Source organism: Hyphococcus luteus (assembly GCF_002943565.1).
Lineage (GTDB): Bacteria > Pseudomonadota > Alphaproteobacteria > Caulobacterales > Parvularculaceae > Hyphococcus > Hyphococcus luteus.
Map to the genome: position 1 here is coordinate 1 of NZ_PJCH01000005.1, position 222,044 is coordinate 222,044.

The following is a 222,044-nucleotide window of genomic DNA, read 5'->3' on the forward strand; positions in this document are numbered from 1 at the left end:
GTAAGCGACGCCCGGACCCCACCTGTTCTTGACGGTCGGCGTGGGCCATCATTGTCTCATTGATGAATTTCCGCTTTGAGGCATTTGATTTTGACCAGTGATAGAACGCATTCCGACCATGAGCGGAATCCCGAACGTGACCATCGCCGCCGCGCGCGGCGTGAAGATTTTGTTGAGGTCGTTGTGGATGATGACGCCGGCGACCAGCCGCGGGGCGAAGATCGTTATCGTTCGGGGCGTGCGCGCCGTTTTGACCGTGATAACAGCTCGCCGATTGAGATAGAGGTCGGCGGGGCGACGGTGCGGGTTCTCCCGCGGACGGACCGGGTGCTGTTGAATATCGTGCTCGATGCGCTGCGCGGGCGGCGCTGACCAGCCCATGATCAACGGACATGCGCCGAAGCGCTTTTATCTCTATGCGAAGCCGGTCGACTTCCGCAAAGGCCATCAGGGCCTGTCGGTGATCGTCCAGGAAATCACCAAGATTGATCTGTTCTCCGGCGCGGCGTTCATCTTCCGGCCGAAAAACGCACACGCGGTGAAGATTTTGACCTGGGACAGCTCCGGGCTCGTGCTTGTGCATAAAAAGATCGAAGACCGGTCGTTTCGCTGGCCGCCGATTAATGACGGCGTGATGTCGCTGTCGCCGGTTCAGTTCAGCGCGCTTGTGGAAGGCATTGACTGGAGAAAAGTGCATACGGCGCGCCGAACGAGAAAGCCTAAAATTATCGCTTGAGTTTATCAAAAACTTGTTGGGAAAGAAAGCGAAACAGCGCACATTAATGTGCATGGATTTTCGCCTTGATCAGCTTCCTGACGATGCAGATGCGCTGAAGGCGATCATCGCTGCGCTGACGGTCGAAGCGCAGGCCGAAAAGGAAAAACTCACATCGGAAATCGCCGATCGCGACTGCAGCCTTGCGGAACGCGACGAAGAGATCGCCGGCCTGAAACATCGCGTCCAGTCACTGCAGGAATTAAACGACCGGCTCGACCATCATGTGCGGGTCCTCAATCGCGCCCAATATGGACGGCGTTCCGAAAAGCTCGACGCCGATCAGCTGGCGCTGCTGCTTGAAGACACCGCACAGGCGATCGGCGAAATCCAACAGGCGCAGGAAGCGTTTGAGCCGGCGCTCGCCGAAAAGCGGGCGCGCAAGGCCAATCTCGGCGCCTTGCCGGCGAGCCTGCCTCGTGAAGACCAGGTCATCGAGCCGGTAGCGAACGTCTGCGCCGATTGCGGCTGCGCCCTGCACGTCATCGGCGAAGACGTCTCCGAGCGGCTCGACATCGTGCCGCAAAGGCTGCGAGTGATCCGCACCCGCCGCCCGCGCTATGGCTGCCGCAAATGCGAGAACGCGCTGGTCCAGGCGCCGGCGGCGCCGCATATCATCAGAAGCGGCCTGCCGACGGAGCGGTTGATCGCTAATGTGGTGGTCTCAAAGTTCGGCGATTATCTTCCCGCCTACAGGCAAGCCGATATTTTTGCGAGGAGCGGCGTCGATCTTGACCGGTCGACGCTGTGCAACTGGATCGGGCGCGCGGCTTATGAAGTGCAGCCCGTCTATGATCGCCTCGTTATGGACATCAAGCAGTCCGAGCCGCTCTTTTGCGACGAAACGCCGATGCCGGTGCTTGCGCCCGGCAATGGCGAGGTGAAGAAAGGCCAGCTTTGGGCGCTGGCGCGCGATCCGCGGCCTTACGCTGGCGATGAGCCGCCTGCAGTCGCCTATTTTTATAAGCCGGGCCGCTGCAAGGGGAGCGCGGCTGAAGTGCTCGAAGGCGTGAGCGGCGCCGTGCAGGTCGACGGGCTTAGTTCTTACAAGGCGGTCGCCAACGACACTCAAAAGAACAGCCCTATCGCGCTGTCATTTTGCATGGCGCATTTGCGCCGCCGGTTCTTCGACGAGATCAAGGACGGATACGGATCGATCGCCAAGGAAGCGGTCCAGAAAATAGCCAGGATCTATGAGGTCGAAGACCCGATACGCGGCAAGCCGCCAAATCACCGGCGCGATGTGCGACAGGAAAAGGCCAAGCCCCTGATGGAAGAGTTCCATAAATGGCTGAAGGCGCAAAGCGAGATTCTGTCCCAGCGTTCAACGCTGATGGAGGATATCAATTACGCCTTCAATCATTGGGAAGGCCTGATGCGCTATCTCGATGACGGCAGGCTCGAAATCGACTCGAATTTTGTCGAGCGTTCGATTCGTCCGATTGCAATATTGCGCAAAAACAGCCTGTTCGCCGGCAACGCCGAGGGCGCTCACAGCTGGGCCCGGTTCGCCTCGCTCCTGACAACGTGCAAACTCAATGATGTCAATCCGGAAGACTATCTCACCGACATCTTCACCAAAATCGCCAACGGCTGGCCGCAGGCCCGCATCGACGAACTCTTGCCGTTCGCATACGCTGCAAAATAATTTACAATGTCAAAGAGCCAAGCGCGCAGATCATAGCACGCGTCAATCACCGCGTAAACGTGGGGTCCGCGCACCGCTTACTGTGCAATGAGAAATCCCGAACCCGAATATGGACCCGATTATCGGCCCCGGTATCAAAGGATCAAGGCGGCCCTCGGCGTAGGCTTACGGGCCTGGAGGCGCGACCCCGGCAATCGCGAGACAGGCGCTGACCGCCTCGACGATTGTTTTTCCGCCTTCTCCCGATAACGCAGCTTCTGCGGCGGCCGAAACGGAGGTTTTGATATCCGTCGCTTTGAACGGACGAAGCTCCAGATGACCGAGCGCCTGCCAATGATGTTCAAGCATCGTCTCTTTACGCTCAGCATACTGCGTATAATGCTCAGTACAGACACCAAGTTGTCCTGCGACATGAGCGATAAATGCAGCTTTTCGACCTCAAAACGCCCGTTTCCTGCGTTTATTACTCCGTACAACTCATAAATTCCGATTCAATTTCACCGCTTCGGTGTTTTTCACAAGCAACTAAAAAGGCCCCCTAAAAACACCGCTTTCCCTCCAACAGACGCCAGCGAATCTTCGCTTTGCGAACGCTCTCCGCCTTGACATGACCGAAGCCTGCGATGTCATCGGGAAGGCTGGCGATTTCGATAGCGTGCGGAACGCGAGCCGGGGTGAGGTCCTGCAAAAGCCGGCCGATCGAGTCCATGTAGTCGAGGATCAATTGGCGTTCGGTTCGCCGCTCGGCGGTGTAACCGAATGGATCGAACGGAGTGCCGCGCAAGCGACGCATTCGTGCCAAGGCGGCGAACATCTTGAAGGCCCAGGGTCCGAAGGCCATCTTTCGCGGTATGCCGGTTGTCGGATCCTTCCTGGCGAAGAGCGGCGGCGCAAGATGGACGGACAATCGGCCACCATCGACGAAGGTTTCCGACAGCATCTCGCGGAAGGCTTTACCGGAGTAGAGGCGCGCGACCTCATACTCATCCTTATAGGCCATCAACTTGAAGAGCCCGCGCGCAACGGCTTCAGAAAAAGAGCCTTCCCTCCCCATGACCTCGACCTCGCGCGCCCTGACCTTTGTGAGGAACGACTCGTAGCGCTGTGCGTACCACTTGGCCTGATAGTCGGTCAGGAACGCCACTCGCCGCGAGATGGTCTCCTCAATCGATGTGGATGGTGCGCGGTGATCGATTGCCGCGAGGCCAGGCTGCTGTGCGTCGACTTGCTTAAAAAGGTCGGGCCTCTGAGCCGCGAGTCGCCCGAGCCGGAAAGCGGTGGTGTTCATCTCGACCGCAACACGATTGAGTTTGATCGCGGTTTGGATGGAACCTTCCTCAACGGGGATCAGACCACGCTGGAAGGCATAGCCCACCAAGAAAAGATTGGCCCCGATGGAATCGCCGAGGAGCTTCTCGGCGATCTTGGTCGCCGCAACGAGATCGACCTTACCGGCGCCGGCGGTCGCGCTAACCGCACCCACGAGACGATCGGCAGGGACGTTGAAGTTGCGATCGCGGATGAAGTCGGCCGTGATCGTCTGCTGCTGGTTCAGCACGACATGGGTAGTGCCCTTATTGATTACGTCGAGAGCTTCCCTGCTAGTCGTGACGACGAGGTCGCCCCCGATCAGCAGATCAGCGGCCCCTGTGGCGATTCGAGAAGCATGAATGTCCTCTGGGCTGGCCGCGAGGCGGATGTGCGAGGTCACGGGACCGCCCTTCTGCGCCATGCCTGTCATGTCGAGGGTGGTGCAGCCCTTGCCCTCGATATGGGCGGCCATTGTGACGATCGCACCGATCGTGATGATCCCCGTGCCGCCGACCCCGGTGATCAGAATGTTCCAAGGTTGATCGAGGCGCCTTATCTGTGGCTGATGAAGATCGACGGCAAGCAGGCTTTCCAGATCGGTCGCCTCCGGCTTGCGTAAGGAAGCACCCTCAACCCCTACAAATGACGGACAAAAGCCTTCTAGACAGGAGAAGTCCGTATTGCAGGTGGACTGGTCGATCCGGCGCTTGCGACCATACTCGGTATCGATGGGCGTCACCGACAGACAGTTCGATTTCTTGGAGCAGTCGCCGCACCCCTCGCAGACCAGCTCGTTGATGAACAAGTGGCGATTAGTAACAGGCTTCGCGGCCGAGCGCTTGCCGCGGCGACGTTTTTCCGCGGCGCAGACCTGATCGTAGATCAGGACGGAGACGCCGCGATGCTCGCGTAGTTCACGCTGAACGGCGTCAAGTTCGCTGCGATGATGGATCGACACGTTGCCAACGAATGCCGGCTGGTCGGCGTATTTTTGGATATCGTCGGAGACGATCGCGATCCGTTCGACGCCCTCGGCGCGAACTTGGTGGCTGATGCGCTGCGGGCTGATCTGGCCGTCATGCGCCTGACCTCCTGTCATCGCGACCGCATCGTTGAAGAGGATCTTGTATGTGATGTTCACCTTGGCCGCGACTGCCGCGCGAATGGCGAGCAAGCCGGAGTGGAAGTACGTGCCGTCGCCGAGATTCTGAAAGACATGCTCTGTGGGCACATAGGGGGCTTGGCCGATCCAGTTGGCGCCCTCGCCACCCATGTGGGTGAAGGTCGCCGTGTCGCGGTCCATCCTCAGTACAAGATAATGGCAGCCGATGCCGGCGAGAGCGCGGCTGCCGGTCGGCACCTTGGTCGACGAGTTATGGGGGCAGCCTGAGCAGAAATATGGTGTGCGTTCGACGAGTGGTGCGGACTGCGATAGTGCCGCCGCCGAAGCAATCGCCTGCCGGGCGCGCTTCGCAAACTCGGTGTCCTGAAGCCAGGGCATGAATCGCTCGGCGATAACCTTCGCGATGAGCGACGATGAGAGATCGTCATGCGCGGGCAGCACGATACGCCCATGCTCGTCCTTCTTGCCGAACACGCGCGGTCGCTGGTCTGCGGGCAGACCGAACAGGATATCCTTGATCTGGCTTTCCAGAAGCGGTCGCTTCTCCTCGATCACGAGCAGGTCCTGAAGACCGGTCGCGAAGGTCTTGATGCCCTCGGGCTCGAGCGGCCAGACCATACCCACCTTGTATATCGAAAGGCCAAGTTCAGCGGCCCGCTGCTGGTCTATTCCAAGCGCCTCAAGCGCTTGCAGGACGTCGAGATAGGATTTTCCCGTGGTCACGATACCCAATTGGCGGCGCACGCCGCCAAGGGTGACGCGATCAAGGCGATTTGCTCGCGCGAATGCCAAAGCGGCCGGAATTTTGAAATTGTGGAGTCGCCGCTCCATCTCCTGAGGTGTATCCGGCCAACGAATGCTCAGGCCGCCAGAAGGCATGTCGAAATCAACCGATAAGCCGACCGCTATGCGCGAATCAGAAACCTGGACAGAGGCGGAGGAATCCATCGTGTCGGCCACCAGCTTCATAGCAGCCCAGGTGCCGGCGTAGCGGGACAAAGCCCAACCGAACAGCCCAAAGTCGAGGATATCCTGAACGCCGGCCGGATTGAGGATTGGTATCATTGCATCCATCAGGGCATATTCGCTCTGATGCGATGTCGTCGACGACTTGCATGTATGGTCGTCGCCGGCGAGGATCAGCACGCCTCCGTGATGCGCAGAGCCAGCGAGATTGCCGTGACGGAAGGCGTCGCCAGACCGATCGACGCCAGGACCTTTCCCATACCAGATCGAGAAGACGCCCTGCTTCTTCGCGGTCTCGTGTAGGTTAATTTGTTGGGTGCCAAGCACGGAAGTCGCGGCGAGATCTTCGTTCACGCCCGGGTGGAAGCGAATGTCGGCGTCATCGGCGAACTTCTTTGCCCGGGCGAACGCCTGATCGACGCTTCCCAACGGCGATCCTCTGTACCCGGTCACAAAGCCTGCCGTGTTGAGACTGGCAGCCTCATCCCGCCAGCGCTGCATGAGCGCGAGGCGCACGAGAGCTTGGGTGCCGGTGACGAAAACACGGCCCTCCCTCAGGGTATACTTATCCTCAAGACTGATTGCCGCGTTTTTCAACTTTTTGTTCCTCCTATGCGACCACACGCCAGAAGATCATTGAAGCGGAGGCGGTATCCGGCGTTTTAGGTTCAGATTTCCCGAAGACTTGGCTAAAGCTAGCGCGTTGCCGTGATGACGCGCATTTTTCTATGTCGCGATATCGCTTGATGCCTTCTCTCCAATAACCTTTGGCCAATGCGGGGGATGATCGTATCAGCGTGACGGACTTGCGCGGGTGCGTCGTGCTGTCGCCGCCGTCTTGGGTTTGCCGGTGACGAAAACGCGGGCCCTCTTCAGGAATATTTTCTCATCACGCCCGTCGTTGCGCGGCAATTATGCTGGCGATCGGCGCCAACATCAAGATTCCGGTACAAGTGACAGAATACAATAATGCAAACCGCAATGAATGAATCCCATGCTCATGCGCCAGTAAATCACTTAACACTCCTATCAACAATGGACCTAGTCCAAGACCCAACATCGACGCCACCATCATTGCGAACGCCGAACCTGTCGCACGGAAGCGATCCGGAGCTGCATCTTGTATGCTGGCCCACAACGCGCCGCTTGGAAGCGCCGTCAAAAGCGTCGCCAATGCAATGAAAATAGACGCCATTTTCATAGTTGAAACCAGAAAAACACTGACCGCCAGCGGCGCGGCTGCAACCAACGTCGCCGCGATAAAATAGTTACGCAATTTTGGATTGCGTATCATAAGCCAGTCAGAAAAAAGTCCTCCTGCTACAACGCCGATAATCATTCCAATACCCTGCGTCAAAGCAAGCGTGAGCCCAAGATCAGCTCGCGTTGCGCCAAAACTTCTCTCGAAGTACGCTGGTATCCATTGAGCTTGACCGAAAGCAAAAAAAACGAGCGCGCTAAGTAGTAAATTGATGCTGATAAATGACGGCGTCCGAAAAAGACTCTTTATCGCCGCCCAGTTTCCGCCCGAAGATTCCGTGGGCTGTGCGCCCAAACCGCGGTCGGGAATGAGTTTGATATATCTAAGTATAACGGCTGCAAGAATAAGACCCGGCAAACTCATTATCAGAAACGTCCAACGCCACCCGATTAAATTCTCCAGGTAACCGCTGGTCAATAAAGCGAATACGATGCCCGCCGGTCCACCGGCGCTAAAAACCGCTAGCGGAAGACTGCGGCGATCCCGCGGAAACATCCGGGCAAGGGTGGCATGCGCAGCAGGGGCAACGCCTGCTTCGCCGGCACCAACGCCAAACCGCACCAAAAGCATTTGAATAAAATTTTGCGCTGCTCCGCACAAGGCTGTCATTAAGCTCCAAAATACGAGCGAAGCGATAATAACCCGCCGCACGCCGTATGAGTCTGAAATCCGTGCAATGAGCAAACCAAACAACGCATAAAACGCCGAGAATGCAAATCCGGTAATAAAACCAATCTTGGAATCGGAGAATCCAAGGTCCTTTTTTATCGGCTCAATCAGCATGGCCAAGACGTAGCGATCAGCAAAGCTGATTGCCATGGCCGTGGTCAGCAGGGCCAGCACGAGCCATGCCTCTTGGCTGACTCTTGAAGTTTGATGAACGCTTTCTACATCGCTTTTCAAAATAATAATCCCGTACAAATGCCTACAAACAGTTTCAACAACAGGCTTGCATATGAAAGGCCAATGAAGCTCTGGTTTTCACTGAAAGTCTTAGCTCGCCACAATCAAACCGAAGCCACAACAGTGTTACCAAGCGTACCCACCTGATCTGCGAAGACTTCTATTCTGTCACCCGGGGACAGGAAAATTTTGGGATCTTGCGCATAGCCGACACCGGCGGGCGAGCCCGTTGAAAGCACGTCCCCAGGCATAAACTCATACCAGCGGGAAAAATAAGCGATGCTATGCGCAATTGGGAAGACGAGATCCCGTGTATTCGCAGATTGCATTACCCGTCCGTTCAATCGCGTTCCAACATTGATATCTTGAAAGTCGACGATTTCATCCGCCGTGGTCACGACGGGTCCTATCGGGCAGAATGTTCGAAATTGTTTTCCCCGGATAATACGGTGGAAAAAGTTCATCGCGCCCAGAGCATCTCCCGCCGCGGCCGCGCTTTCCCATTCCGGCAAGCCCTCACGCGACCCGACATCATTGATCATAGTGATGCCGCCAATATAGGAAAGCGCCTCGTTGACGGCAACATTGCTGCATCTCTTGCCAAAGACCACCGAAAGTTCACACTCGAAATCGACCATGCCCGGCTCATGTGCCGGCAAAACAATCTCATCTTCCGGACCAATTACGCAGCTTGATAGCTTGATAAATGCATCCGGCGTTTTCGGCAAACTTGTGACATCCATTTCGTCGAGATGGTCTTTATATCCCATGGCGCCGCAAAGGATGAGACGCGGCCTCAATGGAGGTGAAAGGTGGACTTCGTCAGCATCAAACAGCAATTGACGCCGACGGAGCTTATTTTTGATTCCGTCTCCACCCAGAAGCTTATCGACAAGCTGCCGAGCCGCCTGCTGTTCAGCACTCTCTGCCGCAATATACGGTATGATGCTGTTAGAAGGCGGCTCACCTTTATATCCTAGTTCGGCAAGCGCAGCCACATCGACAATCTCATTACCCAGAACAATGCAAGCCCGATTTTCGCTGTCTGACTTGTACATGCCGAGTTTCATCAAAGCCCTCCTTGCACGTTACCGCTCCCACCGAGCCAACACGCAAACTCAGCTGCCGCTAAAATGCGCTTTACCTTTGTTCCCGGCCACGACCAGAAAACACAATTTTATGTTTCGCGTTCGTCACTCAACACAGATCGCCACCGCCAACATGCTAGTTTTTCGGAGCAAGAAAAGTCGAAAATACTCAGATACTGTAGGAAAACCGGAGCCAAAGTTCGCGCCCCCTGGAGATCACGGCATTTACGTCAGACAGTGTGCCTGCGCTCGTTCCCGTGCCGCTTCCTGTTATAATCGTGTCGCCAGCTCGAACCATGTAATATTCATCGCCGAGGTTGCGCCCAATGAATTCAATCTGAATGCCGTTTTCGGCATCCCGCAACCGGACGCCCGCGTCCACCAACCAGTATTCGTCCTGAAGGCTTCGCGGCTGAAGTGTCGCGTCGGCAAAATACTTGGAACTGTAGCTGGCGTTACTGTTCAGGCCCAATACAAATCGGGAGCTTAACGACCGCTCGAATGAAAAGCCGCCGTCGAAATTAACCTCCGGCCCCCTGTGCAATGGGCTACCGGAAAGATCCTGGGCTGTAAACACACCCATCCCGTTCGGCTGCAGATTACAGCCAAGAGAAATCGTCTGTCCACCATAACACGTGGTCACAAATTCATCGTATTCAGCGTCGTTGTAAGTAAAAGCTCCAAGCAAGCTAAGACCTTCTATGGGGGTCACCCAGTTGAAGTCTGCTTCCACACCTTTCACGGTCGCCGCACCGGCGTTAGTGACGAATTGATCAAGTCCGGCTTGCGTCAATATTTGCAAACCATCCAGATCATAAGTGTACGCCGCAACGTTAAACGCCAGCGTTCCATCAAGGAGTATCGATTTCACGCCGCCCTCCCATCCCTTAATGGTTTGTTCGTCAAAGGACCGGTCCAGCGTCAAATTACCAGAACCCGCGTTAAATCCGCCCGAGAGAAAACTTTCTTTATACGAGCCAAACAGCGTGAGATTCGCGGTTGGCCGCCAGGTGATCGTCGCTTCAGGAGAAAAATTATCCCAGTCTAATTTGGGCACGGCCGTCATTGCGGGAACGCCCGCCAGTGCAATTGAAAAATCTTTCTCTTCGTAAGAATATCGACCGCCACCCGCTAATTCCAATGTGTCTGTAATATCTATAGTCGCTTGCGCAAAAACTGAATAAGCGTCGCCTTTTTGCTTCGCGGAGTCATTGAACAACATGATCGGCGCGTTCGCTCGAAAGGCGACTTTGAACACCCGGTCAAAATCTGTATGCTGGTAATATCCGCCTAAGAGAAAATTGACGGGACTGTCAAAATCAGTCCGCAGTCTCAATTCCTGCGAAAACTCAGTCACATCAAGGTTTTGAAAGGACGGCACCATAAACTGAGCGGCAGTTGCATTGTTTACGTTATCCATTATCTCAGAATAAGAATCGAATATACTGCTCACTGATGTTAAAGTCAGCGTATCCGAAATCTCTAAATTGGCCGTGAGCGTTCCGAGAAATTGCTGTTGCTCGAAATATGGCACGTCGCCAAAATCAGAATCCAGAATTTTAAAATTCGGCCCAAGATCGGATCGCTCAACTTTATCATCAATTCGACAGGGAGCCCCAACACCATCAACAGCGCCGCCGACCTGCGACACTCCAAAAGGACATGACACCAACTGTTGCCCGGCGGCAGTACCGGCGCTTTCCACATCTTGGTAATTCAGCTTAAGAACCGCATCGAACCGATCGCTGGGATCGAAAGTCAAAGTCAATCGGGAAGCAAGCTCGCGATGGTCCGGTAGATCCCGGTCGCTCGGCCCGACAAGGGGGTCGTCCGGCGCCGTGTTATCAAAATAACCGTCCAATCCCGATCCATAAACAGCGAACCTTGCGCCGACAGTATCCGACAGCGGACCGGAAATATAACCCTCGCCCCGAATCTCTGAACCGACGAACTCGTATCCGAGGCTTGCCCCGACCTCGAATTCGTCGGTTGGGTTCGCGCTCTGTATATCGACAACGCCGGCATAGGCGTTCTTGCCGAAAAAGAGGGCTTGTGGCCCTTTGTAAACAAGCACCTGCTCCAGGTCCATCAGCGCCATTCGCTGAACGCTAGCGCGCGAAATTACGGCACCGTCGAAATTAAATGTTACAGCCTGGTCGTTGAAATGGTTCTGTTCGCCACTTGTGATTCCCCGTAGCGAAATCGCACCACCGGACACACTAGACGCGTCACCGATGACAAGCTGAGGAACGACCCGGGCGATATCCGTTAAGCCCTTCAGTCCTCGTTCATTTATCACATTGCGCGACACTCCCGAAACCACGACCGGCGCTTCGAGCGCACTCTCATCTCGTTTACGGGCCTGGACGACAATCAAGTCTACGGTGGAGGCTTTCGCGCTTTGTTCGCCATATGACTGCGCCACAGCGTGGCCGGCCGGCACAGCAACCGTAAGACACGTCGACGCCATCAAGACTTTGATTTTCTTGTTCACTAACTCTTTCATTGTTCCCTCCCGAGGATTTGCAGCTTCTTTTGTTAGGCGGCTTGAGTTTTAACCTTGAATTCCGCCTCCACGCCGCTCAGATCCAGATCACGTCCTATTGGCGGCTTTCCCGACTGGTAGGCCTCAATAGCATCGAGAACGGTTTGCCGCCCCTCGATCAATGCTTTGTCTACCGGTGCGAGCAACTCCTTCGAGCGGTCCAAACGCCCTTGACTTTCGATGCATCCAACATCCTCAAGGAAAATTGTCTCGAGTATTGTGTTGCCTTTGAACCCAGAAAAGCTTTCGCCTTTTTCCATCGCTTCCCTGTCCTGACCCCAACGATTCTCGGCGGTCCGAACAGGAAATTCGCTTAGAAAGTTATTCAAGTCAGGCAAGCTGCCGAAGCCCTGCATCGCAAAACCATTTGGCTGTAACGGGCCATACCGGTTGTAAAAAATCATCCATAGCAACGTATGATCGTCGTCAATCGGCACACTGATTTGTAGCGCTTTGTCATCGCGAATGCCGGGCGTTACCGTATGATGCTGGATAAACGGCATTATAAAATGGAAATGCGTTTCTTTTGCTGCATCGCTATTGACATGCGTAAACCCATACTCTGTACGCTCAACCGTCAGTTCGGGATAATTGAAGGGGATGTCGCCCGCCATTCGGGTTTCGTTGGCAGAAAAATATGCTCCCGCCCGCACCGAGCGTCGGTTCGTCTGATTATGAAGAATTTGCGCGTGAAACACGTCCCACAACGTTTCCAGAGGATGCAGCCAGTTGCAGTTAATCACCGCCGTAGCCGCTAGCACATGGTCGTCCGGAAGGTCTGTGAATGCCAGCGGCCGAAATTCGGCAGGTTGGCCTTTCCCGAGCCAGGCCCAAACTATCCCTTGGCGTTCGATTGCCGGTCGTACGCCGGTTCTCATTCGATTCAACGGCGCGCTTTCAGGATGCGTAGGCGCTTCCAGAAGTTCGCCGTCCGGCGCGAATTTCCAGCCATGGTAAATGCATCGCAATCCACATTTTTCATTTCTCGCCAGCGCCATCGACGCCCCGCGATGCGGACAGGCTTCATTCATAAATCCGACAGCTCCGTCAGGGCTGCGAAAACCAACAAATTTTTCGCCGAGGATTTTGATCCGAGTTGGAGCCGCACCCGCGACAAGCTGCGCCGAACGCGCGACCGGCACCCAATACTCCCTCATCAACGCCCCAAGCGGCGTTCCCGGACCAGTTTGGATCAACAGGTCATTATCGCGCGTACTGAGCATTTGCTTCCTCTCCCGGCACCTATCGAGTCGAGCCTGCTTTAGCCCAAGCTCACAGTTAATTCAGATTCTTAACCGCCGCAGGATTCAATTTTCTTGGGGTAGCCTGCCTACTAAATCAGCAGATCAGACTCCGAATTCCTTTCTGGACCGCTCCTTGCTGGCTCGCTCGTTCGCTCGCGAACCCCCACCACAGCGTCCTTACGCCGTGGCAACTTTGATTGATATATATATAATGCATATCTCATTAGTCAATACCGTGGAGGGGTCGCCGGCCTTTATGTTTCGCTCAATCCACCATCGACGCTGTCCGTCGCACAATGCATTAAGGCTGCGCCCCTCGGCGAGCACGATGCGAAACATGCGGATCGCGTCGGAATCCTCCGCGACTGGCAATCCGACCGACGTCACCGCAGTCTCGTAAATATCCGAGATCAGGCGTTCTTTCGACACTTTCCGGCCGACGACGTCCCAGGCCGCGGCGATAAGAGGGCGCTGATCATGTCGCAGCGTTATGCGCATGCAAAGCAGTTCCGCAGGCATAAGCGCGAGGTGAAGTTCCTGAATATCCGCTTGGGACGGGTGATTCGGGACATCCGGCGCAAGATCAAAGGCACCGCGTATCTGGAAAGTGCGTTTGCGGATGAATTGTCGATGGCCATTACTTTGCGCCATCAAAAGAAACGCCAGCGCGGCCGGAAGATCTATTCGCTGCATGCGCCGGAAACGGAATGCATCGGCAAAGGCAAGGCGAAGCAGCCTTATGAGTTTTGCTGCAAGGTGTCGATCGCCACAACAAACGACAAGGCTCGAGGCGGGATGTTCGTCGTTCATGCGAAGGCGTTCCACGGAAATCCGTATGACGGTCACACTTTAAAAACGGTCATTGAGGAATTGACCGACTGGATCGGGACTGAGCCTGAGCGGGCCTATGCCGAGAAAGGCTATAGGGGTCATGAGGCGCCGAAGCCGCTTCGGGTCTTTCTCTCCGGACAGAAGCGCGGCGTGCATGGCGACATCAAAAGAGAGCTGCGGCGACGCAGCGCTGTCGAGCCGATCATCGGCCACGTCAAGAACGACCACCGGATGGGCCGGAATTACCTCAAGGGCAAGGAAGGCGATTGCATCAACGCCGTCCTCGCCGCCGCCGGCTACAACTTCAAACGTATCGCCGCGTGGCTGAAGGCTTTTTTGCGTCGAATTTTGGCAGCTGTTTTGGGCGTCATTGGCGCCCTGATTGATCTCATCCGCTCGGCGTCGCAGCCGGCCATCGTGAGGGAGGCCTGAATGACCGAAACCCTTCACAAAGACCGAAATGTTCACGAGGGACGGATTATGGTCCAAAAGCGTACCAATCCGATTCGAATTTCCCTCCTACGCATCGTATATGATGGCTTTTCTGGGATTCTTAATCGTAGCGGCAAGAATATTTATTCCTTCAGTAAGGTGTTCTATTCCGACAACGTATTGTTCGGGATTTCGTTTCTCTAATCGAAAATCGCTGAGGGCGTTAGAAAGCTGTTGATAACAAAGAGCAACAATGTGCTTACGGCCACGTAGATTCTGAATCTCACTGTCGTCACGGATGAAGTTCTTCATAAAGCCCTGCGTAAATGTGAAATCAGCCAAGTCGAATGCAAAAGCAACACTTTCAGGGGAAACTTCATCGACGAGTATCGGAATCGAGATTACAGGCGTCTGTTTTGCATATCGTTCAGTCTCAATATATATGCGAACGCCAGTAGCGTGTGCCTGCATAATCACTTCTTTTGTTACAAGTTCTGTGGGCGCTACTATTTGAAGGATTTTATTGACTACGTCGTCAGCATCCGATTCCTCATAAGGGCTGATTACCGCGCCGAAGGCTGCATACCGGATTAGTTCTGCTAGCGGAGACGTGTATGATTCCGATAAGGATTCAACTCTTAGATACCGCTGGTCTGGCGCAAAATGTTTTAGGAGTTCCGGCTTCACGGCGGACCGCCCTCCGGGCTGCTCTGAGGCGCTTGTTGGTCTCGGCATTTATTTGACAGCAAATGCTACTACGCTGGAATGGTAAAACGGAATAACGTTACCTGACAAGATATCTTTGGCAGTGGCGTCCCAGTGATGGTGTGGGTGTGGGAGGGCGATGACTGCCATCGCTTTCGAATCTTGAGAGGATGCTACGGCCGGATCAAACGGCGGTAGGCTGGCGGTCTTCTCGTCAAGCACTACTACGAAGGACAGCGCTGCTTCGGATTGGACGCCCTCCCCTTCGAAAATGACGCGAGTGCCATCGAAAGCCGCCATTGCCACTATCAAAAACTCGATGATGCGCTTACGGAAAAACGGCGAGTGCATCGGCAAAGCCGGTGCAATTAACCGCTTCCGCCCGATCATCTCGCCGAACAAGCTTTCGCCATCGGCGAACTGCTTCGCTTGCAACGCCGGCTGAAACGCCGGCGACGCCAGTCCGGCGTCGCCGCATATCCGCATTCCGGCCCGCTTTCTACTATACGGGCGATGATTGAATGGCGACGCCTGCCCCAAATCAAATTCGCGCGAAGACCGCGCTGGAACCGGGCGCGCCGCAGGACCCAACGCGCCCGTGAGCCGGGCGCGAAATCTCAGTACGCCTCGCTGACCGCGCCGAACAAATCTACCGCGTCTATCTTTCAAACGGACGCCGGTCCGGCGCTTCGCCTTTTCATGCAGCTCGACGAAGGCGAATTTGCTCGTCCGGTCGATGGCGACAAACATGTAAAGCTTGCCTTCTTCGGTGCGCACTTCCGCAATATCGATGTGAAAGTAGCCGATCGGATAGGCCTTGAACTTCTTTCGGCAGGGCTGATCCCCGTCGGTCTCCGGCAGGCGCGAGATGGCATGGCGCTGGAACAGCCGGTGCAGGGACGAACGCGTCAGATGCGGAACCGTCGCCTGCAGCGCGTAGAGGCAGTCGTCCAGCGGCAACAGCGTGTGCTTGCGAAACGCGACGCAGAGCGCTTCTTCTTCCGGCGAGAGCACCGTCGAGCGCGGCTCCTTCGGCCCCATCGGCAGGTCTTCGACGCCCTCGCGCCCGCGCCACTTCATCACCGTCTTCGGGTTGACGCCGTGCTTCTCGGCAAGCTCCGCGACTGTAGCGTTCGATCGCTGTATTGCCGCTCGGGCGGCGTGAGTGGTCGTGGCGCAGCCGTGAAGTACCTGTCCCATAAATCCTCCCGGAATGAAGAAGAATCAGCTACCGTGATTCTATCTCTCTCCGGGACTGAACATCTAACAGGCTGCTGAAAAAGTCACTCGTTTGATACCGCAAAGCATAATTCCATGAGGTATTTCATGGAGGCACCTCATGCGTGGCGACGATCAGCAGAGCGGTCAGCTCTTTTCCTATGTGAACATTGAGGAGCGCGTTGCAGCGGATCACCCGCTGTGTGCGATTAAGGGACTGGTCAATGAAGCGCTTGAGGCGTTGGATAGTGAGTTTGCCGCAATCTATGCAAGCCGTATGGGTCGGCCGTCGATTGCGCCTGAACGGTTGCTGCGGGCGGTGCTGTTGCAGGCGATTTATCCGATCCGGTCTGAACGCCAGTTAATGGAGAGGCTTGAGTTTGATCTTCTCTTTCGCTGGTTTGTCGGCCTGTCTTCGGATGAGCCTGCATAGGATGCGTCGAGCTTTTCAAAGAACCGCGAACGATTGCTTGAAGGCGAGATCGCGCGCAAGTTTCTTGTGGCTGTTCTCGCCAACCGCCGCGTCAAGCGGCTTTTGTCAAACGATCACTTCAGCGTCGATGGCACACTGATTGAAGCTTGGGCGGGAACGAAAAGCTTCCGGCCGAAAGAGATCGATGACGATGATAAGGGTTCAGGCGCCGGCGGCCGGAACAAGGAGCGGAACTTTCATGGAGAGAAGTGGTCAAACAGTTTATTGGGAACGGGACCCAATAAATGCATGCATCGACCACGGACCCGGATGCAAGGCTATATCGCAAAGGACGCGGCAAGCCGGCGCGGCTTTGCTATATGAGCCATGTGTTGATGGAAACCAGTCATGGCCTCGCGGTGGCGGCGCACTTAACCTACGCGAACGGCACTGCCGAACGCGAGGCGGCGCTGGCGATGGTTTCGCGTTTGCCTCTCAAAGACGGCGCAACGCTCGGCGCGGACAAGGCCTATAACGCCTAGACATTTAAACGCGACCTGCAATCGCATGGCGTCGTCCCGCACATTGCGTTCAGATCGGAAACCGGCTGGGGCGGCGCAAAGATTATCCCGCCCGACGGCTACGACATATCGCAACGCATCCGTAAGCGGATCGAAGAGATTTTCGGCTGGATCAAGACCACTGGCGGCTGCGCTAAAACCAAGTTCCGCGGTCTGCGGCGCGTGGCGCAAGGCTTTGACCTTGCCGTCGCCGCTTACAATCTCGTGCTCCTGCCGAAACTTCTGACGGACGCCGCCCCATGACGGCGCCGATGGGCTGCAAGCTGCTCGGCCGCTGGCGCATAGTTGAGTCTGACCTGTGGGACCGCGATCATCTCGACCTGTGCGGTCCCGCCTCGATTGTCGTCAACGCCGACGGATACGGCAAAATCTGCTTAGGCGCATTGCAGGCCGGCCTCACGCTTGAATACGCCAAAGACTCCGTCTGGTTCGAATGGGACGGCTTTGACGAAATGGACGAAGTCTGCGGATCAGGATCGGCGCATTTGCAAAACAACGGCGGCCTCGAAATCGAATTTGCCTACCGATACGGCGACGAAGCCTTATTGAAAGCCGAAAGATGCTGACTTTTTCAGCAGCCTGCTAATGAAGCCTGGGCGGCGATTGAACCGCATCTTCCTCATGACCGGCCGTGCAGAACGCATCGTGACGACCTGCGCATTATCAGCGGCATTCTGCATGTGCTTAAGACAGGCTGCCAGTGGAAGCGCCGTCCTTCAGAGTACGGAGGACATACAACCGTTATAATCGCTGGCCCGGGTGCGGGATATGGCAAAGGATATTTGAGAAAATGGCGGCCGACGGTTCGATTCCCAAAGAATTGTCATTGGACAGCTTCGCCGTTCGCCCGTGAAGAGTTCTCGTCGGCGCCGATAATCATCACTTCCGGTTAGCCGAGTTCGCTCGGCGCGGCCGGATGCGTGTGAAGCGCGCCGAAACCCCTGCCGAACGCCACATGCTGCGCGGGCATCATTTTGGAGAAAAGCGCGGCGAATTTCTTCAAGCACATCGTGCGAAAGCGGCTGGCTTAAATCAATGCCGGCGATCTCCGCACCGATGATCGGCGTTTGCTTTCTGACAGTGATATGCCGATTAGCCCTCGGCCTCCACTTTTCCGACGGCGGGCGCAGCTAGCGGTATTTGTTTAAGTTGTGCCATAGGCATTGTCTTTTCATCACTCGCAGATATTTCATGCTGGCTTCAAGCGGCGCTATGCGTCGGCGCGCCCCCAAAATCGCCCGGACAGGTAAAACGCGGCGGCGGACGGAATGTTCAGCAAAAATACGCATGCAATCGCGATCCCGAGCGCGCTCACGCCGAATGACGGCGTCAGCGCATCGCTGATAAGGCCGATCAGAAGCGGTCCCAGACCGAGGCCCGCTAAGTTCTGTATAAAGATCATAAGCGCTGCAGCGCTGGCGCGCTCGCGCGGATCGGCAATGCCTTGAACCAGCGCATAGGACGCCGGCTGGTAAAGCGTGCCAAAAAAAACAGCCGCAACGGCGCCGATGAGCGCGAAGATAAGCCCCGGCGTCAAAAACGCCGGAACGCCGATAAAAGTCGCCGCAAAAACGGTCAACGCCGGCCACCAGGCGAGCCAGCGGCGATCGCGCTTGGCGAGAAAATCGCCGGCCGCGCCGCCGATAACGCTGCCGACGGCTCCAGCGACGGCCGCCGCCGAGCCCAAAATCACCGCCGCTTCGCTGACCGACATTTCATGGGCGCGGACGAAATAAGCAATGCCGAAGGCGGCGAGCCCGTAGGACACCATCAAATGAAAGGCCGATCCCGTCACGCACAACAGGAAGGCCGGCGACTTCATCAGCGCGCCGAAGACATTGGCCGCGCTGCGCGGCGGCGCGGCGGCGCCAAGGCGCGGGGGCTCCTTCAACGTAAAATAGGTCAAAGCGGAAACAACAAGCCCCGGAGCGCCGAGCGCCAGGAATGCTGCGCGCCAGCCATAGTTCTCGGCGACAAGCCCGCCGATGATCGAGGCGACGAGACCACCCGCCGATATGCCCAAGACAATAACGGAGAACGCCGTCGCCCGCCGCGCCGGTGAAACGGAATCCGCAATCAGGGAATGCGTGCATGGCGCGTAGCCCGCCTCGCCGACCGCGACGCCGGTGCGCGCCGCCGCCAGAAACCAGAAGCCCGGCGCGACGCCGCACAACATCGTCATGGCGCTCCACAGCGCCAGACACGCAGCCAGAATATTGCGGCGATTAAGCCGGTCGGCGATACGCGCAATGACGAGTCCCAGGGTCGGATAGACCAGCGCGAACGCCGTGCCGCCTACTAGGCCGAGCATCGTGTCTGAAAGGCCGAATTCATTTTTGACGGGCTCGGCGACGATGCCGATGATCTGCCGGTCCGCCATATTCAGCGTCGACACCAGAAACATCATCAGGAGGAAATACGGCAAGGACGTTCCGGCGGCCTTGCCTTGCCTTGCCTTGCCTTGCGTCGCGATTGCGCTGGGCTGCGGAACGCCGCTCGCCGTCATGTCGTTTCCTCTCCTGCCTGCATGGCCGCCGTTCTTTAGCATTGCGGCGGTCCCGGCTTTTTTTGGACTACGGCTGTTTCGCCCGCGCGCTGCAGCGTCGCGATAGCCTTATGTCAATAATCGGCAATATATCATTCAGCGAGCCTTTGGAAGGGACGAAAGGACAAATAAGCAGCGCGGGCGCGCCTCCTTTTGAGCAGCCGCGTCAGCCCGATATCATTCGCCGGCTTCCGCCAGCGCATCAAGCGGCAGAGGACTGTCGCCCGCCTCAGCCCGGCGGCGAATTTCAGCGAGACTGTCGAGCACTAGATCCCGGGCGAGCCGCTCGGCCTCGCCGACACGCCGGTTCTCGATGGCTTTACAAAGGGCGTTCCATCGCGCCGCCGAGCGCCGGCGGCGTTCGGGGCTGAGAATGCTCGCCCACAAAACCGCCACCTCCCGTTCGAACGCGCCCGACATGCGCCCGAGATAGTTGGCGCCCGATATGCTGGTAATCAGTACAGACACGGCGCGGCGCACGGTGATGTAGTGTCCGACAGTGGCGTCTTCCGTTGCCGCCAGGCGCATCAGCAGGGCCGCGCCGTCGGCGATGGCGCCGAGCGCGGCGGCGCTGGGTTCGGAAGCGGACGCCGCAAGACCGGCCTGAGCGGCGAAAAGCTCGGCGCGAATGTGAAACAGGCCTTCGAGCTCCTCATCCGTCAGCTTACGCACGATTGCGCCTTTGCGGCCGCGAAGCGCCACAAGACCGTCCCGGTCGAGCAAGCGCAACGCTTCACGCACCGGCCCGCGGCTGACATCGAAATGATCAGCCACCGCCAGCTCCCGGATCGATTCACCCGGCTTGAAATCGCCGAACTGAATCCGGTCGGCGATCCAAGCGGCGATATGGCCCGGCAGGGTCGGCGGCGGTGGTTGCGCGACGCCTGCGATCGTCTCCGCACGCGCGACAAAAGCCCGAATATCCGGCTCAAGCTCCGTTGTCATCGGCTTAGACTTTCTTCAATTTCAACGAGGCGCTCCGGCGCAACGATCGCTACATGCAGCGCGATGCGCGCCATCGCACGAACGAGACGTATGTTTCCGGACGATGCGCCGAGCCTTTCCAATTGGGCTTCAATCTGTTTCAGCCGGTCTGACGGTTGCTTTTTTGATTTGCCCTCAGGCAATGACGGTTGGATAGAGGCGTCGTGACGGCGAAGCTCTTCTCCCAGCAACCACCGCAAACGATCCCACACGATAAAAAGCTCCTCAGGCGGCGCGTAAGCCTCGGCAATCACGCGCGCCCCGCGCCGCGCCGAAACAATGATCGCGCCCTGTTTTTCCAGAAGATGAAACGCCTCCCGCGTGGTCGCCGACGTGCAGTCGAAGCGCTCCGTCACCGCGCGTTCCGTGATGCGCGCGCCCGCCTTGAATGATCCGTCCACGATCAATGCGCGCAACTCGTCCGCGACGACCGCAGGGCCGGCGCCGCTTTTGCTTGACGCATCGGAAGGTTTTGTCGTTTGGTGCTGGGTCCTGGCTTTTGTTGTTTTTCTTGTCACGTTCCTGAAGATCGTCCGCCGGTTGCTGATTAAGGGCTTGCATTCGTAAATAATTGACTTCATAGGGGTTAGGCAACCGTTTTATAGATTTTGCAAGCTCCGCCATTGCCCTTGCCTTCCGACATAGCCGGGCGCCGCTTCGGCCCGCTCTCATGGACCGCCACGCTGCGGCGTATTCTCGCTTATCGCGCCGCGCTTCGCCCGTCGGATGCGCAGTCGCTGAACGATGACAATGGAGGCGCGTTCCGCGCCTTGCCGTTTCACGTTTCGACGCCCGAATGGCTGCTTTCCTGTGAAATGATCAAATCATTTGAAGGCCTGGCGCCCGAAGAAGCCGAACGGGGCGTGGTGATTGGGCAAGACACGTCGTTTTTTCAACCGATCATCGCCGGGGCCGATATTAATGTTGAGGCGACGATAACCGGGCTGCGGCCCGCCCGTTCCGGCGCGATCCTTGCGGCGACGTTTGAAACCCGCAGCGCCGACGGCGCCGTCCTGCACGCCCGGACAAAAGCGACAACGATGTATCGAAACGTCGTCTGTGAGACGACAGGCGATACGCCGTCGCCCGTGTCAATTGCGCCGCCTGGAACGGGCGCGGTTGAGAGGGAATTACGCCTTTCTTTCGGCTTCGCCCATGTCTTTTCCGAATGCGCCGAAATCTGGAACCCGATCCATACGGAGTATCGCGTTGCAAGACGCGCCGGACTTGAAGAGCCCATCGTACACGGCGCTGCGTTGTGGGCGCAGGCCGGTCTTTTGATCGCAGATGTCTGCGCCGACGGTGAGCCCGGCCGCCTGAAGCGTCTAAGCGCACGTTTTCTGGCGCCGGCGCCGAACGGCGCGCCATTATCCTTTTCCTGCGAGCATGAAGACGGCGCGGCGCGATACGCTTTGCGCCTTGCCGATGGCGCGCTCGCTGTCGCAGGTGAGGCGGTTTACGCGCGCTAGACAAACGCCGAACGCCGGCGCAATGAACTTCGCCGGCATTCGAATTCGCTTGGCGCTTATGGGTTTGCGTCCACCTGATCGTCGATCAGCTCGGCGAGCCCCATGGGATTGATGATAAGCTCCACCGCGTCCTGATAACCGGACAGCAGGTGATCATCGAGATGGATATAGGCGGCCCAGTCTCTTTCAGGCGAATAGAAAGTGACCGCGCCCCATGCGCCGACGCCCATATAGATCGTTGAATGGCTCAAATCCTCAGGCGCAAACACCCACTGGCCGCGCGCATAGTCAATACTGAGTTTCTGCGCCGGACTGCTCACTACTGGAACAGGCTCACAATTGCCCACGCCGTCGCACCGGCCAGACTGGAGCGGTACCATGACCTCGGTCATGTCTGCGCGGGACGTCGCGTTCAAAAGCGCATGGCTGGAGCCGCACTGCCCACTCAAAAGGGCTTGCGCAAATGCTCCGCCATCGAACAAATCCGTTTCAAAGCCGCCCGCCGGCCATTCATTGCCGCTCCGCGTGACGGTCGTGTTCGGAAAGTTGCACACGCCGGAGCCGGTCAAATAGTTTTCGACGAGATCCGTGAAGCTGTAATTCGTCGAATAAGCGTGGTTGACCGCGTTCACCAGAACAAGGCCTAAAATCTGCCAGGACATGGGCCCATAAGAGAAGGCGTCGCCCGGCGCATAAACGCGAACGGCGTGATCTGGATCGTCGGCAATGTCGGCCGCTACCATTTCCTCGCCGCAATCTTCAAACGATACAAAGGGGTTGTTGATGCACGAGAACACATTCGCCGGCCAGGCGCTGACGCTTTCATGCCCTGTCGTCATGGTGATGAGATCGTCAATCGTCATATGGTCATACACGAGCCGCGGGGTTCCGCTGTCGTCGAACGCGCTTGAATTCAGCGACGTCGCATTGGGGATGTAATCTTTCACAAGATCATTGAGCGAAAGACCGACGTGCTGATCCTCAATAACAGCGAAGGCCAACGCCGCCGTATAGGTTTTGGACAATGACGCGACATTGAAATTGTGGTTGTCGACGAACGTCTCGCAATCCTGTCCGTCCCACCAGCCAAAACCGCTCCAATAAACGACCTGCCCCTTATGATAGACGATCAAGCCGCCGCTCTGGAACGGCGAATCTTCCAGCGCATCCTTAACGGCCGTCCAGTCATATCCAGAGGGCAACGTCGCCGGCGGGCAGTTTTCGTAAGACGCCGCGGCGGCCTTCCCAGCCAAAGTCATGGCAAGGAACGCCCCAAGCAGCGCGCCCGCTCTTCCCAGATGTTTGCTCATATGCCTCACTGTTTCCTCCTTGATTGACAGCGTTTCGCCGCCGCCAGGCGACTGGCGGCGCGAACGCATAGTTTTTGCCGGCCTACAAGGCGCAACAGTTGGGTCGGCTTTGTGACCGGAGCGCCGCCATATTGTCAATAATTGTCAAATGGTCAAGAAATCAGTGGATGTCTGGGCCGTAATCGGCTAATTTTCTCTAAAAAACCACGTTATTGAAATTTATTGACAATTATGGGAGGGAAAATTGACCGAGGCCTTCACCCGCCGCAGCGCGCTTGCCGCCGCCATCGCCGCGCCGCTCTCAACCCTCGCCCTGCCCGCCTGCAGCGCCAAGGCTCCCGCCGCTCCCTCCTTCAACAAGAGCCGGCTCAAAGAAGCCGGCGCGCTTATCGACGACCTTATCGACAAAAGACGCATTCCCGGCGCAGGCATGCGCATCTCGCGCCATGGCGAGCTTCTTTTCGAGCATTACGCAGGCGACGCGGATATGGCTTCAGGCAAATCCATTGCTCCGGATACGATCTACCGGGCTTATTCCATGACCAAGCCGGTGACGGTCGCAGCCGTCATGATCCTGATCGACGAAGGCATGGTTTCCCTTGACGCGCCCGTTGCATATTATGTTCCTGAGTTTTCCGACCTCGCCGTTTTCGTGTCGAACGATGGCGACGCCGTTAAGACTGAACCCGCCGAGACGATGCGCGTTCTTCATCTCCTGACGCACACGTCCGGCATCAGCAATAGCTGGAACCCCGGGCCTATTTCCGCCCTTTACCGCAAAGCCGGGCTTGTCTCGGCCCAATACGCCTACAATCCGGAAATCAACGCCGGTCTTCCGGAATTCGCCGCGCGCCTCGCTAAGATTCCGCTGGAGTTTCAGCCCGGCTCGCGATGGCTTTACAGCTTTTCTCCCGATATCGCGGGCCTGATTGTCGAGCGCGTAACGGAAGAGAGTTTCGGCACCTTCCTGAAAAAACGCATTTTCGATCCTCTCGGCATGAAGGACGCCGATTTCCTCGTTCCCGCCGACAAGGCGGAGCGCCTTGCAAACATGTACTCTTTGAAGGACGAAGAGCTCGTCCTGGCGGAGGCCGCAGCCGAATCGCCCTTCCTGCAAAAACCTTATGTCGAATCGGGATCCGCTGGACTTTTATGCACGCTGGCCGACTACGACCGCTTCGCCGATATGCTTGCAGGGCTCGGCGAAAGCGGGGGCGTGCGTATTATGAGCGAGGATAGCGCCCGCACCATGATGTCGCCCCATATCGGCCCCGATATTCTGGGCGACGTCTTCAAACAATTCATGGGATTTGCGTCCGGCGGCTCTGGCCTTGGCATGGAGATGGCGCTTGGCGGCGCCGTCTTGACCGATCCCGCCATCGCCGAAACGCCGGGCCTTAAGGGCGAATATAGCTGGGGCGGCGCCGCCAGCACGACCTTTTTCTCGGTTCCCGACGCCGGTCTGTCGGCGACACTGATGACGCAGCTTTTTCCGTCGGGAACGCTGCCCTTGCGCGACATGCTGAAAACCGCCGTTTACAAGGCCCTTGATTAAACCGCTCCTGAGCGTATCCGCGCCCTGTAGGAAACACCCAATGAAAAAGACAATATCGGTTTTGTTCGCAGCGCTGATGACGGCCGCTTGTTCCTTGAAAAACGAGGACGACACGGGACTCGCCCGAAGGCTGTTGCTCAAGCCGGATCACGATTTTTCGCCGGATCTCGCGCCGCCCGCCCCTGACTATGCGAACGACGATGCGTGGGCCGCTCTGCCCGGCCGCGAAGACAACGCCGATCAGACGCCGGAAGGCGTGGAGAACGGCGAAGAAACCGCGCGCGCCGACGTTTTCTTCATTCATCCCACCACCTATTTCAAAAAGGACGGCTGGAACGCGCCTTATGACGATTCCGGCGAAGCCCGCATGAGCGTCGAAAATGGAACTCTGCGCGGCCAGGCGAGCGTTTTCAACGGCTGTTGTCGCGTTTTCGCGCCGCGCTATCGCCAGGCGACGCTTTACACGTTCTTTGCATTCAACGAAAATAGCAAAGGAGCGCTCGATCTCGCCTATCGGGATGTCGCCGCGGCGTTCGATAATTTTGTCCATGAAAGAAACGATGGACGGCCTTTCATCATCGCCAGCCACAGCCAGGGCAGTTATCACGCCATGCGCCTTCTTGAAGAGCGCGTCATGGGCGCAGACCTTATGGACAGGCTCGTCGCCGTTTACGCGGTCGGGGGGCCTGTGCCGGAGGCTTTTGCGCCGGACCGCCTGCCGCCTTGCAGCGACGCCCGGCAGACCCGCTGCATCGTCGGCTGGAACACGGTTAGCAAAAACGCCGAACCCGATCCGCGCCGTGACGAACACGCCCTCATCTGGCTCGACGGCGAATACCAGCCGATCGCCATGCGCCCTCTGCTATGCGTCAATCCGCTGAACTGGAAAGCAGGCGGCGCCGCACCCGCGAGCGACAATCTCGGCGCGCTTTCGGGCAAACAGGAGCCCGACGCCTTATCGGCGCCCCTGCCTCGCCTCACCGGCGCGAGATGCGAAAACGGATATCTGGTTATCGATTTCGATAAGGACATAGACGGATTTAAAAGCCGGCTCACGAAGAACGGTTCTTATCACGTTTTCGACTACAATCTCTTCTATATGAATATCCGCGCAAATGCGATCGATCGGGTCGACGCCTTTCTTGAAGAGCAATGAGGCTGATGATCGCAAGAATATCCCCCGGAAAGTGAGTCGGGGAACATTTTTAAGCTTTTTTGTTTTGCGCGCGTTCGGCGCTTCGCGCCTCACTATCCGAAAACCGGTTCCCGTTTTTTGGAAGGCGCTCTAATTAATCGCTGCAAAGTTTCTGTGCATGCCGCACCCAGTCTTGCATGGAGCGCGCGTTTTTCAGGCTCATGCAGTGTGCCCGCAAATCCGCTTTTCGCCTTTCATTCAGACGCGATCCGGCAAGCGCGTTGAATTTATTCACGCGCTGCTCTGCATTGAGTGGGGCAGGCGCCTGACGGTCCGGATCCTGCGCAACGGCGAGAATTCTTTCTCCGTTGCGAAGCACGATTTCGATGGAAAGATGATCGCTATCATTCACTTCAAACGATCCGGACCGCGCAAGCGAAATGATTTCCGGATCCTGGAACGTCTCTTGCGTGTAATCGCCGGGCAGAACCGAACGGCGCGCCAGCCACATGGCGACGACAAAGCTGAAATTGAGCGCCGCCCCGATCCGCGATGACGGCGGCTCGAAATCATTGATCTTGCGCGCCACAATGCGGCTCCAGGCGGCGTTGCCGCGAACGATGAAGCTTTCAACCGACGCCGGATCGAGATCGGGCGGCGCGGCGCTTTGCAGACCGTCAAGGGTCGGAATAATTGAATGCGACGCCGCGAAGAATTTGGGCCGCAAATAGAGCGGCCCTTCCAGCCGGCCAAGGTCGTCCGTGAATGTCTCGCACGCCGGCGCGTTCGTTCCCGCAAAGAGCCGGTAAAGTCCGGCACGCCCTTCGAGGAAGCGCTCGGCCCCGCGTTCGCCGAGGCCGGCGAGATCGACGCTTTCGATCGCCGCGCGCGCCGCCCGCGCGACGATGATGCGCTTTTCATCGCTCTGATCGAAATAATACTGAAAGACGCCGCCCGCCGCCGAGCCGGCAAGCGACACCGCTGCGGCGATTTCTGCGGGCGGGCGCTTGCGCAAAAGCGCGACCGCCGCCGCCGCCGCGGGCGGTCCCCAGACGCCGGAGGCCATCCAGCCCCGCCCCTGAATGGGCCCCACAGACTGGACCAACCGCCCCTGCAGCGTGTATCCGAGCCCCGCGGCCCGCAGGAATGCAGCGCCGGTTGTGTCTGCAGCCTGCGCTGCGGCGAGACACGCCGGCATGATGACCGCGGATGCGCGCAACTCGCCCCGCGGATCGCTGTCGTCGATTTCCGCAGCGTGAAGCAGATACGCCATCGCCGCCGCGGCGCCGGTTTGCGACGATGACAAATCCGCCGTTAAAACATCCGCCTCCTCGCCCGGCGCGCTTGCCGCAAAATACCGCGCCGCCGCCACGGGCCGACGAAGCGAGCCCGCATAAAGCATGGATCCGACGTTATCGATCAGCGTCCATGCGAGCCGTTCTTCGACTTGTGGCGGCGCGCGCTCAGGTAGGGCGCTCGCGGCCTCTGCAATCGCTATGGCGTAACTATCCCGCAAGGCTTTGCTCTTTCTGGCCAATGTTTGTTCAGCGAGCGCCCGCGCCGGCAGAGCGCCGGCCAGCGCGACGGCGGCGCCAAACAAAGTCCGGCGCGTGATGTTGTGCCTTTGCAGCGGCGAACATGCGCCTTGCTCAAAAGCTGTAGCGCACTTCGACGCCCGTTGTTCTCGGCGTGCCGAACCGTTGCGTCGTCGCCTCCTGGAAGGTGAGATATTGCTCGTCGAACACATTGTTGATGAATCCTGCGAATTCGATCCCGTCATAAGCCACGCCGAAACGAAGATTGACGATCTGATAGTTGTCAAGCGGCGGCGACGGGATTGTAAGCTCCTGGGTTCCGCCCCATTGTCCGTAAACAAACAAGTTGGCGAAAACGCCTATTCTATCGTTGAGCTGACGGCGATAATGAAGATTTGACGACGCAAGCCAGTCCGGCGTCTGCGCCGTTGGCGTGCCGGCGAGAGGACCGTCCGTCACTTCCCCATCCTGACGCGAGGCCGCCACGGTCGCTGTCAGCGTTCCAGCTCCAATGTCGAACGCACCGGAAATTTCGGCTTCGACGCCCCAATTGCGCGCCTCGCCCGCATTATCCAGAAAGCTTATCGGCGCCACCGGACATTCCGGCAGCGTCACGCTGCATCCATTGTCGCGCTGCACGATGAGATCATCGGCTTCCGCAACATAGCCGGCGATGGCGACATAAAGATCGCCGAGCTGACCTTTGACGCCGCCTTCATACTCGCGCGTCGTCTCATCATCATAGGCGGCCGGAATGGGAACCGGCTGCATGGGAATGCCGAGGTTGGAATTGAATCCCCCCGCCCGGTAGCTGCTGCCGACGCTGCCGTAGATCTGCCAGTCTTCCGCAAAGCGATAGGCAAGCGTCGTCTTGTAGGAGACGTTGTCGGACGAACGGTCCGTATCGAAATTGAAAGCATCCCCTCCGGTCGGAAGGCCGGTGAAATCGTCGACGAGCGTCGAGACTTCTGACCGGTCGTCGTTCGTGTAACGCAACTCCCCCGAGATATTGAGGCGCTCTGTAAGATCGAAGCCAAGCGACCCGAAAAACGCATAGGAATCGTATTCCGCATCGACGTCCGCCAGCGTCCTTGTGAATACGCCGGCCACCTGGTTCGTCTGAGTGAGCCGGACGCTGTCGCTGTCTTGCGTCAGATATTCAAATCCAAGGAGCCAGTTCGCGCGTTCGTCAACGAAATCGCCGGTCAAATAGGCGACTTCGGCGATGGTTTGCGTTTCGTCCTCCACGGAGGCGAAACTCGCCCCGCCGAGCGGAAAGATGACGAGCCCGTCGAGGAAGGCCTGAAGCGCGAACTCCGGCGTAATGCCGTCAGCGTCAAAGGTATATTCGGAATTGCGTTGACGGATCAGCGTATTCGAATGGAACGTCGCCCAGCCGAAATCATATTCGATTGAAAGGCCGCCGGCGGTGATTTCCTGATGCGCGAACGGCGCCGTGCTGTGATCGTATTCAAAGGGCGGCTGAACAAACCCGAGTGGAAAGATCGGTCCCGGCGCTATGACGACGCGATATGTAATCGCAGGGACGTCAAGGTCCTGGCGCTCGCCGAGCAGCGTGACGTCCAGCCGGTCGTTTTTATATCGTATCTGCCCGCGATAGTCCGCCCCCTCCTGCCGGTCGAAATAAACGTCATTGCTCGGATCATAGAAAAAGCCTTCGTTCTGATGCACGCCGTCGACGCCGACGCGAAACGCCCACTCATCGGAGGGCGAAGCGTTCAACACGAGCTGGCCCTCCTTGCCCTTCGTCTGTGTCGTGTAGCGCAGGTCGAGATAACCGCTGTTTTCAAACTGCGGTTTGGTCGTAATCAGATTGACGGCCCCGCCGACGGCGTTGCGCCCGTAAAGCGCGCCCTGAACGCCGCGCAGGATTTCAACGCGCTCCGCATCGAAAATGTCGACGCGCGCGAAGCTGCGCCCGCCGACGGCTCCGCCGCCGATATAAACGCCGTCCCGATAAAGCCCGACGCTCGGATCGGCGTCCGTCGCCCGCGCGGTCGATGAGCCGCGAATGGAGACCTCGGAATTGACGGGCGACGTCGTATCGAAAAATCGCACGCCCGCCTGACCGGCCAAGAGGTCTTCAGCGGAGCGCGGGCCGCCTCTTTCTCGAAGATAATCATCCGATAAGACCGCCGCAGACGCGGGCAGGTCCGTCAGGCTTTCTTGGCGGCGGCGCGCAGTCACGACGATCAGGTCCCTTTGGCCTGCGCGCGTTCCCCGATCGTCATCGCCGCCGTCGCTGGAGGGTTCATCCTGCGCCGCCGCGCTGCCAAGTGCCGAGAACAACCCGACCAACGCGGCGCCCGCCGCCCAAACGCCTTTTGACTTCATACTCGCCTCCCTCGCCCGACGCCGTCGGGTCTGCAACGGCTCGTTTGCCGCCCTTATCTGTATTGTTGCGATCTCATAATATGTCAATTATTCACAAATTGGAAGCCAGCATCTTATTAATGCGCCTAGCCGAGCATCCGGCGCTCTTCAATAAAAAGACGTTGCGAGATGCCTGAAGCAAGTTCGCACTCAGGCCTTTAGGCTTGCCAAGATCCTTTTTTTCCGATGGTTCCTGGCATAGCAGATGACGGAACATCGCACTCGAAACCGGCGTCACACGGGTCGCCTCAAAACCCGAAATGCAAGTCTAGAGGCGCCGGTGCATTTTCTTGTTGCCATCTGGATCGCAATAAGTCAATAATCGACATTGTACAACGCACATACAGCGCCCGTTCAAAAAGCCGGCAAGAAGCGCAAAGGCGGGCGGCGCCTCGAAAGAATTCAGGCGCAAGGGAGGGAAAATGCATAAACGCATCCTGGCGGCTTCCGCCTGCATCGCGGCGCTTGCAGCGAACGCCGCAGCTCAAGAAAAAAGCGCGGCCTCCGGCGACGACTTGATTGTCGTGACAGCGCAAAAGCGCGAGCAGAACATTCTCGACGTCGGCGCAACCGTCACCGCCATCGGCGGCGACACCTTGCGCGAGGCGCGCATTCTCGACATGCGCGACATCGCGGGTTACGTGCCCAATCTCGACATCCGCGAGCAGGCACCCGGGGTTTTGCCCGTCATCACCATTCGTGGCGTCGGCCTCAACGACTTCAGCAGCACCAACAATCCGACGGCCGGCGTCTATATCGACGAGGTCTATCTTTCCTCGCTCGGGCTCCTGACTTTCGATTTCTTCGACCTTGAAAGGATAGAGGTCCTGAAAGGCCCGCAAGGAACGCTTTACGGCCGCAACTCCACCGCCGGCGCCGTCAATTTCATCACCGCGAAACCGGATTTCGGCGAAGCGACGAAGCGGTTGTCAGTGAGTTACGGCAATTTCAGCACGCTCGAAGTCGAGGGCGTTGCGAATTTGCCGGTCAGCGACACGTTCGCCGTTCGCCTCGGCGCAAAGACCATAAGGCAGTGGGAAGGTTACTATTTCAACCGGACGATCGACGACGATATCGGCGAACGCAACATCGTTCTCGGCCGCGCGCAGATGCGCTGGGCGCCGAGCGAAGCGGCCGACATCATTCTCAAGGTAGACGGCTATTCCAACAATTCCGGCATCGGCCAGGGCGCCTTCTTCGGAGGATTTGATTTCACGAATCCGCCGACATTCCGCTGCGCCGCTACAGCGATGGGCATGGTCGACCCGGCCTGCACCAGTCCCTTCGGCTACAGCGACCAGGACGGAGATCCGTTCACCGGCGACTGGTCGGCGATGCAGTTTTACGACGCCCGGCAGGTCGGCGCGACGCTGCGCGGCGTCTTCGATCTCGGCGGCGTCGAACTGACAAGCGTCACCGGCTTTATCGATCACTACCGCGAGGCCTTCAACGATATCGACGCATCCCCGGCGGTCGCGTTCGAATTCATTCCGACGACCGACGTTCGCCAGTATTCGCAGGAATTGCGTCTCGCCGGCGCGTCGGGGCGTTTCGACTGGCTCCTCGGCGGCTTCTGGTCGCGAGATCATATCGTGGTCGGCTCGACGGGACTTGCGGACGACTTTTTCAGAACCCGGACGAGCGGCTTCGGCGATCAGGAAACCGATTCCGTCGCGGGTTTCGTCCATGGCGAGTATCAGCTTACCGATGCGCTGTCGCTGATCGGCGGCTTGCGGCTCACCTGGGAAGAGAAGACCTATACGGCCCGCGTCTTCGACGACAACCCGTTCGGCACGAGCTGCCTCATCAGCCTTACGTGCTCGCCGGGCGCGACGCCGCCGGTCACGCTTGCGGCGGCGGACAATCTTAAAGCCGAAGACACCAACCTTTCCTGGAAGGCGGGGCTCGACTGGAAGCCGTTCGAGTCGACGCTGTTCTATCTGAGCGCGTCGCGCGGCGTGAAATCGGGCGGCTTTTTCTTCGGCTTCACGACGAACAGCGCTTCGTTCCTGCCGTTCGAGCCGGAAAGTCTTATTTCCTACGAAGCCGGCGTCAAGCATCAGACCGCCGACGGCGCGCTGCGCTTCTCCGCCAGCGGCTTTTATTACGACTACAAGGACATCCAGTCCTTCGTTCGCGATCAGGCGAGCGCCATTCCGTTCCAGCGCCTCGGCAATGTCGACGAGGCGAGGCTCTTCGGCGCTGATCTCGAAGCGACCTTCACGCCGCCGCAGATCGAAGGCTTCACGCTGAGCGCGGGCCTCGGCCTTCTCGATTCGGAGCTCGGCGAGTACGTCGCGCTTTCTGGCCCGGTGCCGGAAGGCAACGAGTTCCCAAACGCGCCGGACGTGACCGTCAACATGCTGGTGCGCTATGAGCGGCCAATCGCGGCGGGCGTCAACGGCGTCATCCAGATCGACGGCCGCTATTCCGACGCCACCTTCAAGGACGCTCTCAACACCGAACTCATCGCCGCGGACAGCTTCTCCTTATGGAACGGCCGCCTCGCCGCCGCATCCGACGACGGCGTGTGGGAGGTCGCCTTTTGGGCCAAGAACATATTCGATAAGGTTTACAAGGTTCAGGGAGTCGATCTCACCAGCCTCGGCTTCGGTTATGAAAACTACAACCCGCCACGCACTTTCGGAGGCACGGTCACCGTTCAGTTCTAGCCAGGACCTGAACGGGCCCCGGCGTGGGCGGCGAAATCCTCCCTTTCTCCGCTCACGTCACTCTTGCTCAGAACGCGCAGGGCGCCCAACCTCATCGTCGCCTTCCGCACAATCTGATATGTATCTAAATGCATTTGAGACGGGAGGCGAACGTGCTTCAGGGATTGATGCAGCGATCGCCGCTGTTGATCAGCGGTGTTCTGGATTACGCCGCCAGCGCCCATTGCGACCGGGAAATTGTTTCGAGGCTCGTCGATGAACCATTATGGCGTTACGATTACGTAGGGCTTCGCAGGCGCGCCGCTCAATGCGCGCGAATGTTGCAAGTGCTCGGGGTTGCGCCAGGCGATCGCGTAACTTCGCTCGCCTGGAACACGCACCGGCATCTGGAGCTCTTTTACGCAGCACCGGGCGCCGGCGCCGTCCTGCACACGGCCAATCCGCGTTTTTCCGAGCAGCAGCTCGTCTACACGATCAATCACGCCGGCAGCCGCGTCCTGTTATTCGACCGGTCCTTAATTGATCTCGTCGCGCGCCTGCGGCCGCAGCTTCCCTCAATCGACACATACATTCTGCTGGCGGAAAACCCGGACGGCGCGCCCGAAGAATTAAAAGCAGCAGGTTACGAGGACCTGATCGCCAAAGAGGATGAAGACATTGAATGGCCGGTGTTCGATGAAAACGCCGGCGCCTTTCTGTGCTACACGTCGGGGACGACCGGCGATCCCAAGGGCGTTCTTTACAGCCACCGTTCGGTCGTCCTTCACGCGCTCGCCGCCGGCCTGCCGGGCGCTTTCGATTTCTCCGCGTTCGACTGCATCATGCCCTGCCCCTCGCTCTATCACGCAACTGCCTGGGGCCTTCCTTTCGCGGCGGCGATCAACGGCTGCAAGATCGTTTTGCCTTGCGACAAAATGGACGGCGCCAGCCTTCAGGAGCTCATCAAGGACGAGGGCGTGACTTTTTCCGGCGGCGTGCCGACGGTGTGGACCATGTATCTCGACCATCTGGCGCGCTCGGGCGAGACGGCCGAACCGCTCAAACGCATCATCATCGGCGGCTCCGCCGTGCCGCGCGCCATGGCGGAGACGTTTCAGAAGAAATACGGCGTCGCGGTCCGCCAGATCTGGGGAATGACCGAAACCAGCCCGCTCGGCGTCGTGGCGACGCCGACGCCGAAAGTCGCCGCACGCGGGAAAACCGAAATGAACGACGCGATCTGGACCCGTCAGGGACGGCTCCAATTCGGCATAGAACTGAAGATCGTCGATGCCGATGGGAACGCGCTGCCGCATGACGGAAAATCGTCCGGCGCGCTTCTCGTTCGCGGCCCATGGACGATCGAGCGATATTTCCGTGCGGAAAACTCCGCGCTTGACGCCGAGGGCTGGTTCGACACGGGCGATATCGCCACCATCGATCCTGATGGCTTCATGCGCATTACAGACCGGAGCAAGGACGTCATCAAATCCGGCGGCGAATGGATCAGCTCAATCGACATAGAGAATGCGGCCGTGTCGCATCCGGCTGTTCGCATCGCCGCCGTCGTCGGCGTCGCGCATCCGAAATGGGAAGAGCGCCCCATTCTCATTGTCGAGCTTCTCGACGGCGTGACGATGTCGGCGCAGGCCGTCCTCGATCATGTCGCGCCGCATGTTGCGAAATGGTGGCTTCCGGACGCCGTCATCTTCGCAAAAGTGCCGCTTACGGCGACGGGCAAGATCGACAAGAAGAAGCTGCGCGATCAGTACCGCGCCTATCTGTTATAGGAGCGAAGCGAGCTACGCCGGCCGCCTGCTGGCGCCATCCGGTTTCCACGAGCTTTCCTGCCTTTGCGCCGGAATCCTATTTCGGCTGGCCGACGCCGCGTTCGGCAGGCTCGCCGTCAAGCGGGACTATCTTTAGATTGCCGTTTGCCTCCGGCGCGCCGGTTAAACGCTTGCGCCATCGGCAATCCGCGCGAGGCGGAGCTGCCTGACTTTTCGCCGGTCGATTTTACCGCTTGCGAGGCGCGGCAATGAGGACGCCTGAAAATCGATCCGTTCGGGAATCTTGAACCTGGCCAGCCTTGGCGCCAGAAAATCCCGGACCGCCTCGGCCGTCAGATTCGCGCCGGCCCTTGGCATGATCGAAGCGGCCACGATTTCGCCGAGGCGTTCATCGGGCTCGCCGTAAATGCAGGCTTCTTCGATGTCGGGATGCTCGAAAAGCAGGGCTTCGATTTCATTGCAGCTTACATTTTCACCGCCGCGAATGATGATTTCCTTGATGCGGCCCACGATATAGAGGCAGCCATCTTCGTCAAAACGCCCGAGATCGCCGCTGCGCAGCCAGCCGTCCTGAAAAATCTCCCGCGTCGCTTCCGGCTTATTCCAGTAACCCGACATATTGGCGATCGATTTGATCCAGATCTCCCCTTCCGCGCCCGGCGGAGCGTCGTGTCCGTTCTTGTCCGCCAGGCGAATCTCCACAATCGGCGCATTCGGCAGGCCGACGCTGTCGGGTTTGGCCTGATATTCGTCGGCGAAAATCAGCGCGCCCAAGCCGCAGGTTTCGGTCATGCCGTAACTGGCTTGCGGAAAGACTTGCGGCAGGTTTTCCGCAATGTAGCGAATGCGGGCGGGCGGCGTCGCGGCGCCCGAACCTGTGATTTCAACGAGGCTATCCAGAGTCTTGCCAGCGCGCGACGATGCGTAGAGGAGATCCATGACCATGGCGGGCGCTCCGTTGAAGTGGCTGATCTTTTCCTCCTCGATCAGGCGCAGCGCCTCGGCCGCGTCCCATTTATTCATCATGACAATGCGCCGCCCTGAAATCAGGGACAACAGAAAGCAGGCGTAACAGCCCGCGACGTGAAACAGCGGCATATTCAAAAGCAGCGCCCTGTTTTCGGCGGACGGCAAAATATCGAAAAGCTGCTCGACCGCCGCGCCGAGATTGAGCCAGAACCAAAGCGCCTGAACCAACCCGCGATTCGTCGCCACGACGCCCTTCGGCGCGCCCGTTGAGCCGGATGTGTACATGATGCAAACGGCGTCATCGCCGGCGATCGAGACTCCCGGCCAGTCGCTCGCATTGCCCGCATTGCACAGATCGTCAAATGTCAGGCAGGACTTCGTGGCGGGCGTCGTCCTGCGCGCCAGGATGGCGCGGACGCCATCCCGCTCAAGATAATGCCGCAACCGCGCGAGACGCTGTTCATCCGAGAAAACGAGTTTCGCGCCGCTATCGCCCATAGCGTAGCTGAGTTCATCAGCCTCCCACCAGGAATTCAAAGGAACGACGATGCCGCCGCAGGCGGCGATCGCCAGAAAGGCGATCATCCATTCGGGACAATTGCGCATGGCGATTGCGACGCGATCGCCTTTCTTCACGCCCAGCTCATTGACAAGCCGGCCAGCCAGGGTTGCGGCGCGGTCGAGCAATTCGTCAAAGCTCAGCCTTTCATCGCCATAGCGCAAAAATTCCTGCGCGCCAAAATGACGGCCGCGCGCGATGAAGACGTCCCGCAAGATTTCGGGCGCATGGCTGTAGATTTGATACGCAACGCCGTCGAACTCCTTGCGTTCGGTTTTAAATGGTCCGTCCTCCCGGTTCAGGCCGTAAGCTTTCGCATGAATCTGGCGATAGATGCTGGGCTCTTGTGTCATGGCTGGTCTGTCCTTGCGATAAGTCCGTCTTTTTGTATGAAAATGGGAGGAGCCGCGGCGCGCATGGCCGCGCCAATGATCATTCGCCGATAAAGGATTCTGGTGTTACGGTGAGGCACGTATCGTCCAGCGATCCCACCAACCGGAAAACATGCTCTGTCTTGGGCAGCTCATAGTTGAAGAAAAAGCGGCAGGCGGCGATCTTCCCCCGATAAAAATCCTTATCCGCCTCTTTTCCGCTTTCCAGCCCGTTAATCGCGGCAATCGCCAGTCTGAGCCACATCCACCCGATGACCACATGGCCGAAGGCGTCCAGAAACGGTGTTGCATTGGCGAGCGCCCGGTTGACGTCGCTGCATTGGCTGATGCGCATGATCGTGGAATGGCATTGGTCCAGCGCTTCTTTCAGCGTGCGCGCTTCGCCCTCCCGTCCGACGGTCGTCGAGGCGGCGGCGAGCGTCTTCTCGATTTCCGCGGTAAGCAATTTTAAAGCGGCGCCGTCATGTATGCGGACCTTGCGGCCCAACAGATCGAGGCCCTGAATGCCGTGCGTTCCTTCATGAATGGCATTGATCCGATTGTCGCGATAATGGCGCTCCACCGGATAGTCCCGCGTATAGCCATATCCGCCAAGCACTTGGATGGCGTGTTTGTTCGCCTCAAGGCAGAATTCGGACGGCCAGGATTTCGCGACCGGCGTCAAGATGTCGAGTAAAAGTTTCAGCTCCCACCGCTCGTCATCGTCGGTTGAAAGGCGCTGACGGTCTACAAGCGTAGCGCAATAATAGAGAAGCGCAAGCGCCCCTTCCACATAGGCCTTCTGCGTCATGAGCAGGCGTTTCACATCCGCATGCTCGATAATCGCAATCTGCGGGCTCGCCGGATCCTTGTCTCCGGGATGGCGTCCCTGCAGACGCTCGCGCGCATATTGCAGCGAATAGAGATAGCCGCCGAGCGCGCTCATCGTTGCGCCGGCGCCGACGGCGAGGCGCGCCTCGTTCATCATGTTGAACATATATTTGAGGCCCTGATGCGGCTCGCCCACCAAATAGCCGCGGCACTCGCCCGCTTCGCCGAAATTCAGCGCGCAATTGGTCGTGCCGCGATAGCCCATTTTGTGGTTGAGCCCGATGAGGGAAACATTGTTTTTCTCGCCGACGGAGCCGTCGAGGTTCACGCGGTATTTCGGAACGATGAAAAGCGAAATGCCCTTCACTCCGGGCGGGCCGCCCGGAATTTTCGCCAGCACCATATGGACGATATTTTCGGAAATCTCCTGTTCTCCGCCGGAAATCCACATCTTGCTGCCGGTGATGCGATAATGGCCGTCATCGGTGGGCGTCGCCATTGTCTTGATATCCGACAGCGACGAGCCCGCCTGCGGTTCGGAGAGGCACATGGTCCCGAACCATTTGCCTTCCAGCATCTTCGGCAAGAACATCGCCTTTTGTTCGGCGTCGCCACATTCGTTCAACAGGTTCGCGGCGGCGACGGTCAGGAACGAATAGCCCGCGACGCTGAGATTGGCGCAGGCGAACATGCCCTGCACGGCCTGGCACACCACCGAAGGCAGTCCCAGGCCGCCGATCTCCTGATCGAAACCGGCGGCGAAAAAGCCGGCCTCGGCGAAAGCGTAAAGCGCTTCGCCTACCTGCGGCATCATCGACACTTTTTCGCCGTCGAAGGCCGGCTCATTCGCGTCGAGTGCGCCGGCGAACGGCAGAAATGCTCTCTCCGCCATGTTCTGCGCAAGATCGAGCACTGCGTCGATGCTGCCGCGGTCGAACTCCGTATAGGAACCATTTCGCAAAATCTCATCGAGATCGCCGACTTCATAGAAAAGGAAATCGATATCCCTGCGATTAACGATTAATGACATAAGACGAACTGAACTCCCTCATATTTGCGAAACGACGTCATGGGACCGTCTTTCACGAAGTGGTAGGCAGACAGCAAAACGCCGGTCACGATGACTACCAGCAAGAGAAGCGTCTGCAATCTGCAGCACAAAGAACAGGCCCGGACCGATCTTCACGAATTCCTTAAGCGAAGTACATACGCCAAACCCCGCGAACGCGACGACCTGCGCCGACTTCGACAACTCGGCAATCGCGACGAAGACGGTTTCCATCAAAAGGGTTTTTCGCCTTTGATCGTGACGCGATTGCCGTAACGGCGGTTGGGCCAGTAATCCCAAATGGCGTGATGCTGCACGCAGCGGTTGTCCCAGAAGGCAAGAGAGCCCGGAGTCCAGCGAAAACGGCATTGAAAAGCGGGATGCGCCGCATGCTGAAAGAGAAAACGCAAGATCGCATCGCTCTCGCAAGGGGATACGCCGTCAATCGAAACAGTGAAGCCGGAATTCACATAAAGGCATTTCTTGCCGGTTACAGGATGGGTGCGCAGGATGGGATGGCTGGACCTCGGATAAGACGGCTTGTCTTCGACGCCAAGATTGGCGTAAAGCCCGCGATAAACATGCTCGCCGTCATGGGTGGCTGTCATCCCTTCCAGGTAGGTTTTCATCCGTGACGAAAGCGCCTCATAGGCGGCGTACATGTTGGCGAAAAGCGTATCGCCGCCTTCCGGGGGCGTTTCCTTAATATAAAGCATGCTGCCGAGCGGCGGCTCGGCGTCGCAGGAAACATCCGTATGCCATATTTCACCATTCGCCCTGGCCGAATTCTCATCGGCCGCAATAATCATGATTTCCGGATGACCCGGCTCGCTCGGCGCGGCGGGATGCGTATGAAGCTCGCCGAAGAGACGGCCAAAGGCCGCATGCTGTTCAAGGGTCAAGGACTGACCACGGAAGAAGATGACGAGATTTTCCGTGAACGCCTGATGAATCTCTTCGAGCACATCCTCATTGACGCCGGCGGCGATATCGACGCCTCCGATTTCAGCGCCGATGACAGGCGTAAGCCTGTTCACCTTGATCTTCCGATAAGCGGCGGAAGGCGCGCCCACGGCGGCAGCGCTTAACGGTTTTTCTTTCAAATTCGTCATAGGTGAGATCCGATTTGAGCTTTCGGCATAAGGGCGGCGCCGACGCACGGCTTTCTTGCGCGCGTCCTGCGTTCGGTCTGCGGCGAAAACGGGCGAAAGGCGCACGGCGCGGAAACCGCCGCGCCGAGGATAGACGCAAATCGCGCGGCGCGATCAGCGCTGGCCCGGGCCGCCAAACAAGCGACAAGTTCAGGGCGCGTCCTTTGGCTTCGGTCACTTCTGTCCCCTTTGTTGCGTTGCGGCATGATTTCAGTCGAGCATGCCGTACCGGTTTCCTTCCGCCGACGACTTATGGAACGCCAATTCATCATTATTGTCAATAATTGACATTAGATTTCGCCAATTTATATTGTCGCCACAAGCCATCGGCGATTCGCTATCCGGCCATGAACGTCGATGTAAGGGAGCGGCGTCATTATTTCTCTTGGGGGCCGTTTGCTTTTTTTCACATTCTTTCCTATCGGCGGCCGGAAATTCGGCCCGTTCCCATGGGAAGCTGACGAGCACCGCATGCGAAACGCAGGGAAAGACCGGCCTGACGCTTCGTATTGGCCGAAATCTTCAAGGAAACTACGGGCCGACTTGGATTCGCCCCAGTCTCGCCGGTGCCGGATATTATCGCACCATCGACAGGTGGCGGTCATGCGCCGTTAGATGCGGCCTGTCTCGGCCCTAATGGAAAACAATCAAGCGGTCGTCGCCATAGCGGGCGAGGAAGTCGTTCCGTAATAGTAAATTGTGAACGCATTGGACGAAACCGAAATCGATGAGGCCGGATGCAGAACGCTCCCCTCCACGTCGCCCGCACGGTTCCCAGCTTCTCGGCGGATCAAGGCTTGCTGCGGCGGAACAGATTCTCGACAACTTCCTTCACGATGCTGACGACGGCGGGGAGATCGAGCTTCGGGTTGATGATGTTGCGGATGCCGATCCCCTGAATCAGGGCGATGAAAATTTCAAGACGGGTTGCGAGCTCTTCCTGATCGCTGCCCTCGCCGAGACAGGTGAACAGGCGCGCCTTCATTTCGGCGTCCGCGGTGCGCAATATGTCCGCAATTTTGGGATTGCGCATGGCTTCGGCGGTCATTTCGAGCGTGAGCGCCGACCAGAACGGATTGGCGCTCGAATCGACGCTCTCTTCAAGATTGTCGACCATGAGATCCACAACCTGATCGCCCGCCCGCTCCAACCGCCCGAAGATCGACTCCTTTTCCTCGATATGGCCGCGGACCATCTCGGCGATGATCTGCTCCTTGCTGTCGAAGTAATGGTAAATGTGGCCTGTGCTCATCTGCGCTTCGGCGGCGATCTGGGCCATGCGGGCGCCGCGAAATCCACTTTTAACGAAGCAGCGCGCGGCCGCAGTCAGAAGCCGATTACGCTGGTCTTTCGTTTGGGGGGCGGCCGCGGTCATGATTTTCGTCACCCTTTCCATCTCTTTTTACTTTTGCGATGGATGATCGCCCGGACGTGCTTGACATGATCCCACAGGGGTTAGAACAAACGTTCGCTCTAATCAAGGACCACCGCCGGGTGGCAACGTGCAATCTGGGAGTCGTCATGTTGCGGTTTGAAGGGAGGCATGTGCGCATCGCCGCCGCCTTTGCGTTATTGGCGGCGTCGTCGTACGGCGGCGCCTCGCGCGAAGCGGCGGGCCCGCCGCCCGTGCCAGAAGTTCTGGTTTAGACGGTCAAGACGGAGCCGATCACCGTCAGCGTCACGGGAACCGGCAAGACGCATCTGGCCATCGCCATCGCGCGGTCCTTCATCCGAACCGGCAAGCGCGGCCGCTTCTTCAATGTCGTCGATCTCGTCAACAAGCTGGAGGCGGAAGCCCGCGCCGGCCGGCAGGGCCGCATCGCCGATCATCTGACGCGCCTCGACTTCGTCGTCCTCGACGAACTCGGCTATCTGCCGTTCGCACTCTCCGGCGGCCAGCTCCTGTTCCATGTCGTCAGCCGGCTTTACGAACAGACCTCGGTGATTGTGACGACGAACCTCGCCTTCGGCGAATGGCCGAGCGTCTTCTCCGATCCGAAAATGACGGCGGCGCTCCTCGACCGGCTCACCCATCACTGCGACATCATCGAGACCGGCAACGACTCCTGGCGGTTCAAGAACCGCGAAGCAGCCTGACCGAAATATCCCCGGCTTCCACAGGCCCGATCATCAAACCGCGGCGTTCGCCCGTTCGCATCGGAAGCTTCTCCCATGCTTCCATGGCGAGATGGCGATATTCGGCGAGCCCTTCCTCGCCCAGCACATCGGCGTAAAGCGCGGCGGCGCCGGAGAACGTATCGTAGTCCTCCTCCATTTCGCGGGCGAAGAGTTCCCCAGCGAACGCGACCGGATCAGGCCGCGCCGCCCGCGCCGCGTCGAGGTGAATGTCGCGCGCGCGGTGCAGCAGCCAACTGCAATGGCCGTCGGAATCGTCGATATGTTCAATGGCGCGCTCTATCCCGTCGATGGCGCGCTCAGCGAGTTTCAGCGCCAAAGCCCCCTGACCCGCCGCCGGCAGGCCGGCGAGCGCGTCAAGCGCGGCATCGACATTGGCGGCCCAGTCGGGCGCTCGGGCGTAGTCGATAAACCCGCGCGTGCGGGTCGCCTCGTCGATCGCCTTGCGGTAGCGCTTTTCCAGCGTTTCTTCGTCTTCGCATTCGACGGCGGCGGCCATGTCGAGCCTGCGCAGGAGGGCCGGATCGTGTTCGGCCATTTCAATGATCATGTCGACAAGCGCGTCGACGCCTCTCGCCTTCAAATGAACGCGAATGCGGGCAAGGAGGCCCCCGCCTTCCGGCTCTTCGCCGCCGGCGGCCGCATTGGCCGCAAGCGCCGTCGCAACCATGTGCTTGCAGAATCCCCGCTCAAAGGCCGGGCAGGAACATTCTCCGTCGATGTCCTCCCCGCGCCCTTCAAGAACGACGCGATAATCTTCCGTCCCGGCGACCTGCGCCAGCACGCGCTTCGTTTCATAGCTTAGAATTTCAACATGTCCGTCGCGATGATAGGCCGCGCCGCGCGCGAAGACTTTTTCTCCCGCAAGATCGCGCAGGATGTCGGTGTCGAAACGAATAGCGCCTTTCGTCTTCATATAGGCGGCTGCAGCATGCCGTCGGTCTCGATCAACCGCAACACCTCCTCCAGCGTGACGGCGGCATGCAGGCGAAACCACTGCCCGGTATGTCTATGCCACATGACATCGAAGCGGGTTTCTTTCAGGTATTCTTCCACATGATCGAGGCGCGTGAACGCCGAATTGAACTCCTCGCCGAGATTGTCGGAAAAGCCAGACCGGTAGCGCGTGATGAAGCTGTATTTATTCCCGCGCCATTTGCCGAAAATATCGACGGGATAGTTGAACTCTGTCGGGCGAATCTCGGGCAGGAAGCGGGGTTTTAGCGTTTCGGCGATGAAATTGTCGCAACTGGCTGCGATCGCAGCTTTTTCGCCGCTTGTCAGCGTTTTGACCCATATCCGCCGTCCTTTTCGATTCGGCATCAAGCAACCTCATGTGGATTGATACAAGCATCAATCATGTGACGTCCGCCGTCCACGGATTGATAATATCTACGCCGGTATTGCGAAACTCGCTTTCGTTGCGGGTGAGGACTTTGAAGTTCCGGTTCCGCGCCATGCCGGCGAGAAAAGCGTCGGGCAAATGATCGTCGAGCGGCTCACCGCGGCTTTCCGGAGACGTTGACGGGAGCCTGACTCGCTGTTACTATTCATCGGAGTAAATCTGTATTTATCCGATGAATAGTAACATAGCCGCCCGGACCAACCAGTCTCAACGCAGCCGCCTCGTCGAGTTTCTTCGGCGCAGGAGCCTCGCGCGCGCCGCTGAAATCCGTGAAGCCGGCGTGGATGCGACGACGATCGCAAGAGCGCTTGCGGATGGCGTCATCGTTCGGCTTTCGAGAGGACTTTACCAGCTTCCCGGGAGCGCCGACGATGCGAACCAGGCTCTTGCCGAAGCCGCAAAACGCACGCCGAAGGGCGTCATCTGCATGACCTCGGCGCTGGCGTTTCATGGGCTAACCGACCAGATGCCGAGAAAAGTCTGGATCGCGATCGGTCCGAAAGACTGGAAACCGTCCGAGACGGGATATCCCCCGCTTCGCGTCGTGCGCTTCACCGAGCCCTACCTGTCAATGGGGATCGAGCGCCACAAGATCGCAGGGGTCGACACGCGTGTTTACAGCGCGACGAAAACCATTGCCGACATCTTCAGGAACCCTAAACTGGTCGACCGCTCAATCGCCGTCGAAGCGATGCGGTCCGCCCTCAAGGATCGGATCGCAACGCCCGCCGAAATCGCCGAAGCCGCACGCGAGGGCCGCATCTGGAACAAGGTCCGCCCCTATCTCGAAGCGCTGACATCCGATGGCTAAACCACCCGACAATATCGCCGTCTCCGTGAAAGCGCGCCTCGCCAACATATCTCGCGCGACGCAGACGCCGTTCGACATCCTGCTCATCCAATATGTTCTCGAACGCATCCTCTATCGCCTTTCGATATCCTCCCACCGTAAAAACTTCATCCTCAAGGGCGGCATGCTGCTGGCCGTCTGGATTCCAAATGATGCGCGCGTCACACGCGATCTCGACCTGCTCGGCCACGGCGACGCCTCTGAGGAAGCGGTCCGCCGGATATTCGAAAATCTGCTTTCGATAGAGATGAACGACGGCATTGTCTTCGACAAGAATGCTCTTCGGATCGCACCGATCCGGGAAGAAATTGAATATGGCGGCCTCCGCGTAAAAACCACGGCCTTCCTGGAACGCACGCGCGTCCCGGTCGTGATCGATATCGGTTATGGCGACGTCGTCACGCCGGAGGCGCGCGACATCGACTATCCGGTTCTCCTCGATTTGCCGTCGCCGAATATTCGCGCCTATCCGATCGAGACTGTCATCGCTGAAAAGTTTCATGCGATCGTCGCCCTCGGCATGGCGAATAGCCGGATGAAAGACTATTACGATCTCTGGACGCTCGGTCGCGTGATCGCCCATGCCCCCTCTGCTTTGGCGCCCGCCATTGCGGCGACCTTCGCGCGCAGAGGCGCGGAAATCCCAACAGCGCGCGCCGTCGGTCTTTCGCAAACCTTCGCGAGCGACGAGGTGAAAATTCGTCAATGGCGGCTGTATTTGGAGAGCCTGGGGGTCGAAGAGGCCTCTCTGAGCACCGTTGTCGACTTGATATCGGCGTATCTGATGCCGGCTTCGATCGCGGCGACGAAGCGCTGAGCGTGCCGACGAATTGAGGTGTGAACCATTGCTTGAATCAGGCAGAAGCGATCGGAGAATTTCTGGAGCGGTCTTTAAGACGGCGCTCGATAGTTTGGAACGAAACTCGCGCACGCAGTGAAAAAGTTCCGAGTTGCTCACAAGCAAGGACCGAGATTACACAGATTCACTGTTGGGAGGGCGAACCGCTGAATGACGGTGGCCCGCCTGACGGTTGTAAAATCCGCTCCCGGATTTTCTGGCCCTCTAAGCGGACTTGGAGAATGAACGCGCGAATTTCGATGATTTTACCTTTGCACATATCGCCAATTCCACCTCAAACGAACCCCAAACCAATCACAACAAACAAATTTTGAGTGTGCGTAGCTACATGGTTGATTTTATGGAGGATGCGATTGGCGCGATCCAGCATGGCATCCTTGCGAGAAGGATGATGAAGCAGCATCGCCCAAGCAAACCTTGCGTGGCTCGACTTCGCTCATACGGGAGACAGGGTTCACTGGAGCAGCACCAATCGCGGCAAGAAAGCCGCCGCCATATTGAGGCACGACTAAACGGATTTCTCGCCGCCGATTTTGCCGGATATTGCCCGAACGAACTTCAAGCGACCCACAAACCAACCCCAAACGAAAAATTCAGTTGATCGATGCGCGGAAGCTAACTGGTTGAATTCGTGCTGTTTTTAGAGTTCAATTTTGGCAAAATGGTTGAATTCGGGAGGCAGGGGCCGCGTGTTCGAATCACGCCACTCCGACCATTTCTTTCATCATGCAAGCGTGTCAGGAATAGCGCGCGACGATATGGGGGAAATGAAAAATGGCGGCAAAATTCATCATTTTACTTACAGCATTGGCGGCGGCGCTGGCGCCCGCTCATGCGTTTGTCCGCAAACAGAATGCTGCAATCTCGAAATCGGGTCAGGTGCTCGTCTGCTCCGGCGGTCTCGGGCGCGAATGGTCGTATAGGTATAATCGCCTGATCGTGAGCCCGAGCGAGACCTCCTATCCGGCGAAAGTGAAAGAAGTTCGCTATCTCGACCCCTTTCACGAATGCAAAAACAAGCAGACGCAGAAAAAACGCCTGATTGAAGGCGAATATGCTTTGACGGACAAGGCCGACATGCGCGTGATCGGCGATCTTTGCGCCGCAGAACCCACCATTGTCATTCACCGCCTTTACGCCAACCCAAAGCTGACGCCGGAAAATATTTCAGCGCTGAAAAACCAGCGGCGTTCTCCCTATGATTTTTATGTTCGCTCCCAAACAGGCCTTGCCACAGGGATGCGCGTTGAAGCGATGCTGAAAGCTTATAAACTCCTTGCTAAGCAACAATGCGGACAATTGCCGCAAACCGTTCGAATACTCGGCCGCACAAAATTCAACGACGCCTACAGAATTGAAGGGTCCGCTTATCGCGGCAAACAAAAACGCAACGATTACGCCTTCGAACAGTTTTATTCCGGCACTTACTATCCCCAGAGCGCCGAATTCCGGCTTGTGCATGACGACGAAGAGCAGTCCATTTTATACCGCGTTCTGGAAGGCGAGTTTCGCAACTACCTCGCAAAACAGTATCGTTACGATCCCAATCGCGCCGCGCTCGGCCTCAGCGTCATTGCAAGCTGGGCGCTGGCGACGCAGACCAAGGGCGGCGTGGCGGCCGATCCCCTATGTTTCGATTATACGATCCCCGCCGCTGAGCGCGCAGCCCTTGGCTGTCCATTTTAGTGAGAGGCGGAGGCGAAACGCCCCTCCCCGCAGGACAGCGTTTTAAGCGCTCAGCAAATCAGGATCGAGGCGCGCGACGCCGCCGGCGCCGGCCATGATCGCGTCTGTGAGGCCGATCGCTTCGGTCAGGTAATTGTCGGCGAAAAAGCGCGCCATGGCGATCTTGGTTTCGTGATAGGCGGGATCGCGGTTCTCGTGAATTTCGAGCGCCGCGGCGATGGCCGCTTTGGACAGATAATAGCCGCCCGCGACATTGCCGAACTGTTTGAGATAAGGCGTCGCCCCGGCGAGCGCGTGCTCGGGATTTTCCTGCGCCTTTTCCAGAAGCCAGTCGGTGGAGGCGTGCAGCGCGTCGGCGGCGGCGAGCAGGCGCTCGCCCACATGATGCAGCTCTTCACGCTTCGCGGCTTTCAGGACCTTCGCTTCGTTCTTGATTTCGGCGATGAATTTCTTCGCCGCCGCGCCGCCGTCGCCTTGCAGCTTGCGGCCCACAAGATCCATCGCCTGAATGCCGTTGGTGCCTTCATAGATGGCAGCGATGCGCGCGTCGCGCATATGCTGCGCGGCGCCGGTCTCTTCGACATAGCCCATGCCGCCATGCACCTGCACGCCGAGCGACGTCACGTCGTTGGCGCGGTCTGTGGACCACGCCTTTGAAATCGGCGTTAAGAGCTCTTCCATGGCTTTGGCTTCGGCGCGGGTTTTTTCGTCCGGCGCATGACGCGCGAGATCGTAAGCGACGGCGTTGGCGTAACAGACAGCGCGCGAGGCTTCGACCAGCGCTTTCATGGAATAAAGCATGCGGCGCACGTCGGGATGTTCGTAGATCGCGACCATCTCGCCGGATTTCACACCGGCGCCCCGGCCCTGCTTTCTGTCCTGCGCATAGGCGAGCGCGCGCTGGTATGCGCGCTCTGCGACGCCGACGCCTTGCATCCCCACATCGAGACGCGCGGCGTTCATCATCACGAACATGTTTTTAAGGCCCTTGTTCTCCTCGCCGAGAAGCGTGCCGTAACATTCGCCTTTGTCGCCGTAAGACATGACGCAGGTGGGGCTGCCGTGAAGCCCCATCTTTTCCTCCAGCTTGATGCACTGGACGTCGTTGCGTTCGCCGAGCGCGCCGTCCTCCTTCACATGGATCTTCGGCACGATGAACATGGAGATGCCGGCGGTGCCGGCGGGCGCGTCGGGCAGGCGCGCGAGCACGAGATGGACGATGTTGTCCGTCATGTCGTGATCGCCGTAAGTGATGAAAATCTTCTGCCCACTGATCTTGTAGCGGCCGTCCCCGACCGGTTCGGCCTTGGTGCGGATCGCGGACAAATCCGACCCGGCCTGCGGCTCGGTCAGGTTCATGGTGCCGGTCCATTCGCCCGACACCATCTTTTCAAGATAAAGCGCCTTTTGCTCGTCCGTCGCCGCAGGCAGGATCGCCTTCACCGCGCCCGTCGTCAGCGTCGTGCCGATGGCGAAGGACATGCAGGCGCCGTTCAAGGCGTCGACGAGCGCGACGGCGAGCGTCGACGGCAGGCCCTGACCGCCCGCCTCTTCCGGAAATGCGAGCGAAGACCAGCCGGCCTCCACATATTGCTTGTAGGCTTCCTTGAAGCCGGGGCTCGTCCTGACGACGCCGTTTTCGAGCGCCGCGCCGTTATGGTCGCTTGTCTCGTTCAAGGGGGCGACGACGCCGTCGCAGAATTTCCCCATTTCCTCGAGGATCGCCGCTGTCAGGTCCTCCGACAGCTCGGGATACGCGCCGGACTGTTCGAGCGCGCCGAAACCGGCCGCATGGTCCAGAATGAAACGCATGTCGCGGATGGGGGTCGTGAAAGTCATGGCGGCTCCAAACGAGGTCTTCGACGCTTAGATATGCGGCGAAAGGGCCGGACGCCAGTGCGGGGCGCAGTGAAATTTTAAAAGCTTTTTAGGCGGGCGCGCCGCCTGCTATAGGGCGGCCATGACGGTCCTCGATCACAAAGACATAAAAGACGCCGCGGCGATCCTCCGCGCCGGCGGGCTTGTCGCCATGCCGACGGAGACGGTCTACGGCCTCGCCGCGGATGCGACGAACGATCAGGCGGTCGCGAAAATTTTCGAGGCCAAGGGCCGGCCGCAATTCAATCCGCTGATCGTGCATGTGGCGGGCCCCGCCATGGCGAAGCGTTATGTCGCGGTCCCGCCCCTCGCCGAAAAGCTGATGGCCGAATTCTGGCCCGGCCCTTTGACCCTCGTCCTGCCGCGCAAGGAAGACGGCAAGATTTCCCTGCTCGTCTCCGCCGGACTGGACACCATCGGCGTCAGGGCGCCGAAGCATGACCTGGCGCAGGCGCTCATTCAATCCGTCGACCGCGCGCTGGCGGCGCCGAGCGCCAACCGGTCGGGAACCATCAGCCCGACGCGGGCGGACCATGTGAAAGACTCGCTCGGCGACAGGGTCGACATGATCCTCGACGGCGGCCCCTCGCCCGTCGGCGTTGAATCGACCATCGTCAAGATCGACGGAGAGACAGTGACGCTGCTGCGCCCCGGCGGGATCGCGCGCGCGGATATCGAGCGCGTCATTGGCTGTCCGCTTTCATCCGCCAGCGGAACAATCGAGGCGCCGGGCATGATGACGAGCCATTACGCGCCAGACGCCAATATGCGCCTCGATGCGCGCGAGCAAAAAGACGGCGAAGCGTTTCTCGGTTTCGGCGCGGTCAAAGGCGACGGCCCCGCCGCGCTTAATTTAAGCGAAAGCAGCGATCTCGCCGAAGCCGCCGCCAATCTTTTCGCTTACTTGCGCGAGGCGGACCGGCTGGCCAAAACAAACGGGCTCAAAACCATCGCCGTCGCAAACGTGCCCATGGAAGGGCTCGGCGAAGCCATCAACGACCGCCTGAAACGCGCCGCCGCGCCGAAAGCCTGATCACTCAGGCTTTTTATATTTATAGAGAACCCGGTCGGTCATGCGGCGGACTTTCGGATCGAAGACATTGGCCAGATAATCGTCGTCGCCATGGCGCAGGACATTGCTTTCGCCGGTCATGACAAACCCGGCTTCCGCCGCAAGCTGACGAATGAGCGCCGGATCGATGCGGTGAATGACGCCGCCGGTCGATCTCGGCGAGCCGGGCGCGGCCACATGATCGAGCACGATGAACGTCCCGCCCGGTTTCAGGATGCGCATGATTTCGGCGAAGGCCCCTGCATCGTCGCCGAGATAGGCGCCGCCCGGTGAATAATAAAGATCGTGGGGGCCCAGGATCCAGGTGACGATGTCCATGGAGGCGTCTTCAGCCTCGAGCTTGTCGAAGGGGCTTTTTGAAATGCGCACATTCTCAAGCCGCCCCTCGACGCGGGCCGTCACAATGTCTTTTACGAAGGCGTCGAAGCTCGGCGGGTTCTGCATGATCACAGCCCCGTCCGGCCCGACCATGTAAGACAAAAGCTCGGTGTAATAGCCGGCGCCGCCCTCCATCTCGAAGACACGATCGCCCGGCCCCACTTCCATGAAGGCGAGCACATTGGCGGGCTTTCTGAGGGCGTCGTCGGCGCGGTCTTCCCCGGAGCGGGCGGGATTGGCGACGGCCTCGGCGGCGCGGGCGGCGTTCTCGTCGGCCTCAATCTCGGTCTCGGTCGGCGCGTTCTCTCGGACGCAGGCAGCGAGCCCCGTCGCCAGCGCGCCCAGAAGCACGGCCGCTTTCCAGCCCGGCGTTCTCATCGCGTTTTTCTCCCCGGCTGCGGCGTTTCCGCCGCTCCCTTGCGGGCGAAAGTGATAAGCCTCTTTTGAGGGGAAAGCAAAGAAACGTCGCAGACGGCTTGGGGCCCGTCATTTCATTTTAAACTGGCTATCATGCCGCCTTATGGACGCTCTTGATGGCCCGGCGGCGCCTCACTACACAGGGAGGCTCCCAGCAAAACCGGATTAACGCTCATGACCGCCGCCGCCCTCACAACGCCGTCCCCGGACAAGCTCGACGCCATCCGCGCCCTTGTCGGGCCCAAAGGAATATTCGAAGGCGAGGACGCCGCGCCCTTCCTTTCAGAATGGAGGAGCCGCTGGCCCGGCAAGGCGGCGCTGATCGTCGCCCCCGCTTCTACGGAAGAAGTCGCCGCGGTCGTCAAATATTGCAGCGAGAACGGCATCGCCATCACCCCCCAGGGCGGCAATACCGGCCTTGTGGGCGGACAGATTCCGCAAGGCCATGAAATCCTCCTGTCATTGAAACGCATGCGGAAGGTCCGCGCCGTCGAGCCTCTCAACAATACGATGACCGTCGACGCCGGCGTGACGCTCGCCGACGCGCAGGAAGCCGCTGAGGAAGCCGGACGGCTGTTCCCGCTTTCCATTGGGTCGGAAGGAAGCTGTCAGATCGGCGGCGTGATCTCGACCAACGCCGGCGGCGTCAATGTTTTGCGCTACGGCAACACCCGCGATCTCGTTTTGGGCATTGAAGCCGTGACGCCGTCGGGCGAAATCTGGAACGGGCTGAAACGTCTCAGGAAAGACAATACAGGCTACGATCTGAAACAGCTTTTCATCGGCGGCGAAGGCACGCTCGGGATCGTCACCGGCGCGGTGCTGAAACTTTTCCCGCAGCCGGCGGAGAAGGTCACGGTCTGCGCCGGCCTCGACAGCGCCGAAGACGCTGTCGCGCTTCTTTCGCTGACGCAGACCGCCACCGGCGGGCAGGTATCGAGTTTCGAACTGATGGCGCGCATCTGCATCGACATCACCTTGAAAAACATCCCCCAGACCCGCGACCCGCTGGCGGCGGCGCATCCCTTTTATGTGCTGACGGAGTTTTCATCGGCGCAAAGAGGCTTGCGCGAAGTCGTCGAAGAGGTGCTCGGCGAAGCGATGGAACAGGGCCTCATCAAGGATGCGGTGATCGCCGAGAACGAAACCCAGGCGCATGATTTCTGGCGCATCCGCCATTCGCTCTCCGAAGCGATCAATGGCGAGGGCCTTGGCGCGCGCCATGACGTGTCCGTGGCGACGAGCGACATACCCGCTTTTCTCGAAAAGGCCGGCGCGGCGGTGAAAAAGATCGCGCCCGATGCGCGTATCGTCCCCTTCGGCCATATCGGCGACGGCAATGTGCATTACGACATTATCGGCCCCGAAGGCTCGGCCAAGGACGTGCTCGAACCCGTGCGGCCCGACATCGAATCCGCCGTCTATGACGTGATCGGGTCTTTCTCCGGCTCGATCTCCGCCGAGCACGGCGTCGGGCGCCACCGCCGCGACTCGATCGCCAAGCGCAAGAGCGCCGTGGAGATGGAGATGATGCGCGCGATCAAACAGGCGCTCGACCCGAAAGGCATTATGAATCCGGGCAAGATGCTTTAACCTTTCAAAGCAATTAAGAACCAATCGCACGCCCAAAGCCGGCGCAAGTCAGCTTTCTCTCAGCTAGCGCGGCTATCGTTTTTGCTGAAAGAGTTTGCAATATTCATTGCAGGCATTCTCAGGAGAAACAGACATGGCCGAAATGACTCCCGTCCGCGTGTGGGACGCGCCCACCCGGATCTTTCACTGGCTGCTCGTCGTTCTTATCGGCGTCTGCTGGTTCACGGGCGAAGAAGAAGGCCTCGCCACGCTGGTCCACCGGCTGAGCGGCGAAGCCATTATAGGGCTTCTCGTTTTCCGGTTTCTGTGGGGCTTCCAGGGCGGCGAATATGCGCGCTTTTCGACATTCTTCGCGCCGCCGCGGGAGATTTTCGCCCATATTAAGGAGCTGATGCGGTTTCGCGCGTCGCAGACGCTTGGCCATAATTCCCTCGGCGCGCTTGCCAGCATCGTCCTGATGCTGATCGTCGCGCTGACCGCCGTCAGCGGCCTTCTCAGCGCCGACGACGACCGGACGGGTCCGTTGTCGCTGATCTTCAATGTCAATCTCAAGGAGCTGCACGAAGTTTCCTTCCGCTTGTTGCAGGCGATGGTGGTCGTGCATTTGCTGGGCGTCGCCGTCACCAGTTTCGCCAGCCGCGAAAATCTCGCCCGCGCCATGGTGACCGGCGCCAAGAAACGCCCCGCAGACAGCGGCGCAAGAGATGCGAAACCCGGCTCGTCGCGCGCGCTCATCGCCGCCGCCGGGGCCGCCCTCCTGACGGCGGGCGGGCTGATGCTTTTGCCGCATCCGCCGCAGGAAACCGAGCATGGCGAAGAACATGACGATCACTGATCCGGCCGGAGCCCGCATCATGAGAACGACTTGCGGCCAAGGCGTTTCGCGCCGGGCATTCTTACAAATTCGTCATCAGTGACTGCGACGGCCATCCGTCAGCTTTATCTCAGTTAACGCCCTTATCTCTGCGCCCATCACCCATTGCCTCTGCTTATCGCAGCAACCCGCAGGAGGACTTGGCATGCGGAATTCACTTCTAAAATTTACGGCTGTCGCCGGTTCGGCTTTTCTTCTTTCCCTGTCCCCCGCCTTTGCGCAGGGCGGCCATGGCGGAGGCGGCGGCGGCGCTGGCGGCGCAGCCCTGCGCAGCACGCCAACCATGTCGCAACCCGACCGCGACCGGATGAAAGATCAGGACCGCGACAAGGATTTCGACCGCGACATGGACCGGGATCGGGATCGCGACCGCCTGAAAGACATGGACCGGGACCGTCTCTATCTCGGCGCAAAGGACCGAATCCGGCTCCACGACCATGACGGCGATAAAAAGCTCAACCAGAGCGAATTCAACGAATGGCGCGCCGGCGCCTTCGACGCCATCGCGCCTGACGGAAAGGGCTTTACGCTGCAGCAATATCAGGCCGTGCGCCTTGGCCCCGGACCGCAGGGCTCTTCCAACACGGCGCGCCGCCAGCAGATGCAAGAACGCGCTGATCTGCGCAAGACCGAGCGTTTCCGCGTCATGGACGGAAACGGCGACGGCGTCGTCACCCGCAACGAGTTCATGAAGTTCGGCAATCTTTATTATCTCGAAGCCGACCGCAATGACGACGGCATGGTGAGCGAAAAAGAACTGAACCAATACCATCGCGGCATGTAACGTGCCGCCGCGCGGGAGCGGCCCTCTCTCCCCCATCCGCTTCCGCGCACCCCTCCTCCCACATGTTGAATTTTGAGCATGAGCGTGTATTTGCGTTCCCATGCTGATCCTTCTCTCCCCCGCCAAGAACATGAATTTCGACCCCGCCGCCGGCGCGCCGCGCGCGACGAAGCCTTTATTCCTGAAAGACGCGGGCGCGCTTTCCGAAACCACCAAGAAACTGACCCGCGGCAAGATCAAGTCGCTGATGGGGATTTCCGAAAAACTCGCGGATCTCAATTACGAGCGCTTTCAGGCCTTCGATGCGGACGGCAAGTCTGAAAGTTCGAAACAGGCGGCGCTCGCCTTTAACGGCGACGTCTATCTCGGGCTCGAGGCGGAAAGCCTGTCGAAAGAGGATCTGAAATTCGCGCAGGATCATCTGCGCATTCTTTCGGGACTTTACGGGCTCCTGCGCCCGCTCGACGCGATCCAGCCTTATCGCCTGGAAATGGGCTCGAAGCTGAAAAATCCGCGCGGGAGCAATCTCTATGAGTTCTGGGGCGACAAGATTTCAAAGGAAATCGACAAGGCGCTGAAAGGCCACGAAGACCCCACGGTGGTGAACCTCGCCTCCAACGAATATTTCAGCGCGGTCGACAAAAAGGCGCTGAAAGCCCCGGTCGTCACCCCGGTCTTCCGGGAGGTGAAAGACGGCCAGGCCAAGACCGTGATGTTCTACGCCAAGCGCGCCCGGGGCATGATGGCCCGCTGGGCGGCGCAGAACCGGCTCGAGCGCGCCGAGGACCTCAAAAAGTTCGACGTCGAGGGCTACAAATTCCAGCCCGGCGACAGCACGGCGGATCAATGGGTCTTCACCCGGCCCCAGCCAACGCCGAAAAAGCCCGCGACGAAGAAGAAAGCGCCGGCGAAAGCCAGGGCCTGAAGACGCCGCACATTGCCAAAACCGGCCCAGGGGACCCTTTCGCGGCCCCGGCCCGTCGCAAACAGGCCGTTACAGAACAGGCCGCCAGCCCGTCACATATTAATGTGACCCCCCCTGGAAATGGCGGAATCACTGGGCTTGCGGGCCCTCATTTTATTACATTAATATGACAAAAGCGCAGTATTTGCGCTTCGCTCTTGACTTTGCGCACCCGGTGCGCCATATTCATGACAGTTTTATGACGGGCCCTAAAACAAGAAAGGCGATCTCGCCCAGAACATGCGGCCCGGAGGAGTATTAGGTATGGCGATTACATCGACCCCAGCGGATTACGCCGCCCCCGAAGTGAAGCTCGGCCCGAAAGTGGCGCTCGCCGCATTTTACATTCTGATCGGCATCGTCGCGATGGCCGTGGCCGTCCCGGCCGCGTTCGCCACATTCGGCGCGTCCTGATCGGCAAAGCCCGGGCGCGATGATCCGCGCCTTGAAAAAACAGACCAAAAAAGGCCCGCCAAAATGGCGGGCCTTTTTCGTCAGGAAGCGCCTATTGCGCCGGGAGATTTTCCAGAAAGAACCGCACGGCGTTTTCGCCCATGACGGCGCGGATGGTTTCATTGTCTAGGCCGGCGTCCATCAGCGCCTGCGTAATCGCGGCGAGCTCCGACGCATCCAAAGCCGTCGTCACGGCGCCGTCGAAATCGGAGCCGAGCGCCACATGATCAGCGCCGAGAAGCCCGACCCCGTATAGGATTTCGGCCGCGATCCCTTCCGGACTGGTGGCGCAGGCCGCCGCCTCCCAATAGCCGACGCCGACAAGCCCGCCATGATCGGCGATCGCCTTCATGAGATCGTCGGGAATATTGCGCGCCGTGTCACAATGGCCCTTGAGCCCTGTATGGGAAACGATCACAGGCTTGCTGCTGCGCGCGAGCACGTCGCGCACCACCGCCTCGGACGCATGGGCGAGGTCGATGACGACGCCTTGCGCGACCGCCGCATCTACCGCTTGTTCGCCAAACTCGGTGAGCCCGGCGCCGGATTGTCCGTGGAGCGAACCGCCGAGCTCGTTGTCGAAGAAATGCTGCAACCCCATGACGCGCACGCCCTGATCGTAAAGCCTGGCGATATTCGCAAGATCGCCTTCGAGGGGGTGGGCGCCTTCGATGCCGTAAATCCCGGCGAGCTTGTCTTCATCAAGGGCGCGTTGAAGATCGGCGCTGCTCCGTACAAAGATGAATCGGTCCGGCGCATCTTTTTCGAGCTTAGCAAGACGCCCGGCCTGATACGCGGCGCGTTCGTAAATCGAAAACCAGGTGCGGGGCGGCCAGGCTTGCGCCGCCATCAGCAAGGTGAGCTGATCGCTGTCGGCCGCATTCTCGTCTAGGTTCATGTTTTTCGGAACTTTGGTCACCGCCGTGAAGACCTGAAGCGCAACGCCGCCTTCGCGAAGACGCACGAGATCGGTCTGGCCGCGCGACTGGCGTTTCGCCGGATCGCGTTTCCAGAGCAGCGTGTCGGCGTGAAGATCGGCGATGGGAATGGTTTTATGCAGCGCGCGCGCCGCGGCGCTCACTTTATAAGCTCCGTGCGGCAGGACCACATTGGTCTTCGCATCGAAGCGCCCCGGCAGAACGCCGAAGAAAACATAAGCGCCTGCGGCCAGCAGCGCCGCCAGAACCAGACCGACCCATTTCATGACGCCTCTCCCCCTTTTTTGGAAAGGAGAATGACGCGGCCCAAACGCACGGTCAATAATGAGACGCAGGTAAAATAATCCCCCTCCGAACCATTCCCTTCTCAAGGGGGAGGCATAGCGAAGCAGCCACCTTCACCTCCCCTTGCAAAAGGGAGGTCGGAAATCGCCGCACAATTTCCGGGTGGGGATCACGCAGACGAAAATAGCGACAGTGATTTCATATCCGCCGCCTCGTCCACATCGCGCAAGGTTTCGAGCATCGCCGCGTCGAACGAGGCCGGCAGGGTTTTCAGCGTGTCCGCGAGCGCGTGTTTCGTGGACCAGCGCACGCCGTTGAAGAGATCCGGCGAAGACCTGCGGCGGTTGAGGCCGACAAGCCAGTAACCGCCGTCTTCCGCCGGGCCGAAGACCGCATCGGCGCCGTTGAGCGCCCTGAATGCGCCCCGCAAATGCCGCGCGCGCAGGCCCGGCGCGTCGGCGCCGATGATCACCGCCGGACCTGGCGGCGCTTTTTCGAAGGCGCGGGCCATGCGGGCGCCGAGATCGCCCGGTCCCTGGGCCATGCGCGGCATATGCGCAGGCCAGAATCGCGCGGTTATATGCACGGCGCCCGGCGGATCGACAGCGAGCATCGCATCCCATTCGCCTTTCAGGCTTTCGGCGATGGTTCGCTGCGTTAAGACGCGAAAGAGCGCCGCAGCCCTTCCATAGCCGATCTCCGCGCCAAGACGGGTTTTCACCCGTCCCGCAACCGGCGCCTTGACGAAGACGATGACGGTCCCGCGCCTCACCGGTAAGCCTTCGCCAGCGCTTCCGGCGACGCGCCGAGAAAATAGCGCGTCAGGATCGTCAGGTTCTTGATAACCCGCCGGAGATAGCCGTCGCGCTCATAACGCTCGGCGGAGGTGACGGCCTTCGCCTTCAGGACAATGAGCGCGCCGCCGCCTTTTGCTTTCGTCAGCTGACGGATGAATTCCACATCCTCCATCAGCGGCATGTCGGCGTAACCGCCAAGCGCCTCATAAAGCGCTTTCGAAACAAGCAAGCCCTGATCGCCGTAAGGCGTTTTCAAAACCCTTGTGCGCGCCATGGCGCCGGCGGCGACGAGCGCGGGCGCGAAGCCTTTGGCGTCGAAGCAAAGCGTGAATACCGCCGCGCCTTCCGGGTTATCCTTGATGAACGCCGCCGCCTCTGCGGCCCAGCCCTCCTCCAGCACCGTATCGGCGTGAAGAAAGAGCAGCCAGTCGCCCTTAGCCGCCGCCGCGCCCGCCTTCAACTGCCCGCCCCGGCCCGGCGGCGCGGTCATAAGCTTCGCGCCGAACCCGTCCGCAATCTCGCCTGTTTTATCCGACGAGCCGCCGTCGACGACGATCACTTCTTTCACGAGCCCGTCGAGCGCCGGCGCCACCAGCGCGTCGAGACAGGGCGCCAGGCGGGCTTCAGCATTCAAAGCAGGAATAACGACGGAGATCATGGGGCTTGGCTATAGCGGCGCGTGAGCGGCCTGTCGCGCCCCCGCCTCATCGAAATCGTGTGAGCCGCGCCTAACAGCCGCGGCGCGGGGAGCGCCCGCCAAGGGCGATGAACACCGCAACGCCGAGCGCAAAAGCGACGGCGAAATCATTCAGCGCGGCCGCCATTCCCAGCATGACGGCGGCGGACAACAGGCCGGCGATGATACGCGGGATTTTCATGCGTTTCTCCTCTTTAAAATGAATCCTGTCAGAGCCCGGGCGCCCGGAAAAACAGCGGCAGGCGCGGATCGAGCTTGCCGCCTTCGATAAGCGCCGAGGGCTCCTCCAGACCGAGCCGGTCGAGGCGCGTCAGGGCCGACGCTGCGGCGGCGGCGAGCACGGCCGCGACGAGACAGGCGGCGACGGACAAAAGGGTTTTCATTCAGTCTCTCCCGTTCCGGGCGTGAAAATATTTTCGATGGCGAGGCCGAAGACGCGCGCGATCTTGAAAGCGAGCGGCAAGGAAGGATCGTATTTGCCGCGCTCCAGCGAGTTCACGGTCTGGCGCGAGACGTCGAGCTTTTCCGCAAGGTCGGCCTGGGACCAGCGCCTTTCCATACGGAGCTCTTTCAGGCGGTTCTCCATCTCAGCAGTCCCGCCCGCCGAGTGCATAGCGGACGCCGCCCCAAATCCCGATGAGAACCGGGCCAAGCCACATCATGTCGTCTTCGAAATTCATAACGCCGAAGCGCCGCAGGAAACCGAGCGTAATGGCGAGCAAAATCCCGATGACCAGAGTCAGCGCGGCCGCATTCGCCGTCACGCGCCGCTGCATTTCGTCCATGTTCCGGTAAAAGCGGAAAAAGGCGGCGGCCGCGAGCAGGATCGGCGCAACCGGCGCGAGCGCCAGCGCGATCAGCAGCGGACCGGGCGGCAATGTTTTTGCAAGCGTCAGCGCCCCGAAAAGAACAATGACGTAAAGCGCCATGGCGGCGAACAACTCAATCGTATAGCGGCGCTTTGCTTTTCTGATGCGTTCCGACATGGAAGCGCTCCTTTTTATCTTTACACGAATGATTTGCGTCATCGTTGCCTGTCAAACAAGCTGGACATATCCGGGCGCGCCGCCCCTGTCAAGCACACTTGTCTTTTCCGGCGCCTCCGGCGCTTGGGCAAAAAATGTTCTTGATTTGTTCTAATTCGCTGGCTAGCGTCAAGCCATGGCCCGCGCCGCGCACCTTTCCTTCCGCCCTTCCCGCCCCTCCGCCGCCTCCGGAGAAAGGGGGGACGCCGTCTCCGGTTCCGCCGCCAACCCCGGAGCGCAACACACAAGGGCGACCGCCCAGGGGAAAGGGCGCGGCGCGCGGTCCAATGACAGCGGGCGTTACGAAAAGGACCGGCGCGAAGAGCTTTATGACGGCTGGGACCTCGAGGAAGAGCTGCCGCCTTTCAAAACGGAAGTAACGCTCGAGACGCCGCGCAAGATCGTCACTTTCAACAATTCGCCCTATGTGGGCTTCGACCGCTCGATCAATCCCTATCGCGGCTGCGAGCATGGCTGCATCTATTGTTTCGCGCGGCCGACCCACGCCTATATGGGCCTGTCGCCCGGGCTCGACTTCGAAACCAAGCTCTACGCGAAACCCTCCGCTCCCAAACTATTGGAGAAGGAGCTCTCCAATCCGCGCTACCGGCCCATGCCCATCGCCATGGGCACCAACACAGACCCCTATCAGCCGGTGGAGCGCAGGATGCAGATCATGCGCGGGATTCTGACCGTCTTTGCGAAGTTCAACCATCCGGTGACGATCCTGACGAAGTCGCAGCTCATCACCCGCGATCTCGATATCCTGGCGCCCATGGCGGAAAAGAACCTGACCCGCGCCATGATTTCGATCACCACGGAAGACAAGGCGCTCGCCCGCTCCATGGAGCCGCGCGCCTCGGCGCCGAAATGGCGCTTCGAGGCGATCCGCAAGCTGAGCGAAACGGGAATCGTCACCGGGATCATGACCGGGCCGATGATCCCCGGCCTTAATGATGACGAGATGGAGACGATCATGGAAAAGGCGGCGTCGCTCGGCGCGACATTCTCCGCCTTTACGATCCTGCGCCTGCCGCTTGAGGTCTCGCCGCTCTTCCAGGAATGGCTCGAAGCCTATGCGCCGAACCGCGCCAAACGCATCATGCGCCATATCCGCGAAATGAACGGAGGCAAGGATTACGATCCGCAATGGTCGCGCGAGCGCGAAATCAAGACGCCCTACGCCCAGCTCATCGCGCAGCGCAACCGCGCCGCCCGCGCGCGCCTCGGTTTCAACCGCGAGCGCGCGTCCCTCGACCTTTCGCGTTTCCGCGTGCCCGAAACGGTGTCCGGACAAATGGATTTATTCGGATGATGCTCGGGTAGCGTCTAAGTTTGATTTGAGAAGCTTTTCCTGGGGGTTCGCAAATGCAAAACCGCCTTCCCCTTATGGGGGAAAATTTAACACGCCGGCTGACTTCTCAGTCGGCGTTTTTTTGTTGAAGCTTACCCGAGGACGGCGGTGATTCGCTTAATCACACCGCCGTCCAAAAATGACCCGAATATCGTTCTTGGCAGTCCGCAAACGGGTCACTGGGTAAAGGAAGGATGTATCATCCCCTGAACAGGAAAACGGTACTCTCCCGACGGACTCCCGGCAAGTGCGGACTGCCGCATTTAAAAGGAAGTCTTCCACATGAAGGAAGTGAAGCCTATCCGCCACATCCGGCGGCATTCCCCGCCTGTCACACCGGAAATGGCCGCGCAAATGCGGACCATGGTCACCAAACTGGGAATGATGCAACACGATGTCGCCGCGTACTTTGGCGTCAATCCAGGTCGCGTTAGCGAAGTAGTTAACGGGCATACGTTTGTTGACGTACCACCCGCACCACTTTCGCGGTTGACCTATCTACAATAACCCAGTTGCCCCGGTCGTTTCTTGGCCGGGGCTTCTTTTCTCGCTTCGTGATAGACATCGGTCATTGCCAAGAGGGCTGTTACATCACACAACGCATCTGTAATGCTCGCCCCTCGTTGAAAAGACATGCGGCTTCGCCGTACCCTCGCCGGAACGGAAACAACTATTGCGAGGGGTAAGTCCGTGAAAAACATCGTCATCATCGGGGCCGGCGCCATGGGCTGTCTGTTCGCCGCGCGCATGAGCGAGGCCGGCGCGCATGTCACGCTGATCGATGTGGACCGCGCGCGCCTCGATCTCCTGGCGCAGGGCGGCGTCGAGCTCATCGACGACAAGGGCCGGCGCACGGTCCGGGTCGAGGCGTCGCTCGCCGAAAACTTCGACGGGCCCGCCGATCTCGTCATGCTCTTCACCAAGGGCGCTCACTCGGCCGCCGCTGTCGCCTCGGTGAAACATCTGGCGGCGCAAAAGCCCGCCGCGCTGACCCTGCAGAACGGCATCGGCAACGCCGAACGGCTCGCTGAAATCTTCGGCGCCGACCGGGTGCTCATGGGCACGGCGCATATACCCGCGGATCTCACAGGACCGAAAAGCGTCGAAACCCATGGCTTTGCGCATTTGCATATTGGCGGCTTCACCGGGGCCGCGCATGAATACGCGGCGCCGGCGGCGGCGCTGCTCGAGAAAAGCGGCTTTGAAACCCATGTCACGGCGGAGATCGAAAGCGCCGTCTGGGAAAAACTCGCCTTCAATGCGGCGCTCAACGCCGTCGCCATGATCTGCGAAGCGCCGAACGGCGCCATGAACAATCCGGCGGGCCGGCGCATCGCCGACGCCGTCACGGCGGAAACCGTCGCCGTCGCATCGGCCAGAGGCCTTACGCTCGACCATGAGGGCGTTCGCGACAACATCGCCCGCGCCCTTGCCGATCATCCCGGCCACAAGGCGTCCATGCTGCAGGACCGGGAGGCGGGACGCGCCACGGAAATCGAAACCATCAACGGCGCCCTCGCGCAAGAGGGCGAACGCCTTAACGTGCCGACGCCGGTGACCCAAACCCTCGCCGACCTCGTCCGGGTCATCGAAGCGAAATCCCATTAAAAGATGACGGGCGCGCCCGACTCGCGCCAGGAAAGACCATGGCCGTCATCAAACCCACATACGATCTCGAGACCGCTCACGCTCATGCCGGCCCTGTCGCCGGCATCGACGAGGCGGGGCGCGGGCCCTGGGCGGGCCCCGTGGTCGCCGCGGCGGTGATCCTCGATCCTGACGACATTCCGGACGGCCTCGCCGATTCGAAAAAACTGAGCGAGACGCGGCGCGAAAAGATCGCGCTTTCCATACGCGAGCGCGCGCTGGTCAGCGTCGGCGTGGCGAGCGTCGAGGAAATCGACGAGATCAACATTTTGCAGGCGACCTTTCTCGCCATGGCGCGCGCCGAAGAGGGACTTGCCGACCGCCCCGCGACCTGCATCGTCGACGGTTCGCAAAAACCGAAGCTGAAAGCGGCAACGCAGATGGTGGTGAAAGGCGACGCAACCTCGCTGTCCATCGCCGCCGCGTCGATCATCGCCAAAACCGTGCGCGATGACATGATGCGCGCGCTGGCGCTCGATCATCCTTTTTACGCCTGGGAAAAGAACAAGGGTTACGGCGCGCCGGCCCATCGCGAAGGCCTCGCGCGCTACGGCGTCACACCACATCATCGCAAAAGCTTTGCACCGATCCACAAGATATTGTGCGAAAACGCGTAAGCCATGTGCGCCGTTAATTTTTCTTACTAACCTGTTAACTTTTTGAATCCGCTCTAAAAATTCCGCCCGACTCTTGACGGGGACTCGCCCCCGACTCAAAGTGCCGCTCCTTGTTGACGGGACAAGATTGAGGGGCGGGCGATGCCGGCGAACAAAAAACCGAAAACGAAAAGCGCTGCGAAAAAAGCCGAACCGGCGAACATCGAGACATTTCTCGACACGATCGTGACGGGCGACTGCATCGCGGCCATGAAGAAACTGCCCAACGCGTCGGTCGATCTCGTCTTCGCCGACCCGCCCTACAATCTTCAGCTCGGCGGCGACCTGACGCGCCCCGACAATTCCCGCGTCGACGGCGTCGACGACGACTGGGACAAGTTCGAGAACTTCAAGGCCTATGACAGCTTCACACGGGCCTGGCTCGCCGAAGCGCGCCGCGTCTTAAAACCCGACGGCGCGATCTGGGTCATCGGCTCCTATCACAACATCTTCCGCGTCGGCGCGGCGGTGCAGGATCTCGGCTTCTGGATCTTGAACGACGTCATCTGGCGCAAATCGAATCCGATGCCGAATTTCCGCGGCACGCGCCTGACGAACGCCCATGAAACGCTGATCTGGGCGGCGAAGTCGGAAAAGTCGAAATACACGTTCAACTACCGCGCGCTCAAAACCGGCAATGACGATCTGCAGATGCGCTCGGACTGGGAGTTTCCCATCTGCACCGGCGCGGAGCGCATCAAGGGCGAGGACGGGGCGAAGACCCACCCGACGCAGAAACCGGAATCGCTCCTCTACCGCATCCTCATCGCCTCGACCAAGCCGGGCGATGTGGTGCTCGACCCGTTCTTCGGCTCCGGCACCACCGGCGCGGCGGCGAAATTTCTCGGCCGTCATTATATCGGCTGCGAGCGCGACAAGGCGTATATCGCGGCGGCGAAAAAACGCATCGCGCGGGTGAAGCCGCTCCCGGAAGAAGAATTGCAAACCCAGCCCTCGCCCCGCGCGGCGCCGCGCGTCCCATTCGGCCAGGTCATCGAAACCAAGCTGATCAAGCCCGGCGCGAAGCTTTATTCGCGCAACAAGAACACCTGCGCGAAAGTGCGCGCCGACGGCTCGCTCTATGTGAAAGACGGCGACGTCGAAATTCAGGGCTCGATCCACAAGGTCGGCGCCGCGGTCCAGAACGCGCAAGCCTGCAATGGCTGGACCTACTGGCATTACGAGGAAAAGACCGGCCTCAAACCCATCGATTTCCTGCGCGACAAGATCCGTAAACAGATGGCTGGCTAGGCCTCCCGCCCTCAAAAGCACCGATTCGCGTAAAAAGCGGCGTGACCTTCCGCCGTTTTTGTCCCTATAGTAGCCCGCGCTTGCGCGCCGGCCTTCCCGCGCGCCGCCAGGGGGCTGAAAGATGAGCTATAAGAAAGTCGAGAACCTCGCCGCCAAGCTGGGCGTCTATGGGGGCGCCGTTAGCTTTCTCGTGCTGGTCTTCGGCGGCGGCGCCTTTGTCGTCCAGAAGATTCGATCCGCAGGCGAAGTCAGCTTGCCCGCAACTTACGCAAGCGAAAGCTGGCGGCCGGCAAAGTGGGATCAATATGCCTGGCTCGCGCATCGCTGGTGCTATCCGACTTTGCCGAATTTCCAGACCGAATACCGTCTCGCCGGCCGCACGCTGCAGCACCGCAATGTCGGCGCGAGCCCTGATGTGGACACCGGCTGGATCGATACAAAGGTCTATGTCAACCAGAACGACCTGATCCGGATATGGCATGACGACGGGGCCCTGCCCGGCGCCTATATCCGACCCGCCGCCGACGACAAGCTTTCCTTCTATGAAAACGACAGATCGACGGCGGACAGCGGCCAGATTTTTGACGGTGACCGGTTTCTGGCGCTGAGTTGCACCCGCTGTCGCATATCGAGTGACGGCCTCACCTATTCCTGCAAATAGGGGCTAGTCCGCCTGCTCCGTCCAATAGAGCGCATCCGTGTTGTAGCCCATCGCCTTTAGATCGTTCAGCGCCTTATCGCGCGCTTCATCCGAAATCATTGGCGTACGGCTTAAAATCCATAAATAGCGCCCTTCCGGTTCGCCGACGAGCGACAGCGAATAATCGTCGGCGAGGCCGATGATCCAGTAATCACCCCAGAAGGGGCCGAAGAAACTGACTTCCAGTTTCGCGTTGGTTTCTTCATCGACGATGCGCGCGCGGCCATTCGCGACTTTTTCTTCGCCATCGGGCGAGCCCTTGCGGCAGGTGTTGGTCACCGCAATGAGGCCGTCCTCACGGCGCGCATAGTCGGCGGTAACGCCCTCGCAGTTCTTTTCGAAACGGTTCGGGAACCGCGCGATCTCGTACCAGCGCCCGAGATAGCGATCGAGGTCCACCTGATCCACGGCTTCCAAGGGCGGCGCGTCTTCCGCGCGGTTCACCGGCGGCCCGGCGCAGCCGGCGAGGAGAAGAAAGGTGAAAACGAAAAAAATGCGCATGAGAACCTGCTTTCATTTTTCTCCGCTCATCCCCGCGAAAGCGGGGATCCATGGGAATTTGAGAACCTTATCTGGATTCCCGCTTCCGCGGGAATGAGCGGTTTTTTGATTTTGCTGTTTCGCCGGAGGGCCTATTGTGCCGCGAAACAGCCGCAAAGGGGAGATCATTCCATGCCGCATCGTCACATTCTGTTGAAGCGCCTCGCCCTGGCCGGGGCGGCGCTGGCGCTGGCCGCCTGCGCGACGACGCAGACGCAAACCGCCGCAAACGGGCCGGCGCCCGACGACCGCCTCAATGCGACGCTGTGGATGCAACAGGCCGTGGAATACAAGGCGAACGCTGAGGCGGTTTACGCGCTCGCGGAGCTGCGTCTCGAAGAAGCGCTCGCCGACAAGACATGGACCGCGGCCCCGGGGGAGCAAAAGCCCGGCTACGAAACCCTGCCCCCGGCGATCATTCTCGATGCGGATGAAACCGTGCTCGACAATTCGCCCTATCAGGCGTGGATGGTGAAGACCGGCGCGGGCTATTCGAGCGCAAGCTGGAATGCGTGGGCGGGCGCGGGAAAGGCAAACGCCGTGCCGGGCGCGGTCGACTTCACAAACGCCGCCGCAGCGAAAGGCGTTACAGTCTTTTACGTCACCAACCGCAGCCACGAGGTCGAGGAGGGCACGGCGCGCAATCTCGACGCGCTCGGCTTTCCCATGGGAGACAAGACCGACACGCTGATGACCAAGGGCGAAAAGCCGGACTGGACGTCCGCAAAAGGAACCCGACGCGCGGCGGTCGCGGAGAACTACCGCATTCTCCTGCTTCTCGGCGACAATTTCGGCGATTTCACCGACGATTATGATGGCGGCCCGCAAGCGCGCCGGGCGGTCTATGAGGCGAACGCAGCGCATTGGGGCCGCGACTGGCTGATGCTGCCCAACCCGGCTTACGGCTCATGGGAATCCGCGGCGTTCGGCGGCGATTATTCCTTAAGCCCTGAAGAACAGCGCCGGCGCAAGGTCGACGCGCTGAAGGGCTGGAGGCGCGACTAGGCGCGGCTCCGCCCCGGGGAACGGTCCCGGACCTGCCCGTGTTTGTTTCCATGTGAAATGAAAACCCGGGAGCGTTGATCATGAACAAGTTCAGCTTCGCCGGCGCCGCGCTAGCCGCGCTTGTGGCGGCGGCCTGCGGGCCCGGCTATGACGACGACGATGTGGACGACGTCGAAGAAATGCCGAACGCCGACGATCTCGGCGAACCGGAGGAAAACGACGTTGATGACGTCAGCACCCGCGAAAGCCGCGGCTAAACTATAAAGGGCGGCCCAAGGCCGCCCCTATTCAGTCCAGTCCAACCTGATCAGTTCAGCTTTTCGCGAAGACCGGCGATCGCCTTGTCGATAAAGGCGCCTTGCGCGCCGGCGTCCATGCGCTCACGAATGATATGGCGCGCCGCCTCGACCGCGAGGTCGGCCGTCTGGCCGCGCACTTCCGACAGGGCCTGCGCTTCGGCCCGTTCGATCTTGTCTTCGGCGGCCTTGATGCGGCGCTCGGTCTGTTCCTCGATCTTGGCGCGCGCTTCGGCGGCCATGCGCTGGGCGTCTTTTTTCGCCTGCTCAATAATGCCGGCGGCTTCTTCCTCGGCCTCGCGCTGGCGGCGCTGATAAGTCGCGAGAAGCTCCTGCGCCTCTTCGCGCATGCGGCGCGCCTCGTTGATTTCGTCGGCGATTTTCTGCGCACGCTTGTCGAGGCCGCCGACAATCATCTTGTGGACGCCGGCGCGGGCGAAAACGGCGATAACAATGACGAAGGCGATCAGCACATAAAGCGCCGCATCCTCGAAAAGACCGACCGAAGCGTGATCCGCGGCGGCGTCATGGACCTCTTCGGCGGCGGCGAGAGCGAGCGTCGAAAGAAAAATCATGGAGCTTCGTCCTTTAGGCGCGCGCGACGGCGTCGATGGCTTTCGCCACCGCGTCGTCGGTGGGCGCCTCGTCGATCAGGGTTTCGACGACGGCGCGCGTCGTGTCGGCCGCCGCCTCGCGCACTTTGGCGGCGGCGTCCGTTTTCATAGCCTCGATGCGAGCGTCGGCGGCGGCGAGTTGCTTGTCCAGCGCCTCGTCGGTTTCCGCCTGCAGCCCGGCGATCTCCTCGTCCATTTCCGTGCGGGTGTCCGCCGCAATCGACTGCGCCTTGGCGCGGGCGTCGGCGAGCGCCTTGTTATAGGCGGTCTCGGCGTCTTCGGCCTGACGGCGGAACTCCGCCGCCTGATCGAGGTCGTCCGCCATCCGGTCCCGGCGCTGTTCGATGGCGCCGCCCAGCGACGGCAGGAACTTGCCCGCCATCAGCCAGTAAAGAACGCCGAAGGTGAACGCGAGCCAGAAAATCTGACTCGGCCAGGAGGCGAAATCGAGCTGCGGCAGGCCGGCGGAAGACGCTTCTTCATGCGCTTCCGCAGCGCCTGCTGCGGCGGTTGTGATCAGGCTTGCGAAGACGGACAAGGTCCTCTCCTTTGTTAAGGCAAAGGGTCTCTTAGAACGTGTAGAGAATGATCATCGCAATCGCGAAGCCGAGAAGACCGGTGAATTCGGTCAGCGCGAAGGCGAGGAGCATGGTCGGCTGGTTCTGTGCGGCGGCGGACGGATTGCGGAACGCGCCGGACAGGAAGTTGCCGAAGATGAGGCCGAGGCCGACGCCTGCGCCCGCGAGCGGGATCGCGGCGAGACCGGCGCCGATGAGTTTTGCTGCTTCTGCTTCCATTGTCTTAACTCCTGGAGTTTTTTCGTTGAGCCGTTTGATCCCGGTTTCGCGGCTGGCCCTGATCATACCGCGAGGGGAAACTTCAAGTGATCCTAGTGATCGGCCGCGTGAGCCGCGTCTGAAAGATAAATACAGGTCAAGACTGCGAAGACGTAAGCCTGCAGCGCGGCGACCAGAAATTCGAGCGCCGTCACCGCGACGGCGCCGAGAAACGGCGCAAGACCGAAAAGCTTGATCGCGCCTTCCGCCGCCAAGAGCGAGACCACGAAGCCGGCGAAAAGCTTCAGGATGATGTGGCCGGCGAACATATTGGCGAAGAGACGAATGGCGAGGCTCAACGGACGCGACAGAAACGAGATGACCTCGATCAGCGGAATGATCGCATACATCGGCCAGGGAAGCCCCGACGGCCAGAACAGTTTCAGGAATTTCAGCCCGTTCTTCCAGAAGCCGTAAACGATGACGATGCTGATCGTCAGCATGGCGAGCGCCAGCGTGACGATGAGGTGGCTCGTCGGCGTGAAGACGTGCAGCGCCTGCGGCGAGCGCGGGAACGACGGCAGCAGGCCGAACAGATTGGCGACCAGAATCCACAAAAACAGCGTGAAGACGTAAGGGAAGAATTTCCGCCCCTCGGCGCCGATGGTGTCGCGCACGAGATCGGCGACGAATTCATACATGACTTCCGCGGCGGACTGCAGCCGGCCAGGAACAAGCCCCGCGCGGCGCGTCGCCGCAAAGAAAAAGACCGCAATGGCCGTGGTGCCGATCAGCATCCACAGCGACGAGTTGGTGAACGAAATATCGAGTCCGCCGAAGGACAAAGGCACGATCGGCACAATCTCGAATTGCTCCATCGGCCCGGCGGCCTGCAAACCCATCATGTCTTTTCTTCCCGTCGCCTTCCGGCTTCCCGTTCGTCAGCGCTCTGACGATTGATCGTTTTCCTGTTTCAGGGTGCGCGTCATGTTGCGCAGCCCCGCCGCAAATCCGAGCGCCAGACCGATGAGCAAAAACACGGGCTCCGTGTCCAGCCAGCGGTCAAGGCCCAATCCCAAGAGGCAGCCGACGAAAACGCCGGCCAGCAGATCCGAAGAGATCCGCATGGCGCGCCCCCAGGCGGAAGCGGATTTCTGCGGTGACGGCTCGTTCTGGCCGTGTCCGCGCATCCGATCCAGTCGCTCGGAGAACTCGTCCAGCGAGCCCGGCTGTTTCTTGTCAGCCTTGTCTCTGCCGGAGTCATTACTCATGAGCATGCCCGAAAACAGGCGCGAGCGGCCGCCCGCGCCCCCTGAAATCGCGGCGGACCATATAGGCGCCGCAGCGCAGCGTCAAGCAACGGATTTTCGCCGTAACTTATTGATTTTCAACAGCGAACCTTAGCGCGGCGTCTGGACGCGCCGGGCCGCCCGGGCCATCCGCCATGCGGCGCTTGATCCAAGTCATGGGAAAGCCGTCGCATGGGCGCTAAATTTCCAAGGTGCGCGACTTTTCAAGCGCGCCAACCAAAGGAGAGAACCATGAAACTCAACATGGGCGTCATCGACCGCATCATCCGGCTGCTTGTCGCGGGTGTCGTTGCGTATCTCTATTTCACCGGGGCGATCAGCGGCGTTCTCGCCATCGTTCTCGGCGTCGTCGCCGCGGTTTTTGTTCTGACAAGCCTCGTCGGCGTATGTCCCGCTTATTCGATGATCGGTTTTTCGACCAAGAAGAAACGCGCCTGAACGGTTCCGGCGCGCGCCGCCGGACCGGTTAAAGCTCGACGATCATTTCGAAGCCGCCGAAGATCATCCTCTTGCCGTCGAAGGGCATGGGGTCTGGCGCTTTCATGCGCGGGTCTTCCATGGCTTTCTTCATGCCTTCGTCGCGAACCGCTTTAGACGGCCAGACAATCCACGAAAAAACGACTGTTTCATCTTCCTCAAGTTTCACCGCCATGGGAAAGGAGGTGAGCTTGCCTTCCGGCACGTCATCGCCCCAGGTCTCAACCATCTTCAACGCACCATGTTCAAGAAAGATCGGACCGCAGTCTTCGGCCATCTTGATATAGGCGTCTTTCATGCCGATCTTCACCGCCAGCAAAAATCCGTCAATGTAAGTCATTGGGCCTCTCCTTTTCATTATCCGTTGAACGCCGTTTCGAGGGCGGCGATGTCGATCTTTTTCATTTTCATCATCGCTTCGCGCGCCCGGCCCGCCGCCGCCTTGTCATCGGCCTGCAGGAGCTGCGGCAGGCGCTCGGGGATGATCTGCCAGGAGACGCCGAAACGGTCGATGCACCAGGCGCACATGCTTTCCTCGCCGCCGTCAGCGATGAGCGCGTTCCACAACCGGTCGGTTTCCTCCTGATCTTTCGTCAGCACGGAAATCGAGGCGGCGGGCGTGTGTTTGAACATCGGCCCGCCGTTCAGAACCATGTAAGGCGCGCCGGCGAGCGTGAACTCGACGATCAGCGGCGGGCCGCTTTGTTCCGGCGTGAAAGAGGTTTCAATAAAGCTGTCCGGCAGCAGCGAGACGTAAAATTCCGCCGCCTCTTTTCCGTTCCCGTCGAACCACAAACAGGTGCGGACTTTCGGTTGGTCTGTCATCGGCTCTCCTCCATCAGGCGTTCAAGATAAGGCCCCATCTCGTCGAGAGTCCGGTTCCAGCTTGCGGAAAAACCCGACGCATTCGCCGCTTCCAGCGCATCGGCGTCGGGGAAGACGGTTTCGATGACGAGCCGGGTTTTCGCCGCCGCCAGCGCCTCGAACAAAACCGTCACCCGGGATTTCGGCGGAAGGCCGCAGCCGCAGGCCGTCGGCGCCTGAGGCTCACCCTCATAGACGATGCGCTCCGGTTCGACGATTTCGAGAAACTCGCCGGCGGCGGGCGCGACTTCGCCTTCCGGCGTTTTCATTAGCACCCGGAATTCGCCGCCGACGCGGAAATCCATCATGCAGCTTGTACGCTCCGGCCCGAACGGCCCCCACCATTGTTTCAGATGTTCGGGATCGGTCCAGACTTTCCAGACCAGCGGGCGCGGCGCGTTGTAGACCCGCGACATTCTGAGTTCATTGGGGATGATCGGCATCAGGAAAGTCTTTCCTCTTTCAGCGCATCATCCAGCCGGCCGAGCCCCCAGCCCCACCCCTCGGTGCGTCCCGCATTTTCATCCACACCCGTCAAGAACGCATTGTCTTCGGTCAGGGTAAGGCGCGTTCCTGTTCCGTGCGGCTTCAATTCGATGATTGTCATCGAAACCGAGTAAGGCGCGCCGTCGATAGTCATGTAATAAGTGAAAACGATTTTCTCGTTCTCTATGATGTAGTGATAGACGCCGTCATTGGTGAAAGTTCCGCCGCCGGGTTTGCGGCCATGGCACCGTTCTGCGCCGCCGGGCCGGAAGTCGAGTTTATATTCCTCTATCTCGAAACCGTCGCTGTCAGCGCCGAACCATTGACGCTTCGCTTGCGCGCTCGCCCATGCGGCGAAGACGCGTTCCGGCGGAAAATCATAATCGCGCGTGACGGTAAGGCTTGCATGGATAATGTCGGGCGCAGTCATTAAAGTCTCCATCCTGTTCAGGGCTTGCCTCAATTCTGTTCCGGCGCGCCGCAGACGATCATCCAGCGCACGCCAAAACGGTCCGCGAACATCGCGTAACGCTTGGCGAAGAACGTTGCGGTCATTTCATGCTCGATCGCGCCGCCTTCAGACAACGCCGCGTAAATACGCTCCGCCTCATCGGTTTCATCCGGTTCAATGACGATCTGCATCCCGGCGGGTTTCGAATAAAGCGCCGGCGGCGCATCGGAAGCCATAATGTTGAGATTTTGCAATTGCAGATGGGCGTGAAGCACATAGTCTTTCGCTTCGGGCGGATACTGGGATTCAGCAGGCGAGCCGGCGACTTTCATCATTGTCTCGATCTTTCCGCCGAGCACCGACTGATAAAAGGTCATTGCCTCTTCGCATTGTCCGTCAAAAGTCAAATAGACATCGAGGCGCATCATTCTTTCTCCGTGGACTGAAGAGCTTCAAGATAGGCGCCGAGACGGTCAAGGCGGCCCTCCCAAACGGCGCGCTGGTGGGCGATCCATTCTTCGGCTTCAGACAGGCGTTTGAACTGCGCTTCGCAGGTCCTGACCCGCCCTTGTTTTTTCGAGGAGACGAGCCCCGACTCCTCCAGCACTTTCAGGTGCTGAAGAAAGGAGGGCAGCGCCATGTCGAAAGGCTTGGCGAGCTCGCTGACGCTGGCCGGGCCTTCGCTGAGTCGGGTCATGACCGCCCGGCGGGTCGGGTCCGCCAGGGCCTGAAAGACATTGTCGAGATCGTGGGGGTCGGGGCTTTGTTGATAGTTAGGCATAGGCCTAACTTATCTGGCGCATAACTCTGCGTCAACAACAATTAGCCAATTGCCTAAGTTTATTTACGGACACGAAAAAGGCCGCCTCCGGCAAAGGAGGCGGCCTTTTAAACTGAAAAACAGCCCTACTCCGCTGCGGCGAGCTGTTCGGCCTTGTTGAGGTCCACGGAGACAAGCTGCGAAACGCCGCGTTCGATCATGGTCACGCCGAACAGGCGGTTCATGCGCGACATGGTGAGCGCATGGTGCGTGATGATGACGAAACGGGTTTCGGTCTCCTGCGCCATTTCATGCAGCAGACGGCAGAAGCGCTCCACATTGGCGTCGTCGAGCGGCGCGTCGACCTCGTCGAGAACGCAGACCGGCGCCGGGTTCGCCATGAACACCGCGAAGATCAGCGCGGTTGCGGTGAGCGCCTGTTCGCCGCCGGACATCAGCGACATGGAGGCGAGTTTCTTGCCCGGCGGCGAGGCCATGATTTCAAGGCCGGCTTCCAGCGGGTCGTCGGATTCGATGAGGCGCAGCTCCGCCTGGCCGCCATTGAAGAGGCGCTTGAAGAGATCGGCGAAATTGTTGTTCACCGTCTCGAACGCATCGAGGAGGCGCTGGCGCGCTTCGCGGTTGAGGTTGGTGATGCCGGTCCTCAATTTACGGATGGCGTTGTCGCAATCCTCGCGCTCCGTGGCGAGCTCTTCGAGACGCTCGGAGACTTCCTGCATCTCCTCATCGGCGCGCAGGTTCACGCCGCCGAGATTTTCGCGCTCGCGCTTGTAGCGTTCGAGCTTGCGATCCACATCGTCGCGATTGGGCAGATCGGCGCCCTCTTTGTGCTCGGCGATGGCCAGAAGTTCGTCGGGCTCGGCCTCGCAGGTCTCATGGGCGAGATGCTTGGCTTCCTCCACGCGTTCGGCGGCGGCCTCGGCCTGCGCCTCAAGGCGCGCGCGCGCCTCGCGCGCTTCGGCGGCTTCATGATCGGCCATCTTCGCCGCCTTGTCCGCCTCGACGGTCATGCGCTGACCTTCGGCGAGGGCGTCGGCCGCGTCGTTGCGGCGCTTCTCGGCGGTTTCGATCTGGTCGAGCAGGGCTTTGCGTTTTTCCTCGATCACCGCCGGCGCGCCCTGCGCGGCTTCATGGGCGGTGACAGTCTCGCTGAGATGCGATTCGATATCGCCGATACGCTTGCGCGCGGCGTCGCCGCGCTGCGCCCATGAGGCCCTGTCGCGCGCGATTTCTTCGAGACGTTCGGCGCGGCGGCGCGCTTCACTGGCGAGTTCGTTATGGGCGGTGCGGGTTTCGGCCGCCTTTGCGCGCGCCGAAGCGACTTCCTCACGCGCCGCCTCGACGCCTTCCGCGATATGCTCGGCGTCGGGGAAGGCGGCGACCTCCGCCGTCAGGCTTTCGTGATTGCGTTCGGTTTCGGTTTTCTCCTCGGCGAGACGCGACAGGTTTTCGTCGATGGAGGAAAGCCGGGCGAGCGCGCGTTCATGTTCGCGCTCAAGCTCATTCAGTTTGGTGCGCGCGGAATCGAGCGCCCGGCGCGCATCGGTGAAGAGCGCGCGCGCATCGCGCTCGTTCTGCTGTTTGGCTTTCAGCGTTTCGCTGGCCTCGGCATGCTCGCGCCGCGCGGTCTCGGCGCTTTCCTCAGCGCTTTCAAACTCACGGTCGAGCACCTGCAGCCGGTTGCGCTGCTCAAGACGGATCGCGGCGGAGGTCTTGGCGTCCGCATAAGTCGTATAGCCGTCCCAGCGCCACAAATCGCCCTCGCGGGAGACGAGCCGCTGGCCGGGTTTCAACTGGGCGCGCAGGCGCTCGCCGTCGGCCGCGTCGATGACGCCGATGGCCGAGAGCCGGCGATTGAGCGCCGAGGGCGCGCGCACGAAGCCGAGCAAGGGCGACGCGCCTTCGGGCAGGGCCATGTCCGCGGCGTTTTCGCCGATGGACGCCCAGTGCGCCGGCGCCTTGTCGTCGACCGCCGCGCCGAGATCGTCGCCGAGCGCCGCAGCGAGCGCATTTTCATAACCGGCGTCCACATCGATCATCTCGATGAGCGGCGTCCAGTCCTCGCTTTCATTGGCGGCGAGCACCCGGCGCAGCGCCTCGCGCTCCGCATCGAGCTCGGTGACGCTCTGTTCGGCGCTGCGCAACGGCCCTCGCAATTCGTTCTCGCGCGTTTCGGCGGCGGCGCGCTCTTCCTCGGCGCGCTGGAAGGCTTCTTCCGCAGCGCTCGCAGCCTCTTCGGCGGCCGTGAATTTCACTTTCGCCGCTTCGAAGGCTTCGGCCTGCTCCGGCGTCGGCTCGATCAGCTGGCGTTCATCCGTATAGGAACGGGTCTGCTCAACGATCTTTTCAAGCCGGCGTTCGGCGGCGGCGAGATTGTTCGTCGCGGCCTTGCGGCGCGCTTCGATATCGGCGGCCTCTTTCGATTTCTCATCGAACCGGGCTTCGGCGGCTTCGAGCGCGGCGGCGGCCTCGTTCATCGCGGCTTGCGCGGCGGCGACCTGCTCGGCCTGGCCTTCTTCGCGCTGGCGCAGTTCTCCCTCTTCGCCGCTCAATGCCGTCACAGCGTCGTCGGCGTCGGTGAGAAGGTCTTTTTCCCGCGCCATGTCGTTTTTCAGGCGCTCGATCTCTCCCGCGAGGCGCGCCAGTTCAGCCTCGGCGCGCGCGGCCTCTTCATCGAGGCTTTCGCGCGCCACGGTGAGGCGGTGCAGCGCGGCGGCGGCTTCGGCCTCGGCCATGCGCAAGGGTTCGAGCTCTTCATGGGCTTTCGTCTGCGCCGTCGATGCGGTCGCGGCGACGCGCGCCGTCTCCTCGATCAGTTCGCTGATCTCGGCGAGACCGGCGGCGGCTTTTTCCTGCGCCTCCACCGCTTCGCGCCAGCGCAGGTAAGCGAGCATGGCCTCGGTGCGGCGGATGTCGCCGGAGACATTGCGGTAGCGCGTCGCCTGGCGCGCCTGGCGGGCAAGCGCGGTTTTCTGGGTCTCGAGCTCGCCGATGACGTCGTCGAGGCGTTCGAGATTCTGCTCCGCCGCGCGCAAGCGCAGTTCCGCCTCATGGCGGCGGGAGTGAAGCCCGGTGACGCCCGCCGCCTCTTCGAGGAGACGCCGGCGGTTTTGCGGCTTGGCGCTGATCAGTTCGGAAATCTGCCCCTGGCGCACCAGCGCCGGCGAATTGGCGCCGCTCGAAGCGTCGGCGAAGAGAAGCTGCACGTCTTTGGCGCGCACTTCCTTCTGGTTGATGCGATAGACCGACTGGGTGCCTTCTTCCTTGCGGATGATGCGGCGCGAGATTTCGAGCGTGTCATGCTCGTTATATTCCGCCGGCGCGGAGCGGTCGGAATTGTCGAGAGAGAGGATCACCTCGGCCCAGTTGCGCGAAGGGCGCATGGACGTCCCAGCGAAGATCACCGCCTCCATGCCGTCGCCCCTCAGCGCCTTGGCAGACGTCGCGCCCATCACCCAGCGCAAGGCTTCGAGGAGGTTCGACTTGCCGCAGCCATTGGGGCCGACGATGCCGGTCAGGCCCTCGCGGATTTCAAAATCGGTCGGCTCGACGAAGGATTTAAAGCCGACAAGACGGACATTGGTGAACTTCACGTATCTTTTCCCGATAAGCGCCGCGCCAAACTCCGTTTCCGGACCCACATGCCGGGCGCGACTTCCGAAGTCCGCAATGATCGGCGATTCTGGCGGCAGGCCAATAGCGTCGAGCGGCTAATATTCCTCAACAATCCTCGCCCGCTCCAAGTTTTTTCTTGGGCGCGCCGGCTTGCCGAAAACCGGCTTTCCCGTTTCGGGCCGGCGCTCCACAGATGTTAGTATTCCGCAGCATTTTCAAGCGCCTCGCCGGACCTTGCGGAAACCGGCGAAAGAAAGCCGGCGGTTATTCCGCGTCGCCGTCCGTTTCCGCCTTCTCAAGCGCCTCGTCGAGCGCCTTGGCGAAGTCCTCTTCGGTGCTGAAATGGCGCGTCTGGCCGTTGATCACGAAGCTCGGCGTCGAATTCACGCCGTATTTTTCGCTGCCTTCCTTGATGTTTGCGTTAAGAAAATCGAGCAATTCCTGCCTTTTCATGCAGGCGTCGAAATCCTCAGCGCTCATCCCGGCCTGGGACGCGATTTTCAGGAGCTCATCGCGCGGATTATCGCCGTAAATCCAGCCCTTGTTCTCCTGATAGGGATTGCCCTGATTTTTGAACAGAGCGTCGAGAACGAGGAAATAGGCGTCGTCGCCCTTCTCATCCGCGGCGCAGCGCGCCAGCATGGACCCAGCCACCGAAAGATTGGCGGGCGCGGTCGGGAATTCGCGGAAGATGAACCGCACCTTGCCGGTGTCGATGTAATCCTCCTTGATCTGCGGGAAGATGTCCTCGTGGAACTGGGCGCAGTGGGGGCAGGTCACCGAGGCGTATTCGATGACCACGACCGCGGCGTCCTTGGCGCCGAGCGCCATGTCCGAAAGCGCGCCTTCCCCGACCTTTTCGACGGAATTGGCGGGCGCCTCCGCCACCGTCTTCTCGCCGGCTTGGCCGGCTTCGGAATCGGCGCCGCCGCAGGCCGCTGCGAGAAGGGCGAGGGCGCCGGTCAGCGCGGCGCGGCGGAAAGGGGCTGGCGTGAAGGACATGGGGCGAAAACCTTTCAAAAAATGAGCGTAGAACCCCCAGCCGGGGCCTTTAGAGGATTGACCGGCAAAATCGCCGATGGCGCGGCCGGGCGCAAGACCTTGAACCGGCTTTATTTCCCGCTGTTCCGGCGTTTCACCGCCGCCCGGAAGGAGGCGAGCGCCGTCCCCAGCGAGCCGTCCCCGGGGCCGGGATCGCCCTCCGGCGGGGATTTCGGTCCTCCGCTTTTGGCCGGGCCGCCCGCCTGGATTACGGCGATCCGGGCCACGGCGCCGGGCCCGAGATAAGAATTCACGCGGGCGATGAGGCCGTCCGTCTCCATCTGCACCGCAGCGGCGGCGGCCCCGTTCGGCACGCGCAGCTCGAGGGTTTTTCCAGGCCCCCGGCCGGTCAGCCGCCCGGGCCGCGAGAGTTCGGCGAGTTTTTCCCCGGCGATCGCCGGCCAGCGTTCGGCCAGGGCCGGATCGGCGTATTTCGTCTTTTTGGCGAGATCGGCGAAAACCGACGCGCTCACCCGCGCCAGCGCCGGCGCGGCGGATCGGGCGGGACGTGTGGAAGGATAGGCTCTCATAAGACTTTGCCCATGGCTTGCGTTCACTCTAACACTGGGGCGTCTCGATATGGAACGCCGTCGACGCAAAACGTGACCCGCAAAGCCGCCAAACTCCCCCCCATCCCGCAGGCCCTCCTTCGCTGGTACGATGCAAACGCCCGCGATCTGCCCTGGCGCGTGGCCCCGAAAGCAAGGAAAGCCGGGGCGCGGCCCGACCCTTACGCAGTGTGGCTTTCCGAAATCATGCTGCAGCAGACGACCGTGGCGACGGTGGCCCCGCGCTACCGGGAGTTTTTAACGCGCTGGCCGGACGTCAAAGCCATGGCCGCCGCGCCGCTCGACGACGTGCTCGGGGAATGGGCGGGGCTTGGCTATTACGCGCGCGCCCGCAACCTTCATAAATGCGCGGTGACGGTTGCGGAGACCCATGGCGGGTTTTTTCCGGATACGGAGGAAGCCTTGCGCGCCCTGCCCGGAATCGGCGCCTATACGGCGGCGGCGATCGCCGCCATCGCTTTCGACAGACGCGCCATCGTCATTGACGGCAATATCGAGCGCGTCGTCTCGCGCCTTTACGCCATCGACACGCCCCTGCCCGCCGCCAAGGCGGAAATCCGGGAAAAGCTCGAAGAAATCTGGCCGCAAAAGCGCTCCGGCGATTTCGCGCAAGGCCTGATGGATCTCGGCGCGAGCATCTGCCGCCCGAAAGCGCCCATCTGTCTTCTCTGTCCGGTCTCCTCGCGCTGCAAGGCGTTCAAGGCCGGAACGCAAGGAAATTTTCCGGTGAAGCCCGCGAAAAAAGCAAAACCGAACCGCGTCGGCGCGGTCTTTGCGCTGGTGAACGCCAAAGGCGAAATGCTGTTCGAACGCCGCCCCGAAAAGGGCCTCCTCGGCGGCATGCTCGGCTTGCCCGGCACGGAGTGGAAAGAGCGCATTGAGGCGGATGTTTTCAACGCCGCGCCGGCGCAAGCGGACTGGGAAAAGACCGGCGAAGCGACGCATACATTCACGCATTTCCATTTAACGCTCGATGTCTATGCAGGCGCTGCGCCCAAAGGCTTTCGCCGCGCAAGCGATCAGCAATGGATCAAACCGGAAGAGGCGCGCTTGCCGACGGTGATGAAAAAGGCGGTTGGGGCTGCAACGCCTTCTCCATCTAGAGCCTGACGAACTGAGAGCTGTATTCCTCTGCGGCGACGGTGGGCGTCAAACCAATTTGTTCAAGCGTTCGCGCCGCCGCATCTTTGACGTAGTCTTCGATTGTAGCGCGAATGGCCTCTTTTTGCTCTTCCACCAAAGAGTCAAAATCCTTTGCCCAAAGCGAATTATCGACGCGCCAGTAAGCGGCGCCGGCGTTTTTTAAACGCTTCTCCATTTTCGCAGTCGCCCAACTGGACCGAAAGCTTTTTCTACGCAAAACTTCCCATGTATCCGCATCCACGAGAACCATCTGAGCCCCGACCCAAACATAAGTCTTGCGATCTCCGAGCAACGACATGGAATACAATCCAAGATCGACAAACGTGGGATAGCCCCTGAACGCAGTCGCCGAGTATTCCGGAATGACGATCAGATACGCGTCCGGCGCCTCGCCGGAAACCGGCGTGATCTTGTCCCTCACCATATCCGAAATCAGTTTCGGCGTATTATCGATCCACGCACCGGTGATCTTTTCCTTAGATTCCGTATTGAAAAACTCTCTGGGGTATTCAACATCAACAAGCTCATACTTGCCCGCCAGAGCCGTCTTCATGCTGTTTATCGCAAGTTCGTTCACGCCCCATTCAGAAATATCTCCGGAACCTTCGCTATTGTTAAAAACAGTCGTGCCGATGGTCAGCATCTGAAATTCATCGCCAAAGGCGGAAACAACGCCCAAAGAATTTACGCCCACAACCGGCGCCGCAGGCGTTGTGGCGCAACCAGCCACAATGCTCCCAAAAACCAAGATCAGCAGAAAACACAGATTACGCATCATACGCGCCGCCCCCCAAACACGATATTTCACGAATTGCTGCAGCCCAGTTTATCCAGGCTATATTACAAATTTAATACAACGCGTCAGGCCTCAAGCGGGCGCCAAGGCATTATAGAGCAAGTGCGCGCAAGGCGTCGGTGACCGAGGTAAAGAGATTCAAGAGAGCAAATTCCAGCGGCATGACCGCGATCTGCGAGATCAGCATGTAAATCATCTGCGCGATCATCGGATAAACAAGAAACCGCCAGCCCTTGGGCAGCATATGCCAGACAACCGGGGTCAGCGTGATCATCACCAGAAATTCAAGCGGGCGCGGGGTCGCCAGCATCCGCAAAACAAACAGGGACCGAAGCCCGCCGACCCAATCGCCGTTTCGCGCCTGGGACTGAAGCGCCGTTTCATAAGCATCCGTGTCCGTCGCGGAGAAGCTTGCGAGAAACAAAAACAACCCCGTCAGCGCGACGGAGATCGCAATCCATTTGAAGGAGAGCGCCTTGAGACCGCGCTTTGCATAATCGAGCGGGCCCGGCGTTTTTTGCGGCCCGCGCACCAGTTTCGCGGCGCCGGTCGCGACATTGGTTGTGAGAGAGACATTGGCGCGCGCGCCGCCAGGGGCCGGCAGGAAGCGAACGATTTTTTCCCAAAAGCCGGCCACGAAAGCCCCCCGCGTCGCAATCGCCGCCAAGCTCGCCCATAAAAGTTTATCTGACGCGGGGCTAGCCGATAAAATTGTAAGGACCGGCGGGCGCGGCTAGGCTAGAGGCTCAAAACCGCAGGAGCGATGATGAGCAGGACCGCATTTCATACGAACCGGCGCGCATTGATGGCGGGCGCGCTTGCGGCCGCATCATTTGCGCCCTCCTCTTTTGCAAAAGAAAAACGATGGCGCGGCATGAAAGACGCGATCCTCATCAACGCGCTCGGCGGATTCTTCAATCCCAACACGCCGCCCTACACCGATGAACAGCGCGCCGCGCATTATCTCAATCCGCGCGGCATCGACGACGCCATCGCTTCGGGCCTCGCCGCCACCAACCTCACCCTCGGCTATGTCTATGGCGATGAAGAGCCGTTCGAGGCGACGGTGAAGGACATCGCCTGGTTCGATGAAGCGATCCGCCTGCGTCCCGGCAAGCTCATGAAAGCCTATTCCGTCGACGATATTCGCGCCGCGAAAAAACAAAACCGCCTCGGCGTCATCTACGGCTTCCAGAATTGCGCGATGCTTGGCGACGATGCAGGCCGCGTCGACATTTTCGCCGATCTCGGCGTCAGGGTTTTCCAGCTCACCTATAATATCCGCAACCAGCTCGGCGACGGATCGATGGCCGAGGAAAACAAAGGCCTGACGGAATTCGGCCGCGAGGCCGTGGCGAAACTGAATGCGCGCAACGTCCTGGTCGATCTCTCCCATGCAGGCGAACAGACGACCCTGGACGCCATCGAGGCGTCGGCGGCGCCCATCGCCATCACCCATACGGGCTGCGCGGCCCTCGCCCCGCATCCGCGCAACAAGACGGATGCGGAATTGCGCGCGCTCGCCGAGAAAGGCGGCGTCGCCGGGATCTATTTCATGCCTTACCTGACGCCGGGCCGCCAGCACATGGCCGAGGACATCGTGCTTCACATCGAACACGCCGTCGATGTCTGCGGCGAGGATCATGTGGGAATCGGCGCCGACCAGAGCGTCACCGGCATCGACGACATGGAAGGCTATCGCAAGCGTCACCGTGAAGACGTCGAAAACCGTAAACGCCTCGGCATCGGCGCACCCAATGAAGACCCCGACATTCTTCTCGCCGTCCCCGACCTGCAAGGGGTCGAACAGTTCCAGACAATCGCCGACCGATTGCTCGCGCGCGGGCATTCGCCGCGGCGCATCGAAAAAATTCTCGGCGGCAATTTCCTGCGGCTGTTCGCAGAGGTTTGGTAGAGGTCCGGCATGACTTGTTTTTCAATCCGCCCCACAAACGAAAACGGCGAAGCGGTCCTTCGTTTCTGGTTCGAGGAGACGAAGCCTTATCAGTGGTTCCGGCGCGACGATAAATTCGATGAAGCCATCAAGACGCGCTTCGGCTCTTTGCATGAAGCGGCGAAGCAAGGGCATCTCGATGTCTGGCGCGTTCACCCGCGTTATTCGCTCTCGCTGATCCTCATTCTCGATCAGTTTTCGCGCAATCTCTACCGAGATACGCCGGGCGCCTTTGCGCAGGACGCCCACGCGCTCGATGTCGCGCGCGAAGCGCTCGCCCGCCGTTTCGGCCATCTCGTCAACAAACAGCGGCGCGCCTTTTTCTATATGCCCTTCATGCATGCGGAGGATTTGTCCGTGCAGGAAGAATGCGTCCGGCTCTTCAAGGCGCAGTTGCCCGACACCATGAATCTTCCCTATGCCATTGAACATCGCGATATCGTGAAGCGCTTCGGGCGCTTTCCGCACCGGAACAAGGTCTTCGGGCGCGCTTCGACGCCAGAGGAAACCCGGTTCCTGAGAGCCGGCGGCTTCAACCCGTAAAATTTGCCTAACAGTTTATTGACAGGGGCAAGTTAAAACACCTTGCGGCCACAGCCCGGCCTTAATCTTCGCGCGTTATTTCTCTCAAACGAGAAAGAGGGAATATCATGCGCATTATAGCATCAGCATTGCTCCTCATCCTTGTGGGCGGCTGCGCGGGCGGCCTGTCCAAGGAAGAATGTCTTTATGCGGACTGGCGGGCCATCGGTTATGAAGACGGCGCCAGAGGCGCGCCCACAAGCGCCGTATCCTCCCACCGCCAGGCCTGCGCCAAAAAAGCCGGCGTGACGCCGGACATGAGCGCCTATCTGGCGGGGCGCGATGCAGGATTGCGCGAATATTGCCAGCCCTCGAACGGTTTCGCCGTGGGCTCGCGCGGCGGGCATTATTACGGCGTTTGCAACGGGCCCGAAGAAGGCGCCTTCACCGCCGCCTATCAGCAGGGCAATCAGCTCTACGCGCTCGAAAGCGATGTTGCGCGCACGAGCGCCGCGCTGGACGAGGCGCATGCCCGTTACGAAAATATCGAACACAGGATTTCCCATGCGGAGGTCGCGCTGGTCTCGCCCGAAACGCCCCATGCGGAGCGTCTCGACATCCTCGCTGATATCAAAAACATGCAGGAAGAGAAGCGCCGGATCGAGCATTCCTTCCGTCCGCTCAGGGTGGAGCATGAGCGTGCGCTCGAAGAGCTTGCCGACTACCGCGCGTTTCTCGTCACCGAAGGGCCTTATCCCGGCGCCATGGACGTCACCCGGGCAAGCTACTGAGCAGCCTCACCGATTTTCATTTTCATAAGGCTTTTTCGGTTCGCGTTTTTCAAGCAGTTCATCCAGCGGCACGGAGCTTCCATCCGCCTGCTGGATGCGCACATGATGGCGCTTTAGATTGCGCGCATGGGCGGCGCCGCAGGAATGGGCGATCATGCCCACATCCTTGCGCATCTTGTCCACATAGCTCGCCGCCCGCACCGATTTGATCGCCGGGTCGAGCCCGCCCTGAAGATGTTTCTTGTGCGTCGTCACGCCCGTGGGACAGGTGTTGGTGTTGCAGCGCATGGCCTGAATGCAGCCGATGGAGAACATGAAGCCGCGCGCGACATTCACCGCATCGGCGCCGGCGCAATAGGCCCAGGCGACGTCCGCCGGCGTGGCGAGCTTGCCCGAGGCGATGACGCGAATGCGGTTCCTGAGGCCGCGCCTTTCCAGAATGTCGGTCAGCATCGGCAGCGCCTGTTTCAAAGGCAGGCCGACATTGTCCATCAGCGACATGGGCGCCGCGCCGGTGCCGCCGTCGCCGCCGTCAAGCGTGATGAAATCCGGCGCCGATTCGACGCCGCGCCGTTCGATGGCGTCGCAAAGCTCGTCAAGCCAGCCATAAGCGCCGAGCACCGTTTTAAAGCCGGTCGGCAGGTTCGTGACGCCGCGCACGCGTTCCAGAAAATCGAGAAGTTCTTCGATATTGTCGATTTCCGGATGGCGGTTCGGCGAGACCGACGGCTTGCCTTCGGGAATGCCGCGGATCGCCGCGATCTCTTCCGTCACTTTGACGCCCGGCAAGAGCCCGCCCTTGCCGGGTTTCGCTCCTTGCGCGAGTTTCACCTCGATCATTTTCACCTGGGGGTAGGCGGCGATGGCCGCAAGCTTTTCTTCATCGAGCTCGCCGCCGTCTTTGCGGCAGCCATATTTCGCCGTGCCGATCTGAAAGACGATGTCGCAGCCGCCTTCCAAATGATAAGGCGACAAGCCGCCCTCGCCCGTATTCATGTAACAGCCCGCCAGCGCGGCGCCGCGCGACAAGGCCTGCACCGCCGGTTTTGAAAGCGCGCCAAAGCTCATGCCGGAAATGTTGACGAGCGAAGACACGCTGTAAGGGTTCGGCGTATAGGGGCCGAACTCGATCGGCGGCGGGTCGCTCGCTTCTTCGTCAAGGCGCGGGAACGCGGTGTTGATGAAAATCGGCGTGCCGACAATCGAAAGATTGCGCGTCGACCCGAAAGGCAGCGTGTTGTTCTTGCCTTGCGCGGATTTGTAGATCCAGTCGCGCTCGGCGCGGTTGAACGGCATCTCTTCCCGGTCGAGGGCGAAGAAATATTGCCGGAAAAACTCGCCGAGCCGGGTGAAGAGATTGCGGAACCGGCCCAGCACCGGGAAATTATGGCGGACGGCGTCTTTCGACTGGCTTGCATCGATGACGAACAGGACGACGACCGTCAGCACGCCGGCGCCGACGATAAAAACAAACAGCGTCGTCAGAATGCCGACGCCCTGCATGGTGACAGCGGAAATGAAATCCATAGACGCGCTCCTCCCGTGAAGCTGCTGAGGAGCTTACAGCGCGTCGCGTCTTTCAGTGAAGCGTGAGGCGGGACTTTCCTCTTGCGGCTATTCCGCCGCTTCGGCCTTTTGCGGCGGGCTCCAGCGCAGGACCGGATGGCGCGCCGCGGCGGTTTCGTCGAGGCGCCGGCGCGGGGCGTAGACCGGCGCGGCCTTGAAGCTTTCCGTCTCGCCCGCCTTCGCCCGCTTGGCGAGGGATAAAAGCGCGTCGCAGAAAAGATCGAGCTCGCGTTTCGATTCCGATTCCGTCGGCTCGACCAGCATGGCGCCATGGACGACCAGCGGGAAATACATGGTCATGGGGTGATAGCCCTCGTCGATCATCGCCTTCGCGAAGTCGATGGTCTCAACGCCGGTGTCTTTCAGGAAGCGGTCGTCGAAGAGCGCCTCATGCATGCAAGGCCCGTCGAAAGACGGCGTCATTTCGGACTTGAGGCGCGCCAGCACATAATTGGCGTTCAACACCGCGTCTTCCGACGCCTGTTTCAACCCGTCCTTGCCATGGCTCATCATGTAAGAGAGCGCGCGCGTGAACATGCCCATCTGACCGTGGAACGCGGTGAGACGCCCGAGGGTTTCCCCGCTGTCTTCCGCTTCCGCGTGGTGCAGGGTCTCGACGAGGCCGTACTTTCCGTCTTCGAGAGAGACATAAGGCAGCGGCGCGAACGGCGCGAGCGCCTCGGACAATACGGTCGGACCGGCGCCGGGGCCGCCGCCGCCATGGGGCGTCGAGAAGGTCTTGTGGAGATTGATATGCATGGCGTCGACGCCGAGATCGCCGGGCTTCACCTTGCCGGCGATGGCGTTGAAATTGGCGCCGTCGCAATAGAAATAGCCGCCCGCTTCATGCACGGCGTCGGCGATGGCGCGGATGTCGCGCTCAAAGAGGCCGCAGGTATTGGGGTTCGTCACCATGATGCCGGCGACGTCGTCGCCGAGTTTTTCTTTCAGGGCTTCGAGATCGACCCGGCCTGTGCCGTCGCCGGGGATCGATTCCACCTTGAAGCCGCATAGCACCGCCGTCGCCGGATTGGTTCCGTGCGCGGATTCCGGCGCCAGGACGCGCACGCGTTTGCCCGCTTCGCCGCGCGCTTCCAAAGCCGCCTTGATCGCCATCATGCCGCACAACTCGCCATGGGCGCCGGCTTTCGGCGACATGGCTACGGCCGGCATGCCGGTCAGCTCCTTCAGCCAGAAGGCGAGCGTGTCGATCAGTTCGAGCGCGCCCTGCGCCGCGCTTTCCGGCGCCAGCGGGTGAAGGTCCGCGAAACCGGGAAGCCGCGCGACTTTCTCGTTAAGGCGCGGATTGTGTTTCATGGTGCAGGACCCGAGCGGGAACGGCCCCATATCGATGGCGTAGTTTTTCTGGGAGAGGCGCACGAAATGGCGCATGGCCTCCGGTTCGGAAAGACCGGGCAGGCCGATCATATTGTTGCGTTTAAGGCCGCCGAGACGGTCATACTCGCCCGAGGGCTCCTGCAGATCGACGCCGCTTCCCGAAAGATCGCCGACCTCGAAGGACAGCGCCTCCTCGATCATCAGCGCCTTATTGCCGGTGAAGGTTTTAACGTTCGCATCCATCGCGTCGCTCGCTTTTGTGGGACGGCCCTGATTGTTCATGCTCATGACAACGCCTCCGCAAGTTTCGATGAAAACGCTTCGATGTCTTCATCGCTGACGCATTCCGTGGCGGCGACGATGAGAAGATTGCGCGCGTCTTTCCGATGCGGCAGCAGGCGCGCGCCGGGAACGCCCGCGAGGACGCCGTCTTCGGCGAGCTTTTCAACGACCTCCGAGGCGTCTTTCGAAAGACGCAACGTAAACTCGTTGAAATAGCTCTTGTTGAGCAATTCGACGCCGTCGATTTTCGCCAGCGCATCGGCGGTCTTGCAGGCCGCTTCGTGGTTCAGCATGGCGAGCTTCCTCAGCCCCGCCTCGCCTAAGAGGGTCATGTGGATGGTGAAAGCGAGCGTGCAAAGACCCGAATTGGTGCAGATGTTGGAGGTCGCCTTGTCGCGGCGGATATGCTGCTCGCGCGTGGAGAGCGTCAGGACGAAGCCGCGCTTTCCTTCCGCATCCGTCGTTTCGCCGCAAAGCCGGCCCGGCATCTGGCGGATATATTTCTGGCGCGTCGCGAAGAGACCCACATAAGGCCCGCCGAAATTAAGCCCGTTGCCGAGCGACTGACCCTCGCCGACGACAATGTCGGCGCCCATCTCGCCTGGACTTTTGAGCGCGCCGAGGGAAACAACCTCCGTCACCACCGCGACGAGAAGCGCGCCATGCGCGTGCGCGGCTTCGGCAATGGGCGTCAGGTCGCGGACATTGCCGAAGACGTCCGGCGTCTGGACGATGACGCATGCCGTGTCGTCGTCGATCTGCGAGACGATGTCTTCCGACGCGTCCAAGTCCATGGGGGACTGAACGACCTGGGCGCCCACGAGTTCGAGATTGGTGCGGGTCACCGCGCCGTAATGGGGGTGGAGCCCGCCCGAAAGCAAAACCTTGCCCCGCTTGGTGATGCGCCGCGCCATGAGCGCGGCCTCGCCGCAGCCCGTCGAGCCGTCATACATGGAGGCGTTGGCGACCTCCATGCCCATGAGCGCCGCAACCTGGGTCTGGAATTCGAAGAGATATTGCAGCGTGCCTTGCGCGATTTCCGGCTGATAGGGCGTGTAGGCGGTCAGGAACTCCGAGCGCTGAATGACATGGTCCACGGTCGCCGGGATGTGGTGCTTGTAAGCGCCGGCGCCGATGAAAAACGGGCCTTGCGAGGCCGCGCGGTTTTTCACGGCGAGGCGCCCCAGCGCGCGCTCCACTTCCATCTCGCCTTGATGATTGGGCAGATCGAAATCGGCGTTCAGCGCGTCCGCGGGAACGTCGGCGAACAGCGCGTCGATATCGACCGCGCCGATGGTTTTCAGCATCGCCTGACGGTCGGCGTTGTTGTGGGGAAGGTAACGCATCAAAACTCCTATTCGTCGCCTTTGTCTTGCTTTTGCCCGAGGGCTGCGGTCATCGCCGTTCCCATGCCGGCGCCGATGGCGATGCCAATGGCTATTCCGAGAGCGATATTGTCCAGCGCGGCGCCGATGCCGCTCGCCAGACCTGCCCCGGCATTGGCGTTATTGCCGCTCATGATTGCCCCGCAAATTCCTTGTAAGCCGTCTCGTCCATCAGTGCGTCGAGCTCGGACGCATTGGACGGTTTGATCTTCACGAACCAGGCGGCGCCTTGCGGGTCTTCATTGACCTTGGCGGGCTCGTCGACGATGGCGCTGTTGACCTCGACGACGTCACCCGAGATCGGCGCGTAAACGTCGGACGCGGCTTTCACCGATTCCACCACGGCCATTTCATCACCCTTCGCAAAGGTTTTTCCGACTTCGGGCAGTTCGACGAACACAACGTCGCCCAGTTGCTCCGCCGCATGGGCGCTGACGCCGATAGTGCAGACATCGCCTTCGGCCTTCACCCATTCATGATCTTCCGAATATTTCACGCTCATCTTCCCTTCCTCCTACCCTCGATAATATTCACGCTCATCTTCCCTTCCTCCTACCCTCGATAATAATTGTGTGGCACGAACGGCATGTCGGCGACGACCGCCGGCAATGGTTTGCCGCGAACGATGAGATTCACTTTGGTTCCGGTCTCCGCGAAGCCCGCCTCCACATAGCCCATGGCGACAGGCCCGCCGGCCGTGGGGCCGAAACCGCCCGACGTCACCGCGCCGATGACCCTTCCATCTGTGGACTGAATTTCTGCGCCCTCGCGGGCCGGCGCGCGGCCTTCGGGTTTAAGCCCGACGCGCAGGCGCTTCGGCCCTTCGGCGAATTCTTTTTGAATGCGCGCGGCGCCCGGAAAACCGCCTTCCTCGCGGCGGCGCTTGCCGACAGCGAAGGCGATATTGCCTTCGACCGGCGAGATTTCCGGCGTCAAATCGTGACCGTAAAGGCAAAGCCCGGCCTCGAGCCTTAAAGAGTCCCGCGCGCCGAGCCCGACAGGCTCGACTTCCGGCGCCGCAAGCAGCGCTTTCGCCAAGAGGACGGCGTGCGAATCCGGCACGGAAATCTCGAAGCCATCCTCGCCGGTATAGCCGCAGCGGCTCAAGACGATATAGGCGCTGTTGTCGGCGGCCGGCCACATATGCGGGCGCACGGTCATGAAAGGCTGGTCGATCGCGCCCGGCATAAGACGGTTGACGACAGCCGCCGCTTTCGGTCCCTGAATGGCGATCAGCGACCGGTCCGTCGCAACCTCCAAGCTCGCAACGCCTTCAAGGCGCTCCTCGATCAGCGCGAAGTCTTCGTTCTTCGTCGCGGCGTTGACGACCAGCAACAGCATGCCCTGAAGATCGTCCAGGTAAAGCCGCGTCACCATCAGATCGTCGAGGACGCCGCCCTCTTCGGAAAGCAGCGTCGTATAGCGCATGCCGCCTTGTTTCAGCTTCCTGATTTCGCCGGGAACGAGCGTTTCGATCGCCGCGGCGATTTTCTCATGCGCTTCTTGCGATCCGAGCGGCGCCTCGGTCGTTTTGAGATAGGCCTGACCCATATGCGAAACATCGAAGAGGCCCGCTTTTTCGCGCGTGTGAAGATGTTCTTTCAGAACGCCCGCTGGATATTGCACCGGCATTTCATAGCCGGCGAACGCCACCATCTTCGCGCCGAGCGAAACATGAAGATCGTAAAGCGGCGTTCTTTTCAGCGTGTCGGTTTCGGCGTCGGCCATTCAAACTTCCCATGACAAAGTTCGCCGTTTTCACGGCGACCCCGGCTGTCACGGGAACCTGAGAGATTTCATGGGCGCGCAGGAAAAGAACCCGCGAAACGCCCGCTTACTCCTTCGGTGGAGCGGCGCTTAACAAAGAAGGGCGCGCCGCCCGCTTTCCAGCCTTTGGTGCAGTCATGCGGTCCTTTTGCCTGAGAGTTTCCGGGGCGGTTGCTCCTTCGGCGCCGGCTCGTATCGAGTCGGCCTCTCCCGCATGCTGCCTGTCCGGGAAATAAAACCGGACTATCTGCGCGACCATAGGCGCGCCGTTTTAGGAGTCAATAAGTGAGACTAACAGTTTCGCGTGAAAAATCACGCAGCCGCGCAATTGTTACAATTGCCCTTAATTTCAAGGCGCGCCGTATGCATGTCGAAGGCGGCGGCGCGCACGGCCGGCGCGATGTCGGCTTCGACCGCCAGGACCTGCAGCTCCTGCACCGTCGAGCAGCGCTCGCACACAAGGAAGGTCTGCACCATGTGCGGGCCCTCGTGATTGCACAACACAAACGCGTTCATGCCGTCGAGCTTGTGGATGTGGCCCTTCTCCTCAAGCCCGTCGAGGGCGCGATAGACCGTCATCGGCGCGCGCACGCCCTGCTCTTTCAGCTTGTCGAGAATTTCGTAAGCCTTCAGCGGCTCATGGCTGCCGGCGAGCGCATCCCAAACCAGCTTTTCGTTCTTCAAAAGGCCGGCGGGCTGTTCTCGAACGCCCTCCCCTTCGGCGTTGTCATTGCCTGCGGTTTTTTTCGGCTTGTCGCCTTTTCCGCGCTCGGATGCCTTGTCGGTCATGGCGGCTCTCCTCAAGGGCGTCAGGACTGTTATATCTTTGTTATATCAAGCCGCCAACCCGTTCCGGCTGAGATTTTTCTCCTGAAACGGGTTTTTTCCCTTCAAAAACAATCAGCGCGCAGAAAACCCGCCGTCGATGACCAGTTCCGTCCCGGTCACATAGGCCGACTCGTCGCTGGCGAGATAGACCATGCCGCTCGCAATATCCTCCGGTGCGCCGTTCTGGCCCATGGGGATGTTGGCGGCGACGCGGGTGAACAGCGCGTCGGCCTGGTCGGGCTCCAGCTCCATCATTTCCGATTCGCCGATGCGCGTGTCGATGAAGCCCGGATGAATGGAGTTGCAGCGGATCTTGTATCCCTGCTCGGCGCAATGCAGCGCCACGGACTTGGTCAGAAAACGCACGCCGCCCTTGGTCGCGCTATAGGCCGGCGCCTTCGCCTCGCTGACAATGCCGAAGATCGAGGAAACATTGATGATGGAGCCGCCGCCGCGCGGCTTCATCAGCCTGACGGCCATCTGCGAGCCGAGAAAGACGCTGTCGAGATTGATCGCCATCACCTTGCGCCAGTTGTCGAAAGAGATGTCTTCGATATTTTTGAGCGCGCCGACGCCGGCGTTGTTGACCATGATGTCGAGACCGCCGAAGCGGTCCAGGATCTCAGCTTCGACGTCCTTCCACCGGTCCGGGCTGGCGACGTCATGATTGAGGTAATGCCCCTCGCCGCCGTCCTGCGAGATGAGACCGAGCACTTCCTTCGCGCGCTCGTCGTCGATGTCGGAACAGATGACGGTCGCGCCTTCGGCCGCAAAACGGATCGCCGTCGCCGCGCCGATGCCGCTCGCCGCGCCCGTCACATAAGCAATCTTGTTTTTGAGCCTCATCGCGCCGCCTTCCCTGTCTGTTTCGGAAAGCAAGCTACGACATCATCCGAAGAAACAGCCGCACCGAGGGCGAACAAAATTACGGCCAGCCGACGCGTTCGAAAATCCGCACCGCCTCGGGCTGGTTCTCGCCCAGGACGGAAGCCGGGAGGTCGTCCTCTTTGAAGCCCGTATAAGCGGCGATGGGGCCTTCGGCCTCGACGCCCGGAACCACCGGATATTCATTATTGCCGCGGGCGAAAGCTTTCTGGGATTCATCGCGCAGGAGAAATTCGATCAGCCTTTCCGCATTCTCGGCGTTCGGCGCGTATTTCGTCACCCCGGCGCCGGAAATATTCACATGCGCGCCTCTTCCATTCTGGTTCGGGAAGAAGAGTTCGATCTTGTCGCCGATGGCGGCGGCTTGCTCGTTATCGGAGCCGATATAACGCGCCGTATAATAGCTGTTGACGATGCCGAGGCGGCAGAGCCCGGCGGCGACCGCTTCGATCTGAGTCGTGTCGTTGCCTTGCGGCTTCCTCGCGAAATTGGCGACGACGCCGGCGGCCCATCCTTGCGCTTTCTCCGCGCCGTCATGGGCGATGATCGAGGCGAGCAGCGACTGGTTGTAAATGTTCGAGGACGAGCGCACGCAGATCATGCCCCGATAAGCGGGATCGGCGAGGTCTTCATAGGTTTCGAGCCCTTCTGGAAGACCCATATCCTTGTTGTAGATGACGATGCGCGCGCGTTTCGACAGCCCGTACCATTTGCCGTCCGGATGACGGAACTGTTCAGGGACGCGCTCGTTCAGCGTCTCATTGTCGATAGAGCGGAACACGTCGCGCTCGTCGGCGCGCCAGAGAATGCCGGCGTCGGCGGTGATAAACACGTCGGCGGGGCTCGCTTCGGCTTCCTGCGCCAGCCGTTCGATCAGCGCGTCGCCGCCCGCCTCGATGTAATTGACGTCAATCCCGGTTTCCGCCGTAAACTGATCGTAAAGCGCGAGATCGGAATCGTAATGGCGCCCGGAATAGACATTGACCGACCCGGTGATGACGCGCTCTTCGCCGCCATCCGAAGGTCCGCCGCAGCCTGCGAGGAAAAGCGCGGCGGCGAGCCCCGCAATCGCTGAAAAGCCTTTGCCCGAAACCGTCTTCAAAATCATTCCGTCCGCCCGTTAGTTTTGCGAGTAATTCTCAATAGCAAAATAGGCGCGCAGCCCCCTGAACGCAAGGCGAGAAAGCGACGCAGCGCCGCCTCAGGCGGCTATTCTCCCCTGAAAATGAACGCCTTCGACCAGTCGGCCGCAACGGAGAGCGTCGCGCCCGGCTCCGGCGGCGCATCCATTCTTACCGTCACGGAGGTCTTGTCCGGCCCGTCGAGACGCACGAGCCAGCCCGGTCCGGCGAAACGGATGTCGGCGGCGCGGAACGGCCCGTTCGGGTCTTCGCGCGCGGCGAGACAATCGGCGCGCAGGATCGCCCGCGCCGCGCCTCCTTCAACGCCGGGCGCCGCTGTCTCTCCGAGAATGGAGCGGAAGGCGCCGTCCCTGATCTCGCCGTCGAGAATCTGGCAGCCGGGAAACAGCCCCGCCCCCTCAGGCGTTTGCGGATTGTTGTACAAGTCTTCGGGGCTCGCGGTCTCGACGATCTTTCCCTCGCGCATCAGGGCGATGCGATCGCCGAGCGCCAGCGCCTCTTCCGCGTCATGCGTGACGAGCAGCACCGCCGCTTTCTGTTCCTTCAGCACACGGCGCAATTCCTCGCGCAGGCGCCGGCGCAAAGCGACGTCGATGCTGGCGAAGGGCTCGTCCAGCAAGAGCGCTTTGGGTTTTCGCGCCATGGCGCGGGCGAGGGCCACGCGCTGCTGCTGGCCGCCGGACAGCTCATGCGGATAACGCCGGGCAAGCTCTTCAATGCCGAAAGCTTTCAACTGCCCGGCGATGCGGACCTTTGCATCGCGCGCGCCTTTAAGGCCAAAAGCGATGTTCTTTTCTACCGTGAGGTGCGGAAAGAGAACGTAATCCTGAAAAACGAAACCGACGGGCCGCTTTTCCGGCGGCGTCTGCCAGTCCGGGGTTGCAAGCGTCTCGCCGTCAAGCGCGACCTCGCCCGCCTGCAAGGGCTCGAGCCCCGCGGCGAGGCGCAACAGCGTGGTCTTGCCGCAGCCCGACGGCCCGAAAAGGCAGACGATTTCGCCCGCCACGGCGTCCAGCGACGCGCCGTCGACGGCCCGCACCGCGCCGAAATGGTGCGAAATATCGGTGAGGCTGAGGCTCATGAGGGTCTTAAGGCCGTTTCTTTCACAAGAGGATTGCGTTTCGGGGATTGGGAATTGCCTGACTTTCGCCTAGATGTCACGTCTTGAGAACGAGTATCAAGAGCAATGCCGGACGCGAAGCAGGAAAAGAATCTCGAAGGATTAGGGGCGATCATGGTGATCGCGCTCCTCGCCGCCGCGCCCATTGCCGCGGTGATCGCCGGGGCGGCGGGCGCGGGTGAAAACCTCCTCTTCGGCGCGCGAGGCTTTCATTATCTCTCGACGACGCTGTTCCTCTGCCTTTTCGCCGGGGCGGGCGCGGGCGCCCTCGGCGCCGGCGCGGCGATGCTGATCTCCCTCGCCGAGTTTCCGGGCCGGAAATTGTTCGCGATTGCGCTGGCGCTTCCCTTCGCCATCCCCGCCTATGTGGCGGCCTATGCTTACGGCGATCTCTTCGGCCCGTTCGGCGCCGTCGCCGCTGTCACCGGGCCGGAGGCGCTGCCGGAAATCCGCTCGCTGCCGGGGGCCGCATTCGTCCTGATGCTGACGACTTATCCTTATGTCTATCTCGCCATGACGGCGTCTTTGTCGGCGCGCTCGGCCTCTTTAATGGAGGCGGCGCGCGCGCTCGGCGCTTCGCCCTTGCGCGCCAGCTTCGATATTCTTCTGACCGCCAGCCGTCCGGCCTTTTTCGGCGGGCTCGCGCTGGCGCTGATGGAGATCGCCGCCGATTACGGCGTCGCCGATTATTTCGGCGTGCGCACTTTAAGCGTCGGCATTTTCCGCACCTGGCACGGGCTTGGCGATCTCACCGGCGCCATGCAGCTCGCGGCGGGTCTCTTTTTCGTGGCGCTCCTCCTCGTGCTCATGGAAAGCGCAAGCCGCAAGGGACGCGCGAGCGAAGATGTGCGCGCGGCGCGCGAAAGCCGGCCTTTGAAACTCTCAGGCCCGCACGCCATCGGCGCCATGACGCTTTGCGCCTTGCCCGTCATTTTCGGGTTTGTCGCACCGGCGGGCGTGCTCATCGCCAAGCTCGATTTTGGCGCCGGCACCTTCGCCCCGCGCCATCTCGGCGAGGCGGCGCGCCATACGGCCTTCATCGCCGCCGCGGGCGCCTTTCTCGCCGCCGCCCTGTCCCTCATGCTCGCTTATGGCGCGCGGGCCGCGCGCGGGCGCATCGCCAAACTCGCCTTGCGCGCCGCAACGCTTGGCTATGCGGTGCCCGGCGCGGTGATGTCGATTGGCATTCTGGCGCTGTCGGCGGGTTTCGCGCGGGTCACAGGCCATGCGGTCGCGGGCGGCGTTCTGGTTCTACTTTACGCTTATGTGGCGCGCTTCCTCACCGCCGGATACAACGCCACCGCCGGGGGCATGGCGCAGATTTCGCCGCAACTCGACGCGGCGGCAAAGATGCTGGGCGCCGCGCCGGCAAGGCTGGTGCGCGAGGTGCACTGGCCCATGGCGCGCGGCTCGATCCTCGCCGGGGCGGCCATTGTCGCCATCGACATCGCGAAAGAGCTGCCGGCGACGCTGATCTTGAGGCCCTTCAATTTCGAAACGCTCAGCACCCAGATTTACCGCCTCGCCTCAGACGAACGCCTCGCCGACGCGGCACCGGCGGCGCTCATCCTCATCGGGCTCGGTCTTGCACCATCCTTGATCCTCAGCCTTATCGCCGACCGGAGCGCGCAAAAAACCCGCAAGCGCGAAACGCTTGCGGGTCCGGAGCCTGAGCTCGAAAGTTTCAGCACTTCGTGAACGTGGAAGGTCAGATGTTCGTTTCCACGCCACGATGCGGCGACGGCTCTCCTAAAAAAAGAGCCTGAACTCGAAAGCTTCAGCGCGTCTTAGTCACTTTCGCCGCCGCGATAAGCAAAGGGCAGATCGCCGCGGGAGAGATCGCGATAACGCTGCATCAGCATGTGCTGGCGGTTTTCGAGATCCTGTTCGCGGCCGTTGATGAACACTGTTTCCGGCTTCGTCGTCACTTCGAGGGGATCGCCGTCCCAGATCACCACGTCAGCGATTTTACCCGCCTCGAGGGAACCGAGCTCATCCGCAACGCCGAACATTTCCGCCGGGGCGAGGGTGATCGCTTTCAGGCCCGCCTCGTGAGGCAGGCCTTCGGCGACGGCGTTGCCCGCATGCTGGCGGATGAGGCGGAGATTATGCGCCCCTTCATAGAAGGAAATGTCGACGCCCGCCTGATGGAGGCGCGCGGCGTTTTTCAAAGTCGAGTCGATATCCTCGAACTGATTGGGAAGATTGGCCATGCCGCTGATGATCACCGGAATGTTCGCCATGGCGAGCTCGCGCCCGACGCGCCAGGCCTCCGACCCGCCGACAATGACCGCCTTCAACCGATAAGTGTTTTTCAGACGGATGAGCGTGCGAATGTCATTGGCGCTGTTGACCTGCACGATCAGCGGCTGTTCGCCGGCGACTACGGGGCCGAGCGCTTTCAGGTCCGAAAGCGCGAAGCGCGCTTCATGAGGACGGCGCACATAGTCGTTGGGATTGGCGGCGTAAGAGCGCGCCTCGTCGAGATATTCGCGCAACACCGCCCAGGCGCCCAGGCGCGTGCCGCCTTCGCGCATGGCCCCGCGCTCGCCCATGGCGGCGATTTGCGCCGCGCCGGCGCGGGTGATCGAATTGGCGCGGCCGGAAAGATCGACCACCGCCGCCTTGCCGGCGAACAGCGTGTCGCCGGCGCTCGGCGCCGACAGCGCGCGGGTGACGCCGCCGGCGCGGTTCACCGGAATGAGGACCGATGAGGGATTGAAGGCGTCGACGGCGTCGAGTGCGGCGCCGAGGGGAAAGCCCTCGGCGGGGCGTGAATCATTGGCGTCGTCGACGGCGCCAATCTCGACAAGGCCGATGCTCGAATAGGCGCCGAAAAGCCCCGGCGTCACGGTCTTGCCCGACGCGTCGATGACCTGCGCGCCCGCAGGCGCCGTCAGATCGGCGCCGACATGCGCAATGCGTCCGTCGCGGATGACGACATCGCCTTCTTCAATGACGTCGCCGGAGACCGTGTGCACGGTTCCGTCCATAATCGCGACGGTCTGCGCGGCGGCTGCGGAAACAAGCACGGCCCCGGCGCAAGCGAAAGCGGTCAGCGTTTTCATGGTGAAGTTTTTCATTGCGTTTCTCATTGTCCCGCTCCGCCGGTATAGCCGTTGTCATGAAGGCCGAGTTCGAAATCGACCCGCGGCGAAAGCGACGGATCGGACCGGTCATACATCAGGGCGCCGTCGATATAGACTTTCTCGGCCTTGGCGTAGACCGAAAACGGATTGCCGTTCCAGACGACCACATCGGCCATCTTGCCCGCCTCAAGAGCGCCGGTCTTGTCGCCGATGCCCATGGCTTTCGCCGGATTGGCCGTCAGCCATACAATGGCGTCTTCCGGTTCGATTTCGAGCCCGATGCGCCGCCCGTCGGCCATGGCTTTGGCCGCCTCCTGGTTGAGGCGCTGAATGCCGAGCGCATCGTCGGAATGGATGATGGCGCAGCCGCCGGGCTGCGCGTCGACCAAAGCCGCGTTTTCGCCGACCGTGTCGAAGGCTTCGAGTTTAAAGCCCCACCAGTCCGCCCAGACCGCGGCGCAGACGTCGTTCTCGGCGAGATAGTCCGCGATTTTGTAGGCTTCGATGGCGTGATGGAAAGTCGAGACCTTGTAGCCGAACTCCTCGGCCATATCGAGGACCTGGACCATTTCATCCGCACGGTAACAATGCATGTTGACGAGGATGTCGCCGCGCAGGACGCCGGCAAGGGTTTCAAGCTTCAGATCGCGGGCCGGCGCATCGGGCGCGTCGCCTTTGTCTTTTTTGTCGCTATCGGCCCATTCGTCATATTTCTTCCAATAGTCGTCCCATTTCTTTTTATAGGCCGTCGCTTCGATCCAGGCGGCGCGATAACCGGCCATGTTGCCCATGCGCGTGTCGGGACCGCCGCGCTCGCCGTAAACCCGTTTCGGATTTTCGCCGCAGGCCATTTTGAGCCCGTAAGGCGCATCGGGAAACTTCATGCCCTGCACGGTGCGCGAGGGGACGTTTTTCAGGATCGCCGAGCGGCCGCCGAACAGGTTGGCGGAGCCGGGAAGAATTTGTAAGGACGTGATCCCGCCCGCGAGCGCCCGCGTGAAGCCCGCATCCTGCGGCCAGACCGAATGTTCGGCCCAGACATAAGCGGTGTTGGGCGCGACGATCTCGTTGCCGTCGGACGTCGAGGCGTTCGAGGGCGAGGGATAGTCGCCGAGATGGGAGTGAATGTCGATGATCCCCGGGGTGATCCATTTGCCTTCGGCGTCGATCGTTTCCGCGCCTTCCGGCGCTTCTATGGAATCGGCCGCGCCGACAGCGGAAACCTTGCCGTCTGCAATCAGGACCGACCCGTTTTCGATGCGCTCGCCGGTTCCGGTCAGCACCGTGGCGCCAGTCAAAAGCACGGTTTCGCCGGGATAGGGCTTATAGGTCGACGGATAAGGATCGCGCGGCGGGCGGACCGGCCCTTCCGCCTTTTCCGCGCCGTCATCGCTCGCGGACGCCGCCGCATCGGCCGGGGCCGCACCGGGGGCGGCGGTCTCCGCGGTCTCGTCCCCGGTCTCTTGCGCACAGGCGCTAAGCATCAGGACAGCCGCCGCCGTCCATGCCAGTTTTCGCATAAGTCCCTCAATTGGCTGCTGACGCCGTTCGACAGCGTCGTTGGTTGTGTCATAAGACTAACGTAAAAGAGGCTTAGGGCCACCCCGCGTCCCACGGGACTATCGGCCGCAGCGTTTTCGGGGAAGGGGAAAAACCTATGTCGAACAAGATCACGCGCCGCGCCGCGCTTGCATCGGGGCTCGCCGTCAGCGCCGCCTCCTGCGCCTCGGCGCCGAAAATGACGCCTTACGTCTCGACGAGCGAGGCTGCGACAGGCGTCTTTTCTCATGGCGTGGCGTCCGGCGATCCGGCGCGGACTTCCGTCGTCATCTGGACGCGAATTGCACCGCCTGAAAACGGCTCGCGCGCCCTCGTCGACTGGGAGATCGCCAGCGACGAGACTTTCACTGACATTGTCGCAAAGGGGGACGCGCCGACCGGCATGCACCGCGACTGGACGGTGAAAGCGCTCGCGACCGGCCTCGCGCCCGGATCGACTTATTATTATCGCTTTACTATCGCCGGCGCGTCATCGCCGACGGGCCGCACCAGAACGCTGCCCGACGGCGCCGTCGACAAGGCGCGCTTCGCCGTCATTTCCTGCTCGAATTACCCTTTCGGCTTTTTCAACGTCTACGATCTCATTTCACGCCAGGACGATCTCGACGCGATCGTCCATCTCGGCGATTATATCTATGAATATGGCCGCGACGGCTATGGCGGAGAGACCGGCGCGAGGCTCGGCCGCGATCACGAGCCGGCGCATGAATGCATCACGCTCAGCGACTATCGCCGCCGTCACGCGCAATACAAGGCCGACCCGGCGAGCCAGGCCGCGCATGCGAAACATCCGTTGATCGCGATCTGGGACGATCACGAAACCTCGAACAATTCATGGAAAGGCGGCGCGGAAAACCACGATCCCGCCACCGAAGGCGAGTGGGAAGCGCGCCGGCGCGCGTCCCTGCAGGCCTATTACGAATGGCTGCCGGTGCGCGAGCCCGACATGACGCCCGAAGCTTTCTTCCGCTCCTTCTCCTATGGCGATCTCCTGACCATCGCGGCGCTAGAAACGCGGCTGATGGCGCGCGCCCGGCAGTTTGAATATACCGACATCGTTCCGACCCTGAAGACGGCCGAAGACATCGAAAACTTCAAGACCAAGATCCTCTGGGACGAAACCCGCGAAATGCTGGGCGCGGCGCAGCTCGATTATTTCGACCGTGTCTGGCGCAACTCCGTCGCGGCGGGCCAGCCCTGGCGGCTCGTCGCCAATCAGGTGACCATGGCGAAAGTCACCGCCCCGGATCTCACCGACTATGTCACCGAGGAAGACATCATCAGCCTCGAAAAGGAGTGGGCGCCGGCGCGCGCCTTTGTTAAATCATCCGCCCTCGGACTGCCGAGCAATCTCGACGCCTGGGACGGCTATCCGGCGGCGCGCGAACGTTTCTACGGCATGGTCGATGAAGCGGGCGGCGGCGGCATGATCGTCGTCACCGGCGACACCCATACCTGGTGGGCGAACGACCTTACGGACAAGAGCGGCAAACAGGTGGGCGTCGAGCTCGGCGCGCACTCGGTCACCTCGCCCTCGCCTTATCGCAATGAATTTCTCGGCGGCAAGGGCGCGGAATACGCCCTCCTCACCAATCGCGAGAACAAGGACGTGCGCTTCCTTTCCGGCGAATATCACGGCTTTATCGATCTCACGATCACGCGAGACGGCGCGCGCGCCGAATACAAAGCCGTCGACACTGTCGAAAGCCGCAATTACAACGCTTTCGTTCACGCCGCCTTCGACATCGCCAGAACCGAGGGCGGCGCCGAGTTTGCCGACGCCGACGAGCTCAGCTTTAAGGAGAGTTATCTCTTTTGAAAAAAGGCTGGATCACACGACAGATTGAAGCCGCCTCGCCGGCCGGATTCATCTTCTGGTTCGCCGTCCTCGTCGTTTATTCCTTCTGGGCGTTCGCCATGAACAGCCCGTGGACGCGCGCCATGGAGGCGGCGGGCGGCGTCCTGCCGGAAACCAAGCCCGGCATTCCCGCCATCGAGCCCGTGCGCACGCTTCAGGCGCTGGGCGAGGCGACGGGCGATTATATATTCTGGCAGCTGCTCGACTTTCCCTATGTGGTGATGAGTTTCTTCGCCGCCGTCTTCGGCATGGGGCTCGGCCTTAAAGCCCTGCGCCTGGCGCAGAGCCCGCTGCGCTATCTTCTCGTCCTGCCTGTCATCTACGCCGTCTGCGAGCTCGTCGAAAACGCGTTTCTCGCCAGCTTCGCCGCCGGTCTCGTTCAGCCGGCCGAAGGCGTCGTCCTGGTTCAGCAATTCGCGACCACGCTGAAATTTGCGAGCGGCGTTCCGGCCTCCCTGCTCGGGGTTCTCGGCGCCCTCATTGCGCTTGCCGCTTTTCTTTTCCGGAAACGACCGTGACCAAAGACGACCTCATCGCCTATGCGCAAGCGCTGCCGAAAGCGGAGCTGCATCTTCACATCGAAGGCAGTCTCGAACCGGAGATGCTGTTCAAGCTGGCGCAGCGCAACAAGGTCGATATTCCGTTCAAGTCGGTGGAGGAAATCCGCGCGGCTTACGAATTCTCGAACCTGCAGGATTTTCTCGACATCTATTATCAGGGGATGAATGTCCTGAGAACGGAGGAAGATTTCTTCGACCTCACCATGGCGTATCTCAACCGCGCCCGCGCCGACAATGTGCGTCACGCCGAAATCTTCTTCGATCCGCAGGGCCACACCGAACGCGGCGTGTCTTTCGATACTGCGATCAGCGGCATTGTGACGGCGCTTTCCATGGCGAAGGCGCAGTTCGGCATGACCGCGAAGCTGATCATGTGTTTCCTGCGGCATCTGCCGGAAGAAGACGCCTTTAAAACCCTTGAACAGGCGGAAAACTGGCTCGACCGGATCGAGGGTGTGGGCCTCGATTCCTCCGAAGTCGGCCATCCGCCGTCGAAATTCGAACGCGTTTTCAAGGCGGCGCGAGAGCGCGGGCTTAAAACTGTCGCCCATGCCGGCGAAGAAGGCCCGCCGGATTACGTGCATGAGGCGCTCGACCTCCTCGCCGTCGACCGGCTCGATCACGGCAACCGCTCGCTCGAAGACGACGCGCTGACAGCGCGGCTCGCAAAAGAAGAGATGACGCTGACCGTCTGCCCGCTCTCGAATTTAAAACTCTGCGTCGTCGACGCCATGACCGCGCATCCCTTGAAACGCATGCTCGATCTAGACTTGCGCGCGACGGTCAATTCCGACGATCCGTCTTATTTCGGCGGCTATGTGAGCGACAATTTCAAAGCGGTGATCGAGGCGCTGCCTTTAACGCGCGAGGATGTCAAAACGCTCGCGAAAAACAGCTTTCTCGGCTCGTTCCTGTCGGAAGGCGAAAAACGCGCGCAGCTTGCGGCGATTGAAACGGTCTAACCGGCGAAGACGGAATAGAGCCCTTTCGCCGCCATGCGCCAGGGCGGCGCATCATAGGCAAGAACTTCCACAAGATGCGCGATGATGATGATGAAACTCCCCATGCGGATATAGACGGGATGAACCGCCTTCAAAACCACCCGGTCCCTTATCATCGCGATTGCAATCGCAAGATCGGCGATGAGCGGCGCAACCCGCATCGCCAGTCCAGGGTCCGGGAATAAATCGAGCCTGAGGCGCATCCAGATGGGCCATAAAAGCGCCGCGGTCGCCAGCAGCATAAAGCGCGCATAGGCGTCCGGCCGCTTCTCATTGAAAACCGCGGCGACGGCGCAGGACAGAAACAACAGCGCCGCCGCGAAAAAACTCAGGAAAGGCGAATAGGCCGCGCTTCGCGATTCTCCCGCAAGTCCCTGCCCGACAGTTTGCAAGCCCAGACGCGGCAGGGCGTAGGCCATGACCACCGCCAGCACCATGGCGAGAAAACCAATGTCGCCGCGCCGGCGCACGCGTTTCGCGCGCGCCAGCCACAAAACGAGCGCAGACCAAAGACACGCCAGCGCGCCATACCCGAAGACGGGCCCGCGGGCGGCGAAATGTTCCGCCGAGATGAATGTCCCTGCAAAGCCGGCGAGCGCCGCGATCAGCGCGATGGCCGCCATGGCGACATAAAAGAGAGCGCGCTCTTCGCGCGCGCCCTTGCCCGTCAAATCCGGCTTCGCTGAAACCAGCGCCGCCCCCATGGAACCCCGCTCCGTCATACGCCACCGCCCCGCCGCCTCTTCAGGACGGCCGGGCCCCCTCGCCGCTAACGATGCGGCGAGGACTCTGGTTTGTAAAGGGAGCGCCTGGCGCGCGCGTTTAGTCGTCGTGGATCCGGGAAATCTTCGAGCCTTCAAGGGAGAGATTGTACATCAGGCCCTTGGAGTCGAAAACGAACGCAACGATCGGCTGGTTGAGCTGCGTCGCGTCGATCGCGCCGCCCGCGCCGACAGTGACCACCGTCACCGAGGCGTCGACGCCGATTTCCCAACCGTTGCTGTAGCGAAATTTTTCGAGCGCTTTCGGATCGAGGAAGACGATAATCTGGCGGCGCGCCTGCGCCCCCAATTGGAAGCCGATGGAGGCCGATGCGGTCGAATAATAACCGACCGTCTGACCGCCGACGCGCAGCGCGCCCTGGCCATATTCCCCGCCAATGCCGATGCCGGCCTTTTTGATCGACGGAAAGACGAGCACGCCCGCAGCTCTCGCCAAGACGTCGTCGGCGCCGCCGATGTCTTCGCGGAACTCCGCGAGCGCCTTGTCCGTGCGCCGATCGATTTTTTCTTTCGACGCGGCGTGCGCGGCTCCGGTCGCAACCATCAGCACGGCCAAAATGGCGAACACCGGTTTGAAGATTTGGGACATAGTCATCAGGGTCTCCCAGCAAGGAATGAGTCGAGCGCATCATAGCCCCGATTGGGACCAGATTGCGGCGATTTTTCGTTACCGGGGTATTACGATTGTTTAAGGGCGCAACCAAGAGCCTCGCGAAACGCCGCAACGCGCGGCGCGTAACGCTCTCTTTGCGATTCCAGCACGCCGGGCGAGGCTTTGTCCGGAACGCCGGCGTCAAAAGGAGGAGCCGGGTCATATTCAAGGCCGAGCTGGATGGCCCTGGCGTGCTCTTCCCCTGCGATCTCCGCCATCAGCGTGAAGGCGAAATCGATCCCGGCGGTGACGCCGCCGCCGGTAAAGAGATTTCCGTCGCGGACAACCCGGGCCTTCACCGGTTCGGCCCCGACGCGCTTCAACTCGTCATGATAGGCCCAGTGGGTCGTCGCTTTCTTTCCTTGAAGCAGGCCTGCGGCGCCGAGAATGAAGGCGCCGGTGCAAACGGAGCTCACATAGCGCGCGCCTTCAGCCTGGCGCCTCACAAAAGCAATCGTTTCTTCGTCCTGCATCGCATCGTCGATGCCGAAACCGCCGGGAACGCAGAGAAGGTCCGCCCCCGGACAGCTTTGAAAGTCGTGCGTCGGGTTCAGCGTCAGCACCGCATCGGTCGGAACCGGCTCCATTGTTTTTGCAGCGAGCGAAACTTGCGCCCCGGGCAGGCGCGACAGCACCTGCAAGGGCCCTGTAAAATCGAGCTGCGTCAGGTTCGGGAAGAGCAGGAAGACGATGTTCATTTTTTCCATCCGGCGATGATTTCCATCACCTCTTCAATGGAGAGGCCGGATTTGTCCACCCACTTTTGCGTGGGGCCCTTCCAGCGGCATTGCGCCCAGTCGACGGCGCCGTTCTTTTTAAAGGCGACGCCTTCGGCTTTCAAACGCCTGCGCTGCTCCTCAGCGCCGGAATGATCGGCAGGGGCGCCGGACGCCGTGATAATGCGATACCATTTCAGGTCTTTCCGCGCAGTCCACATGGCGCGCGCCACCATGCGCGGCCCGACGCCGGGCAGAAGGCTCGCGATCATGCCGTAGCTCGCCGCCTCGCCCTTCGGCACTTCGCGGATGAGATCGTGGATGGCGTCGTAGTCAGTAGGCATGTGGCGAGCCTTCATCCTGAGGAGCCAAGCCCCTTCGTCCTTCGAGACGCGGCTTCGCCGCCCTCAGGATGAAGGGGCTTGGCGTCTCGAAGGATTAAGGCGTTTTACGCGACTTCAAACAAACCCGCCGCCCCCATGCCCCCGCCGACGCACATGGTGCAGACGACATATTTCGCGCCGCGGCGTTTGCCCTCGATCAGGGCGTGGCCGACCATGCGCGCGCCGGACATGCCGTAGGGGTGGCCGATGGAGATGGCGCCGCCATTGACGTTCAGGAGCTCATCGGGAATGCCGAGTTTGTCGCGGCAATAGATGACCTGCACCGCGAAAGCCTCATTCAGCTCCCAAAGGCCGATATCGTCCATCTTGAGATTGAACTTTTCGAGGAGCTTCGGCACGGCGAAGACGGGGCCGATGCCCATTTCATCGGGGTTGGTGCCGGCGACCGCCATGCCGCGGTAAATCCCGAGCGGTGAAAGTCCGCGTTTTGACGCTTCCTTGGCTTCCATGACCACGGCGGCGGAGGCGCCGTCGGACAATTGCGAGGCGTTGCCGGCGGTGATGTATTTGCCTTCCGCCACCTGTTGGCCGCCTTTGAAGACGGGCTTCAGCCCTTGCAGACCTTCGAGCGTCGTTTCGGGGCGGTTGCCCTCGTCCTTTTCGAGATGCGCCTCGACATCGGTGACGTCGCCCGTCTCCTTGTTCATGAATTTCATGACGCTTTGCAGCGGCACGATTTCATCGTCGAATTTGCCCGCCTGCTGCGCGGCGTGGGTACGTTGCTGCGATTGCAGGGCGTATTCGTCCTGCGCCTCGCGGGGGATATTGTAGCGCTCAGCGACGATCTCCGCCGTTTCGATCATCTGCATATAAGTGGCGGGCAGATTTTCGATGAGCCACGGATCGGGGTGCACGAACATCTGCTTGGTCTGGTTCATGGAGATCGACTCGACGCCGACGCCGATCGCGACCTGCATGTTGTCGGAGATCACCTGCTTCGCCGCGGTCGCGATCGCCATCATGCCCGACGCGCATTGCCGGTCGAGGGACATGCCCGGGACCTCATGCGGCAATCCGGCGCGCAGGAGCGCAAGGCGCGCGACATTAGGCGTTGCAGTGCCCATCTGCAGCGCCGCGCCGGCCACCACATCCTCGACCTCGCCCGGCTCGATCTTGGCGCGCGCAATGGCGTTGGTCATGGCGTGAGCCGCCATCGCCGGCGAGGTGGTGTTGTTGAAAGCGCCGCGATAGGCCTTGCCGATGGGCGTGCGGGCGGTCGAAACGATGACGGCTTCTCTCATGATAAAATTCCTATTTCTTTTCCGCGTAGGCTTTCGCCTTGGTCATAAAGTTCATGTTCGGGCCCGAAGACGTCTCGTAATAATGTACGGTCTCGGTGTCCGAAATTTCATCCCACTTTTTCGCGATCTCTTCCGGCGTCTGCATGTCCGGCGGCAGGTAAACGCCGTCAGTCTCGACGACATAGGCGCGCGAATAACCGCCCGCGGCGCAGGACACAATCGCGCGAGACGGCGCGTCTTCGCTGACAAGGTAAAGCATCGCCGCGGTGATCGCTTCGGGCGTCATCTGGTCGAGAATTTCTTCGGGAATGCCGAGATCGACGGTCATGCGCGTCTTGGCGGACGGCGAAAGGAGGTTCGTCTTGATGTTGTATTTCGCGCCTTCGAGATGCAGCGCGTTCATCATGCCAATCATCCCGGCTTTCGCGGCGCCGTAATTCGCCTGCCCGAAAATGCCGTGAAGGCCCGAGGGCGAAGACGTCATGATCACGCGGCCATAGGCCTGCTCGCGCATGATCGGCCAGACCGTATGGGTGCAGATCGCCGAACCGACGAGATGCACGTCGATCACGGCGCGAAAATCGTCGAGCGTCATTTTGTGAAACGACTTGTCGCGCAAAATGCCGGCGTTGTTCACCAGAATGTCGATGCGGCCCCATTTGTCCATGGCGGCTTTCACCATGGCGGCGACTTGCGTCTCGTTTGTGACATTGGCGCCGTCGGCGATCGCCTCGCCGCCCAAGGCGTTGATGTGATTCACGACTTCTTCCGCGGCGGAAAGCGATCCGCCGGATCCGTCCCGCGCGCCGCCGAGATCGTTGACGACGACTTTCGCGCCGCGTTCGGCGAGCGCCAGCGCGTGGGACTTGCCGAGACCGTTGCCGGCGCCGGTGACAATAGCGACTTTTCCGTCAAATCTGATCGACAAGGGACTGCTCCTTAATAATGGACGATAATCTCGGTCTTCACCGAATTGGCGATGAAGCACTGGTCATGGGCGCTGTGATGCATGCGCTCAAGCGTATCGGCATCGACCTCGACGCCGTCGGCGAATTTGATCTTGGGATGCAAATTGACGCGGGTGATCGCGAGTCGGCCCTCGGCGTTTTTCTCCATATGCCCGACCGCGTGATCTTCATAGGCGTCGACCGTCAGGCGCTTGCGCGCGGCGATGGCGAGAAAAGTCAGCATATGACAGCTTGAAACGGAGGCGACGAACGCCTCTTCTGGATCGAGGCAGGAAGGATCGCCAAGATAGCCGGGCGCGGCGGCGGCGGCGATCTCAAGCCCGTTGTCGAAACGCCAGACATGGGTGCGGTTGTAATCGTCATAGGCGAAACTTTCCGTTTCGCGCTCCCAGACGATGTCCGCAACATGTTCAGACATTGAACCGCTCCCTCACACAAACTGCATGGTCAGCCATTCGGCGACAAGGGCGGGCTTCGTCTCCCCTTCGATCTCGACTTTAACAGCGTATTTAAAAGTCCACTGGCCAGGCGCCTTCGTGTCCGCAGACATCAGCGTGAAGCGTCCGCGGATTTTCTGGCCTGACTTCACCGGATTGACGAAACGCACTTTTTCAAAGCCGTAATTGACGCCCATCTTGACGCCTTCGAACACGATGACGGCGCCCGGGGCCAGCTTCGACAACATAGAGAGCGTCAGAAAGCCGTGGGCGATGGTCGTCCCGAAAGGCGTCTTCGCCGCCGCTTCCGGGTCCACATGGATGAACTGATGGTCTTCGGTCACATCGGCGAACTGGTCGATCCGCTCCTGATCGATTTCGACCCAGTCGGAAACGCCAGTTTCCTTGCCGACGAAATCATTGATGGTCTCCGGCGTTGCAGACGGCATGGGCAGGCTCCTTAAAAATGTCGCCGAAGGCTTATCAGTAACCGCGCATCTGCGCGAGCCGGTCGGCGTGGAAAGACCCGTCGCCGAACATTTCCTGGGCGACGCGGATGCGCTTCATGTAAAAACCGACATCATATTCGTCTGTCATGCCAATGCCGCCATGCATCTGCACGGCTTCCTGGCTGGCGAGCTTGGCGACCTCCCCGGCCTTGGCCTTGGCCAGCGAACAGATCGGCCCCGCCATGCCGTAATTCTCGTCGAGCTCCTGCAGCGCTTTCAGAACCGCGGATTTCACAAGCTCGATTTCCGAATAAAGATGCGCGGCGCGATGCTGCAGCGCCTGGAAGGTTCCGATCTCGGTCCCGAACTGCTTGCGTTCTTTGAGATAAGTCACGGTCATGGCGAAAGCCTGCTGCGCGGCGCCCGACATTTCAGCCGAAAGCCCGGCGCGCCCGGCGTTTAAGACGCCTTCAAGCGCCATATAGCCGCCATCGACTTCGCCCAGAACATCGTCGCCGGTCGCTTCGACGCCGTCGAATGTGATGCGCGCGGCGTTGCGGCTGTCGATCATCGCCGTGCGCTCCACGGAGACGCCTTTCGCCTTCGCATCCACGAGGAAGAGCGTCAGCCCGTCCGTCTCGCCGGCCGAACCGGCGGAGCGCGCCGCAACGATGATCTTGTCGGCCACATGTCCGTCGGCGACAAAGGTCTTGTCGCCGGACAGCTTGAACCCGTTGCCGTGCTTTTCCGCCTGCATGGCGATTTTGGCGGGGCCGTGCTTGCGGGTCTCATCGACGGCCAGCGCATAGAGCGCCTCGCCGCCCGCAATTTTCGGCAGGTTCTCCTGTTTCTGGGCGTCGCTGCCGATCTTCTTGAACGCCGTCGCGGCGAGGATCGAGGTCGAAAGGAACGGCGAGGCCGTCAGGGTGCGGCCCATTTCCTCGGCGAGGACCCCGGCGCCCACAAACCCGAAATCGGCGCCGCCATGTTCTTCGCTGACGAGAATCCCGGCCCAGCCCATCTCCGCCATTTCTTTCCAGAGATCGCGGGAAAATCCGTCTGGATCTTTCGCATCGCGTAATTTGCGCAAGGCGGAGACCGGCGCTTTTGTCTCCAGAAATCCGTGCGCCGACTCGCGCAGCATTTCCTGTTCTTCGGTGAGGACGAGAGGCATGTTACTTTTCCAATCCTGTCGCGATTAATGCACTAATAGCCGCTTCGTGAGGTGTTTATTTTTTGCGATGAAACCTGAGGACTCCGACAAAAAGAAAAACAGCGAACATGATGAAATAGAAAAGCAATACTCCTCCACATCCATTCTTCGGCCCATTCAACAAACACACCGATGAAAACAATGTCTTTCCATCCAGACCAACCTTGACGGCCACGTTGATAACATCAAAAACGCCGCCCGCTAACAGCGCCCAAAACCCTGCAAAGAGAATGCTCTTCAAGACCCTCATGTAAAAACCTTCGTCGCTTATGCGCCCGGCAGTTCGAGAATGCGCTTGGCGATGATGTTGAGCTGCACTTCCGAGGTGCCGCCTTCGATGGAGTTGGCCTTGGTGCGGAGCCAGTTGCGCGCGCGTTTGCCGTCCTTGGTGCGCTCGCCTTCCCATTCAAGCTCGTCGGAGCCGCCCATATCCATAAGAATTTCAAAGCGGCGTTTGTTATATTCCGTGCCGTAATATTTCAGCATGGAGGAATTGGCGCCGACGCCCTGTCCGGCTTTGGCTTCGTCTTTCATGCGCTCTAGCGTCAACAGGAACGCCCAGCCGTCGACTTCGGCCTGCGCGATTTTTCCGCGCAACAAGGGATCGGCGAGCCGTCCGCCTTCTTCGCGGCCAACCTCGTCCGCGGCGACCTGGCCCATGCCGCGCGAGGACATGGCGTTGCCGACGCTGCCCGCGCCGCCGGAAATCATTTCGCGCTCATGGGTCAACAGATATTTCGCGACGTCCCAGCCGCGATTGATCTCGCCGACAATCGCAGAGACGCCCGGCGCGTATTCCTTCGGCGCAGTTGCATCGTCGAAAAAGGTTTCGCAGAAAGGCGAGTTGCCGGAGATCAGCTTGATCGGCTTCGTCGTGACGCCCTTCTGGTCCATGTCGATCAGAATGAAGCTGATGCCGTTATGCTTCGTGGCTTTCGGATCGGTCCTGACCAGCACGAAAATCCAGTCGGATTTGTCAGCGTAAGAGGTCCAGATTTTCTGGCCGTTGATCAACCAATGGTCGCCCTTGTCCTCGCACTTGCATTGCAAAGATGCGAGGTCCGAGCCGGCGTTGGGTTCGGAATAGCCCTGGCACCAGCGGATTTCGCCGCGCGCGATGGGCGGCAGGAAATGAGCTTTCTGTTCATGGGTCCCGTATTTCAAAAGCGCGGGACCGAGCATCCAGATGCCGAAGCTTTCGAGCGGCGAGCGGCATTTCAGGTCGCGCATCTCCGCTTTCAGGACTTTCACTTCCTCTTTCGAAAGTCCGCCGCCGCCATATTCTTTCGGCCAGGCCGGCACGGTCCAGCCTTTTTCCGCCATGCGGTCGAGCCAGAGTTTCTGGGCGTCCGACTGGAATTTCCACTGCTTGCCGCCCCAGCAGACGTTTTCCTCGCCGGCGGCGCCGTCGCGCATCTCCTCGGGGCAGTTTTCTTCAAGCCATTGGCGCGCTTCGGCGCGGAACGTTTCAAGGTCGCTCATCTCGGCGCTCCTTTTCTGTTTCTCATCGTTGTTCGGACGGCGTGTCTTTCAGGCCCGCACAGAATTCGCCGATTTCGGCGCGGCGTCTTCGGGCGGATCGGGCGCGGCGCGAAGCCGCCGCCGCAATTCGGGCAGACATTATGGAGCACAGTGTCGACGCAAGTCGCGCAGAAGGCGCACTCATAAGTGCAGATGCGCGCCTCGACCGCATCGGGCGGCAGGTCCTTGTCGCACCATTCGAAATTGGGCCGGATTTCCAGCACGCCCCGCTCTCCTCACATGACGGAACGGTTTTCTCCGCCTTTTTGGCCCCGTGCAAGCTTTTGATGCAGTGCGGTAGGCATAAAAGCAGGGATTTAGACAGAAGCTTTTGCTGACTGAAGCTGGCGCCAGCAATCATTAAACTGTGGGACTAACATGAGACGGCAACCATCATGGTCTTGCGAAGTAACCCTCGTGCCGTCCCATGCCACCAGCCTACCATTTTCCGGCACACCGGCAACGAAACAAGCTGACCAAAGAACATATCCACTTTTTACCAACCTGCCTTCATAACTATTGAGAACGTAGGACAGCATACGAACCATGCTCATTCCTAGTTCTTGGATAACTTCGGCAATATTGATTTCATCTGGGGGAGAGGTCAAATCTGCAATTAAGATTTTTCCCCAGCCAAAAGAAGAGACTGTCAACACAGTCTTACTAATCTCAATTTTTAGCTCTGCACTTTCTGCAGGACCACCCCTTTGTGGCAGGCGCAGGAGATAGATGTCCAAGTCAGGAATAGAATAATGGCTTGAGTAATTTCGTAACTTATAAAACAGCCGGTGTGCGAAACAATTGTCAAATTCATCGCTTAAAAGCTTTTTAAAACCCTTGGCCTGCTGAGATTTATCGCCAAACGATGATGAAATTATGCGACTACAAATGTCCCGCATGGCAGAAAAAGAGTAAAGTATGTTTGAAAACCGTTGGCCAAATCGTGTCTTTGCACGAAGCAGCCAGTTTGGGTCTGATACTATCTTTGCGCCCCCAGCTTTTGCCTCTTCCAATACATGAGAAGCCGTAGAGGCAAAATCTTCCAAATTAAGGCGAAAAAAATCGGACGTCTCCACCACTTCATACACTGAAGAAACAACCGACTGCGCCTCCTCAAGTATTTTTAATTGATGCGCATTTAGCGGGTCATCGCATTTGCATCTGACATGCGCCCCTGCTTCATCAAACAAGAGATATCCAAGGTGAAACGTCATGAAACACCTTAAACTGATAACGCCGGCGGATGCTGGAGCGCGATCTTTCTCACCGTGATCTTGTCGAATTTCGCCGTGCCGAGGCGCGGCAGCTTGGAGGGCGAAATCCAGATGCGCTCGGGCACCTTGAACTCGGCGAGGTCCTCGGCGATGAAGCGCCGCAAATCCTCCACATCGATGCTCATCCCGTCTTTCGGATAAACCACCAGGCCGACCCGTTCGCCCATCACTTCATCGGGCACGGAAAACACCACCGCCTCGGCGACGTCGCCATGCTCATAGACGCGGTTTTCGACCTCGAGACAGGAGATGTTTTCGCCGCCGCGGATGATCACGTCCTTGATGCGGTCGACGATGTAGAGATAGTCCTCCTTGTCCATCTTGCCGAGGTCGCCGGTGCGGAACCAGCCGTCGGGGGTAATGGATTTCGCGGTGTCTTCGGGCAGGTTGTGATAGCCGCGGAAATTGGCGGGGCTTTTGATCCAGATTTCGCCGGCCTCGCCGCGCGGAACCTCCTCGCCGGCCTCATTCATAATCTTGATGTCGGTGACCGGCGGCACGGGACGTCCCGTCGAATCGGGCCGGGCGAGATAATCGCCTTGCGAGATAACGCAGCCGAGCGCGTTGGTCTCCGATAATCCGTAACCGGATGACGGCTTGCCGTATTCGAATTTTTTCGCCAGTTTTTTGACATGCTCGGCGGGCCGCTTGGCGCCGCCGGAGCCGATGTCGATGAGGCTCGGCAGGCCTTCCGGCCCCACCGCCTGCATCAACTCGAAAGACTGGCTCGGCACGCCGACGAAATTGGTGAGCTTTTCGCGGTTGATGATATTTGCGGCCTCTTTCGGGTCCCAGCGATACATCATCGCCATGCGCCGGCCGACCATATAGGAAAGAAGAAAGATCGAGTGCGAACCAGTAACGTGAAACAGCGGGATCGCCAGGAGGATGCCCGGATCGTCGCCGAAAGGGCTGACCCCGCCGCGCACCTCTTTCAGGACCGCCGCAACGAAAGACCAGGAAAACAGCGTTGAAATCGCCCCGCGATGGGTGAGGACGACGCCTTTCGGGTGGCCCGTGGAGCCCGAGGTGTAGACAATGCAGAAATCGTCGTCCGGATGTATGTCGACGTCGGGCGCGGCGTCGCTTTTTGCGCCCGCGATCAGATCTTCATAGCGGTAATCGGCGCCGCCCTCTTCGCGCGCGAGCACCAGCGTCAGGCCAAGCTCGTCTTTTAAGGGCGCGATATAGTCGAGGCGCTTTTTATCGGCGATGACGATCTTCGCGCCGCAGTCCTGAAGCCCGTAATGAAGCTCTTCTTCCTTCCACCAGGCGTTCAGGGGCACGACCACGGCGCCGAGCGCGATCACCGCCATATAGCTGACGCACCATTCGGGATAATTGCGCATCGCAAGGGCGACCTTGTCGCCCTGTTTGACGCCGAGTTCGTCATGAAGGGCGTTGGCGAGGCGGCAGGCGCGCCGCCACAGCTCGGCGAAGCTGATCCGCTCATCCTCGAAAATGAGGAATTCTTTCTCCCCATGGGTGACGGCGCTCGCCGCGAAAAGCCCGGCGAGGCTCTTGGGGGCATTCTCGAACACCCGGTAGGCAGCGCCGCGGATTTCCGCTTCGCCCACCTTGAACATGGGATTTTCCGCCAGCAGCTTGAATGCGGCGGCGGCGGTCTTGGCCGGGTCGAGCGGCGCGGGGTCGGCCATAATCGGAACTGTCCTTCTTGCTGCGCGAAGGATTCTTTTAGCCGAGGGCGCGCGGGCAAGAAACTATCGCGTGCAGTAGGACCGGTTAATTGCGGGAAAGACGTTTCGCCGTCACGGCGATGGCGGCGAGCGCCCGGGTCTCGACCCCGTCGGGAGCGCCCTCGGCGCGCCAGAGCGCAAAGAGCGCCGCGACATAAAGGCCGGCGCCGGAGAGACTGTCGAGCCCGAGCCGCCAGACCGGCGCCAGCCCCTCCAGGGGGAGGACGATAGGGCGCAAGGCGAGAAACCAGAGCGCCATCAAAGCGACCGCGCCGATGGGCCGACGCGCGCTCCACAAGGGCGCCCAGAACGCCCCGCCCCCGGCCCGCGCAAAGAGGGCGAAATTGAGAGCGACGTGAAAGAGCCCCATCCCCGCCGCAGCGGCGACCGCGCCCTGAAGGCCGTGCGCCATGGCGGCCCAGATGAAAACCGGCATGCGCACGAGGAAAAAGATCAGCTCACGGAAAAAGACAAGGCGCGTGAGCCCCAGCGCCACCGCATAGGCTTGCGTTGCAAAAAACAGGGACTGCAATCCGATCACCGGCGCCAGAAGCGCGATGGCGGGCGCCGCCTCGGCCCATTTCTCGCCCAGCACCACGGCGGTGAAATCCCGCGCAACGAAAGCAAGCCCGAAAGCGGCGGGCATAGCGAAGGCGCCCAAAGCTTCGACCCCCCTTAAAAACGCTGCGCGCATGCGGTCCGGTTCGCCCTGCATCTCCGACAGGCCTGGATAGAGCGCGCGGGTCACCGGCCCCGCGATCTGGCCCGCAGCAAGTTCGGACAGATGCAGCCCCATAAAATAGACGCCCGCCCCGCCGCCGCCTGCGAGGCGCGTCAGGATCGGCACGTCGAGCTTGTTGTTGAGCGCCGCCATGAAGCTGACGCCTGCAAGCCACCCCGAAAAGCCAAAGACTTTCGAAAAGGATTTGAAGCTGAAGCGCGGCAGATGCGGCCTTAACGCATAAGACAGGACAAGCTGCACGAACCCGCCCGCAATCAGCCCGCAGATGATCGCCCAATAGGTGCGAAAGATGATCGCGACGGTCAGCGAAACGGCGACGCCCGCCAGCCGGTTTAAAATCGTGGCGATAAACTCGCGCGAAAATTTGAGCTCGCGCTCGAACTCGTAAAAGCGCGGATTGACGAGCCCCATCATCGCCGGAAAGGCCGCGACCCCGGCGAAAGTCCAGAACAGGCGCGGATCGTCATAAAACTGCGCTGCGAGCGGCGCCGAAGCGAGAAGCGCCGCGCCGATGACCAAGCCCCGCAAGGCCGAAAGCGTAAACAGCGTGTCGAGGTCTTTGCGGCCCGCATCGCGAAACCGCACCACCGCCTGGGAGACGCCGATATCGGAGATCCCCTGCAGGAGCTGCATCATGATGGTCGCGGTTGCGACGACGCCGATGGCGTCCGGCGCCAGGAGCCGCGCGACGCCGATGGTGTTGACCGCCCCGAGCGCCCGCGCGATCAGCCCGGCGCCGAAGATCCAGGCCGCGCCGCGGGCGACGCGCGCCGTCAGCGACGGGGTCTCCTGCAAAGCTGGCGAAAAGCTGGTCGTGGAATCGGACATGGAGCGTCCCGGAACTGGACGGCCGGACGGAGGTCCGGCGCGTGACATTAACGAAAAGGCGCGAGGCGGCCGGAAAGCCGGCGGCGCCCCCGCGAAAGGCTTGCACAAGCGGCGCCGCGGCGTATGGTGCGCGCCCAATCCTCAAAAGCGCCTTAACCCTTTAAAGCAAGCTCTCATGCCCCACGCCTCCGCCCTGATGACTGTGATGATCAACGCCGCCCGCAAGGCCGCCCGCGGATTGACCCGCGATTTCGGCGAGACCCAGGCCTTGCAGGTGTCGCGCAAGGGCGCGGCGGATTTCGTCAGCCGCGCCGACCACAAGGCCGAGCAGGACATCTTCGAAGAGCTGTCGCGGGCGCGCCCGAAATACGGCTTCATCATGGAAGAGCGCGGCGAGATCGAAGGAACGGACAATTCCAACCGCTGGATCGTCGACCCGCTCGACGGCACCACGAACTTCCTGCATGGCCTGCCGCAATTCGCGATTTCCATCGCGCTCGAGCGCGACCGCCAGCCCTACGCCGGCGTCGTCTTCAACCCGGCGACGGATGAGCTTTTCTGGGCCGAAAAAGGCGAAGGCGCCTATTTGAACGACCGGCGCATCCGCGTCTCGGGCCGCGACGATTTAAGCGCCTCTCTTTTCGCCTGCGGGCTGCCTTTCGCGGGGCGACCGGGCCGCAAGGAAGCCCTCGCCGAGGCCAAGCGCGTGTTGAAGGAAACCGCGGGCGTCCGGCGCTTCGGCGCCGCAGCCCTTGACCTCGCCTTTGTGGCGGCGGGACGTTTCGACGGGTTCTGGGAGCGCCATTTGAACATCTGGGACGTCGCCGCCGGCGCGGTGCTCGTGCGCGAGGCTGGCGGCATGGTCACCGAGATCGAAGGCGGCAGGGACTTCCTCAACGCCGGATCGATCCTCGCGACTAATGCGGAAATTTACGACCAGCTGAAGGCGCTTCTCACTGACGAGGACTGAGCGCGTCTTCCTTGCGCTTGCGGCGCATCCCCGCAAACCCGAACGCGCCGAGCCCCGCCGCCATCAAGGGCGCGGCGGCCGGAAGCGGCACTTCCGACGGCGGCAGGACATTCTGATCGGCGGTGAAGATGACCGACGGAATCGGCCCCGCGCCTTTCGCGTTGAAGGTCATAACCTGGCCGAAGGCGTTGTCATTTTCATTCATAAACGTCCAGACGATCGGATTACTCCCCGACACCGAGGTGCTTCCGCGCCCGAGACCGCCCGCCGTGCTCGCCGTCAGCACTTCGATGGCCGGGTCGCTGAAAGCGAAGCTCAAATCGAACGAGAAATCCGTCATGCGCGCGCTGCCGAGAGCGAACCCCGACTGCGCGGAGGCTTCAATGGTCCCATCATCAAGCAGGTCGATATTCAGATACCCCGATGACGGACCGTAGATGCCGGAGCCGGTGAGATAGAGCGTGAATTCGTGACCGTCGCCGATCGTCGCCGTATTGGAACCGAGCAGCGAAACCGTCAGCGGCCCGTAAGGCGCGCTCTGATAGCAGTCGCCCGGTTCGCAGGCGCGTCCATCCGACGTCACATTCACGGCGAGCGAGACTTCTGTCCCGTCAAAACTCGTAATCGGCGCCGCTTTCGCCGCCCCGTAAAAGACGGCCCCGGCCGCCAGCAAGCCCGGAACAACCTGCCCGAAGAAAGTCCGTTTGAAAGATATCCGCATTGTCTCCCCCATGCCGAAATTACGCACAACTAAAAACGCCCGGACCGAGAAACGATCCGGATGCGCTCTATTTTAAGGCGAAGCGGCGGAGGCGGGTATTGGCGCCCCTGACCAGAACCCTTCCGGTTCCGGCAAAATCGGTTAGCGAAAGACTAAAATATTCGCGGCGGCGGCCTTGCAGACGGCTTCGGCATTGGTTTCGGCGGAGAGTTTCTGGCGCGCGCCGATGAGGAGATAGCCGAGGGCGCGCTCCGACATTTTCATGAGCTCGGCGGCCTCTGCGGCGCGCCGCCCTTGCGCCAGCAGGCTGAGCGCGTCACGCTCGCGGATCGTCAGGCCGTAAGCGGCGGCAAGCGCGCCATAGGTCCAGGCGCAATTATGCATGACCATGGCGGCGGCGCGCATTTCCTCCCCGCGTTCGGCGACGAGCTTTTGCGCATCCGCGACGCTTTCATCGAGGCTGACGGAAACGCCCACAAAAGCGCCGCCGCTCGGGAAACCGAAAGAAACGCCATAGCGCACGCCGTCCTGCAAACACACGTCGTAGAACGCCTGCACTCCGGGCGAGGCTTCCTCGTAATGGTCCGAACGTCCGTCCACAAAGGCGATTCCGTCCGGCTTTGCAAAAAGCTGGCGCGCAGACGGGCTGTCGAGGGTCGGACCGGCGGCGTGCAGCGCCTCGACGATCTGCGGCGGCGCCAGCGTCACGCGCAGGACATCGTCGCGCAAAAGGCTGTAAACGGAAAGCGGCGAATAGCTGTAGAAAACATAACGGGCGCCGAACTCCGCCTCGAGATGATCGCGCAGGACGGCCAGCATCTCGATAAGCTGCAACTTGCCGCGGCAGTCCTCGGCGAGATCGCCATAGCGCAGCGTAACGGCCGCGAAATCCTTTAACGGCGCGACGGAGACCGGCGGCCAGGAATGATAGGCCGCGATATTGTCGTCCGCCGCCGCCTTCATCAGAAAAACAATAAGATCCTGCGTTGTCTTCACGCCGATCTTTTCGCGCAACCCGCTTAAATGCTTCCGCATGGTCGACTTGGTGACGCCGAGCCGCTCCGGCAGCTCCGCCGCAGCCACGCCATACCGCAACAGCGTCGCGCATTCGGCCTCACGCCTTGTCAGGCCGTGTTCATCGACAAGCCTGACATCGATGGGCATCTGCCCGGCCGCCGTGCCGTGTGACGTTTCGCTTTGGGTTGACCGCCTCATCGCTCCCCGCTTTCCGAGACCAATCCGTGCAAGGATAGTCCGCGCCGCAGCGGGATGCAAAAGCCGTCACAATCTTGTTGATGAGGGGCGGCCTCTATACGCAGCGGAAATGCCGGTAGCGCCAGCGCACCGACTGGGTGTCGACCGTCTCGCCGTCATAGACCGCGCGGAGGCCGTAAGCCTCGCAATGGGCGTCAGCCTCGGCCTGGAGGTCGTCGGGATCGAAATCGTAAGGATCGTAGGGGATCGAAATGGATTCGCCGGTGACCGGCCCCGGATCGCTGGCGCAGGCCCCCAAGAAAGCCGCGGCCATTCCCGCTAAGGCAAAACGCAACATTTTCATGGGCCCCATTCCTCGCCGCACCCCCGGCTTCTGTCCCGCAGCGTAACAAGCCTTGAGGCAATTAAAAAGGGCGCGGGGGACAAACCCCGCGCCCAAGTCAGAGAGGGACTACACTTAAATGGGGAATTGAAAGCGCGATGTTCGCTTATTTAAGCGGCGTCGGCGTCTTTCAGGACCTTCACATTGCCGGCTTTTTCGCCCGCGATGGAAATCTTGCGCGGTTTCGCGGATTCGGGGATTTCCCGGCGCAGTTCAACGTTCAAAAGGCCGTTGACGAGCGAGGCGCCCGCGACTTTCACATGCTCGGCGAGCTGGAAGCGGCGCTGGAAAGAGCGGCCGGCGATGCCCTGATACAGGAAAGTGCGGTCTTCGTCGTCTTCCTGGTGGGAGCCGGTGACCGTCAGGGTGTTTTCATGCAGCTCGACATCGAGCTCGTCTTCGGAAAATCCGGCGACGGCGAGCGTGATGCGGTAATCGTTTTCGTCGAGGCGCTCGATATTATAGGGCGGATAACCGCCGGTCTCGGCCTTGCCCATGGAATCGAGCAGGTCGAAGACGCGGTCGAAACCGACCGTGGAGCGATAAAGGGGGGTGAGATCGAAACTGCTGCGCATTTGCTTGTCCTCCTTGTTCAAGCGAGGTTGAAATCGCGCCCGCATTCCGCCGTCTGGCCGGAAAGGCGCGGACGGAGCCGGTTTGGCCTCCATCACGGCTCGATTTAGGCGCCCCCGGACGGAGTTCAAGAGGCGGGCGTTCAAGTTAAGGGGGAGCCGGCTTCGACCGGCCGGAAAAGCATGATAAAGAGCCCGCTTTACCGAACCGGAGCGAGAGAAGAGATGATCACGAAAACAGCCCTCTGGGCGGGACTTATCATGGCGTCGGCGGGGCTTGCGGCCTGTGGCGGCGAACCCGAGACCGAAAACGCGGCGGAAGAGGCCGCGCCCATGACCGACGCCGCGCGGCTTGACGCCGTCCTCGCCGGCGATCACCGCACGGATGAGGAGCGCGCCCGCGACCGATACCGCCACCCCAAGGAAACGCTCCTGTTTTTCGGCCTCGAGCCTGACATGACCGTGGTCGAAGTCTATCCCGGCGGCGGCTGGTACACCCAGGTGATCGCGCCTTACCTCAAAACAGGCGGCGGCAAGCTTTACGCCGCAAGCTTCTCCCCGGACGGCGCCAGCGAGCGCACCCTCGCCGCGCTCGAGACCTTTCGCGAAACCTATGCGGAACAGCCGGATGTTTACGGCGACGTCGAAATGACGGCGCTCGGCGACGGTCATCACATCGCGCCGGAAGGCTCGGCAGACATGGTTCTCACCTTCCGCAACATTCACAGCTTCATGGGCGGCGATATCGCCGACTTCGCTTTTGAGGAATTTTATCGCGCCCTGAAGCCCGGCGGCGTGCTCGGCATTGTCGAACACCGCGCCGACGGGTCGGAAGCGTCCCATGACGGTTCGTCAGGCTATGTCTATACGGACGATGTGATCGCCATGGCCGAAGCCGCCGGCTTCGATCTCGACGCATCTTCGGAGATCAACGCCAATCCGAAAGACACCAAGGACCATCCTTTCGGCGTGTGGACCCTGCCGCCGGTGCGCCGTTCTTCCGCCGTGCGCGGCCAGGACAATCCGGGCTTCGACCGCGCCCATTACGATGCGATCGGGGAAAGCGACCGCTTCACCCTGAAATTCCGCAAGCCCATCGCGGCGGACGGCGCGCTTCTCGAATAATGACCGACAAACCGGAAAAAGACCCCCTCTACGCGGCGGCGGAGAAAGCCTTCGCCGCCGCGTTCGGCGCCGTTCTGGAATTGCGCCCCGAAGACGGCGAGAGCCTGTGGGTGGACGGGCGGCGAAAGCCGCCGCAGCTTCTTTCCGCCGCGCCGGACGGCGACGCGGCGGCCTGCTGCTGGCGGGGTCCGAAAGAAACCCTGCAGCGCGCGCTGGCGACGGCGCGGGCCTTTGACAGCGCTTATCTTTCAGGACGCCTCGCCGTCGCCGGCGACATGAGCGTCATGGCGCGGCTCAACCTGCACGAGGGGCGATGAGCCGCTTCATCGACATTGCCGGCAATCCCCCGCCCGAGGGGGCCAGCGTTGAAACCATCGCGGCGCCGGACGGGGCGCCCTTGCGCGCCGCCTTCTTTCCGACGGCGAACGCCCGCGGCACGGTTCTTCTCGTCACCGGCTGGGCGGAATTCATCGAAAAATATTTCGAGACTGTGCGCGATCTCCAATCACGCGGGCTCAATGTCGCGATGATCGACTGGCGCGGCCAGGGCCTTTCCGACCGGGAGCGCGCGCGGGATGCGAAATGGCGTGATTTCTTCGACGTCCTGAAAGAAGATCTCAAAGATTTCCACGAAGCGCACGTCAAGCCGCGCTTTGCCGGGCCTTACGTCCTGATGACCCATTCCATGGGCGGCATGCCGGCGCTGAAGCTTCTCGCCGAAGGTTATGACGGTTTCGCCCGCGCGGTTTTATGCTCGCCCATGACCCGGCTTTTTCCGGAAGTCCAGAACAAGGTGCTCGCCTTCGCGGCGTCGACGGCCTGCACCTTTGGCTTCGCCTGCAACCAGACCGCGCCGGCCAAAGACCTTTCCGAAGGATTCGACGGCAACATCCTGACCAGCGACAAGTCCCGCTATAACCGCTTTCGCGATTTAAAGCTCGCCGAACCGGAAGCCGCGCCGACGGCGCCGACTTTTGGCTGGGTCGACGCGGCGATGAAGGCAAGCGCGGAAATTCATGCGCCCGGCGCGCTTGAGGACGTTAAAATCCCGGTGCTGATCGTCTCCGCCGGCAGCGAACAGCTGATCGACGGCGCCGACCACGAAACCATTGCAAGCGCAAGCGAGATGATCTCGCTCGAACTCATTCCCGGCGCCTTGCATGAAATCATGATGGAGCGCGACGCCATCCGCGCGCTTTATTTCAAGGCCTTCGACGAGTTCGCCGCGCCGGTTTTCAAGAACGGCGCAATCGCTTCCTAGTAATCGGGAAATTCCGAATACCGATCCTGCAGGAAGGCGACGAGATCGATGAGCTCGCTCACCGTCAGGACGTCATTGTAATTGCGCATATTCGAAACGCCGCCTTCGGCGAATTCTTCCGACCGGTAGCCCTGAGCAATCTTGTGCGAGGGATTGATGACCGAGGTCACGAACTGGCCGTAAGTGTCGACCCGCGTCGTCATGCCGCCGATGGCGACGGTCATTTCCGGCTCAACGCCGTCGCGCAAATCCTCCATGCCTTCGATGGCGTGGCAGCTCGCGCATTGCTTGTCGATATAGACCTGACGTCCCGCTTGCGCGTCGCCATCGGGGAGCCGGAAACCATGCGACGATTCCGGGCTGAGATCGCAGGCGGCGAGGAAAAGGAAAGGCGCGGCGAGCGCCGCGGCGGATTGCGGTTTCATGGCATGTCTCCAGACAAAGGCATGTTTTTCAGATGCTAACGCCCGAAAATGTCAAATTTGTAACGCCGCCGCCAGCGCTCAGCCAGCCAAGAGCGCCAGCGCCGCTGCGTGCAATTCGGGCGTCGCCGCGGCGATGATCTCGCCCTTGTCGTCGCTTCCGGGCCGCTCGCCTTGCCAATTGGTGACGACGCCGCCGGCGCCTTCGATCACAGGGAGAAGCGCGGCGTAATCATAACGCTGCAGCGCGCTTTCGATGACGAGGTCGATTTCGCCCATGGCGAGAAGGCCGTAAGCGTAAGCGTCGAGGGAATAGCGCGCCACGCGCGCGGCCTTGGCGACCCGCGCGAAAGCCGCGGCTTCCGCATCTGAAAAATAGCCGGTCGGCAAGGGATCGGTGGTGGAAAGGCGCGCCTTGGCGATGTCTTTAAGGCCGCTGGTTTTGACGTCGCGCGTTTCATCGCCATGCGTGTAAACGGTTTTTCCGCCAACGCTCAGCCAGCGTTCATCCGTAAACGGCTGATCGATCATCCCCAGCACCGGCGCGCCGTCATGTTCAAGCGCGATCAATGTCGTCCAGCTTACGGTTCCGCACATGAAAGCGCGGGTGCCGTCGACAGGGTCGAGCACCCAGCGCCAGGCCCCCTCGCCTTCCCTTTCGCCGAATTCCTCGCCGAGAAGCCCGTGCCCCGGATAGACGCTTTCGATCATGCGCCTTAACGCGCGTTCGGCCTCGCGGTCGGCGTCGGTCACCGGATCGAACCAGGGGCCTGCCTTATTGAAAATGGTCGCGCCCTTGCGAAAGCGCGTGAGGCTCTCGCCGCGCGCCGCATCGGCGAGCCGGCCGGCGAAGGCGGCGTATTCGGAAAGGTCGTTTTGCGAAAAGGACATGGCGCGGCGATCATGATGACCGCCGCGCCCAAGTTCAAGTCGTTCAGCGTGCAAGGAAGAGAAAGACGCCGCTTTTTCAGCAGTCGTTTTTAAGCCTTCAGACTTCGGACAGGGCGCGCGCCAGATCGAGCAGGCGGCGGCGCGGCTCCTCTTCGAGCCGGTAGTAATAGCGCACCAGGTCCATGGTTTCCTTTTCGTCGAGAAGCCCTTCGGCGGGGGCTTCGGCGAAACCGGCCTCGGCCCGGAGGTCGAAATCGAGCTGCGGTTCGGCGCCGTTGACGCCCTCGAAGAAATAGGAAATCGACACGTCGAGCGCTTTCGCCAGCGACCACAGCCGCGACGCGGAAATGCGGTTCGAGCCGCTTTCATATTTCTGGATCTGCTGAAAACGGATATCCACCGCCTGCGCCAGCTTCTCCTGGGTGAGCCCCAAAAGGCGACGGCGCTGCCGCAACCGCCGGCCCACATGAACATCAATCGGATGCGCCGTAGCCATAACTCCACCTGTCCCTTTCAAAGGAGCGGCGCAGGGCGGGTCTCGCAAGCGCCGGTCCGGTTTTTCGGGTGGAGAGAACGCAAAGCCCATGCCGGAAGCGTGAAACAGCGGAATTTCGCTCGCCTAAAAGACGATTTCATCCCGCAGAGGATGTGCGCGGGGCTTCGCGCATATCCCGAATGAGGATTAACCGTTCCATTCCGGAACAGAACGGCCTTCACCTCAAGGCTAGTCGATCATCTTGGCCGAGCGCAGCCAGAAGTTTTCGTCGAAGCCGACGGTTTCGAGATTGATGATGAACTGGCGCGACGCCGCCTCCCAGGAAAACCGCTCCGCCCATTCGCGGCAGGCTTTCGGATCGCGGTTTTCATACGCCTTAAGGCACGCCTTGGTTAAATCCTCGTCCATGGCGCCGCAGCCCGCGGGCGCGCCGTCAAGGATTTCAAGCGGCCCGCGCACCGGATAGGACGCCACCGGCACGCCGCAGGCGAGCGCTTCGACATTGACAAGGCCGAACGTGTCAGTGCGCGAGGGAAAGACAAAAACATCCGCTCCCTGATAATAGCGCGTCAGCTCCTCGCCATATTTCGGCCCCGTAAAGACGGCGTCCTTGTATTTCTCTTCGAGCTCTTCGCGCTGGGGGCCGTCGCCGACAATAACTTTCGTGCCCGGCAGGTCGGCTTCGAGAAAGTCCTCGATGCTTTTCTCCACCGCCAGACGCCCGACATATAAAAAGATCGGCCGTTTATATTGGTCGAGAAAAGCACGGTCGCCGGGAACGAACTGGTCGAGATCGACGCCGCGCGCCCAGAGCTTCATGTCGGTGAAGCCGCGCTCCCCAAGCTCCTCCATCAGGCCCGGCGTCGCCACCATCATGGTTTCGCCGTCCTTGTGAAAATCTTTCAGGATGCCGTAGCCCCAGCTTGTGGGCACTTTCCAGCGTTCATTGGCGTATTCGGCGAAGCGGGTGTGAAAGCTCGTGGTGAAGGGATAGCCGCGGCGCTTGCAGAACCGGCGCGTGGCGCGCCCGATCGGGCCTTCCGTGGCGATGTGAATGGCGTCGGGCTGAAAATCGTTGATCATCTTCGACACTTTCCGGTTCGGCATCAAAGACAGCCGGATTTCCGGATAGGACGGCAGCGGAATGGAGCGGAACTCGTTCGGCGTGATGTAAAGCACTTCATTGCCGAAATCGGTGAGGATCTTGCCGAGCGTGTCGAGCGTTCTGACGACGCCATTGAGCTGCGGCTTCCAGGCGTCGGTGGCGATGACGATCTTCAGCCCCTCTTCGCCTTTGGGCATGTCGAACATTTTTTTCGGCCGGGTGAAACGGCCCATGCCGGAGCCGAAGCGGCGCAACGCACTTTTTTTCTTTTCGGTCGTTCTCGCCGGCAGCGGTTTCGGGTCAGTCATGAGGCAGGGCCTGTCTTGCAAGAGCGCCCGTTTGCAACGGCGCTTAGGGGAGCGGTTCTTTTTAAAGCCTTGTGGTTCAACCGGAAAGCGGAACGGCTGGCCTTAGAACCCCCGTCACCGGTCTGCAACCCCTTGCCAGCCGGAAAGACGGGCGGGCCCGTTTTCGCTGTTCGCCGTCAAAACCGGCGGCGTCCGCTTGTGAAATCCGCCCGCATCGCTTCCTTCTGCGTGGCCTTTCGGCTGCATTTTCGCCCCTGAAAGCGGTCCCTCGGACGCGGCCCCGCAAGATATGTCTGTTTTCAGGCTGAGAAGCGACCTCAAAACGATTTAATGCCGAAAATCATGCGGTATTGGGATCATTATGCTAAATATTGGCGTTTTCTCTTAAAGTTCACCCAATTTTCCCTAAAAGAATGTTGCGACGCAAAAAAATTGTTGCGACGCAAAAATCATTTTGCTATGTTGTTTTTGTAGCGCGATGGCGCTGCTGCCCAGTTCTTGGGCGTTTCCTCCCTAACGACTTCAGGCCGCGGTTCGTCCGCGGCCTTTTTTTTCGCCGCCAGACCGCTGAGTATAGCTCGTGGACTTTGCGGCCGCTAGATTTTTTCGGTTTTAGCAGCACAGGAGGCCGCACAGCGGGCCCGTCATGGGCCCCGCCGCGAAAGCGCCCGCTATTCCGCCGCCTGGGGCGAACGCAGGTCTTCCGCGTCGAAAGCGGTGAGCTTTTCCATCAGCGTGATCATGTTCCGGCGCAGATGCTCGAAGCCTTCGGTGCGAGCGATCCGGCGCTCGTCGAGATAAAGCGCGCGGTTGATCTCGATCTGCAGGGCGTGGACGCCGCTGCGCGGCCGGCCATAGGAAGACGCCACATAGCCGCCGGCGTAAGGCGCGTTGCGGGCCACCTGATAGCCGAAGCCGGTGAGGATATCCTCCACGAAGCGGAAGATGGACGGCGAGCAGGACGAGCCGAAACGGTCGCCGAGAACGAAATCGATCCGCGGCTCGCCGGAGCGGAACGGCGCGCCGCCCGCCGACGGCATGGAATGGCAGTCGATCAGGATGGCGCAGCCGAACCGCGCCCGGGCCTCGTCGATAAGCCCCTTCAAGGCCGTATGATAAGGATCGTAACAGGCCGCAAGGCGCCGCCTTGCGTCGAAATAATAAAGCTTGCGTCCGTAAATATCCTGCCCGTCGGCGACGATGCGCGGAATAACGCCGAGCCCGGCGATCACCCGGCTCGAGCGGCTGTCGGCCGATTTCGGCAGGCCGTCGGCGAACATGCGCGGATCGAGCTCGTCGCGCGAGCGGTTGACGTCCACAAAGGCGCGGGGGAACAGCGCCCTTAACAGCGGCGCCCCGAAATGCGGCGCCTCGTCGAACAGGAGATCCACATAAGAGTCCTCGGACTGGCGCAGGGCGTGCCGGTCGAGCCGGGAGTTCCTTAACAGCTCGCCCGGATAGTCACGCCCCGAATGCGGCGAGGCGAAGACAAGGGGCGTCGCCGCCTGACGCGGCGAGAGCACCTCGACGGCGCGGCGCGGCGGGAAGCTCCCTTTGTTATCGGTCTCTTGCGGCATGGGCGGACGAAGGCTCTCCGAGGCTTGAAATCAAAATGACTTGCTGCATGTTAGCTGCAACTTGCAGGATTCGTTAAGGCCAAACCGTTAATGGCGCGCCCGGCGGAGCGTTTTTTGCATTGCCCGGGGGAAACCACTGGGGGCGGGCCTCGCCGCAATCCCCATATAGGACAGTCACCTCGTTCAGTTTAACGAGAGAAAACAAGGGTCAGCGTAAATGGCGGCTATTCTGTTGGCGGAAGACGACGATTCCATGCGGCGGTTCCTGAAAAAGGCGCTCGAACGGGCCGGCCATACGGTCATCGACGCCTCGCAAGGGGACGAAGCCCTCACCGAACTGCAACTGCGCGAATTCGACCTTCTCCTCACCGACATCGTGATGCCGGTCATGGACGGGATCGAGCTCGCCCGCCGGGCGACCGAAATCGACCCGGAAATGAAGATCATGTTTATCACCGGTTTCGCCGCGGTGGCCCTGAACGCCGCCAACCAGGCGCCGGAGGACGCGAAAGTCCTGTCGAAGCCGTTCCACCTCAAAGACCTCGTCTATGAGGTCGAGCGCGTGGTCGCGGCCTGAGCCAAACGCCAAATTGAGCCTGGAACGCTTAAGAGCCCTGCTCCTAAGCCGGCGGCCCGTTCTTGGAGCCCAATGGACAGACGGCCGCCAGCCGAAAACCGATACCCTAAAGGCTCTTATTCTTAAGAGATCAGAGCCGAAGCCGCATCGGGGCGCTGAACCGACCGTCTGATCTTCCCGCTCCGCACATCACCTCGCCCGTTTTGATCAGGCTCTGAAGACTTGCGCCCTACAAATTTTCCCGTTAGAGAGCCTGCCTTCCTGCCGGAGCGGCTTCCGCCGCTCCACACCTTTAAAAGGGCGCGTAGCTCAGCGGGAGAGCACTACGTTGACATCGTAGGGGTCACTGGTTCAATCCCAGTCGCGCCCACCACCCTGCTTCGCCAAGGCTTCGCAGGGTTGTTCCAACCCAAGAAGACTTGCTGCGAACAGGCGTGCCGCGCCGTAGCTTTAGCGAAGGCGGGCCTGAACTGCATGCTGGGGTAAAATGAAACATTCAAAAAGCTAGCGCGCCATGTCGAAACTTACAGCTTACATGCTCATGTTCGCCACCATGGCCGTAGCGATTGCGCTTGCAGTAGTAATATCAGAGCTCGGTGGCGGCTTGTTCGGATACGCGTCGCTCATAGCGTGGTTTATATTAGTTCAAATTTTTTTGGTCCCGCGCATAAAAGGCAAGTAACAAAAAAGGCGTCCCGGAGGACGCCTTTTCCGAAACCTTTTGGCGAAACAATCAGTCTTTCACATTGGAGATCTTGTTGCGCGGGGCGGCGTCGTCTTCGAGGAAAAGGCGGATCAGCTCCGCGCCCTGCTCGAAACCGTCCGCATGCTGATCGGACTGGTTGGAATAGCCGGTCTCCGCGCCGGCGACGTGATTGAGCTCTTGGCGATTGAGATGGCTTGAGGAGAGATCGCCCGCATAACCCTCAAGGCTCACCGTCTGGTGGGAGTTGGCGAGCTCTTTCGCGAACATCTCGCTCAACAGGAGGAAGTTGACCAGCGACGAGGCGATATTGCCGCGCGGAATGCCGTAATCGGCGATGTCGTAGCGGCTGATATAGGCCGAGCCTTCCTGGTCGATGCCGGCCGTCGCAAACGGATAGCGCGCGTTAAAGGCCTGCACGGTCTGCGAATTGGCGCCCGTCTCGCCGAACATCATCAGGCTCTGCATGCCGGCGCATTCCGTCCCGGTGCAGGCGGTGAAGAACAGCACGAACTGCATGCCGCCAGCGGCCGCATGCATGTATTGCGCGCCATTGGAGAGCTGGCCCACCTGCCACGGCATGCCGAGCTCGTTCAGGACCGGCCCCACGGACTGGACGCTGAATTTGCGCACCACGGTTTCAGGATTGGAAAGCCCCATCCCGGAGCTCTCGCCCGAGCCCATGGAGTTTTGCGCGCTCGCGCCGGAAACGCCGGCGGCAAGCGCCATCGCGGCGGCGCCGAAAAATGCGGTAATCGGTTTCATGACCCCTCTCATATTCCCCTAAACTGACAGGCGGGGCCTCCCCCCGCGCCGGGAAGTCTAGGCGAAAAGCGCCGCAACGGCCAGAGCGGGGCCAGACTGGGGCCTCAGTCGGCTCTTCGCCCATGATTTCGGGTGACTTTCCGCGAAAGGCGTGGTTTAGCCGGGCGCTTATGGACAAGAGACAGACACAAGACAGAGGCCGCCCCAAACGCCCTGAATCCGAGCGCCCTAAATTCGACCGTCCGAAAGGCGCGCGCGGCGCGGACCGGAAACCTCCCCGGGAAAAGGCCGGCGGCGATGACGCCAAACGCGCCCGCCCGCTTTCCACCATGGCGGGCGTCGCGGCGCGCCGGGCGGTGCTGGAGATTCTCGACCGGGTCTGGGAAGGCGCGCCGCTCGACGAGGCGATCGCGAAGACGCGGCCTTTCGAACATCTCGAGGGACCCGACCGGGGCTTTGCGCGCCTTCTCGCGACGCAGACCCTGCGCCGGCGCGGCGCCCTCGACCACCTGATCGGCGAATTTCTCGACCGGCCCTTGCCGAAAAAATCGGCGCGGGTGATGGACATTTTACGCATCGCCGCCGCGCAGCTTCTGATCCTCGAAACCCCGGCCCACGCCGCCGTCTCAACCTCCGTCGAACTCGCCAATGAGCGCGGCGAGACGCAGGGCTACGCCAAGCTGATCAACGCCATCGCCCGCAAGATCGGCGAGGCCGGCAAAGAGGCGCTTGAAAAGATCCCCGCACGGACGGACACGCCCTCCTGGATGTGGCGCGCCTGGGAGCGTCAGTTCGGCCCCGTGGTCGCGAAAGCCATCGCCGAGGCTCATCGCGAGACCCCGCCGCTCGATCTTACGTTCAAGCCCGGCGAAGACGTCGAGGCCTGGATTGCGCGGTTCAAAGAAGCCGGGCTTGACGCCAGACCGCTCGCCATGGGCGGCGCGCGCCTGCCCCTTGTGAGCGACGTCACCGCCCTGCCCGGTTTCGAAGACGGCGCCTGGTGGGTGCAGGACGCGGCGGCGAGCCTGCCCGTGAAGCTTCTCGGCGATATCGCCGGCAAAGTCGTGTTCGATCTTTGCGCCGCGCCCGGCGGCAAGACGCTGCAGCTTGCGGCGGCGGGCGCGCGCGTGACGGCGGTCGACAAATCCGGCGCGCGCATGGAGCGCGTCAGCGAAAACCTCGCCCGCACGAAGCTGACGGCGGATATCGTCGAGGACGACGCCCTGCGCTTCAAACCGGCGGAGAAAGCCGACGCCATCCTGCTCGACGCGCCCTGCACGGCGACGGGCACGATCCGGCGCCATCCGGACATCCCCTGGTCGAAAGGCGAAACCGCCCTCGCGGCGCTGGCCGAACTCCAGTCCAAGATGATCGACCATGCGCTGAGCTTGCTGAAGCCCGGCGGGCTTCTCGTCTATTGCGTGTGCTCGCTGCAGCGCGAAGAAGGCGAGCGCCAGGCCAAGGCGGCGCTGGCGCGCCACCCTGAGATCGAACGGGTTCCCGTGACGGCGGCGGAGATCGGCGGGCTCGACAAGGCTGTGACCCGCGAGGGCGACATGCGCACCCTGCCCTCCATGCTGGCCGGCGAAGGCGAGATGGACGGCTTCTTTGCGGCCCGGCTGCGTCTTTCAGCCTAGCCGAAAGCCAGACTTCCAAAGCGCGCGACCGCGCGCCGGCCGGTCAGGCCGCCCCGCCGGAGGCGATTGCGAAGCAATTCGCCGCGAGGCAAACAAATCGTTCGATTTGAACCGGTTAACCAAGGCTTTACTCCCGCCGATTTTCGCCGATTCCGGTCCGATTCCCCTTGATTGCAGGCATGGCGGCCCCGATATTGTTATCTGCAGAGACGGGCGGCCTTTCGGGCCGCCGTCTTAAGTTTTGGCAGGAACCGAAAGGACAGGCGGTACATGAACGAACCACGCAGACAATTTGGCGCTATTCCGCGCGCCGGCGGCGTCGCGATTGACGAGGGCCTGCGCCAATACATGCTGGGCGTTTACAATTACATGGCGCTCGGCGTGGCGGCCACGGGCCTCTTCTCCATGCTCATCGCGAGCAATGTAGGCCTTATGAGAACGATCATGAGCGGCCCGCTCATGCTGATCGGGTTTTTCGGCATTCTCGGCATGGGCATGATGGCGCCGAAAGTCATCATGAACGGCTCCAAGGTCGCCGCGCACGCCATGTTCTGGGCCTACGCCGCCCTCTGGGGCGTGATGATCGCGCCCATGCTCTACATGTTCCAGCAGCAAGGCGCCGCCGTTGAGATTTATCGCGCGTTCTTCATCACCGCATCCATCTTTGGCGCATTGAGCCTCTGGGGCTACACGACCAAGAAAGATATCAGCGGCTGGGCGCCTATCCTTGGCGCGGGCCTGATCGGCGTGATCGTCGTCATGCTGTTGAACTACTTCTTTTTCCAAAGCACGATGGGCAGCCTGCTGACGTCATGCGCCGTCGTTGTTCTGGTTTCAGCAATGACCGCGTACGAAACGCAGATGATCAAGTCGCTCTATCGCGAAGGCAGCTCAATGAACGAGCGCACGGCGATCTTCGGCGCGTTCGCGCTCTACGGCTCCTTCGTGACATTGTTCATCCACATCCTCAATATTCTCGGCATCATGCGCGACTAGGCTGAGGAAAATCGGAAAACAGAAAAGCCCCGCTTCGGCGGGGCTTTTTCTTTACACAAAGCCTTACGGGCTTGATGATCCCGCGAAAGACAAGAAGAGGAGGCGCCCAAATGACTGACCTGCCAACGCCGCTCGTTTCCACCGCCTGGCTCGCCGACAATCTCGGCGCGCCGGACCTCGTCATTCTCGACTGCACCACGGTTCAGGAGGAAACGCCGGACGGGTCTTACGCCTTCGTGCCGGGCCGCGCGTCTTACGACGACGCGCATATTCCCGGCGCGGTTTTCTGCGACGTTCTCGGGACGCTCGGCGACAAGGACGATCCGCGGCCTTTGATGATGCCGAAAGCGGGCGCCTTCAAAGAAGCGATGGAGGCGCTCGGCGTCGGCGACAACAGCGCTGTCGTCGTCTATGACCGCGGCATCGGCAGCTGGGCGGCGCGCGTCTGGTGGAGCCTTAAAACCTACGGCTTCGACGAGGCCGCCGTGCTCGATGGCGGCTTCAAGAAATGGACGGCGGAGGCCCGGCCCGTTTCCGGTGAAGCGCCGGAGATCAAACCCGCCTCGTTCACGCCGCGCTATCGCCCTGAAAGAATCGTCTCCAAGGACGAGGTCCACAAAATCATCGAGGAAGGCGGCGCGACGCTCGTCCATTCCCTGTCGCTCAAGGAGTTCACGGGCGAGGCCGCGCCCATGCCGCGCGCAGGGCGCATCAAGGGCTCGATCAACGCGCCCGCGTCTTCGCTCGTCGATCCCGAAACCGGCGTCTATCTGTCGAAAGACAAACTCGCGGCTCATTTCGACGCGGCGGGCGCGCGTAAAAGCGATCGCGTCATTACCTATTGCGGCGGCGGCGTCGCGGCCTGCAACAACGCGCTGGCGCTCGCCGTTCTCGGCTTTGACGACATCGCCGTCTATGACGGCTCGCTGGCTGAATGGACCGCCGACCCGGACGCGCCCATGGAGACCGGCTGATCGTCACTTAAGCGACATTCACAGAAACAACGGGCCGATAAGCGATGAGCCGACGCGAATGTGAGACGGCGTCATGAAATTGAGATTTGCCGCGCGCCCCGGCGGCCTGTAGTTTCGCCCCCTATGTCCGTTAGAGATTGTTTTGAGTTGCCGGTCACCGGCGCCTGCCCTGAGTCCGCCCGCGGTTACGACGCTTATGTGCGCGAGTTCTTGAGCTACGGGCCGGATCTGCGCGGGCTGTTCGAGGTCGCCGACGCCAATCCTGGGGCGCCTCTCCTCAACGCCCACGCGGCGAGCCTTCATATGGCGTTCGAAGGCGCCGAAGGCTGGGCCGCAGCGGCGCCTTATCTCGACAAGATGCGCGCCGCGCGCGAGAGCGGGACCGAGCGCGAGCGGCTGTTTTGCGACGCTGTCGAGGCGCAGGCGAACCATGATTTCGCGCGGACCCTGCGCGCCCTCGACGAGCTTACCGTGCGCTGGCCAGCGGACTTATGCGCGATCAAATGGGGCCAGTATCACGCCTTCAATCTCGGCCATGCGCCGGCGCTTTTGCGCTTCGGCGAGCGCGCGCGCATCGTTCACGAAGGAACGCCTTACGCCCATGGCATGACCGCTTTCGCGCTCGAACAGAACCACCGTCTCGGCGAAGCGGAGGAGGAAGGCCTCAAGGCCAGCGAGATCGCGCTCGATGACGCCTGGGCCCATCACGCCGTCGCCCATGTGATGGAGACGCAAGGGCGCGCCCGCGAAGGCGCGCGCTGGCTCGACCATTGCGCGCACACCTGGGAGACCAAAGGCGTCTTCATCCGCGATCATAATTACTGGCACGCCGCATTGTTTCGCCTTTCGCTGGGGCGCGAGGAAGACGCCCTCGCGATCTATGACGAAAAGCTCTGGGGCGCATGGCCGGAATTTCCGCAGGAACAGATCGGCGCCGTCTCCATGCTGTGGCGGCTCGAACTGCGCGGCGCCGATGTGGGGTCTCGCTGGGCGCCGGTCATCGACCAGGTCCGCGGGCGCGCCGGGGAACACATCTTCCCCTTCCACGATCTGCATTATCTTTACGCACTCGCGCGCGCCGGCGAGCCGGGCGAAGCCGACCGCTTCATCGCGTCTTTGAAAAAGAAAGCGGAAATCGCGCTCAATCCCGTCTGGGCGGAGGTTTGCGTTCCCGCAGCCGAGGCGCTGGCGGCGTTCGCGCGCGGCAAGCACGAACAGGCGGCGCAAATTTTAGGCCCGCTCCTCAACGATCTTCACCGCGTCGGCGGCAGCCATGCGCAGCGGCATGTTTTCGTTGAGACTTATGAGGCGTGTCTGGCGGCCGGCGCGAGCGCAAATCAAAACGCTCTAAATTAAAACCGCTCATCCCGGCAAAAGCCGGGATCTCGTGCAACAAACTCCGAACCACATGGGACAAAGATCCCGGCTTTCGCCGGGATGAGCGGGTGGATTTACGTCGCGAGCTTCAGCTTCTGGCGGTCGAAGATTTTCAGGACCTGGGCGAGATCGTGCCCGCGCTTCAAAACCGCGCCGGACATGGAGACGACCACCCAGGCGCCCTGTTTTTTCGCCAGCGCCGGGCGCTTTTCGATGCGATAGAGCGGCAGCTCCGAGGCGTGCCGGAAAATCGAAAACACCGCCGCGTCCTTCAGATGATCGATGGCGTAATCGCGCCACTCCCCGGCGGCGACGAAATAGCCATAGACGGAGAGGATGCGCGTTAGTTCGCTGCGCGTGAACGCCACAGGCTCGGGGCGCGGCTTGGTCGGCTGGGACGCTGTGTTGAGGCTTCGCATCGCCCACGAGCATCGCCCGCGAGGCGCGCCGCCGCAAGCCTCGAATTCCGTTCTGCGGCGCGGAATCGCGGGGAAAATCATCCTTAAAATCGCCTTAATTGGTCCCTCTCCGCGCCCCAATCCGGCGTCAGTTTCAATCGGCCGGGCGGGCGGTCCGGGCCGGAATTTCCGGTTTTAACCATCGCCCCCAGCCCCCGGGAGATTTGGCCTCCCGCCCGTCCGGCATATTTCTCCCGCTCCTTGCTGACGGCGCTGCGACTTGACGGTTCACGCGAGCCTTGTGAAAGGCTCGGCCCATGAGTTCCGTTTTCACCATCGCCCTTCCCGTCTTCGCTGTCATCGCCGCCGGTTTCCTGGCCGGCCGGACGAAAATGTTGAACGCCGCCGACTCCGAGGTGCTCAACAAATTCGTTTTCCGCTTCACGATGCCCGCCGCCCTCTTCGGTCTGACCGCCGGCGCAACGCCGCCGGGACACAAGGATCTGATCGTGGCCCTTTCCTACGCCGCGGGCTCGCTCACCGCGGTGATGATCGGTTATTTCCTCTCACAGCGGCTTTTCCATCTTTCGAAACAGGAAGCGGGCGCCCATGCGCTGACCTCGACTCTCGGCAACGCCGTCTTTCTCGGCCTGCCCATCGCGCTGACCATCGAAGGATGGGCGAAGCCGTTCGTTTCCATCATGCTGATCGAAGGCACGGTGATGATCACGATCCTCACCGCCCTGATTTCGCCGCGCAAGGAAGACGGCCACGCCTTAGAGCGCGCCGGCTCCTTCATCCTCGGGCCTTTGAAGAACCCGCTCATTCTCGGCATGATTTTAGGCTTCCTCTATTCGGCGCTCGGCATACCCTTCGAGCCGCCGGTCAAAACCTTTTTCGACATTCTCGGGCGCGCGGCGGGGCCGACGGCGCTGTTCTCCCTCGGGGTTTTCCTCGCGACCCACCGGTTCCCGGCGTTCAAATCCGTCGCCGGGCGCATCAGCCTCATCGCCATCACCAAGATGGGCGTCCTGCCCTCGGTCGCGCTCAGCGCCGCCGCCCTGCTGGGCGTTCACGACCCAGAATATTGGGGCGCGCTGGCGCTTTTTGTCGCCGTGCCGTCGGGCGTCGGCTGCTTCGTGCTGGCGAGCCAGTATCGCGTCTACACAAGCGAGACCGCCGCGGCGATCGCCTTTACGATGATGCTGTCGGTGCTGACGGTGTCGGGCGTGCTGGTGGTGTTTGGCTAACGCCTGGCCAGCACCTTCTTCACCGCTTCCACAAGCTCATCGCGCTTCACGGAAAACTGCGCGGGCTGGGCTTCGCGCCATTCGGCGTTGTCCTCGATCTGTTTTGAAAGCTCAGCGCCGAGGACGAGGTCCTTGATCTGCACCTCGCCCTTCTCGCGCTCTTCGGAGCCTTGAATGATCGCGACGGGCGCGGCGCGCTTGTCGGCGTATTTCAATTGCTTGCCGAAATTCGAGCCGCCGAGATAGACCTCGGCGCGCACGCCCGCATCGCGAAGTTCAGACGCCATCTTCTGATATTCCGCCATCTGATCTTTTTCGAGCGCGAGCACGACCACGGGACCGTTCGCCGTTTCCTCAGCGCTTTTCTTCAATTCAAGCGCCGCCAGAAGGCGCGACACGCCGACGGAAACGCCGACGGCCGGGACCTCGACGCCCTTGAAGCGCTTGACGAGGCCGTCATAGCGCCCGCCGCCGCCGATGGAGCCCATTTGCACCGGACGGCCCTTGGCGTCCGTTAGCCCGCTCGCAAATTCCGCCTCGAACACGGGCCCCGTGTAATAATCGAGGCCGCGAATGACCGAGCAGTCGAAGATGATCGGACGCGATGCGAAATCCGGGATCGAGGCCTTGATGCCTTGCAGCTCCGCCACGCCTTCGGCGCCGCTTTGCGTTTCGCCGAGAAGCTTTTCGATGACGCCGAGCGGATCGCCCTTGGAATTTTCCGGACCCGATTTCAGGAAGGCCAGCACGGTTTCGATCTTGGCGTCGTCGAGCTTCGCGCCGTCGGTGAAGTCGCCGCTCTCGTCTTTACGCCCCGGGCCAAACAGCAGCGCCACGCCTTCGGCGCCGAATTTGTCGAACTTGTCCATGGAGCGCATGACGGTGAGACGCGTTTCCATATCCGCTTCGTCCGACAAGCCGATCTTCTCGAAGAGGCCGTCGACGATCTTGCGGTTCGAAACGCGAATGAAAAAGTCGGACCGCGCAATCCCCGCCGCCTCGATCACGTCGCCGAAAAGCGCGCAGATCTCCGCGTCGGCGTAAGGCGCCGGCGCGCCCACCGTGTCGACATCGCATTGCGTGAACTGGCGGAAGCGGCCCGGCCCCGGCTTTTCATTGCGCCAGACAGGGCCCATCTGATAGCGCCGGAAGGGTTTGGGGAGCGCATCGTAATGCTCGGCCACATAGCGTGCGAGCGGCGCCGTTAAGTCGTAGCGCAGGCTCATCCACTGCTCGTCATCGTCCTGCAGCGAGAAGACGCCCTGGTTCGGCCGGTCCGTGTCGGGCAGGAACTTGCCGAGCGCGTCGGTGTATTCGAAAGCCGGTGTCTCGAGCGCGTCGAAGCCCCAGGCCTCGTAAACCGCGCCGATGCGCGCCAGCATTTCGCGCTCGGCGGCGATCTCTGCGCCGAGCCGGTCGCGGAACCCGCGCGGAATGCGCGCCTTGGGACGGAATGTCTTCTGCTTTTTGGCCATAGAGGCGCGGGGATAGCCGATGGCGCGGGGGGAGGCAATGCGGCAGGGACGATGCGGGGCCTTTGCAGGCTTGAAGCGGCCCGGGCATACTCGGCTCTCAAAAGGGGAGAAAAGCCATGAACCTCATGAAATTGATCCGGGCGCTCCTAGGGACCGGGGCCGCGCTCATGCTCTCGGCTTGCGGCGGGCCCGTCCCGTCGGACATGTTCCTCACATTGAGCGTCTCGACGCGCGACGTCGCGGTCAAAACCGCGATCAACGGCAAGCCCAGCGACTTCCTCTCCGGCGGCGAGGAAGGCTCCATGACCGCCTCGGCGCCCCTGAACAACACAGTCAAAGAAGGCGAGAACGAAGCGACCTTCCTGCTTTCCGGCCGCGATCACGGGGATGACGGCGTCATCGACGCGGCGTTCCTGGCGACCCTTGAAATCGCCGTCAAAGGCGAGATCGTCGACACGCTAGAGCCCGGCGAACGCATGATCTTCAGCCGCGAGCTCACCGAAGAAGAAGCGGCCGCGCTCGCCGGGGGCGAGAGCGTGACCATCACCGAGCGCTTCACAGTGTCGCGAGCCGCGCTCGAAGAGATGAAAGCCGGCGAATAAAGCCGGCGCCGGTCACTTACTTTCGTCAGGTTACAGAACGGCTTCCGCGGCGTAAGGCGGGCGCCCCCTAATCAAGAGGGCCCAAGCCCCGTATCTATAAAGGAGAAACCTTCCCATGACTGACGCTCATGACGCTTTTCCCTCGAGCCGGCTTTTGATGCAGCTCGGCGCCGTTTTGTTGCTGCTTGGCCTTTTGACCGGGCTCGCCGTGCCCATGGCGGCGCTGCCGCGCATGGCGCTTGCGAGCCATCTCGAAGCGATCCTCAACGGCATGCTCCTGATTATTCTCGGCGTGATCTGGACGCGGCTCGTCCTCGGTCCCCGGCAGCGCATCGCCGCCTTCTGGCTCGTCATCTACGCCGCCTTCGCGAACTGGACGGCGACGCTCATTTCCGCCTTCACCGGCGCCGCGGCGATGATGCCGCTCGCCGGCGGCGGCTCCGCCGGCGCGGCGCCGTTCGAGCTTGCGGTGGCGACGTTGCTTCTCAGCCTGACGCTCGCCATTCTGATCGGCGTCGGCCTGGTGATTTACGGGCTGCGCCCGGCGAGAGCCTAAGTTATTCCGCTTCCGGCCACTCAATCGGATCGACGCGCTCGATGAAAACAGGCTCGACGGGCACTTCCGCGTCGAAGACGCCCTTCGGGCCGGTCTCGACCTGGCCGATGGCGTCGGCGACATCCATGCCTTCGACAACGCGCCCGAAGACCGTGTAGCCGTAGATCGGCCCGATCTCGGTCACGTCATGATCGAGCTTCGGGTTGTCGCGCAAATTGATGAACCATTGCGCCTGGGCGCTGTCCGGGTCGTCACTGCGCGCCATGGCGAGGGTCCCGCGTTTATTTTTAAGTCCGTTGTCGCCTTCGTAAGGGATCGGATCGTATTTGCCGCGCTCGGTCAAAAGCCGGGAAAACCCGCCGCCCTGAATGACGAAGCCTTTCACCACGCGATGAAAGATCGTGCGGTCATATTTGCCTTCGGTCGCATAGCGCAGGAAATTCGCAACCGTCTTCGGCGCCTTTTCCGGGTAGAGCTCAACGACGATGTCGCCCTTGGAGGTCTGGATTTTCGCGTGGGTTGCGGTTTCGTCCTGTGCATCCTGGGCGGCGCTCGCGGATGACGCCCATCCGAGGAAGCCTGCAATCATGATAATGCGGAAAACAGTCGACAGTTTCATTTCGTCACCTTCCTCCGCTCATTCCCGCGAAAGCGGGAATCCATTCATCCGAACGCTGGATCCCCGCATGCGCGGGGATGAGCGGTTTTAATATTTCACTTCATCTTCGCGCGGACGGCGTTGACCCGGTCGATGAGCCCGTTGGTCGAGGCGTCATGGCCTTCCGCCTCTGGTTTCTCTTCGCCCGCTTTCGCGAGCTCCGGCAGGATAGTTTTCGCCAGCGCCTTGCCGAGCTCGACGCCCCATTGATCGAAGGAATTGATCCCCCATAGGGCGCCCTGACAGAAAATCTTGTGCTCATAAAGCGCGATCAGCGCGCCGAGAGTTTCCGGCGTCAGCTTTTCCATAAGAATGGAATTGGTCGGGCGGCCGCCGGGGAAGACCTTGTGCGGCGCCAGCCGGTCGATATCGGGCGGCGCATAGCCTTCTTCTTTCAGCTCCGCGCGCGCTTCCTTTTCGGTCTTGCCCCGCATCAAGGCTTCGGTCTGGGCGAGGAAGTTCGAGAGCAGTTTTTCGTGATGATCCCCCGTCTCTTCCTGACTGACCGCCGGCGCGATGAAATCCGCCGAGACAAGGTCCGTACCCTGATGAAGGAGCTGATAAAAAGCATGCTGGCCGTTGGTGCCGGGCTCGCCGAAAATCACCGGCCCGGTCTCGCATTGAACCGCCTCCCCGTCTTTCGTGACGCGCTTGCCGTTCGATTCCATGTCCGCCTGCTGCAGGTAAGCCGGCAGGCGGTGAAGATGCTGGTCGTAAGGCAGCACCGCATGGGAGCCTATGCCGAGAAAATTGCGGTTCCACACGCCCGCAAGCGCCAGCATGACCGGCATGTTCTCGCGCAACGGCGCCGAGCGGAAATGCTCGTCCATGGCGTGGGCGCCGTGCAGAAGCTTTTCGAAATTCGCAAACCCGACCTGCAGCGCGATCGACATGCCGATCGCCGACCAGAGGGAATAACGCCCGCCGACCCAGTCCCAGAATTCGAACATGTTTTCCTCGGCGACGCCGAAGGCCTTCACCGCATAGGCGTTGGTTGAGAGCGCGATGAAATGCTTGGCGATGTCGTCTTCGCTTGCGCCGTGAGAAAGGAACCATTGTTTCGCCGTTTCGGCGTTGGTCATGGTCTCCTGGGTGGTGAATGTTTTTGAGGCGACGATGAACAGCGTCGTTTCGGGATCAACCGCCGCCAGCGTGTCGGCGATGTGCTGGCCGTCCACATTGGAGACGAAATGGGCCTTGCGCCCCTCGATCCAGTAAGGCCGGAGCGCCTCGGTCGCCATGAAAGGGCCGAGATCGGACCCGCCGATGCCGATATTGACGACGGTCGTTAAAGGCTTGCCGGTGTAGCCCTTGCGCTCGCCCCCGTGAACGCCGTCGGCGAAGCTTTTCATCTTGGCGAGCTCGGCGCGGACTTTGCGCGAGACGTTCTCGCCGCCCACATGGTAATCGCGCTGGGAGAAATCGCGCAGGGCCGGATGCAGGACCGCCCGCTCCTCGGTCGTATTGATCGCCTCGCCCGTCAGCATGCGCTCGCGCGCGCCCTCAAGATCCGCCGCCATGGCCAGCGCGATCAGATGGTCGGCGACGTCCTCGGTGATCTTGTTCTTGGAATAATCGAGAAAAAGCCCCGCCGCCTCGATGGAATAGCGCGCGAACCGGCCCGGATCCTTTTCGAAAAGCGACCGCATGGACACGTCCTTGAGCGCCGCCGCATCGGCCTCCAGCGCCTGCCATTCCGGTGTTCCGGTGATGTCGGTCATGGAATAATCCTCTGGGAAGCCGCCGCCGGCCATCGAACGGGGCGGCGTTTTTTCAAAACTGATAGGGATTTTACACGTCTTCCTCAACGCGTTTTAAACCAAAAGGCGGTAAACAGGCGTTCATGCAAGTCTCCGCCGCCGCCCGCTCCGCCCTTTTCAAACGCGCGCTCCTGAATCTCGCCGCTATCGCCGCGGTGACCGCGATTTTCGCCCTCAAAGAGGCAGAATGGGAAAAGCGCGCGGTGATCGAGCAGAGCCATGCGCCGAAGCTGGCCGAAGCCCGCGCCGATTTAGACTCCTGAGACCGCCTCGATGACGGCCTTTTTGCCCAGAGGCAGGGGCAAGACGTCCGGCGCGCCGTCCTCCCCGTAATAGACGTAAAGCGGCACGCCGCTCGCCCCAAAGCTTTCCAGCGCCTCGGTGATCTCCGGATCGCGCACGGTCCAGTCCGCCACCATGAAGACCGCCCCCGCTTCGTCAAAGGCGCGGGCGACGGCGGGGTCCGAGAAGACGGTGAGCTTGTTGAACTGGCAGGTGACGCACCAGGCGGCGGTGAAATCGATGAAAACCGGCGTTCCTTCGGTGCGATAGTCCTCGATCGCTTCAGGGCTGAAGGGAACGGCCGTCATCGCGCCATAGGCGCCCGCTTCATCCTGAACGGCCGGCGCGGTCTGAAGCCGCGCGAGCGGCGCGAGCGCCGCGAGAACGGCGATGGCGGAGATAATCCGCAAGACCAGCGCGCCCGTCCCTTCCCTCTTGCTCTTTTCAAAACTCCAGGCGGCGAAAGCGAGCAGCACCGCCCCGGACAGTACGACAGCGAGCCCGCCGCCCGTCGCCTGCTGCGCCAGCACCCAGAGGAAATAGGCGGCGGCGGCGAAGACCGGGAAGGCCAAAAGCTGCTTGAAGACGGCCATCCAGGGACCGGGCTTCGGCAGGCGCCGCCCGAGCCCCGGAACGAAGGACAGGAGGAGGTAAGGCGCGGCGAGCCCGAGGCCCAGCGCCGCGAAGATCGCAAGACCGGTCAGAGGCGGCAGCAGCAGCGCCGCCCCCATAGGCGCGCTCAACAAGGGACCGATGCAAGGGGCGGCGACGACCACGGCGAGAACGCCGGTGAAGAACGCGCCCACGGCGCCTTTCTTCGCGGCAAGCCCCTGCCCCGCCCCGGCGACGCTTTCGCCGGCGGAAAACAGCCCCGCCAGATTAAGGCCCACCCCTAAAAGCACATAGGCCGAGAGCGCCGTCACGATGGGGGACTGGAGGTGAAAGCCCCAGCCGAGCTCTTCGCCGCCGGCGCGCAAGGCCAAGAGGACCCCGCCGATGAGGAGGAAGCTCGCCAGCACGCCCGCGGCGTAAAGCGCGCCATGAGCCCGCGCGACGCCCGGATGCTCCCGCGCGCTTTCCATAAAGGCCGCCGCCTTGATGAACACCACCGGAAAGACGCACGGCATGATGTTCAAAAGAACGCCGCCGAAGAACGCGAGCGCCAGGAGCGCCGGCACCCCGAGCCCGCCGGCGAGGGTCGGCGCTGCGCTTGCGGGCGCCGCTTTTTCCGCCGGCTTTTCGATAGGCCCGGAAAGCGGCGCGCTGAGCCAGACGCCGCGGCGCCCTTGCGGGCCATCAAAGGCGAGCACGCCGTCGAGCGCGGCGCCGTCAAATGTCTCTAACCAGCCCGGCTGCATGGCAATGCGCGCTTCGCCGTCCCTGACGCCGATCTCCTGCGGCGCGGCGGCTTCGACCAGGCCTTCCGGCGCCGGGAAGAAAAACGCAGCTTCCGGATCGAGGCCGGCGGGCGCCGAGGCCGTCAGCACATAGCCGCCATCCGCAACGGAAAACCCTGCTTCCTTGTCGCCCTCATCGGGCAGTTTCGCCCGGGCTTTCGCGAACAGTCCCGCATGGGCCGCATCGGACGCAGCCGCTTCAACCACAGGCAGGGAGAAGGAAAAACGTCCGTCTTCGGGCACACAGATGTCCTCGCAGGTCTGCCAGGACGCATCGATGGCGATCTCGATATCGTCGCCGGGCCGCGCATCCGCCGGCGCCGTCACGGGGATGAGAAAAACCGGCGCGCCTTCATGGGCGTAGCTCGCCAGCGGGCCCACGGGAATATAGTCCGGGACCGGATGAAGCGGCGCGCCCGCGACAAAGCCTTCGGGCATTGTCCATGTCAGCCGCAGGGGCATCCCCGCCGAGCCGGGATTGATCCAGAAGACGTGCCAGCCGGGCTTTAACTCCTGGCGAAGGGCGAACCACAAGGTCTCGCCGGGAACGAAGCCCTGGCTTTCGGGAATGATCTCGGTTTTCGCCGTATACTCGTTTTCGACGACCGTCTGCGCGTATGCGCCGGCCCCGGCGCAATAGACGGCGCAAAAAAGAGCGGCGATGAGAAAGAAGCGGCGGATCATGGTCCCCCTTGGTAGCGGGCGGCGGGTCTCGCGCCAATATCCGCCGGGCGCTGCAAAACGCCGCTCGCCGGAAGGTGAACATGAAAAAACCGGGCCTTTCGGGCCCGGTTTCGCCGGCGGATCGCCGAAATCTTAATTGACGACCGGCTTGAAAATGTCCGCCTCGGACAGATTGAAGCGCTTGGCGCGGCGCTGCAGCAGGAGGCGCCAGTTGCTCATGGACATCAACATCGCATAGGCCAGCGGCAAAAGCCCGCGGCTGTGGAAGTCGACCAGCATGTCCTTGTCGATCGAATTCATGCGCTGTTCTTCGATACCGAAATATTGCGCGAAATTGACCGGCTCGCTCGCGCCCGTCGGCGTATATTGCGCCGTCTGCGGCTGGACAAGTTCGGCGTCCACAAGCGCCTTGGCGAACTGATCCGTCATCTGACGGTCGCGCTCGTAGTTCTTGCAGAAATCGATCGCCGCCTGGGTCTGCTCCGTCGGCTCGTCATTGCTGAAAAGCGGCACGTCGCCGTTTTCGGTCAGGCCTTCAAAGGCGCGATCGATGACGATCGCCATGCGTTCGCCGTTGTTTTCCGTGGCGAGGCCGAACGGATAGCGGCGCACATAGGCCGGGATGTAGCAATTCTCTTCCCAGTTTCCCTGATCGTCGACGAAAAGATTGATGTCGTCGTAAAGCCCCGTCACCGCGAGCAGCTGCGGCTGCTCGTTGGACATGAAGATGATCGGATAGTTTTTCATGGCCGACGGGACTTCGCCCAGGGTCAGCGGAATGGCGCGCGCTTTCGACGCAAAGCCGAAAGGCTGCGCCGCCGGCTTCAGCGCCAGGCCGCCATGTTTTTCTTTCATCAAAAGTTCCGGCTGTTCATAGAGGAACATCTTGCCGGTCACTTCCGGAACCGCTTGCGCCTCGCTCATTGTCTACCCTTCCTAAAAATCGTTCTCGCCCGTCTTCGCCGGGCGCGCGCCGCGCCCTTCATTGCCCCTCCGGGCGGTGTGCTGGACCGCTTAGAGCCTCGCCTCCAAAATTCCGCAACCCCCGGACATTGGAAAATCAGACGTTCCTTTCCAGAAACCGATACGGGCCCGGCTCTCATCTTTTAAGGATAAGAGCCTTTGCGGCATCGGGTCTGCGGCCGGCGAACATCTGTCTATCCAGCCCTGATGGGCGTTGCAGACTTTAGGGCAGGGCTCTTAGCAAAAAGGCCGCCCCGCTCCAAGCCTTTCGGGCGCAAAGCCAGCCTTTTCGCGGGCGCTGCGCTCAGGCGCCAAGAAACGCAGCCAGGTCTTGGGGCTTTTCCATGGGCGCCAGATGGCTGACGCCCGGCCTCACGACAAGCTCTGCGCCGAGCCGGCGGAACCGCGCCCGGGCGGCTGACGAAACGGTGGAGGACGGATGATCCGCCGCAAACACCGACATCTTGGCCGGCGCGGCGCGGGCCGCCGCCCAGACATCATTCGCCTGCGCTGCGAAAGTCGCCGATTCCCAGCGCGGATCGCAGGAAAGCCGGACGCCCTCCCCCGAAGCATCGTCGACAAGACCATCTTCGAGATAGTCTTCAAGGACCCCCGGCGCCCAGGCCTTGAACAGCCCCTTGCGGGCGTAGGAGGCGAGAACGCTTTCCCGGTCGGGCCAGCGATTGCGCCGGCGCGCCGCCTGGCGCACCAGCGGGATGCGGTTCGACATCAGCGGCCAGAAAGGCGTCTTCGCGGCGAATGTCATCCAGCCCGGCATCGCCACAGGCTCGATGAGTTTCAAGGCCGCCACATCCGTGCGGCCTTGCGCCACGAGCACAGACGTCGCCGCGCCCATGGAATGGCCCGCAAGCGTCCAGCCTTCGCGGCGCTCGCGGTCGAGAAAGGCGCGCGCATCCGCTACAAAGGGTTTCCATGAGCGCAAACGAGACGGATCGGCGGGCCGCGTGTTCAGTCCGTGACCACGCAGATCGAGCGCGTAAATGTCAAAGCGGTCTTTGAGGCCGCCCAGCATGCGGCGATAAACGCAGGCGCAAAAGCCGGTGGCGTGGAGAAATAAAAGCGGCGGCCTGTCGGGCGCCGGCCAGCGAAACCCGGCGAGCGCGCCGTCGTTAAGCTCGATCCTGATGCGCTGCGGCGCGGGGCCGGTTCCACTGGTCATAAACACACTGTGAAAGGGATGACGCTGAAATCAATAACCGGAAGCAGCCAGTTCGTAGAGCATGCGCATATGCATGACGTCCGGCGCCGCGCGATGGCGGCGCGGCGCGCGCAGCTCCGCCGCCGTCACCAGGGGCCCGATCTTGTCCGGGGGCACGGAGCGCAACAGGCTCGCCAGGTCGCTGACGATGAAGCGCTGGCGTTTGCGCCCCGCCTGAAACAGACGATAGAGCCAAAAGCCGTCCCAGTCCGGCGCGTCGGAATAGATGATCTTGCCGGCGAGCGCCGCGTTCAGCTTTTCGCAGGCCTCTTTCGGCTCCACGCCGTCCTTGTCGAGCATTTCCGGCGAGACGCCGTGCAGGGTCTCAGCCTCGGCGCTCCAGTCGTCGAAGGACCATTCCGGCGCAGGCTTAATGAGCATCGCCTGGACGCCGCCATTAGCGAAGCACCAGCCGACCTCGATCGGCCAGGACCGCGCCGAAAGCCCCGACGCTTCTAGATCAATGAACGCAATATCTTTCAAAACAGAAACGGCGGTACAGCGGCTGACCAAACCGGGCAAGTATGGCGCGCGCCTTTTCTGACGGCAAAGCAATTATGGATAAAAATTCATAATTTAAATCAAAGAGTTAGCCTATGACAACGATTCTGCAAATCGACACCCCAGGGCGCGCCGCCGTCGATGTCACGGCGAAGATCGCCGATGTCGCCGCCGCTTCGAACGCTCCAGGCGGCCTCGCTCATCTTTTTATTCAGCATACCTCAGCCTCCCTGACAGTGCAGGAGAACGCCGATCCGGACGTCATGGCGGACCTGCTCGACTGGCTCGACAGGACGGCGCCGGAGAACGGGCCTTACCGCCATCGCGCGGAAGGGCCCGACGACATGCCGGCGCATCTGAAATCGGCGATGACCGCGACGTCGCTCTTCGTTCCGTTCGAGAACGGAAGGCTTTTGCTCGGGACCTGGCAGGGAATTTATCTTCTGGAACACCGACGCGCGCCGCACCGGCGGCGCATCGCCGTCACGCTCGCGCCTGAACTTTAGCGCGCCGCGCTTTTCGGTTTGAAGACGCCGCTTTCAGGGTCCTGTTCGTAATCGAGAACGGCGCCGTCGCCTTTCGCGCGCGCGGATTTGCGCATCTCGTCAATAGCGGCGCGCAAGGGGCGCGTGCGCTTTTCAGCGTAACGGCAGAGCGCGACAGCGCCCGCAGCGGCGGCGACAGTGACGGCCAGGGTGGTGACGGCGCTCATAATATGTCTCCCGGTTCCGGCATTCTTCAACTCAAGGTTCGGCGGCTGTTAAAGTCCGATCCGCGCCCACAAGGCCCGGCGCTCGCCCGCCGCCGCCAGCTCTTCCGCATCGACGAGCGCGGGGCTTTCCGAAGGGCTCTGCGCGCCGCCGGAAAAGAGCAGTTTCAACAAAGAGCCCTTCTCCTGCGAAATCCGCTTGATCTTAACATCTTTTCCGAAGCGGTCGCGTAAAAAATCGCCGAACTGAGCCGTTCCGTCGACCAATCCCTTTTCCACCGCCATGGCGCCGCTCCAGAACCGGCCGGAAAAAAGCGTCTCATCTTCGGACAGCTTGTCCCCGCGCCGCTCTTTGACAAGCGCGATGAACTGCTGGTGCAGCTCGTTCAGCATGTCTTTAAGGCGCGCCACGTCTTCGGGGTCTTCCGGCTGGAAGGGATCGAGCTGGGATTTGTTCTCGCCCGCCGTATAAACCCGCCGCTCGACGCCGAGCCTGCCGATCGCTTCGTGAAAGCCGAAACCGCCCGAAATGACCCCGATGGAGCCGACGATAGAGCTCTCATCGGCGTAGATTTCATCGCCGGCGAGCGCGAGAATATAGCCGCCGGAGGCCCCGGCGTCCTCGATGAAGGCGAGCACCGGCACGTCTTTTTCCTTCGCCTCGCGGCGCACGGCGCTGAAGATCAGGCGCGATTGAACCGGCGAGCCGCCCGGCGAATTGATCGCCAGCACCACCGCTTTAACGCCCTTCGGCTTGAACGCGTCGGCGATCGGTTTTTCGAGCTTTTTAAGCGTAAGCCCTTTGCGCCCGGCGCCGATCTCGCCGATCACCCCGGTCATTTCAATCACGGTTACGAGAGGCTTTTCCGGCCCGGCGAAAGGCAGGGCGCGCCAAATAGAATTCAAACGGTCGGTCCAATTTGTCATCGCCCGCTGTTAGGTGAAAACCCAAGCCTTTTCAATGATCAGCAAATCAGCGAACAAAGGACGCCAGCGTCTTGGACAGCGGTGATTCGCCGCTGAGGCGGGGCCGCCGCTTTCGCTTGACCGGGAGCGGCCCAGCGACCAATCTGCGAGGCGATTGCAATAACACACGAGCGAAAGGCGTTATTTTGGGTTTGGCCGCGACAGCCAGCGAGACACTCGCCGCAAGGCGCGCGCCGGAATTTCCATCCGCCGTCGCCCATCTGCGTTCGCTCACAGAACGCGATCTTGAAGCCGTTAACCATGAGATCCTGAGCCGGCTCGATTCGCCGGTGAAGATGATCCCGGAACTCGCCGGGCACCTCATCCACGCCGGCGGCAAACGCCTCCGGCCCATGCTGACGCTCGCCTCGGCGCGGCTGTTCGATTATGCGGGCGAAGACCATGTAAAGCTCGCCGCCGCGGTCGAGCTCATTCACGGCGCCACGCTGCTTCATGACGATGTGGTCGACGCCTCCTCCTTGCGCCGCGGGGCCTCCACCGCCAACACCATCTGGGGCAACAAGGAGAGCGTGCTCGTCGGGGACTTTATCTTCTCGCGCTCTTTCGAGCTGATGGTCGAAGCGAAAAATCTCGACGTTTTGCGCTCGCTGTCGCACGCCTCGAGCATCATCGCGCAAGGCGAAGTCCTGCAGCTGACGACGCAGAAAAACATCGCCGCCACCTTCGAGACCTATCTTCAGGTGGTGCGCGCCAAGACCGCGGCTCTCTTCGCCGCGGCGACGGAAGTGGGCGCGCAGATCTCCGGCCGCCCGGCGGAAGAAGAAATCGCTATGCGCCGTTTCGGCGAGGATTTCGGCATCGCCTATCAGCTCGTCGACGACGCCCTCGATTACGCCGGGTTCGAATATGCGCTCGGCAAGACGGTCGGCGACGATTTCCGCGAAGGCAAGATGACCGCGCCGGTGGTCTTCGCCATCGAGCGCGCGCGCGAAGAGGAAAAACCCTTCTGGCGGCGCGTCATCGCCGAGGGCCGGCAAGAGCCCGGCGATTTCGAAAAGGCGCAAAGCCTGATGGAGCGCGACGGCGTTATCGAAGACACCTTCGAATGCGCCCGCGACTACACGCAAAAAGCGCTCGACGCTTTGTCAAAAGCGCCCGACAACGAGTATCGCGAAGCGCTCGGCGATCTCGCCCTCACCTCGACGGCGCGCGGGTCTTAAACCTTATTCCGCAGCCGGCTGAAGCGCGTCGTCATCGGCGGCGGCGCGTCTCTTGAGCAATCCGCTTTTGTCGGCGCGCGCCGTGATGCGCGCGGCGCCGACAATGAACACAAACGACAACGCCAGCGGCGCCAGCCACTGCAAGGAAGGCGGCATCGCGAGCATCAGCGCGCCCGCGCCCGCACACAGGCTGACCAGCCCCATATAGATGACGGCGACGCTGGCGTGCGAAAAACCGCCGCGCATCATCAGCTGATAAAGATGCTCGCGATGCGCCGCGAGAAGGTTCTGCTTGCGCAGGGCCCTTGAGAACAGCGTCCAGGCGACGTCGAAAATAAACGGCAGAAAGATCACCGGCATGACGAGAACGCTAAGCCGCGCTTCGGTCCAGTTCGCGCCGAGGACGGCGAACGCGGCGATCAGAAAGCCGAGCATCTGACTGCCATTGTCGCCCATGAAGATTTTGCCGCGGATGAGATTTTCCGGCAGGAACCCGGCGGCGGCGCAGGCGAGAAGCAACGCCGCCACGGCCAGCACCGGCGCGCCGGAAAGACCGGCGAACACGGCGAACCAGGCGAGCCCCGCCGCCGCCGCGCCGGCGGCGAGCCCGTTCGCCCCGTCCATGAAATTAAAAGCGTTCATGAAACCGACGATCCAGAAAACGGTCAGCGCCGCGCCCCATAAGGGCCCGAGCGCAACCGCGCCCAGCGACGGCAGCGGAGCCGATTGCAGCGCACCGAAGAAAAAGATGAAGAGCGCGGCGACAAGGATCTGCCCGCCGAACTTCCAGACGGGGGAGAGCCCAAGCTTGTCGTCGGCGAGGCCGACAAAAAAAGCGGCGACGCCAGCGACGCCGATCAGCGCCAGCGTCTTCGCCGCGCCCCCATCGTCCGCGAAGGCGGCCATGACGAAAAGGCCGACAACCCATCCGCCCGTGATCGCGGCGCCGCCGATGCGCGGGGTCGCATGGTCGTGGCTCGAGCGTTCATTGGGTTCGTCGAGAAAGGCGCCCGCGCGCGCCGCCAGCATGCTGACGCAATAAACAACGGCCACCGTCATTGCGGCCGCAACCGCCATGATGAAGGGTTCGATCATCCGTTCTTCCGCCCCCGGGCTTTCCCGCCTGCGAACCTATCGCACATGGAGCGCCGAAGCCATGGCCCACCATCCGCGCGCCTGCAAAGCCGCCGCAGCGCGGACGGCGCCTTCGCGTGACGGGAACAGCGCAAAACACGTCGCGCCCGAGCCGGACATGCGCGCGGCGAGCGCGCCCGGCGCTTGCGCCAGCGCATCGATCGCATCGCGGATCACGGGCGCGCGTTCAATGGCGAAGGCTTCAAGATCGTTGCGGGTGCGCGCCATCGCGGCTTTGACTTGCGTGTAATTCACTGCGCGAAACGGATCACAAACCGGCGTCGCCGGCGCCGGGACGCCCGCATCGAAGGCGCGGAAGACAGGCCCCGTGGGCATGTCGACACCCGGATTGACGAGGCATATCCATAAAGCCGGCAGAACAGGCCCCTTCTCAAGGATTTCGCCGGCGCCCGTCACATGGACCGGCGCGCGGGCGAGACAGGCCGGCACGTCGGCGCCGAGGGAAAAACCGAGCCGCGACAGCGCCGCCTCGCCGATCTCCAAGCTCCACAATTTGACGAGCGCGCGCAAAACCGCCGCCGCATCCGCCGAGCCGCCGCCGACGCCCGCCGCCACGGGCAGGTTCTTTTCAAGCGTGATGGCCGCGCCTGTTTCAACGCCGCATTTGCGCGCCAGCTTTTGCGCCGCACGAAAGACGAGATTAGCCTCCGGCGGCAGATTCTTCAGCGCGTCCGCGAAAGGTCCCTCAATGGCGAGAGAAATGTCGTTGGCGGGCTCAACGCGAATGACGTCGCCGTCTTCGGCGAAAATGAAAAGGCTTGCGAGATCGTGCAGCCCGTCGCGGCGGACGGGACCGATATGGAGATAAAGATTGACTTTGGCGGGAGCGGTCTCGGCGATCATGCGCTCTCTTCCGGCAAGCCTTCCTCAAGTTTCTTCTCGACGCTGTCGCGCAGCTTGTCGGACGGTTCAAGCTCCAGAACGCGTTTCCATTCGTAACGCGCCTCGATCTTGCGCCCGAGCCGCCAGTAAACGTCGCCGAGATGATCGGTGATGGTCGGGTCGGCGGGTTCGAGCGACGCGGCGTGCTCGAGATGGCCCACCGCCTCTTTATAATCGCCGCGCTGATAATGGGCCCAGCCGAGGCTGTCGATAAAGGCGCCGGAATTCGGTTTGATCGCCACCGCCTGCTCGATAAGATCGAACGCCTTGTCGAGATTCTCGCCGCGCTCCGCCCAGGAATAGCCGAGATAGTTGAGCGCGGTCGGCTCTTTCGGCGCAATCTCGACGGCGCGCTCCAGATCCTTTTCCGCCGGCGGCCATTGACCGAGCTCCATCAGCGAGGCGGCGCGGCCGACGAAAAACCGCCAGGAATCTTCGGGCGGATCCTCGGACAAAGTATCGATCAGCTTGCCGTAAACCGCGACGGCTTCGCGATGACGGCCCTGGCCGGCGAGAAGGTTGGCGTAATTGAGCCGCGCCTCCTGCGACTTGCCGGAGCGCGCCGCAGCGCGCAGCACCTTTTCGGCTTCCGCTTCGCGCCCGAGTCCCATCAGCCCGCCGGCGATGTCGATCTGCGCCTGCTCGTAAAAGGCGGAAGACTTCGGAATCTTTTTGAGCATGTCGATGGCGCGTTCATTGTCGCCATAGGCGTTGAGGATCGCCCCGGCGAGACGCTGCGCGTGATCGAAATCGGGCCAGAGATAAAGCGCGATCCGGGTGAAGGCGAGCGGCATGTCGTAATTGGCGTCGCCGACGCGAAAGCCCGCCTTTTGCGCCGCGTCTCTTTGATCGGCCATCTGCTGCAGGATCGCCGAGCCGAACGAATAAAGCGCGACGGCCGCGCCTTTTTGCGGCGTGACATTGGCCCATGTCTTGTCGGTTTTGCCGGCGGCGAGACGCTCCAGCCCGCGCTTGGCGACCTGCCGGTCGAGACCGGGATATTGCGCCAGCAATTCATAATGCGCGCGCGCCTCGTCGATATTGCCGGTGCGCTGAAGGAAGGCGCCGTACGCATCGCGGCCGACAACCCCGCCATAGGTCATCAGCGCGAGCTGATAGGCGGTGCGCGCTTCATCGTCGAGACCGGCGTTTTCGAACAAAAACGCCTGGTGCAAGGGATGAAAGCCGCGGAAGGTGTCGCCGTCTTTTTTGGCGAGCGCTTTCAGCGCCGGCTCGGGCCCCTCTTCCCCGGCGATCGCCCAGGCGTCGAGAATGGCCATGGAGGCGGAGAAATATTCAACCTCAGCCTTGGCGGCGAGCGCGTCGCGGGCCGCGGCGTATTTCCCGTGTTTGAGATCGCGCGCCGCGATGGTCAGCCGGGCGAGGTCGTCGTCTTCTTTTTCTTCATTGGCGAGAATCTTATCGGCGAGCGCCGCCGCGCCTTCGATGTCGCCCGACGCGACCTTGAAGAAAAAAGCGCCGCGCAGGACTTCCTTCGCCTCGACGCCTTCGGCCTCCACGTCCTCGAAGGACGACGCCGCCTCGCGGATATCGTTCGATCCGGCGGCGAGACGGCCCGACAGATAATCGCCGACGACGCTGGTCTCGTCGGGCGCGGACGCGCAACCGGCCGCCAGACAAAAAACGGCAATCCCAATGGTCAGAAATTTCATGCGCAACAGATGCGTTCCTTACATATTCGGATAGTTCGGGCCGCCGCCGCCTTCGGGCGTCGTCCAGACAATGTTCTGCGACGGGTCCTTGATGTCGCAGGTTTTGCAGTGAACGCAATTTTGCGCATTGATCTGAAAGCGCGGCTCCGCGCCCTCCTCGGTCACCACCTCGTAAACGCCCGCCGGACAATAACGCTGCGCCGGCTCTGCATATTCCGGCAGATTAACGCCGATCGGGATTGAAGGATCTTTAAGTTTGAGGTGGGAAGGCTGATCTTCTTCGTGATTAGTGGCGGAAAACGCCACATTGGTGAGCCGGTCGAAGGTGGTCTCGCCGTCGGGACGCGGATAGGCGATGGGTTTGTGTTTCGCCGCCGGCTCGGTCGCCGCCGCGTCCGTTTTGCCGTGCTTCATTGTCCCGAAAAAGGACAGGCCCGGCATAATCGAATTCATCCACAGTTCCATGCCGCCAAGCGCGATGGCGCCGAGGCGGGTGCCGAAAGACGACCAGAGCGGCTTCACATTGCGCGCCTTGAAAAGCTCGGCCCGGACGGGGGAATTCTCATAAGCCGCCTCATAGGCCTCGAGCGCGTCGCCCTCGCGGCCCGCAGCGACAGCGTCGAATGCAGCCTCAGCCGCCATCAGCCCCGTCAGCATGGCGTTGTGGTTGCCCTTGATGCGCGGCACGTTGACGAAACCGGCCGAGCAGCCGATCAGCGCGCCGCCCGGAAAGGCAAGCTTCGGCACTGACTGATAGCCGCCTTCGGTGATCGCCCGCGAACCGTAGGCGATGCGTTTGCCGCCTTCGAGAAGCTCCGCGATTTCCGGATGGGTCTTGAATTTCTGAAACTCCCCATACGGATAAAGATAGGGATTCTTGTAGTTGAGGTGCACGACAAAGCCGAGGGCGACGGTGTTGTCGCTGTAATGATAAAGGAACGAGCCGCCGCCAACATCGTCTTTCAACGGCCAGCCGAAGGTGTGCTGCACATGGCCGGGGCGCGATTTTTCCGGGGCGATCTCCCAGAGTTCTTTGAGGCCTATGCCGAATTTCTGCGGCTCGCTGTTTTCGTCGAGATTGTATTTCGCGATCAGCTGTTTTGCGAGCGAGCCGCGCACGCCTTCGGCGATCAGCACATATTTGCCGACCAGCTCCATGCCGGGCTCATAGGAGTCCTTTTTCTCGCCGTCCTTGCCGATTCCCATTTCGCCGACGACGACGCCGCGCAAGGACCCGTCCTCGCGGTAAAGCGCCTGCGACGCCGCCATGCCGGGATAAATCTCGACGCCGAGCCCCTCGGCCTGTTCGGCGAGCCAGCGGCAGACATTGCCCATGGAGACGATGTAGCAGCCATGATTCTTAACCATGCCCGGCATGCCCCAGACGGGCAGCGAGACCGAACCGCTCGAGCCGAGCACCTTGAAGCTTTCAGACGCGACGGGCGTGTCGACGGGCGCGCCCGGCATGTCGCGCCAGCCGGGAAGAAGCGCGTCGAGCCCCGACGGATCGAGCACCGCGCCGGAAAGAATATGGGCGCCCACTTCCGAGCCCTTTTCGACCACCACGACATTGATGTCGCCGCCCGTCTCGCTCGCGCGCTGTTTCAGCCGGATCGCCGCCGAGAGCCCGGCCGGCCCGGCGCCAACGATCACGACATCGAATTCCATGGATTCCCGTTCGGGCGCTTCATCGGTCATTTTTTCGTCTTCTCTTTCGCCTGCAGTCCCTGGTGGCTCCCGTTTCTGGCAAAAATCACCGGGAAAAGCCATGATCGGCGTTATTGTTTTGCACATGACGCAGCGGCGCCCGCCAGAAGGAAAGCAAACGCCATGACGCCAACGGTCTTTATTGCGCTTTGCGCGCTCTCTCTCGCCCTCCTCCTGTTGGGCGAATATCAAGACAATCGCGCCCTGAAATGGGCCGCCAAACCAGCCGCGTCGTTGTTTTTCGTCCTCGCCGCCATCAGCGCCGGCGCGTTCGAGAGCGCCTATGGCCTGTGGGTGCTGGCGGCGCTGATCCTGTGCATGGCCGGGGACGTGCTGCTCATCCCCGCTGGGGAAAAAACCTTTCTCGCCGGCATGGGCGCATTCGGCGCAGGCCACGCCGCCTATATCGGCGCGTTTTTAAGCGGCGGCGCAGCGCTGACGCCGCTCTTCCTCGCCGGCGCCGCGGGGATGAGCGTTTTCGCCATTCTCTCGCTGCGCTGGCTGTGGCCGCATCTCGGGACGTTTCGCGGGCCCGTCGCCGCCTATACGGCGATCATCGCGGTCATGGTCGCGACAAGCATTCTGGCGAGCCCGCCCGGCGGCGGCGCGCCGAGCGCGCTCGTCATCGCCGGCGCCGCTGGCTTTGCGGTCTCCGACCTCGCGGTCGCCCGGGACCAGTTCGTCGCATCCGGCTTCGTCAACCGGATCTGGGGCCTGCCGCTTTATTACGGCGCGCAATTGCTGCTCGCGTCTTCCGTTTAGAACCTGCTAGACTGCGCAAATATGTCCGAAGTCTCTGAAATGGATGCAGCCAGAGCGTTGCTGCGCTGGCATCTCGAAATGGGCGTCGACGAAACGGTCGCGCCCGCGCCCGCCGATTTCTATGCGTGGCAAGCGCCTCAGACGGGCGGCCAAAGCGCCAACGCGCCCGCCCGGCGCGGCGCGGCCCCGCGTCTTGATGCGGTGAAGGCCGAGGCGCAGGCCGTCCCCGCCGCGCCGGCGGCCCCGGAGACGGTTTCCACCGATGAGGCGATCCGCGCCGCCGAGACAGCCGCCGCAGCCTGCGACAGTTTCGAAGCCCTGGACGCCGCGGTCAAAGCCTTCGAGGGCTGCCCCTTAAAGGCCGGGGCCAAGAACACGGTCTTCACCGACGGGGTCCCGGGATCGGACCTGCTTGTCATCGGCGAGGCCCCGGGCCGCGACGAGGACCGGCTCGGAAAGCCTTTCGTCGGCCGGGCGGGCCAGCTGCTCGACCGGATGCTCGCCGCCATCGGCCGGGCCCGGACCGAGAACGTCTTGATTTCAAATGTGATTTTCTGGCGCCCCCCGGCCAACCGGACGCCGACGGCGCTCGAAACCGCAGTCTGCCGGCCTTTCGTGGACCGGCTGATCGAGCTCACGGGGCCCAAAGCGGTTCTGATCGCCGGCGGCGCGCCCTTGCAGGCGCTTCTGGGCGTCACCGGCATCATGCGCGCAAGGGGCGTCTGGCGGGAGATCGAAACGGCCTCCGGGGCGCGTTTCCCGGCCCTGCCGACCTATCACCCGGCCTTTCTCCTGCGCCAGCCGGCGGGCAAGCGCCTCGCCTGGGCCGATCTTCAGTCCCTCGACCAGAAGTTAAAGGGGCGTTAACCGACATTACGATATTCTTAGGTGTAAAGTTCGGGGCGTTGGGATCATTTCCCATTTTTAAGACTTTCGCGGCGACAATCGCCGCTGAGGAGCCCGTGCGCAAAAGCGCGGGGAAAGGGTGCGAGTGATGAGGGCAGTGCGCTGGATTGCGGGGATCGCGTTCTTGGCGGCGATGGGCGCGCCGGTTCAGGCGGCGACGCCGGAAGCCGTTCTCGACGAGCCGCCGGCCGCCGCGCCCGAAACCGCCGAACCGGTCCTGCGCGTCTTAAGCGCCGCCGACGCCGAGCTCTACAAGGAAATTTTCGCGCTGCAGGAAGACGGCCGCTGGAGCGAGGCCGACAAGAAGATCGCAGCTGTCGAGAACGACATCCTCATGGGCTATGTCCAGTATCAGCGCTATATGCACCCCACCGCCTATCGCTCGAAATTCAGCGAGCTGAAGCGCTGGATGGCCTATTACGCCGATCTTCCGGAGGCGGATAAAATCTATTCTCTCGCCCGCCGGCGCCAGCCCCGGGACCAGTCCGCCCCGGTGCGCCCGATCTCGCGCAAATGGCGTTCGGAACCCGGCAAGGAGCTTCATCCCGATCTCGTCGCCGATTATGAAAAGACCGGCGAAGCGCGCACCCGCCGCATCGAAGGCCGCGTACGCTATCTCGCCAATCGCGAGCGCGCGCTGGTCGCCCAGCGCGAAATCGACAATCACTTAAGACGCGGAACCATCACGACGCGCCAATATGACCGCATGCGCTCCTGGATCGCCGCGAGCCTTTATTACCAGGGCTATGTGGATGCGGCGCAGGAGATCGCGGAAAGCGCCGCGGACCGCAATGGCGAGACCGCCGTGCTCGCTTACTGGATCGCCGGGCTGATCGAATTCCGCAAAGGCGATATCGCCGGCGCCCATGATCATTTCAGCGCCATGGCGGCGGTACCTTATCAGGAAGATTCATTGCGCGCCGGCGCCGGCTTCTGGGCCGCGCGCACGGCGCTCGCCGCCGGGGCGCCCGCCGACGTGACGCCCAATCTCGAAATCGCCGCGCGCTATCCTTTCACCTTTTACGGCCAGCTCTCCCTCGCCCAGCTTGGCCGCGCCTATGATTTCAACTGGGCGCCGCCGGAACTGACGCAGGAGGATTTCGACAAGCTGACGCAAGAACAGCCGCGCATCCTGCGCGCCATCGCGCTCGCCGAAGCCGGCCGCACAAGCGACGCGGATATCGAGCTGCGCTGGGCGAACGGCGCGGTTGAGGAAGAACTGACCAAACCGCTTCTCGCCATCGCTTTCGCGCTGGACCTGCCCGCCGCGCAAATCGACATCGCGCTTTCGGACGACAATCCCGCGCTTCACGCCGGCCTCTTCCCGATTCCGCACTACACGCCGGAAAACGGCTTTCGGGTAGACCGCGCCCTGCTCTACGCGCTGATGCGCCAGGAATCGAAATTCAAGACCGACGCCACAAGCCGAGTCGGCGCCCGCGGGCTCATGCAATTAATGCCGCGCACGGCGAGCTACATCGCCGGCGACCGCTCCTTGCGGTACCGCTCGGGCCGCGAACGGCTTTACGATCCCTCCTACAATATGGAGCTCGGCCAGACTTATGTGGATCATCTGATGACCCGCTCGGTCGACGGCGATCTTTTCAATCTCGCCGCCGCCTATAATGGCGGGCCCGGCAATCTGCGGCGCTGGCAGCGCGCCGTCGAAGTCGAAGATCCCCTGCTTTTCATCGAGAGCATCCCGAACCGCGAAAGCCGCGATTTCGTCGAGAAGGTGCTGACCAATTTCTGGGTCTATCGCGCGCGCCTCGGCCAGCCCGCCCCGTCGCGCGACAAGGTCGCCGCCGGCGAGCTGCCGCTTTACGAAGCCCTCGACCGGATCGCCGGACAAGGCGACTGAGACAGCTCAGCCGGCCACATAAAGATGGCCGGCCATGCCGACCATGAAGCCGAGGACGGCGCCCATGGAAGGATACCAGCTGCGCTCCAGCTTCGCCTGCGGCGCCACGTCCCGGAAAACCAGAAACACGATGCCGCCGGCGCAAAAGGTCATGATCGTTCCGAGCAGCACATGGTCCGGCGTGAAAACGAGATAGCCTAAAAACCCCCAGCCGATCCCGCTCAGCGCGGCCAGGGAAATCACCGCCAAAGCATGCCGGCCGACGCCTTTGCGATGGGCCTTGTGCTTGATTTCGCGATAGGCGTTGAACGCTTCCGGAATGTTCTGCGCCGCGATGATCAGCGTCAGGAATAGCGCTTCCTTGTAGCTCTTGGAGATGACGGCGCCGACGACGATCGCTTCAGGGACGAAGTCGAGCAGCATGGCGAGAAGCTGCGACATGGGCGTGCCGCGAGTGGTGAAGTAACGGTCGCAGGCCATGAAGACGACGGCGCCCGCCGTAAAGCTCGATAAGGACGCCCAGGCCGGCTGCAGCTCCATGCCCTTGGGCGCAAGCACAAGCGCGACCGCCGCCAGAAGCGCGCCGCCGCCGAAAGCGATGACGCCGTGGCGCCATTCGGAGCGCATCCACGCCGGATGGACCCGCTCCCAATGGCCCAGCGCGCCGCCGGCGATCGCCGAAAAAGCCGCGATCAAAAGCAGGATGAAAAGATTGAGGACCATTGGTCTCGAACGGGCGCCCTTTGCGGTCTGGGACGGACAGGCGTAAAGTCGATAGGACTCATACCAACAAAAACGCTATTTGATAGTTCGCGAACGGAAACCTCATGGCGACGGAAAAAACCATCAACGCCGAAGGCGGCTGTCTGTGCGGGGCCATCCGCTATCGCGTCTCCGGCGCGATAACCGAAAGCGCTTATTGCCATTGCCGGACCTGCCAGCGCCAGTCCGGCGCGCCGGCCGTCGCCTGGTTCGCGCTCGCCCCGTCGGGCTTTTCCTATCTGAAAGGAGAACCCGGCGTCTATCGCGCATCGGATCGCGCGCGCCGCGAATTCTGCTCGACTTGCGGAAGCTATCTTGTTTTCCGGGAAGACGATCCGGAGGAGACGCTGAGCGTCAACACGGCGACGCTGGACGATCCCGCCCTCGCCCCGCCCGAATTCCACATTTATTGCGAAAGCCGCATCGGCTGGTTCGACACCGCCGATGACCTGCCGAGATTTGCGCGGGGGCCGGCGTCCACGGCCTGACCCGTCACTCCAGGCCCATCACGCCCATGATCGCCGGTCCGAGAATGACGGCGAACAAGACCGGCAGGAAGAAGCCGATCATCGGCACGGTGAGCTTCGGCGGCAGCGCCGCGGCCTTCTTTTCCGCTTCCTGCATGCGCAAGTCCCGGCTTTCCTTGGCCATGACGCGAAGCGACTGGCCCAAGGGCGTGCCGTATTTTTCCGATTGAACGAGCGCGGTGACGACGCCCTTCACCGCGTCGAGGCCGGTGCGCTCGGCGAGATTGATGTAAGCCTGTTTGCGTTCCTGCAAATAGGAAAGCTCGGCCGTGGTGAGCCCGAGCTCCTCGGCGAGTTCGGGACAGTTCGGCCCGACTTCGTCGCCGACTTTCTGGAACGCGGCCTCGATGGACATGCCCGATTCAACGCAGATGAGGAGCAGGTCGAGCGCGTCCGGCCAGGCTTCCTGGATCTTCTGCTGGCGCTTCGAGACAGCGTTGGAGATATAGATGTTCGGCAGGTAGAAACCGGCGAAGAAACCGGCCAGGGTGGCGAGCAGGCGGCCGAAACTGTCGAGCTCGAAACCGCCGAGCAGATAGACGTAAACGCCGACAATGATCGCCACCACGAAAGGCAGGCCGAGACGCGCCGCCATGAAGGTGAACACCGGCCCCTGGCCGCGATGGCCGGCCATCATCAATTTCTTGCGCGCCGAATCCGCATCGAACACTTCAAGCAGCTTGAGGCTTTCCACGACCTCCTTGATCGCCCCTTGCGGGCTCGTGTTGCGAAGACCCTTGGTCTTTTTCGCCAGCGCTTCGCGCTGCTGTTTTCTAAGGCTGTCGCGATAGTTGCCGACGGATTTCATCCGCTCTTTAAGCTTGTCCTTGACGAGCAGCGGCTCGAGCACGGTGTAAAGCGTCGCGATCGCGGCCAACGAAACCAGCGCGGCGATCTGGAAAGAACGGTCGGTCAGCGCGTTGATGATCCCTTCCATGAGGCTACACCTTAATCTGGGTCATTTTTTTCATCACGAAGATGCCCGTCCCCATCCAGAGCCCCGCTCCGATCAGGATGAAGTTGCCGACTTTCGTCGCAAACAAGGGAGCCAGGTAATCCGGCGATGAAAGGTGGACGGCGCCGGCCACCAGAAAGGGCAGCGAGCCGATGATCCAGGCGGACGCCTTTGCTTCCGAGGACAGCGCCTTGATCTTGCCCTGCATCAGCTTGCGCGAGCGCAGGACGGTTGCAAGGTTGCCGAGCGCTTCGGCGAGGTTGCCGCCGGTCTTCTGCTGGATCATCAGGACAATGCCGAAGAAGTTCACTTCCTGCAGCGGCATGCGTTCATACATGCGCTCCAGAGCCTGCTCCATGGAAAGGCCGACGCGGATGCCTTCGACCAGCATGTGAAACTCGTCGCAGATGGGACGCGGCGCCTCGCGCGCGATGATTTTCAGACACTCGTTGACCGGAAGGCCGGATTTCACGCCGCGAACGATGACGTCGATGGCGTTGGAAAATTCATCGACGAATTTTTTCTGACGGCGGGCCCTCAGGAAATTCAGGACCCAGCGCGGGAAACCGAAACCGCCGATCAAAAGCAAAAGCCCGCTGACCCAGGGCTTCTGGCCTGAAATAACGCCGATCAGCCCGAAAAAAACCGCCATGACGACGCTGGCGATGTAGAAATGCTTGCGCTTGATCGGCAGGCCCGCCTGTTCGAGCATCTGCTCCATCGACAGGCGGCGCTTCTTTTTGAGATTTTTCGTCTTGTCATCAAGCGCGGCCAGCGATTCAGCGAGCTTTTTGCGGCGCTCCTTGCTCTGCGCTTCCGCATTGGGGCCGTTGGCGCGTTTCACGGCTTTCGCCGCATTCATTTCCTCGACGCGTCTTTTCGTCTTGTCTTTCTGGTTCGGCGCCAGCAGGACGAAAGCGAGCGCGCCGAAACAGACGAGCCCGAGAACCAGAACGATGAGGATCTGCTGCTGATCCATGGGTTCTCTTCTCCTTAATCCGCGGCGGCGTCGAGCGCGCCGGCAAGCTCGGCTTCCTTGCCGTAATAGCGGGCGCGGTCCCAGAAAGCCGGGCGGGCGATGCCGGTGGATTTATGCTTGCCGACGATCTTGCCGTCCGCATCCTCGCCGTCCATGTCGTAGATGAAGAGATCCTGTGTGATGATGGTGTCGCCTTCGGTGCCGAGCACTTCCGTCACATGGGTGATGCGGCGCGAACCGTCGCGCAGACGCGCGGCCTGAACGATGACGTCGATCGAGCCGACGATCATTTCCTTGATGGTTTTCGAGGGCAGGTTGTAGCCGCCCATGGTGATCATGGATTCCACACGCTGCAGAGCCTCGCGCGGGGAGTTGGCGTGGAGCGTGCCCATGGAGCCGTCGTGGCCGGTGTTCATGGCCTGAAGCAAGTCGAACGCTTCGGGCCCGCGAACCTCGCCGACGATGATCCGTTCCGGGCGCATACGCAGACAGTTTTTAACAAGGTCGCGCATGGTCACTTCGCCCTGGCCTTCAAGGTTCGGGGGGCGGGTTTCGAGACGCACCACGTGAGGCTGCTGCAGTTGAAGCTCCGCCGCGTCCTCGCAGGTGATGACGCGCTCGTCATGTTCGATAAAGCCGGTGAGACAGTTCAACAGCGTCGTTTTACCGGAGCCCGTGCCGCCGGAGATCAGCGTGTTGATGCGGCAATGGCCGATGATTTCGAGCACCTTCGCCCCTTCCGGCGAAATCGAGCCGAAATTGACGAGATCCTGAATCCTCAGCTTGTCTTTTTTAAACTTACGAATGGTGAGCGCGGCGCCGTCGATCGAAAGCGGCGGCGCAATGACGTTCACGCGAGACCCGTCCGGCAGGCGCGCGTCGCAGATCGGGCTCGATTCGTCGACGCGACGGCCGACCTGGGAGACGATGCGCTGACAGATGTTCATCAGCTGCGCATTGTCGCGGAAGCGCACATTGGTGAGTTGGATCTTGCCGCCGACTTCGATGAAGACGTGGCTGGAGCCGTTGACCATGATGTCGGCGATATCGTCGCGAGCCAGCAGCGGCTCCAGCGGGCCATAACCGAGGACGTCGTTGCAGATGTCCTGAAGCAGCGATTCCTGCTCGGCGATCGACATCTGGACGTTCTTGATCGAAATGATCTCGTTGACGATGTCGCGGATTTCCTCCGCCGCCGCTTCGGTGTCGAGCTGCGCAAGCTGCGACAGGTCGATCGTGTCGATCAGCGCATTGAAAATCGTCGTTTTTGTCTGAAAATATTCGTCGGACCGGCCGCCGATCTCGACGGTTTCCGGCTCCTTGGCCTCCGGTTGCGTCACGCGCGGCGGGGCCGGCGGCGGCGATTTCGGCTTCGCCTCCGGTTTCGGCGCGGGCTTCGCCGCGGCCGGTTTTTGCGGCGCGGGCTTCGCGCCCTGCTGCGGGCGCTGGGCCGGTTTTTTGGCGGCAGGCTTCGCCGCCGGCGCCGCCGGCTCAACCGGACTGGTTCTGCGTCCGAACATCGTCACCCCTACTTACCCCTTTTTCTTGAACAAACCGGCCAGGCTGAATTTCGGACGCGCAATATTGGGTTCGTTGCGGCCGAGAAGATGACCCGACATTTCGCGGATCGCCTGGGCGGCCTTGGACTTGGCGCCGACTTCCATGAGCGGCGCCGCATTGGTCGCCGCGGCGCCGAAGAGCTGCGGATCCCAATTGATGACCTGGGCCGGCGTGATGCCCACATGCTCGGCGAATTGATCCGCCTGCACCGCCGACATTTTCGGGTCGAACTGGTTGATGATCAGCGTCGGCGACGAGTCGTTCGGGCGCGCCGCGCCGAGAATGTCAATCAGGTTCTTCGTGTTGCGGAAGGAGGCGAGGTCGGGCGTCGCCGTGATGACGATTTCATCCGCCGTCATCAGGATGCGCTTGGACCAGGACGTCCAGACATGGGGTACGTCGACGACAATGGTCGGCGCCGTGCCTCGCACCACGTCAAGGACCGTTTCGAACGCCTGATCGTCGAGGTCGAAATCGCGGTCGAGCATTGACGGCGCCGTGAAAAGGCTCAGCCGGTCCGTATGCTTTTGCAGCAAGCGGTCGAGCAACACGTCGTCCAGACGCTCGGGCGAATTCAGCGCTTCGACGAGGCCGGCCGACGCCTCTTCGTCGAAATCAAGGCTCGCCGTGCCGAACGGCAGGTCGAGGTCGAGAATGATCGTGTCGCTCCTGTATTCCTCGGCCGCGCACCAGCCCACATTGTGCGCGATGGTCGAAGACCCGACGCCGCCGCGGGCGCCGACGAAAGCCATGGTCTTGCCGATCGGCGGCGCCGACGGGTCGACATAAAGGTCGGCGATTGTCTTGATGATCTGCAGGGGCGATTGCGGGCGAACGATATATTCGCTGACGCCCTGACGGATCAGCTCGCGGTAAAGAATGATGTCGTTGACCGCGCCGATGATGATCACCTTGGTCGAAGGATCGCACACTTCCGCCAGCTCGCCCAGCTTGGTGAAAATCTCCGAGCCGCCCACCATGGTTTCGAGAATGATGAGGTTCGGGGTCGACGCCGTCTGGAAATGATCGACGGCCTTGGCGACGCCGCCCATGTGAATGGTGAGATGCGCCTTTGCGAGACGGCGGTCCACGGACGCTTTTTCCAGAAGCTGCGTCACTTGCGGCGTTTCGCAGAACGCGTGGATTGAAATCCGCGGCACCGGACGGTGGTCGACTTCTTCGTCGCTGATTTCCGTAACGCCTTCGCCGTAGCCTTGCGTGTCGGGCACGTTGGCGGCGCCGGCGGCGGCCGAAGCGGTCACAAGCGCGCCCTGCGTCGCGGCCTCCTGTTCGTAGCCGTCATCTTCATAGACTTCGCCGCCGTCATCTTCCGCCGCCGCGGCTTCAGCCGCTTCGAAGACATCTTCGATCACATGACCGCCCTCGTCCGCAGCCGGCGCGGCGCCGAGTTCGTCGATGTCGTCTTCAAAAGCCGCTTCGAGATCGGCTTCTATCGCCTCTCCCCCGGCGAACCCTTCATCGGAGAAAGCCTCGTCGCTGAAATCCTCTTCGGCGAAAGCGTCTTCGCCGAAATCTTCCTCGCTGAAATCCTCTTCGCCGAGCGCGGCAAGTTCTTCGTCGGAAAGCTCTTCGTCGAGCCACGATTCGTCGCTGCCGAACGCGTCTTCGAGGCTTTCTTCAAAAGCCGGCTCCGCCTCGTCTGACTTCGCGGGCGCGCCGCCGCCAGGGCCGCCGTCGGCGCCCAGGCTGGCCGCGCCTTCGGCGACGCCCTCTTCATCCTCTGCCGGCTGATAAGTATTTTCAGCAGCGTTTTTCATCGTTATCTCCCTCAAGCATTCCCGGTCTCCGGGCGCTCTCGTTAGTTCGACGAGGCGGAAGCCTCGATATCCCCAACTTTAGATTCGGTCGCAGCACCCTCGCGATAAAGCTCGATCGCACGCACCGTAAACTCGCCGTCGCGCGGCGCCGTTTCGGTCGGCGCGATGAGGTCGTGCGGGTCGGCGACCATCGCCGCCAGGTTGTTCTGGGTCGCGCAGCCCATATTCGGCGATCTCAAATTGCGGTATTGGCGGCTGCGCGTGCCGGCCCACACGCCGCAGGGGCTGGGCGAGGCAACGTAACGCGTGAAAGAAAGGATGACCTCATTCGCCGCATTGCCGGTGCGATAGGTCGCGCCATGAATCGCCGACCACGGAATGCCCGCCTCATTCAAGGTCCGGCGAATGTCGGCGGAAGCCTCATGTCCGTCAAGGTCATTGCCCGCGCCTGAAGGACCGGTCACAGTCAGCGGCCCATGCCCGTTGTTCAGATAAGAGTTCGCGAACGCGCGCAGCCGCGCCTTGTCGACGGTGGAAAGGTCCGTCGTTGTTTCGTCCGTGTTGATCGTCAGCGTGACGACCTGGCTGTCGACGGCGATCGGATGCGTTTCCTCGACAGTCGCCGCATGTTCCGGCCCGTTGAACGGTCCGCTGGCACAGCCGGCGGCCGCGAGCGACAGAGCGGAAAGAAGCGCGAGTTTCAGTTTTGACGTGATCATGACTTGCTTCCCATTAATCCAGAATGAAACCCATCGGGCCTTGCAGCGAGGCTTCGTTGACGCCTGCGCCGGCGAGACCGTAGGTCGCGACCATTTTTCCGAACAGAATCGCTTCCGCATCGCTCGACGGCGTAAACCCTTCCGCGGGATCCGCCAGTTTGGATTCATGCGTCGAATTGACGAGATAGGGCGTCACGACGATGACGAGCTCGGTTTCGTTATTGGTGTAATTGCGGCTGCGGAAAAGCTGGCCGAGAACCGGCACGTCCTTGACGCCCGGAATGCCTTCGATCGTCTGGCGCATGTCTTCCTGCAGCAGGCCCGCCATGACGAGGCTGCCGCCGGAGGGCAGTTCGACAACGGTGTTGGCGCGGCGCACGGACAGGCCGGGGATCGAAAGCCCCGCTGTCGTGGTCAGATTGCCGTTGTCGTCAACCGTCGTCGCGCCCGGCACGAAAAACGCATTCTCCGTGGTGATCTCCGAGACTTCGGTTGAGATTTTGAGATTGATGCGGCCTTTCGAGAGCACCAGCGGTGTGAAGCCGAGGCCCACGCCGAATTCCTTGAACTCGATCGTGATGACGCCGTCATCCTGGCCGACCGGCACGGGGAATTCCCCGCCCGCGAGGAACCGGGCGCTCTCACCCGACACCGCCGTCAGATTCGGCTCGGCGAGCACGCGAATGAGGCCGTTCGATTCAAACGCCTGGAACGAGGCGTTGAGATTTTGCAGCGTCCCGCCGGCATTCGGGCGCGAGCCGGTGAGGCCAAGGCCGCCATTGGTCGAGATCGCGTTTTGCGCGGCGAATGTAAAGGCCGAGTTCGAGATCGGAACCGATCCGCTGACCGAAACGCCAAGCTGTTTCAGGAGTTGGCGCTGCATCTCGACGATGCGGACCTTCAACATCACCTGTTCGGGATCGCGAACCGTGAGCAGGTTGATGACTTTTTCCGGATCATCGATGAAACGCCCGGCGAGATCGGATGCGTTCGCCGCTTCCGACGCCGACTGCACGACGCCTTTGAGAACGATATTATCGTTGACCGCTTCAACCTCAATGCGCGTGTCGGGCATGACCCGGTCGAACAGCGATTTCAGCGCATCGGTGTCGCGCTCGACGACGATTTCAAGATTGAGAATCTGGCGCCCGCGTGAATCGAAAAAGAACGCGTTGGTCTGGCCGGTGGCGAGGCCAAGCAGATAGACTCGGCGCGGAGAACGCACCACCGCGTCGACAACAGAAGGCGACGACACCAGCACGTCGGCGGCGGCCTGCGGAAGCTCGACGATCGCCGCCTTGTCCAATGGCAACACGATGCTTTTCGAAACCGCGCTCTCTCCGCCGGAATCGATCCGCACAGGCTGCGAGCCGCGCTGGGCGGCGGCGGGCATGGCGAGGCCGATCGCCGCGACGCCCGCCAGCATGGCGAACAGCGGTTTTGCGAAGCGGATACTCGCGGCGTTCGCGGTTTTGGGAAGGACTGTCATTTCAACCCCCTGGTCAAACTCTTTATTACGAACGCCCATAACGGATCACACTTATATTGGAGGAACGACGCTCCGTCGTTTCAATCTCGTTTTCCGGCTTGAAAATGCTGCGCAGAACAAGGCTGAGATTGCCGCTGTCGCGCGAGGATGTGAAAGTCTGCGCATCGGACGGCGCAAGTTCGAGCGTCACATTCGTGCCGCCCACATGGGCCTGTTCCGTGTTTTCAGAAAACAGCGTGTCGACGGCGAGAACGCGCACATCCTCGAACATCGTGCGCGCCTGTCCGCCGCCGCCGCGACCCGCCGTAAACAGAACATCAACCCTGTCGCCCGGCAGAATGAAGCCGCCCGAAGACGTTTCCGGCGAAACCCGCAACGTCACCGCGCGCATGCCCGGCGCCAGGATCGCCGCCATCAGGCCGGACGATCCGGCGCGAATGACCTTTGCGTTGACGATCGGCTCGCCGGTCACGATCAGCGAACGGGCCACTGCGCTCTCGAGCTTCTCGCGCGCTTCGGAATTTTCATCGGTGATGAAAGTCGGCTGCACGGCTTTTTTCGGCCACGCCACCCAGTTCGTGTCTTCAAGCGTCAAACGCTCCCCACGCTGAATATCCCGCGTGGAGATCAACACACGAACGGTCTCTTCCTTAACGGGCTCGACAATCTGAACAGGCGCAACGTCCTTGTCCTGTCCGAGCATTAAGAAAAATGCGGCCGCGCCCGCGACCAGCGCCACGCCTAGAATTGCAATACGACTAACGTTCATTTCGACCCTGCCTGACTGTTACGCTACTCACACAGAACGCCTTGATGTTATGGTGAGACAAACTCCTCAAAACTCTGTTAACTGATCCTGTTAACCGCCAATGACCAATTGGAAGTATGGCGTTTGCGAAAAGCTAAGAAGTGCGCCCGCCGCAATCGCCACCGCGTAGGGCAAATCCTTTTTTCGTTCATGCAGCCGGATCAACCATGGCGCATGCGCGTAAACAGGCAGAACGGGTAGCTTCCGGAAGAACCCCATCACCATGGCGAGAACAAGACCCGCGACCGCCGTGTTGAAGAGAAAGACGCCGAGGCTGACGAGACCGAGCCAGGGCGCCGTCGCCGCCAGCAGTTTGGCGTCGCCGCCGCCGACGATCTTTGCGGCGAACAGGCAGAAGCCGAGCGCCAGCGCGGCCGCGCCGATGAGCATGCCCTCGATCATCACATGCGGCGCCGCGCCCACGGCGACACCCGCAAGCGGATAAGCGCAGACAAGCAAGATCGAAATCCAGTTCGGGATCTTGAATTCGTAGATGTCGTTCGCGGCGGCGATCAACAGGGCCGCGGGAAAAACCGATAAAAGCAAATATGCGATCACGCCTTATCTCCAGGCCAATTCCCGAGCAAGATAGGCGGCGCCGTCTTAATGTTCCGTTAGACATAAAGAAAAAAGGAGACCGAAAGGTCTCCTTTTTTCAAAGCTTAACGCTTCAGCGGCCAAGTGCGCCGCAAAGCGAAATTAGCTAGCAGCGTCCAGTTCGGTATTGATATTGTCGAACGTATCGGACAGCGTGCCGCCGACTGCGCGAATCGCAGCGATGATGGCGACCGCGATAAGCGCCGCGATAAGGCCGTATTCGATGGCCGTCGCGCCGGATTCATCTTCCTTGAAACGATTGATAAGAGCTTTCATGTGTCGACTCCTGCTTACTCTTCACTTGCACCGCTGAAGAAGTTTCCCCCTTCAGATGCGCTCATATTGATGCCGAGATGTAAAGAAAAAATGAATTTTGCAACAAGTAATGTCTGTATACAGATTATGGTTAAATCCAATTAACCACAGCCGGAAAGCCGCGCATTTGCTAGCGCGCAAGCTGATTGAGCCGCGACATATCGTTTATGATAAGCCCCGGATAATCGCGTTGGGCCACGCCTTCCTGGATGAGCGCGGCGACGGCGGCGGCGGCCTCGGCCTCGTCTGCGCCGGCCCGATCGGCGAGCTCCCGGTGTTTCGGCATTTTTTCGATCCGCCATAAACCGCTTAAAGGATCGCGCGCGATGCATTCGAGCAGCGCGGCGTAAATGCGCTGTTCCGGGGCCGTTTGCGGCGTCACCGCCTGGAACCGCAACCCGACCAAAGTTTGCGAAAGATAAATGGCGACATTGCGCATGAGAGACGGCCGTCCGGCGGCGAGCGATTTGAATTCCGCAGCATCAATAGCGACGAGATCGCAGTCGCTGTCGGCGGTCACCGCGATCTGCTGAAACAGGTCGGCCTTGGCGTCCGCGAGAGCGATTTCCAGCCCGAAAACGTCGTTTTCGCCGACACTCTCGATCATCATCGCGCCTGTTTCGCCATCGGCCACGGAAACGCGCAAGGCGCCGGAAAGCACCACCAGAAACTCAGCCCCTTCATATTGGCCGAGCGAGAAAACGGTCTGACCCTCGCTGTATGACCGGCGCTCGCCATGTTCGCACAACAGCGAAAGAACCGCTTCGGGAAGATCCTGAAAGGGAGGTATCTTTGCGATCGTTTCGACAAGGCCATCGGCCGCCGAAACGGTTTCAACTTGGACTGCTGTCATGACTTACTCCGCCGGTGCGGCAGAGCTAGCATCAGCGATTTAAGGTACGGTAAAATTCGTCCCGTAAAACGCTCGCTCCGGCGCCATGCAATAGGCGGCATGCCGGGCATCGCCTTAAGTTTTCCTTGACTCCTCGCCGCTAGGGTAAAGGCAATCTATTCATGAAGGATGATCCCATGCGCAGGATTTTCACCGCCGTCGTCTCATTCGCCGCCATGGCCCCTGTGATGAGTCAGACCGCCGCCGCCGAACAGCTGTGGCTGACCATGGATCAGGTGCGTCCATTCCAACTTGAAAACCCGGCGCAATCCATCGTCGTCGGCAACCCGGCGATCGCCGACGTCACCATCCAGGACAACAGCAATATTTTGCTGTTCGGCAAGGCGCCAGGTCTCACCAACATTTACATCTTCGATGAAGATGGCGAACCAGCGAAAAACCTTGTTATCCGCGTGCGCACGCCCAGCTCCGACATGCTGACGGTGCATCGCGGCGCGGCGCGCACTACCTATAACTGCACGACCAATTGCGAAGCCACCGTGACCGTCGGCGACGATCCGAGCGCGTTCAACGGCGTTTCGGGCCAGGTCACCGCGAAATACGGCCAGGCCTCGAGCATGGGCTCCAACGCTGGCGGCGGCGAAAACTAAGCCCGTCTCCATGCGCCGACGGCGACAACGCCCCGGCGCCTATTCCGCTTCGAAATTATAAATCTGCGGGCGTTCCTGCTGGCGCAGATTGGCGCGGCACCAGACATCGATGTCGCGCGCCGTGCGTTCGTTCGCCTGAACCTTTTCCGCAAGAACAATATTGGCGATCAGCCGCGCGGCGCCGTCATTGCGCCGCCCCACCGCGACCCGGCAATCTTTTATGAGCGGATGCTCGCGCAAGGCCGCCGCCACCGCATCGGGAAACACGTTGACGGCGCCGATCTGGATCGCGCCGTCGCGCCGGCCGGCCAGGGTGAACCCGCGCTCTCCAGTCCAGTTGAGGCTGTCCATGGCTTCGATGCGCCGCGAGCTTCCGTCAGGACTGACGCGCAAGAGATCATCGCCGTCCTTGCGCCAGTGATCGAACAGAACGAAAGCCTCGCCCGGCGAGTCGCGCCAGGCGATCAGGCCCGTTTCCGTCGATCCGTAAAGCTCGCGCAACACGCCGAAACCGCTTTTGCGCATTTCCGCGGCGAGATCCGGCGTCATGGGCTCGCCGAAAGAGACGGCGAGCGTGTTGTCCGGCGCTTTCAGTTCTTCCTGCATCATGTAGCGCCAGAGAGTCGGGGTCGCCACAAGCACGTCCCCGAAAAGAAGGTTTTTCGATAAGGCGTCAGGCGTCATGCCGCGTGCATCGACCGATTCGATGCACAAAAGATTGGGCGTCAGGATCGACAGCTCAAGACCCAACAGGCTGTGCGGCGCGACGAAAGACAACAGCCGCCGGCGCCCGTAAAGCACGTTGGCCGCCGCCGCCGCATCCTGAAAAATCTCATCTGCAGGGTGAACATGGGCGGTGTCATGATTGCTGCGCGCGGCCGGCTTGAAGGAAAAAGCCGTCAGCTTTTCCTTGAGCGCGACGGCTATGTCCTTCGCCCAGTCGGCGATTTTCTCCGCGGGGCGTTCTTCCAGAAACGCCGGATCGAGCCCGAATTGCGCCGCCGCCCGGCGCGCGCAGGCGCGCTTCTCCTCCTCGCCCAGCGACATGCCGCCCTGGCCCATCTGCGTGTCCTCCGTCCAGGAGGCGATGGTCAGAAAGTCCACATGGCGGTTGAAGCGCCGGGCCAGTTCGTCCGCCGCAGCGGCGCCGATCACGCGCGCGATCTGCGCTTCATCGAGAGAAAAAGCCTTCACTGCCCCGCCCGCCCTTCAAGATCACGTTTCATGGCCTCGCCATAGCATGATTGCAGGCGTTTCAGCACCTGCGCCTCCCCGTCCGGCGCGCCGCCGCGGAGCGCCGCAGGGCGCAATCCCACAAGGCTGTTGGTCACGAACAGCGCCGCCCCGTCGAGGTCTTTCGCTTCAACCGGCGCTTCGCGCATTTCAACGCCCGCCGCCCCTGCGTTTTCGAGAAGAACGGCGCGCACGATCCCCGGCAACGCGCCCTCGCTCACGGGCGGGGTCGTCACGCTCTCTCCGCGGATCAAGAAGATATTCGCCGCCGAAGCGCAAGCGATTCGCCCGGCGCTGTTCAGCATGAGCGCGTCGTCCGCGCCGGCCTCTGTGGCCTGCGCGCGCGCGAGAATATTGTCGAGATAGTTGAGGGTCTTCCAGCGCGAGGCGGCGCTCAATTCGTTGCGGCGCTGGCGGCTGACGATGAACCGCAATGCTTCCGCCCCGTCCGGCGGCGCATAGGCGTCCGCGGTCGCAAGCAGGGTCGGCTTCGCGACGCCTTTGGCGACCACAAGCCCGCGCGGGCCGACGCCCCGGGTCAGGGTCAGCCGCGCCGAGGCGAAGCCTTCCTGCGCCTCATTGCGCCTGGCGAGTTCGGCAAGCGCGCCCGCGATTGCCGCTTCGTCGATCTTCGCCTCGATGCCGAGCGCCTCGGCGCCGGCGCGCATGCGCGCCAGATGCGCCGATAAAAACGCCGGAAGGCCGCCGGAGAGGAGGATCGTCTCGAAGACGCCGTCGCCCAGCAGGAAGCCGCGATCGGCGATGTCGATCGCCGTGCTGTCTTCGCGATATGCGCCGTTGAGCCAAAAAGCCATGGCCTATCCTCGCCCGCAAAACTTGAGAAAATTTTGAATGATTCGCCGGCCGTGCGGGGTCAGGAGCGATTCCGGGTGAAACTGCACGCCGAACCAGGGCCGGCTTTCATGAGCGACCCCCATCAGCTCGCCGTCGCCGCTCCAGGCGGTTTCGCGCAACGGCCCGTCCGGCGCCGGAACCGCGATGAGCGAGTGATAACGCCCGGCCATCATCGGCGAGGGGACGCCGGCGAAAACGCCGCGCCCGTCATGGCGCACCTCGCTCGCCTCGCCATGCAGCGGATGGCCGGCGCGGCGCGTCTCGCCCCCGAAAATTTCAACCAGCCCCTGATGGCCGAGACAGACGCCCAAGAGCGGGATTGCGCCATCGAGCGCACGCATAAGGTCTTTCGAAACGCCGGCGTCCGAGGGCGTTTTCGGTCCCGGCGAAATGATCACGCCATCAGGATTGAGAGCAAGACAGTCTTCAACATCCGCCGCGTCATTGCGCATGAGCACGGTTTCATGGCCCGCCTCGCGCACATAGCGGGCGAGATTGTTCACGAAGGAATCGTAATTATCGATGATGAGGATCATGAGAACGCCTCGTCATCAACGCCAAGGGCGGCGAGCGCGCCGCGCGCCTTGACGAGGGTTTCGTCATATTCGCCTTGCGGGTCGGAGCGCAGGGTGACGCCCCCGCCCACGGGCAAAGTCACCCGCCGCCCCTCAACCATCAGGGTGCGGATCGCCACGGCGACGTCCGCCCCGCCGCGGTCGTCGAAATAGCCGACAGCGCCGCAATAAGGCCCGCGCCCGACGCCCTCAATGCGGGCGATGGCGTGCATCGCCTCAATCTTCGGCGCGCCGGTGATGGATCCGCATGGGAACAGCGCGGCGAAAATATCGTCGACGCCGGCGTCCGCGCGCAAAAGACCGCTGATGCGCGAGACCAGATGATGCACATTCGCAAGGCTCATCAGCTCGCAGACCGCATCCTCGCGGATCGTCCCGTCCCGGCAGATGCGGGAGAGATCATTGCGCAAAAGATCGGCGATCATGATGTTTTCGGCGCGGTCCTTGGGGTCGGCGAGGAGGTCGCCGGCGAGCGCGGCGTCTTCCGCCGGCGTCTTCCCGCGCGGGCGCGTGCCCTTGATCGGTTCGGCGACGATGCGGCGCGCGCCATAGGCGCCGTCCTCGATGCGGAAAAAACGCTCCGGCGAATTGGAGACGACGGCGCCCGTTTCATATTGCAGGAGCGCGCCGTGAAACGCGTTGCTTGCCGCGGCGAGCTTGCGGAAAAGATCGAACGCCGAAACCGGCGTCTTTGCGTCCGCGCGCAATTGCTGCGACAGGTTCGCCTGATAGTAATCGCCGTCGAGTATGTTCTCGATCGCTTCGCCCACGGCGGCGCGATAGCGGGCCGCCGTGAAATTCGACGCAACGTCCTCATAAGCGGGAGACCCGACGGGCCCGAGCGCATCGCGCCCCAGCGCGTCGCGCAAGGCTCGGCAGGCTGTCTCATTCCGCCCGACAACAAACGCCTTGCGCTTGCCCCGTGAAAACAGCGCCGCCGCATCATAAAGCCCGAGCGCAACATCGGGCAGCGAAAAGGGCGAGGCCGGCGGCTTGAGGCTCGGCTCGAAAAACCGCGCCGCCTCATAGCCGACAAAGCCGAGCGCGCCGGAAACGAATGGCAGGCCGTCGAATTCTTCGATTTTCGGCAGCGCGCGCTCGGCGAGCGCCGCATCGAGCGCCGGGAACGGGTCGTCGCCGCCCTTTTCGGCGGCGAGCACCGAAGCGGGAAAGGCCGCAATCACCGACCAGTCGGCGCGTGCGGACCGATCGCCGCCATGGAGGAGATGGGCGTGCGCCTCGCCGGCCAGCGGCGCGAAAGCGCTGAAAGGATCGCGCCAGTCGATTTCCCATAAAATCATCGCGCCTGTCTAGCGGCGGGCCGGTCCGAAAGGAAGCGCCCGCAATGCAGTGAAATCCGGCATTGGCGCGAAGGACGCTGGCGCGGACGCGCAAATCGGCCTAACCGCGTTGATGAGCGAAAGGAGGCCGGTCCATGGCGCACGCCGCCGGACAAAATGTGGCGCGCACATTCTACAGCATGGCGGTCGCCGTCCTGTTCGGCTTCATCGCTTATGTGGGACGCGGGGTCCTCATCCCCTTCGTGGTCGCCGCTTTCTTATGCTTTCTGATTTTCACGCTGAAAGAGAACGTCAAGCGCATCCCGGTGGTCGGCAATTACCTGCCCGACTGGGCCGGTTATCTGTTCGCGTTTATTCTCATTGGCTTTGGGATGGTGCTGTTCGTCGAGATCATCCGGTCGAATGTGGAGACGCTGCTCGAGGCGTGGCCAAGTTATGAGCAGCGCCTGCGCGCGCTCGGCGGGGACATGATCGGGTTTTTCCGGACTATCGATTTCCTGCCGCGCGAGCTCCTCGGCGGCGTCGAACAGATTCAGCAATCGGCCCTCGACCTCATCCGCCCGCTCCTGTCCCGGGCGGCGGGGAGCTTGCGCTCCTTAACCTCGAATTTCCTCACCTTCATCACGGTTTTTCTTTATCTCGTTTTCATGCTGATCGAGCGCGGGCGCATCTTCAAAAAGATCACCCTTTTAGGGGCCGACGAGCGCCAGCGCCGCATCATCAACGAAACCATCGCCGATATCGGCGTCATGGTGCGCCAGTACATCACCGTCAAAACGCTTTCGAACCTTGTCACGGCGAGCATGAGCTATGCGATCATGCTGATCATCGGCGTGCAGTTTGCAGGCTTCTGGGCGCTATTGATTTTCGTTTTGAATTACATCCCGATTTTCGGCGCCGCCTCGGCGATCACCCTGCCTGTCCTTTTGTCGCTGGTGCAGCCCGATGGCGGCGGCGTCAAAATGGCGCTGATCGCCGCGGTCAGCCTTATCGGCGCGGAGCAGGTCATGTCGAACGGCATCGAGCCGCGCATTGTCGGGCGCTCGCTCAATCTAAGTCCGCTCGTCATCCTCTTTTCCTTGAGCGTGTGGGGCTCTCTCTGGGGCTTTGCGGGCCTCCTTTTGAGCGTTCCCATCACCGTGACGGTGATGATCGTCCTGTCGCAATTCCGCTCCACGCGGCCAGTGGCGATCATGATGTCGGACAATGGCGACATCGCGAAGATCAAGCACCCGCTCCCAGAGCCCAAGACGCCTTAAGTCATCACCTTTTTGAACTCTTCGGCCATGGCGAGCGCTTCTTCCTTGCGTCCCGAACCGTGGCGCCAGGCGACCCCGATCTTGCGCGACGGGGCGGGCTTGGCGAAAGGAATGGTTTTCAGTCCGGCGCTTTTGGCGAGGCCGTCTTTCACCGCCATATCGGGCAACAACGTGGCGCCGAGCCCCGCCTTGGCCATCTGCGCAATCGTGAAAAGGCTCGTTCCGCCGAAAGAGGCGGCGGCGTCGCGCTCGCGCAATTCGCAGGCGTCGATCGCATGCTCGCGCAGACAATGGCCGTCTTCAAGCAGGAGCAGCTCGCAATGGCGGATGTCATCGCGTTTCACCGACTTTTTATCCGCAAGCGGATGATCCGGCGCGCAGGCGAACCAGAATGGATCGTCGCCGATCTCGACAACATCCATGCCGGGCAAATCATAGGGAAAAGCCAGAACCGCCGCATCCACAAGACCGGCCGCCAGCCGCTCGGCGAGCGTCGCCGTCAGATCTTCGCGCAAATAAAGCTCCAGTTTCGGAAAGGCTTTTTTCAGCGTCTTCGTCGCTTTGGGCAAAAGAAACGGCGCGATGGTCGGGATGACGCCGAGCGTGAACGGGCCTTCCAGCGGATGGCGCCCGCTCGCCGCACGCACCAGATCCTCAGCCCCGGCGAGGAGCGCCGGCGCGCGCGCCGCAACCTCCTCCCCCGCCGGCGTGAGCGCGAAAGAGCGCGTGGAGCGGTCAACAAGCTGCTGGCCGGTGAGCGCCTCCATCTCCTTGATGGCTGAGGACAGCGTCGATTGCGACACCAGGCAGTCGTCGGCGGCCTTGGAGAAAGACGCGCGGCGCACGAGCGCCATGAAGAACTGGAGCTGGCGAAGGGTCGGCAAGGGCGTCATTTCATTGGCCTTTTCAGCAATTCGAGATAATCGGTTAAATCGATATAATTCAGAAATATAATCTATTTGATTAATTTTCCAAGAGCGTTATGTAACCCTTGCGGCTCGCGGACAGAGCCCTTTACGAGATTTAGATTGAACGCAAAAAGGAGACCTTGAATGTTAGGCGTCGGCGATAAACTTCCCGATTTTTCCGTTGTGGGCGTCAAGCCCGGCTTTAACACCCATGAAGAAAACGGCGAGTCCGCGTTTGAAGACATTACGCAGGACAGCTTTTCCGGCAAATGGAAGATCATTTATTTCTATCCGAAAGACTTCACTTTCATCTGCCCCACCGAGATCGCCGAATTCGGCCGTCTCAACAAAGAATTCGCCGACCGCGACGCGGTCGTGATGGGCGGCAGCACCGACAACGAATTCTGCAAGCTCGCCTGGCGCCGCGATCATCCGGATCTCGACAAGCACCCGGCCTGGTCCTTCGCCGACACGACGGGCGCGCTCGTTGACGGCCTCGGCATCCGCGCGCCGGAAGGCGTTGCGCTGCGCGCGACCTTCATCGTCGACCCGCATAATGTGATCCAGCATGTCACGGTCAACGGCCTCAATGTCGGCCGCAACCCGGCCGAGACGCTGCGCATTCTCGACGGCCTGCAGACCGACGAACTGTGCGCCTGCAACCGCCCGGTCGGCGGCGACACGCTCTAACACGAGACCACAGCAGGGGCGCGCGCGGCCGTCAAAGCGCCGCCGCGCCCTTTTTGCATCCAAAGAAAGGAGACGACCATGAGCATTGACGCTCTGCGCGATCAAATCCCCGATTACGCCAAAGACATCCGCCTCAATCTCGGCACGCTCGCCTCGGAATCGACTCTGAGCGACCAGCAGAAATGGGGCGCGTTCCTCGCCTCCGCCCTCGCCGCCGGCAATGCAACCGTGATCAAGGCGGTGCTCGCCGAAGTTGAGGACAAGCTGTCGCCGGAAGCGCTGACCGCCGCCAAGGCCGCGGCCGCGATTATGGGCATGAACAATGTCTATTACCGCGCAACGCATCTGATGTCGGCGAAAGACTATGCGTCGATGCCGGCGAAGCTAAGGATGAACGTCATTGGCAATCCCGGCGTCGACAAGGTCGACTTCGAGCTCTGGTCGCTCGCGGTCTCCGCCATCAATGGCTGCGGCATGTGCCTCGATGCTCATGAAAAAGTCGTGCGCAAGGGCGGGCTCTCCACCGAGCAGGTGCACGCGGCCCTCAGGATTGCAGCGTCAGTCCACGCCGCCGCCGCCGTCCTCACCGCCGAAGCCGCGCTCAATTCATAAAAGCCCTCCCCGGGCCGCGCTGGCGCTTGAAGCCCGGCGCGGCTAAACTCCTCCCGGCCCAAACAGCCGGGAGGAGTTTTTATGAGCATGCAGACCGGACCCTTCGCCAAAACCAGGTTCGCCCGCAAAATAGCGCTGACCGCCGGCGCGGCTTTGATCGGCCTTGCCGGCGCGGCCTTCGCTGCGGCGCCCGATCCCATCGCCCATTGCCGGGAAAGCTCGGCGGACAAGGATGCGCGCATCGCCTGCCTCGAGGCGGCGATCGCCGATCTGACGGGCGGCGACGCACTCGCCGAGGCTGAGTCGACGGCGCCCGCCCGAACCGCGGCCGCCGAGACGCAGGCGCCGGACGCGGACGCGCCGACCGGGCTTGGCGCGGAACAGGTGGCGGCGCGGATCGAGCGCGAGCGCCCAGAGGACGACGAAAGCAAGGAAAAGAAAAAAGAAGAAGAGACCCTCACCGCAACCGTGGAGGATTACGCGGTCGCGGCGGACAAGTCCTACATTCTTTTCCTCGATAACGGCCATGTCTGGCGCCAGACCGCGAAAGCCAATGCGCGGGTGCGGCTCTATCCCGGCAAGGATTATACGGTGACCATCAAGAAGGGCCTGCTCAGCGGCTATCGCGTGACCATCAACGAAATCCACCGCACCTTCATCGCTGAGCGGATCAAATAGTCCCTTTTAAGCGCGCTTGAGGCCGACAAGGGTCCAGGCCGCAGGCCTCGATGGCGATCCCATTTCGAGGATCGCCGGCGCCCCCGCCTCAACGCCGGCGCCTTGAAGCCGCTCTTTCAGCGACGCCATATCGCTTTGCGATTGCGCCGCCGCGAGCATGGAGCTCATGCGGTGTTCATAAGCGCCAAGTTCGAATTCGCCGCGATCGATCCAAGTCTCAATATCCTGCGGGGCGTAGGCCTTAAGGCGCGGATACATATGCGCGAGATCGGCGTAAATCCTTTGAAGAAAGGCCAGCGCGGCGACCTGGGGGCTTTCTTTAATGAGCGTCTTCGCGCCTTCGACCGCCTCCCCGAAGGCTTTATTCGCAGTCTGATAGGCCGATTGCGGCGCCCGCCCGGCGAGGACGGCGAACCCGGCCCGGAACGCCTCTTTCGCCCTTGAGAGCAGTTCAATTTCCTCGATCCCGCGCACAATGGAAAGATTGGCTGCGCATTCATCGGCGATGGCGCCGCCTTTCAAATGAACGACAGCCGCGAAATGACCGCCAGGCCGGAGGACGCGCGCCGCCTCTTTGAAGGCGTCAGGCCCGGCATATTCAAGACCGAACTGGCTGACGGCGATGTCGTAGCTGTCCGGCGCCAGCGGCAAGGCGGCGCAATCTGCAGCGAAGCCGGCGGCGCTTTCCGGCAGCATCTGCAGGGCGCTCGAAACGGCGGCCGCTGAATAATCCGTGCAGTGAATAGAAAGCGGCGCGCCGCGCTCATTCGCCAAGGCCGCCGCCTGTGCGGAAACAGCGCCGGCGCCGCAGGCCGCGTCGAGCATCATCGCCGGCGCCGGTTCGAGGCGGGAACCGAAAAAGCCGGTCCAGAAGTCGTCAAGCGCCGGCCCTTTGGCGCCGCCTGCAAGAACCGCCGCCTGCGGGTCGCGCGCATCGACTCCCGCGGCTTTGGCGCCGCGCCAGTAGGCGCGCCAACTCTCAACATCCTGGGACTTGGTCATGATTGTTCAAAGACTTGCAGGATCGGCGCGCGCGCGCAAGCGCCCGTTAAAAAAAACGGCGGGCTCCCAAAGGGAGCCCGCCGCAGACTTGATTGGTCGTCTTCGCTTAGAAGTTGAGCGTGATGCCGCCGAAGACGTAACGGCCAAGCGCGTCGTAAACGCCCGGGAAGGTGTTGCCGTTGCCGAAGATCGACGGACCGGCCGAAGACGTGAGCGGCGGTTCTTTGTCAAGCACGTTGTTGACGCCGAAGCGCAGGGTCACGTTTTCGTTCACCGGATGGATCGCGGCGAAGTCGACATAGTTGACTGCATCGAAGGTCTCCGGACCGCCGACGCCGCCAAGGTAGCGCCAGAAGACGGAGATATCCGTGCCCCAGGGCGCGCCCCAAGTGGTGCGGAGGTTCGACGTCCACTCAGGCCGCGGCGCGCCGCAAGCCGAAGAGAAGATGCCTTCGCAGTTGTCCACCGGACCGCCCGGGAACTGCTGCTGCTCAAACGACATCAGGTAAGTAGCGTTCCAGTGGAAGTTGAGATCGCCATAGCCGGTGTCCAGACCGTATTGGGCATTGAAGTCGATGCCCGTGGTTTTGAAGAAACCAAGGTTCTGGTCCGTGGCCACAATGTTGTCCTGACCCAGCCACAGCGTGCCGTTGCCGGTGACGCCGCGGTTGATGTAACCGCAAAGTGTCGGATCGCCTGAGTCGAGACACTGGTTGAGGATCGTCGCCGGATCGACCGGGCCGATCGCGTCCTGGACGTCGATCGAATACCAGTCAACCGTAAGGTTGAAGCCCGGAATCGCCGCCGGCGTCAGCACCACGCCGGCCGAGAAGGTGTCGGATTTCTCAGGCGACAGGTTCGGGTTGCCGCCGAACAGAGCGTTGAACTGACCGGCCGGCGAGTCGGCGATCGAGCCATATTGCGACGCCGTAACGCCGGTGTTCGCGCACTGCGCCTGCGTCGCCGACGGCATCGGACCGGCGCAGGGATCGAACGCCGTGATATCGTCAGACGTATCGTCCGGCGTACCGCTGTCGCTGATCGTGATTTCGTCAAGGTCGAACAGGCCGATGCCTGACGGACGGAACAGTTCGCGGATGTTCGCGTGACGAACCGCGCGCTGGTAAGACCCGCGGAACATGACATCTTCAGTCGGCCGCCATTGAAGGGCGAACTTGTAGGTGTTGGTGTCAACATCCGTCGAATAGGTCGAGTAGCGATAGCCGGCGTCAAGAGAGAGATCCTCAAAGAACTCGCGTCCCTGCACAAGCGGGATGCTCCATTCCGTGAAGAATTCATAGACGTCGAGACGGCCTTGAGCGGGGTTGGTCGGCCCGCCCTGGCCCGCGCCGTCGCCGGACGTGAAGCCGGTGTCGGGCTCGTAATCGAGAAATTCTTCGCGATATTCGAAACCGAACGCAGACTGTACGCCTTCTTCCGCCCACGGAGCCTGGAAGCCGTAGCTGGTCAGGTCGCCGCTGACAAAGCCGACGATGTTCGTCTGCTCCGTGCCGCCGCGCGCAAAGAGCGGCTTGATGAGGTAATTGAGCGCCGCCGGCGTAACATCGGCGCCGCCCGGCGTGAAGATGTTCCACGGCACGCAGTTAGGATCGGAACCATCAACCACCGATTGGCAGACCGCGTTGCCCGAGCCGTCATCGACGACATTGAGCGCGCGCTGGATGTTCGTGATCGACAGCTCGTTGCGGTAGACGTTGGTGAAGCTGTTTTCACCGTAATTGAGATAGACGTCATAGTTCCAGTTGTCGTCGATCTCGCCGCGAACGCCAGTCACCACGCGCCAGGTCGTGTGACGCAGGTCGCTTTGACGCGGACCACCTTCGACGTTCCGGCGGCCGATGAACACGTTCTGCGAATCCGACGGCGTCAGACCGTAATCGCCGCAGACCGCGTCGAACTGCTGGGAGGTAAGGAACGGGTTGCCGCAAGACAGCGACGACGTCACGAAGAAGGCGCCCGAAGGAGCAATCTGCGCAACCGTGCGGTCGTCCATGAAGCCGACTTCCATATAGACGTCGGCGTGGCGGTTGATTTCGTAATGCGCGAAGCCGCCAAGCGTGATGCGCTCATCCGGACGCTGATAATAGTTCAGCGGGCCGTAGTTGTAGAGGTCGCCGCCGCCAAAGTCGCGGAAGTCGCCCGATGACTGATCGACCGTGAAGTCGAAGCCCGGGATGTCCTGAACCGGCGTGACGCCGTCATCTTCGAAGACCGGCATGTCGTCATCGTCAAGAAGCTGCGGGAACGTGCCCGGCGCAGCCGTGGCGAGACCGAAATCCGTGAAACGGCCCTCCGGGATCGTCGAGGAGCCGCCGCAATCGAAGCTGCCGGCCGTTCCTTGCAGCGCACAAGCGGAATAGTCGCGCTCGCTTTGCAGGACCGGCTTGACAGTGCGGTAGCCGGCATACGCCGTGACGTTGCCGCGGCCGTCGCCGGTGTTCGCGCCGATGATGGCGGTGATTTCATGCGTGCCGCCGCCCCAGGTGCTGCCCGACGGCGTCTGGAAGCCGGCGCCCGTCACAACATCCTGGATGGTCTCGTTGTTGTTGTTGTGCTGATAGCCGCCATATTGGTAGTCGATCTTAAAGCCTTCAAAATCATCCTGCATGATGAAGTTGACGACGCCGCCGACCGCGTCCGAACCGTAAGTCGCCGAGGCGCCGCCGGTCAGAACGTCGACGCGCTCAACAAGCCCGCCGGGGATGAAGTTGAGGTCAGGCGCGATGCCGCCGGCGCCCGGCGAACCGGCCGGAAGACGACGGCCGTTCTGCAGAACGAGCGTGCGGACCGTGCCGAGACCGCGAAGGTCGACGGTCGCGGTGCCGGTCGCGCCGTTGGCGTCGCCGGCGGAGTTCGAAGCAAAGACCTGCGGCAGATCGTTCAGGAGGTCTTCGACGCGGATCACGCCGCGATAGCTGAATTCCTCAGCGTTGACCTGGTTGACCGGGCTGGCCCCGACCAGGTTGGCTTGCGGCAGGCGCGAACCGGTGACGATGATCGTGTCATCTGTCGTGGTTTCGTCCTGCGCAACCGCCGGCGCCGCCATCGCAAGCACGGCGCTCGAAAGCACGGTGCCTTGCAGCAACCGACTGATTGTACTGTTGGTTCTCATTTAAGCCCTCCGTTATGGATCCAATGTAATCTTGCCCCGCCTGAGGCGGGGTTTGAGCCCTATTCGTATATGGCTGCGCCCCACACCGATCCGCCCAATAGTGGATTTAGCTCATGGTGTGGACTTTTGCGCCGCCGTATTGGGGTGGACGCTATAAGGAACGTCACAAAACGGTCAACGACAAAAGGCTTAAGGTTACGCGGACATCATTGAAGCGTTCCCTTTCTGCAACAGGTGGCTTCAATGCATTAGCGCTTTATTAGCCTAGGTTAACAGTTTCCTAATCAAAAGCGATGCGTTTTGGCTGAAAATGGTTTTGACCGCTTTTCATGATTCCATTGCCTGCAGCGCGCTTTGCTCTTCTTCATGGGTCGGCGCGCTTTTAAAGGCTCCGAAATTCAATGTCTCGGGAGCCCCCATATGCCGGCCCATCCGAATTGAAGAAAACTACGCCCGGCTTTGAACAGGTCCGGCGCTGGAGCCGCGGCCCGGGCGCGGCTAAACTTGCGCTCGCGCCAGAAGAATGCGGCTTTAGGAACAAACAAGCCGGCCCGCTTAAAAGAAAAGATGTGTCACGAAGGCTGATTTAAATGGAAGATATGGCTAACCGCAAAGACATTCATGTAAATGCAGGCGGCCTGACGCTGCACGGGACAAGACATGCCGGCGGCCCCGGAACGCCGGTAATCTGCCTTCACGGCCTGACCCGCAATGTCAGGGATTTTGAGGACATCGCGCCGCTGATCGCCGGGACCGGGCGCGATGTTATCGCGCTCTCCATGCGGGGGCGCGGCAAGTCCGACTACGACCCCGACTATCTCAACTATCACCCCCTCGCCTATCGCAACGATGTTCTAAAAGCGATGGACGAGCTTGGGATCGCCGAGGCGGTTTTCCTCGGCACGTCGCTCGGCGGCATTGTCACCATGCTGATCAATGACGCCGCGCCGGAGCGGGTGAAGGCGGCCATGATCAACGACGTCGGGCCCGAACTCGCGCCCGAAGGCATCGCGCGAATCGCCAGCTATGTGGGGAAAACCAGCGGGACGGCGGCAAGCCTTGACGCGGCGGCGGCCCAGATTCGCGCCGTCAACGAAGTCGCCTTCCCCGGCAGGGACGAGGATTTCTGGCGAATGTTTGCGCGGCGCACCTTCCGCGAGAACCCGGACGGTTCCTGGTCGCTCGATTACGACCCGAATGTGGGCAAGGCGCTGGCGGAAGTCGGCGCCGCCCCGGATCTCTGGGCGCCGTTTGAAAGCCTCAAGGATACGCCGACGCTGATCATCCGCGGCGCGCTCAGCGACCTCCTGTCGCCGGAAATTGTCGGGAAAATGCGCTCGGTCTATCCGGATTTCGATTTCGCCGAGGTCCCGAATGTCGGCCATGCGCCGACCCTGACCGAACCGGCGGCGTGGGCGGCGATTGAGGGTTTTTTATCAGGCATTTCTTAGCAATCGAAACTTTCGAATGTCACTGTTTTGCAGCAATAGAGATATCGAAATGCAACGACTCATTCTTTTTCCTGCCTTAGCATTCACCTTCACAGCCATTCAACCAAGCAACGCCGCAGAGATAACCAATTTTAAATTAGGGCTCGTTTGCACAAATAATTCAAACGAAAAGAAACTAGGAACTCCCAGCCACATCTGCTTTAACACAACATCTGTGAAAATTACTGGCCAGGGCCGTTGCAATTATAATGAAAAAGAACTGCCGTGCACTTGGTATGGCTTCCAATTCGATTACGACAATGCCCAGCCCGGTGAAAAGCTGCTATGTACCTTAAAAACTAGTGAACAGGTAAACTTCGGAGACCCAAGAGGTGTGGATCAAGAAGCCTCGACTGAATATAGCTATGAGCTGCCGCTAGAGAATAAGCGCGGACATTTTTTCAATCCACAGTACGCACTTCTTAAATATGCAAAAACAAACAAATCAATCGTGAATGAAGAAACGGTTTGCTCACTCAACGGCCGAAAGGTGATTCAATTTAAATTCCGCTTTCTTTATCCGAGACCTGCAGAATAAAACGAAAAACCTATAGGCTAAGCCTTTTTCTCACCGCCCGTGAATGCCGCATTCGGTTTTCGCCGCGCCGCGCCAGCGGCCCGCGCGGATGTCTTCGCCCGCCGCGGCCGGGTGGGTGCAGGGCCAGCAGCCGATGGACGGATAGCCCTGCGCCGTCAGCGGATGCGCGGGCAGGTCGTGCTCTTCGACATAGGCGTCAATGTCTTCCTTTGACCAGCGCGCCAGCGGATTGACCTTGATATGGGTCGGCGAGGCTTCGAAGGCCGGCAGGTGCAGGCGTCCGCCGCCGTGAAACTGCTTGCGGCCCGTAATCCAGGCGCCGAAGTCATCCAATGCGCCGCTTAAGGGCTCGACCTTGCGCAGAGTGCAGCAGGCGTCGGCGTCGTGCTTCCACAGATCGCCTGCGGGATCGCGAAAGGTCAGCGCTTCTTTCGACGGGCGAATATCGCGCACATCGGTGAGACCTAAGCGGTTCGCGAGCTTTTTGCGGTAGCTTAAGGTTTGCGCGAAATGCTTGCCTGTTTCGAGAAAAATCACCGGCAACGATTTGTCGATGCGCGAGACGAGATGCAGCAAGACGGCCGATTCCGCGCCGAAGGACGAAACCAGCGCAATGCGGTCCGGAAACTCTTCCTTGATCGCGGCGCGCAAAATCTCCAGCGCGTCGTCGCCCGCATGTTTCGCGGCGAGCCGGCGCGCCAGCGCCTCGCGCTCGTCATTCGCCGGAGCGCCGGAAACGTCATCCGTTCGCAATGAGGCTGCAGTCGCGCTCATCAAAGCCTCCTTAAGCGGCCGCAGCCCGGTCGAGACGCTTGCGCCAGATCGGCGACGCGTCGTCCGCCGCCGGCTGATAGGCGAAGGAAAACTCCTCAAGCGCCGCGCTCGCCTCGTCGGCATTGGGGCCGGAAAATTCAAAGCCGTTAAAGCCGCAGCGCGCCATGAAGAAAATCTGGTCGCGCAACACGTCGCCACGAGCGCGGATTTCGCCCGTATAGCCGTATCGTTCGCGCAACAGCCGCGCCTGGGAATAGGCCCGCCCGTCCTTGAAGGCCGGGAAGTCGAGGATAATCACGCTGAACCCGTGAAGGTCGCATTTGACGTCGGCGAGCGAGGTGTCGTTCGAGATCGTCAGCGCCGTCGCCTCCGCATGTTCCTGCGGATTGTCGCGCCACGCGTCGAGCGAGACTTCGGCGAGCGGTTCTTCAAGCGCCGGGAGAAGACGGCCGCGGGACAGTTTAAGCAGCTTCATACAAAGCCTCCTTGAAGGGTTCGGCGCCGAGACGGCGATAGGTGTCGAGAAAACGTTCATTGTCCTGGCGGCGCTCGCGATAGACGCCGACGAGCTTTTCAACCGCATCGACAACCTGATCGGAGGAAAGGCCGCGCCCGGCGATCTCGCCCAGCGCCGCGTCTTCGGCGCCGGAGCCGCCGAGCGTCACCTGGTAAAACTCCTCGCCTTTCTTATCGACGCCGAGAATGCCGATATGACCGACGTGATGATGGCCGCAGGCGTTGATGCAGCCCGATATCTTGATCTTGATCTCGCCCAGCTCTTCCTGGCTGTCCAGATCGGCGAAGCGCTCTGAAATGCGCTGGGCGATGGGGATCGAACGCGCATTGGCGAGGGAGCAGTAATCGAGCCCCGGGCAGGCGATGATGTCGCTGACCATACCGATATTGGCGGTCGCGAGATCGGCGTCTTTCAGCGCCGAATAGACTGTATAAAGATCTTCTTTTTTCACATGCGGCAGAACGAGATTCTGTTCGTGGGTCGCGCGGATTTCGTCGAGCGAATATTTCTCGGCGATGTCGGCGACGGCCTCCATTTGTACGTCGGAAATGTCGCCCGGAATGCCGCCGATGGGTTTGAGGGAAATATTGACGATGGCGTAGCCCGGCGCCTTGTGCGCGGCGGTGTTGGCGCGCACCCATCGTGCGAAGTCCTTGTCGGCCGCCTTTTTTTCTTCCAGCGCAGCGCTTTCCTCGGAGAGCTTTTCGAAAGCCGGCGCCGCGAAATAGTCGTTGATACGCGCAATCTCCTCGCGCGGCAGGTCGATGTCCTTGTCCTTGATCTGCGCCCATTCGTCCTCGACCATCTCGGCGAATTTTTCAGCGCCTTCCGAATTGACGAGGATCTTGATGCGCGCCTTGTACATGTTGTCGCGCCGGCCCTCGAGATTGTAAACACGCAGGATCGCTTCGAGATAAGACAAGAGATATTTCTTCGGCAGGAATTTCCGGATCGTGTGACCCACATAGGGCGTGCGGCCGAGGCCGCCGCCAACGATCACTTCGAAACCGGTTTCGCCTTCATCGTTCCTGTAAAGACGAAGACCGATATCGTGGACCTTGACCGCGGCGCGGTCATGCTCCGCCGCCGTCACCGCAATCTTGAATTTGCGCGGCAGGAAGGAGAACTCCGGATGGAAGGTCGACCATTGCCGGATCATTTCGCAATAAGGACGCGGGTCCTCGATCTCTTCGGCCGTGGCGCCGGCATATTGGTCGGACGTCACATTGCGGATGCAGTTTCCGGACGTCTGGATCGCGTGCATCTCGACATCGGCGAGATCGTCGAGAATATCCGGCACGTCTACGAGCGCCGGCCAGTTATATTGAATGTTCTGGCGCGTGGTGAAATGGCCGTAGCCGCGATCGTATTTGCGCGCGACTTCGCCGAGACGCCGCATCTGTTTCGACGACATCGTGCCATAGGGAACGGCGACGCGCAGCATGTAAGCGTGAAGCTGCAGATAGAGACCGTTCATCAGCCGCAAAGGCTTGAACTGGTCTTCGGTGAGCTCGCCGGAAAGACGGCGCGCCACCTGGCCGCGAAACTGCGCGACACGCTCGGCGACCATGGTCGCGTCGAATTCATCGTAACGATACATCAGGCTGCCTCCGCAGAATTGATGCCGAGATCGCGCTCGACGCGCGCGATCCACTGGCGGATGGCGGGATAAGGAACGAGATCGAAGCCGCCTTCATGGGCAAGGCGCGTATAGGCGACGAGGGAAATGTCGGCGAGCGTCAGCTTGTCGCCGACGAGATAGGCGCCGTCTTCGAGCGCGCCCTCCATGAGCGTCAGCGCGGCGGCGCCTTTTTCCATCAGCTTCGGATCGATCTCCGCCTCGGATTTTTTCAGGTAATGCTTGTGAAAACGCCGCACGGCGATGGCGGTCTCATGGGAATATTGCTCCCAGAAAAGCCATTCGAAGACCTTGCCTTGCGCGTAAGGCTCTTCCGGCAGGAGCCCGCCTTTATGGACATTGTTGAGATAAATAATGATCGCGTTCGACTGCGCCAGGACGCGCCCGTCCGGCAGAACGACCGTCGGCACCTGCCCCGCCGGATTCATTTTCAAGAATTCAGGCGTGCGGGTTTCGCCTTCAAGCACGCTGGTTTCGATCCAGTCATAGTCGAGGCCGAGACGATCAGCGGTCCATTTGACCTTGAGGCAATTGCCGCTGATCGCGTCGCCGTAAATTTTCAGCTTCGCGCTCAACTTGACGCCTCCGCCTGATAGCCGAGATCGAGCCGCACGGTGGGGCCGTCCTTGCGGATCGTTTCGCGCAAGGTTTCGCGGCCCGAAGGCGCGCCTGCATCGCTCACTTCGATGAGATAGGCGCCGGCATGTTCGCCCGCGCGCGCTTCGGCGCCGGCGAGCGCAGCTTTTGCGTCGTCATTTTCAAAACGCGCGGCCTTTGTAAGGTCAGACGTCCAGTCGTTGTCATTGGAAAGATAGACGACGACGCCGTCTTCGAGGCGGTTTGCGGTAACGGCCTTCATGCGACGAGCCTTTCTTTTAACGCGAGATCGGCGAGGGTTTCGCCGTCGGCGCGCGCGGCGACCTCGCCGATGACGAGCACGGCCGGGCCTTTGATCCCGCCGGTTTCGATCAGCGCCGCAAGCTCGCCCAGCGCGCCCTTGACGATTTTCTGGTTTTCGCGCGTGCCGTTTTCGATGACGGCGACGGGCGTTTCGGCCCCGCGCCCATGCGCGATGAGCTTGCCGGCGATAGTCTCGGCCTTGGTGACGCCCATATAGACAACGAGCGTGTTTTTAAGCGCCGCCAGCGCCGACCAGTCGAGGGCGGGGTCGGCCTCTCCCTTCGCATGACCGGTCACAAAAGTGACCGCTTGGGCGCAGTCGCGATGGGTGAGCGCCATATTGGCGGCGGCGGCGCATCCGGTCGCGGCGGTGACTCCGGGGGTGACGAAGGCGGGAATACCCGCTTTGCGAAGAGCGTCGAGCTCCTCGCCCCCGCGACCGAAAACAAAAGGATCGCCGCCTTTGAGGCGCACGACCGTTTTTCCCTCGCGCGCCAAAGCAATCAGGCGCGCTTCAATTTCTTCCTGCGGAACCGAATGGTTCGATTTCGCCTTGCCCACATAAAGCCGTTCGGCGTCGCGGCGCGCGAGCGACAGGATGTCATCGCTGACGAGCCGGTCATGGAGAATAACGTCGGCGCGCTGTAAGAGGCGCAGCGCCTTGATGGTGAGAAGATCGGGATCGCCCGGCCCGGCGCCGACAATATGCACAGTCCCGGTTTTTTCTTCCGCCATTTCCTCTGTATGGGGACGGTTGATCAGCGCCAGCATCGCTTCATGGGCGCCTTTTTCATCGCCGGCGAGCACTTGCGCGGCGATGGGGCCGTCGAAAAACGCTTCCCAGAAGCGGCGGCGGTCTTCGCGCGCGATGGTCGCTTTCACCGTTTCGCGATAACGGTCGGCGAAATCGGCGAGGCTCCCGAGCTGCGGCGGCAGCAGCGCCTCGATATCGGCGCGCAGTTTTTTGCCCAACACCGGCGCGGCGCCGCCGGTGGAGATCGAGACCGTCACCCGGCCCCGGTCGATGATCGACGGGGTGGTGAAGTCGCAAAGCGCAGGCTGGTCGACCACATTGAGAAGGACGCCCGCCATGCGCGCGACCTCGGCCCAGCGGCGCGCCTCCGCCTCTTGCGTGTCAGCAATGAAGAGCAGCGCCGCGGCCTCCACGTCGGCCACCACGGGGTCGCGCTCGATAAGCCGCACCTTGCCCTTCAGCTCGGCTAACAGGTCTGCGGAGAATTTCGGTGCGACCAGGCTCAGCGCGGCGTCCGCCGCAAGCATCAGCCGCGCCTTGGCGAGCGCCTCGGCGCCGCCGCCGATAATCAGCACGGAACGGCCTTTTAGGTCGATATGAGCGGGAAAGGCTTTCATATAGATAATCTAATCGACACCTCAGATAGCCGCCCTCTTCCGGCGGCGTCAGCGCGAACCTAGGCCCGCGAATTTCGGCTCTCAATCGATTAATTCTGCCAAAGCTGATAGGTTTTCTGAGAAAATCGCTTATTTTCTGGGCTAATTGTAAATTAGCTGGGCTTATCCAGGCTTCACAAAAGGGTGACGGCCGGAATAGCCCTTGCTTTATTAGCAATGCTATAGGAAGAATACCCTATCTTTCCGAGGGAGGGTCCCTGAAATGAAGCAATTGCCGCCGCTGAACGCCCTGAGGGTCTTTGAAGCCGCCGCCCGCCACTTAAGTTTCACTAAAGCGGCGGAAGAGCTGCATGTCACCCCGGGCGCCGTAAGCCAGCAGATCAAGGCGCTGGAGGACTTTCTCCAGACCCCGGTCTTCCGCCGCCACAAGCGGGCCCTGCTCCTCACCGACGAGGCCCAGGCGAGCCTGCCGATCCTCAGAGAGGGCTTCGACAAGCTGGTGGAAGCGGGGGAGATCCTCGCCAAAAAGGCCGATGCGGGCCGCCTGACGGTCTCGGTCGCGCCCTCCTTCGCCTCGAAATGGCTGGTGCCGCGCCTCGACCGGTTTCAGGAGGCCCATCCCGATATCGACGTCTGGGTCTCGGCCGACATGAATGTGGTGGATTTCGCCGTGGACGACGTGGATATCGCCATCCGCTACGGGCCCGGCCAATATCCCGGCCTCGTCATGGAGCATCTGATGGCGGAAAAGATCGTCCCGGTCTGCAGCCCGCAGCTTCTCACCGGCGAGAACCCGATCAAGACGCCGGCGGATCTCATCCACCACACGCTCCTGCACGATTCCGGCAATGACAAGGATCCCAGTTGCCCGACCTGGCCCATGTGGCTGAAAGCCGCCGGGGTCGATCACAAGGCGGGCGACCGCGGCCTTAAATTCAACCAGTCCTCGCTTGTCATCGAAGCCGCCGTCGCGGGCAAGGGCGTGGCCCTCGCCAAATCGGCGCTGGCGCTGGCGGATCTCGAAGCCGCGCGGCTGGTGATCCCCTTCGACCTGACGACGCCGACGGAGTTTTCCTATTACATCGTCCATCCGCCGTCAAAATCGTCCTCGCCGGCGGTGAAGGCGTTCAAGGCCTGGGTCGCGAAGGAGGCCGCAGAAAGCGTCGACGCGGCGGACGCTCAGGAAGCGGCGGCTTAAGCGGCGTTTAGCGCATCGGACGGTAAATCTGCATCATCCCTTCATCCTGAGGGCGCGCCTTTCAAGCGCCCCCTCAGGATGAAGGATTTTTGCGTCTCGAAGGACGATGATGCAGATTTACCGTCCGATGTGTCGTTCCCGGAAAAAATAACGCCTGCGTCGCGGGGGAACGACGCAGGCGTCCGATAAGCGGCCCCAGGTTGGGGGAGAGAAAGCAGGGCCGCTCTGTCGACTTGAAAAGTGGCCCTTAACCAAGCGCGTTCAAGGCGTCCGGCATGACAAAAACGTTAGACGCCGGTTCACACGCGCGCGATCACCCTGTTTTTAAGAACCGAAACCGAGTTGATCGAGACAGGCGCAGACCGCCTCGAAGACGAGCAGGGTCGAGGCGTGACGCTGCGGGTAGTCGCGGATGGGCTCGAGCATGGCGAGATCGGCCCAGCGCTCGCCTTCCGGCGGCGCGCCTTCTTCCTTCAGCATGGCGCGCATCTGATTGCGCAGAACATATAATTCCTTTGCGCTGGCGCCGATGATGTTGCGCGCGAGAATGGAGGCCGAGGCCTGGCCCAAAGCGCAGGCCTTCGCCTCCATGCCGAAATCGGAAACGTGATCGCCATCCATCGCCAGATCGACCGTTACTTCCGAACCGCAGACGCGGCTCGATTTGGTCGCGCTGGCGTCCGGCGATGGGAGGCGATGCGCCGGCGGGATCGCCGCCGCCGCATCGAGAACGCCGCCTGTATAAAGCTCGCTTAGCATCAGGCCCTATGTGGCGGTTTTTTACGGCAAGTCAAACAGCAGGACTTCACTGTCCGCGAGCGCAGTGAAGGAAATCTCTTCCTCCTCCGCGATCTTCGCGCCGTCGCCGGGCTGCATGGCGAGCCCGCCGATTTCGACGCCGCCTTTGGCGACCTGCAGCCAGCCGTAACGGCCCGGCCCAAAATCATGGGTCAGGGTTTCGCCCTCCTTGACGATGGAGGCGTAAAGCGACGCATCCTGACGAATGGCGAAGGAGCCGTCGCGCCCGTCGGGCGAGGCGATGAGCTTCAGGCCGCCATTGCGCGCATCGCCGACTTCGCGTTCTTCGTAACGCGGGGCCGCGCCTTTCTCGTTCGGCAGGAGCCAGATCTGGTAAAGATGCAGGGGCTCGGTATCGGAAGCGTTGAACTCGCTATGGGTCACGCCCGACCCGGCGGACATATATTGCACCATGCCCGGCGTGATGACGCCGCCGCCGCCAGTCGAATCCTTATGGGCGAGCGCGCCTTCCAGGACATAGGTGATGATTTCCATGTTCTCATGAGGGTGCGTCGGGAACCCGGCGCCGGGATTGATCCGGTCCTCATTGATCACCCGGAGCGCCCGATAACCCATATGGTCCGGGTGATAATAATTGGCGAAAGAAAAAGTGTGGTGCGTGTCGAGCCAGCCATGATTGGCGTGGCCCCGGTCGACGGCTCTGCGGATACTGATCATAAGACCTCCTCGCCGGCCCTTTAATAGCCTCTGGCGATTCTCGTTGTGCGGATAATTCCTGAACCATCTGGGAGCCCGGCGCGCCTTTAAAAAGAGGGCGCACGAAGCCGTGAACAGGCCGTCCCCTCGCTTTCGCCCCGCCCGGCGAACGCTTCGCCGCAAAGGCGATTGCCCTTCGCCCGGCGCGCCCTCACTCTCCCGCCCATAAAGCGCCGGGCGGTCGCGTCGCCCCGAGGTCCGGGCGCATGAAATTAAGAGGGACTTTCAAGCGAAGATGAGACAAAAAAAGGAAAAGGACATGACCGAACGCTTCACGCTCAAAAACACGAAAATCTGGCTCGCCGCCGGCGCCGCCGCACTCGGGCTCGCCGTTGCGGCGCCCGCCGCCCTTGCCGGGAATTTCACAGACAAAGCCGTCAGTTTTGACGGCGTCAATCTCAACATCAATGACGACGAAGACCTCCTGCAAACGCTGATCGACATGGATGCGGAAGACATCGCCGATCTGCGCGAGGAAATGGCCGATGCGCGCGCCGACATCAAGGACGCGATCGGCGATGTCGAAGAGGCGCGCCGGGAAGCCAAGGAAGACCCCAAGACCGCCGGGTTTGTGGACATCGCCTTCGCCGCAGCGAGCGCCAGCGTCGAATCCAGCACAAGAGGCGTTTTCGACAACGTCTACGCCGCCCTCGACCGCGCCGAAAGCAATCTCGACGCCGGCAAGGTCGAGGTGAGCGATGCGGAATTTGAGGAAACCAGCGAGGCGATCGCCGTCATCCGCGAGGAGCTCGCCGGCGTCGAAGCCGCGCTCGATGAGCTTCTGGCGGCGATGAAAAGCTCTTAAGCCGTTTTTCTAAAAAGTCGGGCGGCTAATCCGCAAGGACCGGCACGCCCGGCACGGATCCCGATGGCGCGAAGAGAACGACCGCCACCAAAACCGCCAAAAGAGCCAGAAGCGAAATCATGTTGATTTTCGACGCGCGGGCCGCCGCCTGTTTTTCAAACCAGGTGCGCGGCCGCACGCCCTTGAAAATGTAGATCGCCTGCGCGGCGAGCATGATGCAGGTCACATTGATCATCAGCAAAAGCAGAGAGTGGCCGAAATCCCCGAAATCGCCGGCGCCGAAAAAAAGCCCGGCGGCCGCGGCCGGCGGCAACAGCGCGACGGCGACCATAACGCCGACCAGCGCCGCAGAAATCCCGGCGACAATGGAAAGCGCGGCGGCGACGCCGGCCGCGAGCGCCAACACGACGGAATCGAGGCCCGCCACGGTGCGGCTCATCAATTCCCCGCTTTCCATATTGGCGCCCACCAGCAAGCCGATCAGCGCCGCCGTCGTAAAACCGACCGCCAGCCCAGCGGTGGCGTTGCGGCCCGCGCGCATCAAAAGCTTCATGTCGCCAAGCGCGGCGCCCAAAGAAATCGCGAGAATGGGGCCGAGCAAGGGCGCGATCACCATGGCGCCAATCACCGCGGCGATGTTGTCAGCGTTCAAGCCCAGCGCGGCGACGATGGAGGACGCGAATGTCAAAAGGAAGAAGTCGATGCTGAGTTCGGCGCCGTCCGCCACGTCCTCATAGATTTCCTCGCGCAGGGCGACGTTTTTCCTGGCGCCGTTTTTCTCGCGGTCCGTCTCTTCTTTGTCCTCCGGCTTCGGCGCCGTCGCCTCCACCGGCAGGACGATGATGCGCCAGTTCTTTTCATGGCCGCAGATGCTCTGCAGCGCGTCGACGAGCCCTTGCGCGCCCTCCTCAACGAAAAGCGCGCGCAGGACCGAGCTGTCGTCTTCTTCCGTTGTGGAGAACCGCGCATGGGTGGGCTTGTGGTCTTCGACGGCTTTCTCGACCTGATCGCGCTTTGAGTTCGGAAAGACGGCTTCGATCAGGCGCATGAAATCAGCTCCGCCGCCAGGTCGCGCCCTGGGGCCCGTCTTCGAGAATAACGCCTTTCGCGGCGAGGTCATCGCGAATTTGGTCGGCGCGGGCGAAGTCTTTCACCTTGCGGGCCTCGGCGCGCTCGGCGATCAGGGCTTCGATCTCCTCCGCCGTGGGGCCCCCGCCGGCGCCGCCTTGAAACCAGGCCGCCGGGTCTTCATTGAAAAAGCCCATGAGCCGGCCGGCGTCGCGCAGGCGGCGGATCGCCTTCGTCTTCGCTTCGCCGTCCATCTGCCCCGCAATGTCGCGCAGCTCGTGCAGCCCCGCATAGGCTTCCGGCGTGTTGAGATCGTCTTCGAGCGCCAGCATGACGCTTTCCGGCGCATCGCCGGTTTCTTCCGTAAACGGAATTTCTTCAAGCAGGCGATAAAACCGGTCGAGTTGTTTCTTCGACTGCTTCAACAGCTCTTCGGTCCATTCGAGCGGCTGGCGATAATGCGCCGACAAGAGCGCCCAGCGCACGACCTCGCCATGCCAGCCTTTCAAGAGGTCATGGGCCAGGACGATATTGCCGAGCGATTTCGACATCTTGTCCTCGCCCATGCGCAAAAAGCCGTTATGCATCCAGTAGCGGGCGAGCGGCGCGCCATGATGGGCGCAGGCCGATTGCGCGATTTCGTTTTCATGATGGGGAAATCTGAGATCCTGCCCGCCGCCATGAATGTCGATGGTCTCGCCCAGTTCGCTTTCGATCATCACCGAGCATTCCAGATGCCAGCCCGGACGGCCGCGGCCCCAAGGGCTGTCCCACCCCGGTTCGTCGTCCTTCGAAGGTTTCCACAAAACGAAATCCGCCGGGCTTTTCTTGTAAGGCGCGACCTCGACCCGCGCGCCGGCGATCATCTCGTCGCGGTCGGCACCGGAAAGCTTGCCGTAATCGGGATAGGCGTCGACGGAAAAAAGGACATGGCCTTCCGCCGCATAGGCCGCGCCCTCCTCGATCAGATGCTCCATCATGGCGATCATCGGCCCCACATGGCCCGTCGCTGTCGGTTCGAGATCGGGGCGCAACACGCCGAGCGCGCCCATATCGGCGCGATAGATGTCGGCGAATTTTTCGGTGATGGCGCCGATCGGTTCGCCGGTCTCGCGCGCCGCCTTGATGATCTTGTCGTCAATGTCGGTGATGTTGCGCGCATAGACGACGTGGGACTCGCCGTAACGCGCGCGCAGCACCCGGTAGAGAAGATCGAAGGCCACCGCCGAGCGGGCGTTGCCGATATGGGCGTAGCTGTAGACCGTGGGCCCGCAGACATAGAGCGTCACCCGCTCCGGATCGGCGGGCTGGAATTCGCGCTTTTCGCGCGCCATCGAGTCATAGATCGTCAGGGGCATAAGTCACCGACAAGGGGATTGCGTCTTCCTCTTGGCCCCGTTGCTAGCCGCGCCGCTCGGCGCTGGCAACAAGCAGGCGCTCGAAGAACCCGCTTCCCTGCCCCGGGAAGGCTGCTATGGTCCGGCCCATGACAGACGCATCGCCCTTCGCCGATCCGAAAAATCTCGATGACAAGATCGAGGAAACCGCCCGTTTCGCCCCGAAATTCGGGGCCGACGGCCTTCTCCCCGTGGTCGCCACCGAGGCCGGAACCGGGCGCCTTTTGATGCTCGCCTATATGAACGAAGCGGCGCTGGCGAAAACCATCGAGACCGGCGAGGCCTGGTACTGGTCGCGCTCGCGGGGCGAACTCTGGCGCAAGGGCGCGACGTCGGGCCATGTCCAGAAGATCGCCGAGATCCGCACCGACTGCGATCAGGACGCAATCGAACTCGTGGTCGAGCAGACCGGCCCCGCCTGTCACACGAACCGCAAGTCCTGTTTTTACCGGATTGTCGTTTCGGCGGACAAGTTGAAGATGAAAGACTAGACGCCGGCCGCCGCCAGCAGGTCTTCCGCAGCGGCGCGCGCATCGGCGACGATGGTTTTTGGATCGTGCAGATGCGCCAGAACAATGGCGCCTTCCTTCAGCAACAGGATCTGCCGGGCCAGCCGTTCAGGCGCTTCGGCGCCGGCCTCGCGCGCAAGTTTTTCGAAATAGGCGAACAGCAGTCTTTTATGCTCCGCCGCGGCGCCATGGATCGGATGCGTGCGGTCCTGATATTCCGACGACGCCTTGATGAACATGCAGGAGCGGTAGTCCGGCTCCGCGAACCATTCCCCCAGGACGTCGAACACCGCCAGGAGCCGCCCGCGGGGATCATCGGCCAGCGCCTCCACGCGCCGGATGAGCCAGTTGCGGAACTGCTCGTCGCGCAGGCGCAAGGTCGCCAGGATCAGCTCTTCCTTGGTGCGGAAGTGCTTGTACATGGCGGTCTTGGAAACGCCGGTTTCTCTCGCCAGCGCGTCCATGCCGAGGGCGTGAAAGCCATCGCGATAGAACGCTTTCAGCGCCTTTTGAACCAGCTCATCTCTTTTTGAAGCGCTCAAAACTCAAAACCTCCGATACTGATCGGTAAATGTATATTGCGTCGCCTCAGATGCAAGGCCCCGCATATATTTCCGGAAATTCCACGACAGAAGGTTGACAGATCGGTTACCTCCATCTATGTGACATTAACCGATCAGTTACCCTTTGCCTTCCGCATATCCCGCAGGCCCCATAAACGGAGAGAGACCCCATGACCCACATGACTAAGCCAGCCACTTTCTACCTGCGCCAGATCAACCAGATCGCGCTCGGCTTCAGCGTCGCCACAGGGCTCATCATGACCGCCGGCATTCTCGCCATGCTGGTGCTGTTCCCGCCCTCGGCCCATCAGACGCGCAGCGCAGACAGCGACGCCGTCATCATGCAGGCGGCCCATTCGGGCCCTGCCGCGCCGGCGGACTGAGCCCCCCTAGCAACCGTCATAAAGAAAAAAGAAAAGGAACCCTCATGACCAAACTTGTCCCGCCCTTCACCGCCGAGACCGCCCGCGCCAAGGTGCAGGCCGCCGAAGACGCCTGGAACAGCCGCGATCCCGGCCGCGTCTCCCTCGCTTATTCGGAAAATTCCGAATGGCGCAATCGCGATACATTTTTAAACGGCCGGGAAGAAATCAGGGCGTTTCTCACCGAGAAATGGGCGCGCGAAATCGACTACAAGCTGAAGAAGGAATATTGGGCGCATACGGACAACCGCATCGCCGTGCGCTTTGAATATGAATCGCGCGACGAAAACGGCCAGTGGCGGCGCAGCTACGGCAACGAAATGTGGGAGTTCGACGAAGACGGCCTGATGCGCCGGCGTTACGCCAGCATCAACGACCTCCCTATCGAAGAAAAAGACCGGCGCTTATAGCGCCGCACAGGGAGAACTTCATGGCCCGCGCTTTTTCAAAAATCGCCTTTACCGACACGGTTCGCGCCCTGCAGGCAAAGCACGGCTCCGCCGGCGCCTATGCGAAATTCCTCGCCCCCGAAGCCCCGCCGAACGATTCCCTCGGCGAGGCGGAGGCGGCGTTTATCCGCGCGCGCGACGGATTTTATCAGGCGACGGTGTCGGAAACCGGCTGGCCCTATGTGCAGTTCCGCGGCGGGCCGCCCGGCTTCATGCATGTTCTTGATGAAAAAACACTCGCCTATGCGGATTTTCGCGGCAACCGCCAATATCTTTCCGTGGGCAATCTCTTGGGGAACGGCCGCATCGCGCTCTTCTTCATGGATTATCCGAACAAGCGGCGATTAAAGCTGTTGGGACAGGCGAGCATTGTCGAAATGGAAGACCATGCAGACTTGGTGAACAGCCTTCACACGCCCGGCTATGAGGCGAAACCGGAACGCGCTATGATCATTTCGGTCGCCGGGTATGACTGGAACTGTCCGCAACATATTCCGCAGCGCTACACGCTCGAAGAGATGGCCTCGACGCTGTCGCCTATCCGCGAAGAACTGGCGGCGCTGCGCAGGGAAAACGCCGACTTGAAAGAAAAACTCGAGGCGAAAGGCGGCTAGCGCCCAAACCCAACCTAGCCCATGCCGCCAACGCCCTCGCGGCGGCTGTGGACAAGCTTGTCGAGATGATAGGTGCGGAGCGCTAGGACAATCCAAGCGGCGTGAAAGACGATCCCCAGCGCGAGGATGAACGAGCCGTGAAACGGTCCCACCGCCATGCGCGTGAAAAGCTCGTCTACGGATGAAATCGGCGTCGGATGAATGATGATCTTGCCGGCGTATGCGATCGCCTGAAAAGCGAATATCCACATATAGTTGCGGCGCAAGCGCCGGCCCATGGCCCGCCAGAAGCCGATATGATATTGCGGCGTCAGATAATCCTTCGCCAGAACGTCCTGCCACTGGCCCGGATCGGGACGCGCCGAGCGAAGCAGCAAAGGCGCGTAGAAATTCGTTTCAATCCAGCGGCAGCGCGCGCGCCAGACATTGAAATAGCGGTAGCGCCGCGATTCCAAAATGAGAAACATGCAGATTAAAATGCCGACCAAGAGGAGCGGCAGCGGCGAGGCCTGCGGCGTCGCATAAGTGATCGACAGCGCGATGCCGAGCGTCACCACCGACCAGTTGGTGGTGTTGTCGAGCCGCGTGCGCCAGATGGTCGAGCGATAGACCTCGCCCCGGTAAAGATGGGCGAGCGCGCCGATTTCCGATGAGTCGAGCTTGTTGCCCGTGCCCCCCGGCGGCGACTCCCATTGCTCCCATTGTTCTCTCATTGCCCGCCATTGTCCGCCGTTCGCCCCGAGGTGACAAGCCGCGCGAGAGCGATTAGGCGGAAGAGATGACCGCAAGCGCCGACACAATTTCCTATCGCGCCATCCTGCGCCTCGCCTGGCCGGCCTCGGTCGCCGCGTCGGTGACGCCGCTTCTGGGCGCGGTCGACGTCTGGGCGCTGGCCCAGTCGGCGCGCCCGCTCGACATCGCCGCCGTGGGGCTCGGCTCGGTGATCTTCTCGCTCGCCTACTGGACTTTCGGCTTCATCCGCATGAGCGTTGCGGGGCTCACCGCGCAAGCCGCGGGCGGCGAAGACGAGGCGGAAGCGCGCGCCTCCCTCATTCGCGGGGCCATGATCGGCGGCGCGGTCGGGCTCGCGCTTGTCGCCCTGCAACTCCCCATCGGCTATTTCGCTTTCGAGCTCCTTTCCACCGGATCGGAGGCGAGCGCGGAAACCCTTTCCAATGGTCGGACCTATTTCGACATCCGCATCTGGGGCGCGCCTTTCGCCCTCGCCTCCTACGCCGCCTTCGGCTGGCTGACTGCGCGTGGGCGCACGGATTACCTGATGGCCGTCAGCGTGTTCATGACGGCGCTCAATATCGCGCTCGATTACTGGTTCGTGGTGGGGCTCGGCTGGGGCGCGGCCGGCGTCGCCGCGGGCACGCTGATCGCGGAAATCACCGGCTTTCTTGTCGCCGTCCTTTTCGTTCTTTCCGTGATGAAAAGCCATGGCGGGATCGCCGCGCACTGGCGCCCGGATAATTTTTGGCATCCCGCGCGCGTCAAACGCACCCTGTCGATCAATTTCGACATCTTTATCCGCACGCTCCTTCTCGCCTTCTGCTTCGCTTGGTTCGTGCAGCGCTCGGGCGCCTTCGGGGACGCGACGCTGGCCGCCAACCAGGCGCTGTTGCAGCTCTTTCTGTTTACGGGGCTGGCCCTCGACGGCACGGCGATCGCTGCGGAGACGCTCGTCGGCCAAGCCCTAGGACGAAAGAAGGGGGGGGCGCGCGACCGCGTTGCGGCGAAGGCGCGCTACGTCATGGCCGTGCGCAAGACTTTCATCCTCGCCGGCGCGGCGGCGGTCGCCTTCGTTCTTTTCTACTGGCTCGCGGGCGATCCGCTGATCGCGCTGTTAACGCCGGAAGGACCGATCCGCGCGGCCATGAAAACCTACATGCCATGGGTGATCGTCAGCCCCCTGATGGTGGTCATTGGTTTTCAACTCGACGGAATTTTCATCGGCGCGACGCGAGCGACGGAAATGCGCGATTCGATGATCGTGTCCGCTTTCATCTTTATCCCGGCCTCGCTCTGGTTCGCCGGGCAGTGGGGCAATCATGGGCTTTGGGCGGCGTTCTCAATCTATTTCCTGTTGCGCGCGGCGACCCTCATGGTCTGGCTGCCGCGCATCGAAAAATCTTTCGCGAATTAACGCGCGGCGGCGCCCACCGCCTCGGCGATGGTCTGAAACCCATCCGCATCGAGATATGAGGGCAACTCATTGAGAATGCGCAAAAGCAGGCCCGGCCCTTCATAGACGAGCGCCGTATAAAGCTGCACGAGAGACGCACCGGCGAGGATTTTTTCATAAGCGTCCCGCGCCGAAGAAACGCCGCCGACGCCGATGAGCGGAACCTCCGCGCCGACAGTCCCGTAGAACTCTTTCAACAGCGCTGTCGACATGGCGAAAAGCGGCTTGCCGGAGAGGCCGCCTTTCTCTTCCGCCTTCGCGCTGCGCAAATTCGGGGCGCGGGTGATGGTCGTATTGGAGATGATCAGCCCGTCGAGCGCCGTGGCGCGCGCGATATCGGCGATGTCCGCCTTGTCTTCGTCGGCGAGATCCGGCGCGATTTTCAAAAACACCGGCGTTCCGGGCGCCGCGTCGTCCCGCGCCGTCAGAACGCGGCGCATCAGTTCTTCGAGCGTCGACTTGCCCTGCAGCGCGCGCAAGCCCGGCGTGTTGGGCGAGGAGATGTTCACCGTGAAAAAATCGACGAGCCCGGCCAGCCCCCTGACGCCCGTGACGTAATCTTCCGCACGGTCTTCTGAATCCTTATTGGCGCCGAGATTGACGCCGACAATGCCTTTGCGCTCGCGCGCTTTCAATCGCGCCGCGACCACCTCGAGCCCGTCATTATTGAAGCCATAGCGGTTGATAACGCCCGCATCGGCGCGCAGGCGAAAAACGCGCGGGCGCGGATTGCCCTCTTGCGGACGCGGCGTCACGGCGCCGACTTCCACAAAACCGAAACCGAGATCGAGCGCCGCGTCGGCGGCCTCCGCATTCTTATCGAATCCGGCGGCGAGGCCCAGAATATTCGGAAAGGAAAGCCCGGCCACCTCCATGGCGAGGTGCGGCGTCTCAAGCGAGACTTTCGGTCCCCAGCCGTCTTTCAGCATGCGGATGGTGAGGTAATGGGCGGTTTCCGCATCCACTGCGCCCAGGACCTTCGCCCCCAGCTCGGCCAGCCAGACCGGCGTCCTCACTGCGGCTCTCCGAAAGAAAAGCCCTCGCCGTCGCGCCGGAGCGGGATGACGGCCGCCACGTCTTCCCGGCGCAGATCGCGATATAGGTGCGGGAAGGCCTCGCCCCGCTTCGGCGCAAGCTCGAATTTCACATCGTCCGCGATCGGCGCCAGCGGGATTTCCAGCGCCAGAAGATCGTCGACGCCAGCGAAATGCAGCCGCGCGGTTTCAAGCGCCTGCTCCTTCGTCGACAGATGCATATAGCCGTCTTTGAGGTCGATATCGCGCTTGGGCGCGACGCCGCTCGCTTGCGCTTCGCGCCATTCGGCGGCGCTCGCCAGCCTGTAGACGAATTCCGGTCGGGGTTTTGACATGGGGCTTCCCCTAGCGCGCTGCGCCAAAAGGGTCCAGCGCCAGTCTTCATGGCGTCAAGCTGGACGCGGGCGGCGAGCAAGGACAAAGTGCGCGCCCATGAAACCCATGCGCCTTCTTGGCGGCGCCCTCTTCGCCGCCCTCGCCGCTCTCTTGTCCTACGCCGCCGGCCTCGATCAGCCGGTCACGGCCACCATCGCGATCACGGCGCTCACCGCCTTCTGGTGGGTGAGCGAGGCCCTGCCGATCCCGGCGACGTCGCTGGTTCCTTTCGCGCTCTTCCCTCTCGCCGGGGTCCTCGACCAGCGTGAGGCGGCCGCCGCGCTCGGCTCTTACGTCATCGTCCTCCTGATGGCGTCCTTCATGCTGTCGAAGGCGCTGGAGCGCTCGGGAGCCCATGAACGCCTTGCGCTTTACATGATCAAGCTGGTGGGCGGCACGGGCCGCCGCCTCGTCATCGGCTTCATGGTCGCGGCGGCGGTGTTATCCATGTGGATATCCAACACCGCGACGACGCTGATGCTCGCCACCATGGCGTTTGCGATCCTGGCGCGCACGAACGATCCGAAGCTCGGCCCGGCGCTGCTGCTCGGCATCGCCTATGCGGCGTCCTTCGGCGGCACAGCGAGCCTCATCGGCACGCCGCCCAATCTCATTTTCGCGGAAAATTTCCTGCTCTCCACCGGCGAGGAATATTCCTTCCTGCAATGGATGAGCATCGGCCTGCCGGTCGTCATCGTCGGCCTGCCGCTGATGGCGCTTTACCTGACGCGCTCGCTTGCCGGCGTCAAAACCCCGGCGCTCCCCGATCCCGGCCCGTGGCGCACGGACGAAAAACGCACGCTGATCGTCTTCGCAATCGCCATCGCCCTGTGGATCACGCGCATCGAACCCTTCGGCGGCTGGTCGGGCCTCCTCGGCATGGAGGACGCCGGGGATTCCACCGTCGCGATCTTCGCCGTCGTCCTCATGTTCCTCGTCCCGAACGGCAAGGGCAGCGCGCTCCTCGACTGGAAGACGGCGGGCGACATTCCCTGGGGCATGCTGCTCCTCTTTGCAGGGGGCATCTGCATCGCCAGCGCCTTTCGCGCGAGCGGCCTCGACGTCCTGATCGGCGATCAATTGTCAGGGCTCGCCAATGCGCCGGTGTTTTTGATGATGCTCGGCCTTTGCCTTTCGGTGACATTCCTCACCGAAGTCACATCGAACACGGCGACGGCCAACCTCCTCATGCCGCTCCTCGCCGCGGTCGCGACGGGCGCGGGCATGAAACCGGAACTCCTGATGATCCCGGCCGTGTTCTCCTGCTCCTGCGCCTTCATGCTGCCCGTGGCGACGGCCCCGAACGCCATCATTTACGGCACGGGCCGCGTCTCCATAGGGCGCATGGCGCGCGAAGGCGCCGGGCTCAATATCATTGTCGCCTTTGTCGTCGCCAGCGTCTGTTGGGCGCTGCTCAGATGAGCGCGCTGAAAGCCGGCCTTGTCTATTTTCTGTCGGTTTTCGCCGTCGGCTTCATGCTCGGGACGATCCGGGTCCTCCTAATCGAACCGCATCTCGGCGCGCTCGGCGCCGTTCTTCTCGAAACGCCTTTCATCCTCGCCGCGAGCTGGCTTTTCTGCCGCTGTTGGATCGGGCGTTTCAATGTCCCCTCGGCGCTTGTCTCGCGGCTTGGGATGGGCGCTATTGCGTTCGCTTTGTTGATCGCTGCGGAAATTCTGCTTGGGCTTTACGGTTTCGGGCGCTCCCTCGCCGACCAGATCGCTGCTTGGAGGTCGCCGCCCGGCGCCCTCGGCCTTGCAGGGCAAATCCTGTTTGGCCTCTTTCCGCTCGTGCAAGGGCTGACAGAAAAGATCCGCTAGACATCCGCCGGGGCGGCGAAGATGACGATCGCGGCCGCCAAAACCACGCAGAAAGCAAACAGCGCCATCAGACCATAATTTTTGTTGCGCCGCGCGGCGAGCGCCGCCTGCAGCGATTGCAGGGCGTAATAGAGGACAAACGCTTTCGAGGCGTAGGCGATGATCTCATAGATGTTCGCGGCCCAGATGATCGCGATCGCCACGACCGCCGTCGTGACATCGCCCGCTTTCACCGAAACCTTGCCTTTCGCCGTTTCCGACAACAGCCCGCCAGCGCCATTCATGTCCGCGACCGCCGCGGAAAACTGCGAAGCGAGCGCGGCGAGTATGATCATCGGCGCCGCCGCCGCGCCGATGGGCGCCAGCATGTCGATGATCGCCGTCTCCCCGCCCTCTTCCGGCAAGCCGTTTTTGAAATAGCCGGTGATCAAGAGGACGAAAGAAATGTAGATCGCCGTCGACAGCCATTGGGCGCGGCGCATGGTTTTAACACGCATTTCGCCGTCATATTCGTCGCCGAGATAGCGCGAGGTCTCGAAGCCCTGCACCAGGATGACAAGCCCTAAGAGGATCTTGAACTCCGCCCAGCCATGAGGATGCGCCGGCGCCGTCCAGGCGAAATCGCCGCCCGCAAGCATCAGCCCCGTCGCAAGGCCAAGCGCCGCGAGAAGCCCCGCAATGACGCAAAGCTTGAGGCCCACGGCGGCGACCTCGAGCCGTTCGAGGGCGCGCAGGCCCCCGACGCCGCCCATGGCGCCGAGAAACGCGATCACCACGGTCGCGATGATCCGGATCCAGAAAGGATCGGTGATGTCCCCGAAACGAAGACCGAAAGCGGCGAAGAGATTGATATAATAGGCGACGGAAATGAAATAGGCGAGCGACAGGGTGCCTTGCGAGGCGCGCTCCAAGATGGAGACGGTTTTCGTATGGCCCTTCGCCAGCGCCGGCTCCACATGAGCGATGTTGTAACGGATCGCCGATCCGAAGAGATAGGCGATGAGGCACAGCCCGCTCATCGCGATCCAGGCTTTCGTCCCGGCCGCATGGGCGAGGATCGGCCCCGCCACCAGGAAGCCAGAGCCGATGATCGAGGCGAGCGGCGTCACCGTCGCCCGCCAGGACGGCGACGTCCTCAGCTTGGGATGAAAGAAGACGCCCAGACAAAGAAGGGCGACAATCATCAAAACGAGGTTTGAGGCCGAAAGAAAAGACGCGCTCGCCGCTTCCACCGGTTATGATCCTTTTCGGATCAGGACGCCCCTTCGAGCGTCATGTGCCGCGCCCGGGCCGAATGTTCGATCGCGGCGGCGCCGTCGTCACTAATGCGCAGCGCATCGCGAATAAGCTCAAGAATGCGGATTTCGGTAACGTCGAGCTTCTCGTCCGCGGTCACCACGTCGACAACGGCGGCGTAAGCCGTCTCGCTGAGAAAATCCGGCAGCGCCGCGGCCGCGGATTCAAGCACCTTGTGAAGCCCGCCCTCCGACGACATCAACTCGCCGCAGGCTTCAGCCATCGCCACCAGCCCGTTTTCGTCGGACTCGGAGAACATGGGAAAAGACCGCACCACCCGGCCAATGGTTCTGAGCTCATCATCCGTGATGGAGCCGTCGGAAGCCGACGTCATGACCATCAGATAGATGACCGCTTCCTGAGGGGTGAGATTGGCGAGGCTGCCGGCCATGGAAAGGCTCCTGTCTGAACGGGCGGGATCGGTTCGCCCGGAACCTAGCGGCGGGGCGGGGAAACGGCAACCGCGGCGAAGCGGCGAGCGAAAGCCGGCCAAAACCTGTTCGGGGCGGTCATTGACCTTGGCGCCTGCGGCGTTAAACCTCCCTTCTCTTTTGTTCCCGAAAGCACCCCCGATGACCGCCCTGCAGATCAAAGATTTCACCGCCGAAGACGCCGCCCAGGCCAAAAGCTGGCCGTTTCAGGAAGCCCGCTCCCTGATCAAGCGCATGGAGAAGGTGAAAAAGGACGGGCCGGTGGTGTTCGAGACCGGCTACGGCCCGTCGGGCCCGCCCCATATCGGGACGTTCGGCGAGGTGGCGCGCACCACCATGGTGCGCCGAGCCTTCGAGTTGCTCACGGGCCGCGAAACGCGCCTCATCGCCTTTTCCGACGACATGGACGGCATGCGCAAAGTCCCGCCCCATGTGCCGAACCAGGAACTGCTCAGCGACTATCTGCAAAAGCCGCTTACCGTCGTCCCGGACCCGTGGGACGAGCATGAAAGCTTCGCCCACCACAACAACGCCAAACTGCGCGCCTTCCTCGACCAGTTCGGGTTCCAATACGAGTTCATGTCGTCCACCGACTGCTATCGCGAGGGCGCGTTCGACGACACGCTGATCCGCGTTCTGGAGCGTTACGATCAGGTGATGGAGATCATCCTGCCGACGCTCGGCGAAGAACGGCGCGCCAGCTATTCGCCGATCCTGCCGATCTCGCCGAAGACGGGCCGTGTTCTTTACGTCCCGATGCTCGAGATCGACGCAAAAAAAGGCGAAGTCGTTTTCGAGGACGAAGACGGCGAGAAAACCCGCATGAGCGTCGCGGGCGGCGCGGCGAAGCTGCAATGGAAAGTCGACTGGGCCGGGCGCTGGCACGCGCTCGGCGTCGATTATGAAATGTCGGGCGAAGACCTCACGGAATCCGTGCGCCTATCGAACCGCATCGTCAAAACGCTCGGCGCCGAACCGCCGGCGGGCTTCAACTATCAGCTCTTTGTCGACGAAGAAGGCAAGAAAATTTCCAAGACCAAGGGCAACGGCATCACCATCGAGGAGTGGCTCACCTACGCCTCGCCGGAAAGCCTGTCGCTTTACATGTTCCAGAATCCGAAATCGGCGAAGAAGCTCTATTTCGACATCATTCCGAAAACGGCGGACGAATACTGGACGCATCTTGAAAAATATGCGGGCCAGGAAGGCGGCAAGGCGCTCGACAATCCGGTCTGGCATATTCACGAAGGCAAACCGCCGGCGGTCCTGCCGCCGGTGAATTTCGCCATGCTGCTCAATCTCGTCAGCGCCTGCGGATCCGCCGAGGCCGAGACGATCCGCGGGTTCATCCGCAAATATCGCCCCGATGCGAGCGACGCGGAATTCGCCGCAGCCGACGCCATGATCGGCTATGCGGAGCGCTATTTCGAACGCTTCATCAAGCCGACCAAAAAATTCCGCTCACCGACGGACAAAGAGCGCGCGGCGCTTGAAATGCTCTCGGCGCGACTGAAGGAAATCGGCGAAGACGGATCCGAAGACGACTACCAGACTGCGGTTTTCGATGCGGGCAAAGCGCAAGGCTTCGAAAACATCCGCGACTGGTTCAAAGGGCTTTACGAAGTGGTCTTCGGCCAGGAAGCGGGCCCGCGCATGGGCCCCTTCACCAAGATCTACGGCGCCGGCGCGACGGCGAAACTGATCGACGAGGCGCTGGCGCGCTGAGCCCGCATCGTCCGGCGGCGTACAATTCGGACAAAATCCTGGTTAACCGGCGTTATGTCTATTTTATACAATCACGCGCCGCCCGCCCGGTATATCTCCTTGCGCATGATCACTGTTGAGTAATGCGTGGGGAGTATTCCGCATGAAGATGAAATCCAAAGTCGCCGCCCTGGCGGCATCCTTAGTCATGGCCGGCGGCGCGCAGGCGGCGGTCCTGACTTACGAGATCTCTCATAATTTCTCGTCCTATCAGAACAATCTTGACGGCACCCCCGCGGCGCTGCCCGGCGGCGGCCTGTTGTCCGGCACGATCAGCTTCGACAGCGACACAAACGCTGTCCTTGACGCGACCCTGACCAGTTACTTGCCCGGACCGGGCGGCCGCACGTCGATCTATGATCTGGACGGCACGGAGCCGGACGACGACGTCACGACGACAGCAAGCCTCACCGCTAATGTGCTGACGCTGAACTCGCAGTATGATTACTTCAATGTCGCAGGCTCAGCCGCCAGACGGCCGGCGCACGGGGCGAAATTGACGCTCGATTTCGGAACCGGCAGCCTTGGCGATGCGACCCTTGTGGCCGCCGCTTCTGAGGCATTCTACAATTACGGTTGGCGTTTCACTGTTTACGGGCTGGCGAGGACCACCGGTTACCATGGCGGCCAGAACGGCGAGTTGACCTTCTCTCTCGCGGACGCCGACGGCGGCCCGGGCGATCCGGTTCTCGAAACGCCCCTGCCGGCGGCCTTCCCGCTGATGTTCGCAGGCGTCGCCGCGTTTGGCGCCGTCAGCCGGCGCCGGCGGGCGGATAACGCCTGAGCCGCCTTAACAGTCTCGCGCGAAAAGTCCCCCTCGCGCATCAAGCAAAAGACGAAGCCTCCCGCACGGGGCTTCGTCTTTTTTGTTTTTAAGGCTCCGTCCTCTCTTAACGGCCGCGCTTGGCCCCCGCGGCAACCATCCCCCGCAAGCATGTGTTATGCTGCGGGCATGGCGAGATTATTGAGAATTATTGCGGCCGGACTGGCGGGCTTCATGGCCGCGGGCGCCCTTGCGCTTGCACAGGACGCGCCGGCGGAAGATCCCGACCCCGTCATTGAAGCGGCGCCGCCGGGCGCCGGCGACGCGGACATCGCCGCGCGCATCGAGGGCATTTTCGCCGAGATCGATTCCCTGAAGGACGTTGACGCGTCGGTCTCCGCCGGGGTGGTGACGCTGTCGGGCGAGACCGCCACGGCCGACGCCGCAACGCGGGCGGAATCCATCGCGGCGCGGATCAACGGCGTCGTCACCGTCGAAAATGAAATCGAACGGGACGTTTCCGTTTCCACCCGCGTCACGCCGGCGCTCGGACAAGTGGAAAACGTCCTGCGCGAAGGCGCGCGCTCGCTGCCGCTTTTTCTGATGGCGCTGATCGTTTTTCTCGCCATTGCGGCCTTCGGCTTGCTTGTCTCCGGCTGGGGCGCGTTATGGCGGCGCATCACGCCGAACGCCTTCATCGCCGAAATCGCAGGCTCCACCGCGCGGGGGCTTTTCATCGTGCTCGGCGCAATCGCCATGCTCAGCCTTCTCGACGCGACGGCGTTTCTCGGCGCCTTTCTCGGCGCTGCGGGCGTGATCGGCCTCGCCGTCGGCTTCGCCGTGCGCGACACGATCGAAAATTACATCGCTTCGATCATGCTGTCCCTGCGCCAGCCCTTTCGTCCCAACGATCATGTGGTCATTGACGACAAGGAAGGCCGCGTCATCCGCCTGACCTCGCGCGCCACAATATTGATGACGTTAGAGGGCAACCATTTGCGCATCCCGAACGCCGCCGTCTTCAAGGCAGTGATTTTGAACTACACCCGCAATCCCGAACGCCGTTTCGATTTCGAACTTGGGGTCGACGCCGACGACGACCCGATCGCCGCCATCGACACCGGCGTCGCGGCGATCGCGGCGCTGGACTTCGTCCTGAAGGACCCGCCGCCGCTCGGCTTCATCCGCGCCGTCGGCGATTCCAACATCGTCATCTTTTTCGCCGCCTGGATCGACCAGCGCGGAGCCGATTTCGCCAAATCCCGCAGCCTCGCCCTCGCCGCCGCCAAGGACGCGCTCGAAGAGGCGGGTTTCGCCCTGCCCGAGCCGATCTACCGGCTGCGTTTCGACGAGAGCGCTCCGGCGATCCTCAGGGAAACCCGGCCCGACAGGACCGCCCCGACGCCGCCAGAAAAACCGAAACCGCCGCGCAAGCCCAAAAGTCCGGCGGCGCAGAATATCGCCCCGGACACCCATCTTGAGGAAAAGGTCGCCGAGGAACGCCGCGAACAGGGCGAGGACCTGCTCTCCAGCGCCGCGCCCGTGGAATAAGCCAACCGCGGCCAAGGGAAACCATTCGACGCCGGGAACGGGCGCGGCTAACCTCGCCCTCATGTGCTTTTCGGCAACCGCCAGCTTCACCGCCGCCGCCGTTCTCGGCGCCGTCGGCGCGGCGACGCTCGCCCAGAAACCGAAACCGCGCGACATGGCGTTCGCCGCCATCCCGCTTATCTTCGCCGCGCATCAGACGATCGAAGGCGCGATCTGGCTGCACCTCAATCAGGGAGACGCCGTTCCGAACGCGCTTGTCGTCGCCTTCCTGCTGATCGCGCAGGTGCTCTGGCCCGTCTATATCCCCGCAAGCGTCATCGCGATGGAGAAGGACAGGAAACGTCCCGGCCTGTGGGTCCTCTTGGCGGCGGGGGTCCTCGTCTCCGGGACGCTCGCCTATATTCTCATCTTCCATCATTACACCGTGAGCGCAGTTGCGGACGGCCTGCGCTATGCAACCGATCACGAATTCGAACGCCGCCTCCTGGCGCTCTATCTCCTTGCGACGGTTGCGCCGCTCTTCTTGTCGCGCCATTTTTATGTGGTGATGTTCGGCGCGGCGACGCTTCTGGGGGCCGTTGTCACCGTCCTCGCCTATTTTTACGCAGCCGCCTCAGTCTGGTGTTTCTTTTCCGCCGTGGCGAGCGTCATCGTCTTTCTCCATGTCCGGCGGTCCAATCGCGCCGCGCCTGACGAAAAAAACGTTGGGGAAACGTCAATGAATATTGACGCGGCGTAAATGAGAGAATTAGCAGTCGGCGCAGCGAAGCGCTAATCGCCTGAAAACAATGAGCCGTTCTCCTCCGCCGCCTTGGCGGAAGCCGCTAAAAACAAGCAAGACGATGTCACGCGGCGCAGACCGACGCATGCGCATTCCGGCGACAATAAAACTGTTCGCAAACGCATTGAAGCGCTATTTAGCTATCGCAACGATTCGCTTTTGATGTTATCTTATCCAATCACGAACAAACAATACGAAACGAAATATTAGGGGGCCTTCGGTTAACCTTGTTTCGCGTTTTAGAAAACGCGATGGGGTCAGGGTTTGCTGAGGCGGGCACGGGAACAAGACGGAGAGCGGTGAAACGAAAACGGCGAAGAGTATCGACTGACAGGGCGGGCGAACGACATGCCTTATTGCAATCACATGAATGCGAATGAAAAGACGGCGCGCCGTTCTTGCTTTCTGTCGAACGCAAACCATATCGATAAAAAGGGTTTGCCAAAGATGCGAAAGGCGCTTGAGTTTGAGCGCGCCGGTTTTGAAGGCGGAGTTGCGTAATGGGTGCGGGGGGCGCTGGTTTTGGCCAGCGCCTTTTTTAATTTCAAAAAAGGGCTGCGGGGCCCCGCGAAGAGCGAGTGAGAAGTGAGCGTGCGATCATGACTGAACAATCTCTCGATGTCTTTGACATTTTTTCCGAGGGCTACACCAAACACAAACAAGAGGCGATGAGCCTCAGGGATTACCTGCTGGCGGCGCGCGACGATCCGATGCTTTACGCAACGCCCGCCGAACGCATGGTCAAAGCCATCGGCGAACCGACGCTTGTGGACACGTCGAAGGACCCGCGCCTGGCGCGCATCTTCTCGAACCGAACCATTCGCCATTATGAAGCCTTCGAAGGCTTTTACGGCATGGAGGACACGATCGAACGCATCGTCTCCTTCTTCCGCCACGCGGCGCAAGGCCTCGAGGAAAAACGCCAGATCATCTATCTCCTCGGCCCCGTGGGCGGCGGCAAATCTTCGCTCGCCGAGCGCCTGAAAGACCTGATGGAGGAATATCCCATCTATGTCCTGAAAGCCGGCAACGAGATTTCGCCGGTCTTCGAAAGCCCGCTCGGCCTCTTCCAGTCGCAAGAGCTGCAGAGCCTGCTCGAAGAGAAATACGGCATTGAAAAGCGCCGCCTGACGGGCCTGATGAGCCCCTGGGCGGTGAAGCGCCTCGACGAGTTCGGCGGCGACATCTCGAAATTCGAGGTGGTGCGCGTCTTCCCGTCGAAACTGCGCCAGCTCGCCATCGCCAAGACTGAGCCGGGCGATGAAAACAACCAGGACATTTCGGCCCTTGTCGGCAAGGTCGACATCAGGAAGCTCGAACATTTCTCCCAGGACGACACCGACGCCTATTCCTATTCGGGCGGGCTGTGCCGCGCGAACCAAGGCCTTCTGGAATTCGTCGAGATGTTCAAGGCGCCGATCAAGGTCCTGCACCCGCTTTTAACGGCGACGCAGGAAGGCAATTATGTCGGCACCGAAGCCTTGGGCCCCATTCCGTTCAGCGGCATCATTCTCGCCCACTCCAACGAAAGCGAGTGGCAGCAATTCCGCAACAACAAGAACAATGAGGCGTTCCTCGACCGCATCAATGTGATCAAGGTGCCGTACTGCCTGCGCGTCACCGAAGAACGCCAGATTTACGAAAAGCTGCTGGCGCATTCCGAACTCGCCAACGCATCCTGCGCGCCGGAAACGCTCGATCTTCTCGCGCGCTTCTCGGTCCTCACGCGCCTTCGCGAACATGAAAACTCGAATCTCTATTCGAAGCTTCGCGTTTATGACGGCGAAAAGCTGAAAGACACGGATCCGAAAGCCAAGACCATGCAGGAATATCGCGACGCCGCCGGCGTCGACGAAGGCATGGACGGGATTTCGACCCGCTTCGCCTACAAGGTGCTGTCGGAAACCTTCAACTTCGACACCGACGAGGTCGCCGCCGATCCGGTGCACCTCATGTATGTGCTCGAGAACTTCATCAAGCGCGAGCAATATCCCGACGAGACCGAGAAACAATATCTCGATTTCATCAAGTCGGAGCTGTCGGCCCGCTACGCCGAGTTCATCGGCAAGGAGATCCAGAAGGCTTATCTCGAAAGCTACGCCGAATACGGCCAGAATCTCTTCGACCGCTATATCGCCTATGCGGACGCCTGGATCGAGGATCAGGATTATAAAGACCCCGACACCGGCCAGCTTCTCGACCGGGCGACGATCGACGCCGAGCTTTCCAAAATCGAAAAGCCGGCGGGCATCGCCAATCCGAAAGACTTCCGCAACGAGGTCGTGAAATTCGCGCTTCGCGCCCGGGCGAACAATGAGGGCAAGAACCCGAAATGGACGTCCTATGAGAAACTGCGCAATGTCATTGAAAAGCGCATGTTCTCCCAAGTCGAAGACCTCCTGCCGGTCATCTCCTTCGACTCCAAGAAGGACACCGAAACCGCACAGAAGCATGAAAGCTTCGTCGAACGCATGACCGAACGCGGCTACACCCCGCGCCAGGTCCGCCGCCTCGTCGAATGGTATATGCGCGTTAACAAAGCTGGCTGATCGGCCGGCCAAATGACGGGATTAGGACAGGGATTTGGGGATTGAACATTTGTTGCGTAATCTCATCCCTGAAGCCTGATCCCTGGTTCCTGTTATGAATTCGTTCCACTTCATCGACCGGCGCAAGAACCCCAAGGGCAAGTCCTTGGGCAACCGTCAGCGTTTCCTGAAACGCGCCAAGGCGCAAATCAAGGACGCGGTGAACAAGTCCCTGCGCGACCGCTCCATGAAGGAGATCGACAAGGGCGAAAAGATCACCATTCCGTCGAAGTCGACGGCAGAGCCGCGCTTTTCCCATGACCGCGAACAGGGCGAGCGCGAGGCGGTCCATCCCGGCAACAAGGAATTCTCCGCCGGCGACAAGATCAAGAAACCGCCGAAAGGCGCCGGGCGCGGCAAGGGCAAGGAAGCGAGCGATTCAGGCGAAGGCGAGGACTCCTTCCAGTTCACCCTGACCCAGGACGAATTTCTCGACATTTTTTTCGAAGACCTGGAACTCCCGAACCTCGTCAAACGCTCCCTGAAGGAAATCAAGTCCTATGCTTACAAGCGTGCGGGGCTTACCGTGGCGGGCTCGCCGACAAATATGAATCTCGTCAGGACCATGAGGAACGCCCATGGCCGCCGGCTGGCGCTGAAGCGCCCCTCGACGAAAGAGATGAACGAGCTGAAAGAGCGCCTGTTCGAGCTCGAAAAGATCGCCAGCCCCTCCGAAGAGGAAATCGCCGAGAAAAAGGCCGTTCTCGAAAAGCTCGAAACCATGGAGCAGCGCCGGCGCTTTACGCCGTTCATCGATCCGCTCGATCTGCGCTACAACGCCTATGAGCCGACGCCGGTGGAGACCACCGCGGCGGTGATGTTCTGCCTGATGGACGTCTCGGGCTCCATGGGCGAGCGCGAGAAAGACCTCGCCAAGCGGTTTTACATGCTGCTCTATCTGTTCCTCAAACGCCGCTATGAGCGCGTGGAAGTGGTCTTCATCCGCCACACCCACCATGCCGAAGAAGTCGACGAAGAGACGTTTTTCTATTCGCGCCAGTCGGGCGGCACGGTGGTCTCGACCGCGCTTGAAAAAATGCTCGAGGTGCAACGCGAGCGCTTCCCCGCCCATGAGTGGAACATCTATGTGGCGCAAGCGTCCGACGGCTTCACGCAATCGGGCGACGCCAAACGCTGCGTCGAGATGCTCGACGAAGACGTCATGCCGGTCTCGCAATATTACGCCTATATCGAGATCCTCGACGAGCGCGAGCTTGAGGTGTTTTCCGACGCCGATTCAGGCGCCGAACTCTGGCGCGCCTACCGCACCTTCGCGCCGAAATGGCCGAACTTCGCGCAAACGCGCATCGCCCGGCCTCAGGACATCTTCCCAGTCTTCCGCGAACTCTTCGCCCGCGACACGCAGGAGGCGGCGTGAGCTATATTATTGCGGGCATAATCGGCGTTGGCTGGGCCATTATTTTACAACGTCCCATCAAAAAACTTACCGCGGCGAACCATCCCAGCGATTTGCGCAACCAGTTGTTTGGAACACTGGCCGTAACTTTAGCGCTTCTTCCATTTTTGTTCTGGAAAGCATTGCCTGTTGAACTGCCTCTGCAACCATTAGCATGGGGCGCTCTTGAGAAAGAGATTGCCATGTCATGGTTGCTGGCGGGACCTGCAAGCCTTCGGGTTTTGTTTCATGTACTATTCGTGAAAAGGGCCTCAAAATGAGCGCGGTCTCCGAAAAACTCCCCCTCATCTACAACGAAGCCGACTGGGACTTCGACGCCCTGAAGCGCGCCTATGACGCGATCGAGGACATTGCGCTGAACGATCTCGGGCTCAATGTCTATGCAAACCAGATCGAGATCATCTCGTCCGAACAGATGCTCGACGCCTATTCCAGCCACGGCATGCCGCTGATGTACAAGCACTGGTCCTTCGGCAAGCATTTCGCCCGGGACCAGATGAATTACCAGAAGGGCTATTCCGGTCTCGCCTATGAGATTGTAATCAACTCGAACCCTTGCATCGCTTATCTCATGGAAGAGAACACCATGACGATGCAGGCGCTCGTCATGGCGCACGCCTCATTCGGCCATAACCACTTTTTCAAGAACAATTATCTCTTCCGGCAATGGACGGACGCCGACGGCATCCTGCCCTATCTCGACTTCGCCAAGAAATATATTTCGAAATGCGAGGACGAATACGGGCCCGAAGAAGTCGAGGCGGTGCTCGACGCCGCCCATTCCCTGATGGATCAGGGCGTCTTCCGCTATAACCGCCCGCCGCGCCTGTCCGACGCCGACCGCCTGGCGCGCATCGCCGCGCGGATCAAGCATGAGGAAACGAGCTTCAACGACATCTGGCGCACGCTCCCCAATTCCGAAGAGCCGGACGACGAAAAGGAAGTGCGCCAGCAGGAAGTCAAAAACATCCAGCTTCCCGAAGAGAACATTCTCTACTTCATCGAGAAAGCCTCGCCGGTGTTGCGTCCCTGGCAGCGCGAGATCGTTCGGATCGTCAGGAATATCGGTCAGTATTTCTATCCGCAGAAACAGACGAAAGTGATGAACGAAGGCTGCGCCACCTTCGTCCACCATTACATCATGAACGAGCTTTATAATCGCGGCCAGATTTCAGAAGGCGCGATCATGGAGTTCCTGCACTCTCACTCCTCGGTCGTCTTCCAGCCGGAATTCGACGATCCGCGCTATTCAGGCATCAATCCTTACGCGCTCGGCTTCGCGATGATGGAGGACATCAAGCGCATCTGCGAAGACCCGAAAGAGGAAGACCGCGACTGGTTCCCCGACATCGCCGGGTCGGGAGACTGGCGCGGCATTCTGAAAGACGCCTGGGAGAATTTCCGCGACGAAAGCTTCATCCTGCAATATCTCTCGCCCACGGTGATGCGCCATTTCCGCATGTTCGCCATCGATGACGATTCCGAAGAAAGCCATATAGAGATCGAGGCGATCCATGACGACCGCGGTTTCCGCAGGGTGCGCCAGATTCTGGCCGGCATGTACGATCTCGGCATGCACGAGCCGAACATCCAGGTCGTCGGCGCCGATCTCGAAGGAGACCGCACCCTGCAGCTGCGCCACATGGTGCATAACGGCCGCACGCTGAACGAAAAAACCTCGGCCGCCGTCCTCACCCATATCGAAACGCTGTGGGGGTATGACGTGACGCTGGACGAAGAAGACGCTTAAGATTTGAAGCTGAGGCCTCAAATCGTCGCAATCATCAAAAAAGAATCATAGTTATCGACTCGCCACGGCTTGACCGTGGCGTCCATCCTTAGGTGTGAGAAGCTGGACCCCACGCTTTAAGCGTGGGGAGTCGGAGCGAACGGCTAAACTTCGCGCTCACTCGCCTTTCTCATCCCGGCCGAAGTTCGGCGCAGCGCTTTCCTGGCCCGCTTCGACGATGGCGCGGCGCAAGCCTCGCACCCGTGAGAAGGCGTCTTCGAGCGTCTTGCCGTCGCCCCAGCGGATCGCGCGCTGCATGACGGCGAGTTCTTCCGAAAAACGCCCGAGCACTTCCAGCACCGCTTCCTTGTTCGTCAGGAACACGTCGCGCCACATGATCGGGTCGGAAGCGGCGATGCGCGTGAAATCGCGGAAACCGCCGGCGGAATATTTGACGACTTCGCCTTGCGCGACGCTTTCGACATCGTCCGCCGCGCCGACCAGCGTAAAGGCGATAAGGTGCGGCAGATGGCTCGTCACCGCGAGCGCCAGGTCGTGATGGGCCGCATCCATGATTTCCGCGCGCGCGCCCACCGCCGTCCACAAAGCGGCGGCTTTGTCGACCGCCTGCTTGTAGGCGGCGTCTTCGCGGGGGAGCGGCGTCAGGATGCACCAGCGGTCCTGGAAGAGCGTCGCGAACCCGGCTTCGGGGCCGGACCGCTCGGTCCCCGCCACCGGGTGGCAGGGGACGAAAAGCACCCGCTCGGGCAATGTCTTTGCAGCCTCCGCCACGGCGCCTTTCACCGACCCCACATCGATGACGAGGGCGCCGTCGTCGACCGCATCGGCGAGCGCCGCGGCGACGGACGCGACCGCGCCGACGGGCGTCGATACGACGACGAGGTCGGCGCCTTTCACGCCTTTTTTCAGATCGGTTTCGCCCCCATCGATGATCCCGAGTTTTTGCGCCCGGGCGATGACGTCCGGGTCGCGGTCGACGCCGACAATCTCGGCGGCGAGACCGCGCTCGCGCATGGCGAGCGCCAGCGAGGCGCCGATGAGGCCGACGCCGACAATGACGGCGCGGTTGAACTTGATGTCGTCAGTCACGGGAGAATTTCTTTTCCAAAAGCGCGATGAATTTGCGGTTGCCCGCTTTGGGACCAATGGTGACGCGCAGATATTGCGGCAGGCCGTAGCCGCCCATCTCGCGCACGATGACGCCGTTTTCTTTCAGATAGGCATGAATATCGTCGGCGGCGAGGCCCGGCTCGTCCGGGAATTTCACCAGAATGAAATTGCCGTAGCTCGGCGCGAATTCGAGGCCGAGCCCGCCAAGCTGCTGCTGCAGATAGTCCCGCTCCTCGCGATTATGCGCGCGATTGCGCTCGACAAAGTCCTGATCTTCGAGCGCGGCGACGCCGGCGATTTGCGCGCCCGCCGACACGTTGAACGGCCCGCGAATGCGGTTCAGCACGTCGGCGACCGCCGCCGGGCAATAGGCCCAGCCGAGACGCAGGGCGGCAAGCCCGTAAATCTTCGAGAAGGTGCGCGTCATCACCACATTCTCACATTCCTCGACGAGCTTTTCGCCGGCGTTGTAATCCGCCTCGTCCATATATTCCGCATAGGCGGCATCGACGACGAGCAGCACGTCGTCGCGCAATTCCTCGCGCAGACGGCGAATTTCCGCATCCGGAAGATAGCTCCCTGTCGGGTTGTTCGGGTTGGCGATGAAGACGATGCGCGTGTTCTCATCCACCATCTCCAGCATCGCGTCGACATTGGCGGTGAGATTTTTCTCCGGGGCGAAACGCGGCTCGGCGCCGCAGGCCATGGCGGCGATGGCGTAAACCAGGAAGCCGTGGGCGCTCTGGACGATATTGTCGCCGGGGCCGAGATAGCCGCGGGAGAGGAGCTGCAAGAGCTCGTCCGAGCCCGCCCCGCAGACGATCCGCGCCGGATCGAGCCCGTAGGTCTCGCCCAGCTTTTCGCGCAAAGCCGCCGCCGAGCCTTCGGGATAAAGGAAAAGCGCTTCCCCGGAGGCCTTATAAGCCGCCATGGCGCCTGGGCTCGCGCCAAGGGCGGATTCGTTGGAGGAAAGCTTGTGAATCTCCGCCGCCCCGGGGGCTTCGGACGAGCCGGGCTTGTATGGTTTGATGTTCAAAATGCCGGGACGCGGCGACGAGAGAGACATCTACGGGTTTCCTTGAACGGTGACGCCCGCGATATAGCGGCCCCGCGCCTTCACTGGCAACCAAGGGGGCTGGCGAGCAAGGAGGGCTCGGTTTCAAGACCGCTGGACAGGCTGGGGCGCGGCGATGGCCGGGCGCCGGACCGCTTTGGCGCCTTCCCGGCGCACAAGCCCCACGGGCGCCATCATGTCCTTTTCCGCTTCGAGCATCAGGACGCCCCCGAGGCCCGGCCACAGGCGCGCGCCCGCCCGCTCCCAGGCCCGCGCCGCACGCAGAAGGAGGCCTGAGCGGAAAGGCGGAAAGAACAGCGCCGAATCCCAGAAGCGCGGCCGGAAGATCGCATCGCGCAACAGCCCTTCGAGCCGGCGTTTCAGATAAGGCCGCCCCGCCGCGAAGGGCGTCGTGTCGATCATCGACCACAGCCCGCGCCGGTGTGCGGCGACGATGATCACCCGGCCATCGTCTTTGAGGACCCGCCACACCTCGCGCATCAGCTTTTGCGGCTGCGGCGCCTCTTCGAGCCCATGCACAATGAGGACCCGGTCGAGACTGGCGTCGGGCAAGGGCCAGTGATGTTCGCTCACAAGGCCCGCCGCATTCGCCGCGCCCTGCGGCCAGCGGATGACGCCTTGCGCCCCCGGGGCGAAGGCGAAGCGCGCGGCCGCGCCCGTGAAAACCTGAAGATAGGGATTGGCGTAGCCGAAACCGGCGATGGCGAGCCCCTCCCCGTCGCCCCAGATTTCAGAGAGACGCCCGGCGATGATCTCCCGCGCCGCGCCGCCGAGCGGGGAGCCGTAGAATTCGTGAAAATCGAGAATGTCAGTCCGCATCGAAACTTTCCCGCCGCAACGGTTTTGCGCCGCCGCTCCGATTGTTATGCTGGCGCCCTTAATCCGGCGTCAATGCGGGGGATTCCTGCCGGTAAGAACCTGGAAAGATTTAGCCATGCCCATCGACATCCGCCAGTTCGCCTGCCTTTCAGATAATTACGGCTATCTCGTCCATGACCGGGAGACCGGCGAGACGGCTGCCATCGACACGCCGGACGCCGAAGCGATCAACCGCGAGCTCGAAAAGGCAGGCTGGCGGCTGACCCACATCTTCAACACCCATCACCATTTCGATCACGCCGGCGGCAATCTGGCGCTGAAGGACAAATGGGGCTGCGAGATCATCGGCCCGAAGGGCGAAGCGGGGCGCATTCCCGGGATCGACCGTCCCGTCGGCGAAGGCGACAGTGTCGAGCTCGGCGCCTCGACAGCGATCGTTCACGAAACGCCTGGCCACACGCTCGGCCATATCATCTATTATTTTCCCGAGACGCACGCCGCTTTCGTGGGCGACACGATTTTCGCCATGGGCTGCGGGCGCCTGTTCGAAGGGACGGCCGACCAGATGTGGAGCTCCCTGTCGAAAATCGCGGCGATGCCCGCCGACACGAAAATCTACTGCGCCCATGAATATACGAAAGCCAACGCCGCTTTCGCGCTCTCCGTCGATCCGGACAATGACGATCTGAAAAAGCGCGCCGAGGAAGTCGACGCCCTGCGCGCGAAAGGAACGCCCACCGTGCCGACCACCGTGGCGCTCGAACTCGCGACCAATCCGTTCCTGCGGGCGAGCGACAAGAACCTCCAGGCCGCGATCGGCATGGAAGGCGCGAAAGCGGTCGACGCCTTCGCCAAGACCCGGGCGCTGAAGGATTCGTTTTAGCCGTTGAGAACAAAAACTCTCGAAAAAGCGGGACGGGTGGCGCGCCCGCCTGCAGGCCGCGCGGCGCCTACATCAATATGTCGATGATTTTCAAAGCCGCCGGGCCGCCCACGATCAGGAAGATCGTCGGCATGATGAGAATGATCATGGGAACGGTCATCAGCGCGGGCAGCTTGTTGGCGCGTTCTTCCAGCTGCAGGAGGGCGTCGTTGCGCATCTGAGCGGCGACGACCCGCATCGCCTGCGCGAGCGGCGTTCCGTAATGCAGCGTCTGGGACAGGGTCGACGCCAGCGCGCGCACCGCCGGCGCATCGATCCTCTCGGCGAGCCTTGCCAGCGCCTTCTCGCTGCTGGGCAGGACCTTGAGGTCGGCGGCCGTGCGCGACAGCTCCTCGGCAAGCTCCGGCTGCGACAGCTCCAACTCCTCCGCCACCCGACTAATGCCGCTTTCAAGCGCGAGCCCCGCTTCGGCGCAGATCACCAGAAGATCCAGCGCATCTGGCAAGCCGGCGACGACCTTGGCCATGCGCTCGCGGACGGCGGCGCGCAAGACAAAGCCCGGCCACGTCCAGCCAAAGACCCCGGCGAGAACGACGAAAGCGCCGCTGCGCGCCGGCGACCCGGCCAGCAATCCAAGATGCGGGGCCAGAAACACCGCCAGTCCGGCGAGCCCCGCCAGGCCCGCCAATCGTATTCCGAGCAAGACCGCCGGCGCGCGTTCCGGCGCCAAGCCAAGTTTTGCAAGCTGGCGGGCGGCCTCGCGCTGAACGGAATCCGCCAGCGGCCCTGTGTAATAGGTCCAGGCGGCTTTCGCCTTCGCTGCTCTGCGGGCGGCCGCGCGATCGTCCCAAACGCGTCCAATAAGGGAGAACCGCGCGCGCATGACGTCGTCTCCGGCGCGCAGAGAAACCAGGATCAAGAGCGCGCCGCCGATAATCAGCGCATTGGCGCCGAGGATGAACGCAACGTCCCGGCTGAATATCGCGCTATCTGAAAAAAGCGAATCCATCTTCGTCCCTACGCTCTAGCTTGGCCGCGTGACGGTGCGCATCATCGAGCGGATGATGACGAACGCCAACACGAGCAGGACAAGCGCGGCGGCCGCAATGATGTTGCCGCGGGGGTCCGTCACGAGCGGCGCCAGATAATCAGGCTGCGTGAGCAAGAGGGCGCCGACAATAAAAAACGGCATCGCGCCGAGGATATAAGCGGTCATGCGGACTTCAGCCGTGACGGCCTTCGCTCTGAGGCGCATGGCGCGTTTTTTTCGAATCGTCTCGCTCAGCGATTCAAGCGTCGTGGCGAGATTGCCCCCGGTCGTGCGCTGGAGAGAGGCGGCGACCGAAAAATACCGGAAATCCCTGAGCCCTATGCTTTCGGCCGTCTTGCGCAGCGCGTCTTCAAAAGCGACGCCGATATCCATCTGATCGGCGAGCCCGGTAAACACTTCGTCCACCGGATAGGCCGCCTCCCTGGCGACGCTGCGGATCGCCGTCGTGACCGGCAGGCCCGCGCGCAACATGCGCACAATCATTTCGACCGCGTCCGGAAAAACTTCAATAAATTGCCGCTCGACCTTTTCCTGGACGATGCGCAATTGCTGGCGCGGCGCGATCATGAAAGCCAGAACGCCGAGCGCCGCGCCGAGCCAGCCGGGAAAACCAAGGATCAAACTTGCGATGGCCCATGTGGCGGCCATGGCGCCGGCGGCCGTCGCCAACAAGACGAGACCGTTTGTCCGCGGTTTCCAGCCCCGCTTCAGGCCAAAAGAAAAAAGCGCGCACAAAGCGGCGTCCATGCGCCCAAGAAACGCGCCCGCGCCATCCTCGCGGTCCGCCGCAACGGTGAGCGGGCGGACGAGGTTGATGCGGCGGTCGAGCATCAAGCGCACTGAACGGCCTTCGAGATAGGCGGCGACAAGAGCCGCCGAACCGATCAGAAGAAGCGTCAATGCCGCTGAAACGCTGGTCATCTCAATCCTCGATTTCGGCCTTGTTTTTCTCCGAGCCGCCCAAGGCTTCGAGGAACGCCGGGCCCAGCCCGTAATATTCAAGACGGGGATAGAAATCAGGGCGGCCGCCTAAAGCGTCGAAAGAACCGCGCAACACGCCTTTGTCGTCTTCATCGATAAAACGATAAGAAAACAGCGTTTTAAGAAGGATCGTATCCTCCTCCATGCCGGTGACCTCCGCGACCTCAGTGACGCGCCGGACGCCGTCGCGCATGCGCTCGGTCTGAATGACGAGATCGAGCGCGCTGACGATCTGGCCGCGAATGGCCCGCATGGGCAGATTGACATTCGCCATCAGGATCATGTTTTCGACCCGCGCCAGCGCGTCGCGCGCGGAGTTGGCGTGCACGGTCGACATCGACCCGTTATGGCCGGTGTTCATCGCCTGCATCATGTCGAAGGCTTCGGGGCCGCGCACCTCGCCGACAATGATGCGGTCCGGGCGCATGCGCAGGGCGTTGCGAACGAGGTCCCGCTGGGCGATCTGTCCCTGGCCTTCGATGTTCGGGGGCCGCGTTTCGAGCTGCAGAACGTGAGGCTGTTGCAGCTGAAGCTCCGCCGCGTCCTCGACGGTTATGATCCGCTCCTTCTTGTCGATCATGCTCGACAAAGCGTTCAACAAGGTGGTTTTGCCCGAACCGGTGCCGCCGGAAATCAGGATGTTCAGCCTGCACCGCGCGGCGATCTCAAGCGCGCGCGCCAGATCGCGGCTGAGCGTGCCGAGTTCGACGAATTTTGAAAAATCCATAACGCTCTTCGAGAATTTCCGGATCGAGATGCACGGCCCCCTGAGGCTGAGCGGCGGAATAATGACGTTGACGCGGCTGCCGTCTTCGAGCCGGGCGTCCAGCATCGGGCTCGACTCGTCAATCCGCCGGCCGACGGAGGAGGCGATGCGCTGCGCGACATGCAGCACATGCGCGTCATTGCGGAAGCGCAGTTTCGTCAGTTCGAGCTGTCCATGGCGTTCGACGTAAATCTTGGACGGGCCGTTGACCAGAATGTCGGCGATGGCGTCGTCTTCAAGCAGGGGCTCCAGCGGGCCGAGCCCGATCATGTCGTCAACAATCTCCGAGGCCAGCGCCTGCTGCTCGTTCTGGTTGAGGAGCTGGCTGTGCTCGTTGGCGACCTCGGTGATCAGCTCATAAACGCGCCCCGTCAGCGCCTCTTCGTTCATCCTCACCGCCACAGACGGGTCGATCCGGATCAACACCTGATCGCGGATGAAATTCATTTTCTCAGGCGATTCGTCAGCACGCGGCGGAATTTTCGGCGCCGCCTCGGCGATGACGGCGGTATAATCCTCCGTCGCCGTTTCGTCGCCGTCTTCGTAATTCTTCTTTCCGAAATTAAACACCGTCATCCGAACAGCCGCCCGATCAAGGAGCGCTCCACTTCAACGGCTTCGCCGGCAAGCTCTCGAAACACCGGTCCCAGCGCGCGGGTCATGCCGCCGCATTTCGCGAGACTTTCCGTGCCGAGCATCGCCGCCTCTTCGATATCGCGCCCATAAGGAACCACGACATCGGGCGCGACGCCGGCGGCCTTGGCGAACTGCTCCTCGCTCAGACCGCCATGCGCTCCGGCTTTGTTGAGAATATGGAGGGTCGCCCGGTCCGGCGTGTTCGGCCCGATCAGCGTGCTCCAGCGCCCGACATCGCGCGCCGACACCAGCCTTGCATCGCTGACAAGCAGGCAAAGACTCGGCAATTGCATGACCCGCGTCATCTGCGCCGCCGCCGCGCCGGGAATATCGACAAAAACATACCGGTAATGGCGCAGAAGAACCGCAAGAAGCGAAAGAACGGCGTCTTCCTTGAAAGGCGTGAAACCGCCCAGATTCTCCAAAGACGCAAGGAGGTCCAGGCGCGGCGTGGCGTGGATAAGCGCGCGGTCGAGAAAGAGCTCGTCCATCCGGCCGGGGTTTTCCAGGACCTCGCGCAAGCCTTTGGTCGGAACGGCGCCGAGCTGAAGCGCGGCGTCGCCCATGCAGACGTCAAGATCGGCCAGCAGGACGCGGCGCTCGCGCTCCATGGCGAGATGCCAGGCCGAGCGTGTCGCAATTGTCGTCGCGCCGACGCCGCCGCGCACGCCCAATGTCAAAATAAGCCTGCCGGTTCGGGGCGGACTCTTTACGGGATCGCCGCTGAGAACCGCGCTGCACGCCTCCCGAAAGAGGTTGCGGACGAGCGGTTTGTAAAAATATTCGACAACGCCCGCTTCTTTGAGTTCACGATAAAGGCTGATGTCGTTGCTTTCACCGATGACAATGACGCCCGTGCTGGGCTCGCAGACATTCGCCAGTTGCTTGATCTCGACGAGCGGGTCGCTCGTCTTTCCAATATCCACGATCAAAAGAGCCGGCGACGGCCTGTTTGCAAGGTCGCTTGTCGCGGCGGAAACGCCGCCGTTGACGAATTGCGCAGCGCCTATATTCAGGTCCGAAAGGCTTTGCCGGATCACGCCTTCCGAAACGCGGTCCTGGACAAAGATCAGCGCAGTCGGCGCAGCCTCAGGCGCCGCGTCGGAAGCGGACCTTGACGAGAGGGAAGACCGCGCAAGCGATTTGTCAGCGGGCGCCGTCATTTCTCACCTCCCAGATTGATGGAAGCCGACGTCGTCGACTCGCTCTTCTCCAGTCCCTTGTTTTTGCCTTCCTTATAGGCCTCCACGGTCATCGCCGCCCTGGCGCCGTCGCCAGGACCGAGATCGCCGCCTTCTTTCAAGTCGCCGGGATCGGCCGCCATAACCGCGAGATTGGCTTTGTTCACGCATCCGAATTCGGCGCGCGCGCCGGCGTCCGCTGCAGACGGGCAGGCGAGCGGCAAAGCCGCGCGTTCCGAATCCGGCGTCGCGCAGCCCCCAAACAGGGCGGAAAGCGCCGCGCATAAAATGATTTCACAGCCTTTTTTCATTGTCATTGCTCCAGGATGAAGCCGGCCGGACCGGTCAAATGCGGCTCATCGTTTGTTTCATCGCGAAGACCGCCGCCGCCTTTTTTCAGCCTGCCGAGCAAAATCTGTTCAAGATCGTTTGCAAAAACCAGATCCTCATTGGGCAGGCGAATATCGCTCGTCCGGCGCGCCGGCTGAACGATATAAGGCGTGACGACAATCACGAGCTCGCTCTCATTGCGCTGAAAGCGCGTCGACCGGAACAGGGCGCCCAACACCGGCAGGTTTCCGAGGCCCGGGAGATTGCTCACTTCATTCATCGTGTTGTTGAGAAACATGCCTGCGATGGCGAAACTCTGGCCGCTGGCGAGCTCCACGGTCGTTTCGGCCCGGCGCACCGTAATCGCCGGGATCTGAATATCGCCGATCGTCACGGCGCCCTGATTGGACAGCTCGCTGACTTCGGGGCGCACTTTGATGCTGATGTGATC

At 61.2% G+C, this 222,044-nt stretch carries 221 protein-coding genes, 1 tRNA gene, 6 pseudogenes and 1 riboswitch (1 of these 229 running past the window's edge); of the genes and pseudogenes, 84 read left to right on the forward strand and 144 right to left on the reverse strand.

Annotated elements, in window-relative coordinates:
• Positions 1-48: 48 nt before the first annotated feature.
• Complete coding sequence (locus tag CW354_RS22975) at positions 49-381, reverse strand: hypothetical protein (RefSeq protein ID WP_104830365.1); 333 nt, start codon at positions 379-381, stop codon at positions 49-51.
• On the opposite strand from CW354_RS22975, the gene tnpB reads away from it, so the two are divergent.
• Together tnpB and tnpC are read left to right on the forward strand one after the other, a co-directional pair.
• The gene (gene tnpB, locus CW354_RS04820; protein WP_104829984.1) at positions 380-736 is read left to right on the forward strand and encodes an IS66 family insertion sequence element accessory protein TnpB; all 357 of its coding nucleotides are present in this window, start codon (positions 380-382) and stop codon (positions 734-736) included. The genes CW354_RS22975 and tnpB overlap by 2 nt on opposite strands.
• A gap of 52 nt (positions 737-788) precedes the next feature.
• Complete coding sequence (gene tnpC, locus CW354_RS04825) at positions 789-2,423, forward strand: IS66 family transposase (protein ID WP_104828937.1); 1,635 nt, start codon at positions 789-791, stop codon at positions 2,421-2,423.
• Between the two features lie 165 nt (positions 2,424-2,588).
• Here tnpC and CW354_RS04830 read toward each other — a convergent pair whose 3' ends face one another.
• The 7 genes and pseudogenes from CW354_RS04830 to CW354_RS04860 form a co-directional block, all read right to left on the reverse strand.
• Entirely contained in the window at positions 2,589-2,843 is a 255-nt protein-coding gene (locus CW354_RS04830; protein WP_104828938.1) for a DUF4158 domain-containing protein, read from the reverse strand.
• A gap of 118 nt (positions 2,844-2,961) precedes the next feature.
• Entirely contained in the window at positions 2,962-6,420 is a 3,459-nt protein-coding gene (locus tag CW354_RS04835) for an indolepyruvate ferredoxin oxidoreductase family protein (RefSeq protein ID WP_104828939.1), read from the reverse strand.
• A 292-nt stretch (positions 6,421-6,712) separates the two neighbouring features.
• Positions 6,713-7,987 (reverse strand): spinster family MFS transporter, encoded by a 1,275-nt coding sequence (locus tag CW354_RS04840; protein ID WP_133162184.1) that lies wholly within the window; start codon positions 7,985-7,987, stop codon positions 6,713-6,715.
• A gap of 104 nt (positions 7,988-8,091) precedes the next feature.
• Positions 8,092-9,057 carry a fumarylacetoacetate hydrolase family protein gene (locus tag CW354_RS04845; RefSeq protein ID WP_104828941.1) on the reverse strand — a complete coding sequence of 322 codons (966 nt, stop codon included), beginning with the start codon at positions 9,055-9,057 and terminating at the stop codon, positions 8,092-8,094.
• 187 nt (positions 9,058-9,244) lie between these two features.
• Positions 9,245-11,581 carry a TonB-dependent receptor gene (locus CW354_RS04850; RefSeq protein WP_104828942.1) on the reverse strand — a complete coding sequence of 779 codons (2,337 nt, stop codon included), beginning with the start codon at positions 11,579-11,581 and terminating at the stop codon, positions 9,245-9,247.
• Between the two features lie 32 nt (positions 11,582-11,613).
• A complete protein-coding gene (locus tag CW354_RS04855) occupies positions 11,614-12,843 on the reverse strand; it encodes a Rieske 2Fe-2S domain-containing protein (RefSeq protein ID WP_104828943.1) in 1,230 nt (409 codons plus the stop codon).
• A 318-nt stretch (positions 12,844-13,161) separates the two neighbouring features.
• Positions 13,162-13,326: pseudogene (locus CW354_RS04860) on the reverse strand (IS110 family transposase); the annotation flags it as partial.
• Between CW354_RS04860 and CW354_RS04865 the strand changes: the two are divergent.
• A pseudogene (locus CW354_RS04865) lies at positions 13,318-14,127 on the forward strand (transposase); the annotation flags it as partial. The pseudogenes CW354_RS04860 and CW354_RS04865 overlap by 9 nt on opposite strands.
• Before the next feature lie 87 nt (positions 14,128-14,214).
• Here the strand turns inward: CW354_RS04865 and CW354_RS04870 are convergent.
• Positions 14,215-14,814, reverse strand: coding sequence for a hypothetical protein (locus tag CW354_RS04870; RefSeq protein ID WP_133162185.1), 600 nt, complete (start codon positions 14,812-14,814; stop codon positions 14,215-14,217).
• 708 nt (positions 14,815-15,522) lie between these two features.
• A pseudogene (locus CW354_RS04875) lies at positions 15,523-16,032 on the reverse strand (transposase family protein); the annotation flags it as partial.
• A gap of 139 nt (positions 16,033-16,171) precedes the next feature.
• Between CW354_RS04875 and CW354_RS04880 the strand changes: the two are divergent.
• The 3 genes and pseudogenes from CW354_RS04880 to CW354_RS24030 all read left to right on the forward strand — a co-directional run.
• A pseudogene (locus tag CW354_RS04880) lies at positions 16,172-17,286 on the forward strand (IS5 family transposase).
• The gene (locus CW354_RS04885) at positions 17,283-17,609 is read left to right on the forward strand and encodes a hypothetical protein (protein ID WP_104828946.1); all 327 of its coding nucleotides are present in this window, start codon (positions 17,283-17,285) and stop codon (positions 17,607-17,609) included. The pseudogene CW354_RS04880 and the gene CW354_RS04885 overlap by 4 nt, the downstream one beginning before the upstream one ends.
• A 30-nt stretch (positions 17,610-17,639) precedes the next feature.
• Positions 17,640-17,936 (forward strand): annotated as a pseudogene (locus CW354_RS24030) (transposase); the annotation flags it as partial.
• Between the two features lie 317 nt (positions 17,937-18,253).
• Here CW354_RS24030 and CW354_RS04900 read toward each other — a convergent pair.
• The 3 genes from CW354_RS04900 to CW354_RS04910 form a co-directional block, all read right to left on the reverse strand.
• Positions 18,254-19,549, reverse strand: a complete 1,296-nt coding sequence (locus CW354_RS04900; RefSeq protein ID WP_165793528.1) for a spinster family MFS transporter — start codon at positions 19,547-19,549, stop codon at positions 18,254-18,256.
• A gap of 216 nt (positions 19,550-19,765) precedes the next feature.
• Positions 19,766-20,533, reverse strand: a complete 768-nt coding sequence (locus CW354_RS04905) for a GntR family transcriptional regulator (protein WP_104828949.1) — start codon at positions 20,531-20,533, stop codon at positions 19,766-19,768.
• The gene (locus tag CW354_RS04910) at positions 20,530-21,090 is read right to left on the reverse strand and encodes a GntR family transcriptional regulator (RefSeq protein WP_165793529.1); all 561 of its coding nucleotides are present in this window, start codon (positions 21,088-21,090) and stop codon (positions 20,530-20,532) included. The genes CW354_RS04905 and CW354_RS04910 overlap by 4 nt, the downstream gene beginning before the upstream one ends.
• Before the next feature lie 111 nt (positions 21,091-21,201).
• Between CW354_RS04910 and CW354_RS04915 the strand changes: the two genes are divergently transcribed.
• Positions 21,202-22,041, forward strand: coding sequence for a MaoC/PaaZ C-terminal domain-containing protein (locus CW354_RS04915; protein ID WP_104828951.1), 840 nt, complete (start codon positions 21,202-21,204; stop codon positions 22,039-22,041).
• Positions 22,042-22,097: 56 nt separating this feature from the next.
• Here CW354_RS04915 and CW354_RS04920 read toward each other — a convergent pair whose 3' ends face one another.
• Positions 22,098-23,351 (reverse strand): serine hydrolase domain-containing protein, encoded by a 1,254-nt coding sequence (locus tag CW354_RS04920; protein ID WP_165793530.1) that lies wholly within the window; start codon positions 23,349-23,351, stop codon positions 22,098-22,100.
• A 244-nt stretch (positions 23,352-23,595) separates the two neighbouring features.
• On the opposite strand from CW354_RS04920, the gene CW354_RS04925 reads away from it, so the two are divergent.
• Both CW354_RS04925 and CW354_RS04930 read left to right on the forward strand, forming a co-directional pair.
• A complete protein-coding gene (locus tag CW354_RS04925) occupies positions 23,596-24,906 on the forward strand; it encodes a serine hydrolase domain-containing protein (protein ID WP_104828953.1) in 1,311 nt (436 codons plus the stop codon).
• A gap of 40 nt (positions 24,907-24,946) precedes the next feature.
• Positions 24,947-26,062, forward strand: a complete 1,116-nt coding sequence (locus CW354_RS04930) for a DUF3089 domain-containing protein (RefSeq protein ID WP_104828954.1) — start codon at positions 24,947-24,949, stop codon at positions 26,060-26,062.
• Between the two features lie 133 nt (positions 26,063-26,195).
• Here the strand turns inward: CW354_RS04930 and CW354_RS04935 are convergent, their stop codons facing one another.
• Together CW354_RS04935 and CW354_RS04940 are read right to left on the reverse strand one after the other, a co-directional pair.
• Positions 26,196-27,557, reverse strand: coding sequence for an MmgE/PrpD family protein (locus CW354_RS04935; protein ID WP_165793531.1), 1,362 nt, complete (start codon positions 27,555-27,557; stop codon positions 26,196-26,198).
• Positions 27,558-27,690: 133 nt separating this feature from the next.
• Entirely contained in the window at positions 27,691-29,931 is a 2,241-nt protein-coding gene (locus CW354_RS04940; protein WP_104828956.1) for a TonB-dependent receptor, read from the reverse strand.
• Between the two features lie 461 nt (positions 29,932-30,392).
• On the opposite strand from CW354_RS04940, the gene CW354_RS04945 reads away from it, so the two are divergent.
• Complete coding sequence (locus CW354_RS04945) at positions 30,393-32,642, forward strand: TonB-dependent receptor (RefSeq protein WP_104828957.1); 2,250 nt, start codon at positions 30,393-30,395, stop codon at positions 32,640-32,642.
• Positions 32,643-32,809: 167 nt separating this feature from the next.
• On the forward strand, positions 32,810-34,411 hold the full coding sequence (locus tag CW354_RS04950; RefSeq protein ID WP_104828958.1) for a long-chain fatty acid--CoA ligase: 1,602 nt from the start codon (positions 32,810-32,812) through the stop codon (positions 34,409-34,411).
• Between the two features lie 162 nt (positions 34,412-34,573).
• Here the strand turns inward: CW354_RS04950 and CW354_RS04955 are convergent, their stop codons facing one another.
• The 5 genes from CW354_RS04955 to CW354_RS04975 all read right to left on the reverse strand — a co-directional run bounded on the left by CW354_RS04955 (position 34,574) and on the right by CW354_RS04975 (position 40,736).
• The gene (locus CW354_RS04955) at positions 34,574-36,292 is read right to left on the reverse strand and encodes a class I adenylate-forming enzyme family protein (RefSeq protein WP_104828959.1); all 1,719 of its coding nucleotides are present in this window, start codon (positions 36,290-36,292) and stop codon (positions 34,574-34,576) included.
• Positions 36,293-36,371: 79 nt separating this feature from the next.
• Positions 36,372-38,171: an acyl-CoA dehydrogenase gene (locus CW354_RS04960; protein ID WP_104828960.1), complete on the reverse strand. Its 1,800-nt coding sequence runs from the start codon at positions 38,169-38,171 to the stop codon at positions 36,372-36,374.
• A gap of 18 nt (positions 38,172-38,189) precedes the next feature.
• The gene (locus tag CW354_RS04965) at positions 38,190-38,423 is read right to left on the reverse strand and encodes a hypothetical protein (RefSeq protein ID WP_104828961.1); all 234 of its coding nucleotides are present in this window, start codon (positions 38,421-38,423) and stop codon (positions 38,190-38,192) included.
• Positions 38,423-39,301, reverse strand: coding sequence for a TauD/TfdA dioxygenase family protein (locus CW354_RS04970; RefSeq protein WP_104828962.1), 879 nt, complete (start codon positions 39,299-39,301; stop codon positions 38,423-38,425). Before CW354_RS04970 ends, CW354_RS04965 begins: the two co-directional genes overlap by 1 nt.
• 829 nt (positions 39,302-40,130) lie before the next feature.
• The gene (locus tag CW354_RS04975) at positions 40,131-40,736 is read right to left on the reverse strand and encodes a TetR/AcrR family transcriptional regulator (protein WP_104828963.1); all 606 of its coding nucleotides are present in this window, start codon (positions 40,734-40,736) and stop codon (positions 40,131-40,133) included.
• Between the two features lie 269 nt (positions 40,737-41,005).
• Between CW354_RS04975 and CW354_RS04980 the strand changes: the two are divergent.
• Positions 41,006-41,437: pseudogene (locus CW354_RS04980) on the forward strand (ATP-binding protein); the annotation flags it as partial.
• Here the strand turns inward: CW354_RS04980 and CW354_RS04985 are convergent.
• From CW354_RS04985 to CW354_RS23905, 3 genes are read right to left on the reverse strand one after another with little or no spacing between them, the layout of a single operon-like run.
• Positions 41,415-42,392, reverse strand: a complete 978-nt coding sequence (locus CW354_RS04985) for an SWIM zinc finger family protein (RefSeq protein ID WP_207764678.1) — start codon at positions 42,390-42,392, stop codon at positions 41,415-41,417. The pseudogene CW354_RS04980 and the gene CW354_RS04985 sit on opposite strands and share 23 nt — an antisense overlap.
• Positions 42,389-42,799: a DUF3024 domain-containing protein gene (locus tag CW354_RS04990; RefSeq protein WP_104828964.1), complete on the reverse strand. Its 411-nt coding sequence runs from the start codon at positions 42,797-42,799 to the stop codon at positions 42,389-42,391. The genes CW354_RS04985 and CW354_RS04990 overlap by 4 nt, the downstream gene beginning before the upstream one ends.
• A gap of 34 nt (positions 42,800-42,833) precedes the next feature.
• On the reverse strand, positions 42,834-42,959 hold the full coding sequence (locus tag CW354_RS23905) for a type II toxin-antitoxin system VapC family toxin (RefSeq protein WP_165793533.1): 126 nt from the start codon (positions 42,957-42,959) through the stop codon (positions 42,834-42,836).
• Between the two features lie 94 nt (positions 42,960-43,053).
• Between CW354_RS23905 and CW354_RS04995 the strand changes: the two genes are divergently transcribed.
• The 4 genes from CW354_RS04995 to CW354_RS05005 all read left to right on the forward strand — a co-directional run bounded on the left by CW354_RS04995 (position 43,054) and on the right by CW354_RS05005 (position 46,276).
• Positions 43,054-43,692, forward strand: coding sequence for a type IV toxin-antitoxin system AbiEi family antitoxin domain-containing protein (locus tag CW354_RS04995; protein WP_207764679.1), 639 nt, complete (start codon positions 43,054-43,056; stop codon positions 43,690-43,692).
• Positions 43,685-44,548, forward strand: a complete 864-nt coding sequence (locus CW354_RS05000) for a nucleotidyl transferase AbiEii/AbiGii toxin family protein (protein ID WP_104828965.1) — start codon at positions 43,685-43,687, stop codon at positions 44,546-44,548. The genes CW354_RS04995 and CW354_RS05000 overlap by 8 nt, the downstream gene beginning before the upstream one ends.
• 256 nt (positions 44,549-44,804) lie before the next feature.
• Positions 44,805-45,191 carry a hypothetical protein gene (locus CW354_RS22980; RefSeq protein WP_133162186.1) on the forward strand — a complete coding sequence of 129 codons (387 nt, stop codon included), beginning with the start codon at positions 44,805-44,807 and terminating at the stop codon, positions 45,189-45,191.
• 173 nt (positions 45,192-45,364) lie between these two features.
• Positions 45,365-46,276 carry a hypothetical protein gene (locus tag CW354_RS05005; RefSeq protein ID WP_104828966.1) on the forward strand — a complete coding sequence of 304 codons (912 nt, stop codon included), beginning with the start codon at positions 45,365-45,367 and terminating at the stop codon, positions 46,274-46,276.
• A 42-nt stretch (positions 46,277-46,318) separates the two neighbouring features.
• Here the strand turns inward: CW354_RS05005 and CW354_RS05010 are convergent, their stop codons facing one another.
• Positions 46,319-48,115 (reverse strand): acyl-CoA dehydrogenase family protein, encoded by a 1,797-nt coding sequence (locus CW354_RS05010; RefSeq protein ID WP_104828967.1) that lies wholly within the window; start codon positions 48,113-48,115, stop codon positions 46,319-46,321.
• A 121-nt stretch (positions 48,116-48,236) separates the two neighbouring features.
• Between CW354_RS05010 and CW354_RS05015 the strand changes: the two genes are divergently transcribed.
• Positions 48,237-49,187, forward strand: a complete 951-nt coding sequence (locus tag CW354_RS05015) for an L-threonylcarbamoyladenylate synthase (RefSeq protein ID WP_104828968.1) — start codon at positions 48,237-48,239, stop codon at positions 49,185-49,187.
• On the opposite strand, the gene CW354_RS05020 is transcribed toward CW354_RS05015, so the two are convergent.
• Positions 49,188-49,982: a methyltransferase domain-containing protein gene (locus CW354_RS05020; protein WP_104828969.1), complete on the reverse strand. Its 795-nt coding sequence runs from the start codon at positions 49,980-49,982 to the stop codon at positions 49,188-49,190.
• A 213-nt stretch (positions 49,983-50,195) separates the two neighbouring features.
• On the opposite strand from CW354_RS05020, the gene CW354_RS05025 reads away from it, so the two are divergent.
• The 5 genes from CW354_RS05025 (at position 50,196) to CW354_RS23290 (ending at position 54,650) form a co-directional block, all read left to right on the forward strand.
• Complete coding sequence (locus CW354_RS05025) at positions 50,196-51,614, forward strand: FAD-binding oxidoreductase (protein ID WP_104828970.1); 1,419 nt, start codon at positions 50,196-50,198, stop codon at positions 51,612-51,614.
• 133 nt (positions 51,615-51,747) lie between these two features.
• On the forward strand, positions 51,748-52,449 hold the full coding sequence (locus CW354_RS05030; RefSeq protein WP_104828971.1) for a cytochrome b/b6 domain-containing protein: 702 nt from the start codon (positions 51,748-51,750) through the stop codon (positions 52,447-52,449).
• Positions 52,450-52,633: 184 nt separating this feature from the next.
• Positions 52,634-53,272 carry an EF-hand domain-containing protein gene (locus CW354_RS05035; protein ID WP_104828972.1) on the forward strand — a complete coding sequence of 213 codons (639 nt, stop codon included), beginning with the start codon at positions 52,634-52,636 and terminating at the stop codon, positions 53,270-53,272.
• 100 nt (positions 53,273-53,372) lie between these two features.
• The gene (yaaA, locus tag CW354_RS05040) at positions 53,373-54,197 is read left to right on the forward strand and encodes a peroxide stress protein YaaA (RefSeq protein WP_104828973.1); all 825 of its coding nucleotides are present in this window, start codon (positions 53,373-53,375) and stop codon (positions 54,195-54,197) included.
• Between the two features lie 303 nt (positions 54,198-54,500).
• Complete coding sequence (locus CW354_RS23290; protein WP_165793534.1) at positions 54,501-54,650, forward strand: hypothetical protein; 150 nt, start codon at positions 54,501-54,503, stop codon at positions 54,648-54,650.
• A gap of 91 nt (positions 54,651-54,741) precedes the next feature.
• Here the strand turns inward: CW354_RS23290 and CW354_RS05045 are convergent, their stop codons facing one another.
• From CW354_RS05045 to CW354_RS05065, 7 genes are all read right to left on the reverse strand, one after another.
• Complete coding sequence (locus CW354_RS05045; RefSeq protein WP_104828974.1) at positions 54,742-55,893, reverse strand: dipeptidase; 1,152 nt, start codon at positions 55,891-55,893, stop codon at positions 54,742-54,744.
• Positions 55,894-56,081: 188 nt separating this feature from the next.
• The gene (locus tag CW354_RS05050) at positions 56,082-56,684 is read right to left on the reverse strand and encodes a TIGR04282 family arsenosugar biosynthesis glycosyltransferase (RefSeq protein ID WP_104828975.1); all 603 of its coding nucleotides are present in this window, start codon (positions 56,682-56,684) and stop codon (positions 56,082-56,084) included.
• Complete coding sequence (locus CW354_RS05055; protein WP_104828976.1) at positions 56,681-57,367, reverse strand: TIGR04283 family arsenosugar biosynthesis glycosyltransferase; 687 nt, start codon at positions 57,365-57,367, stop codon at positions 56,681-56,683. Before CW354_RS05055 ends, CW354_RS05050 begins: the two co-directional genes overlap by 4 nt.
• Positions 57,368-57,437: 70 nt before the next feature.
• Positions 57,438-57,587: a hypothetical protein gene (locus tag CW354_RS23295; protein WP_165793535.1), complete on the reverse strand. Its 150-nt coding sequence runs from the start codon at positions 57,585-57,587 to the stop codon at positions 57,438-57,440.
• Positions 57,588-57,615: 28 nt separating this feature from the next.
• Positions 57,616-57,789, reverse strand: a complete 174-nt coding sequence (locus tag CW354_RS23300; protein WP_165793536.1) for a hypothetical protein — start codon at positions 57,787-57,789, stop codon at positions 57,616-57,618.
• Positions 57,786-57,992, reverse strand: a complete 207-nt coding sequence (locus tag CW354_RS05060) for a helix-turn-helix transcriptional regulator (RefSeq protein WP_104828977.1) — start codon at positions 57,990-57,992, stop codon at positions 57,786-57,788. The genes CW354_RS23300 and CW354_RS05060 overlap by 4 nt, the downstream gene beginning before the upstream one ends.
• Before the next feature lies 1 nt (position 57,993).
• Positions 57,994-58,392, reverse strand: coding sequence for a hypothetical protein (locus CW354_RS05065; RefSeq protein ID WP_104828978.1), 399 nt, complete (start codon positions 58,390-58,392; stop codon positions 57,994-57,996).
• Between the two features lie 175 nt (positions 58,393-58,567).
• Between CW354_RS05065 and CW354_RS05070 the strand changes: the two genes are divergently transcribed.
• The 6 genes from CW354_RS05070 to CW354_RS05095 all read left to right on the forward strand — a co-directional run bounded on the left by CW354_RS05070 (position 58,568) and on the right by CW354_RS05095 (position 64,000).
• On the forward strand, positions 58,568-59,746 hold the full coding sequence (locus CW354_RS05070) for a PA0069 family radical SAM protein (RefSeq protein ID WP_104828979.1): 1,179 nt from the start codon (positions 58,568-58,570) through the stop codon (positions 59,744-59,746).
• 321 nt (positions 59,747-60,067) lie between these two features.
• Positions 60,068-60,292: a hypothetical protein gene (locus CW354_RS05075; RefSeq protein WP_104828980.1), complete on the forward strand. Its 225-nt coding sequence runs from the start codon at positions 60,068-60,070 to the stop codon at positions 60,290-60,292.
• Positions 60,293-60,475: 183 nt separating this feature from the next.
• Positions 60,476-61,393: a ketopantoate reductase family protein gene (locus CW354_RS05080; protein ID WP_207764680.1), complete on the forward strand. Its 918-nt coding sequence runs from the start codon at positions 60,476-60,478 to the stop codon at positions 61,391-61,393.
• A gap of 38 nt (positions 61,394-61,431) precedes the next feature.
• Positions 61,432-62,049 (forward strand): ribonuclease HII, encoded by a 618-nt coding sequence (rnhB, locus tag CW354_RS05085; RefSeq protein ID WP_104828982.1) that lies wholly within the window; start codon positions 61,432-61,434, stop codon positions 62,047-62,049.
• Between the two features lie 249 nt (positions 62,050-62,298).
• Complete coding sequence (locus CW354_RS05090; RefSeq protein WP_423793525.1) at positions 62,299-63,339, forward strand: site-specific DNA-methyltransferase; 1,041 nt, start codon at positions 62,299-62,301, stop codon at positions 63,337-63,339.
• A gap of 121 nt (positions 63,340-63,460) precedes the next feature.
• On the forward strand, positions 63,461-64,000 hold the full coding sequence (locus CW354_RS05095) for a hypothetical protein (RefSeq protein WP_104828984.1): 540 nt from the start codon (positions 63,461-63,463) through the stop codon (positions 63,998-64,000).
• Between the two features lie 3 nt (positions 64,001-64,003).
• Here the strand turns inward: CW354_RS05095 and CW354_RS05100 are convergent, their stop codons facing one another.
• Positions 64,004-64,540 carry a lipocalin family protein gene (locus CW354_RS05100; protein WP_104828985.1) on the reverse strand — a complete coding sequence of 179 codons (537 nt, stop codon included), beginning with the start codon at positions 64,538-64,540 and terminating at the stop codon, positions 64,004-64,006.
• 171 nt (positions 64,541-64,711) lie between these two features.
• Between CW354_RS05100 and CW354_RS05105 the strand changes: the two genes are divergently transcribed.
• Together CW354_RS05105 and CW354_RS23305 are read left to right on the forward strand one after the other, a co-directional pair.
• Positions 64,712-65,584, forward strand: coding sequence for a 5'-nucleotidase, lipoprotein e(P4) family (locus CW354_RS05105; protein ID WP_104829987.1), 873 nt, complete (start codon positions 64,712-64,714; stop codon positions 65,582-65,584).
• 80 nt (positions 65,585-65,664) lie between these two features.
• Positions 65,665-65,841, forward strand: coding sequence for a hypothetical protein (locus tag CW354_RS23305; protein ID WP_165793537.1), 177 nt, complete (start codon positions 65,665-65,667; stop codon positions 65,839-65,841).
• A 50-nt stretch (positions 65,842-65,891) separates the two neighbouring features.
• On the opposite strand, the gene atpF is transcribed toward CW354_RS23305, so the two are convergent.
• The 5 genes from atpF to CW354_RS05135 form a co-directional block, all read right to left on the reverse strand.
• Positions 65,892-66,455, reverse strand: coding sequence for a F0F1 ATP synthase subunit B (gene atpF, locus CW354_RS05115; RefSeq protein ID WP_104828987.1), 564 nt, complete (start codon positions 66,453-66,455; stop codon positions 65,892-65,894).
• Positions 66,456-66,468: 13 nt separating this feature from the next.
• Positions 66,469-67,032: a F0F1 ATP synthase subunit B family protein gene (locus CW354_RS05120; RefSeq protein WP_104828988.1), complete on the reverse strand. Its 564-nt coding sequence runs from the start codon at positions 67,030-67,032 to the stop codon at positions 66,469-66,471.
• A gap of 31 nt (positions 67,033-67,063) precedes the next feature.
• Complete coding sequence (locus CW354_RS05125) at positions 67,064-67,291, reverse strand: F0F1 ATP synthase subunit C (protein WP_104828989.1); 228 nt, start codon at positions 67,289-67,291, stop codon at positions 67,064-67,066.
• 92 nt (positions 67,292-67,383) lie between these two features.
• On the reverse strand, positions 67,384-68,172 hold the full coding sequence (locus tag CW354_RS05130) for a F0F1 ATP synthase subunit A (protein ID WP_104828990.1): 789 nt from the start codon (positions 68,170-68,172) through the stop codon (positions 67,384-67,386).
• A gap of 39 nt (positions 68,173-68,211) precedes the next feature.
• Complete coding sequence (locus tag CW354_RS05135) at positions 68,212-68,541, reverse strand: AtpZ/AtpI family protein (protein WP_165793538.1); 330 nt, start codon at positions 68,539-68,541, stop codon at positions 68,212-68,214.
• 270 nt (positions 68,542-68,811) lie between these two features.
• On the opposite strand from CW354_RS05135, the gene CW354_RS05140 reads away from it, so the two are divergent.
• On the forward strand, positions 68,812-69,018 hold the full coding sequence (locus tag CW354_RS05140) for a YgaP family membrane protein (RefSeq protein WP_104828992.1): 207 nt from the start codon (positions 68,812-68,814) through the stop codon (positions 69,016-69,018).
• A 28-nt stretch (positions 69,019-69,046) separates the two neighbouring features.
• On the opposite strand, the gene CW354_RS05145 is transcribed toward CW354_RS05140, so the two are convergent.
• The 9 genes from CW354_RS05145 to CW354_RS05185 all read right to left on the reverse strand — a co-directional run bounded on the left by CW354_RS05145 (position 69,047) and on the right by CW354_RS05185 (position 76,825).
• Positions 69,047-69,397: a DUF1428 domain-containing protein gene (locus CW354_RS05145; protein WP_104828993.1), complete on the reverse strand. Its 351-nt coding sequence runs from the start codon at positions 69,395-69,397 to the stop codon at positions 69,047-69,049.
• A gap of 17 nt (positions 69,398-69,414) precedes the next feature.
• A complete protein-coding gene (locus CW354_RS05150; protein ID WP_104828994.1) occupies positions 69,415-69,882 on the reverse strand; it encodes a VOC family protein in 468 nt (155 codons plus the stop codon).
• The gene (locus CW354_RS05155; RefSeq protein ID WP_104828995.1) at positions 69,879-70,364 is read right to left on the reverse strand and encodes an SRPBCC family protein; all 486 of its coding nucleotides are present in this window, start codon (positions 70,362-70,364) and stop codon (positions 69,879-69,881) included. Before CW354_RS05155 ends, CW354_RS05150 begins: the two co-directional genes overlap by 4 nt.
• Positions 70,364-70,837 (reverse strand): SRPBCC family protein, encoded by a 474-nt coding sequence (locus CW354_RS05160; protein ID WP_165793539.1) that lies wholly within the window; start codon positions 70,835-70,837, stop codon positions 70,364-70,366. Before CW354_RS05160 ends, CW354_RS05155 begins: the two co-directional genes overlap by 1 nt.
• Positions 70,838-70,866: 29 nt before the next feature.
• Entirely contained in the window at positions 70,867-71,286 is a 420-nt protein-coding gene (locus tag CW354_RS05165) for a VOC family protein (RefSeq protein WP_104828997.1), read from the reverse strand.
• Positions 71,283-71,639, reverse strand: a complete 357-nt coding sequence (locus CW354_RS05170; protein ID WP_104828998.1) for an ArsR/SmtB family transcription factor — start codon at positions 71,637-71,639, stop codon at positions 71,283-71,285. Before CW354_RS05170 ends, CW354_RS05165 begins: the two co-directional genes overlap by 4 nt.
• A gap of 125 nt (positions 71,640-71,764) precedes the next feature.
• Entirely contained in the window at positions 71,765-75,232 is a 3,468-nt protein-coding gene (gene smc / locus CW354_RS05175) for a chromosome segregation protein SMC (RefSeq protein WP_104829988.1), read from the reverse strand.
• Positions 75,233-75,518: 286 nt separating this feature from the next.
• Positions 75,519-76,256 carry a DsbA family protein gene (locus CW354_RS05180; RefSeq protein ID WP_104828999.1) on the reverse strand — a complete coding sequence of 246 codons (738 nt, stop codon included), beginning with the start codon at positions 76,254-76,256 and terminating at the stop codon, positions 75,519-75,521.
• 110 nt (positions 76,257-76,366) lie between these two features.
• The gene (locus tag CW354_RS05185) at positions 76,367-76,825 is read right to left on the reverse strand and encodes a DciA family protein (RefSeq protein WP_104829000.1); all 459 of its coding nucleotides are present in this window, start codon (positions 76,823-76,825) and stop codon (positions 76,367-76,369) included.
• A 72-nt stretch (positions 76,826-76,897) separates the two neighbouring features.
• Here CW354_RS05185 and mutY point away from each other — a divergent pair, with 72 nt between their 5' ends.
• A complete protein-coding gene (gene mutY / locus CW354_RS05190; protein ID WP_207764682.1) occupies positions 76,898-77,974 on the forward strand; it encodes an A/G-specific adenine glycosylase in 1,077 nt (358 codons plus the stop codon).
• On the opposite strand, the gene CW354_RS05195 is transcribed toward mutY, so the two are convergent.
• Together CW354_RS05195 and CW354_RS05200 are read right to left on the reverse strand one after the other, a co-directional pair.
• Positions 77,964-78,785, reverse strand: a complete 822-nt coding sequence (locus CW354_RS05195) for a hypothetical protein (protein WP_104829002.1) — start codon at positions 78,783-78,785, stop codon at positions 77,964-77,966. The two genes, mutY and CW354_RS05195, sit on opposite strands and share 11 nt — an antisense overlap.
• Before the next feature lie 109 nt (positions 78,786-78,894).
• Positions 78,895-79,440, reverse strand: coding sequence for a hypothetical protein (locus CW354_RS05200; RefSeq protein ID WP_133162187.1), 546 nt, complete (start codon positions 79,438-79,440; stop codon positions 78,895-78,897).
• Positions 79,441-79,569: 129 nt separating this feature from the next.
• Here CW354_RS05200 and CW354_RS05205 point away from each other — a divergent pair, with 129 nt between their 5' ends.
• From CW354_RS05205 to CW354_RS05215, 3 genes are all read left to right on the forward strand, one after another.
• Complete coding sequence (locus CW354_RS05205) at positions 79,570-80,718, forward strand: dipeptidase (RefSeq protein WP_104829989.1); 1,149 nt, start codon at positions 79,570-79,572, stop codon at positions 80,716-80,718.
• Between the two features lie 9 nt (positions 80,719-80,727).
• Positions 80,728-81,300: a DUF924 family protein gene (locus CW354_RS05210; RefSeq protein WP_104829004.1), complete on the forward strand. Its 573-nt coding sequence runs from the start codon at positions 80,728-80,730 to the stop codon at positions 81,298-81,300.
• Between the two features lie 107 nt (positions 81,301-81,407).
• Complete coding sequence (locus CW354_RS05215; RefSeq protein WP_104829005.1) at positions 81,408-82,070, forward strand: DUF2799 domain-containing protein; 663 nt, start codon at positions 81,408-81,410, stop codon at positions 82,068-82,070.
• A 6-nt stretch (positions 82,071-82,076) separates the two neighbouring features.
• On the opposite strand, the gene CW354_RS05220 is transcribed toward CW354_RS05215, so the two are convergent.
• The 10 genes from CW354_RS05220 to CW354_RS05260 form a co-directional block, all read right to left on the reverse strand.
• The gene (locus CW354_RS05220; RefSeq protein ID WP_104829990.1) at positions 82,077-83,573 is read right to left on the reverse strand and encodes an FMN-binding glutamate synthase family protein; all 1,497 of its coding nucleotides are present in this window, start codon (positions 83,571-83,573) and stop codon (positions 82,077-82,079) included.
• 111 nt (positions 83,574-83,684) lie between these two features.
• Complete coding sequence (gcvPB, locus tag CW354_RS05225) at positions 83,685-85,262, reverse strand: aminomethyl-transferring glycine dehydrogenase subunit GcvPB (RefSeq protein ID WP_104829006.1); 1,578 nt, start codon at positions 85,260-85,262, stop codon at positions 83,685-83,687.
• Positions 85,259-86,602 (reverse strand): aminomethyl-transferring glycine dehydrogenase subunit GcvPA, encoded by a 1,344-nt coding sequence (gene gcvPA, locus CW354_RS05230; protein ID WP_104829007.1) that lies wholly within the window; start codon positions 86,600-86,602, stop codon positions 85,259-85,261. Before gcvPA ends, gcvPB begins: the two co-directional genes overlap by 4 nt.
• An 8-nt stretch (positions 86,603-86,610) precedes the next feature.
• Positions 86,611-86,775, reverse strand: a complete 165-nt coding sequence (locus tag CW354_RS23310; protein WP_165793540.1) for a hypothetical protein — start codon at positions 86,773-86,775, stop codon at positions 86,611-86,613.
• On the reverse strand, positions 86,772-87,143 hold the full coding sequence (gene gcvH / locus CW354_RS05235; protein WP_165793541.1) for a glycine cleavage system protein GcvH: 372 nt from the start codon (positions 87,141-87,143) through the stop codon (positions 86,772-86,774). Before gcvH ends, CW354_RS23310 begins: the two co-directional genes overlap by 4 nt.
• A gap of 50 nt (positions 87,144-87,193) precedes the next feature.
• The gene (gene gcvT / locus CW354_RS05240) at positions 87,194-88,369 is read right to left on the reverse strand and encodes a glycine cleavage system aminomethyltransferase GcvT (RefSeq protein ID WP_104829008.1); all 1,176 of its coding nucleotides are present in this window, start codon (positions 88,367-88,369) and stop codon (positions 87,194-87,196) included.
• Positions 88,370-88,538: 169 nt separating this feature from the next.
• Positions 88,539-88,631: riboswitch (glycine riboswitch) on the reverse strand.
• Positions 88,632-88,720: 89 nt separating this feature from the next.
• The gene (locus CW354_RS05245) at positions 88,721-89,197 is read right to left on the reverse strand and encodes a Fur family transcriptional regulator (protein ID WP_104829009.1); all 477 of its coding nucleotides are present in this window, start codon (positions 89,195-89,197) and stop codon (positions 88,721-88,723) included.
• A 111-nt stretch (positions 89,198-89,308) separates the two neighbouring features.
• A complete protein-coding gene (locus CW354_RS05250; RefSeq protein WP_104829992.1) occupies positions 89,309-90,082 on the reverse strand; it encodes an SDR family NAD(P)-dependent oxidoreductase in 774 nt (257 codons plus the stop codon).
• A gap of 79 nt (positions 90,083-90,161) precedes the next feature.
• Positions 90,162-91,229, reverse strand: a complete 1,068-nt coding sequence (locus CW354_RS05255) for a Fe(3+) ABC transporter substrate-binding protein (RefSeq protein ID WP_104829010.1) — start codon at positions 91,227-91,229, stop codon at positions 90,162-90,164.
• Positions 91,230-91,330: 101 nt separating this feature from the next.
• A complete protein-coding gene (locus CW354_RS05260; RefSeq protein ID WP_104829011.1) occupies positions 91,331-92,344 on the reverse strand; it encodes an ABC transporter ATP-binding protein in 1,014 nt (337 codons plus the stop codon).
• Between the two features lie 105 nt (positions 92,345-92,449).
• Between CW354_RS05260 and CW354_RS05265 the strand changes: the two genes are divergently transcribed.
• Positions 92,450-94,081 carry an ABC transporter permease gene (locus CW354_RS05265; RefSeq protein ID WP_104829012.1) on the forward strand — a complete coding sequence of 544 codons (1,632 nt, stop codon included), beginning with the start codon at positions 92,450-92,452 and terminating at the stop codon, positions 94,079-94,081.
• A gap of 89 nt (positions 94,082-94,170) precedes the next feature.
• On the opposite strand, the gene CW354_RS05270 is transcribed toward CW354_RS05265, so the two are convergent.
• Both CW354_RS05270 and CW354_RS05275 read right to left on the reverse strand, forming a co-directional pair.
• Positions 94,171-95,466, reverse strand: coding sequence for an amidohydrolase family protein (locus CW354_RS05270; RefSeq protein ID WP_104829013.1), 1,296 nt, complete (start codon positions 95,464-95,466; stop codon positions 94,171-94,173).
• Positions 95,467-95,474: 8 nt separating this feature from the next.
• Positions 95,475-96,992, reverse strand: coding sequence for an amidohydrolase (locus tag CW354_RS05275; protein WP_104829014.1), 1,518 nt, complete (start codon positions 96,990-96,992; stop codon positions 95,475-95,477).
• A gap of 137 nt (positions 96,993-97,129) precedes the next feature.
• Here CW354_RS05275 and CW354_RS05280 point away from each other — a divergent pair, with 137 nt between their 5' ends.
• From CW354_RS05280 to CW354_RS05290, 3 genes are read left to right on the forward strand one after another with little or no spacing between them, the layout of a single operon-like run.
• Complete coding sequence (locus CW354_RS05280; protein WP_104829015.1) at positions 97,130-98,851, forward strand: alkaline phosphatase D family protein; 1,722 nt, start codon at positions 97,130-97,132, stop codon at positions 98,849-98,851.
• Positions 98,848-99,408, forward strand: coding sequence for a hypothetical protein (locus tag CW354_RS05285; protein ID WP_104829016.1), 561 nt, complete (start codon positions 98,848-98,850; stop codon positions 99,406-99,408). The genes CW354_RS05280 and CW354_RS05285 overlap by 4 nt, the downstream gene beginning before the upstream one ends.
• Positions 99,405-100,412 (forward strand): adenosine deaminase, encoded by a 1,008-nt coding sequence (locus CW354_RS05290; RefSeq protein WP_104829017.1) that lies wholly within the window; start codon positions 99,405-99,407, stop codon positions 100,410-100,412. Before CW354_RS05285 ends, CW354_RS05290 begins: the two co-directional genes overlap by 4 nt.
• Here the strand turns inward: CW354_RS05290 and CW354_RS05295 are convergent.
• The 15 genes from CW354_RS05295 to CW354_RS05360 form a co-directional block, all read right to left on the reverse strand.
• Positions 100,409-101,173, reverse strand: coding sequence for a hypothetical protein (locus CW354_RS05295; RefSeq protein WP_104829018.1), 765 nt, complete (start codon positions 101,171-101,173; stop codon positions 100,409-100,411). The two genes, CW354_RS05290 and CW354_RS05295, sit on opposite strands and share 4 nt — an antisense overlap.
• 100 nt (positions 101,174-101,273) lie before the next feature.
• Positions 101,274-101,828 (reverse strand): BPSL1445 family SYLF domain-containing lipoprotein, encoded by a 555-nt coding sequence (locus CW354_RS05300; RefSeq protein WP_207764684.1) that lies wholly within the window; start codon positions 101,826-101,828, stop codon positions 101,274-101,276.
• A gap of 83 nt (positions 101,829-101,911) precedes the next feature.
• A complete protein-coding gene (locus CW354_RS05305; protein ID WP_104829020.1) occupies positions 101,912-102,592 on the reverse strand; it encodes a DJ-1/PfpI family protein in 681 nt (226 codons plus the stop codon).
• Positions 102,580-102,945, reverse strand: coding sequence for an MGMT family protein (locus tag CW354_RS05310; RefSeq protein WP_104829021.1), 366 nt, complete (start codon positions 102,943-102,945; stop codon positions 102,580-102,582). The genes CW354_RS05305 and CW354_RS05310 overlap by 13 nt, the downstream gene beginning before the upstream one ends.
• A 104-nt stretch (positions 102,946-103,049) precedes the next feature.
• Positions 103,050-104,246, reverse strand: coding sequence for an acetyl-CoA C-acyltransferase (locus tag CW354_RS05315; protein ID WP_104829022.1), 1,197 nt, complete (start codon positions 104,244-104,246; stop codon positions 103,050-103,052).
• A gap of 10 nt (positions 104,247-104,256) precedes the next feature.
• Positions 104,257-105,174, reverse strand: coding sequence for an SDR family NAD(P)-dependent oxidoreductase (locus CW354_RS05320; RefSeq protein WP_104829023.1), 918 nt, complete (start codon positions 105,172-105,174; stop codon positions 104,257-104,259).
• Between the two features lie 11 nt (positions 105,175-105,185).
• A complete protein-coding gene (locus CW354_RS05325) occupies positions 105,186-105,632 on the reverse strand; it encodes an OsmC family protein (RefSeq protein WP_104829024.1) in 447 nt (148 codons plus the stop codon).
• Between the two features lie 12 nt (positions 105,633-105,644).
• Positions 105,645-106,100 carry a MaoC family dehydratase gene (locus tag CW354_RS05330; RefSeq protein WP_104829025.1) on the reverse strand — a complete coding sequence of 152 codons (456 nt, stop codon included), beginning with the start codon at positions 106,098-106,100 and terminating at the stop codon, positions 105,645-105,647.
• A 34-nt stretch (positions 106,101-106,134) separates the two neighbouring features.
• Entirely contained in the window at positions 106,135-107,274 is a 1,140-nt protein-coding gene (locus CW354_RS05335) for an acyl-CoA dehydrogenase family protein (RefSeq protein ID WP_104829026.1), read from the reverse strand.
• A 55-nt stretch (positions 107,275-107,329) separates the two neighbouring features.
• Complete coding sequence (locus CW354_RS05340) at positions 107,330-107,554, reverse strand: hypothetical protein (RefSeq protein ID WP_133162189.1); 225 nt, start codon at positions 107,552-107,554, stop codon at positions 107,330-107,332.
• 26 nt (positions 107,555-107,580) lie between these two features.
• Positions 107,581-108,795, reverse strand: a complete 1,215-nt coding sequence (locus tag CW354_RS05345) for an acyl-CoA dehydrogenase family protein (protein WP_104829028.1) — start codon at positions 108,793-108,795, stop codon at positions 107,581-107,583.
• Positions 108,792-109,058: a DUF1272 domain-containing protein gene (locus tag CW354_RS24035; protein ID WP_104829029.1), complete on the reverse strand. Its 267-nt coding sequence runs from the start codon at positions 109,056-109,058 to the stop codon at positions 108,792-108,794. Before CW354_RS24035 ends, CW354_RS05345 begins: the two co-directional genes overlap by 4 nt.
• A 93-nt stretch (positions 109,059-109,151) precedes the next feature.
• Positions 109,152-110,048 (reverse strand): hypothetical protein, encoded by an 897-nt coding sequence (locus CW354_RS22985; protein ID WP_133162190.1) that lies wholly within the window; start codon positions 110,046-110,048, stop codon positions 109,152-109,154.
• A gap of 8 nt (positions 110,049-110,056) precedes the next feature.
• A complete protein-coding gene (locus tag CW354_RS05355) occupies positions 110,057-111,766 on the reverse strand; it encodes a class I adenylate-forming enzyme family protein (RefSeq protein ID WP_104829030.1) in 1,710 nt (569 codons plus the stop codon).
• 85 nt (positions 111,767-111,851) lie between these two features.
• A complete protein-coding gene (locus CW354_RS05360) occupies positions 111,852-113,375 on the reverse strand; it encodes an oligosaccharide flippase family protein (protein ID WP_165793542.1) in 1,524 nt (507 codons plus the stop codon).
• Positions 113,376-113,550: 175 nt separating this feature from the next.
• On the opposite strand from CW354_RS05360, the gene CW354_RS05365 reads away from it, so the two are divergent.
• Positions 113,551-114,345 carry an inositol monophosphatase family protein gene (locus CW354_RS05365; protein WP_104829032.1) on the forward strand — a complete coding sequence of 265 codons (795 nt, stop codon included), beginning with the start codon at positions 113,551-113,553 and terminating at the stop codon, positions 114,343-114,345.
• Here the strand turns inward: CW354_RS05365 and CW354_RS05370 are convergent.
• The 4 genes from CW354_RS05370 to CW354_RS05385 all read right to left on the reverse strand — a co-directional run bounded on the left by CW354_RS05370 (position 114,329) and on the right by CW354_RS05385 (position 117,238).
• A complete protein-coding gene (locus CW354_RS05370; protein WP_104829033.1) occupies positions 114,329-115,066 on the reverse strand; it encodes a hypothetical protein in 738 nt (245 codons plus the stop codon). The two genes, CW354_RS05365 and CW354_RS05370, sit on opposite strands and share 17 nt — an antisense overlap.
• A 141-nt stretch (positions 115,067-115,207) precedes the next feature.
• Positions 115,208-116,281 carry a LuxR C-terminal-related transcriptional regulator gene (locus CW354_RS05375; RefSeq protein WP_104829034.1) on the reverse strand — a complete coding sequence of 358 codons (1,074 nt, stop codon included), beginning with the start codon at positions 116,279-116,281 and terminating at the stop codon, positions 115,208-115,210.
• A 94-nt stretch (positions 116,282-116,375) separates the two neighbouring features.
• Positions 116,376-116,594 (reverse strand): hypothetical protein, encoded by a 219-nt coding sequence (locus tag CW354_RS05380; protein ID WP_104829035.1) that lies wholly within the window; start codon positions 116,592-116,594, stop codon positions 116,376-116,378.
• Positions 116,595-116,773: 179 nt separating this feature from the next.
• A complete protein-coding gene (locus tag CW354_RS05385) occupies positions 116,774-117,238 on the reverse strand; it encodes an Hsp20 family protein (protein ID WP_104829036.1) in 465 nt (154 codons plus the stop codon).
• 222 nt (positions 117,239-117,460) lie between these two features.
• On the opposite strand from CW354_RS05385, the gene CW354_RS05390 reads away from it, so the two are divergent.
• Genes CW354_RS05390 through CW354_RS05400 form a run of 3 tightly spaced genes read left to right on the forward strand, consistent with a single transcriptional unit; the run spans position 117,461 to position 119,621 of the window.
• The gene (locus tag CW354_RS05390; RefSeq protein ID WP_104829037.1) at positions 117,461-118,360 is read left to right on the forward strand and encodes a class I SAM-dependent methyltransferase; all 900 of its coding nucleotides are present in this window, start codon (positions 117,461-117,463) and stop codon (positions 118,358-118,360) included.
• Positions 118,360-118,677, forward strand: a complete 318-nt coding sequence (locus CW354_RS05395; RefSeq protein WP_104829038.1) for a hypothetical protein — start codon at positions 118,360-118,362, stop codon at positions 118,675-118,677. Before CW354_RS05390 ends, CW354_RS05395 begins: the two co-directional genes overlap by 1 nt.
• Positions 118,674-119,621: an alpha/beta hydrolase gene (locus CW354_RS05400; RefSeq protein WP_104829039.1), complete on the forward strand. Its 948-nt coding sequence runs from the start codon at positions 118,674-118,676 to the stop codon at positions 119,619-119,621. The genes CW354_RS05395 and CW354_RS05400 overlap by 4 nt, the downstream gene beginning before the upstream one ends.
• Here the strand turns inward: CW354_RS05400 and CW354_RS05405 are convergent.
• From CW354_RS05405 to CW354_RS05425, 5 genes are all read right to left on the reverse strand, one after another.
• The gene (locus tag CW354_RS05405; RefSeq protein ID WP_104829040.1) at positions 119,618-120,046 is read right to left on the reverse strand and encodes a c-type cytochrome; all 429 of its coding nucleotides are present in this window, start codon (positions 120,044-120,046) and stop codon (positions 119,618-119,620) included. The genes CW354_RS05400 and CW354_RS05405 overlap by 4 nt on opposite strands.
• A 78-nt stretch (positions 120,047-120,124) precedes the next feature.
• Complete coding sequence (locus CW354_RS05410) at positions 120,125-120,934, reverse strand: inositol monophosphatase family protein (RefSeq protein ID WP_104829993.1); 810 nt, start codon at positions 120,932-120,934, stop codon at positions 120,125-120,127.
• A gap of 97 nt (positions 120,935-121,031) precedes the next feature.
• A complete protein-coding gene (locus CW354_RS05415) occupies positions 121,032-121,430 on the reverse strand; it encodes a helix-turn-helix domain-containing protein (protein WP_104829041.1) in 399 nt (132 codons plus the stop codon).
• Positions 121,431-121,658: 228 nt separating this feature from the next.
• Entirely contained in the window at positions 121,659-122,843 is a 1,185-nt protein-coding gene (locus CW354_RS05420; RefSeq protein WP_104829042.1) for a glycosyltransferase family 4 protein, read from the reverse strand.
• A 671-nt stretch (positions 122,844-123,514) separates the two neighbouring features.
• Entirely contained in the window at positions 123,515-124,420 is a 906-nt protein-coding gene (locus tag CW354_RS05425) for an N-formylglutamate amidohydrolase (RefSeq protein WP_104829043.1), read from the reverse strand.
• A 217-nt stretch (positions 124,421-124,637) separates the two neighbouring features.
• Here CW354_RS05425 and cpdR point away from each other — a divergent pair, with 217 nt between their 5' ends.
• Entirely contained in the window at positions 124,638-124,997 is a 360-nt protein-coding gene (cpdR, locus tag CW354_RS05430) for a cell cycle two-component system response regulator CpdR (protein WP_104829044.1), read from the forward strand.
• Positions 124,998-125,295: 298 nt separating this feature from the next.
• Positions 125,296-125,370: transfer RNA gene (locus CW354_RS05435), tRNA-Val, on the forward strand.
• Between the two features lie 360 nt (positions 125,371-125,730).
• Here CW354_RS05435 and CW354_RS05440 read toward each other — a convergent pair.
• Positions 125,731-126,465: a YbjN domain-containing protein gene (locus tag CW354_RS05440; protein ID WP_165793543.1), complete on the reverse strand. Its 735-nt coding sequence runs from the start codon at positions 126,463-126,465 to the stop codon at positions 125,731-125,733.
• 170 nt (positions 126,466-126,635) lie between these two features.
• Here CW354_RS05440 and CW354_RS05445 point away from each other — a divergent pair, with 170 nt between their 5' ends.
• The 4 genes from CW354_RS05445 to CW354_RS05460 all read left to right on the forward strand — a co-directional run bounded on the left by CW354_RS05445 (position 126,636) and on the right by CW354_RS05460 (position 131,428).
• Complete coding sequence (locus CW354_RS05445) at positions 126,636-128,102, forward strand: RsmB/NOP family class I SAM-dependent RNA methyltransferase (RefSeq protein ID WP_207764686.1); 1,467 nt, start codon at positions 126,636-126,638, stop codon at positions 128,100-128,102.
• A 270-nt stretch (positions 128,103-128,372) separates the two neighbouring features.
• On the forward strand, positions 128,373-129,098 hold the full coding sequence (locus tag CW354_RS05450; RefSeq protein WP_104829046.1) for a Bax inhibitor-1/YccA family protein: 726 nt from the start codon (positions 128,373-128,375) through the stop codon (positions 129,096-129,098).
• Positions 129,099-129,208: 110 nt separating this feature from the next.
• On the forward strand, positions 129,209-130,072 hold the full coding sequence (locus tag CW354_RS05455; protein WP_165793544.1) for a sulfurtransferase: 864 nt from the start codon (positions 129,209-129,211) through the stop codon (positions 130,070-130,072).
• 147 nt (positions 130,073-130,219) lie between these two features.
• Positions 130,220-131,428, forward strand: coding sequence for a tetratricopeptide repeat protein (locus CW354_RS05460; protein ID WP_104829048.1), 1,209 nt, complete (start codon positions 130,220-130,222; stop codon positions 131,426-131,428).
• A 95-nt stretch (positions 131,429-131,523) separates the two neighbouring features.
• On the opposite strand, the gene CW354_RS05465 is transcribed toward CW354_RS05460, so the two are convergent.
• Positions 131,524-131,868, reverse strand: a complete 345-nt coding sequence (locus CW354_RS05465; protein WP_104829995.1) for a DUF2794 domain-containing protein — start codon at positions 131,866-131,868, stop codon at positions 131,524-131,526.
• Between the two features lie 296 nt (positions 131,869-132,164).
• Here CW354_RS05465 and CW354_RS05470 point away from each other — a divergent pair, with 296 nt between their 5' ends.
• The gene (locus tag CW354_RS05470; protein WP_104829049.1) at positions 132,165-133,097 is read left to right on the forward strand and encodes an AEC family transporter; all 933 of its coding nucleotides are present in this window, start codon (positions 132,165-132,167) and stop codon (positions 133,095-133,097) included.
• Here the strand turns inward: CW354_RS05470 and hisS are convergent.
• The gene (gene hisS, locus CW354_RS05475; RefSeq protein ID WP_104829050.1) at positions 133,094-134,572 is read right to left on the reverse strand and encodes a histidine--tRNA ligase; all 1,479 of its coding nucleotides are present in this window, start codon (positions 134,570-134,572) and stop codon (positions 133,094-133,096) included. The two genes, CW354_RS05470 and hisS, sit on opposite strands and share 4 nt — an antisense overlap.
• A 116-nt stretch (positions 134,573-134,688) precedes the next feature.
• On the opposite strand from hisS, the gene CW354_RS05480 reads away from it, so the two are divergent.
• Entirely contained in the window at positions 134,689-135,174 is a 486-nt protein-coding gene (locus CW354_RS05480) for a hypothetical protein (protein ID WP_104829051.1), read from the forward strand.
• A gap of 115 nt (positions 135,175-135,289) precedes the next feature.
• Positions 135,290-135,730, forward strand: coding sequence for a styrene oxide isomerase (locus CW354_RS05485; protein ID WP_207764687.1), 441 nt, complete (start codon positions 135,290-135,292; stop codon positions 135,728-135,730).
• A gap of 1 nt (position 135,731) precedes the next feature.
• On the opposite strand, the gene CW354_RS05490 is transcribed toward CW354_RS05485, so the two are convergent.
• The gene (locus CW354_RS05490; RefSeq protein ID WP_104829052.1) at positions 135,732-136,349 is read right to left on the reverse strand and encodes a peptidylprolyl isomerase; all 618 of its coding nucleotides are present in this window, start codon (positions 136,347-136,349) and stop codon (positions 135,732-135,734) included.
• A 95-nt stretch (positions 136,350-136,444) separates the two neighbouring features.
• On the reverse strand, positions 136,445-138,109 hold the full coding sequence (gene pgi / locus CW354_RS05495) for a glucose-6-phosphate isomerase (RefSeq protein WP_104829997.1): 1,665 nt from the start codon (positions 138,107-138,109) through the stop codon (positions 136,445-136,447).
• 122 nt (positions 138,110-138,231) lie between these two features.
• On the opposite strand from pgi, the gene CW354_RS05500 reads away from it, so the two are divergent.
• Entirely contained in the window at positions 138,232-138,411 is a 180-nt protein-coding gene (locus CW354_RS05500) for a hypothetical protein (protein ID WP_104829053.1), read from the forward strand.
• Here CW354_RS05500 and CW354_RS05505 read toward each other — a convergent pair.
• From CW354_RS05505 to CW354_RS05520, 4 genes are all read right to left on the reverse strand, one after another.
• Complete coding sequence (locus tag CW354_RS05505) at positions 138,400-140,511, reverse strand: protein-disulfide reductase DsbD family protein (protein WP_104829054.1); 2,112 nt, start codon at positions 140,509-140,511, stop codon at positions 138,400-138,402. The genes CW354_RS05500 and CW354_RS05505 overlap by 12 nt on opposite strands.
• Before the next feature lie 132 nt (positions 140,512-140,643).
• Complete coding sequence (locus tag CW354_RS05510) at positions 140,644-141,435, reverse strand: SapC family protein (RefSeq protein ID WP_104829055.1); 792 nt, start codon at positions 141,433-141,435, stop codon at positions 140,644-140,646.
• A 343-nt stretch (positions 141,436-141,778) separates the two neighbouring features.
• A complete protein-coding gene (locus tag CW354_RS05515) occupies positions 141,779-142,654 on the reverse strand; it encodes an alpha/beta fold hydrolase (protein WP_104829056.1) in 876 nt (291 codons plus the stop codon).
• A 30-nt stretch (positions 142,655-142,684) separates the two neighbouring features.
• Positions 142,685-143,215 (reverse strand): 3'-5' exonuclease, encoded by a 531-nt coding sequence (locus CW354_RS05520; RefSeq protein WP_133162192.1) that lies wholly within the window; start codon positions 143,213-143,215, stop codon positions 142,685-142,687.
• A 74-nt stretch (positions 143,216-143,289) separates the two neighbouring features.
• Between CW354_RS05520 and CW354_RS05525 the strand changes: the two genes are divergently transcribed.
• Positions 143,290-143,700 carry a secondary thiamine-phosphate synthase enzyme YjbQ gene (locus tag CW354_RS05525; RefSeq protein WP_104829058.1) on the forward strand — a complete coding sequence of 137 codons (411 nt, stop codon included), beginning with the start codon at positions 143,290-143,292 and terminating at the stop codon, positions 143,698-143,700.
• Here the strand turns inward: CW354_RS05525 and CW354_RS05530 are convergent.
• Both CW354_RS05530 and CW354_RS05535 read right to left on the reverse strand, forming a co-directional pair.
• Positions 143,697-143,906 carry a hypothetical protein gene (locus CW354_RS05530; protein ID WP_104829059.1) on the reverse strand — a complete coding sequence of 70 codons (210 nt, stop codon included), beginning with the start codon at positions 143,904-143,906 and terminating at the stop codon, positions 143,697-143,699. The genes CW354_RS05525 and CW354_RS05530 overlap by 4 nt on opposite strands.
• Positions 143,907-143,954: 48 nt before the next feature.
• Positions 143,955-144,809 carry a S49 family peptidase gene (locus tag CW354_RS05535; RefSeq protein ID WP_207764688.1) on the reverse strand — a complete coding sequence of 285 codons (855 nt, stop codon included), beginning with the start codon at positions 144,807-144,809 and terminating at the stop codon, positions 143,955-143,957.
• Positions 144,810-145,015: 206 nt separating this feature from the next.
• Between CW354_RS05535 and CW354_RS05540 the strand changes: the two genes are divergently transcribed.
• On the forward strand, positions 145,016-146,050 hold the full coding sequence (locus tag CW354_RS05540) for a polyprenyl synthetase family protein (RefSeq protein WP_423793521.1): 1,035 nt from the start codon (positions 145,016-145,018) through the stop codon (positions 146,048-146,050).
• Between the two features lie 3 nt (positions 146,051-146,053).
• Here CW354_RS05540 and CW354_RS05545 read toward each other — a convergent pair whose 3' ends face one another.
• From CW354_RS05545 to CW354_RS05560, 4 genes are read right to left on the reverse strand one after another with little or no spacing between them, the layout of a single operon-like run.
• Positions 146,054-147,145, reverse strand: coding sequence for a glycosyltransferase family 4 protein (locus tag CW354_RS05545; RefSeq protein ID WP_104829061.1), 1,092 nt, complete (start codon positions 147,143-147,145; stop codon positions 146,054-146,056).
• A gap of 36 nt (positions 147,146-147,181) precedes the next feature.
• Positions 147,182-148,048 (reverse strand): 4-(cytidine 5'-diphospho)-2-C-methyl-D-erythritol kinase, encoded by an 867-nt coding sequence (locus tag CW354_RS05550; protein WP_104829062.1) that lies wholly within the window; start codon positions 148,046-148,048, stop codon positions 147,182-147,184.
• Positions 148,045-149,760, reverse strand: a complete 1,716-nt coding sequence (locus CW354_RS05555; protein ID WP_104829063.1) for a tetratricopeptide repeat protein — start codon at positions 149,758-149,760, stop codon at positions 148,045-148,047. The genes CW354_RS05550 and CW354_RS05555 overlap by 4 nt, the downstream gene beginning before the upstream one ends.
• 18 nt (positions 149,761-149,778) lie before the next feature.
• Entirely contained in the window at positions 149,779-151,458 is a 1,680-nt protein-coding gene (locus CW354_RS05560; RefSeq protein WP_104829064.1) for an electron transfer flavoprotein-ubiquinone oxidoreductase, read from the reverse strand.
• Positions 151,459-151,590: 132 nt separating this feature from the next.
• Here CW354_RS05560 and CW354_RS05565 point away from each other — a divergent pair, with 132 nt between their 5' ends.
• The 3 genes from CW354_RS05565 to CW354_RS05575 all read left to right on the forward strand — a co-directional run bounded on the left by CW354_RS05565 (position 151,591) and on the right by CW354_RS05575 (position 154,996).
• A complete protein-coding gene (locus CW354_RS05565) occupies positions 151,591-152,229 on the forward strand; it encodes a lysoplasmalogenase (protein WP_104829065.1) in 639 nt (212 codons plus the stop codon).
• A 21-nt stretch (positions 152,230-152,250) separates the two neighbouring features.
• The gene (locus CW354_RS05570) at positions 152,251-153,096 is read left to right on the forward strand and encodes a uracil-DNA glycosylase (protein WP_104829066.1); all 846 of its coding nucleotides are present in this window, start codon (positions 152,251-152,253) and stop codon (positions 153,094-153,096) included.
• 127 nt (positions 153,097-153,223) lie between these two features.
• Positions 153,224-154,996, forward strand: a complete 1,773-nt coding sequence (locus CW354_RS05575) for a lytic transglycosylase domain-containing protein (protein ID WP_104829067.1) — start codon at positions 153,224-153,226, stop codon at positions 154,994-154,996.
• 6 nt (positions 154,997-155,002) lie between these two features.
• Here CW354_RS05575 and CW354_RS05580 read toward each other — a convergent pair whose 3' ends face one another.
• Positions 155,003-155,719 carry a ZIP family metal transporter gene (locus CW354_RS05580; RefSeq protein ID WP_104829068.1) on the reverse strand — a complete coding sequence of 239 codons (717 nt, stop codon included), beginning with the start codon at positions 155,717-155,719 and terminating at the stop codon, positions 155,003-155,005.
• 104 nt (positions 155,720-155,823) lie between these two features.
• On the opposite strand from CW354_RS05580, the gene CW354_RS05585 reads away from it, so the two are divergent.
• Positions 155,824-156,246: a GFA family protein gene (locus CW354_RS05585; protein ID WP_104829069.1), complete on the forward strand. Its 423-nt coding sequence runs from the start codon at positions 155,824-155,826 to the stop codon at positions 156,244-156,246.
• A gap of 4 nt (positions 156,247-156,250) precedes the next feature.
• On the opposite strand, the gene CW354_RS05590 is transcribed toward CW354_RS05585, so the two are convergent.
• The 10 genes from CW354_RS05590 to CW354_RS05635 form a co-directional block, all read right to left on the reverse strand.
• Entirely contained in the window at positions 156,251-157,222 is a 972-nt protein-coding gene (locus tag CW354_RS05590; protein ID WP_104829070.1) for a type II secretion system F family protein, read from the reverse strand.
• 4 nt (positions 157,223-157,226) lie between these two features.
• Positions 157,227-158,219, reverse strand: a complete 993-nt coding sequence (locus CW354_RS05595; protein WP_104829071.1) for a type II secretion system F family protein — start codon at positions 158,217-158,219, stop codon at positions 157,227-157,229.
• A gap of 14 nt (positions 158,220-158,233) precedes the next feature.
• Positions 158,234-159,739, reverse strand: coding sequence for a TadA family conjugal transfer-associated ATPase (locus CW354_RS05600; RefSeq protein ID WP_104829072.1), 1,506 nt, complete (start codon positions 159,737-159,739; stop codon positions 158,234-158,236).
• Positions 159,740-159,751: 12 nt separating this feature from the next.
• Positions 159,752-161,557: a CpaE/TadZ family protein gene (locus CW354_RS05605; protein WP_104829073.1), complete on the reverse strand. Its 1,806-nt coding sequence runs from the start codon at positions 161,555-161,557 to the stop codon at positions 159,752-159,754.
• 41 nt (positions 161,558-161,598) lie between these two features.
• Positions 161,599-162,276 carry a CpaD family pilus assembly protein gene (locus tag CW354_RS05610; protein ID WP_165793545.1) on the reverse strand — a complete coding sequence of 226 codons (678 nt, stop codon included), beginning with the start codon at positions 162,274-162,276 and terminating at the stop codon, positions 161,599-161,601.
• A gap of 13 nt (positions 162,277-162,289) precedes the next feature.
• Positions 162,290-163,765, reverse strand: coding sequence for a type II and III secretion system protein family protein (locus CW354_RS05615; protein WP_165793546.1), 1,476 nt, complete (start codon positions 163,763-163,765; stop codon positions 162,290-162,292).
• Positions 163,766-163,790: 25 nt separating this feature from the next.
• Positions 163,791-164,534 (reverse strand): Flp pilus assembly protein CpaB, encoded by a 744-nt coding sequence (gene cpaB, locus CW354_RS05620; protein WP_104829076.1) that lies wholly within the window; start codon positions 164,532-164,534, stop codon positions 163,791-163,793.
• 90 nt (positions 164,535-164,624) lie between these two features.
• Positions 164,625-165,131 (reverse strand): A24 family peptidase, encoded by a 507-nt coding sequence (locus CW354_RS05625; protein ID WP_104829077.1) that lies wholly within the window; start codon positions 165,129-165,131, stop codon positions 164,625-164,627.
• A 141-nt stretch (positions 165,132-165,272) separates the two neighbouring features.
• Positions 165,273-165,446, reverse strand: coding sequence for a Flp family type IVb pilin (locus CW354_RS05630; protein WP_104829078.1), 174 nt, complete (start codon positions 165,444-165,446; stop codon positions 165,273-165,275).
• A 169-nt stretch (positions 165,447-165,615) separates the two neighbouring features.
• A complete protein-coding gene (locus tag CW354_RS05635; RefSeq protein WP_104829079.1) occupies positions 165,616-166,338 on the reverse strand; it encodes a Crp/Fnr family transcriptional regulator in 723 nt (240 codons plus the stop codon).
• 161 nt (positions 166,339-166,499) lie between these two features.
• Here CW354_RS05635 and CW354_RS05640 point away from each other — a divergent pair, with 161 nt between their 5' ends.
• Entirely contained in the window at positions 166,500-166,988 is a 489-nt protein-coding gene (locus tag CW354_RS05640) for a pilus assembly protein N-terminal domain-containing protein (protein WP_104829080.1), read from the forward strand.
• 39 nt (positions 166,989-167,027) lie between these two features.
• On the opposite strand, the gene CW354_RS05645 is transcribed toward CW354_RS05640, so the two are convergent.
• The 4 genes from CW354_RS05645 to CW354_RS05660 are packed head-to-tail and all read right to left on the reverse strand — an operon-like array spanning position 167,028 to position 170,952.
• Complete coding sequence (locus CW354_RS05645) at positions 167,028-168,182, reverse strand: acyl-CoA synthetase family protein (protein WP_104829081.1); 1,155 nt, start codon at positions 168,180-168,182, stop codon at positions 167,028-167,030.
• Positions 168,179-169,036: an aminotransferase class IV gene (locus CW354_RS05650; protein WP_104829082.1), complete on the reverse strand. Its 858-nt coding sequence runs from the start codon at positions 169,034-169,036 to the stop codon at positions 168,179-168,181. Before CW354_RS05650 ends, CW354_RS05645 begins: the two co-directional genes overlap by 4 nt.
• A gap of 3 nt (positions 169,037-169,039) precedes the next feature.
• The gene (locus CW354_RS05655; RefSeq protein ID WP_104829083.1) at positions 169,040-169,612 is read right to left on the reverse strand and encodes an anthranilate synthase component II; all 573 of its coding nucleotides are present in this window, start codon (positions 169,610-169,612) and stop codon (positions 169,040-169,042) included.
• The gene (locus CW354_RS05660; protein WP_104829084.1) at positions 169,609-170,952 is read right to left on the reverse strand and encodes an anthranilate synthase component I family protein; all 1,344 of its coding nucleotides are present in this window, start codon (positions 170,950-170,952) and stop codon (positions 169,609-169,611) included. The genes CW354_RS05655 and CW354_RS05660 overlap by 4 nt, the downstream gene beginning before the upstream one ends.
• 134 nt (positions 170,953-171,086) lie before the next feature.
• Between CW354_RS05660 and CW354_RS05665 the strand changes: the two genes are divergently transcribed.
• Positions 171,087-172,211: an AI-2E family transporter gene (locus tag CW354_RS05665; RefSeq protein ID WP_104829085.1), complete on the forward strand. Its 1,125-nt coding sequence runs from the start codon at positions 171,087-171,089 to the stop codon at positions 172,209-172,211.
• On the opposite strand, the gene CW354_RS05670 is transcribed toward CW354_RS05665, so the two are convergent.
• Entirely contained in the window at positions 172,208-173,104 is an 897-nt protein-coding gene (locus CW354_RS05670) for a hydrogen peroxide-inducible genes activator (protein WP_104829086.1), read from the reverse strand. The genes CW354_RS05665 and CW354_RS05670 overlap by 4 nt on opposite strands.
• Positions 173,105-173,263: 159 nt before the next feature.
• Between CW354_RS05670 and CW354_RS05675 the strand changes: the two genes are divergently transcribed.
• From CW354_RS05675 to CW354_RS05685, 3 genes are all read left to right on the forward strand, one after another.
• Positions 173,264-173,809, forward strand: coding sequence for a peroxiredoxin (locus tag CW354_RS05675; protein ID WP_104829087.1), 546 nt, complete (start codon positions 173,264-173,266; stop codon positions 173,807-173,809).
• 78 nt (positions 173,810-173,887) lie between these two features.
• Positions 173,888-174,421: an alkylhydroperoxidase, AhpD family gene (ahpD, locus tag CW354_RS05680; protein ID WP_104829088.1), complete on the forward strand. Its 534-nt coding sequence runs from the start codon at positions 173,888-173,890 to the stop codon at positions 174,419-174,421.
• A gap of 81 nt (positions 174,422-174,502) precedes the next feature.
• Entirely contained in the window at positions 174,503-175,099 is a 597-nt protein-coding gene (locus tag CW354_RS05685) for a hypothetical protein (protein ID WP_104829089.1), read from the forward strand.
• 6 nt (positions 175,100-175,105) lie between these two features.
• Here the strand turns inward: CW354_RS05685 and CW354_RS05690 are convergent, their stop codons facing one another.
• A complete protein-coding gene (locus CW354_RS05690) occupies positions 175,106-176,101 on the reverse strand; it encodes a class I SAM-dependent methyltransferase (RefSeq protein WP_104829090.1) in 996 nt (331 codons plus the stop codon).
• A 106-nt stretch (positions 176,102-176,207) separates the two neighbouring features.
• Positions 176,208-179,234: a TonB-dependent receptor plug domain-containing protein gene (locus CW354_RS05695; protein WP_104829091.1), complete on the reverse strand. Its 3,027-nt coding sequence runs from the start codon at positions 179,232-179,234 to the stop codon at positions 176,208-176,210.
• A gap of 590 nt (positions 179,235-179,824) precedes the next feature.
• On the opposite strand from CW354_RS05695, the gene CW354_RS05700 reads away from it, so the two are divergent.
• Entirely contained in the window at positions 179,825-180,685 is an 861-nt protein-coding gene (locus tag CW354_RS05700; RefSeq protein WP_104829092.1) for an alpha/beta fold hydrolase, read from the forward strand.
• A gap of 49 nt (positions 180,686-180,734) precedes the next feature.
• Entirely contained in the window at positions 180,735-181,262 is a 528-nt protein-coding gene (locus CW354_RS22990) for a hypothetical protein (RefSeq protein ID WP_133162194.1), read from the forward strand.
• Between the two features lie 30 nt (positions 181,263-181,292).
• Here CW354_RS22990 and CW354_RS05710 read toward each other — a convergent pair whose 3' ends face one another.
• From CW354_RS05710 to cysG, 6 genes are read right to left on the reverse strand one after another with little or no spacing between them, the layout of a single operon-like run.
• Positions 181,293-182,036, reverse strand: a complete 744-nt coding sequence (locus CW354_RS05710; protein ID WP_104829094.1) for a phosphoadenylyl-sulfate reductase — start codon at positions 182,034-182,036, stop codon at positions 181,293-181,295.
• A 10-nt stretch (positions 182,037-182,046) separates the two neighbouring features.
• Positions 182,047-182,511: a DUF934 domain-containing protein gene (locus tag CW354_RS05715; protein ID WP_165793547.1), complete on the reverse strand. Its 465-nt coding sequence runs from the start codon at positions 182,509-182,511 to the stop codon at positions 182,047-182,049.
• Complete coding sequence (locus tag CW354_RS05720; RefSeq protein ID WP_104829096.1) at positions 182,498-184,153, reverse strand: nitrite/sulfite reductase; 1,656 nt, start codon at positions 184,151-184,153, stop codon at positions 182,498-182,500. Before CW354_RS05720 ends, CW354_RS05715 begins: the two co-directional genes overlap by 14 nt.
• Entirely contained in the window at positions 184,153-184,767 is a 615-nt protein-coding gene (locus CW354_RS05725) for a glutathione S-transferase family protein (RefSeq protein ID WP_104829097.1), read from the reverse strand. The genes CW354_RS05720 and CW354_RS05725 overlap by 1 nt, the downstream gene beginning before the upstream one ends.
• The gene (locus CW354_RS05730) at positions 184,764-185,051 is read right to left on the reverse strand and encodes a DUF2849 domain-containing protein (RefSeq protein ID WP_104829098.1); all 288 of its coding nucleotides are present in this window, start codon (positions 185,049-185,051) and stop codon (positions 184,764-184,766) included. The genes CW354_RS05725 and CW354_RS05730 overlap by 4 nt, the downstream gene beginning before the upstream one ends.
• On the reverse strand, positions 185,048-186,463 hold the full coding sequence (gene cysG / locus CW354_RS05735) for a siroheme synthase CysG (protein WP_104829099.1): 1,416 nt from the start codon (positions 186,461-186,463) through the stop codon (positions 185,048-185,050). Before cysG ends, CW354_RS05730 begins: the two co-directional genes overlap by 4 nt.
• A 262-nt stretch (positions 186,464-186,725) precedes the next feature.
• Here cysG and gcvA point away from each other — a divergent pair, with 262 nt between their 5' ends.
• Positions 186,726-187,661, forward strand: a complete 936-nt coding sequence (gene gcvA, locus CW354_RS05740; protein ID WP_104829100.1) for a transcriptional regulator GcvA — start codon at positions 186,726-186,728, stop codon at positions 187,659-187,661.
• Between the two features lie 324 nt (positions 187,662-187,985).
• On the opposite strand, the gene CW354_RS05745 is transcribed toward gcvA, so the two are convergent.
• Both CW354_RS05745 and CW354_RS05750 read right to left on the reverse strand, forming a co-directional pair.
• Positions 187,986-188,420, reverse strand: a complete 435-nt coding sequence (locus tag CW354_RS05745; RefSeq protein WP_104829101.1) for an iron-sulfur cluster assembly scaffold protein — start codon at positions 188,418-188,420, stop codon at positions 187,986-187,988.
• Positions 188,421-188,441: 21 nt separating this feature from the next.
• A complete protein-coding gene (locus CW354_RS05750) occupies positions 188,442-189,137 on the reverse strand; it encodes a pirin family protein (protein ID WP_104829102.1) in 696 nt (231 codons plus the stop codon).
• 298 nt (positions 189,138-189,435) lie between these two features.
• Between CW354_RS05750 and CW354_RS05755 the strand changes: the two genes are divergently transcribed.
• The gene (locus CW354_RS05755) at positions 189,436-189,981 is read left to right on the forward strand and encodes a hypothetical protein (protein ID WP_133162196.1); all 546 of its coding nucleotides are present in this window, start codon (positions 189,436-189,438) and stop codon (positions 189,979-189,981) included.
• Positions 189,982-190,006: 25 nt separating this feature from the next.
• Here CW354_RS05755 and CW354_RS05760 read toward each other — a convergent pair whose 3' ends face one another.
• The gene (locus CW354_RS05760; protein ID WP_104829999.1) at positions 190,007-191,029 is read right to left on the reverse strand and encodes a TIGR00341 family protein; all 1,023 of its coding nucleotides are present in this window, start codon (positions 191,027-191,029) and stop codon (positions 190,007-190,009) included.
• Between the two features lie 4 nt (positions 191,030-191,033).
• Positions 191,034-192,407, reverse strand: coding sequence for a cysteine--tRNA ligase (gene cysS / locus CW354_RS05765; protein WP_104829104.1), 1,374 nt, complete (start codon positions 192,405-192,407; stop codon positions 191,034-191,036).
• A gap of 128 nt (positions 192,408-192,535) precedes the next feature.
• Between cysS and hisI the strand changes: the two genes are divergently transcribed.
• The gene (hisI, locus tag CW354_RS05770) at positions 192,536-192,937 is read left to right on the forward strand and encodes a phosphoribosyl-AMP cyclohydrolase (RefSeq protein ID WP_104830000.1); all 402 of its coding nucleotides are present in this window, start codon (positions 192,536-192,538) and stop codon (positions 192,935-192,937) included.
• Here hisI and CW354_RS05775 read toward each other — a convergent pair.
• Positions 192,934-193,497 (reverse strand): TetR/AcrR family transcriptional regulator, encoded by a 564-nt coding sequence (locus CW354_RS05775; RefSeq protein ID WP_104829105.1) that lies wholly within the window; start codon positions 193,495-193,497, stop codon positions 192,934-192,936. The genes hisI and CW354_RS05775 overlap by 4 nt on opposite strands.
• A 191-nt stretch (positions 193,498-193,688) precedes the next feature.
• On the opposite strand from CW354_RS05775, the gene CW354_RS05780 reads away from it, so the two are divergent.
• The 3 genes from CW354_RS05780 to CW354_RS05790 are packed head-to-tail and all read left to right on the forward strand — an operon-like array spanning position 193,689 to position 195,003.
• Positions 193,689-193,901 carry a hypothetical protein gene (locus CW354_RS05780; protein WP_104829106.1) on the forward strand — a complete coding sequence of 71 codons (213 nt, stop codon included), beginning with the start codon at positions 193,689-193,691 and terminating at the stop codon, positions 193,899-193,901.
• A gap of 44 nt (positions 193,902-193,945) precedes the next feature.
• On the forward strand, positions 193,946-194,350 hold the full coding sequence (locus CW354_RS05785) for a nuclear transport factor 2 family protein (RefSeq protein WP_104829107.1): 405 nt from the start codon (positions 193,946-193,948) through the stop codon (positions 194,348-194,350).
• 20 nt (positions 194,351-194,370) lie between these two features.
• Entirely contained in the window at positions 194,371-195,003 is a 633-nt protein-coding gene (locus tag CW354_RS05790; protein WP_104829108.1) for a pyridoxamine 5'-phosphate oxidase family protein, read from the forward strand.
• A gap of 14 nt (positions 195,004-195,017) precedes the next feature.
• Here CW354_RS05790 and CW354_RS05795 read toward each other — a convergent pair whose 3' ends face one another.
• Positions 195,018-195,716 (reverse strand): DUF2270 domain-containing protein, encoded by a 699-nt coding sequence (locus tag CW354_RS05795; RefSeq protein WP_104829109.1) that lies wholly within the window; start codon positions 195,714-195,716, stop codon positions 195,018-195,020.
• A 65-nt stretch (positions 195,717-195,781) separates the two neighbouring features.
• On the opposite strand from CW354_RS05795, the gene CW354_RS05800 reads away from it, so the two are divergent.
• Entirely contained in the window at positions 195,782-197,152 is a 1,371-nt protein-coding gene (locus CW354_RS05800; protein ID WP_104829110.1) for an MATE family efflux transporter, read from the forward strand.
• Here CW354_RS05800 and CW354_RS05805 read toward each other — a convergent pair.
• On the reverse strand, positions 197,149-198,207 hold the full coding sequence (locus CW354_RS05805; RefSeq protein ID WP_243396320.1) for a quinone-dependent dihydroorotate dehydrogenase: 1,059 nt from the start codon (positions 198,205-198,207) through the stop codon (positions 197,149-197,151). The genes CW354_RS05800 and CW354_RS05805 overlap by 4 nt on opposite strands.
• Positions 198,204-198,560, reverse strand: coding sequence for a DUF952 domain-containing protein (locus CW354_RS05810; RefSeq protein ID WP_104829111.1), 357 nt, complete (start codon positions 198,558-198,560; stop codon positions 198,204-198,206). Before CW354_RS05810 ends, CW354_RS05805 begins: the two co-directional genes overlap by 4 nt.
• 97 nt (positions 198,561-198,657) lie before the next feature.
• On the opposite strand from CW354_RS05810, the gene CW354_RS05815 reads away from it, so the two are divergent.
• Both CW354_RS05815 and CW354_RS05820 read left to right on the forward strand, forming a co-directional pair.
• A complete protein-coding gene (locus CW354_RS05815; protein WP_104829112.1) occupies positions 198,658-200,022 on the forward strand; it encodes an SLC13 family permease in 1,365 nt (454 codons plus the stop codon).
• Positions 200,019-200,420, forward strand: coding sequence for a hypothetical protein (locus tag CW354_RS05820; RefSeq protein ID WP_133162197.1), 402 nt, complete (start codon positions 200,019-200,021; stop codon positions 200,418-200,420). The genes CW354_RS05815 and CW354_RS05820 overlap by 4 nt, the downstream gene beginning before the upstream one ends.
• Here the strand turns inward: CW354_RS05820 and CW354_RS05825 are convergent.
• Entirely contained in the window at positions 200,417-201,652 is a 1,236-nt protein-coding gene (locus CW354_RS05825) for a hypothetical protein (protein WP_104829114.1), read from the reverse strand. The genes CW354_RS05820 and CW354_RS05825 overlap by 4 nt on opposite strands.
• 20 nt (positions 201,653-201,672) lie before the next feature.
• Positions 201,673-202,107: a tellurite resistance TerB family protein gene (locus CW354_RS05830; RefSeq protein ID WP_104829115.1), complete on the reverse strand. Its 435-nt coding sequence runs from the start codon at positions 202,105-202,107 to the stop codon at positions 201,673-201,675.
• A 181-nt stretch (positions 202,108-202,288) separates the two neighbouring features.
• Here CW354_RS05830 and CW354_RS05835 point away from each other — a divergent pair, with 181 nt between their 5' ends.
• The 8 genes from CW354_RS05835 (at position 202,289) to CW354_RS05870 (ending at position 212,761) form a co-directional block, all read left to right on the forward strand.
• A complete protein-coding gene (locus CW354_RS05835) occupies positions 202,289-203,872 on the forward strand; it encodes a lysine--tRNA ligase (RefSeq protein WP_104829116.1) in 1,584 nt (527 codons plus the stop codon).
• A gap of 142 nt (positions 203,873-204,014) precedes the next feature.
• A complete protein-coding gene (locus tag CW354_RS05840; RefSeq protein WP_104829117.1) occupies positions 204,015-204,695 on the forward strand; it encodes a VPLPA-CTERM sorting domain-containing protein in 681 nt (226 codons plus the stop codon).
• A 180-nt stretch (positions 204,696-204,875) separates the two neighbouring features.
• Positions 204,876-206,225: a mechanosensitive ion channel domain-containing protein gene (locus CW354_RS05845; protein ID WP_207764689.1), complete on the forward strand. Its 1,350-nt coding sequence runs from the start codon at positions 204,876-204,878 to the stop codon at positions 206,223-206,225.
• Positions 206,226-206,286: 61 nt separating this feature from the next.
• The gene (locus CW354_RS05850) at positions 206,287-206,964 is read left to right on the forward strand and encodes a DUF6629 family protein (RefSeq protein WP_104829119.1); all 678 of its coding nucleotides are present in this window, start codon (positions 206,287-206,289) and stop codon (positions 206,962-206,964) included.
• 641 nt (positions 206,965-207,605) lie between these two features.
• On the forward strand, positions 207,606-209,555 hold the full coding sequence (locus CW354_RS05860) for a PrkA family serine protein kinase (protein WP_104829121.1): 1,950 nt from the start codon (positions 207,606-207,608) through the stop codon (positions 209,553-209,555).
• A 94-nt stretch (positions 209,556-209,649) separates the two neighbouring features.
• On the forward strand, positions 209,650-210,972 hold the full coding sequence (locus tag CW354_RS05865; protein WP_104829122.1) for a YeaH/YhbH family protein: 1,323 nt from the start codon (positions 209,650-209,652) through the stop codon (positions 210,970-210,972).
• Positions 210,969-211,271 carry a hypothetical protein gene (locus CW354_RS22995; RefSeq protein ID WP_133162198.1) on the forward strand — a complete coding sequence of 101 codons (303 nt, stop codon included), beginning with the start codon at positions 210,969-210,971 and terminating at the stop codon, positions 211,269-211,271. Before CW354_RS05865 ends, CW354_RS22995 begins: the two co-directional genes overlap by 4 nt.
• Positions 211,268-212,761 carry a SpoVR family protein gene (locus CW354_RS05870; protein ID WP_104829123.1) on the forward strand — a complete coding sequence of 498 codons (1,494 nt, stop codon included), beginning with the start codon at positions 211,268-211,270 and terminating at the stop codon, positions 212,759-212,761. The genes CW354_RS22995 and CW354_RS05870 overlap by 4 nt, the downstream gene beginning before the upstream one ends.
• 156 nt (positions 212,762-212,917) lie before the next feature.
• Here the strand turns inward: CW354_RS05870 and CW354_RS05875 are convergent, their stop codons facing one another.
• The 3 genes from CW354_RS05875 to CW354_RS05885 form a co-directional block, all read right to left on the reverse strand.
• Positions 212,918-213,850 carry a prephenate/arogenate dehydrogenase family protein gene (locus CW354_RS05875; RefSeq protein WP_104829124.1) on the reverse strand — a complete coding sequence of 311 codons (933 nt, stop codon included), beginning with the start codon at positions 213,848-213,850 and terminating at the stop codon, positions 212,918-212,920.
• Complete coding sequence (gene hisC / locus CW354_RS05880) at positions 213,843-214,937, reverse strand: histidinol-phosphate transaminase (RefSeq protein WP_104829125.1); 1,095 nt, start codon at positions 214,935-214,937, stop codon at positions 213,843-213,845. The genes CW354_RS05875 and hisC overlap by 8 nt, the downstream gene beginning before the upstream one ends.
• Positions 214,938-215,030: 93 nt before the next feature.
• The gene (locus CW354_RS05885) at positions 215,031-215,765 is read right to left on the reverse strand and encodes a class I SAM-dependent methyltransferase (RefSeq protein WP_104829126.1); all 735 of its coding nucleotides are present in this window, start codon (positions 215,763-215,765) and stop codon (positions 215,031-215,033) included.
• A 115-nt stretch (positions 215,766-215,880) separates the two neighbouring features.
• On the opposite strand from CW354_RS05885, the gene gloB reads away from it, so the two are divergent.
• The gene (gloB, locus tag CW354_RS05890; protein ID WP_104830002.1) at positions 215,881-216,648 is read left to right on the forward strand and encodes a hydroxyacylglutathione hydrolase; all 768 of its coding nucleotides are present in this window, start codon (positions 215,881-215,883) and stop codon (positions 216,646-216,648) included.
• 67 nt (positions 216,649-216,715) lie between these two features.
• Here gloB and CW354_RS05895 read toward each other — a convergent pair whose 3' ends face one another.
• The 6 genes in view from CW354_RS05895 to CW354_RS05920 are tightly spaced (at most 15 nt apart) and all read right to left on the reverse strand, a layout consistent with a single transcriptional unit that may run on beyond the window.
• The gene (locus tag CW354_RS05895) at positions 216,716-217,657 is read right to left on the reverse strand and encodes a type II secretion system F family protein (RefSeq protein WP_104829127.1); all 942 of its coding nucleotides are present in this window, start codon (positions 217,655-217,657) and stop codon (positions 216,716-216,718) included.
• A gap of 15 nt (positions 217,658-217,672) precedes the next feature.
• Positions 217,673-218,620: a type II secretion system F family protein gene (locus tag CW354_RS05900; RefSeq protein WP_104829128.1), complete on the reverse strand. Its 948-nt coding sequence runs from the start codon at positions 218,618-218,620 to the stop codon at positions 217,673-217,675.
• A 1-nt stretch (position 218,621) separates the two neighbouring features.
• The gene (locus tag CW354_RS05905; RefSeq protein WP_207764690.1) at positions 218,622-220,022 is read right to left on the reverse strand and encodes a TadA family conjugal transfer-associated ATPase; all 1,401 of its coding nucleotides are present in this window, start codon (positions 220,020-220,022) and stop codon (positions 218,622-218,624) included.
• Entirely contained in the window at positions 220,019-221,245 is a 1,227-nt protein-coding gene (locus CW354_RS05910; RefSeq protein ID WP_207764691.1) for a CpaE/TadZ family protein, read from the reverse strand. The genes CW354_RS05905 and CW354_RS05910 overlap by 4 nt, the downstream gene beginning before the upstream one ends.
• The gene (locus CW354_RS05915; RefSeq protein WP_104829129.1) at positions 221,242-221,574 is read right to left on the reverse strand and encodes a CpaD family pilus assembly lipoprotein; all 333 of its coding nucleotides are present in this window, start codon (positions 221,572-221,574) and stop codon (positions 221,242-221,244) included. The genes CW354_RS05910 and CW354_RS05915 overlap by 4 nt, the downstream gene beginning before the upstream one ends.
• A 2-nt stretch (positions 221,575-221,576) precedes the next feature.
• Positions 221,577-222,044, reverse strand: the end of a protein-coding gene (locus CW354_RS05920; protein ID WP_165793548.1) for a type II and III secretion system protein family protein. It continues 927 nt past the right edge of the window; 468 of the gene's 1,395 nt are visible here — the last part of the coding sequence; the start codon falls outside the window, past its right edge — the gene reads right to left on this strand; its stop codon occupies positions 221,577-221,579.

What these genes read in the sequence shown, in the direction of transcription:
- CW354_RS04950 (WP_104828958.1), top strand. Translation starts at nt 32,810, where the DNA reads ATGCAGCGATCGCCGCTGTTGATCAGCGGTGTTCTGGATTACGCCGCC.
- CW354_RS05255 (WP_104829010.1), bottom strand. Translation starts at nt 91,229, where the DNA reads ATGATTTTGAAGACGGTTTCGGGCAAAGGCTTTTCAGCGATTGCGGGG.
- CW354_RS05060 (WP_104828977.1), bottom strand. Translation starts at nt 57,992, where the DNA reads ATGGAGAACCGCCTGAAAGAGCTCCGTATGGAAAGGCGCTGGTCCCAG.
- CW354_RS05295 (WP_104829018.1), bottom strand. Translation starts at nt 101,173, where the DNA reads ATGACGGAGCGGGGTTCCATGGGGGCGGCGCTGGTTTCAGCGAAGCCG.
- CW354_RS05170 (WP_104828998.1), bottom strand. Translation starts at nt 71,639, where the DNA reads ATGCCTAACTATCAACAAAGCCCCGACCCCCACGATCTCGACAATGTC.
- CW354_RS05685 (WP_104829089.1), top strand. Translation starts at nt 174,503, where the DNA reads ATGAGCATGCAGACCGGACCCTTCGCCAAAACCAGGTTCGCCCGCAAA.
- CW354_RS05910 (WP_207764691.1), bottom strand. Translation starts at nt 221,245, where the DNA reads ATGACGGCGCCCGCTGACAAATCGCTTGCGCGGTCTTCCCTCTCGTCA.
- CW354_RS05180 (WP_104828999.1), bottom strand. Translation starts at nt 76,256, where the DNA reads ATGTCCTTCACGCCAGCCCCTTTCCGCCGCGCCGCGCTGACCGGCGCC.
- CW354_RS05870 (WP_104829123.1), top strand. Translation starts at nt 211,268, where the DNA reads ATGAGCGCGGTCTCCGAAAAACTCCCCCTCATCTACAACGAAGCCGAC.
- CW354_RS05425 (WP_104829043.1), bottom strand. Translation starts at nt 124,420, where the DNA reads ATGCCGCAAGAGACCGATAACAAAGGGAGCTTCCCGCCGCGCCGCGCC.
- CW354_RS05400 (WP_104829039.1), top strand. Translation starts at nt 118,674, where the DNA reads ATGAGCCGCTTCATCGACATTGCCGGCAATCCCCCGCCCGAGGGGGCC.
- CW354_RS05135 (WP_165793538.1), bottom strand. Translation starts at nt 68,541, where the DNA reads ATGAGTAATGACTCCGGCAGAGACAAGGCTGACAAGAAACAGCCGGGC.
- rnhB (WP_104828982.1), top strand. Translation starts at nt 61,432, where the DNA reads ATGGCCGTCATCAAACCCACATACGATCTCGAGACCGCTCACGCTCAT.
- CW354_RS23295 (WP_165793535.1), bottom strand. Translation starts at nt 57,587, where the DNA reads ATGAAAATCCCGCGTATCATCGCCGGCCTGTTGTCCGCCGCCGTCATG.
- CW354_RS05410 (WP_104829993.1), bottom strand. Translation starts at nt 120,934, where the DNA reads ATGTCCTTTTCGCAAAACGACCTTTCCGAATACGCCGCCTTCGCCGGC.
- CW354_RS05315 (WP_104829022.1), bottom strand. Translation starts at nt 104,246, where the DNA reads ATGAGAGAAGCCGTCATCGTTTCGACCGCCCGCACGCCCATCGGCAAG.
- CW354_RS05030 (WP_104828971.1), top strand. Translation starts at nt 51,748, where the DNA reads ATGGCCGAAATGACTCCCGTCCGCGTGTGGGACGCGCCCACCCGGATC.
- gcvPB (WP_104829006.1), bottom strand. Translation starts at nt 85,262, where the DNA reads ATGAGCATGAACAATCAGGGCCGTCCCACAAAAGCGAGCGACGCGATG.
- CW354_RS05690 (WP_104829090.1), bottom strand. Translation starts at nt 176,101, where the DNA reads ATGACCAAGTCCCAGGATGTTGAGAGTTGGCGCGCCTACTGGCGCGGC.
- CW354_RS05165 (WP_104828997.1), bottom strand. Translation starts at nt 71,286, where the DNA reads ATGATGCGCCTCGATGTCTATTTGACTTTTGACGGACAATGCGAAGAG.
- CW354_RS05470 (WP_104829049.1), top strand. Translation starts at nt 132,165, where the DNA reads ATGAGTTCCGTTTTCACCATCGCCCTTCCCGTCTTCGCTGTCATCGCC.
- CW354_RS04955 (WP_104828959.1), bottom strand. Translation starts at nt 36,292, where the DNA reads ATGACACAAGAGCCCAGCATCTATCGCCAGATTCATGCGAAAGCTTAC.
- CW354_RS05105 (WP_104829987.1), top strand. Translation starts at nt 64,712, where the DNA reads ATGCCGCATCGTCACATTCTGTTGAAGCGCCTCGCCCTGGCCGGGGCG.
- CW354_RS05250 (WP_104829992.1), bottom strand. Translation starts at nt 90,082, where the DNA reads ATGAGGCTCAAAAACAAGATTGCTTATGTGACGGGCGCGGCGAGCGGC.
- CW354_RS04885 (WP_104828946.1), top strand. Translation starts at nt 17,283, where the DNA reads ATGACGGCGCCGATGGGCTGCAAGCTGCTCGGCCGCTGGCGCATAGTT.
- CW354_RS04970 (WP_104828962.1), bottom strand. Translation starts at nt 39,301, where the DNA reads ATGACGAATTTGAAAGAAAAACCGTTAAGCGCTGCCGCCGTGGGCGCG.
- CW354_RS05780 (WP_104829106.1), top strand. Translation starts at nt 193,689, where the DNA reads ATGACCCACATGACTAAGCCAGCCACTTTCTACCTGCGCCAGATCAAC.
- CW354_RS05505 (WP_104829054.1), bottom strand. Translation starts at nt 140,511, where the DNA reads ATGATCCGCCGCTTCTTTCTCATCGCCGCTCTTTTTTGCGCCGTCTAT.
- CW354_RS04845 (WP_104828941.1), bottom strand. Translation starts at nt 9,057, where the DNA reads ATGAAACTCGGCATGTACAAGTCAGACAGCGAAAATCGGGCTTGCATT.
- CW354_RS05590 (WP_104829070.1), bottom strand. Translation starts at nt 157,222, where the DNA reads ATGGAAGGGATCATCAACGCGCTGACCGACCGTTCTTTCCAGATCGCC.
- CW354_RS04960 (WP_104828960.1), bottom strand. Translation starts at nt 38,171, where the DNA reads ATGTCATTAATCGTTAATCGCAGGGATATCGATTTCCTTTTCTATGAA.
- CW354_RS05595 (WP_104829071.1), bottom strand. Translation starts at nt 158,219, where the DNA reads ATGGATCAGCAGCAGATCCTCATCGTTCTGGTTCTCGGGCTCGTCTGT.
- CW354_RS05700 (WP_104829092.1), top strand. Translation starts at nt 179,825, where the DNA reads ATGGAAGATATGGCTAACCGCAAAGACATTCATGTAAATGCAGGCGGC.
- CW354_RS05675 (WP_104829087.1), top strand. Translation starts at nt 173,264, where the DNA reads ATGTTAGGCGTCGGCGATAAACTTCCCGATTTTTCCGTTGTGGGCGTC.
- CW354_RS05445 (WP_207764686.1), top strand. Translation starts at nt 126,636, where the DNA reads ATGGACAAGAGACAGACACAAGACAGAGGCCGCCCCAAACGCCCTGAA.
- CW354_RS05850 (WP_104829119.1), top strand. Translation starts at nt 206,287, where the DNA reads ATGTGCTTTTCGGCAACCGCCAGCTTCACCGCCGCCGCCGTTCTCGGC.
- CW354_RS05010 (WP_104828967.1), bottom strand. Translation starts at nt 48,115, where the DNA reads ATGACTTTCACGACCCCCATCCGCGACATGCGTTTCATTCTGGACCAT.
- CW354_RS05515 (WP_104829056.1), bottom strand. Translation starts at nt 142,654, where the DNA reads ATGACCAGTGGAACCGGCCCCGCGCCGCAGCGCATCAGGATCGAGCTT.
- CW354_RS05550 (WP_104829062.1), bottom strand. Translation starts at nt 148,048, where the DNA reads ATGATCGCCGAGACCGCTCCCGCCAAAGTCAATCTTTATCTCCATATC.
- CW354_RS05485 (WP_207764687.1), top strand. Translation starts at nt 135,290, where the DNA reads ATGACTGACGCTCATGACGCTTTTCCCTCGAGCCGGCTTTTGATGCAG.
- cpaB (WP_104829076.1), bottom strand. Translation starts at nt 164,534, where the DNA reads ATGAACGTTAGTCGTATTGCAATTCTAGGCGTGGCGCTGGTCGCGGGC.
- CW354_RS05215 (WP_104829005.1), top strand. Translation starts at nt 81,408, where the DNA reads ATGCGCATTATAGCATCAGCATTGCTCCTCATCCTTGTGGGCGGCTGC.
- CW354_RS05300 (WP_207764684.1), bottom strand. Translation starts at nt 101,828, where the DNA reads ATGACTATGTCCCAAATCTTCAAACCGGTGTTCGCCATTTTGGCCGTG.
- CW354_RS05415 (WP_104829041.1), bottom strand. Translation starts at nt 121,430, where the DNA reads ATGGCTACGGCGCATCCGATTGATGTTCATGTGGGCCGGCGGTTGCGG.
- CW354_RS05160 (WP_165793539.1), bottom strand. Translation starts at nt 70,837, where the DNA reads ATGACTGCGCCCGACATTATCCATGCAAGCCTTACCGTCACGCGCGAT.
- CW354_RS05280 (WP_104829015.1), top strand. Translation starts at nt 97,130, where the DNA reads ATGTCGAACAAGATCACGCGCCGCGCCGCGCTTGCATCGGGGCTCGCC.
- CW354_RS05755 (WP_133162196.1), top strand. Translation starts at nt 189,436, where the DNA reads ATGACCGAACGCTTCACGCTCAAAAACACGAAAATCTGGCTCGCCGCC.
- CW354_RS05390 (WP_104829037.1), top strand. Translation starts at nt 117,461, where the DNA reads ATGATCACGAAAACAGCCCTCTGGGCGGGACTTATCATGGCGTCGGCG.
- CW354_RS05800 (WP_104829110.1), top strand. Translation starts at nt 195,782, where the DNA reads ATGACCGCAAGCGCCGACACAATTTCCTATCGCGCCATCCTGCGCCTC.
- CW354_RS05835 (WP_104829116.1), top strand. Translation starts at nt 202,289, where the DNA reads ATGACCGCCCTGCAGATCAAAGATTTCACCGCCGAAGACGCCGCCCAG.
- CW354_RS05630 (WP_104829078.1), bottom strand. Translation starts at nt 165,446, where the DNA reads ATGAAAGCTCTTATCAATCGTTTCAAGGAAGATGAATCCGGCGCGACG.
- CW354_RS05760 (WP_104829999.1), bottom strand. Translation starts at nt 191,029, where the DNA reads ATGCGCCTGATCGAAGCCGTCTTTCCGAACTCAAAGCGCGATCAGGTC.
- yaaA (WP_104828973.1), top strand. Translation starts at nt 53,373, where the DNA reads ATGCTGATCCTTCTCTCCCCCGCCAAGAACATGAATTTCGACCCCGCC.
- CW354_RS05745 (WP_104829101.1), bottom strand. Translation starts at nt 188,420, where the DNA reads ATGCTAAGCGAGCTTTATACAGGCGGCGTTCTCGATGCGGCGGCGGCG.
- CW354_RS05035 (WP_104828972.1), top strand. Translation starts at nt 52,634, where the DNA reads ATGCGGAATTCACTTCTAAAATTTACGGCTGTCGCCGGTTCGGCTTTT.
- CW354_RS05195 (WP_104829002.1), bottom strand. Translation starts at nt 78,785, where the DNA reads ATGATGCGTAATCTGTGTTTTCTGCTGATCTTGGTTTTTGGGAGCATT.
- CW354_RS05355 (WP_104829030.1), bottom strand. Translation starts at nt 111,766, where the DNA reads ATGGCCGACCCCGCGCCGCTCGACCCGGCCAAGACCGCCGCCGCCGCA.
- CW354_RS22985 (WP_133162190.1), bottom strand. Translation starts at nt 110,048, where the DNA reads ATGACGTTTCACCTTGGATATCTCTTGTTTGATGAAGCAGGGGCGCAT.
- CW354_RS05900 (WP_104829128.1), bottom strand. Translation starts at nt 218,620, where the DNA reads ATGACCAGCGTTTCAGCGGCATTGACGCTTCTTCTGATCGGTTCGGCG.
- CW354_RS05210 (WP_104829004.1), top strand. Translation starts at nt 80,728, where the DNA reads ATGACTTGTTTTTCAATCCGCCCCACAAACGAAAACGGCGAAGCGGTC.
- tnpB (WP_104829984.1), top strand. Translation starts at nt 380, where the DNA reads ATGATCAACGGACATGCGCCGAAGCGCTTTTATCTCTATGCGAAGCCG.
- CW354_RS05555 (WP_104829063.1), bottom strand. Translation starts at nt 149,760, where the DNA reads ATGAAATTTCTGACCATTGGGATTGCCGTTTTTTGTCTGGCGGCCGGT.
- CW354_RS05610 (WP_165793545.1), bottom strand. Translation starts at nt 162,276, where the DNA reads ATGATCACGTCAAAACTGAAACTCGCGCTTCTTTCCGCTCTGTCGCTC.
- ahpD (WP_104829088.1), top strand. Translation starts at nt 173,888, where the DNA reads ATGAGCATTGACGCTCTGCGCGATCAAATCCCCGATTACGCCAAAGAC.
- CW354_RS05155 (WP_104828995.1), bottom strand. Translation starts at nt 70,364, where the DNA reads ATGCCGATCATCCCCAATGAACTCAGAATGTCGCGGGTCTACAACGCG.
- CW354_RS05205 (WP_104829989.1), top strand. Translation starts at nt 79,570, where the DNA reads ATGAGCAGGACCGCATTTCATACGAACCGGCGCGCATTGATGGCGGGC.
- CW354_RS05580 (WP_104829068.1), bottom strand. Translation starts at nt 155,719, where the DNA reads ATGGTCCTCAATCTTTTCATCCTGCTTTTGATCGCGGCTTTTTCGGCG.
- CW354_RS05640 (WP_104829080.1), top strand. Translation starts at nt 166,500, where the DNA reads ATGAAGGATGATCCCATGCGCAGGATTTTCACCGCCGTCGTCTCATTC.
- cysS (WP_104829104.1), bottom strand. Translation starts at nt 192,407, where the DNA reads ATGCCCCTGACGATCTATGACTCGATGGCGCGCGAAAAGCGCGAATTC.
- CW354_RS05885 (WP_104829126.1), bottom strand. Translation starts at nt 215,765, where the DNA reads ATGCGGACTGACATTCTCGATTTTCACGAATTCTACGGCTCCCCGCTC.
- gcvH (WP_165793541.1), bottom strand. Translation starts at nt 87,143, where the DNA reads ATGAGCGTGAAATATTCGGAAGATCATGAATGGGTGAAGGCCGAAGGC.
- CW354_RS05065 (WP_104828978.1), bottom strand. Translation starts at nt 58,392, where the DNA reads ATGTCGGAACGCATCAGAAAAGCAAAGCGCCGCTATACGATTGAGTTG.
- CW354_RS04990 (WP_104828964.1), bottom strand. Translation starts at nt 42,799, where the DNA reads ATGCCGAATCGAAAAGGACGGCGGATATGGGTCAAAACGCTGACAAGC.
- CW354_RS05695 (WP_104829091.1), bottom strand. Translation starts at nt 179,234, where the DNA reads ATGAGAACCAACAGTACAATCAGTCGGTTGCTGCAAGGCACCGTGCTT.
- CW354_RS05915 (WP_104829129.1), bottom strand. Translation starts at nt 221,574, where the DNA reads ATGAAAAAAGGCTGTGAAATCATTTTATGCGCGGCGCTTTCCGCCCTG.
- CW354_RS05615 (WP_165793546.1), bottom strand. Translation starts at nt 163,765, where the DNA reads ATGACAGTCCTTCCCAAAACCGCGAACGCCGCGAGTATCCGCTTCGCA.
- CW354_RS05500 (WP_104829053.1), top strand. Translation starts at nt 138,232, where the DNA reads ATGCAAGTCTCCGCCGCCGCCCGCTCCGCCCTTTTCAAACGCGCGCTC.
- CW354_RS05075 (WP_104828980.1), top strand. Translation starts at nt 60,068, where the DNA reads ATGAAGGAAGTGAAGCCTATCCGCCACATCCGGCGGCATTCCCCGCCT.
- CW354_RS05480 (WP_104829051.1), top strand. Translation starts at nt 134,689, where the DNA reads ATGAACCTCATGAAATTGATCCGGGCGCTCCTAGGGACCGGGGCCGCG.
- CW354_RS05100 (WP_104828985.1), bottom strand. Translation starts at nt 64,540, where the DNA reads ATGCGCATTTTTTTCGTTTTCACCTTTCTTCTCCTCGCCGGCTGCGCC.
- CW354_RS04965 (WP_104828961.1), bottom strand. Translation starts at nt 38,423, where the DNA reads ATGGAAACCGTCTTCGTCGCGATTGCCGAGTTGTCGAAGTCGGCGCAG.
- CW354_RS05530 (WP_104829059.1), bottom strand. Translation starts at nt 143,906, where the DNA reads ATGAGCGCCGTCACCACCCTGGCCGTCACTGTCGCCGCCGCTGCGGGC.
- CW354_RS04920 (WP_165793530.1), bottom strand. Translation starts at nt 23,351, where the DNA reads ATGAGCAAACATCTGGGAAGAGCGGGCGCGCTGCTTGGGGCGTTCCTT.
- CW354_RS05465 (WP_104829995.1), bottom strand. Translation starts at nt 131,868, where the DNA reads ATGCGAAGCCTCAACACAGCGTCCCAGCCGACCAAGCCGCGCCCCGAG.
- CW354_RS05490 (WP_104829052.1), bottom strand. Translation starts at nt 136,349, where the DNA reads ATGAAACTGTCGACTGTTTTCCGCATTATCATGATTGCAGGCTTCCTC.
- CW354_RS05020 (WP_104828969.1), bottom strand. Translation starts at nt 49,982, where the DNA reads ATGAGAACGCCGGGCTGGAAAGCGGCCGTGCTTCTGGGCGCGCTGGCG.
- CW354_RS04985 (WP_207764678.1), bottom strand. Translation starts at nt 42,392, where the DNA reads ATGAAGACGAAAGGCGCTATTCGTTTCGACACCGACATCCTGCGCGAT.
- CW354_RS05905 (WP_207764690.1), bottom strand. Translation starts at nt 220,022, where the DNA reads ATGACGGTGTTTAATTTCGGAAAGAAGAATTACGAAGACGGCGACGAA.
- CW354_RS05720 (WP_104829096.1), bottom strand. Translation starts at nt 184,153, where the DNA reads ATGTATCGTTACGATGAATTCGACGCGACCATGGTCGCCGAGCGTGTC.
- CW354_RS05070 (WP_104828979.1), top strand. Translation starts at nt 58,568, where the DNA reads ATGGCCCGCGCCGCGCACCTTTCCTTCCGCCCTTCCCGCCCCTCCGCC.
- CW354_RS05815 (WP_104829112.1), top strand. Translation starts at nt 198,658, where the DNA reads ATGAAACCCATGCGCCTTCTTGGCGGCGCCCTCTTCGCCGCCCTCGCC.
- CW354_RS05570 (WP_104829066.1), top strand. Translation starts at nt 152,251, where the DNA reads ATGTCCGAAGTCTCTGAAATGGATGCAGCCAGAGCGTTGCTGCGCTGG.
- CW354_RS05655 (WP_104829083.1), bottom strand. Translation starts at nt 169,612, where the DNA reads ATGATCCTCATCATCGATAATTACGATTCCTTCGTGAACAATCTCGCC.
- CW354_RS04995 (WP_207764679.1), top strand. Translation starts at nt 43,054, where the DNA reads ATGAATAGTAACATAGCCGCCCGGACCAACCAGTCTCAACGCAGCCGC.
- CW354_RS05420 (WP_104829042.1), bottom strand. Translation starts at nt 122,843, where the DNA reads ATGACTGACCCGAAACCGCTGCCGGCGAGAACGACCGAAAAGAAAAAA.
- CW354_RS05715 (WP_165793547.1), bottom strand. Translation starts at nt 182,511, where the DNA reads ATGAAGCTGCTTAAACTGTCCCGCGGCCGTCTTCTCCCGGCGCTTGAA.
- CW354_RS05860 (WP_104829121.1), top strand. Translation starts at nt 207,606, where the DNA reads ATGACTGAACAATCTCTCGATGTCTTTGACATTTTTTCCGAGGGCTAC.
- CW354_RS05670 (WP_104829086.1), bottom strand. Translation starts at nt 173,104, where the DNA reads ATGACGCCCTTGCCGACCCTTCGCCAGCTCCAGTTCTTCATGGCGCTC.
- CW354_RS05510 (WP_104829055.1), bottom strand. Translation starts at nt 141,435, where the DNA reads ATGAGCGAGGCGCAAGCGGTTCCGGAAGTGACCGGCAAGATGTTCCTC.
- CW354_RS05750 (WP_104829102.1), bottom strand. Translation starts at nt 189,137, where the DNA reads ATGATCAGTATCCGCAGAGCCGTCGACCGGGGCCACGCCAATCATGGC.
- CW354_RS04945 (WP_104828957.1), top strand. Translation starts at nt 30,393, where the DNA reads ATGCATAAACGCATCCTGGCGGCTTCCGCCTGCATCGCGGCGCTTGCA.
- CW354_RS23290 (WP_165793534.1), top strand. Translation starts at nt 54,501, where the DNA reads ATGGCGATTACATCGACCCCAGCGGATTACGCCGCCCCCGAAGTGAAG.
- CW354_RS05405 (WP_104829040.1), bottom strand. Translation starts at nt 120,046, where the DNA reads ATGAAACCGCAATCCGCCGCGGCGCTCGCCGCGCCTTTCCTTTTCCTC.
- CW354_RS05310 (WP_104829021.1), bottom strand. Translation starts at nt 102,945, where the DNA reads ATGCCTACTGACTACGACGCCATCCACGATCTCATCCGCGAAGTGCCG.
- CW354_RS05345 (WP_104829028.1), bottom strand. Translation starts at nt 108,795, where the DNA reads ATGAGCGACCTTGAAACGTTCCGCGCCGAAGCGCGCCAATGGCTTGAA.
- CW354_RS05600 (WP_104829072.1), bottom strand. Translation starts at nt 159,739, where the DNA reads ATGTTCGGACGCAGAACCAGTCCGGTTGAGCCGGCGGCGCCGGCGGCG.
- CW354_RS05015 (WP_104828968.1), top strand. Translation starts at nt 48,237, where the DNA reads ATGACGGTCCTCGATCACAAAGACATAAAAGACGCCGCGGCGATCCTC.
- CW354_RS05565 (WP_104829065.1), top strand. Translation starts at nt 151,591, where the DNA reads ATGACGCCAACGGTCTTTATTGCGCTTTGCGCGCTCTCTCTCGCCCTC.
- CW354_RS04855 (WP_104828943.1), bottom strand. Translation starts at nt 12,843, where the DNA reads ATGCTCAGTACGCGCGATAATGACCTGTTGATCCAAACTGGTCCGGGA.
- CW354_RS05220 (WP_104829990.1), bottom strand. Translation starts at nt 83,573, where the DNA reads ATGCAGGGCGTCGGCATTCTGACGACGCTGTTTGTTTTTATCGTCGGC.
- CW354_RS23310 (WP_165793540.1), bottom strand. Translation starts at nt 86,775, where the DNA reads ATGAGCGGCAATAACGCCAATGCCGGGGCAGGTCTGGCGAGCGGCATC.
- CW354_RS05140 (WP_104828992.1), top strand. Translation starts at nt 68,812, where the DNA reads ATGAAACTCAACATGGGCGTCATCGACCGCATCATCCGGCTGCTTGTC.
- CW354_RS05545 (WP_104829061.1), bottom strand. Translation starts at nt 147,145, where the DNA reads ATGATCGAACCCTTCATCATGGCGGTTGCGGCCGCAATGACGGTGGCC.
- CW354_RS05785 (WP_104829107.1), top strand. Translation starts at nt 193,946, where the DNA reads ATGACCAAACTTGTCCCGCCCTTCACCGCCGAGACCGCCCGCGCCAAG.
- gcvT (WP_104829008.1), bottom strand. Translation starts at nt 88,369, where the DNA reads ATGGCCGACGCCGAAACCGACACGCTGAAAAGAACGCCGCTTTACGAT.
- CW354_RS05585 (WP_104829069.1), top strand. Translation starts at nt 155,824, where the DNA reads ATGGCGACGGAAAAAACCATCAACGCCGAAGGCGGCTGTCTGTGCGGG.
- CW354_RS05055 (WP_104828976.1), bottom strand. Translation starts at nt 57,367, where the DNA reads ATGATCTCCGTCGTTATTCCTGCTTTGAATGCTGAAGCCCGCCTGGCG.
- CW354_RS05275 (WP_104829014.1), bottom strand. Translation starts at nt 96,992, where the DNA reads ATGCGAAAACTGGCATGGACGGCGGCGGCTGTCCTGATGCTTAGCGCC.
- CW354_RS05865 (WP_104829122.1), top strand. Translation starts at nt 209,650, where the DNA reads ATGAATTCGTTCCACTTCATCGACCGGCGCAAGAACCCCAAGGGCAAG.
- CW354_RS05150 (WP_104828994.1), bottom strand. Translation starts at nt 69,882, where the DNA reads ATGACAGACCAACCGAAAGTCCGCACCTGTTTGTGGTTCGACGGGAAC.
- CW354_RS05840 (WP_104829117.1), top strand. Translation starts at nt 204,015, where the DNA reads ATGAAGATGAAATCCAAAGTCGCCGCCCTGGCGGCATCCTTAGTCATG.
- hisI (WP_104830000.1), top strand. Translation starts at nt 192,536, where the DNA reads ATGACAGACGCATCGCCCTTCGCCGATCCGAAAAATCTCGATGACAAG.
- CW354_RS05440 (WP_165793543.1), bottom strand. Translation starts at nt 126,465, where the DNA reads ATGAAACCGATTACCGCATTTTTCGGCGCCGCCGCGATGGCGCTTGCC.
- CW354_RS05335 (WP_104829026.1), bottom strand. Translation starts at nt 107,274, where the DNA reads ATGCCTCTCGTCCTCACCGAAGAACAGGAAATGCTGCGCGAGTCGGCG.
- CW354_RS05820 (WP_133162197.1), top strand. Translation starts at nt 200,019, where the DNA reads ATGAGCGCGCTGAAAGCCGGCCTTGTCTATTTTCTGTCGGTTTTCGCC.
- CW354_RS05395 (WP_104829038.1), top strand. Translation starts at nt 118,360, where the DNA reads ATGACCGACAAACCGGAAAAAGACCCCCTCTACGCGGCGGCGGAGAAA.
- gcvPA (WP_104829007.1), bottom strand. Translation starts at nt 86,602, where the DNA reads ATGCGTTACCTTCCCCACAACAACGCCGACCGTCAGGCGATGCTGAAA.
- gcvA (WP_104829100.1), top strand. Translation starts at nt 186,726, where the DNA reads ATGAAGCAATTGCCGCCGCTGAACGCCCTGAGGGTCTTTGAAGCCGCC.
- CW354_RS23300 (WP_165793536.1), bottom strand. Translation starts at nt 57,789, where the DNA reads ATGAAAACCCTTTTGTCCGTCGCCGCCTGTCTCGTCGCGGCCGTGCTC.
- CW354_RS05795 (WP_104829109.1), bottom strand. Translation starts at nt 195,716, where the DNA reads ATGAGAGAACAATGGGAGCAATGGGAGTCGCCGCCGGGGGGCACGGGC.
- CW354_RS04940 (WP_104828956.1), bottom strand. Translation starts at nt 29,931, where the DNA reads ATGAAGTCAAAAGGCGTTTGGGCGGCGGGCGCCGCGTTGGTCGGGTTG.
- CW354_RS05370 (WP_104829033.1), bottom strand. Translation starts at nt 115,066, where the DNA reads ATGCGGATATCTTTCAAACGGACTTTCTTCGGGCAGGTTGTTCCGGGC.
- CW354_RS05125 (WP_104828989.1), bottom strand. Translation starts at nt 67,291, where the DNA reads ATGGAAGCAGAAGCAGCAAAACTCATCGGCGCCGGTCTCGCCGCGATC.
- CW354_RS05025 (WP_104828970.1), top strand. Translation starts at nt 50,196, where the DNA reads ATGACCGCCGCCGCCCTCACAACGCCGTCCCCGGACAAGCTCGACGCC.
- CW354_RS05330 (WP_104829025.1), bottom strand. Translation starts at nt 106,100, where the DNA reads ATGCCGTCTGCAACGCCGGAGACCATCAATGATTTCGTCGGCAAGGAA.
- CW354_RS05730 (WP_104829098.1), bottom strand. Translation starts at nt 185,051, where the DNA reads ATGAAGGCCGTTACCGCAAACCGCCTCGAAGACGGCGTCGTCGTCTAT.
- CW354_RS05090 (WP_423793525.1), top strand. Translation starts at nt 62,299, where the DNA reads ATGAAGAAACTGCCCAACGCGTCGGTCGATCTCGTCTTCGCCGACCCG.
- CW354_RS05660 (WP_104829084.1), bottom strand. Translation starts at nt 170,952, where the DNA reads ATGATTTTATGGGAAATCGACTGGCGCGATCCTTTCAGCGCTTTCGCG.
- CW354_RS04900 (WP_165793528.1), bottom strand. Translation starts at nt 19,549, where the DNA reads ATGACGGCGAGCGGCGTTCCGCAGCCCAGCGCAATCGCGACGCAAGGC.
- CW354_RS05830 (WP_104829115.1), bottom strand. Translation starts at nt 202,107, where the DNA reads ATGGCCGGCAGCCTCGCCAATCTCACCCCTCAGGAAGCGGTCATCTAT.
- cpdR (WP_104829044.1), top strand. Translation starts at nt 124,638, where the DNA reads ATGGCGGCTATTCTGTTGGCGGAAGACGACGATTCCATGCGGCGGTTC.
- CW354_RS05650 (WP_104829082.1), bottom strand. Translation starts at nt 169,036, where the DNA reads ATGGCTTTTTGGCTCAACGGCGCATATCGCGAAGACAGCACGGCGATC.
- CW354_RS04975 (WP_104828963.1), bottom strand. Translation starts at nt 40,736, where the DNA reads ATGGAAAGGGTGACGAAAATCATGACCGCGGCCGCCCCCCAAACGAAA.
- CW354_RS05810 (WP_104829111.1), bottom strand. Translation starts at nt 198,560, where the DNA reads ATGTCAAAACCCCGACCGGAATTCGTCTACAGGCTGGCGAGCGCCGCC.
- CW354_RS04930 (WP_104828954.1), top strand. Translation starts at nt 24,947, where the DNA reads ATGAAAAAGACAATATCGGTTTTGTTCGCAGCGCTGATGACGGCCGCT.
- CW354_RS05560 (WP_104829064.1), bottom strand. Translation starts at nt 151,458, where the DNA reads ATGACCGATGAAGCGCCCGAACGGGAATCCATGGAATTCGATGTCGTG.
- CW354_RS05325 (WP_104829024.1), bottom strand. Translation starts at nt 105,632, where the DNA reads ATGTCTGAACATGTTGCGGACATCGTCTGGGAGCGCGAAACGGAAAGT.
- CW354_RS05185 (WP_104829000.1), bottom strand. Translation starts at nt 76,825, where the DNA reads ATGAGAGCCTATCCTTCCACACGTCCCGCCCGATCCGCCGCGCCGGCG.
- CW354_RS05790 (WP_104829108.1), top strand. Translation starts at nt 194,371, where the DNA reads ATGGCCCGCGCTTTTTCAAAAATCGCCTTTACCGACACGGTTCGCGCC.
- hisC (WP_104829125.1), bottom strand. Translation starts at nt 214,937, where the DNA reads ATGTCTCTCTCGTCGCCGCGTCCCGGCATTTTGAACATCAAACCATAC.
- CW354_RS05130 (WP_104828990.1), bottom strand. Translation starts at nt 68,172, where the DNA reads ATGGGTTTGCAGGCCGCCGGGCCGATGGAGCAATTCGAGATTGTGCCG.
- CW354_RS05605 (WP_104829073.1), bottom strand. Translation starts at nt 161,557, where the DNA reads ATGAAAAACGCTGCTGAAAATACTTATCAGCCGGCAGAGGATGAAGAG.
- CW354_RS04905 (WP_104828949.1), bottom strand. Translation starts at nt 20,533, where the DNA reads ATGACAACGGAGCTTGAGCCGGATATTCGGGCTTTTGTCGCGCGTGCG.
- CW354_RS05095 (WP_104828984.1), top strand. Translation starts at nt 63,461, where the DNA reads ATGAGCTATAAGAAAGTCGAGAACCTCGCCGCCAAGCTGGGCGTCTAT.
- pgi (WP_104829997.1), bottom strand. Translation starts at nt 138,109, where the DNA reads ATGACCGACATCACCGGAACACCGGAATGGCAGGCGCTGGAGGCCGAT.
- cysG (WP_104829099.1), bottom strand. Translation starts at nt 186,463, where the DNA reads ATGAAAGCCTTTCCCGCTCATATCGACCTAAAAGGCCGTTCCGTGCTG.
- CW354_RS05270 (WP_104829013.1), bottom strand. Translation starts at nt 95,466, where the DNA reads ATGAAAAACTTCACCATGAAAACGCTGACCGCTTTCGCTTGCGCCGGG.
- CW354_RS05145 (WP_104828993.1), bottom strand. Translation starts at nt 69,397, where the DNA reads ATGACTTACATTGACGGATTTTTGCTGGCGGTGAAGATCGGCATGAAA.
- CW354_RS05005 (WP_104828966.1), top strand. Translation starts at nt 45,365, where the DNA reads ATGGCGGCAAAATTCATCATTTTACTTACAGCATTGGCGGCGGCGCTG.
- CW354_RS05360 (WP_165793542.1), bottom strand. Translation starts at nt 113,375, where the DNA reads ATGTCCGATTCCACGACCAGCTTTTCGCCAGCTTTGCAGGAGACCCCG.
- CW354_RS05260 (WP_104829011.1), bottom strand. Translation starts at nt 92,344, where the DNA reads ATGAGCCTCAGCCTCACCGATATTTCGCACCATTTCGGCGCGGTGCGG.
- CW354_RS22975 (WP_104830365.1), bottom strand. Translation starts at nt 381, where the DNA reads ATGGGCTGGTCAGCGCCGCCCGCGCAGCGCATCGAGCACGATATTCAA.
- CW354_RS05385 (WP_104829036.1), bottom strand. Translation starts at nt 117,238, where the DNA reads ATGCGCAGCAGTTTCGATCTCACCCCCCTTTATCGCTCCACGGTCGGT.
- CW354_RS05245 (WP_104829009.1), bottom strand. Translation starts at nt 89,197, where the DNA reads ATGACCGACAAGGCATCCGAGCGCGGAAAAGGCGACAAGCCGAAAAAA.
- CW354_RS05525 (WP_104829058.1), top strand. Translation starts at nt 143,290, where the DNA reads ATGACAACGATTCTGCAAATCGACACCCCAGGGCGCGCCGCCGTCGAT.
- gloB (WP_104830002.1), top strand. Translation starts at nt 215,881, where the DNA reads ATGCCCATCGACATCCGCCAGTTCGCCTGCCTTTCAGATAATTACGGC.
- CW354_RS05575 (WP_104829067.1), top strand. Translation starts at nt 153,224, where the DNA reads ATGAGGGCAGTGCGCTGGATTGCGGGGATCGCGTTCTTGGCGGCGATG.
- CW354_RS05710 (WP_104829094.1), bottom strand. Translation starts at nt 182,036, where the DNA reads ATGAGCGCGACTGCAGCCTCATTGCGAACGGATGACGTTTCCGGCGCT.
- hisS (WP_104829050.1), bottom strand. Translation starts at nt 134,572, where the DNA reads ATGGCCAAAAAGCAGAAGACATTCCGTCCCAAGGCGCGCATTCCGCGC.
- atpF (WP_104828987.1), bottom strand. Translation starts at nt 66,455, where the DNA reads ATGATTTTTCTTTCGACGCTCGCTCTCGCCGCCGCCGAAGAGGTCCAT.
- CW354_RS05450 (WP_104829046.1), top strand. Translation starts at nt 128,373, where the DNA reads ATGAACGAACCACGCAGACAATTTGGCGCTATTCCGCGCGCCGGCGGC.
- CW354_RS05265 (WP_104829012.1), top strand. Translation starts at nt 92,450, where the DNA reads ATGCCGGACGCGAAGCAGGAAAAGAATCTCGAAGGATTAGGGGCGATC.
- CW354_RS05045 (WP_104828974.1), bottom strand. Translation starts at nt 55,893, where the DNA reads ATGAAATGGGTCGGTCTGGTTCTGGCGGCGCTGCTGGCCGCAGGCGCT.
- CW354_RS05895 (WP_104829127.1), bottom strand. Translation starts at nt 217,657, where the DNA reads ATGGATTCGCTTTTTTCAGATAGCGCGATATTCAGCCGGGACGTTGCG.
- CW354_RS05665 (WP_104829085.1), top strand. Translation starts at nt 171,087, where the DNA reads ATGGCGCACGCCGCCGGACAAAATGTGGCGCGCACATTCTACAGCATG.
- CW354_RS22990 (WP_133162194.1), top strand. Translation starts at nt 180,735, where the DNA reads ATGCAACGACTCATTCTTTTTCCTGCCTTAGCATTCACCTTCACAGCC.
- CW354_RS05455 (WP_165793544.1), top strand. Translation starts at nt 129,209, where the DNA reads ATGACTGACCTGCCAACGCCGCTCGTTTCCACCGCCTGGCTCGCCGAC.
- CW354_RS05380 (WP_104829035.1), bottom strand. Translation starts at nt 116,594, where the DNA reads ATGGCCGCGGCTTTCTTGGGGGCCTGCGCCAGCGATCCGGGGCCGGTC.
- CW354_RS04850 (WP_104828942.1), bottom strand. Translation starts at nt 11,581, where the DNA reads ATGAAAGAGTTAGTGAACAAGAAAATCAAAGTCTTGATGGCGTCGACG.
- CW354_RS05000 (WP_104828965.1), top strand. Translation starts at nt 43,685, where the DNA reads ATGGCTAAACCACCCGACAATATCGCCGTCTCCGTGAAAGCGCGCCTC.
- CW354_RS23305 (WP_165793537.1), top strand. Translation starts at nt 65,665, where the DNA reads ATGAACAAGTTCAGCTTCGCCGGCGCCGCGCTAGCCGCGCTTGTGGCG.
- tnpC (WP_104828937.1), top strand. Translation starts at nt 789, where the DNA reads ATGGATTTTCGCCTTGATCAGCTTCCTGACGATGCAGATGCGCTGAAG.
- CW354_RS05635 (WP_104829079.1), bottom strand. Translation starts at nt 166,338, where the DNA reads ATGACAGCAGTCCAAGTTGAAACCGTTTCGGCGGCCGATGGCCTTGTC.
- CW354_RS05365 (WP_104829032.1), top strand. Translation starts at nt 113,551, where the DNA reads ATGCCCCACGCCTCCGCCCTGATGACTGTGATGATCAACGCCGCCCGC.
- CW354_RS05305 (WP_104829020.1), bottom strand. Translation starts at nt 102,592, where the DNA reads ATGGAAAAAATGAACATCGTCTTCCTGCTCTTCCCGAACCTGACGCAG.
- CW354_RS05375 (WP_104829034.1), bottom strand. Translation starts at nt 116,281, where the DNA reads ATGAGGCGGTCAACCCAAAGCGAAACGTCACACGGCACGGCGGCCGGG.